Annotated in this window: 225 protein-coding genes, 12 tRNA genes, 1 rRNA gene, 1 other RNA gene, 1 pseudogene and 1 CRISPR repeat array (2 of these 241 cut by a window edge); of the genes and pseudogenes, 96 read left to right on the top strand and 144 right to left on the bottom strand. The window is 49.0% G+C overall.

Annotated features, from left to right (window positions below):
* Positions 1-497, top strand: the 3' portion of a protein-coding gene (locus GKS04_02800) for a glycosyltransferase (protein ID QMU56104.1). 418 nt of this gene lie to the left of the window's left edge; the window shows 497 of its 915 coding nt (coding positions 419-915); the start codon falls outside the window, past its left edge; its stop codon occupies positions 495-497.
* Between the two features lie 9 nt (positions 498-506).
* Here the strand turns inward: GKS04_02800 and GKS04_02805 are convergent, their stop codons facing one another.
* The 6 genes from GKS04_02805 to cas9 all read right to left on the bottom strand — a co-directional run bounded on the left by GKS04_02805 (position 507) and on the right by cas9 (position 9,299).
* Positions 507-1,628, bottom strand: coding sequence for a glycosyltransferase (locus GKS04_02805; GenBank protein QMU56105.1), 1,122 nt, complete (start codon positions 1,626-1,628; stop codon positions 507-509).
* Positions 1,625-2,833 (bottom strand): FtsX-like permease family protein, encoded by a 1,209-nt coding sequence (locus GKS04_02810; GenBank protein QMU56106.1) that lies wholly within the window; start codon positions 2,831-2,833, stop codon positions 1,625-1,627. The genes GKS04_02805 and GKS04_02810 overlap by 4 nt, the downstream gene beginning before the upstream one ends.
* A 60-nt stretch (positions 2,834-2,893) precedes the next feature.
* Positions 2,894-4,477, bottom strand: a complete 1,584-nt coding sequence (locus GKS04_02815; protein ID QMU56107.1) for a hypothetical protein — start codon at positions 4,475-4,477, stop codon at positions 2,894-2,896.
* 106 nt (positions 4,478-4,583) lie between these two features.
* Positions 4,584-4,822: a CRISPR direct-repeat array (repeat unit 38 nt; unit sequence GAGTTGTGAATTAAGGGCAGGTTTCAGTCAGTTACAAT).
* A 50-nt stretch (positions 4,823-4,872) separates the two neighbouring features.
* Entirely contained in the window at positions 4,873-5,202 is a 330-nt protein-coding gene (cas2, locus tag GKS04_02820; protein ID QMU56108.1) for a CRISPR-associated endonuclease Cas2, read from the bottom strand.
* 3 nt (positions 5,203-5,205) lie between these two features.
* Positions 5,206-6,114 (bottom strand): type II CRISPR-associated endonuclease Cas1, encoded by a 909-nt coding sequence (gene cas1 / locus GKS04_02825; GenBank protein ID QMU56109.1) that lies wholly within the window; start codon positions 6,112-6,114, stop codon positions 5,206-5,208.
* Positions 6,111-9,299 carry a type II CRISPR RNA-guided endonuclease Cas9 gene (gene cas9, locus GKS04_02830; GenBank protein QMU56110.1) on the bottom strand — a complete coding sequence of 1,063 codons (3,189 nt, stop codon included), beginning with the start codon at positions 9,297-9,299 and terminating at the stop codon, positions 6,111-6,113. Before cas9 ends, cas1 begins: the two co-directional genes overlap by 4 nt.
* Before the next feature lie 222 nt (positions 9,300-9,521).
* Here cas9 and GKS04_02835 point away from each other — a divergent pair, with 222 nt between their 5' ends.
* Positions 9,522-10,964 (top strand): aldehyde dehydrogenase family protein, encoded by a 1,443-nt coding sequence (locus tag GKS04_02835; GenBank protein ID QMU56111.1) that lies wholly within the window; start codon positions 9,522-9,524, stop codon positions 10,962-10,964.
* Here the strand turns inward: GKS04_02835 and GKS04_02840 are convergent.
* From GKS04_02840 to GKS04_02865, 6 genes are read right to left on the bottom strand one after another with little or no spacing between them, the layout of a single operon-like run.
* Positions 10,961-11,749: a tetratricopeptide repeat protein gene (locus GKS04_02840; protein ID QMU56112.1), complete on the bottom strand. Its 789-nt coding sequence runs from the start codon at positions 11,747-11,749 to the stop codon at positions 10,961-10,963. The two genes, GKS04_02835 and GKS04_02840, sit on opposite strands and share 4 nt — an antisense overlap.
* Positions 11,750-11,765: 16 nt before the next feature.
* Positions 11,766-12,668, bottom strand: a complete 903-nt coding sequence (locus GKS04_02845; GenBank protein QMU56113.1) for a sugar kinase — start codon at positions 12,666-12,668, stop codon at positions 11,766-11,768.
* Entirely contained in the window at positions 12,665-13,522 is an 858-nt protein-coding gene (gene mtnP, locus GKS04_02850; GenBank protein QMU56114.1) for an S-methyl-5'-thioadenosine phosphorylase, read from the bottom strand. Before mtnP ends, GKS04_02845 begins: the two co-directional genes overlap by 4 nt.
* 2 nt (positions 13,523-13,524) lie before the next feature.
* Positions 13,525-14,178 (bottom strand): 16S rRNA (guanine(527)-N(7))-methyltransferase RsmG, encoded by a 654-nt coding sequence (gene rsmG / locus GKS04_02855; GenBank protein ID QMU56115.1) that lies wholly within the window; start codon positions 14,176-14,178, stop codon positions 13,525-13,527.
* A complete protein-coding gene (locus GKS04_02860; GenBank protein QMU56116.1) occupies positions 14,175-15,005 on the bottom strand; it encodes a hypothetical protein in 831 nt (276 codons plus the stop codon). Before GKS04_02860 ends, rsmG begins: the two co-directional genes overlap by 4 nt.
* The gene (locus GKS04_02865) at positions 15,002-16,141 is read right to left on the bottom strand and encodes an MFS transporter (GenBank protein QMU56117.1); all 1,140 of its coding nucleotides are present in this window, start codon (positions 16,139-16,141) and stop codon (positions 15,002-15,004) included. Before GKS04_02865 ends, GKS04_02860 begins: the two co-directional genes overlap by 4 nt.
* Before the next feature lie 122 nt (positions 16,142-16,263).
* Here GKS04_02865 and GKS04_02870 point away from each other — a divergent pair.
* Both GKS04_02870 and GKS04_02875 read left to right on the top strand, forming a co-directional pair.
* Positions 16,264-16,336: transfer RNA gene (locus tag GKS04_02870), tRNA-Lys, on the top strand.
* An 11-nt stretch (positions 16,337-16,347) separates the two neighbouring features.
* A tRNA-Glu gene (locus GKS04_02875) sits at positions 16,348-16,422 on the top strand.
* Here the strand turns inward: GKS04_02875 and GKS04_02880 are convergent.
* The 5 genes from GKS04_02880 to GKS04_02900 form a co-directional block, all read right to left on the bottom strand.
* On the bottom strand, positions 16,385-16,993 hold the full coding sequence (locus GKS04_02880; GenBank protein ID QMU56684.1) for an HAD-IIIA family hydrolase: 609 nt from the start codon (positions 16,991-16,993) through the stop codon (positions 16,385-16,387). The two genes, GKS04_02875 and GKS04_02880, sit on opposite strands and share 38 nt — an antisense overlap.
* Positions 16,983-17,675, bottom strand: a complete 693-nt coding sequence (locus GKS04_02885; protein QMU56118.1) for a glycosyltransferase — start codon at positions 17,673-17,675, stop codon at positions 16,983-16,985. Before GKS04_02885 ends, GKS04_02880 begins: the two co-directional genes overlap by 11 nt.
* A 10-nt stretch (positions 17,676-17,685) precedes the next feature.
* A complete protein-coding gene (locus tag GKS04_02890; protein ID QMU56119.1) occupies positions 17,686-20,676 on the bottom strand; it encodes an AAA family ATPase in 2,991 nt (996 codons plus the stop codon).
* A complete protein-coding gene (locus GKS04_02895) occupies positions 20,677-23,385 on the bottom strand; it encodes a hypothetical protein (GenBank protein ID QMU56120.1) in 2,709 nt (902 codons plus the stop codon). It abuts the gene before it with no gap.
* Positions 23,386-23,459: 74 nt separating this feature from the next.
* A tRNA-Arg gene (locus GKS04_02900) sits at positions 23,460-23,533 on the bottom strand.
* Positions 23,534-23,658: 125 nt separating this feature from the next.
* Between GKS04_02900 and GKS04_02905 the strand changes: the two genes are divergently transcribed.
* From GKS04_02905 to GKS04_02980, 16 genes are all read left to right on the top strand, one after another.
* Positions 23,659-24,360: a metal-dependent transcriptional regulator gene (locus GKS04_02905; protein ID QMU56121.1), complete on the top strand. Its 702-nt coding sequence runs from the start codon at positions 23,659-23,661 to the stop codon at positions 24,358-24,360.
* Positions 24,357-25,340, top strand: a complete 984-nt coding sequence (locus GKS04_02910) for a manganese transporter (protein QMU56122.1) — start codon at positions 24,357-24,359, stop codon at positions 25,338-25,340. The genes GKS04_02905 and GKS04_02910 overlap by 4 nt, the downstream gene beginning before the upstream one ends.
* 22 nt (positions 25,341-25,362) lie before the next feature.
* Positions 25,363-26,076: an ATP-binding cassette domain-containing protein gene (locus GKS04_02915; GenBank protein ID QMU56123.1), complete on the top strand. Its 714-nt coding sequence runs from the start codon at positions 25,363-25,365 to the stop codon at positions 26,074-26,076.
* On the top strand, positions 26,063-26,983 hold the full coding sequence (locus tag GKS04_02920; GenBank protein QMU56124.1) for an iron chelate uptake ABC transporter family permease subunit: 921 nt from the start codon (positions 26,063-26,065) through the stop codon (positions 26,981-26,983). The genes GKS04_02915 and GKS04_02920 overlap by 14 nt, the downstream gene beginning before the upstream one ends.
* On the top strand, positions 26,919-27,878 hold the full coding sequence (locus GKS04_02925; protein QMU56125.1) for a metal ABC transporter permease: 960 nt from the start codon (positions 26,919-26,921) through the stop codon (positions 27,876-27,878). Before GKS04_02920 ends, GKS04_02925 begins: the two co-directional genes overlap by 65 nt.
* Before the next feature lie 46 nt (positions 27,879-27,924).
* A complete protein-coding gene (locus GKS04_02930) occupies positions 27,925-28,221 on the top strand; it encodes an integration host factor subunit beta (GenBank protein ID QMU56126.1) in 297 nt (98 codons plus the stop codon).
* Positions 28,222-28,233: 12 nt separating this feature from the next.
* Positions 28,234-28,863, top strand: a complete 630-nt coding sequence (locus GKS04_02935; GenBank protein QMU56127.1) for a peptide deformylase — start codon at positions 28,234-28,236, stop codon at positions 28,861-28,863.
* Positions 28,863-30,026 (top strand): aminotransferase class I/II-fold pyridoxal phosphate-dependent enzyme, encoded by a 1,164-nt coding sequence (locus GKS04_02940; protein QMU56128.1) that lies wholly within the window; start codon positions 28,863-28,865, stop codon positions 30,024-30,026. Before GKS04_02935 ends, GKS04_02940 begins: the two co-directional genes overlap by 1 nt.
* Positions 30,023-30,769, top strand: a complete 747-nt coding sequence (locus GKS04_02945) for a triose-phosphate isomerase (protein QMU56129.1) — start codon at positions 30,023-30,025, stop codon at positions 30,767-30,769. The genes GKS04_02940 and GKS04_02945 overlap by 4 nt, the downstream gene beginning before the upstream one ends.
* Positions 30,770-30,772: 3 nt before the next feature.
* Positions 30,773-31,120: a preprotein translocase subunit SecG gene (gene secG, locus GKS04_02950; GenBank protein ID QMU56130.1), complete on the top strand. Its 348-nt coding sequence runs from the start codon at positions 30,773-30,775 to the stop codon at positions 31,118-31,120.
* 31 nt (positions 31,121-31,151) lie between these two features.
* Entirely contained in the window at positions 31,152-31,418 is a 267-nt protein-coding gene (locus GKS04_02955; GenBank protein QMU56131.1) for a ferredoxin, read from the top strand.
* Positions 31,327-32,061 (top strand): endonuclease III, encoded by a 735-nt coding sequence (gene nth / locus GKS04_02960; GenBank protein ID QMU56132.1) that lies wholly within the window; start codon positions 31,327-31,329, stop codon positions 32,059-32,061. Before GKS04_02955 ends, nth begins: the two co-directional genes overlap by 92 nt.
* Positions 32,054-32,965 carry an alpha/beta fold hydrolase gene (locus tag GKS04_02965; protein QMU56133.1) on the top strand — a complete coding sequence of 304 codons (912 nt, stop codon included), beginning with the start codon at positions 32,054-32,056 and terminating at the stop codon, positions 32,963-32,965. The genes nth and GKS04_02965 overlap by 8 nt, the downstream gene beginning before the upstream one ends.
* Positions 32,965-33,861: an alpha/beta fold hydrolase gene (locus GKS04_02970; protein QMU56134.1), complete on the top strand. Its 897-nt coding sequence runs from the start codon at positions 32,965-32,967 to the stop codon at positions 33,859-33,861. Before GKS04_02965 ends, GKS04_02970 begins: the two co-directional genes overlap by 1 nt.
* Before the next feature lie 133 nt (positions 33,862-33,994).
* Positions 33,995-35,551 (top strand): phosphoenolpyruvate carboxykinase (ATP), encoded by a 1,557-nt coding sequence (gene pckA, locus GKS04_02975; protein QMU56135.1) that lies wholly within the window; start codon positions 33,995-33,997, stop codon positions 35,549-35,551.
* A complete protein-coding gene (locus GKS04_02980) occupies positions 35,490-37,118 on the top strand; it encodes a trypsin-like serine protease (protein QMU56136.1) in 1,629 nt (542 codons plus the stop codon). The genes pckA and GKS04_02980 overlap by 62 nt, the downstream gene beginning before the upstream one ends.
* On the opposite strand, the gene GKS04_02985 is transcribed toward GKS04_02980, so the two are convergent.
* Together GKS04_02985 and GKS04_02990 are read right to left on the bottom strand one after the other, a co-directional pair.
* Positions 37,115-37,537: a hypothetical protein gene (locus GKS04_02985; protein QMU56137.1), complete on the bottom strand. Its 423-nt coding sequence runs from the start codon at positions 37,535-37,537 to the stop codon at positions 37,115-37,117. The two genes, GKS04_02980 and GKS04_02985, sit on opposite strands and share 4 nt — an antisense overlap.
* Positions 37,534-38,943 (bottom strand): aspartate ammonia-lyase, encoded by a 1,410-nt coding sequence (locus GKS04_02990; protein QMU56138.1) that lies wholly within the window; start codon positions 38,941-38,943, stop codon positions 37,534-37,536. The genes GKS04_02985 and GKS04_02990 overlap by 4 nt, the downstream gene beginning before the upstream one ends.
* Positions 38,944-39,092: 149 nt before the next feature.
* Here GKS04_02990 and trxA point away from each other — a divergent pair, with 149 nt between their 5' ends.
* A complete protein-coding gene (trxA, locus tag GKS04_02995; GenBank protein QMU56139.1) occupies positions 39,093-39,422 on the top strand; it encodes a thioredoxin in 330 nt (109 codons plus the stop codon).
* 16 nt (positions 39,423-39,438) lie between these two features.
* Positions 39,439-39,723: a GYD domain-containing protein gene (locus tag GKS04_03000; protein ID QMU56140.1), complete on the top strand. Its 285-nt coding sequence runs from the start codon at positions 39,439-39,441 to the stop codon at positions 39,721-39,723.
* A gap of 10 nt (positions 39,724-39,733) precedes the next feature.
* Here the strand turns inward: GKS04_03000 and GKS04_03005 are convergent, their stop codons facing one another.
* Both GKS04_03005 and GKS04_03010 read right to left on the bottom strand, forming a co-directional pair.
* Positions 39,734-41,230 carry a DUF3943 domain-containing protein gene (locus GKS04_03005; protein QMU56141.1) on the bottom strand — a complete coding sequence of 499 codons (1,497 nt, stop codon included), beginning with the start codon at positions 41,228-41,230 and terminating at the stop codon, positions 39,734-39,736.
* The gene (locus GKS04_03010; protein ID QMU56142.1) at positions 41,167-42,333 is read right to left on the bottom strand and encodes a glycosyltransferase; all 1,167 of its coding nucleotides are present in this window, start codon (positions 42,331-42,333) and stop codon (positions 41,167-41,169) included. Before GKS04_03010 ends, GKS04_03005 begins: the two co-directional genes overlap by 64 nt.
* Positions 42,334-42,422: 89 nt before the next feature.
* Between GKS04_03010 and GKS04_03015 the strand changes: the two genes are divergently transcribed.
* From GKS04_03015 to pyrF, 7 genes are all read left to right on the top strand, one after another.
* Positions 42,423-43,709 (top strand): histidine--tRNA ligase, encoded by a 1,287-nt coding sequence (locus GKS04_03015; GenBank protein QMU56143.1) that lies wholly within the window; start codon positions 42,423-42,425, stop codon positions 43,707-43,709.
* On the top strand, positions 43,710-44,978 hold the full coding sequence (locus tag GKS04_03020; protein ID QMU56144.1) for an MFS transporter: 1,269 nt from the start codon (positions 43,710-43,712) through the stop codon (positions 44,976-44,978).
* 1 nt (position 44,979) lies between these two features.
* Positions 44,980-45,180, top strand: coding sequence for a twin-arginine translocase TatA/TatE family subunit (locus GKS04_03025; protein QMU56145.1), 201 nt, complete (start codon positions 44,980-44,982; stop codon positions 45,178-45,180).
* Between the two features lie 82 nt (positions 45,181-45,262).
* Positions 45,263-46,867 carry a molybdopterin-dependent oxidoreductase gene (locus tag GKS04_03030; protein QMU56146.1) on the top strand — a complete coding sequence of 535 codons (1,605 nt, stop codon included), beginning with the start codon at positions 45,263-45,265 and terminating at the stop codon, positions 46,865-46,867.
* Positions 46,842-47,900 carry an NADH-quinone oxidoreductase subunit NuoH gene (nuoH, locus tag GKS04_03035; GenBank protein ID QMU56147.1) on the top strand — a complete coding sequence of 353 codons (1,059 nt, stop codon included), beginning with the start codon at positions 46,842-46,844 and terminating at the stop codon, positions 47,898-47,900. The genes GKS04_03030 and nuoH overlap by 26 nt, the downstream gene beginning before the upstream one ends.
* Complete coding sequence (locus GKS04_03040) at positions 47,714-48,847, top strand: 2-dehydropantoate 2-reductase (protein ID QMU56148.1); 1,134 nt, start codon at positions 47,714-47,716, stop codon at positions 48,845-48,847. The genes nuoH and GKS04_03040 overlap by 187 nt, the downstream gene beginning before the upstream one ends.
* 9 nt (positions 48,848-48,856) lie before the next feature.
* Complete coding sequence (gene pyrF / locus GKS04_03045; GenBank protein ID QMU56149.1) at positions 48,857-49,573, top strand: orotidine-5'-phosphate decarboxylase; 717 nt, start codon at positions 48,857-48,859, stop codon at positions 49,571-49,573.
* Here pyrF and GKS04_03050 read toward each other — a convergent pair.
* Together GKS04_03050 and GKS04_03055 are read right to left on the bottom strand one after the other, a co-directional pair.
* Positions 49,570-49,938 (bottom strand): hypothetical protein, encoded by a 369-nt coding sequence (locus GKS04_03050; GenBank protein QMU56150.1) that lies wholly within the window; start codon positions 49,936-49,938, stop codon positions 49,570-49,572. The genes pyrF and GKS04_03050 overlap by 4 nt on opposite strands.
* On the bottom strand, positions 49,935-50,966 hold the full coding sequence (locus tag GKS04_03055; GenBank protein ID QMU56151.1) for an LLM class flavin-dependent oxidoreductase: 1,032 nt from the start codon (positions 50,964-50,966) through the stop codon (positions 49,935-49,937). Before GKS04_03055 ends, GKS04_03050 begins: the two co-directional genes overlap by 4 nt.
* A gap of 335 nt (positions 50,967-51,301) precedes the next feature.
* On the opposite strand from GKS04_03055, the gene GKS04_03060 reads away from it, so the two are divergent.
* Both GKS04_03060 and GKS04_03065 read left to right on the top strand, forming a co-directional pair.
* Positions 51,302-52,477: a hypothetical protein gene (locus GKS04_03060; GenBank protein QMU56152.1), complete on the top strand. Its 1,176-nt coding sequence runs from the start codon at positions 51,302-51,304 to the stop codon at positions 52,475-52,477.
* 11 nt (positions 52,478-52,488) lie between these two features.
* A complete protein-coding gene (locus GKS04_03065) occupies positions 52,489-53,664 on the top strand; it encodes a glycoside hydrolase family 3 (GenBank protein QMU56153.1) in 1,176 nt (391 codons plus the stop codon).
* A gap of 77 nt (positions 53,665-53,741) precedes the next feature.
* Here GKS04_03065 and GKS04_03070 read toward each other — a convergent pair whose 3' ends face one another.
* From GKS04_03070 to GKS04_03080, 3 genes are read right to left on the bottom strand one after another with little or no spacing between them, the layout of a single operon-like run.
* Positions 53,742-54,182: a hypothetical protein gene (locus GKS04_03070; protein QMU56154.1), complete on the bottom strand. Its 441-nt coding sequence runs from the start codon at positions 54,180-54,182 to the stop codon at positions 53,742-53,744.
* A 60-nt stretch (positions 54,183-54,242) separates the two neighbouring features.
* On the bottom strand, positions 54,243-54,872 hold the full coding sequence (locus GKS04_03075) for a hypothetical protein (protein QMU56155.1): 630 nt from the start codon (positions 54,870-54,872) through the stop codon (positions 54,243-54,245).
* Between the two features lie 26 nt (positions 54,873-54,898).
* Positions 54,899-55,222, bottom strand: a complete 324-nt coding sequence (locus tag GKS04_03080) for a hypothetical protein (GenBank protein ID QMU56156.1) — start codon at positions 55,220-55,222, stop codon at positions 54,899-54,901.
* Between the two features lie 190 nt (positions 55,223-55,412).
* Here GKS04_03080 and GKS04_03085 point away from each other — a divergent pair.
* From GKS04_03085 to GKS04_03100, 4 genes are all read left to right on the top strand, one after another.
* A 23S ribosomal RNA gene (locus GKS04_03085) occupies positions 55,413-58,447 on the top strand.
* A gap of 139 nt (positions 58,448-58,586) precedes the next feature.
* On the top strand, positions 58,587-59,381 hold the full coding sequence (locus GKS04_03090) for a DUF4437 domain-containing protein (protein QMU56685.1): 795 nt from the start codon (positions 58,587-58,589) through the stop codon (positions 59,379-59,381).
* A gap of 195 nt (positions 59,382-59,576) precedes the next feature.
* Positions 59,577-60,611 (top strand): outer membrane beta-barrel protein, encoded by a 1,035-nt coding sequence (locus GKS04_03095; protein ID QMU56157.1) that lies wholly within the window; start codon positions 59,577-59,579, stop codon positions 60,609-60,611.
* Positions 60,612-60,627: 16 nt separating this feature from the next.
* Positions 60,628-61,167 carry a DUF1439 domain-containing protein gene (locus GKS04_03100; protein QMU56158.1) on the top strand — a complete coding sequence of 180 codons (540 nt, stop codon included), beginning with the start codon at positions 60,628-60,630 and terminating at the stop codon, positions 61,165-61,167.
* A gap of 31 nt (positions 61,168-61,198) precedes the next feature.
* On the opposite strand, the gene GKS04_03105 is transcribed toward GKS04_03100, so the two are convergent.
* Together GKS04_03105 and dprA are read right to left on the bottom strand one after the other, a co-directional pair.
* Complete coding sequence (locus GKS04_03105) at positions 61,199-61,414, bottom strand: helix-turn-helix domain-containing protein (GenBank protein ID QMU56159.1); 216 nt, start codon at positions 61,412-61,414, stop codon at positions 61,199-61,201.
* On the bottom strand, positions 61,347-62,312 hold the full coding sequence (dprA, locus tag GKS04_03110; GenBank protein QMU56160.1) for a DNA-protecting protein DprA: 966 nt from the start codon (positions 62,310-62,312) through the stop codon (positions 61,347-61,349). The genes GKS04_03105 and dprA overlap by 68 nt, the downstream gene beginning before the upstream one ends.
* A gap of 30 nt (positions 62,313-62,342) precedes the next feature.
* On the opposite strand from dprA, the gene rmuC reads away from it, so the two are divergent.
* The gene (gene rmuC, locus GKS04_03115; GenBank protein QMU56161.1) at positions 62,343-63,506 is read left to right on the top strand and encodes a DNA recombination protein RmuC; all 1,164 of its coding nucleotides are present in this window, start codon (positions 62,343-62,345) and stop codon (positions 63,504-63,506) included.
* On the top strand, positions 63,503-63,691 hold the full coding sequence (locus GKS04_03120; protein ID QMU56162.1) for a hypothetical protein: 189 nt from the start codon (positions 63,503-63,505) through the stop codon (positions 63,689-63,691). The genes rmuC and GKS04_03120 overlap by 4 nt, the downstream gene beginning before the upstream one ends.
* Here the strand turns inward: GKS04_03120 and GKS04_03125 are convergent.
* The 3 genes from GKS04_03125 to glnA form a co-directional block, all read right to left on the bottom strand.
* Complete coding sequence (locus GKS04_03125) at positions 63,688-64,293, bottom strand: hypothetical protein (GenBank protein ID QMU56686.1); 606 nt, start codon at positions 64,291-64,293, stop codon at positions 63,688-63,690. The genes GKS04_03120 and GKS04_03125 overlap by 4 nt on opposite strands.
* Before the next feature lie 5 nt (positions 64,294-64,298).
* Positions 64,299-65,858 (bottom strand): hydantoinase B/oxoprolinase family protein, encoded by a 1,560-nt coding sequence (locus GKS04_03130; GenBank protein ID QMU56163.1) that lies wholly within the window; start codon positions 65,856-65,858, stop codon positions 64,299-64,301.
* A 68-nt stretch (positions 65,859-65,926) separates the two neighbouring features.
* Complete coding sequence (glnA, locus tag GKS04_03135; protein QMU56687.1) at positions 65,927-67,333, bottom strand: type I glutamate--ammonia ligase; 1,407 nt, start codon at positions 67,331-67,333, stop codon at positions 65,927-65,929.
* A gap of 185 nt (positions 67,334-67,518) precedes the next feature.
* Here glnA and rnc point away from each other — a divergent pair, with 185 nt between their 5' ends.
* Positions 67,519-68,175 carry a ribonuclease III gene (rnc, locus tag GKS04_03140; GenBank protein ID QMU56164.1) on the top strand — a complete coding sequence of 219 codons (657 nt, stop codon included), beginning with the start codon at positions 67,519-67,521 and terminating at the stop codon, positions 68,173-68,175.
* Between the two features lies 1 nt (position 68,176).
* Here rnc and GKS04_03145 read toward each other — a convergent pair whose 3' ends face one another.
* On the bottom strand, positions 68,177-69,475 hold the full coding sequence (locus tag GKS04_03145; GenBank protein ID QMU56165.1) for a homoserine dehydrogenase: 1,299 nt from the start codon (positions 69,473-69,475) through the stop codon (positions 68,177-68,179).
* Between the two features lie 358 nt (positions 69,476-69,833).
* Between GKS04_03145 and GKS04_03150 the strand changes: the two genes are divergently transcribed.
* On the top strand, positions 69,834-70,652 hold the full coding sequence (locus tag GKS04_03150) for a hypothetical protein (protein QMU56166.1): 819 nt from the start codon (positions 69,834-69,836) through the stop codon (positions 70,650-70,652).
* A 23-nt stretch (positions 70,653-70,675) separates the two neighbouring features.
* On the top strand, positions 70,676-71,527 hold the full coding sequence (locus GKS04_03155) for a DNA ligase (protein QMU56167.1): 852 nt from the start codon (positions 70,676-70,678) through the stop codon (positions 71,525-71,527).
* A 7-nt stretch (positions 71,528-71,534) separates the two neighbouring features.
* Here GKS04_03155 and GKS04_03160 read toward each other — a convergent pair whose 3' ends face one another.
* Positions 71,535-72,692, bottom strand: a complete 1,158-nt coding sequence (locus tag GKS04_03160) for a thiolase family protein (GenBank protein ID QMU56168.1) — start codon at positions 72,690-72,692, stop codon at positions 71,535-71,537.
* 173 nt (positions 72,693-72,865) lie between these two features.
* Here GKS04_03160 and GKS04_03165 point away from each other — a divergent pair, with 173 nt between their 5' ends.
* The 4 genes from GKS04_03165 to GKS04_03180 all read left to right on the top strand — a co-directional run bounded on the left by GKS04_03165 (position 72,866) and on the right by GKS04_03180 (position 75,535).
* A complete protein-coding gene (locus GKS04_03165; protein ID QMU56169.1) occupies positions 72,866-73,897 on the top strand; it encodes a hypothetical protein in 1,032 nt (343 codons plus the stop codon).
* A gap of 38 nt (positions 73,898-73,935) precedes the next feature.
* Entirely contained in the window at positions 73,936-74,133 is a 198-nt protein-coding gene (locus GKS04_03170; protein ID QMU56170.1) for a hypothetical protein, read from the top strand.
* A gap of 128 nt (positions 74,134-74,261) precedes the next feature.
* Positions 74,262-75,119 (top strand): hypothetical protein, encoded by an 858-nt coding sequence (locus GKS04_03175; GenBank protein ID QMU56171.1) that lies wholly within the window; start codon positions 74,262-74,264, stop codon positions 75,117-75,119.
* Between the two features lie 26 nt (positions 75,120-75,145).
* Entirely contained in the window at positions 75,146-75,535 is a 390-nt protein-coding gene (locus GKS04_03180; GenBank protein QMU56172.1) for a hypothetical protein, read from the top strand.
* Between the two features lie 25 nt (positions 75,536-75,560).
* Here the strand turns inward: GKS04_03180 and GKS04_03185 are convergent, their stop codons facing one another.
* Complete coding sequence (locus GKS04_03185) at positions 75,561-76,565, bottom strand: acyl-CoA thioesterase (protein QMU56173.1); 1,005 nt, start codon at positions 76,563-76,565, stop codon at positions 75,561-75,563.
* A gap of 71 nt (positions 76,566-76,636) precedes the next feature.
* Between GKS04_03185 and GKS04_03190 the strand changes: the two genes are divergently transcribed.
* Positions 76,637-78,295: a carbon starvation protein A gene (locus GKS04_03190; GenBank protein ID QMU56174.1), complete on the top strand. Its 1,659-nt coding sequence runs from the start codon at positions 76,637-76,639 to the stop codon at positions 78,293-78,295.
* Positions 78,296-78,303: 8 nt separating this feature from the next.
* On the opposite strand, the gene recR is transcribed toward GKS04_03190, so the two are convergent.
* The 6 genes from recR to GKS04_03220 all read right to left on the bottom strand — a co-directional run bounded on the left by recR (position 78,304) and on the right by GKS04_03220 (position 81,635).
* Entirely contained in the window at positions 78,304-78,927 is a 624-nt protein-coding gene (gene recR / locus GKS04_03195) for a recombination protein RecR (protein QMU56175.1), read from the bottom strand.
* A 2-nt stretch (positions 78,928-78,929) separates the two neighbouring features.
* The gene (locus GKS04_03200; protein QMU56176.1) at positions 78,930-79,253 is read right to left on the bottom strand and encodes a YbaB/EbfC family nucleoid-associated protein; all 324 of its coding nucleotides are present in this window, start codon (positions 79,251-79,253) and stop codon (positions 78,930-78,932) included.
* On the bottom strand, positions 79,250-80,914 hold the full coding sequence (gene dnaX, locus GKS04_03205) for a DNA polymerase III subunit gamma/tau (GenBank protein QMU56177.1): 1,665 nt from the start codon (positions 80,912-80,914) through the stop codon (positions 79,250-79,252). Before dnaX ends, GKS04_03200 begins: the two co-directional genes overlap by 4 nt.
* A 19-nt stretch (positions 80,915-80,933) precedes the next feature.
* Positions 80,934-81,032: signal recognition particle sRNA small type (ffs, locus tag GKS04_03210), an RNA gene on the bottom strand.
* A gap of 115 nt (positions 81,033-81,147) precedes the next feature.
* A tRNA-Ser gene (locus GKS04_03215) sits at positions 81,148-81,239 on the bottom strand.
* A gap of 15 nt (positions 81,240-81,254) precedes the next feature.
* Entirely contained in the window at positions 81,255-81,635 is a 381-nt protein-coding gene (locus tag GKS04_03220; GenBank protein ID QMU56178.1) for a c-type cytochrome, read from the bottom strand.
* 40 nt (positions 81,636-81,675) lie between these two features.
* Between GKS04_03220 and GKS04_03225 the strand changes: the two genes are divergently transcribed.
* Positions 81,676-81,758 (top strand) — tRNA-Leu (locus GKS04_03225).
* 3 nt (positions 81,759-81,761) lie between these two features.
* Here GKS04_03225 and moeB read toward each other — a convergent pair.
* Positions 81,762-82,913 carry a molybdopterin-synthase adenylyltransferase MoeB gene (gene moeB / locus GKS04_03230; protein QMU56179.1) on the bottom strand — a complete coding sequence of 384 codons (1,152 nt, stop codon included), beginning with the start codon at positions 82,911-82,913 and terminating at the stop codon, positions 81,762-81,764.
* Between the two features lie 105 nt (positions 82,914-83,018).
* Between moeB and rsmI the strand changes: the two genes are divergently transcribed.
* A complete protein-coding gene (gene rsmI / locus GKS04_03235) occupies positions 83,019-83,858 on the top strand; it encodes a 16S rRNA (cytidine(1402)-2'-O)-methyltransferase (GenBank protein ID QMU56180.1) in 840 nt (279 codons plus the stop codon).
* On the opposite strand, the gene gatA is transcribed toward rsmI, so the two are convergent.
* The 6 genes from gatA to GKS04_03265 all read right to left on the bottom strand — a co-directional run bounded on the left by gatA (position 83,855) and on the right by GKS04_03265 (position 89,387).
* Positions 83,855-85,330: an Asp-tRNA(Asn)/Glu-tRNA(Gln) amidotransferase subunit GatA gene (gene gatA / locus GKS04_03240; protein ID QMU56181.1), complete on the bottom strand. Its 1,476-nt coding sequence runs from the start codon at positions 85,328-85,330 to the stop codon at positions 83,855-83,857. The genes rsmI and gatA overlap by 4 nt on opposite strands.
* 1 nt (position 85,331) lies before the next feature.
* Positions 85,332-85,628 carry an Asp-tRNA(Asn)/Glu-tRNA(Gln) amidotransferase subunit GatC gene (gatC, locus tag GKS04_03245; protein QMU56182.1) on the bottom strand — a complete coding sequence of 99 codons (297 nt, stop codon included), beginning with the start codon at positions 85,626-85,628 and terminating at the stop codon, positions 85,332-85,334.
* Positions 85,625-86,596, bottom strand: a complete 972-nt coding sequence (gene gshB, locus GKS04_03250; GenBank protein QMU56183.1) for a glutathione synthase — start codon at positions 86,594-86,596, stop codon at positions 85,625-85,627. The genes gatC and gshB overlap by 4 nt, the downstream gene beginning before the upstream one ends.
* Entirely contained in the window at positions 86,596-87,729 is a 1,134-nt protein-coding gene (gene carA, locus GKS04_03255; protein QMU56184.1) for a glutamine-hydrolyzing carbamoyl-phosphate synthase small subunit, read from the bottom strand. The genes gshB and carA overlap by 1 nt, the downstream gene beginning before the upstream one ends.
* Positions 87,726-89,162: an Asp-tRNA(Asn)/Glu-tRNA(Gln) amidotransferase subunit GatB gene (gene gatB, locus GKS04_03260; GenBank protein ID QMU56185.1), complete on the bottom strand. Its 1,437-nt coding sequence runs from the start codon at positions 89,160-89,162 to the stop codon at positions 87,726-87,728. The genes carA and gatB overlap by 4 nt, the downstream gene beginning before the upstream one ends.
* A gap of 63 nt (positions 89,163-89,225) precedes the next feature.
* Positions 89,226-89,387, bottom strand: coding sequence for a hypothetical protein (locus GKS04_03265; GenBank protein ID QMU56186.1), 162 nt, complete (start codon positions 89,385-89,387; stop codon positions 89,226-89,228).
* 141 nt (positions 89,388-89,528) lie between these two features.
* Here GKS04_03265 and GKS04_03270 point away from each other — a divergent pair, with 141 nt between their 5' ends.
* On the top strand, positions 89,529-91,244 hold the full coding sequence (locus GKS04_03270) for a hypothetical protein (protein ID QMU56187.1): 1,716 nt from the start codon (positions 89,529-89,531) through the stop codon (positions 91,242-91,244).
* A gap of 329 nt (positions 91,245-91,573) precedes the next feature.
* Here GKS04_03270 and GKS04_03275 read toward each other — a convergent pair whose 3' ends face one another.
* Positions 91,574-92,209, bottom strand: coding sequence for a hypothetical protein (locus GKS04_03275; GenBank protein QMU56188.1), 636 nt, complete (start codon positions 92,207-92,209; stop codon positions 91,574-91,576).
* Between the two features lie 95 nt (positions 92,210-92,304).
* On the bottom strand, positions 92,305-93,639 hold the full coding sequence (locus GKS04_03280) for an acetyl-CoA C-acyltransferase (protein ID QMU56189.1): 1,335 nt from the start codon (positions 93,637-93,639) through the stop codon (positions 92,305-92,307).
* Between the two features lie 132 nt (positions 93,640-93,771).
* Between GKS04_03280 and GKS04_03285 the strand changes: the two genes are divergently transcribed.
* The gene (locus GKS04_03285) at positions 93,772-94,887 is read left to right on the top strand and encodes a D-alanine--D-alanine ligase (protein ID QMU56190.1); all 1,116 of its coding nucleotides are present in this window, start codon (positions 93,772-93,774) and stop codon (positions 94,885-94,887) included.
* A gap of 3 nt (positions 94,888-94,890) precedes the next feature.
* Here the strand turns inward: GKS04_03285 and GKS04_03290 are convergent, their stop codons facing one another.
* From GKS04_03290 to lysA, 4 genes are read right to left on the bottom strand one after another with little or no spacing between them, the layout of a single operon-like run.
* A complete protein-coding gene (locus tag GKS04_03290) occupies positions 94,891-95,838 on the bottom strand; it encodes an EamA family transporter (GenBank protein ID QMU56191.1) in 948 nt (315 codons plus the stop codon).
* Between the two features lie 4 nt (positions 95,839-95,842).
* Complete coding sequence (locus tag GKS04_03295; GenBank protein ID QMU56192.1) at positions 95,843-96,283, bottom strand: biopolymer transporter ExbD; 441 nt, start codon at positions 96,281-96,283, stop codon at positions 95,843-95,845.
* A complete protein-coding gene (locus tag GKS04_03300; GenBank protein ID QMU56193.1) occupies positions 96,259-96,882 on the bottom strand; it encodes a hypothetical protein in 624 nt (207 codons plus the stop codon). Before GKS04_03300 ends, GKS04_03295 begins: the two co-directional genes overlap by 25 nt.
* Positions 96,883-96,884: 2 nt before the next feature.
* The gene (gene lysA, locus GKS04_03305; GenBank protein QMU56194.1) at positions 96,885-98,180 is read right to left on the bottom strand and encodes a diaminopimelate decarboxylase; all 1,296 of its coding nucleotides are present in this window, start codon (positions 98,178-98,180) and stop codon (positions 96,885-96,887) included.
* Between the two features lie 122 nt (positions 98,181-98,302).
* Here lysA and hemE point away from each other — a divergent pair, with 122 nt between their 5' ends.
* The 8 genes from hemE (at position 98,303) to GKS04_03345 (ending at position 103,675) form a co-directional block, all read left to right on the top strand.
* Positions 98,303-99,355 carry a uroporphyrinogen decarboxylase gene (gene hemE, locus GKS04_03310; protein ID QMU56195.1) on the top strand — a complete coding sequence of 351 codons (1,053 nt, stop codon included), beginning with the start codon at positions 98,303-98,305 and terminating at the stop codon, positions 99,353-99,355.
* Positions 99,352-100,275 (top strand): ferrochelatase, encoded by a 924-nt coding sequence (gene hemH, locus GKS04_03315; GenBank protein ID QMU56196.1) that lies wholly within the window; start codon positions 99,352-99,354, stop codon positions 100,273-100,275. The genes hemE and hemH overlap by 4 nt, the downstream gene beginning before the upstream one ends.
* Positions 100,272-101,669, top strand: a complete 1,398-nt coding sequence (gene hemG, locus GKS04_03320; GenBank protein QMU56197.1) for a protoporphyrinogen oxidase — start codon at positions 100,272-100,274, stop codon at positions 101,667-101,669. The genes hemH and hemG overlap by 4 nt, the downstream gene beginning before the upstream one ends.
* A gap of 58 nt (positions 101,670-101,727) precedes the next feature.
* On the top strand, positions 101,728-102,489 hold the full coding sequence (locus GKS04_03325; protein QMU56198.1) for a glucose 1-dehydrogenase: 762 nt from the start codon (positions 101,728-101,730) through the stop codon (positions 102,487-102,489).
* Between the two features lie 20 nt (positions 102,490-102,509).
* Positions 102,510-102,581, top strand: a tRNA-Thr gene (locus GKS04_03330).
* A gap of 10 nt (positions 102,582-102,591) precedes the next feature.
* Entirely contained in the window at positions 102,592-102,942 is a 351-nt protein-coding gene (locus GKS04_03335; GenBank protein ID QMU56199.1) for a hypothetical protein, read from the top strand.
* A 10-nt stretch (positions 102,943-102,952) separates the two neighbouring features.
* Positions 102,953-103,429, top strand: coding sequence for a hypothetical protein (locus GKS04_03340; GenBank protein ID QMU56200.1), 477 nt, complete (start codon positions 102,953-102,955; stop codon positions 103,427-103,429).
* Positions 103,430-103,675, top strand: coding sequence for a hypothetical protein (locus GKS04_03345; GenBank protein QMU56201.1), 246 nt, complete (start codon positions 103,430-103,432; stop codon positions 103,673-103,675). It begins immediately after the preceding gene.
* Here the strand turns inward: GKS04_03345 and GKS04_03350 are convergent, their stop codons facing one another.
* The 7 genes and pseudogenes from GKS04_03350 to GKS04_03380 all read right to left on the bottom strand — a co-directional run bounded on the left by GKS04_03350 (position 103,676) and on the right by GKS04_03380 (position 109,310).
* A complete protein-coding gene (locus tag GKS04_03350; protein ID QMU56202.1) occupies positions 103,676-104,338 on the bottom strand; it encodes an NAD(P)H-binding protein in 663 nt (220 codons plus the stop codon). It lies immediately after the preceding gene.
* The gene (obgE, locus tag GKS04_03355; protein QMU56203.1) at positions 104,335-105,357 is read right to left on the bottom strand and encodes a GTPase ObgE; all 1,023 of its coding nucleotides are present in this window, start codon (positions 105,355-105,357) and stop codon (positions 104,335-104,337) included. The genes GKS04_03350 and obgE overlap by 4 nt, the downstream gene beginning before the upstream one ends.
* A gap of 58 nt (positions 105,358-105,415) precedes the next feature.
* Positions 105,416-105,844 (bottom strand): hypothetical protein, encoded by a 429-nt coding sequence (locus tag GKS04_03360; GenBank protein QMU56204.1) that lies wholly within the window; start codon positions 105,842-105,844, stop codon positions 105,416-105,418.
* Complete coding sequence (locus tag GKS04_03365; GenBank protein QMU56205.1) at positions 105,834-106,217, bottom strand: DUF1460 domain-containing protein; 384 nt, start codon at positions 106,215-106,217, stop codon at positions 105,834-105,836. Before GKS04_03365 ends, GKS04_03360 begins: the two co-directional genes overlap by 11 nt.
* Positions 106,214-106,351, bottom strand: a pseudogene (locus GKS04_03370) (DUF1460 domain-containing protein). The gene GKS04_03365 and the pseudogene GKS04_03370 overlap by 4 nt, the downstream one beginning before the upstream one ends.
* A 21-nt stretch (positions 106,352-106,372) precedes the next feature.
* Positions 106,373-107,152 carry a hypothetical protein gene (locus GKS04_03375; GenBank protein ID QMU56206.1) on the bottom strand — a complete coding sequence of 260 codons (780 nt, stop codon included), beginning with the start codon at positions 107,150-107,152 and terminating at the stop codon, positions 106,373-106,375.
* A complete protein-coding gene (locus tag GKS04_03380; GenBank protein QMU56207.1) occupies positions 107,115-109,310 on the bottom strand; it encodes an AAA family ATPase in 2,196 nt (731 codons plus the stop codon). The genes GKS04_03375 and GKS04_03380 overlap by 38 nt, the downstream gene beginning before the upstream one ends.
* A 41-nt stretch (positions 109,311-109,351) precedes the next feature.
* Between GKS04_03380 and recF the strand changes: the two genes are divergently transcribed.
* A complete protein-coding gene (gene recF, locus GKS04_03385; GenBank protein ID QMU56208.1) occupies positions 109,352-110,494 on the top strand; it encodes a DNA replication and repair protein RecF in 1,143 nt (380 codons plus the stop codon).
* Positions 110,495-110,767: 273 nt separating this feature from the next.
* On the top strand, positions 110,768-111,109 hold the full coding sequence (locus GKS04_03390; protein QMU56209.1) for an HIT domain-containing protein: 342 nt from the start codon (positions 110,768-110,770) through the stop codon (positions 111,107-111,109).
* Between the two features lie 10 nt (positions 111,110-111,119).
* Here GKS04_03390 and ileS read toward each other — a convergent pair whose 3' ends face one another.
* From ileS to aceE, 4 genes are all read right to left on the bottom strand, one after another.
* The gene (gene ileS / locus GKS04_03395) at positions 111,120-113,972 is read right to left on the bottom strand and encodes an isoleucine--tRNA ligase (protein QMU56210.1); all 2,853 of its coding nucleotides are present in this window, start codon (positions 113,970-113,972) and stop codon (positions 111,120-111,122) included.
* Positions 113,973-113,997: 25 nt separating this feature from the next.
* On the bottom strand, positions 113,998-114,354 hold the full coding sequence (locus GKS04_03400; GenBank protein ID QMU56211.1) for a hypothetical protein: 357 nt from the start codon (positions 114,352-114,354) through the stop codon (positions 113,998-114,000).
* A 51-nt stretch (positions 114,355-114,405) separates the two neighbouring features.
* Positions 114,406-115,674, bottom strand: coding sequence for a branched-chain alpha-keto acid dehydrogenase subunit E2 (locus GKS04_03405; protein ID QMU56212.1), 1,269 nt, complete (start codon positions 115,672-115,674; stop codon positions 114,406-114,408).
* 163 nt (positions 115,675-115,837) lie between these two features.
* A complete protein-coding gene (aceE, locus tag GKS04_03410) occupies positions 115,838-118,516 on the bottom strand; it encodes a pyruvate dehydrogenase (acetyl-transferring), homodimeric type (GenBank protein QMU56688.1) in 2,679 nt (892 codons plus the stop codon).
* Positions 118,517-118,611: 95 nt separating this feature from the next.
* Between aceE and lpdA the strand changes: the two genes are divergently transcribed.
* The 4 genes from lpdA to GKS04_03430 are packed head-to-tail and all read left to right on the top strand — an operon-like array spanning position 118,612 to position 121,399.
* The gene (gene lpdA / locus GKS04_03415; GenBank protein ID QMU56213.1) at positions 118,612-120,048 is read left to right on the top strand and encodes a dihydrolipoyl dehydrogenase; all 1,437 of its coding nucleotides are present in this window, start codon (positions 118,612-118,614) and stop codon (positions 120,046-120,048) included.
* A 5-nt stretch (positions 120,049-120,053) separates the two neighbouring features.
* Complete coding sequence (gene lipB, locus GKS04_03420) at positions 120,054-120,707, top strand: lipoyl(octanoyl) transferase LipB (protein ID QMU56214.1); 654 nt, start codon at positions 120,054-120,056, stop codon at positions 120,705-120,707.
* Positions 120,708-120,756: 49 nt separating this feature from the next.
* Positions 120,757-121,038, top strand: a complete 282-nt coding sequence (locus GKS04_03425) for a nucleotidyltransferase (GenBank protein ID QMU56215.1) — start codon at positions 120,757-120,759, stop codon at positions 121,036-121,038.
* Positions 121,039-121,057: 19 nt separating this feature from the next.
* Positions 121,058-121,399: a DUF86 domain-containing protein gene (locus tag GKS04_03430; protein ID QMU56216.1), complete on the top strand. Its 342-nt coding sequence runs from the start codon at positions 121,058-121,060 to the stop codon at positions 121,397-121,399.
* A gap of 54 nt (positions 121,400-121,453) precedes the next feature.
* Here the strand turns inward: GKS04_03430 and GKS04_03435 are convergent, their stop codons facing one another.
* Together GKS04_03435 and GKS04_03440 are read right to left on the bottom strand one after the other, a co-directional pair.
* Positions 121,454-122,368, bottom strand: coding sequence for a hypothetical protein (locus tag GKS04_03435; GenBank protein QMU56217.1), 915 nt, complete (start codon positions 122,366-122,368; stop codon positions 121,454-121,456).
* Positions 122,369-122,375: 7 nt separating this feature from the next.
* On the bottom strand, positions 122,376-122,816 hold the full coding sequence (locus GKS04_03440) for an EamA family transporter (GenBank protein ID QMU56218.1): 441 nt from the start codon (positions 122,814-122,816) through the stop codon (positions 122,376-122,378).
* A gap of 56 nt (positions 122,817-122,872) precedes the next feature.
* On the opposite strand from GKS04_03440, the gene GKS04_03445 reads away from it, so the two are divergent.
* The gene (locus tag GKS04_03445) at positions 122,873-123,205 is read left to right on the top strand and encodes a hypothetical protein (protein QMU56219.1); all 333 of its coding nucleotides are present in this window, start codon (positions 122,873-122,875) and stop codon (positions 123,203-123,205) included.
* Between the two features lie 3 nt (positions 123,206-123,208).
* On the opposite strand, the gene GKS04_03450 is transcribed toward GKS04_03445, so the two are convergent.
* The 3 genes from GKS04_03450 to GKS04_03460 are packed head-to-tail and all read right to left on the bottom strand — an operon-like array spanning position 123,209 to position 128,572.
* A complete protein-coding gene (locus GKS04_03450; GenBank protein ID QMU56220.1) occupies positions 123,209-124,003 on the bottom strand; it encodes a tetratricopeptide repeat protein in 795 nt (264 codons plus the stop codon).
* A 19-nt stretch (positions 124,004-124,022) separates the two neighbouring features.
* Entirely contained in the window at positions 124,023-127,745 is a 3,723-nt protein-coding gene (gene metH, locus GKS04_03455; protein QMU56221.1) for a methionine synthase, read from the bottom strand.
* Positions 127,746-127,753: 8 nt separating this feature from the next.
* Positions 127,754-128,572, bottom strand: coding sequence for an MBL fold metallo-hydrolase (locus tag GKS04_03460; GenBank protein ID QMU56222.1), 819 nt, complete (start codon positions 128,570-128,572; stop codon positions 127,754-127,756).
* A 134-nt stretch (positions 128,573-128,706) separates the two neighbouring features.
* On the opposite strand from GKS04_03460, the gene GKS04_03465 reads away from it, so the two are divergent.
* Both GKS04_03465 and GKS04_03470 read left to right on the top strand, forming a co-directional pair.
* Complete coding sequence (locus GKS04_03465) at positions 128,707-129,951, top strand: threonine synthase (protein QMU56223.1); 1,245 nt, start codon at positions 128,707-128,709, stop codon at positions 129,949-129,951.
* A gap of 10 nt (positions 129,952-129,961) precedes the next feature.
* Positions 129,962-130,234, top strand: a complete 273-nt coding sequence (locus GKS04_03470; protein QMU56224.1) for a molybdopterin synthase sulfur carrier subunit — start codon at positions 129,962-129,964, stop codon at positions 130,232-130,234.
* A 63-nt stretch (positions 130,235-130,297) separates the two neighbouring features.
* Here GKS04_03470 and GKS04_03475 read toward each other — a convergent pair whose 3' ends face one another.
* From GKS04_03475 to GKS04_03580, 22 genes are all read right to left on the bottom strand, one after another.
* Positions 130,298-131,878, bottom strand: a complete 1,581-nt coding sequence (locus GKS04_03475; protein ID QMU56225.1) for a tetratricopeptide repeat protein — start codon at positions 131,876-131,878, stop codon at positions 130,298-130,300.
* Positions 131,879-131,942: 64 nt separating this feature from the next.
* Complete coding sequence (gene dnaJ / locus GKS04_03480; GenBank protein ID QMU56226.1) at positions 131,943-133,001, bottom strand: molecular chaperone DnaJ; 1,059 nt, start codon at positions 132,999-133,001, stop codon at positions 131,943-131,945.
* 1 nt (position 133,002) lies between these two features.
* Positions 133,003-133,635, bottom strand: a complete 633-nt coding sequence (gene grpE, locus GKS04_03485; GenBank protein ID QMU56227.1) for a nucleotide exchange factor GrpE — start codon at positions 133,633-133,635, stop codon at positions 133,003-133,005.
* Entirely contained in the window at positions 133,632-134,162 is a 531-nt protein-coding gene (locus GKS04_03490; GenBank protein QMU56228.1) for a gamma carbonic anhydrase family protein, read from the bottom strand. Before GKS04_03490 ends, grpE begins: the two co-directional genes overlap by 4 nt.
* Before the next feature lies 1 nt (position 134,163).
* Positions 134,164-136,077 (bottom strand): molecular chaperone DnaK, encoded by a 1,914-nt coding sequence (gene dnaK, locus GKS04_03495; GenBank protein ID QMU56229.1) that lies wholly within the window; start codon positions 136,075-136,077, stop codon positions 134,164-134,166.
* Position 136,078: 1 nt separating this feature from the next.
* Complete coding sequence (locus GKS04_03500; GenBank protein QMU56230.1) at positions 136,079-136,924, bottom strand: sigma-70 family RNA polymerase sigma factor; 846 nt, start codon at positions 136,922-136,924, stop codon at positions 136,079-136,081.
* Between the two features lie 186 nt (positions 136,925-137,110).
* Positions 137,111-138,274: an ADP-forming succinate--CoA ligase subunit beta gene (gene sucC / locus GKS04_03505; protein ID QMU56231.1), complete on the bottom strand. Its 1,164-nt coding sequence runs from the start codon at positions 138,272-138,274 to the stop codon at positions 137,111-137,113.
* A gap of 18 nt (positions 138,275-138,292) precedes the next feature.
* A complete protein-coding gene (locus tag GKS04_03510) occupies positions 138,293-139,033 on the bottom strand; it encodes a succinate dehydrogenase/fumarate reductase iron-sulfur subunit (protein ID QMU56689.1) in 741 nt (246 codons plus the stop codon).
* A gap of 30 nt (positions 139,034-139,063) precedes the next feature.
* Positions 139,064-140,974, bottom strand: coding sequence for a succinate dehydrogenase (quinone) flavoprotein subunit (sdhA, locus tag GKS04_03515; protein QMU56232.1), 1,911 nt, complete (start codon positions 140,972-140,974; stop codon positions 139,064-139,066).
* Between the two features lie 9 nt (positions 140,975-140,983).
* Complete coding sequence (locus GKS04_03520; GenBank protein ID QMU56233.1) at positions 140,984-141,658, bottom strand: hypothetical protein; 675 nt, start codon at positions 141,656-141,658, stop codon at positions 140,984-140,986.
* A 3-nt stretch (positions 141,659-141,661) separates the two neighbouring features.
* Positions 141,662-142,600 (bottom strand): malate dehydrogenase, encoded by a 939-nt coding sequence (gene mdh, locus GKS04_03525; GenBank protein QMU56234.1) that lies wholly within the window; start codon positions 142,598-142,600, stop codon positions 141,662-141,664.
* A 20-nt stretch (positions 142,601-142,620) separates the two neighbouring features.
* Entirely contained in the window at positions 142,621-143,997 is a 1,377-nt protein-coding gene (locus GKS04_03530; protein ID QMU56235.1) for an NADP-dependent isocitrate dehydrogenase, read from the bottom strand.
* A 121-nt stretch (positions 143,998-144,118) separates the two neighbouring features.
* The gene (locus tag GKS04_03535) at positions 144,119-144,976 is read right to left on the bottom strand and encodes a hypothetical protein (GenBank protein QMU56236.1); all 858 of its coding nucleotides are present in this window, start codon (positions 144,974-144,976) and stop codon (positions 144,119-144,121) included.
* A 102-nt stretch (positions 144,977-145,078) separates the two neighbouring features.
* Positions 145,079-147,751, bottom strand: a complete 2,673-nt coding sequence (gene acnA, locus GKS04_03540) for an aconitate hydratase AcnA (GenBank protein ID QMU56237.1) — start codon at positions 147,749-147,751, stop codon at positions 145,079-145,081.
* A 24-nt stretch (positions 147,752-147,775) separates the two neighbouring features.
* Positions 147,776-149,008: a beta-ketoacyl-ACP synthase II gene (gene fabF, locus GKS04_03545; GenBank protein QMU56238.1), complete on the bottom strand. Its 1,233-nt coding sequence runs from the start codon at positions 149,006-149,008 to the stop codon at positions 147,776-147,778.
* Positions 148,998-149,234, bottom strand: coding sequence for an acyl carrier protein (acpP, locus tag GKS04_03550; GenBank protein QMU56690.1), 237 nt, complete (start codon positions 149,232-149,234; stop codon positions 148,998-149,000). Before acpP ends, fabF begins: the two co-directional genes overlap by 11 nt.
* A 72-nt stretch (positions 149,235-149,306) precedes the next feature.
* Positions 149,307-150,059: a 3-oxoacyl-[acyl-carrier-protein] reductase gene (gene fabG / locus GKS04_03555; protein QMU56239.1), complete on the bottom strand. Its 753-nt coding sequence runs from the start codon at positions 150,057-150,059 to the stop codon at positions 149,307-149,309.
* Positions 150,060-150,063: 4 nt separating this feature from the next.
* Positions 150,064-150,990: an ACP S-malonyltransferase gene (gene fabD / locus GKS04_03560; GenBank protein ID QMU56240.1), complete on the bottom strand. Its 927-nt coding sequence runs from the start codon at positions 150,988-150,990 to the stop codon at positions 150,064-150,066.
* A 25-nt stretch (positions 150,991-151,015) separates the two neighbouring features.
* Entirely contained in the window at positions 151,016-151,210 is a 195-nt protein-coding gene (gene rpmF / locus GKS04_03565) for a 50S ribosomal protein L32 (GenBank protein QMU56241.1), read from the bottom strand.
* 32 nt (positions 151,211-151,242) lie between these two features.
* A complete protein-coding gene (locus tag GKS04_03570; GenBank protein QMU56242.1) occupies positions 151,243-151,719 on the bottom strand; it encodes a hypothetical protein in 477 nt (158 codons plus the stop codon).
* A gap of 26 nt (positions 151,720-151,745) precedes the next feature.
* On the bottom strand, positions 151,746-152,513 hold the full coding sequence (locus GKS04_03575; GenBank protein QMU56243.1) for a slipin family protein: 768 nt from the start codon (positions 152,511-152,513) through the stop codon (positions 151,746-151,748).
* 10 nt (positions 152,514-152,523) lie between these two features.
* The gene (locus GKS04_03580; GenBank protein ID QMU56244.1) at positions 152,524-153,843 is read right to left on the bottom strand and encodes a nodulation protein NfeD; all 1,320 of its coding nucleotides are present in this window, start codon (positions 153,841-153,843) and stop codon (positions 152,524-152,526) included.
* Positions 153,844-153,873: 30 nt separating this feature from the next.
* Between GKS04_03580 and GKS04_03585 the strand changes: the two genes are divergently transcribed.
* A complete protein-coding gene (locus tag GKS04_03585) occupies positions 153,874-154,542 on the top strand; it encodes a tetratricopeptide repeat protein (GenBank protein QMU56245.1) in 669 nt (222 codons plus the stop codon).
* Between the two features lie 24 nt (positions 154,543-154,566).
* Here the strand turns inward: GKS04_03585 and GKS04_03590 are convergent.
* From GKS04_03590 to GKS04_03600, 3 genes are all read right to left on the bottom strand, one after another.
* Positions 154,567-154,649: transfer RNA gene (locus tag GKS04_03590), tRNA-Leu, on the bottom strand.
* A 31-nt stretch (positions 154,650-154,680) separates the two neighbouring features.
* The gene (locus GKS04_03595) at positions 154,681-155,907 is read right to left on the bottom strand and encodes a 2,3-bisphosphoglycerate-independent phosphoglycerate mutase (protein ID QMU56691.1); all 1,227 of its coding nucleotides are present in this window, start codon (positions 155,905-155,907) and stop codon (positions 154,681-154,683) included.
* A gap of 1 nt (position 155,908) precedes the next feature.
* Positions 155,909-156,712 carry an MBL fold metallo-hydrolase gene (locus tag GKS04_03600; protein ID QMU56246.1) on the bottom strand — a complete coding sequence of 268 codons (804 nt, stop codon included), beginning with the start codon at positions 156,710-156,712 and terminating at the stop codon, positions 155,909-155,911.
* A 62-nt stretch (positions 156,713-156,774) separates the two neighbouring features.
* Between GKS04_03600 and polX the strand changes: the two genes are divergently transcribed.
* Both polX and ligA read left to right on the top strand, forming a co-directional pair.
* Complete coding sequence (gene polX, locus GKS04_03605) at positions 156,775-158,466, top strand: DNA polymerase/3'-5' exonuclease PolX (GenBank protein ID QMU56247.1); 1,692 nt, start codon at positions 156,775-156,777, stop codon at positions 158,464-158,466.
* A gap of 2 nt (positions 158,467-158,468) precedes the next feature.
* Positions 158,469-160,508: an NAD-dependent DNA ligase LigA gene (gene ligA, locus GKS04_03610; protein QMU56248.1), complete on the top strand. Its 2,040-nt coding sequence runs from the start codon at positions 158,469-158,471 to the stop codon at positions 160,506-160,508.
* Positions 160,509-160,517: 9 nt separating this feature from the next.
* Here ligA and GKS04_03615 read toward each other — a convergent pair whose 3' ends face one another.
* Positions 160,518-161,846: a peptidoglycan DD-metalloendopeptidase family protein gene (locus GKS04_03615; GenBank protein QMU56249.1), complete on the bottom strand. Its 1,329-nt coding sequence runs from the start codon at positions 161,844-161,846 to the stop codon at positions 160,518-160,520.
* Between the two features lie 102 nt (positions 161,847-161,948).
* On the opposite strand from GKS04_03615, the gene GKS04_03620 reads away from it, so the two are divergent.
* Positions 161,949-165,422 (top strand): hypothetical protein, encoded by a 3,474-nt coding sequence (locus GKS04_03620; GenBank protein QMU56250.1) that lies wholly within the window; start codon positions 161,949-161,951, stop codon positions 165,420-165,422.
* A gap of 8 nt (positions 165,423-165,430) precedes the next feature.
* Here the strand turns inward: GKS04_03620 and GKS04_03625 are convergent, their stop codons facing one another.
* Genes GKS04_03625 through GKS04_03640 form a run of 4 tightly spaced genes read right to left on the bottom strand, consistent with a single transcriptional unit; the run spans position 165,431 to position 168,166 of the window.
* On the bottom strand, positions 165,431-166,294 hold the full coding sequence (locus GKS04_03625) for a hypothetical protein (protein ID QMU56251.1): 864 nt from the start codon (positions 166,292-166,294) through the stop codon (positions 165,431-165,433).
* A 1-nt stretch (position 166,295) separates the two neighbouring features.
* A complete protein-coding gene (locus GKS04_03630) occupies positions 166,296-167,135 on the bottom strand; it encodes a deoxyribonuclease IV (GenBank protein ID QMU56252.1) in 840 nt (279 codons plus the stop codon).
* Between the two features lie 57 nt (positions 167,136-167,192).
* Positions 167,193-167,720, bottom strand: coding sequence for a hypothetical protein (locus tag GKS04_03635; protein QMU56253.1), 528 nt, complete (start codon positions 167,718-167,720; stop codon positions 167,193-167,195).
* A complete protein-coding gene (locus tag GKS04_03640) occupies positions 167,717-168,166 on the bottom strand; it encodes a DUF2085 domain-containing protein (GenBank protein ID QMU56254.1) in 450 nt (149 codons plus the stop codon). The genes GKS04_03635 and GKS04_03640 overlap by 4 nt, the downstream gene beginning before the upstream one ends.
* A gap of 154 nt (positions 168,167-168,320) precedes the next feature.
* Here GKS04_03640 and GKS04_03645 point away from each other — a divergent pair, with 154 nt between their 5' ends.
* Complete coding sequence (locus GKS04_03645; GenBank protein QMU56255.1) at positions 168,321-168,881, top strand: arginine decarboxylase, pyruvoyl-dependent; 561 nt, start codon at positions 168,321-168,323, stop codon at positions 168,879-168,881.
* Between the two features lie 3 nt (positions 168,882-168,884).
* Here GKS04_03645 and GKS04_03650 read toward each other — a convergent pair whose 3' ends face one another.
* Positions 168,885-170,153 (bottom strand): glutamate-5-semialdehyde dehydrogenase, encoded by a 1,269-nt coding sequence (locus GKS04_03650; protein QMU56256.1) that lies wholly within the window; start codon positions 170,151-170,153, stop codon positions 168,885-168,887.
* 69 nt (positions 170,154-170,222) lie between these two features.
* Here GKS04_03650 and GKS04_03655 point away from each other — a divergent pair, with 69 nt between their 5' ends.
* Positions 170,223-170,780 (top strand): DUF3450 family protein, encoded by a 558-nt coding sequence (locus tag GKS04_03655; GenBank protein QMU56257.1) that lies wholly within the window; start codon positions 170,223-170,225, stop codon positions 170,778-170,780.
* Here GKS04_03655 and cysC read toward each other — a convergent pair.
* Complete coding sequence (gene cysC, locus GKS04_03660) at positions 170,764-171,354, bottom strand: adenylyl-sulfate kinase (protein QMU56258.1); 591 nt, start codon at positions 171,352-171,354, stop codon at positions 170,764-170,766. The two genes, GKS04_03655 and cysC, sit on opposite strands and share 17 nt — an antisense overlap.
* A gap of 142 nt (positions 171,355-171,496) precedes the next feature.
* Here cysC and GKS04_03665 point away from each other — a divergent pair, with 142 nt between their 5' ends.
* Positions 171,497-171,913, top strand: coding sequence for a nucleoside-diphosphate kinase (locus tag GKS04_03665; GenBank protein QMU56259.1), 417 nt, complete (start codon positions 171,497-171,499; stop codon positions 171,911-171,913).
* A gap of 12 nt (positions 171,914-171,925) precedes the next feature.
* The gene (gene holA, locus GKS04_03670) at positions 171,926-172,906 is read left to right on the top strand and encodes a DNA polymerase III subunit delta (protein ID QMU56260.1); all 981 of its coding nucleotides are present in this window, start codon (positions 171,926-171,928) and stop codon (positions 172,904-172,906) included.
* Here the strand turns inward: holA and rpsT are convergent.
* Entirely contained in the window at positions 172,890-173,201 is a 312-nt protein-coding gene (gene rpsT, locus GKS04_03675) for a 30S ribosomal protein S20 (GenBank protein ID QMU56261.1), read from the bottom strand. The genes holA and rpsT overlap by 17 nt on opposite strands.
* A gap of 131 nt (positions 173,202-173,332) precedes the next feature.
* On the opposite strand from rpsT, the gene fsa reads away from it, so the two are divergent.
* The gene (fsa, locus tag GKS04_03680; protein QMU56262.1) at positions 173,333-173,980 is read left to right on the top strand and encodes a fructose-6-phosphate aldolase; all 648 of its coding nucleotides are present in this window, start codon (positions 173,333-173,335) and stop codon (positions 173,978-173,980) included.
* Between the two features lie 4 nt (positions 173,981-173,984).
* On the opposite strand, the gene GKS04_03685 is transcribed toward fsa, so the two are convergent.
* The 7 genes from GKS04_03685 to GKS04_03715 form a co-directional block, all read right to left on the bottom strand.
* Positions 173,985-174,809: a polyprenyl synthetase family protein gene (locus GKS04_03685; protein ID QMU56263.1), complete on the bottom strand. Its 825-nt coding sequence runs from the start codon at positions 174,807-174,809 to the stop codon at positions 173,985-173,987.
* Positions 174,806-175,006 carry an exodeoxyribonuclease VII small subunit gene (xseB, locus tag GKS04_03690; protein ID QMU56264.1) on the bottom strand — a complete coding sequence of 67 codons (201 nt, stop codon included), beginning with the start codon at positions 175,004-175,006 and terminating at the stop codon, positions 174,806-174,808. The genes GKS04_03685 and xseB overlap by 4 nt, the downstream gene beginning before the upstream one ends.
* A gap of 13 nt (positions 175,007-175,019) precedes the next feature.
* Positions 175,020-175,096, bottom strand: a tRNA-Met gene (locus tag GKS04_03695).
* Between the two features lie 34 nt (positions 175,097-175,130).
* Positions 175,131-176,033, bottom strand: a complete 903-nt coding sequence (gene hemC, locus GKS04_03700; protein ID QMU56265.1) for a hydroxymethylbilane synthase — start codon at positions 176,031-176,033, stop codon at positions 175,131-175,133.
* Positions 176,005-177,348 carry a glutamyl-tRNA reductase gene (locus GKS04_03705; protein ID QMU56266.1) on the bottom strand — a complete coding sequence of 448 codons (1,344 nt, stop codon included), beginning with the start codon at positions 177,346-177,348 and terminating at the stop codon, positions 176,005-176,007. The genes hemC and GKS04_03705 overlap by 29 nt, the downstream gene beginning before the upstream one ends.
* A 17-nt stretch (positions 177,349-177,365) precedes the next feature.
* Positions 177,366-177,923, bottom strand: coding sequence for a GTP cyclohydrolase I FolE (gene folE / locus GKS04_03710; protein ID QMU56267.1), 558 nt, complete (start codon positions 177,921-177,923; stop codon positions 177,366-177,368).
* Positions 177,913-179,472, bottom strand: coding sequence for an NADH-quinone oxidoreductase subunit M (locus GKS04_03715; GenBank protein QMU56268.1), 1,560 nt, complete (start codon positions 179,470-179,472; stop codon positions 177,913-177,915). The genes folE and GKS04_03715 overlap by 11 nt, the downstream gene beginning before the upstream one ends.
* A 112-nt stretch (positions 179,473-179,584) precedes the next feature.
* Here GKS04_03715 and GKS04_03720 point away from each other — a divergent pair, with 112 nt between their 5' ends.
* Positions 179,585-181,213, top strand: coding sequence for an AMP-binding protein (locus GKS04_03720; protein ID QMU56269.1), 1,629 nt, complete (start codon positions 179,585-179,587; stop codon positions 181,211-181,213).
* Between the two features lie 3 nt (positions 181,214-181,216).
* Here GKS04_03720 and GKS04_03725 read toward each other — a convergent pair whose 3' ends face one another.
* Complete coding sequence (locus GKS04_03725) at positions 181,217-182,155, bottom strand: LLM class flavin-dependent oxidoreductase (GenBank protein ID QMU56270.1); 939 nt, start codon at positions 182,153-182,155, stop codon at positions 181,217-181,219.
* Positions 182,156-182,503: 348 nt separating this feature from the next.
* On the opposite strand from GKS04_03725, the gene hflX reads away from it, so the two are divergent.
* The 5 genes from hflX to GKS04_03750 are packed head-to-tail and all read left to right on the top strand — an operon-like array spanning position 182,504 to position 187,758.
* The gene (gene hflX, locus GKS04_03730) at positions 182,504-184,069 is read left to right on the top strand and encodes a GTPase HflX (protein QMU56271.1); all 1,566 of its coding nucleotides are present in this window, start codon (positions 182,504-182,506) and stop codon (positions 184,067-184,069) included.
* On the top strand, positions 184,070-185,203 hold the full coding sequence (locus tag GKS04_03735; GenBank protein QMU56272.1) for a M20/M25/M40 family metallo-hydrolase: 1,134 nt from the start codon (positions 184,070-184,072) through the stop codon (positions 185,201-185,203).
* Complete coding sequence (locus GKS04_03740) at positions 185,184-185,582, top strand: hypothetical protein (GenBank protein ID QMU56273.1); 399 nt, start codon at positions 185,184-185,186, stop codon at positions 185,580-185,582. The genes GKS04_03735 and GKS04_03740 overlap by 20 nt, the downstream gene beginning before the upstream one ends.
* Positions 185,536-187,161: a hypothetical protein gene (locus GKS04_03745; protein QMU56274.1), complete on the top strand. Its 1,626-nt coding sequence runs from the start codon at positions 185,536-185,538 to the stop codon at positions 187,159-187,161. Before GKS04_03740 ends, GKS04_03745 begins: the two co-directional genes overlap by 47 nt.
* A gap of 45 nt (positions 187,162-187,206) precedes the next feature.
* On the top strand, positions 187,207-187,758 hold the full coding sequence (locus tag GKS04_03750) for a hypothetical protein (GenBank protein QMU56275.1): 552 nt from the start codon (positions 187,207-187,209) through the stop codon (positions 187,756-187,758).
* Between the two features lie 45 nt (positions 187,759-187,803).
* On the opposite strand, the gene GKS04_03755 is transcribed toward GKS04_03750, so the two are convergent.
* The 4 genes from GKS04_03755 to GKS04_03770 all read right to left on the bottom strand — a co-directional run bounded on the left by GKS04_03755 (position 187,804) and on the right by GKS04_03770 (position 191,188).
* Positions 187,804-188,691: a hypothetical protein gene (locus GKS04_03755; protein ID QMU56276.1), complete on the bottom strand. Its 888-nt coding sequence runs from the start codon at positions 188,689-188,691 to the stop codon at positions 187,804-187,806.
* On the bottom strand, positions 188,670-189,998 hold the full coding sequence (gene mtaB / locus GKS04_03760; GenBank protein ID QMU56277.1) for a tRNA (N(6)-L-threonylcarbamoyladenosine(37)-C(2))-methylthiotransferase MtaB: 1,329 nt from the start codon (positions 189,996-189,998) through the stop codon (positions 188,670-188,672). The genes GKS04_03755 and mtaB overlap by 22 nt, the downstream gene beginning before the upstream one ends.
* 13 nt (positions 189,999-190,011) lie before the next feature.
* Entirely contained in the window at positions 190,012-191,094 is a 1,083-nt protein-coding gene (mnmA, locus tag GKS04_03765; protein ID QMU56278.1) for a tRNA 2-thiouridine(34) synthase MnmA, read from the bottom strand.
* Between the two features lie 19 nt (positions 191,095-191,113).
* Positions 191,114-191,188 (bottom strand) — tRNA-Pro (locus tag GKS04_03770).
* Positions 191,189-191,274: 86 nt separating this feature from the next.
* Between GKS04_03770 and GKS04_03775 the strand changes: the two genes are divergently transcribed.
* Positions 191,275-192,075, top strand: coding sequence for a glutamate racemase (locus GKS04_03775; GenBank protein ID QMU56279.1), 801 nt, complete (start codon positions 191,275-191,277; stop codon positions 192,073-192,075).
* A 12-nt stretch (positions 192,076-192,087) separates the two neighbouring features.
* Here GKS04_03775 and GKS04_03780 read toward each other — a convergent pair whose 3' ends face one another.
* Together GKS04_03780 and GKS04_03785 are read right to left on the bottom strand one after the other, a co-directional pair.
* Positions 192,088-193,080 (bottom strand): electron transfer flavoprotein subunit alpha/FixB family protein, encoded by a 993-nt coding sequence (locus GKS04_03780; GenBank protein QMU56280.1) that lies wholly within the window; start codon positions 193,078-193,080, stop codon positions 192,088-192,090.
* Between the two features lie 32 nt (positions 193,081-193,112).
* Entirely contained in the window at positions 193,113-193,952 is an 840-nt protein-coding gene (locus tag GKS04_03785; GenBank protein QMU56281.1) for an electron transfer flavoprotein subunit beta, read from the bottom strand.
* Positions 193,953-194,082: 130 nt separating this feature from the next.
* On the opposite strand from GKS04_03785, the gene GKS04_03790 reads away from it, so the two are divergent.
* The 9 genes from GKS04_03790 (at position 194,083) to GKS04_03830 (ending at position 199,881) form a co-directional block, all read left to right on the top strand.
* A complete protein-coding gene (locus GKS04_03790; GenBank protein ID QMU56282.1) occupies positions 194,083-194,529 on the top strand; it encodes an RpiB/LacA/LacB family sugar-phosphate isomerase in 447 nt (148 codons plus the stop codon).
* The gene (locus GKS04_03795) at positions 194,526-195,527 is read left to right on the top strand and encodes an aspartate-semialdehyde dehydrogenase (GenBank protein QMU56283.1); all 1,002 of its coding nucleotides are present in this window, start codon (positions 194,526-194,528) and stop codon (positions 195,525-195,527) included. The genes GKS04_03790 and GKS04_03795 overlap by 4 nt, the downstream gene beginning before the upstream one ends.
* Positions 195,528-195,599: 72 nt before the next feature.
* Positions 195,600-196,487, top strand: a complete 888-nt coding sequence (locus GKS04_03800; protein QMU56284.1) for a 4-hydroxy-tetrahydrodipicolinate synthase — start codon at positions 195,600-195,602, stop codon at positions 196,485-196,487.
* A 27-nt stretch (positions 196,488-196,514) separates the two neighbouring features.
* Positions 196,515-197,084 carry a ribonuclease HII gene (locus tag GKS04_03805; protein QMU56692.1) on the top strand — a complete coding sequence of 190 codons (570 nt, stop codon included), beginning with the start codon at positions 196,515-196,517 and terminating at the stop codon, positions 197,082-197,084.
* A gap of 45 nt (positions 197,085-197,129) precedes the next feature.
* Positions 197,130-197,486 carry a MerR family transcriptional regulator gene (locus tag GKS04_03810; protein ID QMU56285.1) on the top strand — a complete coding sequence of 119 codons (357 nt, stop codon included), beginning with the start codon at positions 197,130-197,132 and terminating at the stop codon, positions 197,484-197,486.
* Between the two features lie 18 nt (positions 197,487-197,504).
* Positions 197,505-197,581: transfer RNA gene (locus tag GKS04_03815), tRNA-Pro, on the top strand.
* Between the two features lie 9 nt (positions 197,582-197,590).
* Positions 197,591-198,361, top strand: a complete 771-nt coding sequence (gene surE, locus GKS04_03820) for a 5'/3'-nucleotidase SurE (protein ID QMU56286.1) — start codon at positions 197,591-197,593, stop codon at positions 198,359-198,361.
* The gene (locus tag GKS04_03825) at positions 198,358-198,990 is read left to right on the top strand and encodes a DedA family protein (protein ID QMU56287.1); all 633 of its coding nucleotides are present in this window, start codon (positions 198,358-198,360) and stop codon (positions 198,988-198,990) included. Before surE ends, GKS04_03825 begins: the two co-directional genes overlap by 4 nt.
* 159 nt (positions 198,991-199,149) lie before the next feature.
* Positions 199,150-199,881: a TonB family protein gene (locus GKS04_03830; GenBank protein ID QMU56693.1), complete on the top strand. Its 732-nt coding sequence runs from the start codon at positions 199,150-199,152 to the stop codon at positions 199,879-199,881.
* Position 199,882: 1 nt separating this feature from the next.
* Here the strand turns inward: GKS04_03830 and GKS04_03835 are convergent, their stop codons facing one another.
* The 12 genes from GKS04_03835 to GKS04_03890 all read right to left on the bottom strand — a co-directional run bounded on the left by GKS04_03835 (position 199,883) and on the right by GKS04_03890 (position 210,391).
* Entirely contained in the window at positions 199,883-200,926 is a 1,044-nt protein-coding gene (locus GKS04_03835; GenBank protein QMU56288.1) for a phosphoribosylformylglycinamidine cyclo-ligase, read from the bottom strand.
* A 16-nt stretch (positions 200,927-200,942) separates the two neighbouring features.
* Positions 200,943-201,083, bottom strand: coding sequence for a hypothetical protein (locus GKS04_03840; GenBank protein QMU56289.1), 141 nt, complete (start codon positions 201,081-201,083; stop codon positions 200,943-200,945).
* Positions 201,084-201,086: 3 nt separating this feature from the next.
* Entirely contained in the window at positions 201,087-202,277 is a 1,191-nt protein-coding gene (locus GKS04_03845) for a hypothetical protein (protein QMU56290.1), read from the bottom strand.
* Positions 202,264-202,713 carry a c-type cytochrome gene (locus GKS04_03850; protein ID QMU56291.1) on the bottom strand — a complete coding sequence of 150 codons (450 nt, stop codon included), beginning with the start codon at positions 202,711-202,713 and terminating at the stop codon, positions 202,264-202,266. The genes GKS04_03845 and GKS04_03850 overlap by 14 nt, the downstream gene beginning before the upstream one ends.
* Positions 202,714-202,801: 88 nt before the next feature.
* A complete protein-coding gene (locus tag GKS04_03855) occupies positions 202,802-203,323 on the bottom strand; it encodes a DUF3341 domain-containing protein (protein QMU56292.1) in 522 nt (173 codons plus the stop codon).
* Positions 203,316-204,662 (bottom strand): hydrogenase, encoded by a 1,347-nt coding sequence (locus tag GKS04_03860; GenBank protein ID QMU56293.1) that lies wholly within the window; start codon positions 204,660-204,662, stop codon positions 203,316-203,318. The genes GKS04_03855 and GKS04_03860 overlap by 8 nt, the downstream gene beginning before the upstream one ends.
* A 22-nt stretch (positions 204,663-204,684) precedes the next feature.
* Positions 204,685-207,630 carry a molybdopterin-dependent oxidoreductase gene (locus tag GKS04_03865; GenBank protein ID QMU56294.1) on the bottom strand — a complete coding sequence of 982 codons (2,946 nt, stop codon included), beginning with the start codon at positions 207,628-207,630 and terminating at the stop codon, positions 204,685-204,687.
* Positions 207,631-207,653: 23 nt separating this feature from the next.
* Positions 207,654-208,226, bottom strand: a complete 573-nt coding sequence (locus GKS04_03870; protein ID QMU56295.1) for a hypothetical protein — start codon at positions 208,224-208,226, stop codon at positions 207,654-207,656.
* Positions 208,227-208,342: 116 nt separating this feature from the next.
* Positions 208,343-209,092 carry a dethiobiotin synthase gene (gene bioD, locus GKS04_03875; GenBank protein QMU56296.1) on the bottom strand — a complete coding sequence of 250 codons (750 nt, stop codon included), beginning with the start codon at positions 209,090-209,092 and terminating at the stop codon, positions 208,343-208,345.
* A gap of 1 nt (position 209,093) precedes the next feature.
* Complete coding sequence (locus GKS04_03880) at positions 209,094-209,552, bottom strand: redoxin domain-containing protein (GenBank protein ID QMU56297.1); 459 nt, start codon at positions 209,550-209,552, stop codon at positions 209,094-209,096.
* A gap of 4 nt (positions 209,553-209,556) precedes the next feature.
* Positions 209,557-209,886 (bottom strand): DUF59 domain-containing protein, encoded by a 330-nt coding sequence (locus GKS04_03885; GenBank protein ID QMU56298.1) that lies wholly within the window; start codon positions 209,884-209,886, stop codon positions 209,557-209,559.
* A 1-nt stretch (position 209,887) separates the two neighbouring features.
* On the bottom strand, positions 209,888-210,391 hold the full coding sequence (locus GKS04_03890; GenBank protein QMU56299.1) for a thiol peroxidase: 504 nt from the start codon (positions 210,389-210,391) through the stop codon (positions 209,888-209,890).
* Positions 210,392-210,575: 184 nt separating this feature from the next.
* Between GKS04_03890 and GKS04_03895 the strand changes: the two genes are divergently transcribed.
* Both GKS04_03895 and GKS04_03900 read left to right on the top strand, forming a co-directional pair.
* Positions 210,576-210,923 (top strand): hypothetical protein, encoded by a 348-nt coding sequence (locus GKS04_03895; protein QMU56300.1) that lies wholly within the window; start codon positions 210,576-210,578, stop codon positions 210,921-210,923.
* 60 nt (positions 210,924-210,983) lie between these two features.
* Complete coding sequence (locus GKS04_03900) at positions 210,984-211,178, top strand: hypothetical protein (protein QMU56301.1); 195 nt, start codon at positions 210,984-210,986, stop codon at positions 211,176-211,178.
* Between the two features lie 300 nt (positions 211,179-211,478).
* On the opposite strand, the gene GKS04_03905 is transcribed toward GKS04_03900, so the two are convergent.
* Genes GKS04_03905 through GKS04_03930 form a run of 6 tightly spaced genes read right to left on the bottom strand, consistent with a single transcriptional unit; the run spans position 211,479 to position 215,769 of the window.
* The gene (locus GKS04_03905) at positions 211,479-211,787 is read right to left on the bottom strand and encodes a hypothetical protein (protein ID QMU56302.1); all 309 of its coding nucleotides are present in this window, start codon (positions 211,785-211,787) and stop codon (positions 211,479-211,481) included.
* Complete coding sequence (gene trpC, locus GKS04_03910) at positions 211,775-212,572, bottom strand: indole-3-glycerol phosphate synthase TrpC (GenBank protein QMU56303.1); 798 nt, start codon at positions 212,570-212,572, stop codon at positions 211,775-211,777. The genes GKS04_03905 and trpC overlap by 13 nt, the downstream gene beginning before the upstream one ends.
* Positions 212,573-212,575: 3 nt before the next feature.
* The gene (gene trpD, locus GKS04_03915; GenBank protein QMU56304.1) at positions 212,576-213,604 is read right to left on the bottom strand and encodes an anthranilate phosphoribosyltransferase; all 1,029 of its coding nucleotides are present in this window, start codon (positions 213,602-213,604) and stop codon (positions 212,576-212,578) included.
* Complete coding sequence (gene nusB, locus GKS04_03920) at positions 213,597-214,040, bottom strand: transcription antitermination factor NusB (GenBank protein QMU56694.1); 444 nt, start codon at positions 214,038-214,040, stop codon at positions 213,597-213,599. The genes trpD and nusB overlap by 8 nt, the downstream gene beginning before the upstream one ends.
* 20 nt (positions 214,041-214,060) lie before the next feature.
* Positions 214,061-214,531 (bottom strand): 6,7-dimethyl-8-ribityllumazine synthase, encoded by a 471-nt coding sequence (locus GKS04_03925; protein QMU56305.1) that lies wholly within the window; start codon positions 214,529-214,531, stop codon positions 214,061-214,063.
* Between the two features lie 29 nt (positions 214,532-214,560).
* Positions 214,561-215,769, bottom strand: a complete 1,209-nt coding sequence (locus tag GKS04_03930) for a bifunctional 3,4-dihydroxy-2-butanone-4-phosphate synthase/GTP cyclohydrolase II (protein QMU56695.1) — start codon at positions 215,767-215,769, stop codon at positions 214,561-214,563.
* A 154-nt stretch (positions 215,770-215,923) separates the two neighbouring features.
* On the opposite strand from GKS04_03930, the gene GKS04_03935 reads away from it, so the two are divergent.
* The gene (locus tag GKS04_03935) at positions 215,924-216,082 is read left to right on the top strand and encodes a hypothetical protein (GenBank protein QMU56306.1); all 159 of its coding nucleotides are present in this window, start codon (positions 215,924-215,926) and stop codon (positions 216,080-216,082) included.
* 35 nt (positions 216,083-216,117) lie between these two features.
* Here the strand turns inward: GKS04_03935 and GKS04_03940 are convergent.
* The 8 genes from GKS04_03940 to GKS04_03975 form a co-directional block, all read right to left on the bottom strand.
* Positions 216,118-216,202, bottom strand: a tRNA-Leu gene (locus tag GKS04_03940).
* 28 nt (positions 216,203-216,230) lie between these two features.
* Positions 216,231-216,302, bottom strand: a tRNA-Cys gene (locus tag GKS04_03945).
* A gap of 53 nt (positions 216,303-216,355) precedes the next feature.
* Positions 216,356-217,129, bottom strand: coding sequence for a PhzF family phenazine biosynthesis isomerase (locus tag GKS04_03950; GenBank protein ID QMU56307.1), 774 nt, complete (start codon positions 217,127-217,129; stop codon positions 216,356-216,358).
* 32 nt (positions 217,130-217,161) lie between these two features.
* Positions 217,162-218,364, bottom strand: a complete 1,203-nt coding sequence (locus GKS04_03955; protein QMU56308.1) for a VWA domain-containing protein — start codon at positions 218,362-218,364, stop codon at positions 217,162-217,164.
* 69 nt (positions 218,365-218,433) lie between these two features.
* On the bottom strand, positions 218,434-218,697 hold the full coding sequence (locus tag GKS04_03960) for a hypothetical protein (GenBank protein ID QMU56309.1): 264 nt from the start codon (positions 218,695-218,697) through the stop codon (positions 218,434-218,436).
* Between the two features lie 349 nt (positions 218,698-219,046).
* Positions 219,047-219,898: an AAA domain-containing protein gene (locus GKS04_03965; protein ID QMU56310.1), complete on the bottom strand. Its 852-nt coding sequence runs from the start codon at positions 219,896-219,898 to the stop codon at positions 219,047-219,049.
* A 43-nt stretch (positions 219,899-219,941) separates the two neighbouring features.
* Positions 219,942-220,436 (bottom strand): GNAT family N-acetyltransferase, encoded by a 495-nt coding sequence (locus GKS04_03970; protein ID QMU56311.1) that lies wholly within the window; start codon positions 220,434-220,436, stop codon positions 219,942-219,944.
* Positions 220,433-221,206 (bottom strand): enoyl-CoA hydratase/isomerase family protein, encoded by a 774-nt coding sequence (locus GKS04_03975; GenBank protein ID QMU56312.1) that lies wholly within the window; start codon positions 221,204-221,206, stop codon positions 220,433-220,435. Before GKS04_03975 ends, GKS04_03970 begins: the two co-directional genes overlap by 4 nt.
* 100 nt (positions 221,207-221,306) lie before the next feature.
* Here GKS04_03975 and purL point away from each other — a divergent pair, with 100 nt between their 5' ends.
* Both purL and GKS04_03985 read left to right on the top strand, forming a co-directional pair.
* Positions 221,307-223,532, top strand: coding sequence for a phosphoribosylformylglycinamidine synthase subunit PurL (purL, locus tag GKS04_03980; GenBank protein ID QMU56696.1), 2,226 nt, complete (start codon positions 221,307-221,309; stop codon positions 223,530-223,532).
* 6 nt (positions 223,533-223,538) lie between these two features.
* Positions 223,539-224,963, top strand: coding sequence for an amidophosphoribosyltransferase (locus tag GKS04_03985; GenBank protein QMU56313.1), 1,425 nt, complete (start codon positions 223,539-223,541; stop codon positions 224,961-224,963).
* 11 nt (positions 224,964-224,974) lie between these two features.
* On the opposite strand, the gene GKS04_03990 is transcribed toward GKS04_03985, so the two are convergent.
* Together GKS04_03990 and rpoC are read right to left on the bottom strand one after the other, a co-directional pair.
* Positions 224,975-227,746 (bottom strand): valine--tRNA ligase, encoded by a 2,772-nt coding sequence (locus GKS04_03990; protein QMU56314.1) that lies wholly within the window; start codon positions 227,744-227,746, stop codon positions 224,975-224,977.
* A gap of 23 nt (positions 227,747-227,769) precedes the next feature.
* Positions 227,770-230,686: the 3' portion of a DNA-directed RNA polymerase subunit beta' gene (rpoC, locus tag GKS04_03995; protein ID QMU56315.1), read on the bottom strand. 2,069 nt of this gene lie beyond the right edge of the window; only the last 2,917 of its 4,986 coding nucleotides appear in the window; the start codon falls outside the window, past its right edge; its stop codon occupies positions 227,770-227,772.

The raw sequence follows: 230,686 nt of genomic DNA on the forward strand, positions 1-230,686 counted from the left end.
TGCGTCTTTTCAACCATAAAGGAAACAGTTACGAGGGTGGTGTTGAAGTCTCACTTAAATATGGAATGTTTTCCGGGGCACCCTCATGTATGTACAGAGCAGACAAAATTCCCGATGGGGGGTGTAACCCTCTCCTTTCCAATACGTCTGATTGGTTCTTTATAATAGAAATTCTGGCGGGTGGGGGGACTATAAATTACATTGACGAAGTTCTTCTGAGATACAGACGGCACGCCAATGCCGACTCCATGAAATCTGATAGGATGGACCCCGGTGTTTTAGATACTCTGAATACATGCAACATTGTAATATTCAAATATACTCATCTTTTTAACGAGGCAATGTATGCGTATGCAAGACGACTTGAAAAGCTCAGCAGGAAAAAAGGAATTAATTACAGATCTGCGCTGATTTCCAGTTTGAGGTTGAGTTTTAGAATGAGCGCTTTTCTCCGTTTGCTTGCCTACATTTTTTCGTTTGGCAAACTCAAATTTTAAAAGGTTTTTTCATCGCGCGACCCTTTCAAAAATCGTCTTAAATCTTTCCGCCATTTTTTCAATGTTGAAATTCGCGGCGTGTTTTCTCGCGGCTTCGCCCATAAGTTTCGCAAGCGGTCTGTTCTCAATCAGTTTTACAATCGCCTCCGCCATTTTTTGCGTGTTATTTACGGGCACAAGAATTCCGCTTTCCCCATCTTCAATAATTTCGTCCGCGCCAAAAGGGTGATTGGTTGAAACAATCGGCATTCCGAGCGCGGCGGCTTCCAGCAGAGAGTTTGAGAGCCCCTCCCGTTCGGACGGACAGACGAATAAATCACACTTTGCCGTGAATCTGTGCGGATTTTCCTCTTGCGACAGAAAGTCTGTTTTGTCCGCCATTCCGATTTTTTCGGCATGGCTTATCAATTTCTCTTTAAGTTCTCCGTCTCCCGCAATCAAAAGGCGAACCGGCGTTTTTTCATTCGCTATTTTTACCGCGTCAAGCAGAGTCCGTAACCCTTTCCGCCGCACAAGACGGCAGACCGATATTACGAGCGGCGTTTGCTCTCCGAGCCATTTGTGATTTACCTGTTCTCCTGATTTGCGCTCTATTGCTCCGGTGTCCATTAAGTTGTAAACAACTTCGGGCGCGCGCCTCAGTTTATAGACATCACGATTTTCATCGGCAACTCCTTTTGAATTCGCAGTTACCAAATCCGCGTAACTTATGGCAAAGCGGTGAGCGAAAAATAAAAGCGGTTTTTTATCTTTGAGAAAATTTGCGCCGCTCCCGTCGCTCCAGACGGTTTTTATTCCAAATATTTTTCCGATTATAATATTTGGAATTTTTGTCCAGTGCCGTGAATAGAGAACGTCCGGTTTTTCCTTTCGGACCGCACGGGCAAGCGCGAACAGCCCCCAGACAAAAGACAAAAAACGGGACCGTTTAACAAACGCCGGATAACAGGGAAACAGAATCGCCACTCTGCCATCCGCTTCCCTCTCAAGTTCGCCGCCGCCAAGAGAGAAAATCACGCATCGCATTTTTCCGCAGAGAGCGTTCGCCATATTGACGGTTTGCCTCTGCTCCCCGCCAAGTCCCAAGTTTGGCAGAGACATTAAAACCGAAACGGTTCCGTCTTTCCTCACTCGTGCCTCAAAGCCTCAACCGGATTCATTTTTGCCGCCTTGTGCGCCGGATACAGACCGAAGAAAACTCCGACCAGTGCGGAAAAAAAGCAGGCAATTATAATGGCTGAAAATGATATTTCGGCGGGCCAACCGGTGAACAGAGACGCGGTTTTGGAAATTGCGACTCCAATCACTATACCCACCGCTCCTCCGGCGAGTGACAGGACAAGCGCTTCAACCAGAAACTGCTTTTGTATGTCTATCTGCCTCGCGCCAACAGCCATCCTTATTCCGATTTCCCTTGTTCTTTCCGTTACAGAAACAAGCATTATATTCATAATTCCCACTCCGCCGACCATCAGCGATATTGACGCTATACTTACAAGCAGAATTTTCAAAATCCGTGTTACATCCGCTATGCGTTCAAGGTTCTGTGCGTTGTTTCTGATGGAATAATCGTCTTCTTCACCCACTCCGATTTTGTGATTTTTTCTCAAAACCCCGTTTATTTCGCTCAAAGCCGTGCCTATTCTTTCCGGGCTTATGACTGCGAGCGAGATTTTTGAAATGTTTCTTACCGAAAGGATTCTTTTCTGCACTGTTGAGTAGGGCATTAGAATTATGTCGTCCTGGTCCGCGCCGCTCGGTTTTGTTCCAAGTTTCTGCATTGTGCCGACAACCTCGCATGAGATGTTTTCCACTCTGATTTTTTTGCCGATGGCCGATGTCGAGGTGAACAGTTTTTCCTCAATCGTTGTGCCTATCACGCACACCGGACGCGAGTTCTCAACATCGTCCGCGCTGAAAAAAGTGCCCGTCTGCGGAAACCAGTCGTTAATAAAAGTAAAATCGCGCGACACACCGAGAATGCGTGTAACCCACTGGTTTTTGCCGTGCACAACTGTTTTGTGGGTGCCAATTATTTCCGAAACAAACTCAACATCCGGCAATTGCCGTATCGCGTTCGCATCTTTGACGGTCAGCGGCTTGCCAGAAGTAAATTTGAGCAGGTTTCCGCTCGGGCGCACGGGCGTGATAAGCATTGACTTCCCGCCCAGACGCTCAAACTGCTCATTTATCATTTTGCTCGCCCCTTGTGTTGTTGAGACAAGCGCAACCACGGCCGCCACGCCGATTATCACTCCGAGCGAGGTAAGCATTGCACGCGCCTTGTTAGACATAATCGCCCTGTAAGCGATTGTTAAAGACCTGAATGGCTGCATTTAGACTTGATTATAAAGGGAGAAGCTTGAAGTTTGAAGTTTGAGGGAAAAGGGATTGGTTTAGTCCAAACTCCGGTAGCGTCCTTTTTGAATGATGAAGACCGTGAGGCAGGGCACCGCCACGCCAATTACCGTGGCGGTTATCAGAAGTATTCCCAGTTCCGAATAGTCCGCGGATGTGATGATTTTCTGCGCTTCGTCTCTTACCTCGCGCGTTATGATAAAAATTTCATTCAAATACTTTGAGCCGAGGCTCGCCGCTGAAAGCGAGAGATTTGAAAAAGACGCGAACACGGCGAAAAAAGTCGCTTTGAGATGGTCGGGCGCGTTTTTCGCTATCCACGCGAGAAGCGGAATCATTGCCACCTGTCCCAGAGGGGATTCAAGTGCCGTGTTCACAATCGCTATGAATTTTGCATCCACAACGCCGTCCGTCAGCGCCGCCGTCCATTCGTGAAGCCCGTAGAAAAGCCCAATGTCGGGAAGTGACAGAACGCCCCACACCAGGGACAGAAAAACAATAAGCCATGGTATTTTAACCCTGCTCATAAGAGGCAGAAAAACAAATATGCCCGCGAGCGTGAGAGTGGAGCCTATGAGCGACAGATATGAGAAAAACTGCTCGTCAAAGCCAATTTCGTCTATCAGAAACCAGCCGTTTCCCGGACCTATGGTCGGCACGGCGCGGAAGAAAAAAATGATTATCGCCGTTCCTATAAGAGTGGCGTGTTTATCTTCGGGCAGTTCGGTAAGCAGTTTTCGCATAAGGAAAATCACTATCGCCATGGAGCCCGTGAACACTATTTCCTCCGAATAGGGAACTTTTGAGAGCCCCGTTCCGATGCTGAAAATGACAAAGGCGAGGCTCCCCCAGAGAATCCACCAGTTTGGTGCGGTTGGAGTCTGAAGCTTCGGCACGCCGGGTATATGTCCGGTTTTTTTCAGGATTTCAGCGAGAACAACGCCCATGATGGACACAAGCGGAATGGCGAGAGCCATAAGGTATATTTCACTGTAAACATGCGCTTTTTCCGGTCGGGAAAGTTCCGATGTGTCATTAAAGGCGACTATGTTGATAATTGAAACCACAACCGTGCCGCCGATAACGGCAAATCTGCCGAGTGTTTGCATTGTTGTGTGCGCGGATTTGAGTTCCTCTTCGCTGATTTTTTCACCCCGGGAATCCACGGTGGGAACGGCTTCAACCGTCATCGCGTCCGCAACAACGTCCTGAAGCACATAACCGACGGGGCTGATAATCACGCTTGCTACGAACCAGTTGGAGATGGGCCAGATTTGCCGCATATATTCAGTGTGGGCTATCAGCCCGTAAACAATAAGCAGCCCCACCGCGATAAGTGCCGCGCCTATAAACACAAGGACGGATTTCCAGCGCCAGATCAGGTCAACAAGATGCCCAACTGGCATTTTGAGCGCCCACGGGAGCCCCGCCCAGAAGCCGAGACCGGCGAGAAAAGCGGCGGACAAGTCCAGATAGTCTTTGACAAAAAAAGTGGCGACAATTCCCGTAAGCCCCGAAATTCCCGCCGCCAAATACACCATAAGCGGCGGTATGTAGCTCAGTCGAAGCTGTTTGAAAATCCCAACAAAATCTTCGGCGAAAAACTTCCTCAGCGTGTTCATTGGTTGCCGTTTTGGACGGAATGGATAGTGAATGTTATGAGGTTGAGTGGGGGTTGTAAAGTGAAGGACACAAGCCGGACTTCTTACTCGGAAAAAAAGGCGTGCCGAGTTGTGAATTGAGGGCAGGTTTCAGTCAGTTACAATCTGCGCGCGCTATCTTCAATCTGTCTTTGAGTTGTGAATTAAGGGCAGGTTTCAGTCAGTTACAATACGGACAAATTATTGTAAGACAGGGCAGGGGGTGTTGTGAATTAAGGGCAGGTTTCAGTCAGTTACAATTTACAGTTCGCACTTCCTACCAAGGCGCGAGTTGTGAATTAAGGGCAGGTTTCAGTCAGTTACAATAGCTCGTCCTCAACTGTCCTGCTGGCAAGGGGTTATGGCTTTTCCACAAATCAAAAAAGAGTGATTTGCTGAGGAGCCCTTTCCAGTTTCTTTCGTTTTTTCCCATAAAAAATTTGCATTCGTCCAAATTGCTTGTCTGTAATTGTAATAATCCGCACTTCGCCTTCGGGAGGCAAAGATTCTCTTACTCGCCCTGAATGGACATAGGCGTTTTCTTCGCTTGCGCAGTGTCTGGCATATACGGAGAACTGCATCATGATAAATCCGTCTTGCATAATATGCTTTCTGAACTTCGTATAATCTTTCCGTGCTCTCTTTGTGTCTGTGGGAAGGTCAAACATAACTATTATCCACACGGTTCTGTATCCTCCGAAAGCCATTTTTTACATTTCAATCCTCATTTGTTTGTTCTCAATCAGTTCCGGTATTTTCAAAGAGTCAATTCCTTCTGAAAACGCTTTCTTCAGGCTCGCGGCCATGTATTGATTTGCCACCATCATTGGCAATTTCTTTTCTTCAAGTAAAACATCTTCAGACAGAAGGGAAAGCAATGATAACTTTATCTTTTTATCAATTTCTGTTTTTCCATTTTCGTTCAATTCATAAACTCGTCTGTCAACAAGAGGTCTCAACGGTTCCATAATGTCATCGGCGAGACACATAGGGTTGTATTGATTGTGATGATGAATTCCGAGCGCAGGATGAAGCCCTGTTCCGCACAAAGCGCGAGCAACAGACGCCCTGATTAGGCTGTATCCGTAGTTTAGAAGGGAATTCACTCCACTTTCTTTGTAATCTCTGCCGAATTCTTTCCCGAACAGTATTGACCAGTATATTTTTGCGGCTTGCGCTTCAATATTTTTCGGATCACCACTTTGAACTCTCTTCTTGAGACTTGGAAGTGTTCCCGGATCTTTCTTGAAAAAGAGCAACGTTTGAATCTGCGCCTCGGTTTTGGCTATTATAATTTTCTGCCAGAGCCGTTTTTTCAGCGGTTTTTTAACTCCCGTCTGTATGTTGAGAACCTTGCTGTGCATTGAGTTTCCTGAGAGAGGAAGCAAGGCGGAAACGGGTAGATGCCTTTGGTCGCAAAACACAATTATGCAGTTATTTTTCTGACATTCCGCTATAAGACTTTGAGAGATTGAGATTGCAGGGTTGGCAAGTATGAGAATACCCATGTCTTCCACGGGAATACTGCTGTCATTTTCACTCTCTTTTCTGATAATCATCTGACAGTCTTTCAGATGAAGGTATGCGGGGTTGCTGATTTCAATGATTCTTTTGATCATTGTGTTTTAGTGTTGTTTTTAGCGAGACCAAGAGCATTTATGGATTCTTGTTTTACTTTGTATTCCGCCATTAGTGTTGAAGGAGCCATTGCCAATTCAAGTTTTTTCTTTTCATCGGAGGATAGTTTTTTAAAATCTTGATCTGAGGTTCCGTCTGTGTGTTTTCGTAGTATCAATTTTATACACTGATTTTTCTGTCCTCTGTCTATTTTCCGCACTCTATAGAATATTTTCTCACCGTTTTTCTGAACACTTACGGTGTCATTTATACATAGACTCATAACAAATTCCCGGTTTTCCCCGTGTTCAGTTTTTACAATCGGTTCTTTCCTAATTCTTGTTCTCTCTGCGGCTTTCATAGTTGTTACAACAATACTCTCATATTTTCCGGTTTCTCCATTCTTGATAATTTCCACATGATGATTGTTGCCATATTGCAAAACCTTTGAGATTTTTCCTGCTTTATTCTTCTTCGTATAGTAAAAACTCTCATTAAAGGTTTTAGACATCCAAACTTTAACGCGTCTGACAGCATCTCCCGTTTCCGGGTGTTTCAACGGTTGTTCTTTCAAAGCTTTTTTTGCCTTGCTCAAATCATTTCCTTGTTCCAAAACATATCTTTCAAATGCTTCTCTAACAGTTGGAGATACTATCTCTTTGTTCTTCAACACAGCGTCTGATATATCAGTCAAGTTTTTACGAACAACAATTCCTTTTTTGCCGTTTTCTTCTCTTACTCCATAAATCGTGTCTTCGTGAAATGCTCCCGTTATTTTTCTGTTTGTTGCATGAGAGACAATCATTCCATCTACAGCTTCCTGCAGTCTGTTTCTGAGATTGTCAAGAATTCTAGGGGGTTCCAATCCATGTTCGGGGTCTATGGAATCACCGCTAGCCTCTGATGCCACTTTGACTATTTTTTGATAAAGACTGCGGTTCGTAAGCGCAATCACGGTTGCGTCAATCGCGTGGTGTCTGTGGTCGGCGCGGTTTTTCTCTCCCGTTTCGCTGAGAATTTTATTTAATCCCCATTGGTGACGGAGCCAACTTGTTATTCCGCCTTTTGTAAAAGTTACATCGCAACCGAGAGTTCTCATATACTTGCCGGTTTCTTTTGCTATGTAGCGTGCGTCAGTCAGCTGGCTGTTAACAAAATCTTCAATTCCTTCCATTTTTTTTGCCAGAATTCTTCCGCATTTTGCTTCGGGATAGTTGTTGCGTTTTGCCATGCTCTCAATGGTTTTCCATTGTTCTGTTTCGCCAAATGCTTCCCACGGTGTTTTGTTGTGCTTTTCCCTGTTCTCTTTTGCAAAACATATGACCTTGTTCATATAAGAGTTATCAAGACTTCTGCTATACGGAAGAATGTGATCTATTTCAACATCGGAAGACCAGAGGTCCGTCAAACTGATAGACTTTCCGCTGTATGAACATTTACACTCACTTTCTTTCCAGAGTCTGTATTTCAGTTTGTCCTGATGGCTTATATATTTCTTTAACCGCAAGTCGGGTTCCCTATCTCTGATGCTATTGTATTTTTCTTCCGCTTCCTCATTGGCTTTCCTATTCTTTTTATGTATTTGTTCCGCTCTTTTGTATTTTTCCGTGTTCATCTCTAAATCACGAGACATTTCTATGCGTATAGCGGTTGGTTTCCCGTACTCTTTGATAATTGCATTCACAACACGCCGGACTTCATAAAGAGCTTTTGTAACAATGGGATTCGGTATAAAAGGCAGTTCGCCAAGAGTTTCTTTGTCTCCGGTCTTCGGTTTTGTAATGTCTTTATAGCCTGCTACTTGAACCGCTCCCGTTTCATCTTCCTTGTCGCTTTCCCTGCTATAAACCCTGCCTTCTTTAAGGTGTGGCAGGATTTTATTTATTGCTTTCAGTGAAAGATTTCCATGTCCCTCTTCCAATTCCAGAACAGCAAGTTTGACAGCTTTTTCCAAATCAAATTTCCAGTGATCTTGCAGGCGTTTTTTCAGTTTTATTTTGGACTCATAGGAAATTAAGTCTTCAACAAGTTGTTTTTGTTTGCTGTCGTCGAGTGAGTCGTCCCAATCATCTCCGATAATCTCTCTTATTCCGCAAGCTGTTGTGTTTCCCTTAATACCCTTTCTGCTTTTTCCTTCAACTTTTTCCAGATTGAATTTTGTTCGTTTGTTCAGGCTGAACAGGGTTTTTATTTTTGCCCATGTCAGATTTTTGTTTTTCTCAAGCGTTTCGGCAATTAGTTGTTTCTGCTCAGGCGAGGGTTTTACATCTCTTTCTCCCGTTTCGGTGTCATCCCAACTTAAATTGTTAATGTCCTGCCAGTAACGAAATTGCTGAAATTCAAGACGTTCCATTTTCACTCTTTTCTTTTTCGGTTCAAGAGAACAATTACCCACGGTGTTTTTATTCCAAATTATAGAGCGTTGGTTAAAGATGATTTTCTCAATCGCGTTTTTGACATTTTCCGTATAAATCTTTGGATTAAGTGCGAATTGCTTACGGAAGATTTGTTCAAACTCTTCCTGATACATTTTTCTGTCGGTTCTGCGGTCATGATATTCTCCTCTGTTGCGTTTGCGGTTCAGGGTTGAGAGGTGTTCGCCAAGGGTTCTTTTTCCGGCTTCTTTTATATCATCTCGGAGTTCTTGAATGTCTTTTTTGAATTTGTTTTCATCGTTGTCAGTTTTTGCAGATTTATCTTCAATTTCTAAAATTTCCCGCACCTCCGGGTCATCACGCAAATTTCCAAATCCCGTTTTGCGGTTGCTTAAAAATCCTCGCCGTGTTCCCAAGTGAAGTATCGCGCGTCCAAACTTATGTGGAGTCAATTCTTCGTCCAACGCTTTTGCCCTTAAATCATAAGGGTTGCCCAGTTTGTTAAGTTCCGTTTCAGGATTGGGTTCATCTTTCAGAGAATTCGGCAGAAATTCTTTGCTTATCAGATAGTTTCTCAGACGCATTTTACGTCTATGTCGCCTTTCAATTACACGCCTTAAAAGCCGTTTCTCTCGACGGTTTTGATTTTTTGGGGTGGGTGTTTTGTCTTCAACGGAACGGATAAAAATCCTGCTTCCACAACTTACGAGTCCTTTCGGTTTGCCGTTCTTTTCCTCTACAACACTCCAGCCAATGGAGTTTGTTCCCATATCAAGACCAATTGTGTATTCAGACAGTTTTGCTTTTTTCATTTGCCACTCTCACCAATTGTTTGACAAATTGCTTTGTCCCGATACGATACATAACTATTGTTACTGACTGAAACCTGTCCAAACATTTTTTTTCAATTCATAACAAGAGACTAATGTTTCGCAGGCAACCCCTTCGGGGGACCTTGGCGCCTCCCAGTGGGGCGCTTTTTTATGCCTTTCGCAATATAGTTATACTCAATACCTGTAAGGAGAACTTCCGTAATGAGTGTTAAAAAAATCCCTCTACAATTCAAAACAGACATTCCACCTGCGGGCGAGACGGAAGTTGTAAATCCTTTTGACGGCTCCGTTATTGCCACGCTTGAGACGGCGGGGGAAAAGCATATCAATGAGTTGCTTGAGACCGCGAAAGAACTTTATGACGACCGCGCCGGATGGCTTACGGTTCAAAAAAGGGTGGAAATCCTTGAGCGGACGGCTTCCATTATCTCGGAGCGCGAAGACGATTTAATAAAACAGGCGGCGGGCGAGGGCGGAAAACCGTATAACGATTCAAAGGTGGAGATTTACAGGGCGTCCGACAGCGCGAAAATTGCAGCCGAAACAATCCGCACAGAGGCGGGAAATGTTATTCCGATGGGTGGCGACCTTTACAGCGCGAACAGGGCGGCTTTCACACAGAAAGAGCCGATAGGCGTTGTTGTGGCCGTTAGCGCGTTCAACCATCCGCTCAATCTCATCGTTCATCAGGTCGGCGCGGCGGTTGCCGCCGGTTGTCCCGTTATTGTCAAACCCGCCGTGGAAACTCCGCTCTCATGCGTTTCCTTCAAAGACATTCTGGTTGAAGCGGGCCTGCCTCCTGAGTGGTGTCAGGTCGTCATCACGGATTCAAACGACACCGCGCAGGCGCTTGTAACCGATGAACGGACGGCGTTTTTCAGTTTTATCGGCAGTTCGCGCGTGGGCTGGAGTCTGCGCTCAAAACTCGCTCCCGGAACCCGTTGCGCGCTTGAACACGGCGGGGTGGCGCCCGCGCTTGTTTATCCCGACGCTGATATGGAGCGTGCGGCGGTTCTGCTTGCCAAAGGCGGTTTTTATCATGCGGGGCAGGTTTGTGTTTCCACCCAGCGGATATATGTGCAAAAGAAGGAAGGACGGCGGTTTGTTTCGCTTCTTCAAAAAGAGGCGCAAAGTCTCAAAGTGGGAGACCCCGCTCTTAAATCCACGCAAGTGGGGCCACTCATTCGTCCGTCCGAGGTTGAGCGCGTTCATAAGTGGGTTACACAGGCCGTTAAAGAGGGAGCGGAGCTTGTTTGCGGCGGAAAACCCGTGCTTGACACATGCTATGAGCCGACCGTTCTTCTCAACCCTTCAGATAAATCCCTTGTCAGCACGGAGGAAATTTTCGGTCCGGTCGTCTGTATTTATGAGGTTGACGATATGGAAGACGCCGTAGCGCGCGCGAACGGGCTTGATGTGGCGTTTCAGTCTTCGGTGTTCACAAGCGACATTGACACCGCGCTCGCGACCGCGAAAAAACTGAATGCTTCGGGTGTTATGGTGAATGATCATACGGCGTTCCGCATAGACGGAATGCCGTTTGCCGGGCTTAAAAAATCCGGGCTTGGAACAGGCGGTATTCCGCACACGATAAAAGATATGAGTGTGGAGAAAATGGTGGTTTTGCGCTCGGACGGAATTTAATTCGCGTTACGCTGAACGGCGCAGATTTTTTCAGTGTGCTTTTCCACAAGAGCGGCGATTGCGGGGCGCGGTTTGTTGCGCAATATTTTTTTCACTTCCGAACATGCGGTCTCACGGTTTCCCGCTTTCATTAAAGCGAGCGCGAGGTTGAGGCGCGCCTTGTTGTATCCCGGAGCAATTCGCAACGCCGCCTGAAACTGTTTTATTGCTTCGGAGTGTCTTGAAAGACCTTGCAGCAGTTTGCCGTATTCGTTTCTTGAATAGATATTTGACGGTTCAAGCTTTATTGATTTGGCAAAAAACCGCTCGGCCGAAGCGGTGTCATTTTTTAGCATGTGCGCTTTGGCGATGTTGACAAGCGCGGCGTAGCGAAGCGGATAGGTGAGGTCGTGCGCGGCGACTTTGCAGTGTTCAATCGCGCCATCGGGGTTGTTCATTTTGAGATACAGTCCGCACAAGTTGTATCTGGCTTTTGTGTAGTCGCTTTTGATTTCAAGTGCTTTTTTGTAACTTCTTTCAGCGGCTTGCAGGTCTTTGAGACCAAAATAGGCGATACCCTTGATAAGATGCGCTTCGGGGTCGCCTTCGGCCTGTTTTCCTGCCATATCAACCTCTTTTATTGCTCCAATAAAATCTCCGCCCCGCGCGTATGAGGCCGCAAGTGTTTTGTGGTTTCGCAGTTCGTTTGCGGATTTTTTCCCCGCTCCGGCGCACGCCGAAAAAACAAGCGCGGGAGCAAGCAGGATTAGGGAAAACCCCAGACGTTTTAATGGATTCAAATTCATGAAAACATATGGTTTTTCAAAACCGTAACATTTCTACAAATTTGCCGAGACGGTCTTCAAATTTTTTTCTGTTCAGTTTTTTTATGCTTTCAGTCCCCAGTTTTTCCACCGTGAATGAAGCCAGAACCGAACCGTGAATAACCGCTTGTTTCAAGTGTTCGTATCTGTCCGCGCCATTTTCACTCAAATAACCCATAAATCCTCCGGCAAATGTATCTCCGGCTCCGGTCGGGTCAACGGCGCGTTCCACCGGATATGCGGGCGAGCAGAAAACCTCTTTGCCCGAAAACATTATGCAACCGAATTCTCCTCTTTTTATCACAACAGTTTCGGGACCCATTTTTTTTATCGTGCGCGCGGCGGCGACCACGGAATTTTCTCCGCTCAAAGACAATGCTTCGGAGTTGTTTATGATGAGAATGTTCACCATTTTTAGCGTTTTTTTCAGGTCGGACAAACTGTTTTCTATCCAGAAATTCATCGTGTCGCACGCGACAACACGCGGTGATTTAATCTGTTTGAGCGTTTCCATCTGCGTGACGGGATCCATGTTGGCGAGAAAGACGAACTCCGCGTTTCTGAGTTTGTCGGGAAGATTCGGTCTGAAGTTTTCAAACACATTCAGGTGAACGGAAAGCGTTTCGGGGTCTCCGAGTTTTTCATCATATCTGCCTTCCCAGCGAAAGGTTTTTCCGCTTGCCTTCTCAAGTCCTGTTGTGTCAATTCCCGCTTTGCGCAGCAACTCGGAGTGAGGAGCGGGAAAATCTTTCCCGATGACCGCCGAGATGCAGACTTTTGTAAACAGAGACGCGCCAAGACACGAATAAACCGCCGAGCCGCCGAGAATTTCATCTCCGCTTTCAATCGGGGTTTGTATGGAGTCAAGCGCAACCGTTCCTACTATCACAAGTTTGCTCATTTAAGAAACCTCTCTATTATTATTCCAAGCTGTTCTTTCGTCTTTTCGCTCACCATTTCGGGGCGCGTTATAATGCTGTTTTTAAGAGCGTTTGCGCAGTCGCAGTTTTGCTCCTCTCCCATTATTTCCAGAGATTTTTTAATTATTTGTTTTGCGGTTTCAACGTTGTTTGTGAGCGTTTGAATCACATCCTCCACTGTTACGGCGTCATGCCCGGGATGCCAGCAGTCATAGTCCGTTGACATCGCGAGTGTAGCGTAGCAAATTTCCGCTTCCCGCGCGAGTTTGGCTTCGGGCATGTTCGTCATTCCTATAACGTCAACTCCCCATTGCCGGTAAAGATTGCTTTCCGCCCGCGATGAGAACTGCGGCCCTTCCATGCAAATATATGTCGCGTCTTCGTGAGTGGTCGCGCCGGACTGCCGGGCGGCTTTGCGCAGAACGGCGGAAAGGTCACCACAAACCGGATCCGCCATTGACACATGCGCCGCTATGCCGCTTTCAAAAAAAGTGCTCCGTCTATTTTTTGTGTGGTCTATGAACTGCGACGGAACAACCACATCCCCGGGACTTATTTCCTCTCTCATACTGCCCACGGCGCTGACCGAAATTATGCGCTCCACGCCGAGGCTTTTCAGCGCGTAGATGTTTGCCCTGTAGTTTATTTCGGACGGGAGAATTGTGTGTCCGATTCCATGGCGCGGCAGAAAAAGAGCCTTTGTGCGGCCGATTGTTCCCGCTATCACAGGCGCGGACGGCTCGCCCCACGGGGTTTTGACTTTGAGCGGCTCAGGGTTTTCAAAGCCGTCCATTTCATAAAGCCCGCTTCCTCCGATGATGCCGACAGTCTTCATATTCACGTCTCTTTACGCTTTTTCAAAGCCACAACAAACCTGATTTCGCCGCTTGTCGGAAGTGTTAGTTCCTCCGAGGTGTGGAAAACGGAACCCTGTGGAATCAGCCGTTCTTCCTCCTCCCATTCCCGCGCGCCGTTTTTACCTTTCATAATCAACACAATGCCTCCCTCTTTTACAAGAGGCAGAGCAGCGCGCGCCACTTCGGGCGATTTCGCCACCGCGCGGGCAACCGCGACGTCAAAGCCGCCGCCGATTTTGCCGTTTTCCTTTCCTGCTCTCGCCTTTACCGCGCGCGTATTTTCCAGTTCTAATTCCCTTATGATTTCTCTCATGAAGAAAACTCTTTTCTCACGTGAGTCCGCAAGAACAAGGTTGATTGAAGGGCGGCATATTTTAACGGGAATTCCCGGAAACCCCGCGCCCGCGCCAATGTCAAGCACGGACGCGCCGGGCTCAATATGACGCAACACCGTAAGCGAGTCAATAAAATGCGAAACCGCAATAGTTTCGGGGTCGGTTATTGACGTAAGGTTGATTTTTGAAGCCCATTTTATGAGCAAATCCGAGTAGGTCTCAAACTTTTCAACCATTTCGGGCTCAATTTCCAACCCCAGTTGCGCGCCGCTGTGTGTGAGTATTTTCTGTAATTTCATTCTTGAACGCTTATAGACATCGGATGCCTTACAATGATGTTGGGGGCGCCCCTGTACATTGACGCTCTGCCGACAATCCGGACTGTTTTTCCCGTGTAATGCGAGCGCGGAGCAATTCCGAAGTGGCTGAAATTTGCCGCCGAGCCTCCGAAAATTACAATTTCAACTCCGCCGTCGGTTTTGAGTATAACCGTACCCCCTCTTTTGCGCGCCGAGCCCGTAATTTTCGCCATTATGACGATTCTTTTGCCCTCCATGCGCGCCACTTTGCTTTGTGCGACAACAAACCTTTCGTTGCTTCGGAGTTGGTTGAAATTTCCGTCTCCGCTCCATATGCCTTCACGATTTCGCATGGCGGTTTTCTGCGCGTTCAGCAGTTCTTTCATCAAAACGGGGTCTTGCTGTCCCAGCTCAATTACGGTTGCGAGACCGGCTTTCACAATTTCCCTGTTCACATTTAAGTCGCCGGAAAAAACAAATGCCAACAGCCGCCCGTATCTGTCATACCGCTCCGCACCGAAGCGCGCTCGCACAGTTTTGCTTTTGAGGAGTTTTGAAAGCAACTCCGTCGCCTCTTTGGAGAACGGGTCGCCCGGAGAGTCGTGTCTCATAATCTCAGGGCAGTCTATTCCTTCAAGCCGTATCAGGCGGCTGCGTCCGCGTTTATCCGGAACGCGTATTGTGTCGCCGTCAATAATTTGCTCCACAGGGAAGATTTCTTCCTTTTGCGCTTCGTGGGCAAAGTGGGAAGGCAGGTCCGTGTAGCCCGCGAGCACGGCCAGCGCGATAAGAAAAAGGAGCCATTTTGCCGATTTTGCATTTCTCAAGTTTCGCTCTCCCCTGCGGTTTTTCGCTCAAAAATCTGAAACACCGCGAATCCCGTGAACACAACCAGCCCCGCGAGCACGTACATAGTCCGCAATCCCGCTCTTTCCGCCACAATTCCGAGCGGAAACGCCGCATAGTTGATTCCCAGACTGAAAGATGAATTGAAGGCTCCCATCGCTTTTGCCGTTCCGTTTTGTGTTTTTTCTCTGACCATCGCGCCCAGCGTGGGGAACATCAGCCCGTATCCCGCGCTGAAAAGAAAGCACAAAAGAATGATTTGCGCTTCGCTACGCGCCTGTGAAATAAGAACAAGCGCGGTCGCCGCGAGAAAAATTGCCGGAGACGCGACTGTTTTCCTGCCTATTCTGTCGGCGAATTTTGAAAAGAAAATCCGCACGGAAATTATTGTCAGCGCGTATGTAAGAAAGAATCGGGACGCCTCAAATCTGTTCTCATGTGCGAACACGGCGAAGAAATTAAGCATGCTTCCCAGTCCCACCGCCATCGCGAGGTTGGTGAGGAAAATAATTCCGTATTTTTTTTCGGCGAACAGTTTGAAAAATTTCCCGAACGATGTTTTGTCCTCTTGCGGGGTGAAGTTGTTTTCCCGTACAAAAAGAGCGGTTACGAACGCGGCGAGACTGAAAAATGAGGCGTAAACAAAAAGCCCGTCGTCGCCGTGCGTGTTCATTATCCATTCTCCCACGGTGGGCCCCGCGGCGTATGAAAGCATAGTAATGCCGCCGAAAATCCCCAGTCTTTCAGACAGGCGGTTTGTCTCGGCGATGTCGGAAACCATCGTAAGCGCGGCGGTATAAAAAGAGGCGAAAGCCGCGCCCTGAATCAGCCGCAGGGCGAAAACCGCGTATCCAACCTCTTGCACAAAAACGAAACAGACCGAAGCCGCGGTCATCGCCAGCGCGCCCGCGGTCATAAAAACTTTGCGCCCGTGGCGGTCGGCGAGAGTTGAAATGAAGGGCAGGCACAGTAGCGAGGTTATGCCGAAACTGCCCATCACATATCCTATTTGCGCCTCGTCTCCTCCAAGCCCGCTTATGAAAACCGGAAGTAGAAAAAATGAGGAAAAATTGCAAAACAGAAAGAAGCCGGAAACTGTTATTAGAATAAAATTCATGGCGGGCGGAGCTTTTGCGGTTTTTCCTTTGAGTGAATCGTTAAGAGTGTACGGATTTTTGCCGTCGTAAAAAGCGGCGGAGTTTTAACATTGTCAATTTGTGTTATGATTGTCGCGCTTGAGAGCCGTTAGCTCAGCTGGCAGAGCAACTGCCTTTTAAGCAGTGGGTCGCAGGTTCGAATCCTGCACGGCTCATTTCAAGTCCGGTCCCCGTCGTCTAGCCTGGCCCAGGACACCGCCCTTTCACGGTGGCAACAGGGGTTCGAATCCCCTCGGGGACGGTAAATCCGTTTCAAGAATTCTTCGCGCGGCCCCGCGAATGTCTTTTTCAATAAAGTCCGCTCTTGTGCCGACTACTGTTCCGTGGCTCAGGCGTATTGTTGAAAATCCGCTTCGCACTCCGGCAATGACATCTTTTTCAGAATCTCCCGCCATCCATGACGTTTTCGGATCTATGCCGTGTTCGCGAACTATTTTTTCAATCATTCCCGTTCCGGGTTTTCTGCACGGGCACGGCACATTATACGGCGCGACCGTTCCGTCTGGATTATGAGGGCAGTAGTGGATGCTCGAAAACCGCACTCCGCGTTTTCTGAAAAAAGCATCCATCTCCGCGTGTACTTCCTTCACGTCATTCTCGCTCATAAAACCTTTGGCGACTCGTCCCTGATTTGTGACTATAAAAAGCAGGTATCCGGCGTTCTGAATATCAAGCAGAGATTCTGTGTAGCCGCGCGGAATGCGGTAATCGCCCACCCTGTGTATGTATCTGTCGCCTATGGGCATTAAAACCGTTTTGTCTCTGTCAAGCAGAACACATTTCGCGCCGCCCGCGCCTTTTTTAGAACGCATGTTTGAGTATCATCCAGATTATTTTCGCGCCCGCTTTGACGCTTCCCGAAAATGTGCCGCTTATTTTTGAGACGCCGGTTCGTTCCCTGTAGCGCACGGGAACTTCAACGCACCGGAGCTTTTTTTTGACCGCTTTGATTTGCATCTCAACCGTCCAACCGTAACCCTCGTCGCTCATTTGAAGGGATTGCAGAGATGAAAACCTTATCGCCCGGAACGGTCCCAAATCGGTGAACTTTACTCCGAACAGTGCGCTCAAAATAAATCCCGCGACTCTGTTTCCGACAACCGTGTGCGGTGGCAGAGCGCCTTTTGTCCGCTCGCCGGTGATTCTGGAGCCAACCACAAAATCCGCTTCGCCGCGAAAAACGGGCTCAACCAGCATCGGGATTTCTTCAGGATAGTCCGAGTGGTCTGCATCAAGGAAAACCACAACGTCGGGACGGCTTTGCGAGTCACGCGATATGTGTTTGATGCCCGCAAGACACGCCTTGCCGTAGCCGCGAACGGGTTCGTCAATTACAGTCGCGCCCGCGGCGCGGGCTTTGTCGGCGGTTGAATCGGTTGAGCCGTTATTGACCACCACCGTTTCGGCAACCGCGCCCGCGGGAATTTCCCCAATGACCGCCGCGACTGACCGCTCCTCGTTGAGAGCGGGAATTATGACCGACACTTTTTTCATAGTTTTTGTCCTAAACGGTTTTTAACTCCGCTGACGGAAGAACGCATATGTAGCGCTCATCGGGTTTTTTACCCCGGATTTTCTCAATCGCTTCACAGTAGGATTCCATCTGTTCCCGGTATTTTTCTTCCTCAAAAGAGTCCGTGTATTTGTAGTCCACAAGAACTGTTTTGCCATCTGTGGTTTCAATCAGAAGATCAATTCTTCCGTTGACCGTTTTGCCGCCGGCATTGTTTTCAACCGAGAAAATATACTCTCTGCGCAGTTCCACCGCGCCGCGCGCCATTTCCCCAAGTGGAGACCGGAGAGCATTTCTTGCGCACAACGCTATGTTTTCCTTCAAACTTTTCCGTTTTGAGAAAAACTCGTCCATTACAAAATTCGCGGTTTCTTCAACCGAGTCGGGCAAAAAATCCCACACTTGAAAAAATCTGTGGAGAATTTCTCCCTCTTCGGTTCTGGCAAGTTCACAAAATCTATTAGGGGGTTCCTTGCGTGTGGAGTCTTTTTTATAAAGCGGGCGCAGGGTTTGTGCCGTGGCCTTCGCCCCCCGCGCGCGCTTCTTTTCGTCCACGTTTTCGTTCGCGGTTTCCATTTTGTGTGCGGGCTTTGTCCCGTGCCCGCCTTTGAATTCAGGAATCATGGCGAGCCCGTTTTCAATAATCCGCGCGAGACTGCCTTCGCTCGGTTTTTTGTGTCTTTGCGCGAACGCGATGTCCGCCGCTCTTGTCATTGTCACATACAGAATTCTTTTTTCCTCCTCGTCCACTCCCGCGTTCTTTATTCTTTCCCATTCGCCAACTCTGCAATTTTCGTAACAAACCATGATGCCGTGCTCCGAACTTGCCGCGATTCTGCCTGAGGGCGGGCGCCTGTAGTTTGTGTCCGCGAGAAACACAACGCGGAATTCAAGTCCTTTTGCCGAGTGGCTTGTCATCAGCGTTACGCAGTTTTCCCGTTCAGTGTTTGCTTCTCCGGATTTGTCCGGAAAATCTTTTTCAGAATCAAACCGTTCAATCGCTTCATTCAGCCCCGTTCCGTCTTCGGTAAGCCCGGCGCATATTTCAGTGAATTTTATTATGTTGGCGCGAATTTGCCGTCCGTGGGGCAGGGCGAGAGCGCACGCCGCGAGACCCAGTTCATACGCCGCAAACTGCGCCGCTTCAAGCGGTGAAGAAATATCGGTTTCCCCCATGTTTTCAATAACTGAAAGCAGATGCCGCGCCGCTTCGCAATGCTCTCCTTTGCCATTTGACAATATCCGCAAAGATTCCCCGCAATCCGCTTCCGTTTTGCTTTTTTCAGAAAAATATCGTGCGAGCCCCTCATCGGAAATTCCGAAAAATGGCGACCTTAAAACCGCCGCTTCGGCGATTTTGTCAAGCGGGTTTGCCATAAACCTCATCATTGAGACCATGTCTCTTATTTCCGGTCGCGCGAAAAATTGCGATGTGTCGGTTCTTTTGAATGGCACCTCCGCCCCGCTCAATGCCCGTTCGTAGATTTCCATGTTTGTTTTTCTTCTGAATATCAGAGCTATATCGGAAAATGCGTAACCGTCTTTTGAGGTGAGTTCGCGTATTTTTTCCGCGATTGAAGCGGCTTCGGTTTGCCGCGCGTTTCCGGATTCAACGTCAAACATTTCAAACATTCCGCCGTTTAGTTCGGAGGCGGCTTCGGTTTTTTCATAGCCGTCAAAAATGTTGCTGAAAAGTCCGTTTGTGAACTCCACGAGTTCGGGAGCGGTTCTGTAGTTTTTCAGCAGGCTGAATTTTTCAAAGTCCCCCGAGGAGAGGATTTTGTCGAACAGTTCAGGTTCCGCTCCCCTGAATCCGTAGATGGACTGCAAACGGTCTCCGACCACGATGAGTTTGGTTTTTTCTCCGCAGAGAAGTTTGATGATTTTATACTGCGCCGAATCCGTGTCCTGAAATTCGTCCACCATAATCAGTCCGAATTTTTGAGTCCGGCGCAAAGCTTCGGCAGGGTTTGTTTGGAGGATTTTCAGCGTGTTTGTGAGCAGGTCATTGTATTCAAGCGCGGAGTTTTCCGTTTTGATTTTTTCATGGAGTTTCATCACTTCTTCGGCTACTGAAAGGTAAAAACCGGTCAATCGGTTATTCAGAAAGTCCGCAACGGCGGCTGCGGCATTCTTAATGCGCTCTGAATTCTCTTTTTCGTGTTTTTTCACCGTTTTCATTTCCAGAATTTTTTCCATGTGCTCAATCACCTCTCCGGCGATTAGGCAGTCATTCCGGTCGTTTCCGCTCACATCATCGACAAGCGCTTTTGCGTTCTCAAAACGTTTTCGCGCATGTGAAGATGCAAAAGTCATGCCTTCCGGACAATTAAACGCTTCCCGCAACGCCGCGCGCGGGTCATTTTCGGGGGCGCTCTCAATGGGCGTTTTGAAGGGGTGCGGAAGATGTTTTTCCATTGCGCTTAGAACTGTAAGACGCAGGTTTTCCGTAATCACATCCAGATTGAACTGTTCATTTTCAAGCAGTTTGTTAAGTGCTTCGGACTTTTCTCCTTTCGTTGTGCGCAGATTCAAAATTGTTTTGAGAACGGCTTTTTTCAACGCCTCGTCCGAGTCGACTTTCTTTGAGATTTCAAATCCTGAAGTGAAATCGGTGTCAAAGAGGTTTTCTCTGAAAATCCCGGACGCGAGGCCGTGAATTGTGCTGATTTGAGCGCGCGCGATATTTCCGCGCGCGTCTTTTGTGAGATTCCCTTTTTCGCCGAACTGTTTTATGTAGTTGTCCATTTCGTGCGCGATTCGCGCGCGCAATTCAGCCGCGGCGTTTTCGGTGAATGTTATTGCCGCGACCATGTCGATGTTAGAATCCCCTGATTCCAGTTCGGCGAGGAACCGTGCCACGAGAAGACGCGTTTTGCCCGACCCGGCTCCGGCACACACCACCACGCGATTTGCGCACGAGCGCAAAACGCGCGTCTGTTCATCATTAAGACTCAGAAGACTTTCAATTCTCTCAGCCACTTATTCCTCCGCAGAGCGCACCGCGCTTTCCTTGATTCTGCAGATGTCCGAATATGAACAAAAATCGCATCCCCGCTCTTTTTTCAGAATTACCGGATTTTCGCCGCGCGGAAAATTGTCCGGTTTGTAACCAGGCACCGCGGGGAAAAATCCGCTTTTTATAAGTTTGATGTTGAGTGCTGCGAGAGCGGCCGCTTTTTCAAGAATGTTGTCTTTGTCCGCATTTTTTTCAACAGTCTTCGATTTTTCCACCGAGAGGTAAGAGCCCCAACCTGCGGCGGTTTTCAATTCCGAGGAGATTGCCGCGAGATAGAGAGGGACTTGCAGGGTTTTGCGGTCGCAGATTTTTTGCGGCAGAGACCCCTTTTTGTAATCAACCACGTGTAAGCGGCCGTCTTTGTCCCTGTCCACTCTGTCAACCCTTCCCGTGATTTTTGCCTGTTCAATTTCCATCTCAATTTCCCGCTCAAAAAATTCAGGTGTTACACCTTTTTCCACAATTCTGTGTTTTTCGCGGCTGATAAACCCTCCGACCAGAAACCGCACCCGTTCTTTTTGCAACTCCCACACCGCATCCGGCGTTTTGCAGTGCCGTTTTTTTGTTTCTTCATTGTCAAGAAACACGCAAAGAGCCGTATGGGTTTTTTCATCGTCTTTCCACACCATGCCGTCGGAGGAAAAAATATGTTTGAGAGCGTCGTGATAAAGGGTTCCCGTGTCCATCGCGGACGGGATTTCCGTTTCCGTCTCTTTTTCTTTTATTTTAAGTGCCTTTGAGCAGAAAAACTGAAAAGGACATCCGCCGAATTTTTCAATTTCAGTAACGCGCAGATTTTTCCACCAATCGTCTTCGGTTTTTGTGACAATCCCTTCAAATTTTCCAAACACTCCGTTTTCCATCAACCGTTCATTCTCGGCGGCGGCTCCGCGCTCCGCCATCTCCGCAAGGGTGGAAAGCGGGTCGTTTTCTCTGAGAAGTTTTTTAAGTTTGTCCGGAATTTTCCTGTTGTTCTCGAACTCACGCGCCCGCGTGATTTCCGCACAATACGGATTTTCGCCCGTGTCCGGTTCAATCTCCTCAACCACATGGGTTTGCTCAAGTTCCTTGATAAACAGAGAAGGGGCGTTTTCATTGCCTGTGTCTTCGGCGTTGCGGGGGAAGGAGATGTTGAGTTCCCGCTCCGCGCACGCGACCGCGCACCGCCATATTGCGCGTTCGTCGCTCAAAAACTCTGCGTCAGTCGGGAGCGTTTGTGCTCCGCAATGTTTGTTGATAGCCCGTTTTTCCGCGTCATTGAACACGCCGCCCGTTCTTCCCAATTTGGGGAAACTCCCGTCCCGACAGTCAAGAATGAACACAACCGGATACGAAGTCCCGCGTGCTTGAAATGCGTCCATAATGGGCACGTGCTCTTCGGTTCCGGGGGTTTTATAGGAATACGCGCGGCTTTGGAGCAGTTTTGACAGAAAGTCTGTGAAGTCATCGGGCGAGGTGAAATTTTCGTCCCATTTTTCCGACAGAAAAACCGCTTCTCTGAGAAGTTTTCGCGCTTCTTCAACCGCGAGAACTCCCTCCGGAATTCGATACGCGCCCGTCGCGTCCACAATTTTAGACAGAGTTAGCAGTATGGCGCTTGCCTTGAGCGGCTTGCCGACGGTGATTTTAATCGGCGCGAGCATTTTTTTGAGTTCTCTCCGCTTTTCAGCCGTTTTTGTCGCGCCGAAAAAGAACCGTCGCAAAACCGGGTTCGCCTCAAAACGCTCAAACTCGCTCCCTTCCGGATTTTGAGCCACGACGAAACAGTCTCTCAAAAAAGCCGATATGGATGACACCGCGCCGACCCTGACTCTGGACTGAACGGTTACCGGAACACCGTTTCGTTCAAAAATACTTGCTATGAGCGCCGCGCGCCGGGGAGTTTCACGCACAATCACGGCAAAATCGGAAAGGCTCGCGCCGTTGTCAATCATCTTTCTGATTTTCGCCGCAGCGTGGTGCGCCTCATTTGTGAGAAAGTCAAATGAACGGAGAAAAACGGGCGGTTTTTTTTCAGGAGATTTTTGTTCCAAATCCGCTGTTATTTGCAGGGTTTCAATTCCGGAGTCTTCAGCCGCGGAGAGAATTTTAAGATGTGTGGGGGTAAGCGCGTGAAATCCCGCCACAATGATTCTGCGAAAGTTTCCGTTTATGCCATCCATCCCCCCCGCTCTTATCGCGGACGCAAGATCAACCAGCGCGGTTGTGTCGTCCGTCATTGCCTCTTTTTTCATCTGTGCTTCAAAATCGGTGAGCGCGGGCTCAAGCAGGGAGAGTTTGCGTCCGGCTTCTCCCGCGGCTCCTGATTTTTTGAGTATTTCAGCGGCGGACATTCCGCACTGTTTCAGGCTCGCATCCAGAGCAAGCAGTTGAGAGGTAAATTTTTTCCGCTTTTCCGCGCCGCCGGGCAGGCGTTCCACCGCTTTGCGCATTAGAATTATTCCGCCCGTGCGCGAAAGAATCCGTTTGCGTGCGACGATTCTGTGCCGTCGCGCCAAATCGCCGAAAGTGGTTATGAACGGAGCCGAATCGGTGTTGGCAAACGCTTTCCGGGCCTGCCATACGGCTGGGGTGTCCGGCAGAATGAGCAGGTCGCCGCCCTCTCCCGGCTCAACTTTCAAATCACGCAAAACGCCGCTCACGAGCGGTCCCGAAAAAGAAACCGTTTTCATCAAACTCTCCAGTTTGGGAGTATAAAACAGATGGCAAACTATTGAAACTTGCTAAAAAAGGGTGGTGCTTGTTGCGTCCCCGGAGGGATTTGAACCCCCGACCCCGGGATTAGGAATCCCGTGCTCTATCCAACTGAGCTACGGGGACGTTTCCAGCGTACTTTAACCGTCCGCGCCTGTTTGTTCAAAAGCGCGAAATTTTAGATGCCCCGCACTTGTATTATAGTCATGCCTTATGTTAAATTTAGACATGCCTAAATTTTGGAGGAGTTGATGCTCAACCAGACGACAGAGGACTATCTGAAAACCATTTACGAATTGGCGGAGTGTTCGGACAAGGTTACGACTAAAGCCATAGCGGAAAAACTGAAAGTTTCATCTCCGTCCGTTACTGAGATGACAAGAAAACTCGCCGCGAAAAAACTGCTTGTTTACAAGCCGTATCACGGCGTCAAACTTACCAAGGCGGGCGAGAAGGTGGCACTTGAAATGATAAGGCATCACCGGCTCATAGAGCTTTATCTTCAGGAGGCGCTTGGAATTCCGTGGGACAGGGTTCACGCCGAGGCGGAGAAGTGGGAACATTTCATCTCCGAAGATGTAGAGGACAGAATGGATGCCAAACTCGGATTTCCCAAGGTTGACCCGCATGGGGCGCAGATTCCAACCCGTGACGGTGTTCTTCCGATACGCAGAAAGTGCGAAACTCTGGACACTCTGCAAGCCGGAGACAAAGGGGTTGTTGCGGAAGTGAGTGACCATGATTCCGAACTGCTGGGATATCTTGGAAACATAGATATCTTCCCCCGCAGCAGCATTGAGGTTAGGAGTATAGAGCCGTTTGACGGACCGATGACTATCAGCGTCAACGGGCACAAACGCATTATCGGCAAAAACGTGGCAGTTTACATTTCCATTACCGACATAGAGAAAAAACAAGCGGAGCCGAAGAGGGCCTCGGGAGGTAAACAATGAGACTTGCGGTTTTATTTTCGGCGTTTGCGCTGTTTTTCACGCCCGTTCCCTCTGTTGCCCATCACCATTTTGCGGACGAAACACGGCACGGCGTTATAAATGTTGTTTCCACAACAGGCATTATCAATGACATTGTCAAAAATGTGGGAGGCAAAAAGGTTTCCACGACCGCGCTTATGGGGCCCGGCATTGACCCCCACCTTTACAGGGCAACCGCCGGAGACGTCAAAACGCTCGCCCGCGCCGATGTTGTTTTTCATCACGGGCTTCACCTTGAGGGGAAACTTTCCGATTTGCTGAACGGAATGCGGGCAAGGGGCATCAACACGGTTGCTGTTACCGATGAAATTCCCAAATCCATGCTGCTTTCCGCAGGTGTGCCGGGCAATTACGACCCGCATGTGTGGTTTGACCCGAATCTGTGGAGTATGTCGGTGCGCGCAGTTGCTCGTACGCTTTCGGAAATAGATCCCGCGAACTCCGCTTTTTACTCGGCCAACGCGAGTGACTACATCGCTGCTCTTTCAGAGGTTGACGGTTACGCCAGACGGAAGTTTTCAGCCATTCCGGAAAATCTTAGGTTTATAGTCACTTCGCATGACGCGTTTGCGTATTTCGGCAGGGCTTACGGCTTTGAGGTAACTGCACTTCAAGGTGTCAGCACGGCTTCGGAAGCGGCAATTTCAGACATCCACAGAGTGGTCGACGTGATTGTGAACAACCGGCTTCCCGCGATTTTTACCGAATCGTCAGTTTCCCCGCGCTATATCAAGGCGGTCAAAGAGGCGGTGGAATATTCAGGGGTTTTAATCAAAATCGGTGGGCAACTCTACTCGGATGCGCTTGGTGGCAAGGATTCTGAGCAGGACACCTTTTACGGAATGTTCAAACACAACGTTGATGTGATTTACGGCTCTCTTTCAACAAACACCGAGCGAGAGCTTGCGACCGCGCCAAAAATTCAGGACCCGGGCCTTTGACACTTGACGGATTTTTTGAGTTATGGAAAATCCACTTGAAGTCAAAGGGCTGACTGTCGCGTATTCGGGATTGGTCGCATTGTGGAATATTTCATTGACTGTTCCGCGAGGGTCTTTAACTGCCGTAGTGGGTCCTAACGGAGCGGGCAAAAGCACCCTTATAAAAGCCGTTCAAAACCTTGTGCCCAGAGCCGCGGGTGAAGTCCGGATTTTCGGAAAACTCTATGACGAGTTGAGAAAATCGGTCGCATACGTGCCGCAGCGTGGCAACGTTGACTGGAACTTTCCCGCCAGTGTTTTTGATGTGGTTCAGATGGGAACCTACGCTTCTCTGGGCTGGATGAAGAGACCCGGAGAGATAGAGAGGCGGAAAACCTTTGCCGCGCTTGAAAGAACGGCGATGGAGGAGTTTGCCGACCGGCAGATAGGTGAGCTTTCAGGCGGACAACAGCAAAGGGTTTTTGTGGCGCGCGCCCTTGTTCAAGATGCGGATTTGTATCTTATGGACGAGCCGTTTCAGGGCGTTGACAGCGTTACGGAAATAACAATCGCGAATATTATGCGCGAGATGAGTCGGAACGGAAAAACAATGATAGTGGTTCACCATGACCTTCAAACCGTACCGGATTATTTTGACCGCGCGGCGTTGATAAACAGGGAAATTGTCGCCTGCGGAGCGGTTTCGGAGGTGTTTAACGGAGAAAACATCGGCGTGACTTACGGTGCCGGAGGTTAGGGCGCGCATGTGGATTTTTTCCGAACTGTTTTCGAACTACACGGTTGCCGTGGTTGTGTGTGGCGCGATTTTTCTCGGATTGACCGCAGGCGCCTGCGGAACTGTCGTGTTTGTGAGGAAGGAAACACTTCTTGCGGACGCGGTTTCGCACGGCTGCCTTCCGGGCATTGCGCTGGGATTTATGGTGGCGCAGGGCAAGTCGCCCTCAATGTTGCTTGTCGGCGCGCTTCTCACGGCGTTTGTGACCGTGGGTTTTGTGCGCCTCGCGCGTTCGGTTTCCGCTGTCAGGTTTGACAGCGCTCTCGCGATGGGTGTTTCAATCTCATTTGGGGTAGGCATTGTTCTTCTTACAGCCATTCAGTCGTCCGGCGCTTCGGGGCAGGCGGGGCTTGACAGGTTTTTGTTCGGTCAGGCAAGCGCGATGTCGCTTGATGACGTAAAAACCATTTTTATCATGGGTGCGGTCTGCGCGCTTTCTCTCGCGGTTTTCTGGAAGCATATCAAAATCGTGTGTTTTGACCGTGAATACGCCGAGTCTTCAGGCTTCAGCGTGCGCGCTGTCGGGTTTTTTCTGAACGCCTTTCTTGTTGCCGCAACCGTAATCGGGATTGAAACCGTGGGCGTTGTGTTGATGTGCTCAATGATGGTGGCTCCGGCAATCGCGGCAAGGCATTTGACGGACACAATGGGCAAGATGACCGTGCTCGCGGCGCTTATCGGTGCCGTGGGCGGAGTTCTCGGGGTGATTGGAAGTTGGAAAATCGACAACCTTCCGACCGGTCCCGCGATTGTCGTGTGCGTTACCGTGGCGGCTCTCGCGGCCATTTTGTTCTCTCCGAAGAATGGCATCTTGGCGCGCCGTGCGAGGTTTGAATCAGCCGGGGTTGAAAATGAGCCCCGAAGTTGAAATACAGATAATAGCCGCGCTTGTGTCGGTCGCGTGCGCGACCATTGGGATTTTTCTGGTTCTCAGAAAGAAGGCGATGATTACAGACTCCGTGAGTCACTCAATCCTGCCGGGAATTGCGGCGGGTTTTATTTTGACCGGAAGCGTTACTTCTCCGTTGCTTGTTTTTGGAGCGTTCGCGGCGGCCATTGCAAGTGTTTTTTCGTCTGAAGCGCTCGCTCGCTTGCGCTTGATGTCAAACGACTCGGCAATCGCTTTTGTTTACCCATTTCTTTTCAGCATCGGAGTCATACTTGTTTCGGGATACGCAGGTAACGCCCATCTGGATGTTGATTCGGTTCTGCTCGGAGAATTGGCGCTCGCACCACTTGACAGAATCATTATTGGCGGCACGGACATAGGACCGTTCGCGCTTTATTCATCGGGTGCGATTGCAGTGCTTTGCGCCGTTTTTGTCGCCATTTTCTACAAGGAGTTGAAACTGTCAGCTTTTGATGAGTCTGCGGCGAAAACTGCGGGTTTTTCAAAATTTGTATTTTCCGCCGCTTTCTCGGCGGTGGTCTGCGCCACCTGCATTGTTGCTTTTGGCGCGGTAGGCTCGGTTCTGCTCATAGCTCTTGTGGCGACTCCGCCGTGCTGTGCTTTGCTTCTTACGGACCGGCTCGGAAGGGCAATTGTTTTGAGCGCCGCGATTGCGGCGGCGTGCTCGGTCACGGGGTTTCACGCGGCTGTGAAGTGGAATACAAATATCGCCGGAGCCGCAACCACCGTTTTGGGAGTTGTATTTATTTTGATTCTGATTTTTTCGCCTCGAAAAGGGATTGTTTCAAGCTTGGTTGAAAACCGCAGACGCGAAAAACAGATTCAAGCAGCTCTGCGGAAATTGTCCTCTTAGTCTTGCGTTCGCACCACGCGCTGTTAATCTAAAATTTGATAGAGCAATGACTAAGTCCGACATCAGCAGAAACATATTCTACAAGTTTCGTCTCTCCGCCACTGACGCGGACGCGATTCTGAACACAATCATAGATTGCATGTCAAACGCGATTGTGTCCGGTTCGCGTGTTGAAATCAGAGGTTTTGGAAGTTTCTACACCAAGGCGTGTAAGCCCTACACGGGCAGAAACCCCCGCACGGGCGAAAACGTTGAAGTGAAGGCAAAGCAATTGCCGTGTTTCAGACAGGGCAAAGGCATCAGAGATGCTTTCAAAACCCTTTCCGAACGGGAATCTTCTTAAAAAAGCGCGAAAATGGCTCTGCTGAAAATTCTACGCTATCCAGATCCCAAATTGAGAAAAAAGGGCGTCTCGGTCGGCAAAATTGACGGCCGTATTCACCTCCTTCTTGACAATATGCTTGAGACCATGCGCGATGAGCGGGGAGTGGGACTTTCCGCGCCGCAGGTAGGGGAAAACATAAGGGTTGTTCTTGTGTCTGACACGCGCGATTTTGAGCCTGCGGAGGTTCCCGCGGACGAAGACGCGTCCACTGACCTGAGGGAAGAGGAAGCGCCTGTTGAAATGCCCGTGATTGAGATGATAAACCCCGTCATAGAGAAATCTTCGGGCTTAATGGATGAGGACACCGAGGGCTGCCTCAGTATTCCGGGTTTTACGGGCAGGGTGAAAAGGAGCAAAAGTGTTGAAGTCAAGTGGCTTTGCCGTGACGGAAAACAGCATTCCATGACTGCGAGCGGGTTTACGGCGAGAATAGTTCAACACGAGATTGACCACCTTGACGGAACGCTTTTTATTGACCGTTTGAGCGCTCTTAAAAAACAGATGATGCTGAAAAAAATGGACAAGGTTTTCGGCGCGGTTTCAGACACTCCGCAGGCGCCCGTGGCAAAAAAACAGAAAAAAGGCGCGGCGCACGAATAATGGCTTCTTCGGGGGAAATTGTGCTCTCCCGTCTTGCCGAAGGGCTTGAGCCCTTCTACGTGATGGAGACTCTTGAGACGGCGGCACGAATGGAGAAGGAGGGAATTGATGTTATTCATTTTGAGGTGGGGCATCCAGACCTTCCGACTGCGCCCGAAGTTTGCGAAGCGGCGATAGAGGCGGTCAAACGCGGCGAAACGGCTTACGCGCCGAGCACGGGCATTGATTCCTTAAAAGAGCGCATAGCGCAAGCACACTGTTCGAGATACGGCTTGAATGTTACGGCAAGCAATGTGTTGGTAACGTCGGGCAGTTCTCCCGCTCTGCTGATTGCCGTGCTTTGCGTTGTCAATCCGGGTGATGAGGTTGTTATTACGGACCCGCACTACGCATGCTATCCGGGAATGATTAAATCCGCGGGAGGTGTTCCCGTTACGGTCCCCGTGTATGCCGAAGAGAAATATCAAATTGATATGGCGCGGTTGAAAAAGGTTTTAAGTCCGAGAACAAAGGCGATTATCATCAACTCCCCCTCCAACCCCACCGGGGCGATTCAAATTGAAGAGACGCTTGCCGAAATATCATCGCTCGGAATTTTCGTTATATCGGATGAAATCTATCACGGGCTTGAATACGGCGTGAAGTCAAAATCGGTTTTGAATCATACAAACCGTGCGGTTGCGGTTAACGGATTTTCAAAACTGTGCTCAATGACCGGCTGGCGGCTTGGATATATGATAGCGCCGGAGCCGTTTATACGCGCCGCTCAGAAATTTCAGCAGAACCTCTTTCTGTGCGCGAACCCGTTTGTTCAACGCGGGGGGGAAGCGGCCGTTGAATATGTTTTTCCGCAAGCGGACGAAATTGCCGCAATCTATATGAAGCGCAGAGACGCGATGATAAAAGAGCTTTCCAAAGCCGGGATTTCTCCCTGCGGTGATCCGCGCGGGGCTTTTTATGTTTTTGTGAAGATTCCCGGTAAAAACACCGATTCGCGCCGGGTCGCGTCCAACATTCTTGAGAAAACCCATGTTGCCGTCACGCCGGGTTTTGATTTCGGCCGTGAAGGTGAGGGGCACTTGCGCTTTTCATACGCAACGGGGATTGATAAAATCAACGAGGGGATAACCCGAATCGTGGATTATTTGCAAAAAACATTATGAGAAAAAAACTTATCGCGGCGAACTGGAAAATGAACAAAACGCGCGCCGAAGCTACGGATTTTACCCGCGTTTTTGCCGGAAAGTTTTCAAATTCGGACTGCGAAATCACCTTGTTTCCGCCTTTTACTGCGATTGAGGCAGTTGCGAAAGAGGTGGACGGAAAGGGAATGACGGTTGGAGCGCAGGATGTTTTTTACGAAAACAGCGGCGCTTACACCGGAGAAGTTTCCTGCGTGATGCTTGCGGATTTGGGATGCGCAATGGTAATCGCGGGGCATTCGGAAAGGCGGCACATTTTTGGCGAGAGCGATGAACTTGTGGCGAAAAAAACACATGCTGTTGTTAGAAACGGAATGGGAGTGTTGCTGTGTGTTGGCGAGACCGATTCGCAAAGAATTGACGGAAAAGAAAAAGATGTTGTGCGTCAACAGTTAACTTCCGCGCTCAAGGGCGTTCCGCCCGGTCTGACAACCGTCGCATATGAGCCCGTGTGGGCGATTGGAACCGGAAATAACGCGAAATCCGGGGATATAGAGGAGATGCATATTTTCATGAGAGATGTTCTTGGCGGCATTTTCGGAGCGGATTCAGACGGCATCAAGATTTTATACGGAGGCAGTATAAATCCCGGAAATGCCTCGGAGATTGCCCGCGTTCAAGGAGTGGACGGCATGCTTGTGGGAACGGCAAGTCTTGAATTGGAATCATTTGTCAGCATAATAGAGGCGTCTTTGGCGGATTGAAAAATGGAAGTTTTAACGCCCTTTATAGAAACCGTCCACATTGTTGTGGCTTTGATAATGATAGTTGTCATTCTCATTCAGCCGAGTGGAACGGACGAGTTGGGAACCGTTTTCGGCGGCGGAACGTCTGAATCCGTTTTCGGAGCGGGCGGAGCGACCCCGTTTCTATCAAAAGCAACCAGATTTATGGCGATTGTTTTTGTGTCCACATCGCTTCTGCTTGGATATATTTCTTTCACGCAGTCATCAGAATCAGTTTTTGATGGCTCGGTTCCTCAGAGCCAGATGATTGAATTTGACGGTTCGACAGCGCCCGCAGAGGAAGGCGCATCCGGAGAGAGTTCCAAATAGGGAAAGGCGGAGATATAAAGGAGAGGTTTTTATGCCGTATATAATTGCAGAACCGTGCATTGACGTTAAGGACAAATCGTGTGTTGAAGCTTGCCCCGTGGATTGCATATACGAAGGGGATGAGCAGTTGTTTATTGAGCCCAATGAGTGCATTGATTGCGGAGCATGCGTTGACCCGTGTCCGGTGGACGCTATTTTCCATGAAGATGAAGTCCCTGAAAAATGGCATAAGTTTATCAAAGAGAACAGCGATTTCTTTGAGGGGAAAAAGGATCTCAAGCCCGCCACAAAAGACTGATAAATCCAACCCCGTCAAGGAAAAAGTTTCACGCGTCTCGGTTTTTCTTAAAAAACAATATCCTGACGTCCGCTGTCATTTGAACTACAACTCCGCGTTTGAACTGCTTATCGGTTCAATCCTTTCGGCTCAGTGCACGGACAAGAGGGTTAATGAAATCACTCCGGGGCTTTTCAAAAAATATCCTGACGTCGCCAGTTTTGCGAGCGCGAAAGGCTCCGAACTGGAAAAGGATATTTTCAGCGCGGGGTTTTATAAAAACAAAACGAAATCAATAATTGGTTGCTGTAAAGGAATTGCCGACAAACACGGCGATGCGGTTCCCGACACAATGGAAGAACTTAAAGCACTGCCCGGAATAGGCAGGAAAACCGCCAATGTGGTTCTCGGAAACTGGTTCGGTAAGCCCGGCATCATTGTTGACACACACATAACCCGTCTTTCCCGAAGGCTCGGAATGAGTTCAAAAAACACCGCCGAAGGCATAGAAAAAGACCTGATGGCGCTTGTGCCGCGAAAAGACTGGACATTTTTTTCAAACTCTTTGGGCGAACACGGAAGGCAGATTTGCAAATCGCGCGCGCCTCTTTGTACCAGATGCGGAGTTTCTGAATTTTGCGTATGGAGCGGAAAAAATGATTGAAAACTCCGGTGCGGACACTTCGGTTCAGGAACTCATAACAATTCCCACCGAGGGTGGAAATGTTAACGCCCTTTTCTACAAGTGTGAAAACGGTGGATATGGCAAAGAGCCTGTTATCATCCATGTTCACGGGTTTCTGGGCAATTTTCTTGAGGGAAGCCAGAGGTTTCTACCCCCAATTCTTGCCAAAGCCGGATATTCATCCATAGCCATTAATACGCGCCTTTCAAATTTCAGCCTGTTTTTCGGCTACGGAATAGTGAACAGCACAATTCCGCAGATAGACGGCGTTATCAAATTCCTACGCGAAATGGGTTATGACAAAATCATAATTTCGGGTTACAGCCTCGGCGGCTGTATTGCCGTCAGATACGTGTCGTCCAAAGCGGGAACAAAAGAGGCGGACGCTTTGAGCGGAATGATAGCGATCGCCACTCCGTATTCAATGCCGGACTCCATAAAAAGAAGATGGGACAAATGGCAGAGCAGTCCGTCTTATGATCAAATTTATGAGGAAGCCAAAGAGATTCTGGGTTCCGACCCGATGAATTCAACCAGAGACCGCACAATTATAATCCACAAAGCGCGCGGCGACAGTTTCAGCCCCGAACACTGTGAGATATACACCTACAAAACCTGGTGGTTTCTCGCAGGTCCCGAAGCCACAAGCACAAAAACCTACAAACAGATAGAGAACATCAAAGTGCCTACGTTGCTGATTCAGGGCTGGGATGACAAAATTGTGTATCCGAACGAAACACACGACCTGTGTCAAACGGCGACTGAAGCGGGCAACAATGATGTGTCCGCGTTTTTCCTCAACGCCGGGCACACGCTTGAAGGCAAAGAGGACGAATTGGGCGAGATTATCACAAACTGGCTGCGGAGAAGAACCGGCAACTGATGGGTTTTCAACGGCGACAGCTTCTCAGTTATAAAGCGCGAGACGGTTTTGAAATTGACTCTCTTCTTACCACTCCGGCGGTGAAAAACGAAGATGTTTTGTGCCGAATTCCCGTCATCATCAACATACATGGGGTTCTAGGCAACTTCCTTGCGCGGGGAACTCCGAAAATTTTCCCCTCCGTTATGCTTGAACGGGGGTATTCAACGTTTTCAATAAACACGCGCATGGCATTTATGGGGCAGATATTTGGAACGGGCATTTTTGACAAGGCGTGGGAGGATGTGGAATGCTCGGTTGAGGTTTTGAGCAAAGAGGGTTTTGAGAATATCTACATTATGGGATACAGCATGGGGGCAAACATAGCGGTTGACTACATGGAACGCCGCCCGGATTCTCCGGTGAAGGGGTTGATTCTTGAAGGGTGCTCACCGTCTCTTCCCGAGTCGCAAAAAAGCCGGCTGGACAAGTGGGGCAGTATACCCGGGTATAACGATATTTATAAAAAGGCGAAATCGGTTTTGAAGCCTGACCCCGAAACGTCCAAAAACGATCAGATTTTTGTCGTTTACAGAGCGTGGGGAGAGTCTCTTGCTCCGGTGGATGTTGAGATGTTCACTTATAAAACATGGTGGTTTATGAGAGGTCCGGATGCCGAGCGCGCCAAGACAAAAAACATCATAGGGGCTGTTGCCGCGCCCGTGCTTTTTATCAACGGAGCAAATGACGACATAGTTTTCGCGGGCGAGCCGGAGAAATTGAAGGACATTTTGAACAAATCTGGAAACAGCGACGTTGAGATTGAGTACATACCGGACGCTGGGCATGACTGTTTGGAAAATCCGGAATATTGCGCCGATGTCATGGACAGGTGGATAAAGAGACACGAAGGGTGAATTTCTTCAAAAACACATATTGCAAAATTGTTTTCCATAATATATTTTTCCCGAGTCTGCGGCGGAGTCGCCGGTATAGTACGGAATTTATAGGAAAGAAACTCTGACAAGTGTGTGTTGTGGCTTTACGGTTATGGCAACAAGAAGCAAAACAAAATCTCCGGCAAATTTCCTTGCGCCGAACGGTGTTCAAACCTCCGGGCGCGTGTTTGCGAACTTGACTGTTCCCGAACTTTACGAGGAGGCGCTTCGCAGAAAAGAAGCCTTTCTCGCAACCGGCGGCGGACTTGTCGCCTACACTGGAAAGCACACCGGGCGTTCTCCTCTTGACCGCTTTATTGTAAGAGATTCATATACGGAAAAATCCGTAAACTGGGGCAAAGTCAATCAGTCCATCAGCCCCACAAAGTTTGACGCGCTCTACAAGAAAGCCGCCAAATACCTGTCAAAAAAAGATGTTTTCGTGCGAGACCTTGCGGTCTGTTCTCATCCTAAATACCGTTCTTCAGTCAGGGTTATAAATGAATTCGCGTGGCACAACATCTTTGTAAACAACCTGTTTGTCAGATCCCCAAAACCTTCAGGCAAAAAAACGGACTTTACGGTTCTTTGTGTGCCCGGATGCAAGGCTAATCCCGGAAAGGATGGCACGAATTCTGAAACCTTTGTGATTCTAAATCTTAAAAAGAAAATCGCGCTAATCGGCGGAACTCAATATGCCGGAGAGATGAAGAAATCCATTTTCACGATGCTTAACTTTCTGCTTCCCGACAAGGGCGTATTTCCGATGCATTGCTCGGCCAATGTAGGGAAAAAGGGTGATTCAGCGCTTTTTTTCGGACTTTCGGGAACCGGGAAGACAACTCTTTCCGCCGACCCCGAACGCAAACTGATAGGAGACGATGAGCACGGCTGGTTTACCGGAGGAGTTTTCAATTTTGAAGGCGGATGTTACGCCAAAGCAATACGGCTCAATCCCGAAACTGAGCCCGAAATTTACTCGGCCTCCATGCGTTTCGGCTCAATCCTTGAAAATGTTGAGATTGACGAGAGGAACCGCGAGATTGATTTCAACAGTTCCAAACACACTGAAAACACAAGGGTTGCCTACGAGATAGACGCTCTGCCCGGAATCGTGGAGAGCGGATTCGGAAAGACTCCGAAAAATATTTTTATGCTCACATACGATGCGTTTGGCGTTCTTCCTCCAATCTCAAAACTGACTTCAAAACAGGCGATGGAGTTTTTCCTACTCGGATACACGGCGAAGGTTGCCGGAACCGAGCGTGGCGTTAACGAACCGCAGACAACTTTCAGTTCCTGTTTCGGTGCGCCGTTTCTGCCGCGCGCTCCTCATTTCTATGCGAAGATGTTGGAAGACAGAATGAAAAAATCCGGCGCGAAAGTATGGCTTCTGAATACGGGCATTTCCGGTGGCCCCTACGGAATCGGTAAAAGAATGCCGTTGCCGCAGACAAGGGCTCTGGTTAGAGCCGCGCTTGACGGCACACTTGGAAAAGGCGGTTTTCTTGAAGTTCCGGTTTTTGGTCTCAAAGTTCCCAAAATATGTCCAAAGGTTCCTTCAAAACTGCTCCAACCCAGAAAATGTTGGAAGAGTCCGAGGGAGTATGACAAAAAAGCGACGGAACTCAAAGACAAATTTGCACATGAATTGCTCAAGTTTAAATAGTTTTACATCCGGTGGCGGGTTCCGGTTTTTCACACAATTTCGGCAAAATTTTTCTGTTCGCGCATTGGTTTTCTTTGTAATACCTGTTTTTCTTCTTTCAATATTTCCCCTTCACGGCGCGCTGGCGCGAGACGATTCTTCAATAAAGAAATCGGTTGTGCGGATTCATGTTCAAAAAACAATTCCGTCTTATAAACAGCCGTGGATAGTCAATAAACCTTCTTCGCATTTCGGCTCCGGCTGCATAATTTCGCGTTCTCATATTCTGACAAGCGCGCACGTGGTTTCGCATGCCGCGTTTATCCACGTGAGCAAATTCGGCGACCCTAACAAATACACCGCTGACTTGCTTTTCATCTCTCATGAAGCCGATTTGGCGATTCTTACCGTCAAAAAAAGAGAGTTTTTTGAAGACACAAAGCCAGTGCAAATAAGACGCAACCTTGTTCACACTCAGGACGAAGTGGCGGTTTACGGGTTTCCCATAGGCGGCGAGACTTTGAGCGTTACGCGTGGAATTGTGTCGCGCGTGGAGCATGAAATTTACTCTCACAGCGTTTACCAGCTTCTTATGTCGCAAGTAGATGCTCCAATCAATCCCGGCAACAGCGGCGGCCCCGTTATTGTCAAGGGAGAGCTTGTGGGAATTGTAATTCAGGCGCTACACAGGGGCAGGTCTGAAAACATCGGATACATGGCTCCCGCGCCGGTGATAGACCATTTTCTTGACGACATCAAAGACGGCTCATACGATGGATTTCCCGTTCTTGGAATAGTCGCGCAGATTGCACAGAATCCGGACTTGAGGAAGAAAAAACTTGTTTCCGATCAGGGCGGCGGAGTTCTTGTAACATATGTGGTCCCCGGCTCTCCGGCTGATGACGGAATTCTCAAAGGCGACATTCTTCTGACTGTTGACGGCGTGGAGATATTTTCTGACGGCACGGTGAATTTCAGGGGCGATGAGCGGACAAATTTTTCATATCTGGTTGATTCCCGCCAGATAGGTGAAGAAATCACGGTTGAGGTTTTAAGGGACGGCAGGAAGATGGAGTTTGAAATTTCGCTCACAAAAGGCGGCGACGCTCTGCGTCTTGTCAATTCAAACTACACCGTTCCGAGTTATTACATATTAGCCGGATGCGTGTTTTCCCCTCTCACCTTCAACTATTTGAGAGAGTGGGGGCGGCGCTGGCTTCTGGAGGCGCCGAGCGAACTGCTTTCAAAACTCAGCCATAACGTGAAGCGGTTTCCGGGAGAAGAGGTCGTAATTCTGATACGGGTTCTCCCGTCCGAGATTAATTACGGTTATCACGAAACCCGGAACTGGATAGTGAGCAAAGTAAACGGAACAAAGATAGAAAATATGAAGCATCTGGTAAAGGTTGTTGAGTCCAAAATCGCGAGTGAGAAATTTATAACTTTTGAAAATCCCCACGGTGAGCAGATTGTTTTTTCGTCCGGAAAAGCTAAGCAAAGCGGAGCACCGTTGCTCTCCACTTACCAGATTCCAAAAGACAGGTCGCCCGACCTTGTTGTTCCCATTTTTGAGTCCATCGGGCTTTAGCCCAGAACTTCAAACTTCCGCCCTTTCAGCACATTCTTTAGTTTGAAGAATTTTATGTAACTTCTTTTTTTGTAATATCTGCCGGTAACCATCAGTTTGTCGCCCGTTTTAAGCCGCGCGTGCTTTCCCCTCAAATAGACAAGCATAGGCGTGCCGCCTCCGGAATCTTCCATTTTGAATACCGTATAGTCATTTCCTTTATGGTGTTTTGTTTCCACTTTGGATGAGATTTTCCCCTTGGTCAGTATTACTTTTCTGTGATATTGACCGGGGCTGTCCGTTACTTCCCGTATGGAAGCGGGAAGCGGGTTGTTGTATCCGTTTTGAGCCGCGTGCGCATCTACATTTTGAAAAGTTAAAAGTGCTCCCGTGAGAATAACGGCAAGATTGCCCACGGTAAAAAACCTTGTTTGTTTCATTTTTTCCTGAGCGACGCAGACCCTGTCATCGCGCGCGCATCAAGCAGGGAGTCCAGTTCTTTTTTTGGAAGTATCTTTTTTTCTTCAGCCGTTTCCCTCACGGTTTTGTTTTTCTCATACGCCTCTTTCGCTATGGCAGCCGCGGAGTCGTATCCAATTACGGGCGCGAGGCTTGTGCACATCGCAAGACTTTTTTCAATACTTTCTTCGCACTGTTCTTTGTTTGCCATTATGCCGTCCACGCATTTTTCCGTGAACACTTCGCATATGTTTGAAAGCAAGGAAACCGAGTTCAGAAGGTTATTCGCCATCATGGGCATCATAACGTTGAGCTCAAAGTTTCCGCTCTGCCCCCCCACTGTTATCGCGGAGTCATTTCCGATTACCTGAGCGCACACCTGAGTGAGTGATTCCGCCATCACGGGATTGACCTTGCCGGGCATTATTGAAGAACCGGGCTGAACGGCGGGAACATCTATTTCTCCGAAACCGCAACGGGGCCCGCTTCCGAGCCAGCGGATATCGTTTGAGATTTTCATCAAACTCGTTGCAAGAGTTTTCAGCGAGCCGCTCATCTGTACAACCGCGTCTCTGCCGCTCTGGGCTTCAAAGTGGTTTTTCGCTTCAACAAAACGTGTTCCCGCGAGGCGGCTTATGCGCGCCGCCGTTTTTAATCCGAATTTTTTGTGCGTGTTGATTCCCGTGCCGACCGCTGTGCCTCCAAGCGCGAGCTCTCTCAGCCCTTCGCATGAGTGTTTTATATCGCGCGTTCTTTGCGAAATCATCGCGGCATATCCGCCGAATTCCTGTCCCAGCGTTACCGGAGTCGCATCCTGAAGATGAGTTCTGCCTATCTTCACAACGGACGAGAAGGCGCGCGATTTGCGCGCGAGGGATTTTTCAAGTTTCGCGAGCGCGGGCAGGAGTTTTTCGTGTATTTCAATCAGCGTGGAGATGTGAGTTGCCGAAGGTATAACGTCGTTGCTTGACTGTCCCATGTTTACGTGATCATTGGGGTGAACGGGCGATTTGTCGCCGATTTTTCCGCCTAAAATCTCATTCGCTCTGTTTGCTATAACCTCGTTGGCATTCATATTTGTTGAGGTTCCGGAACCGGTCTGAAAAACGTCCACAACGAAGTGCGCGTCCAGTTTTCCGTTCACAACCTCGCCCGCTGCGGAAACAATAGCTTTGCCGGCGCGTTTGCCAAGCAAGCCCAGCTCCATGTTGGTTTGAGCGGCGGCGGATTTTATGATTCCGACCGCTGAGGTGAATGAGCGCGGAAGAGTTGTGCCGCTTACCGGGAAGTTTTCAACGGCTCTTGCCGTTTGCGCCCCGTAATAAGCGCCTGCGGGAACCCGCATTTTTCCCATTGAGTCGGATTCAATTCTTGTTTTTGTTTTCATCAGCCGTGCCTCCGGGGAGAAAAAAACTTTTCGTAAGATTTTTAGACTACTGAACGGCGGCGCGGTGCGCAATACGGCATGATTTTCGCTTGACACGGGCGGAGCGGAAATTACATTACTGCCACAAAAACAATGAAGAGAGGTTAGAGATGTCCGAAGATGATGTAATTGAACTTAGTGATTCCGCTTTTGAGAGCGAGGTACTCCAAAGCGACATTCCGGTGCTTGTTGATTTCTGGGCTCCCTGGTGCGGACCGTGTAAGGCAATCGCGCCGACCGTGAGCCAAATCTCGCGTGATTTTGCGGGCAAAATCAAAGTGGGCAAAATCAACGTGGACGAAAATCAGCAAACTTCCATTCAGTTTGGAATACGCAGCATTCCCACATTGCTAATTTTCAAAGATGGTAAAATTGTTGACCAGATTATAGGAGCTGTTTCGCAGACGGACCTTGAAAATTCCGTCAACAAAGCGCTTTAACCTGCGGGCAAATACAATGGCAAAATACATAATGCTGAGCACTCTCACGGACGAAGGGCGAAAAACCGTCAAGATGCGTCCCGAGAGAATCAAAGAGGTCAACAAAGAGATAGAAAAAATGGGCGCAAAAGTTATTGCGCAATACGCCGTGCTTGGACTGTACGATTTTGTCAACATCATTGAGGCTCCCGACAACGAAACTATAACGCGGATTTCAATTGAACTCGGCTCAAGAGGCACGGTTCAGTTGCTCACACTTTCCGCAATCACCATTGACAGTTTTGAGAAACAATTGTCTTAGCGGGATTTTTTCAGAAGCGAAGTTGAATTTCCGTTATGACCGTTTGCGACACCGTGTTGTCATCGTGTCCTGAAACCGGAATTTGCAAAGCCACCGAAGGTGAAAGGAAACGCCCCAGACGTATTCCCGTTGTGAAGTAAGAGTTGTTTTTATTCCCGCTTTTCATCGAAATAATTCTGTTTCCTGAAAATTCCGCGGACACCCGGGCCGCGATATTGATCGGAAGCGCCAAACTCAGCGAGACTCCGTATTTCAGGATTTTTTCCGATTCATCACCCTCAAAATCCTCCGCTTTTTTCACAATAGTTAAGGCGGCGTTTGTTTCAAGTGAAAGCGCTCCCATACTCACGCCTACGCCCACAAAAGGCGTAAACGCGTAGGAATCACGCAGATAAACCGGAAGGTCGCGCCTGTAAAGGTTTTTGATTTGTTCGAGCCTTCCCACATTGTCTTTGTGGATTGTCGGCAGATGAGACTCAAAACCCACCGCCAGCCAATACGCCGGTGTTTTCACAAACGCGTATTTTGCACCGAGCCGAAAGTTTGAAAGTTCATAGCCGTCTCTGGGCAAGTGAAAGTTGTTGATTCCCGACTGGTTGAATATCACATACAGGCTTTTGCGATAATCGTTTGACGGCACCTCCGCCTTGAGGTTGTAGAGAACTATTTGCCCGGTTGAGTCCTGCGCTCCGGAAACTTCAAGCCGCGCCCCGGTGTATCCCCTTGGCAATGCGGAGTAAAATGAGTGCGGAGAGTTTTGTTCAATTGCAAGGTCCTTCCACGGCACATGCGATATGTCGAAATTCTGCAAATATTCGAAACGCCCCGCCAGCGGATTTATCAGTGCGACCCGTCCGTTTTTCACAAAGTTTCTCATAGGGTTGATGAGATGGGCGAAGAAGGTCGCCGTAGGGTTGTTTTTTTCAATCAGAAAATCTGAAATATTTGATGCCGCAAAACCGAACATCGCTCCGAGCACGGGAGTGGAAATGAGGTCGGGAAGCGAAGGGGTTTCAACAAGTCCCTCGACCGTGTATTCAAAAATTGTGCTTTGAAGCGCCGAGCCCAGCGCCGAACCCCAGAATCCATACCCCATTTCATTGTAATACAGGTAAGACACATACCCCGCGAAGGGATGAGCCACATAGTTTGTTAAAAACTCATCGCCATCATCGGTTTGGGGCGCTTGAGAGATGTGGTCCCACCATGTTGACAGCGAAGTTTTGTATATACGCTCATTTTTGTTGCGGACGTAAAAAAGTCTGAACGCCCATATTGAGCCGTAGTAAATCCCGCTGTCTTTGAGAAACTGTTTGCTGACGATTTTTCTTGGAGCGGGAGACGTGTTTTCACCGCTTTGCGCAATGGTTGCCGGTGGCGAAAGCACAAGAGCAAAACTCAGAAGCAGCAGAGCCGCAACGCGGCATTTTTTCATGCCCGGAGTCATTGAATTTTTTCCGTTGCGGATGAAGCGAATAAAAGAATTTTCGAAACCCTGTCTTCCCATGTATACTCGCCGGCTTTTTGTCGCGCCGCACTCCCGATTTTCTCTGAAAATCCCTCATCGTCAAGGCAGCGACGAACCGCGAGCCCAAATCCCCGCGTGTCTCCCGGAGCGGTCATGACGCAATTCTCTCCATCTTTTAGAATGTCGGCAACCGAGGGAATCGCTGTCGCCACTATGGGTTTGCCCGCCGCCATATACTCAAAAAGTTTCATCGGCGAGGTGAACTCCGCGGCATTTATTCCGCCTTTTATGGTTATGTGTTCGGTGTACGGGAGCACAAGCAGGTCCGAAGCAAGCAGATAGGCGGGCACTTCGGTATGCGGAACGAAACCTTTCATTACGAAGTTGTCAAGCGCCTTTTTCCGGGCGGCTTCAATATACGGCGCGTTATCCTCATCGCGTCCGCCGACTATAAGAAAAAACGCGTCTTTTGTTTCCTTCGCAATGTCTAACAGACTTTCAATTCCTCTGCCTGCGTATGTGTTTCCGCAGTAACACACAATTTTTTTATCCGCCGGAAGATTCAACTGTTTTCTTATACTCGCTTGAGGCGGGCGGTTTTCAAAATTCTCCGTTTCAACCCCGTTATGAGCGACAATGGTTTTTTCTTTCGCAAGTCCGTCCCGCAGGTATATGCGCCGCAATCCCTCGCTGTTGAACGAAACCGCTGCGAGCGAGCGCGAATTTTGAAAAGATTTGAAGAGCAGGCGCGCTGCGGTGTTGACGGGCGGATGGTGCGCGTCATAAACGGTCGCAATTCCCATGGCGGTGAGAATGGATGTGCAGATTATGTTCCGGGTTACAACAAGATCAAAGTTCCGCCTGTTTGAAAAAGCGTGGAAAGCCGCCGCAAGTCCGTGAGAAAGTTGTCGCCCCTTGTGTTTTGTAAAAGGCAGGGATTTCAGATTGAAAGGTTTTTCAACACCGTAGCATTTAAAAATTTTATCCGTCTCAAAACTTCCCGGAACAACGGCTTCAAACTCCACCCCGAGTTTGGCAAACGCTTTGCACATTTCCATTGCGTGAACCCCGTAAGCGCCTCTGGAAAAAAGTTCCGGGCTGGCTATGTAGCAAATTCGGGGTGAATTTAGAATTTTCCGCATTGAGAAAGAGAAAGGGGTAGTTGATAGAGCCCTGACTTTACCGCTATAATCACGGGCGGTCAAACCGTTTTTGCGGGTCTGTTTTCATAATGTCTACAACCGATATTAAATCCATCAGGGGTTTCGTTGATATTTTACCGGAACGCTCCCGTGTATGGAGTTTTCTTGAAGAAACCGCCGCGCGGGTTTTTGAACTTTACGGATTTTCGCAAATCAGAACACCCGTTCTGGAATTTACCGACCTGTATTCAAGAGGCGTGGGCGAAACCACCGACATTGTTGAAAAAGAGATGTATTCGTTTACGGACAAAGACGGCTCCGAAATCACTTTACGCCCCGAAGGCACGGCCGGAGTCGTGAGGGCTTTTATTGAAAACTCTCTGCACAATTCTCCGGGCGCTCAAAAGCTGTGGTATTCGGGCGAAATGTTCAGGCACGAGAGGCCTCAGAAGGGCAGAATGAGAGGTTTTCACCAGATAGGAGCCGAGTTTTTCGGCTCAGACGCGGCTTCTGAGGATTGCGAAATCATTGCGATGCTGTGGCATTTTTTCACCGAAGCGGGAATCTCGGACGGGTTGGAGATTGAGATTAACTCCATGGGAACTCCTGATGACAGAGACACTTTCAAAAACGCTCTCTCGCAATTTCTGTCGCCTCTTCAGGAAAATCTGTGTGATAACTGCGCGAGAAGAGCGCGAAAGAATCCTCTCCGGGTGTTTGACTGCAAAAATCCTGACTGCGCCGCGCTGATAGAGAACGCTCCTGTGATGTCAGAGTTTCTCTCCGCTGAAAACGCGCGCCATTTTGAAGATGTAAAAGAGCGGCTTACCGCTCTTTCGGTGCCGTTTGTCGTGAATGAGAAAATCGTAAGAGGGCTTGATTACTACACGCGCACGGTTTTTGAGGTGAAGGCGGCGAAGGGGCTCGGCGCGCAGAACGCGGTCGCGGCGGGCGGTCGCTACGATTTGCTTGTTGAGAAATTTGGCGGCTCACCCACTCCGGCAACAGGGTTCGCAATCGGGGTTGAAAGGGCGGCTCTTCTGCTTGAAGGTTCAAAGAATGAGAGCGGGAAAGAAGCCGAAGTTTTTGTGGGCTGGATAGGAGAGGTCTGTTTTAACTCGGCGTTCGCGCTGTGCGCAACCTTGCGCGGACGCGGTGTGAAAACCCGCATTGAGCATTCCGCGTCCGGTATAAAGGGACAGATGAAAAAGGCGGACAAGTCGGGCGCGCGCATTATGGTGATAATAGGTCCCGATGAGATGAAGAAAAGCGTTGTGAAAATAAGGGATATGAAAACCGGAGACGAAAAGGAGCTTCCTGAAAAAGGCGCGGCGGAATATATTTCCAACTCCGTCAAATCCGGCGGAAACAGTTAAATGCCTTTGAGAAACATTCATTACGGCTGGATTATCGTTGTTGCCGCGTTTTTTCTGATATTTCTAGACGGGCTTCTTCTTTACACCTTCGGGGTTTTTAAACCGTATTTGAGCGAATCCGTGCGCCTCAGCGAAACGGCGGTGGCGTCAATCTTTTCACTGCGTTGCGTTACGCTCGCCATTTCAATGCCGCTTGCGGGCAAACTCGCCGAAAAATACAAACCCAAATACCTGATTATCGCGGGCGGTGTAATCGCGTCAAGCGGTGTTTTTCTCTCAGCTTTTGCGGACAGCATATTTGAACTTTATATTTTCTACGGAGTTCTCGTGGGGCTCGGAGACGGCGCGTTCTACACGCTTCCCGTGGCGATAATCAGCAGGTGGTTCAAAAAGAACAGAGCGCTCGCGATAGGCATAGCGACAACGGGGCTTCCCGTGAGCGGGCTTATACTTTCGCCGCTCAGCGCGTGGTTGATTCATTCTTTTGGTCTGCGGGAGGCTTTTTTTGTTACCGCGGCCATAGTTCTGGTGATTTCGCTTTGCGGGTTTATTCTCAGAAAAGACCCCTCTGAAATGGGACAGAGTCCCATTGGCGGAGATTCCGGAGCCGTGGAATCTGATCCGGACGCCGGAAGCATCAGAGCGATGGACGCGATTCGCCGCAGAGATTTCTGGATACTGTATTTTGTTTTCTGGGCGGGGTTTAACACATTTTTGATTGTGATAATCAATCTTTATCATTTCGGCAGGGATTCGGGACTTGATTCAAACGCGGCAATCAACATGGGGTTCTTTTCGCTTAACACTTTCAAGGCGGCAATTCCGCCGGCTCTTATCGGTGTTGGCAGCATTTTCGGGCGCATATTTTTTTCGGGCTACGTATTGCGGTTTGTTCAGGAAAAAAGAATTCTGCTGATGTGCTACATACTTCAGTCCGGCACAATTCTGTTTCTTCTGTTTTTCAGCGATGAATGGGCGTTTTATCTGTTCGGTTTCCTGTTCGGTTTTTTCTACAGCGGTTGGGTGCCGATTTTCCCGACCATTCTTGGAAACCTTTACGGACTTAAAGAACTTGGAGCCATATTCGGTTTTTTCGGCAGCGGTTTTTCTCTTGCCGCCCTCACCGGACCTATAACGGCCGGTCTCATCAAGGACACATTTGGAGGATATGAGCCAATGTTCTGGGTGGCGGTGTGTTTCTGCTTTCTTGCGTCCGCAGCAACTTTTTTTGTGAAATCCGAGTCCACAGTGGCAGGGGGTGACAATTGATATGTTCGGCATAGGAATGGGGGAAATTCTGCTTGTGTGTCTGGTCGCCATTTTCTTTTTCGGTCCCGATGATTTTGTGAAACTTGCGCGCCTTGCCGCGAGGGGATTGCGGGAGTTCAGGGTTTTTAAGCATGAACTCAAAGACAGCGTGGAAAAAACCGTAAACGGTTCAGTTTCAGACGACGAGAAAAAGCGGAGTTGATGACAGTTGCGAGCGCGCAACCTCTCTGATACATTGCGGATAAGCCTTCTCACCAAGCCCGCGCGGCTTCAACAAGGGTTAAATGCACAAGGTTGTCATTGACGGCAAAGAGTTGGAAGTTGAAGACGGCGTCAACGTTATAGTCGCCGCCGAACGGGTCGGCGTTCAAATCCCGCATTTCTGTTACCATCCGTCTTTGAGCGTGGTTGCTCAGTGTCGGCAATGTCTTGTTGAAGTTAAGGGAATCCCGCGCGTTATGCCCGCCTGCAATATGTATGTCGCGGACGGCATGGAGGTTTTCACAAAATCGGAAAAAGCGGTTGAAGCGCGGCGCGCGTGCTCGGAATTCACCCTTATAAACCACCCGCTTGACTGCCCCGTTTGCGACAAAGGGGGCGAGTGCGCCCTTCAGATGACGACCGTTTCGCACGGCAGGGATTACAGCAGATTTGACTCGCCCGAAGAGAAAAAGGTTCGAAAAAAATACTATCTCGGAGAAAGGATAATCCATGACCCGAACCGCTGCATAATGTGCACAAGATGCGTTCGCTTTACGGACGAAGTCACAAAAACCGGCGAACTTGGCTATGACAACAGGGGATTTCGCAAAAAAATCACCGTTTTTCCGGGTAGGGAACTCAACAACGAACTGTCGGGCAACGTCATAGACCTTTGCCCGGTCGGCGCGTTGCTTCCCAAAGACTCGCTCCATGGCGAGCGCGTCTGGTATACGAAAAAAACGGACACCGTTTGCCCGCTTTGCAGCAACGGTTGCAACATAACGGTCGGCGCGAACCGGCGTGAAGGCAAAATTATGCGCGTTCGCCCCAGAGTGAATGAGAAGGTCAACGGGCATTGGATATGTGACAGAGGCAGGTTTGAATTCGGCGGCGTTCAGACGCCTGAAAAAAGACTTAAAATTCCCATCGCGAAAAACTCTGCGGGCGGCTATGAGCAAATTTCATGGGAACTAGCAGCGAGCAATTTTCAAAACGCTTTTTCATCCGGCGCAAGCGCTTTTGTCTGCTCAGCGGTTCTCACAAACGAGGAGTTGTACATAATTTTGAAGTTGTCCGAAGAGTTCGGCGCGGAGAGTCTTGTCTGTTCCGCGGGCGAGCACACCGGAGAGAAAAAATTCGGACTCATCAGTTCAGACCCGTTTCCCAACAGCGCGGGCACGAGGGATTTGGGAATCAAAACCGGCGCGGATGAAATGGACAAACTCTTAAGCGATTTGATCGGCGGCAAGTTTGACTCAATGTTTGTCGCCCACGAAGACCTTTCGCGCTTCACCGCGAATCACACCGTAAAGGAAATCACCGAGGCGCTTGCGCGGCTGTCTTTTCTCGCCGTGGTTGACACCCGCCTGACGCAAACCGCGCGCCTTGCGACCCTGATACTTCCGGGCGCCACTCCGTATGAAAAAGACGGGACTTTCACAAACGACAGGGGCAGGGTGCAAAGAATACGCAAAACGCTTGATTGCCCGGGCGAAGCCCTTCAGGATTGGGAGGCGTTACTGCGTCTGGGCGGCTCAAAGCCGGAGCAGTTTTTTCACGGCTCACCCGCCGAAATCATGGGCGAGATTGCCGCGAGGTTCAAACCCTATGAACTCATGGACTACGACTTGATAGATTTTCTCGGACTGGAAAGGAAAACCGATGTCGCCGGACAGCCATCTGTTTGAGTTGGGTGCCGCCGTCGTTAAAACGGCGATTTTAATCGGCGCGGTGCTCACCGCGGTTGCCTACCTTACTTACACCGAAAGGCGCGTCAGCGCTCTTATTCAAGACCGGCTCGGACCTAACAGGGTTGGCCCGTTCGGGTTGCTTCAGCCGCTTGCGGACGGAATAAAATTCATATTCAAGGAAGACACCGTTCCCTCGGGCGCGAACAAAATCATCTATTCGCTTGCGCCGGCATTTTCGTTCGTTACCGCGCTCGCCGCGCTTGCCGTCATTCCAATCGGTCGCGGGTTTGAAACAGATTTGATGGGTTTGCTTCCGGCGCCGGTTTTCATCAGTTTTCAAATCGCGGACATAGACGCAGGCGCGCTTTATGTGTTTGCCGTCAGTTCGCTCAGCGTCTACGGAGTGATTCTCGGCGGATGGGCTTCAAACAGCAAATACTCCCTTATCGGTGGAATCAGGGGAATCTCACAGATGATAAGTTACGAACTCGCGCTGGGTCTGTCGGTTATCGGCGTTTTTGTTCTTGTCGGTTCGCTCAGAATAAACGACATCGTTGAATATCAGAGCGGCGTGTGGCTGATGTTTTCGCAGTTTTTTGGTTTTATAATTTTTCTCATCGCCTCGTTTGCCGAAACAAACCGGCTTCCGTTTGATGTTCCCGAAGCCGAGCCGGAGATTGTGGGCGGCTATCACACCGAATACAGTGGAATGAAATTTGCGATGTTTTTCATGGCGGAATACACGCACATGATAGTCGCCTCGTGCCTGATTACGGCTCTGTATCTGGGCGGCTGGTATCCGCTTCCGTTTTTCGGGTGGGGCGGGATTGACATTGAGACGCATTGGTATCTGCCGCCGATTGTTTTTCTCGGAAAAGTGGCGGCGATGCTTTTCTTTTTCATCTGGGTGCGGTGGACATTGCCGCGTTTCCGTTCAGACCAGATTATGGCGTTCGGGTGGAAGGTTCTCCTGCCGCTTTCGGTGGCGAACATATTTGGCACGGCTGTTTATGTGGCGTTGAAAGGGTGAAAAAAATAGCGGTCATAGGAGCGGGCGCGGTCGGGCTTTATTACGGCTCGCGGCTCGCGCAAGCGGGCAATGAGGTTCATTTTCTTGTGCGGCGCGATTTTGACGCTCTCAAAAAAAGCGGGCTTTCGGTTAAAAGCAAAGACGGAGATTTCAGGATTGAAAAGCCACTTGTTCACCGCAAGAGCGCCGAAATCGGCGATGTGGACTGGATTATTTGCGCGCTAAAGGGCACGGCGCTTGACTCCGCGCGCGAACTCATTGAGCCCCTCGCTGCAAGCGGCGCGCGGTTGCTTGTTCTGATGAACGGGATAGGAATGGAAGAGCGTTTTTCCGAATGGTTCACGCATGAGAATATTTTTTCGGGCATAGCGTTCACGTGCATAAACAGAGGAGACCCCGGGGTCGTACGCCATCTTGACTACGGTGCCGTTACGGTCGGGCATTTTCGCGGCGAGCCGGAAAAAACCGAAGAGGCAAAAGCTCTTTGGAGTGGCGCGAATGTGGAGATTCTTACGACGGACAACATTCTCAGAGACAGGTGGATAAAGCAGTGTTGGAATGTTCCGTTCAGTGGAATAGGTGTTGTATACGGAGGCAAATCAACGCGTTTTATTATGGACAGCCCCGAGCTTTGTTCGCGGGTTGAAAATGTTCAGCGTGAGATTGTGGGAATTGCTAATGCGGATTTGCGCGCCGCAGGAAGCGGCGAAACCATTGATACGGACGAGACGATCGCGAAGATGATGGAAAGCACCGGGCAAATGGAGGATTACAGTTCAAGCACGGTTTTGGATTTTCTCGCCGGCAGACCGATGGAAGTTGACATAATTTTTTCCGAGACCGTGCGCCGCGCCCGCAAGCACGGCGTTGCCGCGCCCAATGTGGAGGCGATTGTCGCGATTATTGAGGCGTTCCAAACGCTGAAAATACGTGGCAACCGTGTATAATTGCCCGCCATGAGCGCTGTTAAAAACAGACTTATTCTCGCGCTTGATTTTCCGTCAATCCACATGGCTCAGAGTTTTGCGCTGGGCTCCATCGGCAGGGTGGGCGCGTATAAAGTGGGACCTGTTATGTTTCTTGCCGAGGGTCCGAAGGTTATCGGATGGTTGCAGGACAAGTGTGGCGGCGGCATTTTTCTTGACCTGAAATTTCACGACATTCCCAACACGGTTGCGGGCACGGTTTCGCGCATATCGCACCTGAATGTTGATATGTTCACAGTTCACTCTCTCGGCGGGACGAAGATGGTGAAAGCCGCGCGCGACACGGCGGCGGAGGGAGCCGAAAAACTGAATCTGCCTCGCCCGAAAGTGGTTGCCGTAACCGTTTTAACGAGCCACGATGAAGAGGAAGCGAAAAAGCTTTTCGGCGCGACCGACACGGTTTCAGCTGTTTTGCGACTTGCCGAAGCCGCAGAAAAAGGCGGCGCGGACGGGCTTGTGTGTTCGGGAAATGAGATTGAGCCGCTTAAGAAAGAATTCGGCGACAGGTTTAAACTAATCGTTCCCGGAGTTCGTCTGCCGGGCGCGGACGTGGGCGATCAGAAAAGGACTGTTACACCGAAAGAAGCGATTGAAAAAGGCGCGGATTTTCTTGTGATTGGCAGGACGATTACGCAGTCGGACGATCCGGTAAAAACGCTTGATGAAATCGCGGCGTCAATCGCCTAAACCTCATTCGCTTTCCAGTTTTCATCAATCCACAGACCGATAATTTCAGTGTTAGGAAACTGCGTTTTCAGAAACTGCGCGGCTTCTATGATTTGTTCGATGTGTTTTTCCTTCGGAACGGGATTTCCGGCGCAGTCGTGATGGCCGGCAATCGCGATTTGTTTTGAACCGTGCTTTTCTATTGAAATTCGGACGCACCGTAGAGTCGCTTCAACTCGTTCGGGCTTGTGCTCGGACATAATCAGGTCTTCACCCGCTTCGGTCACACAGTCAACATAGTCCACGCCGAACCGCTCCTTCAAATACTCAATAACGGGCAATTGAACCCGCCCGTCAATGCAGTTTATGGCTGTGCAGAATTTCATTTTGCCGATACCATTTCGGAAAGCGTATTCAGTGAATAATCTCTGTCAGGGCTGAAGTCGCGAAAAATGAAGTGATTCACTCCCGCTTTTTCGTATTCTTTAATTCTCGCGGCGACCTCATCGGGCGTTCCGAAGATGACGAAGTCCGCCAGCATCTCGCGCGTGTAGTATTTCTCTCCCATTTCCCTGAATTTTTTAATCATCGCCGTGTCGGTCGGCAATACTTTTGTGTATGAAAGCCCCTTGTATCTGTCCGCTATTTTGATGTTGTAACCGGCGTCCTTGAGCAGTTCGGGCCATACGAGGGCGTGTTTTACGGGCTCAATGGTCGCGTATGTGTCATCGGTGTTTTTCGCGACCGAGACGAACATAAAAAGGCATTTTTCAAAGTCCGGGTTTTTGGATTTGCCTCCCACCTCTTTTAGTTTTTTTGAGAAAACGCGGGAAGGCATCGCGTTGGTAACCCAGCCATCTCCGGTTTTTCCGGCGATTTTCAGCGCTTTTGGTCCCGTCGCGGCGATATACAGAGGGATTTTCTGATTTTTTCCCGAAGGCGTGATTGTGAGTTTCGCTTTTTCAAGTCTGAAGAACTTCCCCTTGAAATTTGTCCGTTTCCCCGTCCACAGTTTCCTCATTACTTCCACCGATTCTTTGAGGCGTCCGAGCGGTTTATCCCACTCAATTCCGTAGGGGTCGGTGTTCATTTTTTCCCCGTAACCGAGGCAGGCGAATATTCTGTCTCCGGCGATATGCGAGACTGTGGCGAGCCGTTGCGCGAAAATTGCGGGATGGAGCCGGTGGGGGTCGCCGATTGTTCCCATTTGTATTTTTGAAGTCGCTCCCGCCGCAGCAGTAATAACAGACCATGCTTCGGGGGTTTCCTTATCGGCTATAAAGACGACATGGTCGGGAATCCAGAGGGAGTCAAAACCGGCTTTTTCGCATTTGACGATAAAGTCAACAAGCCCTCCAACCGAAGTTCCCGGAACGGGAGCGGTTATACCGAATTTTGTTTTGGTCGAAGGCATTGGTTGGTAAGTTTAGCATAAGGGCGTTTTCTTTGGGATTTGTTATTCATCTTCCTTCTCTTCACCCACTTCGGTTACGCAGTTAACATAGTTTGCGCCGAACCGCTCCTTCAAATACTCAATAACGGGCAATTGAACCCGCCCGTCAATGCAGTTTATGGCTGTGCAGAATTTATTGTTTTTTCCTCTCAGGGGGCGCCGCCGGATTTTTTTCGCGGAACATCGCCCGTAATTTTAACACAAGAGTTCCAAACTGTGGCGCGCCTCCGGTTTGTGGCGGATTGTGTTCGCCTTCTGTATACTTTTGGAAGACTGCTGATAAAGCGGGCGGCGTTATGGAAACCGCGGCAATTTTCTTCGGGTATTTTGTCAATACTTTTCTCATATTGGCGCCGGTTCTTCTGGTCGGTCTTTTCCTCTCCGGTCTCATGCACATCCTTATTTCCCGCGAGCAGGTGCTGGAGTTGATAGGCAGAAATGACCTCCGCAGTTCCATAATGGCGGCGTTTGCTGGAATACCGGTTCCGCTGTGCAGCAGCTCGGTTCTTCCGGTCGTGTCCGAACTCAGAAAGAAGGGGGCGAGCAAACCGGCTTGCGCGTCTTTCCTCGTTACCGCTCCCGAAATCGGCGTTGATTCCATTCCGATTACATACGCTCTGCTCGGTCCACTGGTGGCGATTTTCCGCCCCGTTGCGAGTTTTTTCTCCGGAATTGCGACCTCCATTATGATTCTGGTTCTGGACGGCAAAAATCCAGACGCGCCGCCAGACGCCGATACCGGCGGGGAGAAATGCTGCCATCAGGGAATGTCCGAGGAAGACTACATCGGCTTTTCCGGAATACGGGATTCCGTTTCTGCTTCATTCGGGGGATTTATCCACAGGGCGGGGTTTGCAAATCAGGGCTCGCGTTCCGGTCCGCGGGTTGAGCATATGGTTGAGGAAAGCCGGCGGAAGCAGTCGCCCGCTCCGCTCGGGAAAATTCTCCGCAAGGTATCACGGCACGCTTTTGTTGAGCAGATGGACGAGATTCTTTATCCGCTTTTTATCGGAATTCTCGCGGGCGGCGTTCTTGTTGTAGCTCTTCCGTCCGATCTTTCCGCCTACGGAATATCGGGTCCCGTTCCGTATTTCCTGCTTCTTTTTGCCGGAGTTCCGGTTTATATCTGCGCGTCCGCCACTCCCATCGCGGCGGCTCTTGTGTTTCTTTTGTCCGGACCCGCCACTAACACGGGGACGATAGCCGTTTTGTCCCGCCAGTTCGGATGGCGTTTTACCTCCATCTATGTTTCTTCAATCGCGGTCGCGTCTCTTGTTTCGGGAGTTCTTTTTGACCTCATTCTCATCAAAGCGGGCTGGTCTGTTTCGGCGTGGATGGGCGGCGCCTTGGGCGGAGTGACGGGCTTTATTCAGATAGCGGCGTTTATTGCCGTTATGGCGATTGCCGTTTGGAGAACCGGAAAAAATCCCAAATTTATCGCGCTTGTTCAGAGGGCGAGGGGAATTTTTTAATTCTTCCGCGGATGAGAAATAAAAAACATTTTTTCGGCGTCCGCGCGGCGGCTCCGCTCCTTTTCGCGGTTTTTGCCGCCGCTTTGCTGTCCGCCTGTTCCTACGGCGGTGATTTTCGCAGCGACTCCCGTAGCGATTTCCGTCTGCCGGACTTGGACGAGGCTGCCGGTCAGATGCTTATTGTGGGCGTGAGGTGCGAGGTAATTAACGATGAGATTATTTCTCTGCTTTACGATTTGAAGCCGGGGGGCATAATTCTTTTTGATTACGATCTTCCGAGCGGCGGGGCGGAAAAAAGGAACATATCGTCTCCCTCTCAACTCAAAAAACTCATAAAAAATCTTCAGGCTTTGTCGCGGACGGGTCTGTTTATCGCGGCTGATGTTGAAGGCGGAAAAGTGAACCGGTTGAAGCCGAAATACGGTTTTTCTCTTGATATTCCTCCGGCGAAAAAACTCGGCTTTCTGCCAGAATCCGAAACATACAAAGCGGCGGAAAAAATCGCGCTTGAGTTGCGCTCTGCCGGAATCAACTTCAATTTTGCGCCGGTTGCCGATGTTGATATCAATCCGCAAAGTCCGGCAATCGGGCATTTGGAGCGCTCTTTCAGTCGCGACCCGCAGGTTGTGGCGAGCCATGTCGCGCAGTTTGCGCGGGCTCACAGGGAAAACCGCGTAATTACGGCGCTCAAACATTTTCCAGGGCACGGCAGCGCCACCGAAGACACACATCTCGGAGTCGCGGATGTGACCGGAACCTACAACCGCTCCGATGAACTTACGCCTTACCGCCTGTTGATAACGGAAGGATACGACGGCGCTGTTATGACCGCGCACATTATCAACAAAAAACTTGATGATGAGCCCGCGACTCTGTCGCGCAAAATTCTCTCCGGACTTCTCAGGGGCGGGCTCGGATTCAAGGGCGTGATTGTTTCAGATGATATGCAGATGGGCGCGATTGTAAAACGCTACGGATTGGAGCAAGCCGTGATTAAATCAATCAACGCCGGGGTTGATATTGTCATCATCGGCAATCAAATCGGCGAATATGACAAAACCGCCGCCGCCCGCGTGAGAGACGCCATTGTGCGCGCCGTTGAAACGGGAGTTATTCCGAGAAAAAGAATCTACCGCTCATACAAGCGGATAATGGAGATTAAAAAGAGATACGGGATTGTTGAATAGGGGAGAGTTCAAGTCTCTCCTATTATATTTCTTGACATAACAAGTAGACTCCTAAAGAGCCTGCTTGTTCGCTTCAATCAGAAATCCCGCGGCGCTGTAGGGTCTCTGTGATACAAGACTCTTGCGGGGAATAATAGACGGGCTCCAATTTGAAGTGAACAAGTCAAAGCAACGGCGCGTTTCATCGGCGACATATCCATTTCTTTTGCTTCTTCCGTGTTTTCAATTTCTTTTTTAAGTCCTTTGTAACAGCCGATTATTTTTGCCGTGTCTTCAAGGTTGAGTTCACCTTGTTTAGCAAGTTGGGTTTGCATTGCCGATGATATGTGGTCTTCATTCACCGCGAGAACAAGAACTTTGTAGTCGGACAGCAGGTTTTTCTCAACGGCTTCGGAGAAATCAAGGCGGTAAAATTCCTTGCCGTAGGTTTGCTCATCGTCCATTGAGAAATAATCAATATCGTGTTGTTCGGCTTTTGCTTTTGCCGAGTCGGAATAAACTCGCGGGGTGGCTGTCATATAAAGCCGTTTTTTGGCTTTTAGAAAATCGGCGTTGTGTATTTTCGTGAAATACGATTCTTAAAATCCCTCTTTTTCAACCCCTGTTGTGCGGTGTGCCTCATCGCAAATTACAAGGTCAAATTGGGGCGCGCCGAGTTCCTGCGCTTTGGCGACAATTTCTATTGAGTGATAGGTGGAAAAAATGTTTGTTCTGCCATGGGCTTTCTGTTTCAGGTTTTGCGCAAGAATGTTGTGGTCTGTTGTTGGAAATGCGAGGTCGTAAGGGTTGATGCCTTCGATGTTTCCCTTTTCCCCAACTTTGGTATCCGAGCAGACGGCGAAATTGCGCTGTCCTCTGTCTGTTTCAAAAGACCATTCTCTCAACGCTTGAGAAAGAAGAGATATTGAAGGAACAAGAAAAAGGATGTTGCCGTTTTCGGGAACAATTTCTTCGGCGATTTTCAGCGAGGTAAGGGTTTTGCCCGTCCTGCAAGCCATGATGAGTTTGCCCCTGTCGGCTTTCTTAAATCCCTTTGAAACATTTTTTAACGCGTCTTTTTGGTGCGCAAGCAGTTTTTTCTTTCTTTTTCGTGTGGTCTTTTCAGGTTCTTTTATGTTTCCCCATTCAATCGGGCTTTCTCTTAACTCGTTAACACCCCATCTTTGAACTGGTATTCTCTGCCCTTTGAGCGCTTGTTCCGCGTTCACAGACCACTTGCTTGTGGTGGAGATTATTACCCGTTCGGAAAAATCATATCTGCCTGATGTGGTGAAAAATGAGTCAATGTTTTCTTTATTAGTGTTGTATTTTCGTCATAAAAATTGCACTGAATAGCCCACAGAGCCCCGGAGTGCTCTTTTGCCACAATGTCAACTCCGGTGTCGGCTTCTTTTCTGTCGGGGAATTCGTTCCACAGCCACACATCAGAAAATCTGTTTTCATAGAGCGGGTCGTTCAAAAGATACGACTTGCACATTTTTTCAAAGAATTGCCCGTGCTTTACATTATCGTTGGGAAATTCTTCGCGAATCCTCTCCATTGCTTCAATGAAACCCATAAGCCGAGATTATAAACCAATTTGGCATATATTCTCTAATAATTTCTCCCCCTTGACACCCACCGCAACCCTGTTACAATCACCGTTCCTTCCACGCCTTGTTTGCGTGGGAGTTGTTCTTTGACAACTGAATCATAGCTGAGCGAATAAGAAACAACGCGCCATCTTGTTTCGAGTGTTTTTATGCCTCGTGGACAAGATACGCAGGGCTAATGGTGGATGCCTTGGTGGCAGACAGCGATGAAGGACGTAGTAAGTTGCGATAAGCTCCGGGGAGCGGCTAAACACGCTTTGATCCGGAGATTTCCGAATGGGGAAACCTGATCGGGCAAAACCCGATTATGGCGTTGTGAATACATAGCGACGTCAAGCAAACGAGGGGAAGTGAAACATCTCAGTACCCTCAGGAAAAGAAATCAACCGAGATTCTCCTAGTAGCGGCGAGCGAACGGGGAACAGCCTAAACCGTATGAGTGTCAAGACACGGCGTTGCTTATACGGTGTCGTGGGATTCGACTTCAGAGGTTCCGTGAAACCTCTGCGGAAGTTACAAATTCGGAAGTTAGCAGAACCGGTTGGAAAACCGGACCATAGAGGGTGAAAGTCCCGTACGCGAAAACTTTCGAACTTCCGTGTCGAATTCCCAAGTACTCCGGCACACGTGAAATGTTGGAGGAATCCGGGAGGACCACCTTCCAAGGCTGAATATGTGCTGCCGACCGATAGTGAACTAGTACCGTGAGGGAAAGGTGAAAAGTAACCCGATAAGGGTAGTGAAATAGAATCTGAAACCATTTGCCTGTAACCAGTCGGAGGACTATGCCCGGGGCTTGCTCCGGGAATGTCTGACGGCGTGCCTTTTGCCTAATGAGCCGGCGAGTTATTGTCATTGGCAAGGTTAAGCCGATAGAGGTGTAGCCGAAGCGAAAGCGAGTCTTAAACGGGCGACAAGTCACTGGCAATAGACCCGAAGCGAACCGACCTATCCATGGCCAGGGTGAAGCGGAGAGAAAACCTTTGTGGAAGCCCGAACCGTTTAGGGGTGAAAACCTATCGGATGAGCTGTGGATCGGAGTGAAAGGCTAATCAAGGTTCGTGATAGCTGGTTCTCCCCGAAATATATTTCGGTATAGCCTCATGTGATACAACGCGGAGGTAGAGCACTGGTTGGGCTAGGGGGTCGAGAGATCTACCAACCCCAGTCAAACTCCGAATGCCGCGTTGGACAGCATGGGAGTCAGTCCCTGGGAGATAAGTTCCAAGGGGCAAAAGGGAAACAACCCAGACCGTCAGCTAAGGCCCCCAAATCCAAACTAAGTGGTAAAGGAGGTGAGTAAGCATAGACAGCCAGGAGGTAGGCTTAGAAGCAGCCACCCTTCAAAGAAAGCGTAACAGCTCACTGGTCGATGCTTACTTGCGCCTAAAATGAATCGGGGCTCAAGTTTGGTGCCGAAGCTGCGGGTTGTCTGACCGGTTCGCCGGTCGGACAGCGGTAGGGGAGCGTTCCCGTCGGATTGAAGGGTTACCGTGAGGAGGCCTGGACCGTCGGGAAGTGAGAATGCCGGCATGAGTAGCGACAAAAGCGGTGAGAATCCGCTTCGCCGAAAACCTAAGGTTTCCTGGGCAAGGCTCGTCCTCCCAGGGTTAGTCGGGACCTAAGACGAGGCCGAAAGGCGTAGTCGATGGAAAACAGGCCAATATTCCTGTACCACTCAGTCTGAGCGACGGGGGGACGGAGAAGGGCAGGTCATCCGGGTGTTGGATTACCCGGTTTAAGCTGGTAGAGGGAAGGAACAGGTAAATCCGTTCTTTCATTAACCTCGAGAAGCGAATACGAGGGACGCTTTCGCGTCCCACAAAGTGACCAATCCCATGCTTCCAAGAAAAGCCTCTAAGTGTTGACGACTGAGTGCTCGTACCGTAAACGGACACACGTAGGTGAGTAGAGAATACTAAGGCGCGTGAGAGAACTTCGGCTAAGGAACTCGGCAAATTAGCCCCGTAACTTCGGGATAAGGGGTGCCCGCATTACGTGAAGACCTTCTCGGTTGGAGCGGAAGCGGGTCGCAGTAACTAGGCGGTGACGACTGTTTACCAAAAACACAGGGCTCTGCAAAGGCGCAAGCCGACGTATAGGGCCTGACACCTGCCCGGTGCCGGACGGTTAAGGGGACTTGTCATTCCACTTCGGTGGGAGAAGCTCGGAACCGAAGCCCCGGTAAACGGCGGCCGTAACTATAACGGTCCTAAGGTAGCGAAATTCATTGTCGGGTAAGTTCCGACCTGCATGAAAGGTGTAACGATCGCCGCACTGTCTCGGCCGAAGACTCAGCGAAATTGTGGTTCCGGTGAAGACGCCGGATACCCGCTACGGGACGGAAAGACCCCGTGCACCTTTACTGCAACCTGGCATTGGGTTCCGGTGTTGCTTGCGTAGCATAGGTGGGAGTCTCTGAAGCTCCGCTTTAGGGCGGAGTGGAGACACCAGTGAAATACCACCCTTGCAATTCTGGAATTCTAACTTAGGTCCGTTATCCGGATCAAGGACAGTGTCAGGCGGGTAGTTTGACTGGGGCGGTCGCCTCCTAAAGAGTAACGGAGGCGTGCAAAGGTTCCCTCAGCCCGATTGGAAACCGGGCTTCGAGTATAAAGGCATAAGGGAGCTTGACTGCGAGACCGACAGGTCGAGCAGGGACGAAAGTCGGCCTTAGTGACCCGGTGGTTCTGTGTGGAAAGGCCATCGATCAACGGATAAAAGGTACGCCGGGGATAACAGACTAATCTCCCCCAAGAGTTCACATCGACGGGGAGGTTTGGTACCTCGATGTCGGCTCATCGCATCCTGGGGCTGGAGAAGGTCCCAAGGGTTTGGCTGTTCGCCAATTAAAGCGGTACGCGAGCTGGGTTCAGAACGTCGTGAGACAGTTCGGTCCCTATCTGTAGCGGGCGTAGGAAATTTGCGAGGATTTGCTCCTAGTACGAGAGGACCGGAGTGAACGCACCTCTGGTGTATCAGTTGTCGCGCCAGCGGCAGTGCTGAGTAGCTATGTGCGGAAGGGATAACCGCTGAAAGCATCTAAGTGGGAAGCCCCCCTCAAGATTAGATTTCCCGGGACTTTTAGTCCCCTTAAGGTCACTTGGAGATTACGAGTTTGATAGGACGGAGGTGTAAGCACAGCAATGTGTTGAGCTGACCGTTACTAACCGACCGTGAGGCTTCTCCACGGGGCTTGAAAACACTTGAAAAAAAGATGGGTGTTGTTTCTTATTCGCGTCAGTTATGTATTTGGTTTGAAAAAGTCAGTCAAAAACTGAAGATGGATTTGTTTTGAAGCACTATATTGCCGTTTTAGGGATAGTGTTGATGTCAGCAAGTTGCGACGCTAATTTCTTAAACACAATGAGGGAGGAGCCAGACACTCAACTTGTATTGGCTTCAGAACTTCAATGGGAAAAACTTAATCCGGCAAGAGGGGATGGAAGCCCTGATGTCGCTACGTTATGGGGAGACCGTAAAGGCAGTAAAGTGCCAACAGGTTTTCTTGTAAATTTTGTCGATGGATTCAGGTCGCCCCCACATATTCATAATGTGTCGTACAAGGGGGTTGTAATTAGTGGGCTCGTGCATAATGACGATCCAGACGCTGAAAATATGTGGATGCCTGCCGGGTCTTTTTGGACACAACCGAAAGGCGAAGTTCATATAACGGCGGCTAAAGGGAAAACCAACATTGCGTTTATTGACATTGAAAGCGCTCCTTATTTGGTAATGCCTACGGAAAAAGCATTTGACAGCGGCGAGAGACCTGTAAATGTAGATGCTTCAAACATCGTATGGATAGACTCTGACGATTCCAGTCTGATAGATGGGAACGGTGTTGAAGTCGCATATTTATGGGGAAAGTTCGGCTCAAATCAAAAGAACGGCACGCTTATTAAATTGGCATCAGGTACGCGGGCAAAACTCAGCAGTTCAGGAAAGAGTCTTAAATTGGTAGTGATTAGCGGTAAAGCCGGTTTGAATAGCAGTACGAAAACGCTCCCGTCCGGGAGTTACTTCGGTTTCAAAGGTCAATCAAAACATGGAATTAGTTGTGAATCCAAAGGTGATTGTCTTTTTTATATAAATTCAGAGGGAACCTATAAGTTCAAGGAGTGAATATTACTAATTAAGTTTCGGGGACACAATATTTAATTCATCCTAACTTTTAAGCATTGCGCCACTTTACTTGCCGATTGCCATCTCGTTAGCGTTGTGTTCCCATAATTTCTTTTGTTTACTCTAACGCAGATCTTTTGTTTACTATTAAAAAAATTAAAACAGTTTGATTTTGCAGGCTGAGAGGATTTGAATATGAGAAAACTGCTTGTTCTTTTGCTGATTTTACTTGTTGCGCCTTTTGTTCAACCGGCGAGCGCGACGGAAGGTCCTTACATTGGGCTGGATGCCGGTCTGTCCATTGCGCCGAGTGTTGAGTTTAACAATTTCAATAGAGGCATTCCGTCCCGATGCGACTTGCATTATAGCGGTCAGAATGGATTTCTTGCGGGTGTAAATTCCGATGCGCAAGAGACGGCTTTCCGTGATGATGCAGGAACTCCCAGTTGTACCGGTTTCACCGGTAGTCGGTGGGAAAATGAGTTTGACTCAAGTGTGGGCCATACTATCGGAGTAACGGCGGGATATTCACGCATTCTGGGGATTCCCATAAGGGCGGAGGTTGAGTATCTCTACCGCAGTAACGACTTTGATGAACGTTCTGAAACTACTTTTATGGGATCGAAGGCTGCTGAGTTTGACCCCGCTTTTGGCGGACAAGTATTCGGACGACTCAGCGATATTCAGTCACATAATGTTTTCGCCAATCTGTATTACGATTTCCACACCGACTCAAAGTTCACGCCATATGTGGGAGGCGGAGTCGGGTGGTCAAAAACAAAAGCCAATTTGCTCAGTTTCTTTCAGAGGAATAACAACGGAGACACTCCTGACCCAACTGCAAATGATGGACACCCGACGGGTGGACCCTGCGCCGCAGGCGATGACCCGACAGCTAATAATGACTGTGTGCTTGAAGACCTTGAGGGAACCGTAAGTTCTTCAAGCAGAACCCACGAAGATGGCCTGCTTGGATTTCAGGTTGTTTTAGGGTTTGACTACGCTCTGTCAGAAAAGTTATCCGCCGGACTGAAACTCCGCTGGGCTTACTTCAGCGAACTTGAAGGCGACCCTGAAACATGGGACGTTATCAGAGACCACGCTTCAACCGTAAGTCCGCAGGCTAACCCGAATTTGGGCGGCAGAAGCAACACCGTAACATACACATCCGAAACGGATGACTTGCAGTTGTGGGGAGCGGCGCTGAGTTTGAAATACTACCTCAACTGATACGGGCGTACGGGCTTTGAAAAAAGTCTTGTTGATTGTTCTTGTTGTGCTAATCGCGGCGGCGGCATATTTCATTGTCGCAAAGCCGCGGATTGAAATCCACATTACTGAAGAACAGATTCAAACCCGTCTGGAAAAGCAGTTTCCCTACGAAAGAAGGCATCTGCTTTTTTTCAAAACAGTTTTTTCCGAACCGCGCGTGCGGCTTGAAAAAGGAAGTGGTTTTATCGGAGTTGGTTGTTCAATTTCCATTTTTTTGACGGGCGTTGAGACTTTGAAGAGCAAAGTTTACGCGGAAACTGACATTCATTACGATCCCAAAACGGGCTCCGTCTATCTAATCAATCTCAAATTGAAAAAGTTTGAACTTCAGGGGCTTCCGGCGGAAACTGAAAAGATTATCCGTGAGATTGTAGGCGAGGCGTTGCTGGAGATTTTCACAATAAAACCGGTTTATCAATTGGATAAAGCCGGCAGGACAGGCAGAATAGCCCACGCGATTTTCAAGGATATAAAAATAACGGACGGTATGATGGCTCTTGTTTTTGGCTTGTAGAGATGTTTTCAGCGGCTCTTATTGTCTGTGTTTAAACCTTTGATTGATAAAGTCCTCCTTCGGTCTGCTCAATAAGTCCTTCTATTTCAAGTTCAAGTAGAAAAGTGGAAACTGAAGATACGGGGCTTCCGGTTTTTTCCGCTATTTTGTCAATGTGGAGCGGTTCCCGGCGTGTTAACTCAAGAAGTTTTTTTCTTCTCTTCAGACAGCGAGGCGAATTTTTTACTGTTCTGAGCGGATGTGTCATCCGTCCTGTTTTTCAGATGTTTTATAAGAGGAATCTCTTCTGTTATGTCGCTTATATTTTCAACCAGTTTCGCGCCTTTCTTGATAAGGGAGTTTGTTCCCCCGCTCATTTTTTCTCCGATTCTGCCCGGTACGGCAAACACCTCTCTGCCATGTTCAAGTGCAAGATTTGCCGTTATCAAAGACCCGCTTTTGTTTGACGCCTGAATTACCACCGTGCCAAGTGAAAGCCCGCTTATGACTGAGTTGCGTTGGGGAAAATTTGTTTTGTCGGGCTCGGTTCCAAGCGGGAAAGCAGAAATAACGGCGCCGTTTTTCGCGATGCTGTTGTAGAGTTCGTGATTTTCCGGCGGGTAGATGAAGTCAAGTCCGCTTCCGAGTACCGCGACCGTGCGCCCGCCCGCGTTTATAGCCGCTTTGTGAGCCGAGGAGTCTATGCCTCTTGCCATTCCGCTTACGACACAAACTCCAACCGCCGCAAGTTCCGAGGACAGGAATGTGGCTGAATCCGTTCCGTATTTTGACGGGGAACGCGAACCCACTATCGCGACCGAGAGCAAGTCCCGCTTTTTTATCTCGCCGAAAACATAGAGAACCGCGGGCGCGGAATAAATTTGTTTAAGGTTTTCCGGGTAGCGGTCATCCGAAAGAGTAAGAATTTCAAAATCCCGCTTCCGGGCTTCAGAAATCTCTTTTTCCACCTTTTGCCAGTCGGAAAAGTTTTTGACAATTTTTTCAGTTTCCGGGCCGATTCCGCCAATTCGCGCAAGAGCGCCCGGCGTTCGCGCCTGTTTGAAAACGTTTTCCGCTGAGCCGCACCCCTCAACCAGACGGCTGATGAGAACATCGCCGAGCCCTTTGATAAAACTTAGAGCGATAAAACAAGATTTCTCGTCCATTGTTCAGAAGCCGATATAATAACCAATAAGATGGAATTGGTAATAATCATTGCCCTGATATTGGTTCTTGCCGGTGTTGGCTTTCTACTATATGGCAAGTTCGGGGAGAACTCTGAGCTTAGAGTCGGAATTGCCCAACTGGAAACCAAAATTGCCAGCGAACGCGAGGCGCACAAGAGGGAGATTAGCACTCTGAAAGACGGTGGACAGAATCTCAGTACGCTCAGTAATATTTTAACTCCTTTGCAGAATCAGATAGGAACTTTTAAAGATACCTTTACCACTACGAACGATAATTTTTCCGGCAAATTCGGAGAATTGAAAAACCAGATTACAGATCTCAAAACAATGAACACGACTCTTGGTGAAGAGGCGCAAAACCTTACAAATGCGCTCAAGGGCGATACCAAACAGCAGGGGAACTGGGGTGAGTTTGTGCTTGAAAAGACGCTTGAAATATCGGGTTTGCGCGAAGGCAGGGAATACGAAGCGCAAAAGTCTGTTCCTGACGCGAAGGGCGGAAGGCGGGTTCTTGATGTGATTGTTCACCTACCTGATAAAAAGGACATTGTAATTGATTCAAAGGTGTCTCTTAGTGACTATACGCAATACTGCTCGGCGGAAACCGAAGAGCAAAGGGCGGATTTTCTAAAAAAACACATCGCCTCAGTTGAGAGGCACATAAGTGAGTTGAGTGCGAAAAACTATCAGGGGTCGCCCGGTGTTCGCACTCTCAATTTTGTGATGATGTTTATTCCCGTTGAGCCCGCTTACATTCTCACGGTCAACGAAGAGAGGAACATTTTCCAAAAGGCGTTTGATAAAAATATTGTGCTTGTCTGTCCGTCAACACTACTTGCCGTCTTGCGCACCATTCACAGTTTGTGGCAAATGGAAGACCGCAACGCGAATGCACAGGAAATCGCCGAGGAAGCCGGAAAACTTTATGACAAATTCGCCGGTTTTGTATCGTATATGGACAACCTTAGAAATCAGTTGGGTACTGCGACTAAAACCTTTGAAAACGCTTATAACTCACTTTCAACGGGAAGGGGCAATATCGTGGGCAGAGCCGAAAAGATGAAACAACTCGGCGCGAAAACGACAAAGTCTCTGCCTACGCAGATTGTTGAAGATTCTGCCGATGAAGAAGATTTGGATGTGGAAAAGGTTGAGGAGAAACGCCCGGTATGAGCCACAAAAACGAAAAGTTTTCATTTCTGTATTATCTTGCAGACCGTCTCAGCGGCCCGCTTGTCGCCGCCACGCTTGTCGGCTGTCTGCTGTCGGGCAAATTAGAGATGAGCCACATTGTGCTATTTTCCATCGGGCTCATCTTGTTTTTTATTTCATACATTCACGACATACGGCATCACTAGAATATGCCAAGCCATTTTGTTCTGAGGTTGTGACAGCGCGCGAGTTGCGCCGCATAGGATTTTTTGTTCTTCTCCACCTTTCGCGCGGTTTTAATCAGCCATTCCTTTTTTTTGTAAGTTCCTTTACGGTATCCCGTCCATCCCTCGTGGTAGGCGAGATAAAGATTATAGGCGTCATTCTTTTTTATTCCGAGCGTCCGCACGCTTTTGTTGTTATACCATCCGATAAAATCCACGGCGTCTTTGAAATCCGACCGGCGCGTCATCAATCCGCTTTTCCCCGTCTCTTTCAAATACTGCTCCCACGTCTTGTTGACCGCTTGCGAGTATCCGGAAGCGGATGAAACCCTTTTCCATGGAATAATCCGGAGGATTTTTTTCCTCGGCTGTTTTGCTCTTTTTCTGAAACTTGATTCCTGACGAATGAACGCCATGCTTACCGGTATGGGCACGCCCCATTTTTTCTCCGTTCTTAAAACGTCTCCATACCATCCCCGTTTCTCTTTGAGAATTGAGCACGCATTGTTGAGGTCCGGCGGAACGTAGGAGCCGATGCAGCCGGTGAGAGGCAAAAGCACAATCAGTACAAGAAACCGCCGCATGGGTTTTATTTTCCCCACGCTCCGCCGCCCGGAGTTTCCACTCTTAGGATGTCTCCTTTACGCGCCTTAAAACTTTGTTTGGGTTTGAGTTCGGTTTTCTTTCCGCCGCGAATCAGAAAATTCTTTCCGCTTTTGCCTTTTTCACCGTCCCCTATCGCCCACGGGCGGTATTTTCTCCTTTCGGTGATGATTGAGACCGCGGCCTGCTCAAGAAATCTGTATTCCCTCACAATGCCGTTACCGCCGCAAAACTTTCCCTTTCCACCTGAGTTTTTCCGGATGGAATAAGACTCAATGCGCACGGGCAATTCTCTTTCAATCGCTTCTATCGGGGTGTTGAGCGTGTTTGTCATATGAGTCTGCACGGCGGACACACCATCCGCTCCCTGTCTTCCGCCCATGCCGCCCCCGATTGTTTCGTAATAAACAAATTCCCGCTCGTTGCGTCCACCACCGGAACCGAAGGTTATGTTGTTCATCGTTCCGGCGCTCGCCGCCTGTATTTTCTCAGGAACCGCTTTGGCGAGCGCGCCGAAAATCGTGTCCGCGACCCTTTGCGAGGTCTCCACATTGCCCGCCGCTATGGCGCTCGGATAACGGGCTTTGAGCAAAGAGTTTTCACCTGTAACAATTTTGATTGCTCTCAATGGGCCCGAATTAAGCGGAATATCGTCCGGCGCGAGGCACTGAAAGGCGTATAGAACCGCCGAAGTGGTAACGCTGAAAGGCGCATTCACGCACCCTTTGACCGGCGGTGAACTTCGCGACAAATCAACAACGGCTTCATTTCCGCTGATGTTCACCGTAGCCTTCACGGGGATGCTTTTTGTTCCCATGCCGTCATCGTCCAGAAAATCCGTGAATTTGTATTCACCGTCCGGAATCTTCATTATGGCTTCACGCATCATTTTTTCGGCATAATCAACAAGCCGCTCCGCCGAATTGCAAATGGTTTTGACCGAGTATTTTCGCGCCGTTTCACGCAACCGCTTCGCGCCCGTTTCAAGCGCCGCTATTTGAGCGTTCAGGTCTCCAAACCGCTCTTGGGGATTTCTCATTCCGGCAACGAGTTTTTTCAGGAGGCGTTTGTCCGGCTTCCCCTTTTTTTCTATACGGGTTGGCGCGATTATTATTCCCTCTTCGTCTATTGAGGTGGAAAGCGGCATTGAACCGGGTGTTTTGCCCCCGACATCTGTATGGTGGGCGCGCGCCGCTATATAAAAATACGGCTTGCCGCCGATAAAAACCGGAATAACGCAAGTGATGTCCGGAAGGTGTGTGCCGCCTTTGAACGGGTCATTCAGTATGAAAATGTCTCCATTTGATATTTCGCGCTCTTCAAGAACGGCGGCGACCGAAAAGGACATTGAGCCGAGATGAACCGGAATGTGCGCCGCCTGCGCTATCATTTCCCCTTTTGAGTTGAATATGGCGCATGAGTAGTCGCGCCGCTCTTTTATGTTTGGTGAGAAAGACGAACGCATCAGGCGCGTGCCCATCTCTTCGGCTATTCCCGAAAGTATGTTGTTGAAAATGTCCAGTTCAAAGCGGTCAGGTGACGGCATTTGCTTTATCCTACAAAAAAAAGCGCCGCTTTTACACGGCGCTTTTTTATTCCCGTTTCATTTTTCAATCAAACGTCAAAGTAGAGAATAAACTCCTGTGGAACGGGTCTCAGCCGAATGGGGTTGACCTCATTTTCCATCTTGTAGTCTATCCATGTTTTTATCAGGTCTTCATCAAACACTCCGCCCTTGAGAAGGAAGTCATGGTCTTTTTCAAGTGATTTCAACGCCTCTTCAAGAGATGCGGGAACCGAAGGAATGTTTTCCAACTCTTCGGGTCCGAGCGCGTAGATGTCTCTGTCCATCGGGTCGCCGGGTTTGATTTTGTTCTCAATTCCGTCAAGACCTGCCATCAGCATTGCTGAAAAAGTCAGATACCCGTTGCATGAAGGGTCGGGGAATCTGCACTCAATCCGCTTTGCCTTGGGGCTCGGAGAATACATCGGTATTCTCACCGCCGCGCTTCTGTTCCTTGCCGAGTAGGCGAGGTTGACCGGCGCCTCAAAGCCCGGAACAAGCCGTCTGTATGAATTCGTGGTTGAGTTGCTGAAAGCGCAAATCGCACGCGCGTGTTTGAGTATGCCGCCTATGTAATGCATTGCGGTTTCACTCATTCCCGCATATCCGTTGCCCGCAAACAGAGGTTTGCCTTTCTTCCACAGCGACTGGTGAATGTGCATCCCGGAGCCGTTGTCATCAAACAGCGGTTTGGGCATAAAGGTCACCGCTTTGCCGTGTCTGCGAGCGACATTGCGACAGATGTATTTATACCACATCATCTGGTCGCCCATTGTCATAAGCGGTGCGAACTTCATGTCAATCTCCGCCTGTCCGCCTGTCGCGACCTCATGGTGGTGAGCCTCAACAACAATTCCCATTTCCTGCATAACGGAAACCATTTCAGATCGGAGGTCGTGGTGGCTGTCAGCCGGAGGAGTGGGGAAGTACCCTTCTTTGTGCCTCAGTTTGTATCCGAGGTTGGGGAAATCATCACTTCCGGAATTCCAGATTCCCTCATCGGAATCTACAAAGTAGTAGCCGGAATTGGCTGTTTGGTCGTAACGGATGTCTTCAAGAATGAAAAACTCAAGTTCCGGACCGAAATGAGCCGTGTCCGCCATACCCGTGCTTTTCATATACGCTTCGGCTTTTCCCGCGATGTTTCTGGGGTCGCGTGAATAGGGCTCTTTTGTAATTGGGTCAACTATGTTGCACAGAATAACAACTGTGGGTTTTTCCATAAAAGGGTCAAGCCGGACGGTCGCGGGGTCGGGCACGGTGAGCATGTCGCTCGCGTTGATTGTTTTCCAGCCCCTTATGCTTGAGCCGTCAAACCCCATTCCCTCTTCAAAAGCGGATGCGTCAAATTCGGACGCCGGAACGGTGAAATGCTGCCACATTCCGACAAAATCAAGAAATCGCAGATCTATGTATTCCGCCTTGCTGCTTTTGATGAACTTGACCGCTTTCGCTATCTCAGCCTTGTTGGTGTCAATACGGCTCGGAGCCGCCTTTCTCGGTGCTTTTTTCGCCACTTTTATTCTCCTTTTAGCGGGGCTGGATGCGGTAACCGCCTTTGTTTAGACCAACCCTTTAATGAAAAATTACATAACGCCGTCTTGGCTGTCAAACAGTCCGTCTCCCGCCTCGCGGGTGTATAATGTGCTTTATGAAGAACATAAAACTTGGCTACGATTTCCGAGATTCACAACTTCTTGAAGCCGCTTTCACTCACCGCTCATACAGAAACGAAAAAGGCGGCAATGTTGACAACCAGCGGCTTGAATTTCTTGGCGATTCCGTTGTCGGGTGTGTTGCCGCCGAAGATTTATGGAAGATCTTTCCCGAAGCGGACGAGGGTGAACTCTCGGTCAAGAGAAGCAGCATTGTGAGCGGTGAAAACCTTGCGGGCTACGCGAGAGCTCTGGGTTTGGGCGAATGCATGCTGTTGGGCAAAGGAGAGGAAAAGAGCGGAAGGGAAAGGGAGTCAAACCTTGCTGATGTGTTTGAAGCGGTTGTAGGCGCCATTTTTCTTGACGGCGGTTACGAAACGGCGCGCAAGTTTGTATCCGATTTAATTCTGAGCAACAGAGAGAAATGGAGCCTTGTTACCGATTACAAATCCGAACTGCAAAAGGCGTTTCACAAACGCAACGGTTCTCTTCCCGTCTATGAAACCGAGGAAGCCGGGTCCGCGTATGAAAAGTATTTTTTCAGCGCCGTGGGAGACGGCTCGGATATTTTCGGCAGAGGGCAGGGCAGAAGCAAAAAAGAGGCGGAACAGCGTGCGGCGAAAGAGGCGCTTGAGTCGCTCTAATTCAGATATCGCTCACTCTCAAAACCACGGCGGGTGTTTTTGTTATGCGTTTTTCAATTCCCGCTACTGCGGCGCGCATATTTTTCCCGGTTGTCCGCCGCGTCATTATCACAACGGGCACTTTCTTTGCCGAACCGCCCGGTTTTTGAATTACAGACTGTATGCTGATGCCCGATTTTCCGAGCGCGGCGGAGATTTTTCCGAGCACTCCGGGCTCGTCTTTGGCTTGAAATTTCGCATAAAACCTGCTTTTTACGCTTTGCGGCGGCGCGAGACGGCGCGCTCTGTTTTGTGAGAAACTTTCCGCCACCGGCGCACTTCCGCCGCCGCGCGCTATTCTGACAACGTCGCTCACAACCGCGCTCGCAGTCGGCATCATTCCCGCGCCCATTCCGTAAAACATCGCCGGGCCAACATGGTCTCCCTCCACGCGTACGGCGTTGAAAGCTCCGTTGACCGAGGCGAGTTGCGTGTCATTGCCCACAAGCGCGGGATACACTCCGGCCTCTATCGCGCCGCCTGAGATTTTTGCGGTCGCAAGCGGCTTGATTTTGTATCCGAACTCCCGCGCGTAAGAGATGTCCGCCGAGTCTATGCCCGCTATTCCCTCAACCATGATGTCTTTCAGTTTGAAAAGGTTTCCCCACGCGAGCGCAATAAGTATCAGCAGTTTGTGAGCCGAATCCGTGCCGTTAACATCAAAAGACGGGTCGGCTTCCGCGTATCCCTCGCGTTGCGCGTCCGCGAGCGCCTGTTTGAATGTTTGCCCTCCGGCGGACATTTTGTGCAGTATGTAGTTTGAAGTTCCGTTCATGATGCCGTGAATGGAAACTATTTTGTTCGCGCAAAATCCTTCACGAAGGCCCTGAATAAGAGGAATTCCTCCACCGACGCTGGCTTCAAACCCGACCTCCACCCCTTTTTTTGCGGCGGCGGAAAAAATCTCTTTTCCTTTGAGCGCGAGCAACGCCTTATTCGCCGTAACAAGATTTTTGCCGTTTTTAATCGCCGCAAGCGCGAACTTGCGCGCGACTGTTGTGCCTCCGACAAGCTCAATAACAGTGTTAATTTCCGGGTCGTTAATCAGTTCATAAGCGTCTTTGGTGAAAAGAGTTTTAGGGATTTTGACCGGTCTTTTTCTGTTCGGCTCGATGTCCGCAATGCTTTTAATAATAAGTTCAACGCCGGTTTTTTGCTTGATTGTTTTACGGCTGCTCCGAACAACTTCATAAACCCCGCACCCGACCGTGCCCGCGCCTATGAGTCCGATATTCACCTTTTTTTTCGAACTGTTTAACATTTTTGAAGTGTAAATTATAATCTATAGCTGTCGGATGTATAAAAAAACTTTTTATCTCATTGTGTCTGCCGTTGGCGGTCGCCGGATGTTTTGGTGGAGTCGGCTCGGCGGGTTCGGGAATCGCGACTGTCAGACCTGTTAGGGACAGCGTGAACAATTTTGGATTTAAGGGAAACGCATGAGCCGTCTTTTTCACTGTTTGCCGGATATGTTGCCCGATTTTAAATTGACCGCGCGGTGTTGGCTTTTTCTTCAACGGCGGTTTGATTTAGCATAGTTTCAATGGTTAAATTGCCCCCATGTTTTCTCTGCAACGCTTCTCTTTACTGTTTCTATTTTTTTTCTTGCATTTTCAGTTGTGTTCGCGAGCCGGGCGCAAGAGGTTTCGTCTTTTGACGGTGGCAAGTTTGACGGTTTCTACGGTGGAATTGACTCGGCTTTTGTTTCAAACAAGGCGGAAGGAATGCTTGGGCCCCTTACGGCTACCGTTCCGGTTCCCTCGCCGGCTCCTCCGGGAACAACAGTAGATGTTTCTCAGGGTCCTTTTCCCTTTGGCGGCACTGACAACCTTGCGGGAGGTTCTCTTTTCGCGGGCTATGGAATAACTTTGAACAGAGTTTTCGCCGCACTTGAATTCAGTGGGAGTTACGGAAGTTACGACGACACAAAAGCGTTCAACAGCCCGAATTTCACTTCCGACATAGACATCACTCAGGGGTTTTTCGGCATAACGACCCGCGTGGGATTTCTGCTCAAAGAGAACACTATGGTCTATTCAAATATCGGTTGGGGAAGAAGCTGGGTTGAAGCCACGGGCACTGTGAAAACCATTTCTCTCCCGCCTAACCCGTCTGTTCCGGATGAAATTGCCATCGCAGTTCTCGACCGGCCCGTTCATACCGATGTAACTTTTGACGGGATTTCATTCGGAGCGGGTTTTGAATACGCGCTCGGGGAAATTATAGGGGTGGAAGGAATACGCGCGCGTCTGAGTTACACGAGGATTGAGCAGGGCAAAGAAACATTTACTTATGAAGCAACCGGGCTTTCTTCGGAACAGATAACGGCTGAATTTCGAGGGTCACCTTTTCCCATTACCATTCAGGACGAACAGATACCCGCGCAGGCGGACGCTTCGGCAAATGTGTTCTCCTTCGGTCTTTTATACAGTCTTTAATTTCAGGCAGGTAATTTACCGCTTTGTATTTTTCAAAAAGAACACTGTTTCTCGCGGCGGTTTTCATTCTCACGGCGTTTGCCGCCGTTCCTCCTGTTTTTGCGGTTCCGCATGATTTCGCGCTCGCGAATCCATACGGAAAAAATGTTGATGTCAGCAAATATCTTGTGAGCGAAAAACTTGACGGGGTTCGCGCCTATTGGGACGGAAAGCGGCTGATTTCCAGAGGCGGGAATGTGTTTGCGGCTCCGTTCTGGTTCACGCAAGGATTTCCATCCGAGCCGATGGACGGGGAATTGTGGGGCGGCAGGAACAGTTTTGAGAAAACCTCTTCAATTGTTATGCGCGACAAGCCGCATCCGCGTTGGAAAAAAATCAAATACATGGTTTTTGACCTTCCGGCGCATAAGGGCGAGTTCAGAAAACGCGACAAAGCCCTGAAAAAACTTGTTCGCAGCGCGGACTCTCCGTATCTGGAAAAAGTGCGCCAGTTCAATGTCCGGGACAAACGGGAGTTGCGCAGAAAACTGAAAGAGATAACGAAAAACGGCGGGGAAGGGCTGATACTGCGCAGAAAAGATTCTCCACACAGAAGCGGCAGAAGCGATGATTTGCTGAAATTCAAACTGTTCTACGATGCCGAAGCGGTTGTTATCGCTCACAATCCCGGGCGGGGCAGGTTTAAGGGAATGCTCGGAAGCGTAACGGTGAAAACACCCGAAGGCGTTACTTTCAAAATCGGCACGGGATTTTCCAATAAGGAACGTGTAAATCCGCCTCCAATCGGCAGCACAATTACCTACAAATACACTGGATTTACAAAGAACGGAATACCGAAGTTTGCTTCATTCCAGCGTGTTAGAGAAGAGAAATAGATTTTTTCTATTTTCCCAGAATACTCACAACGCAGGTAATTCCGTCCATTGCCGGTTGGGCGCCGCCCATTGTTTCAATGAGTCCGATTTTGGCGTCTTTGACCTGCCGTTTACCCACTTCACCTCTGAGCTGGCGGACAATTTCCGCGGTCTGAAGCAGTCCGGTCGCTCCAACGGGGTGACCTCTTGAAAGAAGACCGCCGCCGGGGTTGATGGCAACCTTGTCGCCTCCGACCCATGTGCTTTTTTCGTCAATCAGCCGCGCGCCTTCGCCTTCTTTGCAGAAGCCGAGAGCTTCGGCAACCATCATTTCAGCAATTGAAAACGCATCGTGAATTTCGCACACGTCAATGTCTTCGGGACCAATTCCCGCCTGCTCGTAAGCCATTTTCGCGCTTCTTGAAACATTCTCCGAAGGAGCGCAGGTAAGTCCCGTGGGGCTTGAGTATTTGCCCGACTGTGAAATGCAGCCGAGAACCTTAACAGGTGTTTTCTTCGCGAGTTTTTTCACCTGGTCCTCGCTCACAAGCACCGCCGCCGCCGCCGCGTCTCCAACGGGGCAACACTGGTTGCGCGTAAGGGGGTCGGCAATCATCGGGGCGTCCAGAACGCTTTCAACGGTTTCAGGTTTTCTGAACTGAGCGTCCGGGTTCATTGCCGCGTGATGTCTGCTTTTTACGACCACTTCGGCGAGTTGCTCTTTTGTAACGCCGTATTCGTGCATATATCTGCTCGCGCGCATTGCGTAAAGCGCGGGCATTCCCATTCCCATGGCAACTTCAATGTCGTCTTCTTCAAGCGGCAGAGGTCCGCCCGAAAGAACCTTGCTTAAGTTTTCAACGCCGAGAGCGAGAGAAATTTCCGCCTGTCCGTAGGCAATGGTTCTCCATGCTTCCCAGAATGAGAGCGTTCCGCTTCCGCACGCGCCTTCAACATTTATGGTTGGTTGTCCGACAAGTCCGATTTCTTTCATCGTTCTTTGCCCAACTCCCATGCCCTGATAGACGTGGCCGCAGAAAACTATTTCAATTGAGCGCGGATGTATTTCGGCGTCTTGAATCGCCGCCCATGCTGCTTCGCGCCCCAGAATGTGCGCGGCTTTATCCGGAAACCTTCCACAGGGGGTGTTGCCCACTCCTATGACATAAACATTTCTTAAAGACATAACGAACTCCTTTTTGCTGTCGGATTTGTCGACTTCAACAGCGTATTTAATATAAGGAAAGCTCTGTGGGGTGTCAATTCTTGACAACACCACCGCTTGCCAATAATATGCTTTGAAAATCGGTTGTCTTTTGGACTTCCGGGTGAGAAATTTCCAATAGGGGGGAAATAAATATGGCCAGCAAACTAATACTGGACGATGTTCCCGAGGCAAGCTCGGTGAAACCTATGGACGCTTTTGACGCTATGGGCACGCGGCGTTCCATAAGATGGTATGAGCCCGATGAGCCTGTTGAGAGATGGAAGATACAGGCTATGCTTGAAGCCGCGAGGGTTGCTCCTTCGGCGGGTAACTTCAACGGACAGCGAGCAATTGTTGTTTACAGAGATGAAGATCCTGAGATTTGGGAATTCATTTCAGACTGGAGTCAGATAACGACCCAGATGGCTCCTGTTCTTGTCTTCTGGTGCTATGACCTTGCGAACTACGATGTTCAGGGTCAGGCAATCCATGACCTTCTGAGAACCGGTGCTCTGGACAAGGCGCACGGATGGGAATACGACAGGGTTTCCGGTCTTTTCCCGCTTCCGGCTTTGCTTCCCGATGCCGTTCTTCACCGCCTTGCGGCGATTGACCTCGGAAACGCGATTCAGAACGCTATGATAGCGGCAACCTCTCTCGGTCTCGGCACATGCCTCAACGGGGCAAGCGGCGGAGCGAGAAGAAACACCAAAGAGAAATTCAACCTGCCTGACACTTACGTGTTCAGTTGGCTGATGACGGTCGGCGTTCCGGCTGAAAGCATGGACGGCGGCGGAACGCGTTCGCGTCCTCCGTTTGAGAACATGTTTTTTGAGAAGAAAGTTGGCAACGGTTTCAAAAGAGACCCCAAAGCCGTGAAACTGCTTGAAGAACTCAAACTTCTGCAAGCGCCGGGACCTCTTCCCGGACGTCTTGAGGAAATCAACCGCCTTACCAAACGTTTCGGACTTGGAGACGAGTCCCTTACGGACTGGAAATTTGAGGACTCCACAATGGACGACCCCAAAACGGCGATTGACAAACGTTTGGAGCCGCTCAGCGCCGAAGAGGTGCAAGCGTCCGCGCCGGACGATGTCAACGTTGACTTTGAGTTGAAACCCACGGTCAAAAGAGAGGTGCTTGACAAGTACCGCGAGGAGAAAGGCATCGGCGCCGCCGACTGACTTTTTCTTTAACAACAAAGTTTATGGAGGAATAAACAATGGCTGAAGTAACACTTAACATTCCTGACCCTATCTACAAAACTATTGAGAAAAGGGCGAAGGACACAAACAATCCTAACGGTCCGCAGGGCGTGATTATTGCCAATCTCGCTTTGATTTTCGGCGCCGCTCAGTACACACCTGAGAAGTGGCTGAAAAACCAGACCAGCAAAGACGACATGTCTCAGCCCTGGTAACGGATTGGGACTGAAAAGCGTGCGGGCCGGTTCCGTGCGTTTAGTCACAAAACTTAAAAAGAGGGAAGTTTTTGCTTCCCTCTTTTTTTTGCCCTTTGGTGTTTTTGTGACTAACCTTAACTCCGGTTATGGAACTAAACAGAGATTTTATCAGCAAAGGGTTTGAGCGACGCTCTCATATCATAACTCAGGATGAGATAGCAAAATATGCGGCTGTTATTGGCGGCGCGGGAAATACCGCCTACGCTAGCGGCGTTGCTCCGCCTTCTTTTCCGGTTATTTACGAACTTCCGTTTCTTGAAACAATCTGGAGTGATCCCGAACTGAACGGCGGCAAAGAGCAAGCGAAAAAGAATGTGCTGATGCTTGTTCACGGCGACCAGAAAATGACGTTTGTTAAACCGCTTATGGCGGGAATGGAAGTTGCGTTTTCCGCCGAAGTTTCGGACATTCAGGACAAGGGGTCGGGCGAGGTTCTCGCTCTCCGCACACAGAGCATGGTGGACGGCGAAATTGTCTGCGAATCAAACTGGGGGCTTTTTGTGCGCGGAATTGGGAGCGGTAAAAAACCTGAGAGAAGCGCTAAAAAACCGTCCGCGCCGAAACCGGCGGGTTCAGCCGCTCCGCAAACCGTTTTTACAAGCGGGATTGATGTTCCGGCGGACATAACCCCGCGCTATGCGGACGCTTCAAATGACCACAACCCGATTCACCTGAACGAAGATGTCGCGAAAGAGGCGGGGCTCAAAGGCGTTGTCGTCCACGGACTTTGCACAATGTCTATGGCGATGCAGAAAATCATAGACGGATACCTCGGCGGCGCGCCCGAAAACTTAAAAAGTTTAGCCGTGCGTTTTTCCGCTCCCGTTTACCCGGGCGACACGCTCAATCTTGAATGTTTTGAAGCCGGACAGAACGCGATAAAGTTTGAAGCTTCAGTTGGCGGAATGAAGGTAATCAAAGGCGGCTTTGCCGAGATTATGTGATACAAATTTTTTAAGAGAGTTACTGTATGGAGAAAATCTTATCATTTGTTCAACGACTAAAATCAGAGAAGAGGGTATTTCTGATTGTAGTTTTTTTGTTAATTCTTGGTGTCATACTGGCATATAGCGATTTTTTTACAAGAGATTTGAATAAAAATGAATTGAGATTAATTAATGGAAGGGGATCTTGTTTTCAACTCCTTCAAGAGGGGGAATACACTATTCATAATGGAAACAAAAATCTAACGTTAAAAGAACTTACAATAAGTATTGAAGATAAATCTTCTGGTAAAGTAGCCTATTATAAGGTTGCTACTGATATCAATCCTTTGTCTTCAGAAAAGATTTCGTTTGCAGCAGTTTGTCCTAGTTCGGGAGACCATTCTTGGTATATTCAAAGTGCCAGAGGTTATTAGTAAATTTACTTATTTCTGTACTTTTCTATACCACCGCTCCTTTATAATTCTCAATATACATTTCCGCTTTTTTGCGGATTTCCCTGACTCTTTCGGAACGCAAGTCCCGTCTGTTTTCAGCATCCTTCCACAATCTTTTTTCATAAGGCGTTTCCGCCGTAATCTGCGGAACGGCGCACGGTTTTCCGTTTTTATCCACGTGGACGAAAGACAAAAATGCCGTGCAGGTGTGGTTACTCATCCCCGTTCGCGGGTTTTCGGAACTGATTTTTACCGCCGTTTCAAGCGAAGTTTTTCCCGTATGCGTAATTCCGGCTTTGAGTGTTATGTATTCGCCCTGCCGTATTGGCGAGAAAAAGAAAAGGTTGTCCAGCGAGCCGGTTACGAGTGTTCCCTTCGCGTGCCTCATTCCTATAAGAGCCGAGGTTTCATCGGTGTATTTCAGTAGTTTTCCGGCTGACATCAGATTGGCAAAAAATATGTCTTCGGGCATCACGGCGCGAGAGGTTTCAAGCGTAACGCGTGTAACTTCGGTTTCATCGGCAACATTGGAAAGGTTCTGCTTTCTCACCTTCAATTCTCCGAGCCGCGTATCTTTGCGCGCGGCGGCTTTTTCAAAAACCGTTTTTTCACTCAAATCCGCCGGAACAACCTCATTGCCAACCGCTCTGGGATTTCCTTCCTTGTCAATTGCCACAAAAGCAAGCCGTGACAGAGTTATGAATTTTTTCTCGCCCGCTTCGGGATCTTCCGAATAAACCCGCACAGCCACCTCAAGTGATGACTTGCCCACAAACTCAATCCAGCTGTCCAGAACAACAATGTGCCCGACCTTGACGGGATTCATAAAATCTATGTTGTCCGCCGCGCCGAGAACCGTCAGCCCTTTGGCAAACCGCGCCGAAGTTATATTTGCAACGGACATAATCCAGTCCATCAGCCGTCCTCCGTGAAGGGTTTTCTGCGAGTTCGCGTGCTCCTGCGAAACGTAGTATATGACGGTGTTCAGAGTGTCTTTTATGGCAGGCATGGGTTTTCCCTTTGTCTTTTCAGCAATGTATCATAACTTGTGCTTCCGCGTTCCGGCGGAGGAGGAATTCAATGAGCGCCGCCTTTGTTGCCGTTTCAGCCATATCGCTTTTTCTTCTCGGATACCGTTTTTACTCGCGATTTCTTGCGCGGAGAGTCTTTGCCATTTCGGACTCCGAACTCACGCCTGCGCATGAACTCAATGATGGCGTTGACTATGTGCCCGCGCCCAAAGTGGTGCTTTTCGGGCATCATTTTGCCTCAATCGCCGGCGCGGCTCCGATTATCGGTCCGGCAATCGCGGTGTTCTGGGGTTGGGTTCCTGCGGTTCTGTGGGTGGTTTTCGGAACGGTTTTTATGGGCGCCGTTCATGATTTCAGCGCCCTTGTGATTTCAGCGAGAAACAGGGGTAGAACCGTGGGTGACATAGCCGGAGATTTGGTTACGCCGCGTGTGCGGACACTTTTTCTTGTTATCGTCTATTTCCTGATTTTCTTCGTTATGGCGGTTTTCGCCTATGCAATAGCGGTTCTGTTTGTGGGGTTTCCGTCAAGTGTTCTGCCCGTGAATTTCCAAATTCTGGTTGCGCTTGCGCTCGGTTTTCTTTTTTACCGCAGAAAAGCAAACATCACGGTTCCCACAATTGTTGCTCTGTTTCTTCTCGCGGGCGCAATATGGGCGGGAATGAACTACAACATCACAGTGCCGCCGCTTCTGGGTTCGGAGGTTGCGACATGGGTTGTAATTCTTCTTGTATATTCGTTTGTCGCTTCGGTTCTGCCCGTTTGGACTTTGCTTCAGCCCAGAGACTACATCAACAGTTATATGCTTATTTTCGGGCTCGGATTGATGATTATCGGACTTTTTGTCTCCAATCCCGAAATTTCCGCGCCCGCTTTCAATTTGAAGTCCGCCACGGACGGCGTGCCGCTGATTCCGTTTCTTTTTGTAACAATTGCCTGTGGCGCGATAAGTGGTTTTCACGGACTTGTCTCAAGCGGGACAACCTCAAAACAGATTGATAAAATGACCCATTGCCGCCCGATTGGCTACGGTTGTATGCTTGGCGAGGGAACGCTTGCCATCATCGCGGTTCTCGCCGTAACCGCGGGAATAGGGCAGACCGAATGGTTTGAAAAATACGCGACCTGGGGCGGCGCAAAAAGCGGAGGGATTTCAAACTTTGTTCTCGGCGCGTCCGCTTTTCTCGGCGGAATACGCATGCCGCATGAACTCGCGGCAACAATCGTCAGCGTTATGGTCATCAGTTTCGCTTCCACTTCTCTTGACACAAGCACGCGAATTCAGCGCCTCATAATCGGCGAACTTGCCACGGAATACAAAGTTAGTTTTCTCAAAAACAGGTATGTCGCCACCGTTTTCGCCGTTGTTCCCGCGCTTATGCTGGCTTTACTTGCGCAAGCGCCGGGCAAGGGACCGGGTTCGGGCGGCTTTATTCTGTGGCCCCTTTTCGGAGCGACAAACCAGTTGATTGCGGGCTTCACGCTTCTTGTTGCGACAATCTACCTCTGGAAAACAAAAAGACCTTTTATTTACACGCTTGTTCCGATGGCACTTGTCATCATCACTTCAATCGCGTCCGTCATTCTCAACATCTTCAACCTCAGCGGCAATTTTCTGTTGCAGTTTCTTTCCTTCTGCATACTGGCACTTGCCGTGTGGCTGATTTTTGAAGCGGTGGCGTATTTGAGGGCGATGCGAAAAACTTGAGGCCGCGTTCAAATCTCTTTTCTGTCCGCAATCGCGTTGCGCAGGGTGGTCTGGTCAAGATGCTCAATGTCGCTTCCCGCCGGAATGCCCTGAGAGATACGGTAGATTTTTATCCCGAACTTGTCCGCACGTTTTTTCAGAATTTCCGCTATGAAGTTGCTCGTTGCCACGCTTTCAATACGTGAACTTGTTGCCAGAATTACCTCTTTTATTCTGCTGTCGCTCTGCAACCGTTTTATGAATTCGCGCAGTTTCAGGTCTTCGGGACCTATGCCGTCAATCGGCGATATAAACCCGTGCAAAACATGGTAAACGCCCTTGTAGCCGCCGCTTTGTTCTATGGCAATGAGGTCAAGCGGTTGCTCAATTACGCACACGGTTGAAAAATCCCTTCCCGCGGAGTCGCAGATTGAGCATTTTCCGCCCGATGAAAAATGAAAACAGGTTTCGCAAACGCAAATTTCATCGCGCGCGAGCCGGACGGCTTGCGAAAGCCGCAACGCTTTGTCTTTTGATGTTTTGAAAATGATATGAAAAGCGAGCCGGATGGCGTTTTTTTCGCCTATTCCCGGCAGGGAGGCGAGTTCGCTCACAAGCCGCCTCATTGCGGCGGGCAGTCCGGAGCCATCCATTTTTACAAAAGTCCGGGCGGCAGTCCCAGTCCGCTGGTAACTTCGGAAATTTTTTCCTTCATCATTTTTTTGCCCCGCAAAAGAGCTTCATTCACCGCCGCGCCGAGCAAATCCTCAAGCATCTCCGTGTCTTTATCCCCTGCGATTTCGGGGTCTATCCGTATTGACATTATCTCCCCTTTGGCTTTTGCCGTTACGGTTACCATTCCGCCGCCCGAAGACGCTTCCACAATCTCTTCGCCGGCCTCATTTTGAACCTTTTCCATGTCCTCTTTCAGTTTTTCAGCCTGTTTCATCAGGTCTTTCAATCCGCCGCCCAGTTTCATTTTGCTCTCCTTTCGTCAAGATTTTTTATTTTTCCGTCAAACATATCAAGCGCCTGTTTCACAAGCGGTTGTTCTTGGATTTTCTCAATGCCGTTTGTTTTTTGCGCCGGAGCGGGCTGAACAAACGCGATTTTAGATTCACGTTTGAAAAAATCGCGCGCGGCTTGCAAAAGGTTTTCGCGTTCGCTGTTTTCACCCGTGAGTTTTTGCTCCAGAATACTATGCTTTGGAACGTTGATTATCGCGAGGGAATTTTCAACCTTGATTTCACAGCCGGAAACCAGATTTGCCATAAACCCTGTGTTGTCGCCGGTTTTCAGAAACTTCGCGAAGGTTTTGGCGCTTTTCTTTTCTTCGTCAAACGCGTCCGTGTCCGCGCTTCCATTTATCCGCACCTGCGGTTCCGCCTCCGGTTGTTCTTCCCTTGCCTCAACCTTTTTAGCCTCCGATTCGCGGTGCTGGTTGTAAGAGGCGCGGGGTTTCGCTTCGCTTGTTTGTCCGCTCGGGGGTTTGCCGTCCGTGAGTTTCTCAAGCCGCCGCATAATGTCGTCAAGCGGAACGGCTTTTTCCACCGAGCACAGTTTCATAGCCATCGCTTCAACCGCGAGCTCAGGATAGAAAGACCGGCTTACCCGGTCGCACTCATCAAGCGCGATGTCAAAAAGTGTTTCAAGGTCTTGCACGGAACGGTCTTGCGCTGAGGAGATAAGCATCTGCGCTCTTTGCTCCTCCATCTCCGGAACTGATTTGGCTCCGCTCACTTTAAGCACAACGGCGGCTCTGAGCAGCGAGGCGAGTTCCTGCGCGAATTTTGCGGGACCGATGCCTTTGTCAAGAGCGTTTCCAAGCGTTTCAAACCCCTTGGCGGGGTCGCGCTTCATTATCGCGCCAAACATTTCATTCATCAGACTCGTGTCCACAAAACCCAGCAGGGCAAGTGCTTCGGCGTGGTCTATGTCTGTTCCGAAAGTTGCTATTATGCGGTCAAGAAGGCTCAAGCCGTCTCTCAAGCTTCCGTCCGCTTCAAGGGCGATTGACGACACCGTTTCGGACGCGATGTTGATGTTTTCGCTCCGCGCCGCGGATTCAAGCGTAGACGCTATTTCTGAGACCGCCACTTTTTTGAAATCGTAACGTTGGCAACGTGAAAGGATTGTCGCCGGTATTTTGTGCGGTTCGGTTGTGGCGAGAATAAAAAGCACATGCGCGGGCGGCTCTTCAAGCGTTTTTAGCAACGCGTTGAATGCGGCTTGCGAAAGCATGTGTGTTTCGTCAATTATATATATGCGCGTTTTGCCCGAAGCGGGAACATAGCGCGACTGTTCAATAATTTCCCGCACATCGTTCACGCTTGTGTGGGATGCGGCATCCATTTCCTGAACTTCCACCGCACGCCCCTCGGAGATAAGCGAGCATGATTCGCAAGGATCTTGAGAGCAGGGGCGTTCTTCAGTTGAGGGTTTGTCGCAATTGACCGCTTTTGCCACGATTCTTGCAGTAGAGGTTTTCCCCACCCCACGGGGTCCCGTGAACAGCAGGGCATGAGCGAGTTTGCCTGATCTGGCGGCGTTGCAAAGCGCTTTGACTATGTAGTTCTGTCCCACAATCTCATCAAAGTTTCGGGGTCTCAGTTTTCTTGCAAGAACTACGTATGACGACATTTTCTGAATCTGTAAACCCGGCTCGCCGGATATCCGCAACGCCTGAGGATTTCCGCTGCCGTTGCTTCCTTCCGGACCTGGCGGAGTTCACGGATTCCACACCGCACGGACCGGCTCACCGGGGTTTTATTCTCCGAAAGTGATTGTATCGGTTAGGGGAAAAGTGGGCAAGGGCGGAGCACTTGCGCCCGGGAGTGTTTGCGTGGAAACAGTTCCGGTTTTTTCGTTTTTTTTGGCGGAGAGGAAGGGATTCGAACCCTTGAAGGAGCGTAAACCCCTTACACGCTTTCCAGGCGTGCACCTTCGGCCGCTCGGTCACCTCTCCATTTTTTCACTAATCTTATTCGGCATGTACGCATTTGCATATTTCTTTTCTTATGTAGGCGATAACGTTCCACGCGCCGTCTTCTCCGAGCACTCCGCCCCATGCGGGCATTGTCGGTGCTTTACCGACCACGGTGCCGCCTTCGGTAATCACTTTGAACAGGTATTCATCGGTCAGCGTTGAAAGATATTTCGCATCGCTCAAATCCCTCGGCTTGGGCTCCAGCGCGGCGGCGGCAACTCCGTCTCCTTTGCCCGTGGGACCATGGCACGATGCGCAGATTGTCGCAAAAGACTCTCCGCCCGCCGTGCTGTCGCCTTTTTGAGCATGAGCGTCCGCCACGCACAGAAAGGCGAAAACGGTTACGGCAAGCAAGATATGGGTTTTTCGTTTCATTGATAAAATTCCTTATAACAGGATAATTAACGCTCCTACGGGGCGGGTGGCGAAATGGCAGACGCGGCGGCCTCAAAAGCCGTTGGGCTAACACCCGTGAGGGTTCAAATCCCTCCCCGCCCATTCTCAATATCTGGGAATTGAGGGGTCAAATTTTTCCGCCCATTCGTCTATTCCGCCTTTGAGGCTTTTCACTCTTGAAAACCCGTTTTGAAGCAGAATGTCGGTGGCTTTGAGACTTCTTCCACCGTGATGACAGTGAATAACTATCTCGCTTTCCGTGTTCAACTCGCCCAGTCTTTTCTCTATCTCGCCCAGCGGAATGAGGGACGACCCTTCTATCCGGCAAATTTCATATTCGTGAGGCTCTCTCACGTCCACAAGCGTGGGGCTGTTTTCGCTGTTCCATACCTTTCTGAAATCTTCGGCGCTTATTTCATTCTCGCCCACGGAGTTTTGCCCGAGCGATTCGTTGCCGACCGGAATTCCGCAAAACTGTTCGTAATCAATCAACTCCGTGATGGTCGGCGAGTCACCGCAAATGGGGCATGACTTGTCTTTACGCAGTTTTAATTCCTTGGGTTGCATTTCAAGAACGTCAATAAAAAGTAGCCGTCCAACAAGCGCGTCACCCGCGCCGAGAATGAGTTTGACGGTTTCAGCGGCCTGTATCGTGCCGACAATTCCGGGCAGAATTCCAAGAACTCCCCCCTCCGCGCAACTGGGAACAAGCCCCGGCGGCGGCGGTTCTGGATACAGACACCTGTAGCAAGGTCCGCGCTTGGAGTCAAAAACGCTCACCTGACCCTCAAAACGGAAAATACTCCCGTAAACATTGGGTTTGCCGAGCAGAACACAAGTGTCGTTCACAAGGTAGCGGGTTGGGAAATTATCCGTTCCGTCCACCACAATGTCGTAGTTTTTGACAATTTCCATCGCGTTTTCAGATGAAAAACGCTCGTTATGGATTGTAACTTTCACATCTGAATTCAAATCGGCGATTCTTTTTTTCGCGCTTTCAGCTTTGAGGTCTCCGAGCGTGCTTTCGCCGTGAATTATCTGTCGTTGCAGATTGCTGAAATCAACTACATCAAAGTCAACAATGCCTATGTTGCCGACTCCGGCGGCTGCGAGATACAGGGCGAGCGGCGAGCCGAGCCCTCCCGCGCCGATGCACAAAACCTTTGCGTCAAGCAGTTTTTGCTGACCCTCAACGCCCACTTCGGGCAGTATAAGATGCCGGCTGTAACGGCTTGCCTGTTCCTTTGTAAGACCCATTTTCAACCTCTTTTGAGCCCTTCAATATCTCACGGAGCGCGGATTTTGTCAACGCTAGTGCGGGTTTGCAAGCACGCGCGATAACGGGAACTCTATCGGTGTTTTATGGCTTCCCGTCTTTACATAGTCGCCACTCCGGTCGGAAATCTTGAAGACACCACTCTCAGGGCTCTGCGGATTCTGAAAGAGGCGGCCGCGGTCGCGTGCGAGGACACGAGAGTAACCCGCAAACTGTTTTCCCGTTACGAAATTAAAAACCGTCTTATATCGTGCCATGAGCATAATGAGGAGAAGCAAACCGAAACCATCATTGGTATTCTCAAAGACGGCGGCGATGTTGCACTTGTTACGGACGCGGGAACGCCTTTGGTTTCAGACCCCGGGTACAGGGTTGCGGCGCGGGTTGCCGAAGAGGGTTTTGATGTTGTGCCGATTCCGGGCGCGTCCGCTCTGCTTTGCGCTCTCTGCGCGTCCGCGATTCCGTTTTCCGGTTTTGTGTTTCTGGGTTTTTTTCCCCGGCAGAAGGGGAAGGCGGCGAAGGTTTTGTCGGAATTTGTTTTGTCTCCGCATCCGGTTGTGATTTACGAATCGCCGAAAAGGACCGCAAAAACCCTCGCTTTGCTCCGCGAGACGCTTGGAGACCGCGCCGCCGCTGTCTGCCGCGAAATGACAAAACTTCACGAAGAGGTTTCGCGTGCTTCGCTTTCGTCTCTCGCGGAAGATTTTAAAAAGAGAGAAAATGTGAAAGGCGAAATTGTCATTGTTGTCGCGGGAGCGGAGGAGGGCGCGTCCGATGAACCTGATGAAAAAGAGTTGGAAAAACGCCTGCTTGAATTGAAAAAACAGGGCGCGACTTTCACTGATGCGCTTAAAACCATGTCGTCAGAATCCGGAATGGGAAAAAACGCACTTTACGATTTCGCGCTTAAAGTTTGGGGCAACTAACCGGAAGGACACCGCGCTTCAAACCGTCCAAGCGATTCAAGCGCGCGCGCCGCTCTCAGAACTTTCGCTTCCTCAAAATGTTTGCCGATAATCTGCGCCCCGATGGGCAGTCCTGATTTTGTGAGTCCGCACGGAACGGAAATTGCCGGAACGCCCGCTATGTTTGCTGGTATGGTCAGCGCGTCCGACAGATACATTCTTATCGGGTCGTCTGTTTTTTCGCCGATTTTGAAAGCCGCTTCAGGCGCGGTGGGCGTCATAATTACATCGGCTTTTTCAAACGCGGAGTTAAACTCCTTGGTTATAAGGGTGCGAACTTTCTGCGCTTTCAAATAGTAGGCGTCGTAATAGCCGGATGAAAGCGCGTGCGCGCCAAGCATTATGCGCCGTTTTACTTCCTCTCCGAACCCCTCACTGCGGCTTTTCACTATCATCTCTCCGAGCGTTTTGGCATTTTCAGCGCGCCGCCCGTAACGCACGCCATCATATCGTGCGAGGTTTGAACTGGCTTCACACGGGGCGATTATGTAGTAAACCGAAACGGCGTATTCGGTGTTGGGCATGGAGATTTCCACTGTTTCCGCTCCGAGAGATTCCATCTCTTTTATTGTCGCGCGGACGCTTTGCTCAACCTCGCCGTCCATTCCTCCGACGTTAAAGTATTCAGCCGGAATGCCTATTTTCATTCCCTTTACGCCGCTTTCAATGTCCGTGCCGCATTCCGCCGCCGGGGCGTCAATTGAAGTGGAGTCTTTCTCATCAAAGCCCGCTATCGCGCCCAGCAAAATCGCGGCATCTTCAACTGACCGCGCCAAAGGTCCCGCCTGATCAAGCGAAGACGCGAACGCGACCATTCCAAACCTGCTGACCCTGCCGTAAGTCGGTTTCATTCCGACCACTCCGCAAAAAGCCGCCGGCTGCCGGATTGAGCCGCCAGTGTCGGTTCCCACCGCTCCGCTACACAGCCCCGCCGCGACCGCCGCAGCGCATCCACCGCTTGAGCCGCCCGGAACCCTGCTTGTGTCCCACGGGTTTTTCACAACTCCGAAATGCGAAGTTTCATTTGACGACCCCATCGCGAACTCGTCCATGTTGTTCTTGCCGATAATCACCGCGCCCGCTTCAATCAGTTTTCGCGCCACGCCGGAATCGTAGGAGGGAGAGAAGTTTTCAAGGATTTTTGAGCCGCAAGTAACGCCCATTCCCGCGACCGCAAAAAGGTCTTTCAGCGCGACTGGAACTCCGTGAAGCGGGCTTTTCGCGCCGCCGGAGTTTATCTCTTTTTCCGCTTTCTCCGCGCGGGCGAGAGCGGACTCTGAGTCAAATTTAATGAATGAATTTATGTCGCCGTCAAGACGCGAAATTCTGTCAATCGCCTTCTGAGTAAGCTCAACCGGTGAGGTTTCGCCGGATTTTATAAGCCGCGCCGCGTCCGCTATGCCCGGTAGTCCGCTGTTTTCTTCCGCGCTCATTTCAGTCCTCTATCACCTTTGGAACGGAGAAAAATCCGTCTGCCGCTTCGGGCGCGCCTTCAAGCGCTTTTTTGCCCGAATCTCCCGTGTTCGCGATGTCTTCTCTCATTCGGGCTTTTATATCAAGCGCGTGAGATGTCGGCGGGACGTTTGCGGTGTCAAGTTCATTCAGGTTTTCCATATAAACCAGAATCTTCGCGAGGTATGAGCCGAACTGCTCAATCTCCTTTTCATCAAACTCCAGACCCGCGAGTTTAGCCGCGTTTTCCACCTGTTTTTTTGAGATTTTCTCCGTCATTTTCCGTTCCCCGCGAGAGCTTCGGCAAAATCAACTATTTCGCGCTCCAGTTTGACTCCTTCAAAACGGTTGATTTCGCGAACGCATGTCGGGCTTGTGCAGTTTATTTCGGTCAGCATTCCGCCCACGATGTCTATTCCCGCGAAATAGATGCCCGTTTCGGTCAGATGGTCTTTCAGCGCGCCGCAGATTTCACGGTCTTTGTCGTTCAGTTCGGTTTTTTCAGGGCTTCCGCCGGAATGAAAATTGCATATAAACCCGTCTTTGGGCGGCATTCTCAGAACCGCACCAACGGGCTCGCCGCCGAGCATAATAATTCTTTTGTCTCCGCTCACAACATCGCTTATGAACTCCTGCGCCATAACAAAAACCCGCCCGCCCGAAGTCAGGCGGTCAATCTCACACGCCGCGTTTTTGCTTCCCTTTTCCAGCATAGCAATTCCCTCTCCGCCGAACCCGTCAAGCGGTTTGACCACAATCTTTGTTTTCTCCGAAAGAAAACCGGTGATTTCCTCCGTGTTTTTTGACACAAGCGTGTCAGCCATAAACTTTGAAAATCCGAGCGCGCTCAATTTTTCATTCGATTTTCTTATCCCTTCGGGGCGGTTTATTACAGTCGCGCCCGCGCTTTCGGCGAGGCTCAAAATATGGGTCAAATATATGTAGTCCATATTGAACGGCGGGTCTTTGCGCATCCACACAACGTCCATGCCGGAGAGCGAGGTGGGTTTTGTTTCGCCGGTTTCATAAAAACCCTCCATGTCCCGCGCGTTTTCATCGGGTTCGGTGAGTTGTATTTCAGTCGCTTTGCACATTGCTTTGCCGCCGCTTGCGGAAAGAGTTTCGGGCGCCACATAAAAAACCTTGTGCCCTCGCGACTGGGCTTCAAGCATCAGCACAAGCGTTGTGTCTCGAGCGGGATTTAATGACTCAACCGGATCCATTATGAAAGCCATTCGCATGGTCATTATTTTTTGCCGGATTTCATTACGGAGATGAATTTTTCAAACAGGTAGGACGAGTCGTGCGGACCCGGTGAGGATTCGGGGTGATACTGGACGGCGAAGACCGATTTTTCGCGGTTTTCCAGTCCCTCAACCGTGCCGTCATTCAGATTGACGTGAGTTATTTCCGTTCCGTTGCCGAGTGAGTCGGGGTCAACGGCGAAGCCGTGATTTTGCGAAGTGATTTCCACTTTGCCGCTGCTGAGTTCTTTTACGGGCTGGTTTCCGCCACGGTGTCCGAACTTCATTTTGAAGGTTTTTCCGCCCAGCGCGAGGCTGATAATTTGGTGTCCGAGGCAGATCCCAAAAACCGGAATTTTTCCGAGCAACCCGTTTATGTTTTTCGCCGCGTATTCAACCGCTTCGGGGTCGCCGGGACCGTTTGAGAGAAAAACCCCGTCCGGCTCAAAAGTCATAACCTCTGCGGGCGATGTTTGCGCCGGAACAACCGTTACCCGGCATCCCATATCGGTGAGGTTGCGCAAAATCGCGCTTTTTATTCCGAAATCATAAGCCACAACCGCGGGCTTCCAGTCCGCCACCGGAGCTTTTCCTGCGGCGGAAATTCTCCATCCGCCGTTTCCCCCGGTCCATTCATACGGCTTTTCGCAACTAACTTCGGTTACAAGGTCGCGTCCGACAATTCCGGGCGATTTTTTAACTTTTTCAACCAGAGTTTCAGGGTCGCCGCCGTTGCTTGAAATCACGCATTTCTGCGCGCCGCCCGTTCTGATTTTTCTCGTTATCTCTCTCGTGTCCACGCCGTGTATGCCGACTATGCCGTGTTTTTCCATATATTCGCCAAGCGGCATTACCGAACGCCAGTTGCTAGGGGTTTCCCAGTATTCCCTCACAACAAGCCCTTTGGCGAACGGTTTTTCCGACTCGCTGTCTTCGGTGTTCACGCCGTAGTTGCCGATTTCGGGGTAGGTCATTGTGATTATCTGCCCGTTGTATGATGGGTCTGTCAGGATTTCCTGATAGCCTGTCATTGAGGTGTTGAAAACCGCCTCGCCGAAACTCTCGCCGCTCGCGCCGAAATGCCCGCCTTCAAAAATGGTTCCGTCTTCAAACACAAGGAAACATTTTCCGCTCATTGCGAACTGCCTTCGGAAAGGATTTTTTTCAGAATTTCATTCACCATTTGAGGGTTTGCTTTTCCTTTTGTAATTTTCATCACTCCGCCCACGAAAAATCCCGTCAGTTTTTCGTCTCCTTCGCGCAGTCGCCTGGTTTCGGACGGGTGCGCTTCCACAAATTCACGCACAATTTTTTCTATCTCCCCGCTGTCGGACAACTGAGAAACTCCCGCCGCCTCAACAACTTCCGGTGCGGTTTTTCCGGTTTCCACCATTTGAGGAAAAACGGTTTCCTTCGCGATTTTGCCGTTGATTTTACCGTTTTTTATCATTTCTATCATCTCGCCGAGGTTTTCCGCGCTCACCGCGAAATCACTTTCTTCGCCTCCTTCGCCGCGCCCGACAACATTGGTGAGAATCCAGTTTGCCGTTTCTTTTGCCGCGCCGCTGTGCTTTGCCGCGCTCTCAAAATAGTCCGCGAGGGCGCGTTCGGATGTAAGCCGCCGTGCGTCATCGGTTTTTATTCCGTAATCATTTTCAAATCTGCGCGTTTTTTCAACGTGCAGTTCGGGGATGGATTTTTTCAAATCGTCCGCCCATTTTTTCTCAACAACAAGCGGGGGCAGGTCGGGGTCGGGGAAATAGCGGTAGTCCTCCGCTTCCTCTTTTGAGCGCATCGGAAAGGTTTTTCCGCTCGCATCGTCAAACAGGCGCGTCTCCTGAATGAGTTCTTCGCCGTTTTGCAAGGCCGCGATTTGCCTTTTTATTTCATATTCAAGCGCTTTTTTGATGAATTTGAACGAGTTGAGATTTTTAATCTCCACTTTTGTGCCGAGTTTTCCGCATCCGGCGGGGCGCACGGAAACATTGGCGTCGCACCGTAAATTTCCCTTTTCCATATTGCCGTCGCACGCGCCGATGTAGCGCAGGATTTGCCTCAGCGTCCGCACGTATTCCGCCGCTTCTTCCGGTTCGCGCATATCCGGCTCGCTTACAATCTCAATCAGCGCGACCCCGGCGCGGTTCAAATCCACCAGACTCACGGATTCGGAATGCACAAGTTTTCCGGCGTCTTCTTCCATGTGTATGCGGGTTATGCGGATTTTTTTCGCCTCTCCGCCTGATTCAATTTCAATCCATCCGCCCGTGGCGAGCGGCTCTTCATACTGTGAGATTTGATACCCTTTCGGCAAATCGGGGTAGAAGTAGTTTTTGCGCTCAAAGCGCGAAACGCGGGCGATTTCGCAGTTTGTTGCCGCCGCCGCTTTTACGGCGAGTTCAACGGCTTTTTTGTTCAAAACCGGCAGAACGCCCGGCATTCCAAGGCACACGGGAGAAACATTGGTGTTCGGCTCCGCGTCCGAACCAACGGGAGCGTCTGAAAAGATTTTTGATTTCGTAAGAAGTTGAGCGTGAACTTCAAGTCCGATTACGGTTTCGTAATCAGCCATAGTGCGTTTTCTCCAATCAAAACTCGGTAAAGGGTGAAGGATAGGGCGGGATTGTCAAGTTGGCTAATGAGTGTCGCCTTTTTTAAGGTCTTTTACGACATCTTCAAACGGAATGTCGGGTTCTTTCTCAATTTCTTCAATTCCTTCAAGGTCTTCAGCATCTTCGGCAAGAGAGACAGTTGTTCGTTTTGCTTCTGTTGTTTTGTCCATAACAAGACCCAACATAACAGTTCTCTGGCACGGGTGAAGGATAGGGCGGGGGTGTCTTTTGTCCCTGTGTTTTGAAAGGTATGGCACATAACTCATGAAGTATACTAGAGAGGTATTGCTGAAAATCCAGCAAATGATTCTAGTATTATGACTAAAATGGAAAATCTACAAGTAGAGACTGCGAATGCAGTTGAACCGGAAATGTTCTGTTTAGGTTTAAAAGCATTGGGTGAATGTTTGTACAATCCTTTAGACCCACCAATTTACTTCTCATTAGGTGCTTTGATTTCTTCAGGTGCGTTGTTTTTTGTATTAATACAGATTGTTGGACCCATTCACCGTTTTAGATTTGCAGTCAACATTTCTGCTTCACAGAAGATTCTGGGCGTGTTCCTTATAGTTGTTGCAATTCTGGGTGTTTTTCTTGCGACAATTGTACCTTTGCTTTCAGGAGCAGGTGCATATCCCGTTTTGGGTTATCCAGTATTTTGGGAAACTTTGTCAGCATTTCTCTTTGTTTTTCTTATTTGTTATACGGTAAGAATCGTTTTCAAGCCCGTTAAATTTACGAGTGGAAATGCAGTAAAGTACTTAAATGCCACTATTTCATTTTTAGCAAAAGCAGACGGTAAAGCATTGGAAAAACTTGCGGAAGAAATCTATCCAAGTATTAAAAATGTTGTAAATGAAGCAACAAACTATGATTACTTCAAGGCGCTCCAAGCAAAAGAAGATGGTAAAACTTATGAAGTGTCAAAGGCGACTAAGGCTGCAATTACGGTTCTAGATGTTTGGTCAGACAAGATGTTTTGTAAATCTATTGTCTGTCAGTTTCCCCAGTCTGCAGTAGAAATTCTTGGTTGTCTATCCAAAAAACTACACCATAGAGCAGGTTATTCTCTTTGTTCTGAAATAATTCAACAATCTTTTGAGAATCAAAATTCAATCTTGAACAGGGAAGACAGTTATTCAGGGCTAGGTTTTTTTAAACAATTTAAAATTCAATGCTTTGGGGACTGGGAGTTCGTAAACAGTTCTTATCGTCCTCTTGACCAGTTGAGTTTTTACGATAGTGACTTGAAGGAATGGCAAATTCGACAATACTGTGAATGTTTTGAAATCGCCTTTAAATCCTATGTTGAGAGTAAAGGCTGGTCTTATTTTCCGTATTCATTGAAGCAAGCATCGGATAACATTTTCAGGATGGCAATGACGCAAATAACAAAAATCGAACATATTCCAAAAGATGAACTCTATGGCTCACAAAATCAAAAAATCCTAACTGTTATTTGCGAAGGGGTTGGAAAGTCAATAAATCACGTAGTTGAGGGACCCGATTATCCTGTTGATGCATATGATGAAGATTCCTATGATTTCTTGAAAGATTATTCTGTTTTTGGTACTGTTGCGCATGGTTTATATGAACTGTGCGAGGCTTTCTCATTTTCAAAAGGGCATAATCATTTTATCAGGTCGCAATTTTTACGTGTATGGCATGTTGTATTTGGTGTGCAGTCATCTCAAATGTCGAAAAATCAGAATGAGATTGGAAAAAGGTTGTTGTTTCATATCAACAAAAATGTGGATGAAAATTTAGATCGTAAGGCAAAGTGGGGCTCTCCCATAACAAAACTTTTGCTCTCTCTAGATGGTCTCAGTAACCCCCCAGAGAGTGATAAGCGTGTGTATGCCGAGTTTTACAGGAGTTTTCTTGAAATACTTAGAGAGAAGTTTCCCATTCTTTACAGAGAGGACCCAAAGTTCGCCATGAGTCTGTTGCCAGAATCTATTGAGTACGATGGGCATGCTAACAAGCTGGTTCAGAAAAAATTTCGCGGGCGTTCTATCGAATTAATCCTGAATAACAACTAAAACTGTTTTGTCTTCCTGTTTTTCTGTTCATTCCAAACTTCCATTCAGTTTTGACAATCTTACCTTCTTTGCTTCCTATCCATCCTCGGTAACCGTTTGATTGGACCCGCATATCGGGTCTCTGTGAATACAAGACCCTTTATGCAGAGAGGGCTTCCCCGTAGTCTGGGAAATAAGCAGGCTTTATCTGGTATTTACGCTTGGTTGTCTTGAACTGATGCTCTTGGGGATATTTCTTTTACCATTTTCTGCAGTAGTTGGCTTCTATTCATTGCTTTTTGGAGTGCCTCAGTGGGTTTTGGGTATCTGTAGTTGAAGGTAATTTGTTATCACTTCAAAACCACACCCGTTTTCTCACTCCACAGGAGAAGATCAATCTCATCAATATCAAAGCCATTGCGTTTTGCGTAGTGTTGCAGTTTCTTTTCAATTTCAAGGTAGCGGTTGCCGTTAGTGGGCGGTTTCGGGTCGCTGACCACCTTTAATTCAAAAAGGCAGTTCATTATGTGCTTGTCCAGAATGGCGTAGCCGGAAAAGCCGATGTTTCGCAGGAAGTGGCTCGCCTCTTTGAAACCGATGCCTTTTATGTCTTTTTTTGTCGCGAAAAAGTCGCGTCTTTTGTCCGCGTTTTTGAATGAAAGAATCAAACGCTTCATCTTCAAGCCGTGATTTTCGGCAAGGTAGTTTCGCGTGTGCAGAAGATAACGCGCCCGTTCATTCGGGAACCTGTGCGCTCCGTTTTTTATGAGCAGTTTTGAAAACTGTTTCTCTGTTTTCGCCGTAAAAAGCGCGGGGCGGACGGCGTTGATGGATTTAATTCCCATCTTCGCGCTTGCCCCTGCGGTGAATATGCAGAACGCGAGTTCCTCAAACAGTTCGGCGTCATCGGCGTTTTTGATTACTTTTTGAAAACCTGAGAGTTTCGTGCGAATTTCCCGCCGTTTTTCGCGGAGCGATTTTTTCAAGTTTTGTGTCGTTAGCACGGCGGTTGTTAGTTACTGCAAGAGGTCATAAAAAAACCGGCGACCTATAAAGCCGCCGGTTTTTTAACTTGAAAGCGTTATGACTTTCTGGGTCTTCCACGTCCGCGTTTCTTCGGTCTTCCCGGTCCGCGTTTTTTCGCTCCCGGCTTGGGTCCCGGTTTGGCTTTTACGCCTGAACCTTTGGGTCTTCCGCGCCTTCCGGTTGAGGCGGCGGATGTTCCGCCTATCTTCTCAACTATCATCGCGATTCCCATTCCGCCACCGATGCACAGAGCGGCAAGCCCGCGCTTGACGGAAGGTCTTCTTCTCATCTCGTGAAGCAGTTTTACAAGAATGACCGTTCCGGACGCGCCGATGGGATGACCCAGCGCAATCGCGCCGCCATTCACGTTTATTTTCTCTTCGGGGATTGGCAGGTCGCTCAAAACCGCGAGCGACTGAGCCGCGAACGCCTCGTTCAATTCAAAAAGGTCAATGTCGTTGAGCGACAAGTTTGCTTTGTGAAGCGCCTTGGTGATTGCCGGCACGGGACCGATTCCCATTATTGAGGGGTCAACCGCTCCGACCGCGTATGACACGATTGAAGCAAACGGCTGTAATCCCAACTCTTTTGCTTTGCTTTCGGAAGAAACAAGCACCGCCGCCGCGCCGTCGTTAATTCCCGAAGCGTTGCCGGCCGTAACCGTTCCGCCCATTTTGAAAACGGGACGCATTCCCGCGAGTGACTGCGGAGTAACATCGCCGCGCGGATGCTCATCAACGTTGAAATCAAGAGGGTCTTTCCTGCGCTGCGGAACCGAAACCGTAACAATTTCATCGTTGAATTTTCCGGCTTCCTGCGCCGCTTTTGTTTTCATCTGGCTTTTGTAGGCGAATTCGTCCTGCACCTCTTTTGACAGATTGTAGGCTTCGGCGAGATTTTCCGCCGTAACACCCATGTGATAGTCATTGAAAATGTCCCACAGTCCATCGTGAACCATTCCGTCCACAATTTCGTCCTTGGGCATCGCCATTCTGTATCCGTATCTGGCTTTTGTCAGATAGAAGGGCGTTTGGCTCATGTTTTCTATTCCGCCCGCGAGCACGGCGTTTGAATCGCCCGCTTTAATTGCCTGAGCCGCAAACGCGATGCTTTGAAGTCCTGACCCGCAAACTCTGTTGAGCGTTATGCCGGGCGTTTCCGTTCCGAGCCCCGACTTGACGGCGACCTGTCTTGAAGGGTTCTGCCCCAGACCCGCGCCAAGCACGTTTCCCAGTATGCAGTCGTCAACCTCTTTGGGGTCAATTCCGGTTCTGCTCAAAATTTCATTGACAACCCTGACGCCGAGATCAACGGCGGGGATGTCCTGCAAGATTCCCCCGAAGCCTCCGATAGCGGTTCTGACGGGGTTGGAAATTACAACTTTTTCCATTGAATAATCCTCCTGTGAAGTGCAATTTATTTATTAAATTGCGCTTCCAAATCTACATAAATTAATTAAATAACGCAAAACCCGATTAAAAAGAGACGAGTTTGCTGTTAGTTTAGGGACGAATTTTCCGTTATGAATTCAAAAGCGAAAAGTGCAAAGCCCGGACGCGGGCGGCGTAAAACTGTTGCCGTTTTTTTCGGCGGACGCTCCGCCGAGCATGAAATATCAATTGTTTCCGCGCGTTCGGTTCTCAAAAATATTGATCGTTCGCGCTTTTCGCCGCTTCCGGTTTTTATTGACAGGAAGGGGTTATGGAGAAAAACAAGCCCTGAGAATCCGCAAGAGCACGGAGGGGTTTCTTTCGTTCCCGCTCCGGGCGGCGCGCTTTACGGGATAAAAGACCGGAAGATTTCCGTCCGTCATAAAGTGGATGCGGCTTTTCCCGTTCTTCACGGAACGGACGGCGAGGATGGCGCGGCGCAGGGTCTTTTTGAGATTTGGGGCATTCCATATGTCGGTGCGCGGGTTCTGGGCGCCGCTCTGTCGGCGGACAAACTCACGGCAAAACGGCTTTTGAAGAGCGCGGGACTTCCGGTTACGCGGTTTTGCGGGCTTGATAAAAAAGACTGGAAGAAAAACCGCAAAAACGCGGTTTCCTCCGCTCTGCGCGAGGTTGGAGTTCCGTGTTTTGTGAAACCCGTCAATCTTGGTTCAAGCATAGGGATAGAGAGAATTGACAGCCCGAAAGCCGCCGGGGACGCGGTCGCGCGGAGTTTCGAATTTTGCGACACGGTTATTTTCGAAAACGCGGTTGAGAACGCCCGTGAAATTGAAGTGAGTGTTATGGGGACGGACAGCCCGCGGGCATCTGTTGCGGGTGAGGTTGTTCCCGTCGGGGATTTTTACGATTACAAGGCGAAATACGGCGACGCGGGAAGCAAGTTGATTATCCCCGCCTCTTTGCCCGTGCGTCTTGAAAAAAAGATCCGCTCCGCCGCTTTAAAAACGTTTTCGGTTCTGCGTTGCTCGGCGATGGCGAGGATTGACTTTCTTCTGAACCCCGACACCGGCGAGTTTTTTGTGAGTGAACTGAACGCCATTCCGGGCTTTACACAGATAAGCATGTATCCGAAACTGTGGGAGGCGAGCGGAGTTCCTTATCGCGATTTGATAAGCCGCCTGATCGACCTTGCGTTCGAGTCGGCGGAGCGCAAAAAATCGCTCAAAACAGATTGTTCGGAAAAGTAAAAACTATTTTCCCATAATAGTTTCCGCCCCTCTTTTTTGCTCCCTGAAAATTACAAGGAAAACAACGCCCGCGAGAACACAGGCTCCGCCAATCAGTTTTGCCGTAGGCGGCACGCTGTCAAAAAACACGAGGGACAAAAGCACAACAAACAGCGATTCAAGAGGCATAACCGCCGTGCTTCGCGAAAGGTCGAGAAGTTTGAGTGAATAGAACTGACAGCCCTTTGCGATATACGCGCCGAATGTTCCGCCCGCCGCCATTAGTAGAATCTCGCGTGTTCCGGGGATTTCAATTGTTCCGGACGCGATGAGATATGTGAGCAGAATAAGCGAAACGCCGAAGGTTCTGAGCGTTGCCACGGTGAACATGTTCAGGCGCGTGCCGGCGGCGAATTTTCTGACCCAGAAGGTAACCATTGAATAGCACAAAGCCGCGAGCAGAACAATCGCCACTCCGAACAGGAGGTAACTGTCTTTATGATAGGCGACCACGGTTCCGCCCGCTACCGTTAGCGCTATTCCGATCGCTTCGCCCCGGTTTATTTTCTCGCGCAAAAAAAAGATTCCCAGAACAAGGGAGAAAAGCGTTTGTGATTTCATAAGGAAAGACGTCAGCGCGGGACCGATTATCCAAAGCGATTTGACCCACAGCACGGCTCCGACTGAAGTGAAAGCCGAAATCAACAACAGAATTTTCGCGTATTTGCGAAAATTCATTATTTCTTTTCTCTGTGACGGAATCAGCGCGGACACGAAAAACGCCGTTACAAATGCTCCGGCGAACCAGAAAAAAGTTGTTGATACGGGGTCAAGGTTCAGTCCTCCCGTGTTCAGATATTTTCCCGTTGCGTATGAAAGCGCGGTGAAGAAAGCCGTGCCAACCATAAGCAAATACCCTTTAAGCGGAAACCTGCTTTCGTATTCAGCCGGATTTCTTGTTAGATTTGTCAAGTTTTCAGGGTTCAATACTGCGCGCCGCGAGCGCAAGTTTTGTGTAACCGGACGCCTTTATTACCGACATTATGTCAACAATGGTTCCGTGCGCGACATTTTCTTCGGCTTTGATAACGGCGATGGCGGATTTGTCGGGCGATTTTTCAAGCATTTCGCGCAAAGATTTGCGGGAGACCTGTTTGTTGTCCAGATAAATCCTTCCGTCCGCATAAACCGAGACGGAAATTTTTTCCGTTTTGATTTCCCCAACCGGCGAGCCCACTTCGGGAATCTTGATGTTTATTCCCTTGATTGCGGGTGTGAAATTGAGGGAAAGCGCGAAAAATATCAGCAGGTTGAAAACCACGTCCACAACGGGCGTAAGGTCAAGGGTGTTTGCAAGACGGCTTTTCCGCGAAAATATCGCACCGGCTTTCTTCACTGTGCCGGGTCTCCGGGCGATTTTTCAAGCGGTCTCAATATGTCTTTGAGCGACTGTTCAAGATGAAGGATTACCGATTCGTATTTTCCCAGCAGATATTTGTGGGCGATGAAAACCGGTATTGCCACGCCGAGCCCGAGCGCGGTCGTGTAAAGCGCTTCGGATATGCCGCCCGCGAGCGCCGCGGGATTAACGTCCGTGTTGAGTGAAATAACTCCGAATATTTTTATCATTCCCGAAATTGTCCCAAGCAGACCCAGCAAAGTGCTGACACTGCTGATTGCTCCGAGCATTTCAATGTGCGAATAGAGGTCGAGCGATTCGTTTTCCATAGACCGCTTCGCGAACTCTTCGGGGTCGTTGTTATCCGCCGCCGCTTCAATCGCTACAAGCGTTACCCGCGCCGCAGGCGAGTTTTTTGATTCGCAAAGCGCGCGAGCGCCGTTGAACTCTTTTTTTTCAAGCAGGTGCAGAATTTGCCCCGTTTCGCGCGGAACAACTTTTGATTCCCGCAAAAAATAAAACTTTTCAATAAAAAGCGTTGTTCCAACTATTGAACACAGCGCTATGGGGTAGAAAAAAAACCCCGTTTTGCTCATTATTTCAAAAATCGTTTCCATTTTTATTCTCTTCCGTCCGTGCCGAAATCGGCAACTGTTTCACCTTTGAGCATGTTTTCAAAACTCTCTCTCTCTCTTATTACGCGAAATTCGCCGCCTTTTACGAGAACTTCCGCCGCGCGCGCGCGTGTGTTGTAATTTGATGACATCGTAAAGCAGTAGGCGCCCGCGCTCATGACCGCAAGCAGCTCGCCCGCGTCCACAAGCGGAAAATCCCTGTCGGTGGCGAAAAAATCGCCCGATTCGCACACGGGTCCCACGATGTCCGTTTTTTCCGTTTTATTTCCGGCGGTCATTTTTGCGGGAACAATTTCATGGTGAGAGCCGTAAAATGCCGGGCGCACAAGGTCGTTCATTGCCGCGTCAACCACAATGAATTTTTTCTCGCTTCCGCGCTTCACATACATCGCGCGAGTCAGAAGCAGTCCCGCGTTCGCCGCAAGCGACCTTCCGGGCTCAATGACGAGTTCCAGTTTTGAGCCGGCCATCAGTTTCTCAACCGCGCCCGCGAATTTCTCAAATGGGGGAGGGGAGTCGCCCGCGTCGTAGCGGACTCCCAGCCCTCCGCCCATGTCAACCCGGCCGATTTTTATTTTCTTTTTCTCAAGTTTGCCGACCAGAGCGAGCAGTTTTTCAAGAGAGTCCGTGAATGAGGAAATTTCAAAAATCTGAGACCCGATGTGAGCGTCAATTCCCCTTATTTCAATTCCCTTCATTGACGCCGCGCGCTCGTAAGTTTTTTCCGCTTCGTCCGCATTCATTCCGAATTTGCTTTTTTTGAACCCCGTTGAGATATACGGATGTGTTTTAGGGTCTATGTTGGGATTAACGCGCAGTGAAATGGGCGCTTTTGCACCGAGCCCGGTCGCGATTTCGTTGATGACTTCAAGTTCCTGCGGAGACTCAACGTTGAAAAAAAGTATTCCTTTTTCAATCGCGAGTTTTATTTCGTCCGCGCTTTTCCCCACGCCTGAGAAAACGGTTTTTTTTATATCTCCGCCCGCTTTTTCGACCCTTTTGAGTTCCCCGCCCGAAACCACGTCAAAACCGGCTCCGAGTTTCGCGAAAAGAGAAAGAACAGACAGGTTTGAATTCGCTTTGACCGAATAGCAGATTAGCGGCGAAATCTTTGAAAACGCGTTTTCATAGGCGCGGTACGCGCTTTCAAAAGCGCCCGCGCTGTACACATAGCACGGCGTACCGACCGCATCCGCAATTTCGGTGAGGCGCACCTGTTCAAAAAACAACTCGCCGTCGCGGTATGAAGTTTTTGTTGTGGGCAAAAAGGGTTTGCTCATGGGGATTTTCCGGCGTGTGAGAAGTTCGTATTCTATATTAAGAACGGTGAAGGGGAAAGCCCCGCGCTTTTTCCGCCACCCGCTTCACAATCGGCTTTCCGTAATTCATAATAAGCCCTTGTATGCCTAAATCTTCCGCGCAAAATTCGCTTTTTATGAAAACCTGCCGCCTTGAAAAAACCGGGCGGACACCCATCTGGATTATGAGACAGGCGGGCAGATACCTGAAGGAATACAGAAAAATCAGGGCGAAGGTTCCGTTTCTTGAACTCTGCAAAAACCCCGAACTCGCGGCTGAAGTTACGCTTCTGCCGATTGAAAAATTCGATTTTGACGCGGCGATAATTTTCGCCGACATACTGCTGATTCTGGAGCCGCTGGGAATCAGGGTTGAATTTACAAAGGGCGACGGTCCGAAAATCAAAAACACAGTCCGCTCCGCCCCTTCGGTTGACGCGATGAGGGAGTTTGACCCTGAAAAAATGGACTATGTGAGCAAGGCGGTTGCGATGGCAAGGAGGTCTCTTAGTCCCGAAGTCGCGCTTTTGGGATTTGCCGGAGCGCCTTTCACGGTGGCTTCATATTTAATTGAAGGTGGTGGGTCCTCAACATATTTGAACACAAAAAACCTTATGCGCTCGGACGAGGGTTTGTGGAACGCGCTCATGGAAAAACTTTCCACCGCGACCGCTTCATATCTGAACGCCCAGATAAACGCCGGCGCGGACGCGGTTCAGATTTTTGACAGTTGGGCGGGCTGTCTCTCGCCCGATGATTACCGCCGCTTTGTTATGCCGCACACAAAAGCCGTTTTTGACGCTTTGCCGAGGCGTGTTCCGGCAATCCATTTTGGAGTCGGCGCGGGCGCACTGCTTTCCGACATGAAATCCGCAATGAAATCCGGGGGCGTCAGCGTAGTGGGAATTGACTGGACGGTTGATCTCTCCGAGGCGTGGAAAACCCTCGGATACAAAACCGCCATTCAGGGCAATCTTGATCCTTCCATTCTGCTTGGCGACCGCAAGAGCATGGAAAACAGCGCGGTTTCAATCCTCAAAAAAGCCGCCGGGCGTCCCGGGCATATCTTCAATCTGGGGCACGGTGTTATGCCCTCCACCCGGCCTGATAATGTTGCCGCGCTTGTTGAGAAAGTCAGGGAGTTTTCAGCGCGATGAACGGTTTTGATTCCATTGTTCTTATCGGCTACGGCGCACCGGACAAAGCCGAAGACGTGCCGGAATTTTTGCGGATGGTCTCAAAGGGGTTTTCCATTCCCGAAACGCGAATAAAAGAGGTTGAAAGCCATTACGCAGAAGTCGGCGGCGGTTCGCCTCTTAACGCGCTCACACAGCGGCAGGGAGAGGCTATGCGGAAATTTCTCAAAGAACAGGGAGTGGATTTGCCGGTTTATATGGCGATGAGAAACTGGCATCCGTTCACCGATGACACGATCGCGGAAATGTCACGGCGCGGACACGGGAAATGCGCCGCGCTCATAATGGCTCTTCACCAGTGCGACACAAGTTGGGAGCGTTATCAGAGGGAGGTTGAAGAGGCGAAAGCGAATGCGGGAACGGATATTGAGTTTCTCTATTGCCCGCCGCTTTTTGACAATCCGCTTTTTATAGAAAACTGCGCGGACAGGGTTTCAGAACAGATAGCCGGACTTCCGGGCGGGCGTTTGTCGGATTCGGCGAAACTGATTTTCACCGCCCACAGCATACCGCTTGAAATGCCCGGCTCGGACACTTACGAAAAGCAGTTCCGCAAAACCTGCGAACTCACCGCGCGGAAACTCGGCGCGGACGATTTTCTGGTCGCGTGGCAGAGCAGAAGCGGCAGTCCCGCTCAAAAGTGGTTTGAGCCCGATATTTGCGATGTCATTGAGGGGTTTGACAAAGAGGTGAGCCACATTGTGGTTCAGCCCATCGGGTTTGTGTGCGACCATGTTGAGGTTCTTTACGACATTGGTGTTGAAGCCGCGCACGCGGCGCGAAAAGCCGGAATAGAAATGCTAGTCGCGAAAACCGTGAATGATGACGCGAAGTTTGCCCGCGCCATGGGCGAAGCGGTTCTGGCTCTTATCGGGAAGTGACCTCTTCAAAAAAAATTGTTGTTGTCGGTGGCGGAATAGCGGGGCTGAGTGCCGCGCTTGAGATTTCAGACTTCGGGAGGCGAACGGCGCCGCCGGTTGAAATTCTGGAAGCGTCCGACTCTTTCGGCGGAACAATCTCAACCGTCCGGCGGGGAGATTTCATGCTTGAACGCGGTCCCGATTCATTTTTTGCGGACGGGAACACGCTTGAATTCTGCTCAAAAATCGGAATTGCCGCGCGACTTACCGGAACTTCCGAGCGCGGGCGCAGGGTTTTTATTATGCGCGGCGGGCGGGCTCTTGCTTTGCCGGACGGGTTTTTTATGATGGCTCCGCGCAGAATTGTTCCTTTTTTAGCAAGTCCTTTTTTTTCGCTCTCGTGCAAAATCAGAACGCTCGGTGAATTTTTTGTTCCCGTGCGTCCGGTTTCGGGTTCAGAGGAGAGCGTCGCGGATTTTATCCGCAGACGGTTCGGCGATGAGATTTACGATAAAGCCGCCGCACCCCTTATTGGCGGAATCTATTGCGCGGAGCCGGAAACTTTGAGTGCGGAATCGGTTTTGCCCGAATTTGTCAAAATGGAAAGAGAAAGCGGTGGAGTGCTTCGCGCTCTTGTGCGAGATGGCGGAGACAAAGGCGGCGGCGGGGCGAGGTTCGGCGGTTTTGTCGCGCCTGAGGGTGGAATGTCTGAAATGGTTGCCGCCGCGCTCCGAACCCTTCCGGGCGGTTGCGCCCGCACGGGTTTCAGAGTGTCAAAACTTGTCCGGACGCCGGGCGGATGGGAGATTTTTTCAAGTTCGGGTGAAAAAATTTTAGCGGACGGGGTTGTTATGGCGGCTCCGTGCGGCGGAGCGGCGGATATGCTTGAACAGGCCGATTCCGAACTTGCGCGGCTTTTGCGTTCGGTTTCGTTTTCTTCATGCGCGGTTGTGAACCTTGCTTATGAAAACGGCGCCATTGCCTCCGCGCCGGACGGTTTTGGCGTTCTTTTCCCCGAAGCGGACGCGGGCGGGGTTTTCGCGTGCTCATTTTTGAGCCGGAAGTTTCCGGCCAGAGCGCCGGACGGTTTCAGCGTTATGCGGTTTTTTATCGAAGGAAGCGAAACCTGCGCTCTCGCAGACAGTGATGTTACGGCGCGGGCGCGCGCGGCGGCGGAGAAGTTTTTCAGCGCGCGTGGAGAGCCACTGGCCGTTACCGTGGGAAAATACGGCGGACAGATGCCCGTTTACCGCATTGGTCATCGCGATCTTGTGAGCCGGATAATGAGCGCTGCGGAAAGGGTGGGGCGGATAACGTTTGCGGGCGCGGCATACGAAGGAGTTGGAATTCCACGTTGCATAGCCAGCGGGGTGAAAGCGGGTGCGAAGGCCGTGAGATTGTCCGCGCAGGTTTGAGAAAATTGCTCCGCTGCGTGTAAAATAAGCAAAATTTAATTTCAAGGAGCACGGATTTATGAAACTTAAAGGTAAAGTGGCTTTAATAACGGGCGGAAGTCTCGGGCTTGGAAAGGCGACCGCGATTCTTTTCGCGCAGGAAGGCGCGACTGTTGTCATTACGGGAAGAACCGAAAAAACTCTCAAAGAGACAGTTGCGGAGGCGGAGAAAAAGGGCGTGAAAATTGAGTTTGTGGTGAGCGATGTTGCCAAGGAAGAGGATTGTCAAAGCGCGGTTGAAGAGACCGTGAAAAAGCACGGCGCGATAGATATTCTTTTTAACAACGCGGGTGTTCTTTCGGCGGCTCCAACCCATGAAACCGCAATTGAGGAATGGGACAGAATTTTCTCCATCAATGTGCGCGGGCTTTTTATGATGTCAAAATTTGCGGTTCCGCACATGTTAAAAAAAGGCGGCGGATGCATAGTAAACAACTCTTCAATTCTCGGGCTTAAAGCACTTCCCGGAATTGCCGCCTACACCGCCTCAAAGGGTGCCGTTACACAGTTTACAAGGGCAATGGCGCTTGATTATGCAGACAAGGGAATCAAGGTGAACGCCATATGTCCCGGCACCATAGTAACTCCGATGGTAACCAACATGATGGACGGCATGGAAGATGCGCGCGCGGCGGAGGAACTTTTTACTTCATTCCATCCGATAGGGCGTCTTGGCAATTCCGATGAAGTTGCAAGAGCGGTGCTTTTCCTGTGCCAAGACGGCGTTGATTTTATGACCGGCACCATGCTTTCGGTGGACGGTGGCTGGATAGCCAGATAGTTTGCCTCTCCACTTTTGTTGCCGACGTAGCTCAGTGGTAGAGCAGCTCACTCGTAATGAGCAGGTCAGGAGTTCGACTCTCCTCGTCGGCTTTTCGGAAAAATGAGCGATTTAAGCGTCCTGAGACGAGACATAAAACGCGCTTTTTCAAAGGCGCGGGTTTTTGCCGTGAACAAAAAAGTCGCGTCCGCTTCGGATGTTGTCGAAAAACTTTTGAGCGCGGGTGTAAAAACCGTTTTTTTTGACAGAGCGGACGAGGTTGAGCCGCAAGACGCGGTGTTTATGGCTTTTGAGCCCGAAGACGTTTGCGTTGCGCGGGAAGCTGCGTTCTTTGCCGCTCCCGCTTCGGCTCCGCTTGAGGTGAAAATGGGTTGCGCCTATGTTTCAGGTTTTGACGGCGAAAGCGCGGTGCTTGAAATGGCGGATTTGATAATAGCGGCAAAAAGGTCATAATTTTTGCGAGATGGCACAGAAAAAGACAAAAGAAACCCCCGAAACAGTTTCCCGCGTCCGTAAAACGGCGGGCGGAGGCATGAAAAAAGAGGTGGAGCGGATTCAGGACAGTTTTTACGACGCGCTCAACAACGCTGACATTGCCCTGATGGAAAAGGTCTGGGTTCCGGGGAGCAAGGCGAAATGCATACATCCCGGCTGGCCCGCGATAGAGGGCTGGGACGCGATAAAGGCGAGTTGGATCAGTATTTTTGAATCTGGCGAACTCGCGAGCGTGGAAACCTCCGACATTATGATTGATGTTGGCGAAAAGGCGGCGTGGGTGAACTGTATTGAAAGACTCAACCATTTTGTTGACGGCAGAATAGTGGTAACGCTCGCGCAGGCGACCAACATTTTTGAAAACACGGAAAAGGGCTGGAGAATGACTCTTCACCATGCCTCTCCGGTTCCCATAAGCACACTTTCCGAAGGAGAATTACAGTAAATGACGGTTGAGGAATTGCGCGCCGCTCTGGGCTGGTGCGCGGTCATCAACTACGCGCTTCTGCTTTACTGGTTTCTTCTTTTCGTTTTCGCGCGCGAGTTTGTTTATAAAGTCCACACAAAGTGGTTCAGACTTTCGCCGGAAAAGTTTCACTCCTCTCAGTACAAAATGATGGGTTTTATGAAAATCTGTCTGTTCGTGTTCAATATCGCGCCGTATCTGGCGTTGCGGATTGTGTTTGAGTAATCAAACGCTGTTCACAAAAACCGCCTGTTTTTTGAACCTCCCGTCTATTGCAAGATCAACAAGCGCTTTGGCAAGTTCGGTAACACGTACTTTGCTTCCCGCAAGTTTGAACGGCGTTATGTTCGCGTCGCGTTCGTAGTCGCCGGGCACAATCCACGGAGGGCGCACGATTGTCCAATCAAGCGGGCCGCGCGTCAGAATTTCATATTCTCCGCGCTTGTCGTCAAGCAGACGTCGGAGATGAGTGCTTGTTTTTGTGAACAGATGCGCCACGCCGCTGAAAAATTTTCCCCTGACGCTGAACTTGTCGGTTGGCACGGACAAACTCGCGCCCGAAACCGCGACATAGCGCGAAATTTTTTCTTCCGGCATCAAGAGGGAAAGATGAAGCGCGGCTTGCGAGTGGACTTTGTATCCGGTGCGTAAATCGCTCGGGCCCAGAGCGCTTATGACCGCGTCTGAGTTTTTTATCAACTCCGCAATCGCACGCGGGTCGGTGGCGTCTCCCGTTATGATTTCAAGTCCGCCGTTTCGCGCTTCGGCAAGCGCGGGCATTCTATTCGGGTCTCTCACAAGAATGCGGGCATTGTGTCCGCAACGCAGGCAGTAGCGGGTAGCCATTATTCCCGTGTGTCCGCTTGCTCCGAGAATGGCGAAAGTCATTCGGCTTTACCTTCGCCAATTTCTTCAAGCAGGATTCCGATTTTGTTCACAAGCGTTTGGGTTCCCTCACCCGTAACGGCGGAAATTGTTACCGCTTCAATTCCTTTTTCCGCTAAAATTCTGGTGATTTGCTCCGCTCTTTCGCACGCTTCAGGAATGTCTGTTTTATTGAGCGCGACTATCTGCGGTTTTGCCGCGAGTTCCTCATTGTAAAGGCGCAGTTCGGAGTTGATTTTTTCATAATCTTCAAGCGGTTCCCTTTTTTCCACCGGCGACATATCAATCATGTGAACAAGAATTTTCGTCCGTTCAACGTGTTTGAGAAACCGGATTCCGAGCCCCGTGCCTTTGTGTGCGCCCTCAATAATTCCGGGGATGTCCGCCATTGTGAAGGTTTTGTGATCGCCCCATCTGACCACGCCCAGGCTTGGAACAAGCGTTGTGAAAGGGTAGTCCGCTATCTTGGGTCTCGCGGCGGAAACCTTTGATATCAGGGTTGATTTGCCCGCGTTTGGAAAACCCGTTATTCCGACATCGGCGAGCAGTTTCAGTTCAAGAAAAATCTCGAAGTTTTCCCCCGGTTGTCCGTCGTCCGCTCTGCGCGGCGCCTGATTTGTTGAAGTAGTGAACCTTAAGTTTCCTCTGCCGCCCCTGCCGCCCCGCGCGGCGATAACGCTTTCTCCGTCATGGCGCAAGTCCGCGAGAATTTCCCGCGTTTCCGAATTGCGGACAACCGTTCCCACGGGCACGGATATGACGAGACTGTCTCCGCTCGCGCCGTGTTTGCCCGACCCCTCGCCGTGAGCTCCGCGCTTCGCGCGGTAGTGCCGCTGGTATCGGCAGTCAAGCAGTGAAGAAACCTGCCCGCTTGCCGAAACCGTCACATCTCCGCCATCTCCGCCGTCTCCGCCGCTGGGACCGCCCCTCGGCACATGCTTTTCCCTCCGGAAACTCATGCACCCGTTCCCGCCCGCGCCGGACTGGATATATATTTTTGCTTCGTCTATGAACTTGACCATCGGGGGGAATTATACTTGAATCGCGTTCGCGGGATTTGAATGTGGAAACGCGTTTCGCTTAATCGCGTTTTCCGACTTTTTCGGGCTTGATGCCGGTTTTTTCAATCACGGCTTGCGTAATGCCGTTCCAGTAGAGCCACCAGTGTGAGTTTTCCTTGTGGTTGCCGAGTTGCTGCTGGGCGTAAAGCAGGGCGTGTTCGGGTTTGTTCTGGTAAAGCAGAAGTTTCTCGGCCGCTTTCCTCACCTCTTTCTCGTCAACGGGAATTTTATCCAGCTGAGTTTGCAGAATCTCTTTTATAGCCGCGATTTCACCCGACACAACCTCCATTCCGTCCGCGATGCGTTTGCATTGCTTCTTTACATCGCCTTCAAGGGTGGCGTTCTGTTTTTTCATCAAGTCGGCAAAATCGCGCAGTTTGTCCGCCGTGTCGCGCGCTTTGTCTGTTTCTATGATGATTTTTGTTATCGCTTTTGCGCTAAGAGCCACCGTCTTTTTCTCCACGCCCGATGGGTCTGAAAATTGTCAATCCGGGCTTGCCTTTAATATATGCCGTAATTTCCTCGTCCGCCACTTTTCCAAGTTCTTTTCTTGACGAAGCGTGTCTCAGGTATGTCGTGTTTCCCTTTTTAATGATTATTCCCGTGTGGGTAACGCCAAGCCCTCCGGCTGTCGCGTAAATTCCCGCATAGTCTCCGGTTTGCAGGCGGTCTATTACATCCGGGGACAGGTTTTCGGGTTTTATAAACCATATGCGGACGGTTCTTTCAGGGATTTTATCAAGGAAGTTTGTTCCGTCCGGTTTTTTGTTAAGCGTCTTTTTGGTGCTTTCCGCCGAGACTTTGCCGACAAGCCGGGTCATGTTTTCAACAAAAACATGTTTGCCCGCGAGCCAATCCAGAAAAAATGCCTGCGAGACTCATATGATACGGCGCCGTCCTTATAGCGCACTTTTTTGAGGTTGTCCGTAAATTCGTTAAAACCGCCGCCGCTTTCGCCGGAATTTTCATTCTCCCATTATCCCATAAAGAAAAACAAAAACGAGGAAACCGCTATAAACGGGGCGAAGGGGAAAATTTGAGACACGGCCCGCCCGTACAGTTTCAGATACGCGACTCCGCCTATTGCGCCGGTTATGGAAGCCACGAGAATCACGGACGGAACGTCCGCCGCGCCTACAAACGTTCCCACGCCCGCCATGAGTTTCACATCACCCATTCCAAGCCCTTCCTTTTTTTTCAATGCTTTGTAAATAAGCGCCGCGACCAGCAGAATGCCTCCTCCGAGCGCGCCTCCGACCGCCGCATCCGCGAAAAGTCCGAGCGGGACGGAGAACAGGATTCCCGCCGCCGCAAAGGGAAGGGTAATGAAATCCGGCACGGTCATGGTGGAGAGGTCAAAGGCGCTCGCCGCGATAAGCGCGTAGAGAAAAATAAAATACCGCAACGCCTCAAAAGAGAGTCCGAAAACATAAACCGCCGCGACCGCGCTTGCCGCGCACAATGTTTCAACGGCGGGATAAAACAGCGAAAACCGGGCTCCGCACCGCAGGCAAGCGCCACGACAGATGAAAAACCCCGCGACCGGAATATTGGCGTAAAACTTGACGGGTTTTAAACAGGTTTCGCATGCCGAAGGCGGGCTTATAACGGACAACCCTTTTGGCACGCGCCGGACGCACAAGCAGAGAAAACTTCCAAGCGCGCCGCCGATGAAAAACAGCGCCACCCAAAGCAAAAAAGAATAGGGCGGGGGGATTTTAACCGCCTCGCCGCGCGGGAGCCGCGCTCTTTTCACTGACTTCCTTCAAACTTTTCAGGAAGTGTGAATTGGTTATACGGAAGGTTTTTCCGTCGCGTTTTTTAATCTGTTCATTTAGCGCGAAGATAGAAGATTTGTCGCACACAAGTTTTACATCCGCCCCGGACATTCCCTTCATTTTTGCCGCGAGTGTTTTGAAGTTCACATTTTTTGCGAGCGGTTTGCCGCCGATGTGAATTTTCAGAATTTCCTCAATGCTTTCGCGGTCTGGAAGCGGTATGTTGAGAATGAGGTCAAACCTGCCCGAGCGCATAAGCGCGGGGTCAACTATGTCTCTGCGGTTTGTCGCCGCGAGCACCTGCACATCCGAAAGCTCTTCTATGCCGTCCATCTCGGCAAGCATCTGGCTCACTACCTGCTCGGAAACCCTGTTTCCTTCGGATTCTCTTCTGACCGGAGCCAGCGCGTCAATTTCGTCAAAAAAGATTATTGACGGAGCAACCTGACGGGCTTTTGAGAAAACATTGCGTATCGCACGCTCGGATTCGCCGACATATTTTGAAAGCATCTCCGCGCCTTTAATCGAGATGAAATTGACTCCGCATTCGTTCGCGAGCGCTCTTGCAATAAGAGTTTTTCCCGTTCCAGGAGCGCCGCACAGCATTATGCCTCTGGGCGGGGTTACCTCGGCGGTTTTATAGAGTTCCCTGTGGCGCAACGGCATAATCACGGATTCAAAAAGTGTGTTTTTTATCTCTTTTAGTCCGCCTATGCTTTCAAGTCCGGTTTCAGGAATATCCACCGAGATTTCCCGTATGGCGGACGGCTCAACCTCTTTGAGCGCGTCTGTGAAGTTTTCCATTGAGACAGAAATTTCGCCGTTTTTCTTTTTGTTTTTTTTCGCGGTTTTTGTTTCGTATCCGTTGCCGTCAAACTCTTCAAGAAACCCGCCAAGCGCTTTGAGCCCCGCCTCTTTGCACAGCATTTCAATGTCCGCGCCGGTGAAGCCGTTGGTCAATTCCGCGATGCGTTGAAAATCAACATCCTTTGAAAGCGGCATCGCTTCGCAGTGGATTTTCAGGATTTCAATTCTTGACAGACTGTCGGGAACATCAAGCAGTATTTCCCTGTCAAACCTGCCGGCGCGCCGCAGCGCGGGGTCAATCAAGTCCGGAAGGTTAGTGGCTCCGATAACTATGACATTGCCTTTTTTCTCCAGCCCGTCCATCATGGTAAGCAACTGGGCGACCACTCTTTTTTCCACCTCTCCGGCAACTTTGTCCCTGTGCGGAGCGATGGCGTCCAACTCATCAAGAAAAACAATGGACGGCTGTTTTTTCTGCGCGGTTTCAAATATCTCCCTTATTCGCGCTTCGCTTTCACCGTAGTGTTTGCTGATGATTTCGGGCCCGTTCACAATCTGAAAATTCATTCCTGTTTCGTGAATTGCCGATTTCGCGAGCATCGTTTTCCCGCTTCCCGGCGGACCGATGAGCAGAATTCCCCTCGGCGGCTCTATTCCAAGGCGGGCGAAAACTTCGGGAAACCGGACGGGTATTTCAACAATTTCGCGGATTTTGTTTATCTGTTTTTTCAGCCCTCCGATCCGTGCGTATCTGGTTTTGTCGCGGTTCTCCTCCATGTTAGCGGGAAGTTTCGCGATTGTGATTTCGGTTGTTTCATCTATAACAATTGGATTGGGCGAGGAGGGCACGGCGCTGATGACATAGATTTCCCCGGCTGTTTTGGACGAGTTCCCGGCTTTGCCGTTTGACGACATTCCAACCCTGTCACCCTTTGTCAGCGCGAGACCAAGGAGGCTTGAAAGAATCGCATCCATGCCTTTTTTTCTTTCGTAGAGAACGGTTTTGTCCGAAACCGCCACCGTAACGCGTTTCGCGGTTTCAAAGGACGATTTTCTTACTATCACAAAATCGTTGATTTCCGACCGGGCGTTGCGGCGGGTGAATGAATCAATCTCAATTATGTTTTCGTTTGTTCCGTCTTCGGTTTCAAGGGGCACGGCTCTGGCAACCGTCTTTCTTTTTCCGCCGATTTCAATGGTGTCAAACGGCTCAAGTCCCAGCTCATGCATGTTGTTGCGGCTGAGTTTGGCAACTCCTTTGCCCATGTCGCTACAGTCTATTTCTGATATTTTCAGCGAGATCATCTTTGTGAAAAATAAATAATACATCAGAAAAACAATGATTTTGTAATAGCGGAAAACGCGGGGAGTTGATTTTTCCGGTTTCTCAATTCACAATTCCGGTCTTGATAGTCAAATCCTTATCTCTGCGCGACATCAGGTGTTACGCATCTGAAACCCTGAGCTTTCATCCCCGTTTCAATCTTGTCTACGGAGAAAACGGGCAGGGCAAAACCAATCTTCTTGAAGCGGTTTACATGCTGTGCAGGTTCAAGCCGCTAAGGGGTGTTTCATCTTCGGAGATTGTGCGCTTCGGCGGGCGGTCGTCCGCTTTGCTCAAAGGTGTTATTGAAAAAGATTCCCCCGCGCTTGTAACCGATGTCAGCGTTTCGTTTTCGGATAAGGGCGGAAAGAAGGTTGAGGTGAACGGCAAGAGGCCAGCCAATCTGGCGAAGAAGGCGCTTGATTTTGAAGTGGTTCATTTCACGCCGTCCGAAGTGGAACTGGCAAAGGGAAGTCCTTCATTGCGGCGGCGTTATTTTGACTCAATTATCTGCGGGCTGGTCCCGTCTCATTTTCAGGACATTCTGGACTTTCAGCGCGTTTTACGGCAACGCAATTCGTTTCTCGCTTCCGGACGCGCGACCTCATCGGGCATCGCGCTCTGGGACGGGCAGATGGCGGAAATAGGCGCCAGAATAGTTGAAAAGCGTCTGCGTCTTGTAAAAAGGATAAACCGCGAAATAGACACGCTGTATCGCGGCATTGGAGGGGCGGATATGGGCGCGAAAGCCCAATACGAGACGTCTTTTGAGATTTCAGGCGGAAAACGGGGCGAACTATCCAATTCCATCAAAAAAGCGCTTGAAAACGGCTTTTCGCGCGATACAAAGGCAAGGCATACATCAACCGGTCCCCACAGAGACCGCATATCCCTACAAATAGGCGGTAAAGACTGCGCTTTGTTTGCTTCTCAAGGAGAGGCGCGAAGCGTGGTTCTGGCGCTCAAAATGGCCGAAATCCGTCTTTATCAGGAGATTAAGAAGGAAAATCCCATATTCCTGCTTGATGACATATCAAGCGAACTTGACGGAAAACGGCGGAAATTCCTGTTTGATATGCTTCTTGACTATCCCGGACAGGTTTTTGTTACCTCAACTTCGGCTTCCGATATTCTCTATCGCGGAAAACATAAAAAATTCCGGATTCAAGCCGGAAAAGTGGCGGAGTAGGGTTGAGCATCCATTTTCGGTATTTCTTCAAGTTTTCAGACATTTTCAGCTGCACAAAGAGATAAGTTAACATAATATACCTTATCGGACATTGTAGGTTATCGCGCAAACTCCGAACTCAAATAATCAATGATATGAATGGGATATACTGTATATATCGTATGAACTTAAAGTTAAAAAATCTCGCCCTTTGGGGATGAATATTCAATTATTTGCGTTCCGGCGCGTCTTGCAGTTATCCTGAAATTCAATTGACCGGGAGGGAATTGTGCCATGCCAACCATTTTTTCACAAATAATCAACCGCGAAATCCCGGCGGAGATTGTTTATGAGGACGATCTGTGCCTCGCTTTCAAAGATGTAAGCCCTCAGGCGCCGGTTCACATACTTTTGATACCTAAAAAGGAAATAGCGTCTCTCAATGACCTTAAATCCGGAGATGAGGGTCTTATGGGGCATTTGATGCTTAAAGTGCCGGAAATCGCCTCAAAAGAGGGCATTTCCGAAGACGGATACCGAATTGTCGCCAACACGGGAGAAAACAGCGGACAGTCGGTCTTTCATATCCATATTCACATACTTGGCGGCAGAAAACTGGAATGGCCGCCCGGCTGATATTTTTTCCTTATTTAACCTCAACCGCGTCCGCGCAACGGTCACACAGTGTTCCGCCATCCGCTCTTTGAGACGCGGTTTTTTCCCTTTTCCAGCAGCGGTCGCATTTGGACTCGTCCGTGAGGTTTTTTACTGAGAGCGTTCCGCCGTTTTCAAAACGGCTTGCTCCGAGCAGGTCCGCGATTTCACCGCAGTCAAAATTGCCGATGTCCGTTCCGGATTCCATACCGGCATCCAGAGGGTTTGACGGATTGTCTTCTTTTTTCGCTTTTTCAAGCATGAGCAGACATTGGTCTTTCAAAGGAATGATTGAGGTTTCCCATTCATCCAACACGGAGTTTTCTTTTTCAGACAATTCCGTTCTTCGCGGAAAATCGGTTAAGTGAACGCTTGCCTCTTTTACGTCTCCTGACAGACAGTGATACGCTTCCTCCGCCGTATGGACAAGGATTGGCGCGCAAAGCCGTATCAGAGCGTCCGCGATTTCAAATATGACCGTTTGTGTTTTTCTCCTTCTTTCAGAGTCCGCTTTGTCGCAGTAAAGACGGTCTCTCACCGCGCCTATGTAGTGCTTGCTCAGGAACAGGTCGCAGAAAGCGAGTATCGCGCCGCTCGCCGCTTTGTATTCAAACGCGGAATAAAAACTCACCGTTTCGTTGACGGTTTTTTTGAGAATTATCCGCGCCACATTATCAACCAAGTATTCATCATTTTGGTTGAGCGCGATCGAATCAGTTTCGGGATTGAAATCGTCCAGATTGCTCAAAAGAAAGCGGATTGTGTTTCGTATCGTTCTGTATTCGTCAGCCGCGCCTTCTATAATCCTTATGTCCGCCTTAACATCATTTGAGTAGTTGAGAGAACTCACCCACCATCTGCAGACATCCGCGCCGTATTGTTTCAAAACCTGCTCAACATCAAGAGCGTTGCCGGCGGACTTGCTCATTTTCCGCCCCTGCGCGTCAACAATAAAACCGTGCGTCAAGATATGCTCAAAAGGCGGTTTTCCGTTCACACCGAGCGAGTTTAGAAACGATGACTGAAACCAGCCCCTGTGCTGGTCGGAGCCCTCAAGATACATATCCGCCCCCGCTTTCTTTCCACCCTTGCGCTGTTCGCCCTTTTCAATAACCGAATGCCACGACGAGCCGGACTCGAACCACACATCAAAAATATCCGCCCCCTTTTTCAGTTCGGACGGATTCCAGTTCTCCTTTGCCCACGCGGGCGCGTCCGCGTCTTCAGAGGGGTCGTAGTTGCCGATTAAATCTTCGGAGTCCGATTCAAACCAGGCATTGCTTCCTTTTTCGCGGATTTTCTCCGCAACCGCAAGCACGGTTTTTTCCGTCATTAATATGTCTCCCGCGGCATTTGTAAAAGCCGGAATAGGAAGCCCCCACGCGCGCTGGCGCGATATGCACCAGTCGGGTCTTGACTCAACCATTCCGCCGAGCCGTTTGCTTCCCCATTCGGGGTGAAACCTGATTTCATCAGCGATGCTCGCGAGCGCGAGTTCTCGCAAGGTTTTTCCACCGTTGCCGACCGGTTCATCCATTCTTATAAACCACTGCGCGGTCGCGCGGAAAATTGTCGGGGTTTTCCCGCGCCAGTCGTGCGGGTAGCTGTGAACAATTTCTTTTGAATGAAAAAGAAGTTCCGCCTCGCGCAGTTTTTCAATCACAATTCCGTTTCCTTTCCAAACATTTTTTCCGTGCAGCCAGCCGGGCACGGACTCATCAAATGTTCCATCTTCCCGAACCGGACAGTAAATCTCAATTCCTTCCTTCAACGCCGCGGAGTAGTCTTCGGCTCCGTGTCCGGGCGCGGTGTGAACAAGCCCCGTTCCCTCATCCGTTCCCACATGAGGCGCGCAAATCACCCTGCCCTGATATTCAACAAACGGATGGTTATATGCGGTTTGAGCGTCCGCCAAGTCTTCGCCTGAACACGAACCGAGTTTTCGGGCGTCCGCGCCGGTTTGCTCAAAAATGCTCTCCGCGAGGTTTTCTGAAACAACGCAAAAACGTCTGTCTCCCTTCTCCGTTTTATTTATGGCGTAAAGCCCGTATTTGGCGTCCCGCGCCGCCGCTATGGCGCGGTTTGCCGGAAGCGTCCATGGGGTTGTTGTCCATATCATCAGGAAAACGTTGCTTTTCGCGGGCGCGTTCAAACTTTGAGGAAGAGCGCTTGTGTTCGCAACCGGAAAAAGAACGTAAACGCTGGGGTCTGTTTTTTCATGGTATTCAAGCTCCGCTTCGGCGAGCGCGGTTTTATTTTCAATTGACCAGTGAACGGGTTTGAGGTCGTGCCGCACGATATTTTTCGCGACAAGTTTTGAGAAAACTTCAAGCACGCCCGCCTCGTATTCAGGTGTCATCGTCAAATAAGGGTTTTCATAATCCGCCACTGTTCCCAGCCGTTTCATTTCTTTTGTCTGTTTACGGACGAACTTGTCGGCGTAATTGCGGCATTTTTTTCTTATCTGAATCGGATCCGCCTCCGCCGTGAGGTCTTCGGATTCTTTGAGCACCTTATGCTCAATCGGAAGCCCGTGGCAGTCCCAGCCGGGTGTCAGGAAAGAATCAAACCCCTCCATTGTTTTTGAGCGCACCACTATGTCTTTGAGGATTTTATTGAGCAGATGCCCGATGTGGATTGAGCCGTTGGCGTATGGAGGACCGTCGTGAAGGACGAACTTTTCCCGCTCTTTGGATTTCTCTTTTATCGCTGAAAAAAGGCCGGTTTTGTCCCACTCTTTTTGAATTTCCGGCTCCTTTTGCAGAAGCCCGGCTTTCATTGGAAAGTCCTTTGCTTGGGGCAGGTTCAGTGAGTTTTTATATTCCTTTTTCGTTTTTTCGGACATAACGGGGTTTTGTCGCCGGTGTTTTTCAGTCTTTGGGGCGGATGATTTCCCAATAGACGTATTTTTCAAGTTTGTCGTGCATTCTTTTGGCGAAATCCGCCCATTTGTCCCACTCTTTTTTATAAGGTTTTGTCTCGTCCACTTTGTTTTTGATTTTCATTCCGGTTTCGGAAGTTTCAATTATGTATTCCTCCGACTCCTCAAAAACTTCCTGCAATTTTTCCGCGTATTCGTGCAGTATGCGCACCTTTTCGGGATTCATATCCCTGATTTCCATTATGAAGTAGCCGTTTTCCTGATCGGACGGCATATCCATCATAGTGCCCTGCTTGAAAACTGTTGTATTGATGTCTTCAGCTTTCATTGATATGAGGAGTTCCATCGCGCTTTATTCTATCCTGATTGATGGGTTTATGCGGTCATATCACCGCAATTAACCTTCAAAAACGAGCTTGAACGGTTCTTCCATCGCTTCGGCAATCCAGCGGACAAACCTCGCCGCTTCGGCGCCGTCTATCATTCTGTGGTCGTATGAAAGCGACAGCGGCAAAATCATTCGTGGTTTGAATTGCCCCGATTTCTCATCGTAAACAGGGCTTATTTTTGAGCGTGAAAGCCCTAAAATCGCCACTTCGGGGAAATTCACAATTGGCGTAAAACTGTCGCCTCCAATGCCGCCGAGGTTGCTTACGCTGAAACTTCCCCCTTGCAGTTCATCGGGTTTTATATTTTTTTCTCTCGCTCTTTTCGCGAGGTCTGCGAGTTCAATGGATATTTCAATTATATTTTTCTCATCCGCGTTTTTAATAACCGGCAACACAAGCCCCCTTTCGGTGTCAACCGCGATGCCAATGTTTATGTAGTTTTTGAAAACCAACTCTCCGCGTTTGGAATCAAAACTGCCGTTGAATTTCGGAAACGTTCCCAGCGCGGAAGCCACAACCTTAACCATAATCGCCGTTACGGTGAGTTTGCCTCCGGCTTTTTCCGCTTTTGTGCTGAAATCTTTGCGCAGCTCTTCAAGGTCGGTAATGTCCGCGCTGTCGTTATGGGTAACATGAGGAACGGTTTCCCATGAGCGCTTGAGACGTTGCGCGGAGATTTTTCCGATTGTTGAGGCGGGGGTTCTGTCAGTTTCTCCCCACGGGCTGAAATCCGGAAGGTCTGACGAGCCGTCCATAGTCGCGTGGATTAAATCTTTTGCCTGCGCTCTCACATCCTCGGCGGACACCCTGCCCCGCGTCCCCGTGCCTTTGATATTTGAAATATCAATGCCGAGTTCTCGCGCAAGCGATTTCGCCGAAGGCGATGAAGGCGGAGATTGCGATTTTGATTTTGGCTCGCTTGTTTTTTTCGGCGCAGGTTCGGGCATTTCGAGTTCGGGGTCTTTTTCAGTCGCCGGTGCGGGTTCTGCCTCCGCCGGTTTTTCTTTCGGCGCGGGTTTTGTTGCCGCGTCCGCAGATTTTCCGCTTTCGCTGATAACGGCGATAAGTCCGCCGACTTTTATTTTGTCGCCCACGGCGACCGCCATCTTTTCAACCGTTCCCGCGAACGGACACGGAAGTTCAAAAGCGGCTTTTTCCGTTTCAAGTTCAACAATTGGCTCGTCTTTGCCAACCGTCCCGCCCTCTTCAAAAAACACGGTGATTACAGTCGCCTCTTCAACACTCTCGCCAATTTCGGGCAAACGGAATTCAGCCATTTCTGTTTTTCTCCGTTGCCAATTCTTTTCTTTTTCGTGTTTTCATTTCCTTGTGCTCCGGAAGATGCTTTGCGTGCCGGTCAATCACCTCCAAGGATAGTAGGGCAAAGTGCTTCTTAAGCGGCCAGCCGTTTTTGCAGTTCTTTAATCAACCCGTTGTTCTTCATTTGACGCCCGCCCACATAAACATCGGGTCTTTTTTGCGCGGATTTATTTTAAGTTCCTTGACCGCCTTTTCAAGTGTTTTGTCGTTTATTCCGCCTTCCTCCCTGAGCCCCCAAAGCGCGGCGTAGGCGATGTTGTTCGCGTCAACCTCAAAGAATTCCCTGAGTTTCTCCCGCGTGTCGCTTCTGCCGAAGCCGTCCGTTCCGAGTTCAACCGTCCGCCCGGGAAGTTTGCGCGAAATGGAGGACGGCAACGATTTCAAATAGTCCGAAGCCGCCACAAAAACACCGGTTTCTTTTTTCATGCAGTTCTCAATATGCGATGTTTTCTTTTTTCCAAAAGGATGAATTCTGTTCCACCTTTCGGTTTCCTGAGCGTCTCTGTACAACTCCTTGTAACTTGTTACGCTCCACACATCCGTGGAAACGCCGTAATTTTTCTCCAGAATTCCCGCCGCTTTTACCGCTTCGTTCATTATTGCCCCGCTACCGAGCAAATGCGCTTTCCGTGCGTTTTTTCCGTGCGTTTTTGATTTCGTGAACCTGTACATGCCCTTCATTATGCCTTCGGCAACGGCGGTTCCCTTTGGCATCGCGGGCTGTTCGTATTGCTCATTCATAACCGTGATGTAGTAAAAAACATCTTCTCCGTCGCAATACATTCTTTTCATTCCCTCGCGGATAATCACGGCGAGTTCATACGCGAAAGCCGGGTCATACGCCTGCATTGTGGGAAAAGCGTAGGAAAAATGGTGACTGTTGCCGTCCTGATGCTGTAACCCCTCTCCGGCAAGTGTTGTGCGTCCCGAAGTGCCGCCGATAAGAAAACCTTTGCACCTCATATCGCCCGCGGCCCAGGCGAGGTCGCCAATTCTCTGCAACCCGAACATTGAATAAAAAATGAAAAACGGAATGGAGTTGATTCCGTGTGTTATGTGCGCGCTTCCCGCCGCGATGAATGACGACATTGCACCCGCTTCCGTTATTCCCTCTTCCAAAATCTGCCCGTCTTTCGCCTCCCGGTAGTAAAGAAGCGTGTCCGAGTCCACAGGATCGTATTTCTGTCCCTCGCTTGCGTATATGCCGACCTGACGGAAAAGCGGTTCCATTCCGAAAGTGCGCGCTTCGTCCGGCACAATAGGCACAATTAGCCGCCCGATGTTTTTATCTTTGAGGAGAGTGGAAAGCATTTTCACAAAAGCCGTTGTTGTGGCGGCTTTGCGCTCGCCCGAACCGCTTTTATATTCGGAAAATATATTTTCGGGGATTTTTTTCAACGGAGTCGCCCTGTTGATTCTTGAAGGCGTGTAGCCGCCGAGTTTTTTTCTTCTTTCAAGCAGATAGCGGATTTCTTCGCTGTTTTCGGGCGGTTTGTAGAAAGGCACATCCGTGAGCTGTTCGTCCGATATGGGAATGCGCAAGCGGTTTCTGAAATTTTTCAATTCCTCTTCGTTCAGTTTTTTCTGCTGGTGTGTGATGTTGCGCCCCTCTCCGCTTTCTCCAAGCCCGTAGCCCTTTACGGTTTTCGCGAGAATTACCGACGGTTTGCCCTTTGTTTTAGCCGCTTTTTCATACGCGGCGTAAACCTTTGCGGGGTCGTGCCCGCCGCGCGCGAGTTTTTCCAGTTGCTCATCGGTATAATTTTTTACGATGTTCAGAAGCAAAGGATGTGCGCCGAAAAATTTTTCGCGTATGTAATCGCCGCTTTCCACAACATATTTCTGATATTCGCCGTCCACGGTTTCGCCCATGCGCTCAACAAGCAGTTCCCGTGTGTCTTTTTCAAGAAGCGGGTCCCAGTCCGTTCCCCATATCACTTTGAAAACCTCCCAGCCCGCACCGCGAAAAACGGCTTCCAGTTCCTGAATTATTTTCCCGTTTCCTCTCACGGGCCCGTCAAGCCGCTGGAGGTTGCAGTTGATTACGAATATCAAGTTGTCCAGATTTTCGCGGGACGCGAGCGTTATCGCGCCGAGTGTTTCCGGTTCGTCCGCTTCGCCGTCTCCAAGAAAAACCCACACATTGGAGTCTGATTTATCTATCAGCCCCCTGTTTTCCAGATACCTGTTGAAACGCGCCTGATAGATCCCCATAATCGGGGAAAGCCCCATGGAAACGGTCGGAAATTCCCAGAAGTCCGGCATAAGCCACGGGTGCGGATACGATGACAGCCCTCTGCCGCTTCCGGCTTCGCGCCGGAAATTTTTCATCTGTTCAAGCGAAATTCTGCCCTCAAGAAAAGCGCGCGCGTATATTCCGGGCGAAGAATGACCTTGAAAATAAATCATGTCCCCGTGGTCTCCCGCTTTGAGAAAATGGTTGAACGCAACTTCAAGCAGAGTCGCCGCCGAAGCGTATGTTGAGATATGCCCGCCGATCCCTTCTTCAAGGCGGTTCGCTCTCACGACCATCGCCATCGCGTTCCAGCGGATGATGTTTTTAATTCGCCGCTCAATTTCACGGTCTCCCGGAAACTGCGGCTGGCGGTCCGGCGGAATGGTGTTTATGTAAGGCGTGTTCGCCGCGTAGGGAATGTTCACGCCGTTGCGCGCGGCATAGGTTTGAAGACGCCCCAGCAGGCGGGACGCTCTGTCTTTCCCCTCGCTCCGCACCACTTCGTTGAAAGAATCCGTCCACTCGCGGTCTTCAATCTGTTCTTCGGCTTTTTTGTCGGGCATCCATACTATTATGAAGCGTGGAGCGTAAAGTGTGAAGCGCGAATACCGGGCGGGGTTGGTCAATTTGTTTCCTTAATGTAGAATAGCCCGCTGATATGAGTTCCACTAAATACGATCTTGTCATTATCGGTTCGGGTCCCGGTGGTTATGTTTCGGCAATCAGAGCCGCGCAGTTGGGAATGAAAACCGCCGTTATTGAGCGCGATAACCCCGGCGGCGTTTGTCTGAACTGGGGTTGTATTCCGTCAAAAGCCATAATTAAATGCGCCGAGGTTTACAACTATTTCCAAAACGCCGGAGACTACGGAATTTCCCACAAAGGGCTTTCATTTGACTACTCAAAAGTCATAGACAAAAGCAGAGGCGCGTCATCGGCTCTAAACAAAGGCGTGGAGTTCCTTTTGAAGAAAAACAAGATTGATTTGATAAAGGGCTCGGCAAAACTGCTTCGTCCGGGTGCGGTCGGAATTGTCGGCGATGAGGACAGCGAAATCCGGAGCCAGAAAATCATGCTCGCGACGGGTTCGGTTCCGCGCACAATTCCGGGAATGGAAATAGACGGCAAAATCGTTATGACAAGCGACGAAGCGATAATGAACCGCAGTGTTCCGAAGAACATCGTCATTATCGGCGGCGGATACATCGGCGTTGAGTTTGCTTATGTCTATAACTCTTTCGGCAGCAAGGTTACGATTGTTGAAATGGCTCCGAACATCATTCCGGGAGCCGATGAGGATGTTTCAAAGGAACTTGAAAAGAATTTCAAAAAAAGCGGAATGGAGGTTTTGACTTCCACCGCGTATAAGTCAATTAAAAAGACGAAATCGGGTGCGAAAGTAACGGTTGAGGACACCGCTTCAAAAGAGGAAAAAGTTTTGAGCGCGGAAATCGTGCTTGTCGCCATCGGCAGAAAAGCGGTCGCCAATTCAGCGCCGACAAGTTTCAGTTTTTACGGTTCGGGAGACCCGCTCGGTCTTGATGAACTCGGAATAGAACTTGATGAGCAGGGATTTATAAAAACCGATGAAAACTACGCAACAACCTGTTCGGGCGTTTACGCGATTGGCGATGTTAACGGGCCTCCCCTTCTCGCTCACAAGGCGTCTGATGAGGGAGTTGTTGCCGTTGAGCGCATGAACGGGCTGGACACGCGCGTTCATTACAACAACATTCCGGGCTGTGTTTACTGCCAGCCGGAAGTGGCAACAGTCGGGCTTACCGAGAAACAGGCAAAAGATGACGGCTACAACCTTTCCATTGGAACTTTCCCCTTCAAAGCGGTCGGCAAAGCGGTCGCGGTTGGCGAAACTGAGGGGTTTGTGAAAATTATTTCAAACAAGGACAACGGCGAAATTCTCGGCGCGCACATAATCGGGCACGGGGCAACCGAACTCATTGCCGAACTCGGCACGGCGAAAACGCTTGAATCCACGCCTTATGAAATCGCGACAACCTCGCACGCGCACCCCACCCTTTCCGAAGCCGTTATGGAAGCCGCTCTTTCGGCAATGGGCAGACAGAGAAACTTTTAACGGTTTTGCAAAAACTAAAGCTTCAGAAACCCGGCATTGTTGACTACCCCGGCGCGGTTGAAATCCAGAAGCAAATTCTTGAAAAACGCATAGCCGACAAAACCGGCGACACTTTAATTCTTCTCCAGCATCCGCCGACAATCACAACGGGCAGGCGCGGAAATCTTTCAAACCTTATGGCAAGCCCGGAATTTCTTGAAAAAAAAGGCGTTTATGTTGATGCGAGCGCGGGCAGAGGCGGAGACATAACTTTTCACGGTCCGGGGCAGATTGTGGGCTATCCGATTATCGGTATCAAGGGGCGCAAAGGCGGCGTTCCGGGTTATGTGCGCTCGCTTGAAGAGGTGATTATCCGCGCTCTCGGTGATTTTGACATTTCCGCCCGCCGTGTTGAAAAACTCACGGGCGTGTGGGTCAAGCGCAGTAAAATTGCCTCAATCGGCGTTGGCGTGCGCAGGTGGGTAACATGGCACGGCTTCGCGCTTAATGTGAATACAGACCTTTCGTGGTTTGACACAATTGTTCCCTGCGGAATTCCGCAAGTGAAAATGACCTCAATAAAAGATTGGACGAAAACCCCCGATGATATTGACACGGAATTGGTCTGCGATTCGCTTGTGAAGCATTTCGCGGATGTGTTTGGTTATGAGGGGTTTTGACAAACAAGACGGTGAAGGAAAAGGCGTTTCTATGCTATAATCAGGGGCGATGGAAGAAACACTGCAAGAACTGAAGAACTGGAAAGCGGAAAACGCAAACAAATACGGCATTTTAGAAATGGGCGTTTTTGGTTCTGTTGCGAGAGGCGAAGCAACACCTGAAAGCGATGTTGATGTTGTAATTAAACTCAAACAGCCGAACCTTTATGTGATGATTCGCATAGAGAGAGAACTTGGGGAATATCTGAAGAAGCCGGTGGATGTCGTCAGCAGAAATGTGGACAATCTTTACCTGAAAAGACGAATAGAGAGGGATATGGTCGTTGTCTGACAAAGAGTTATTGAAAGAAATGCTGATACAGGTTTCCGGCTCTGCGGAAAAAATCATAGGCTGGTTTCAAGACATAAAAAGTGCTGAGGATTTTTCGTCCCCTGAAGGGCAAAAAACTTTGGACGCAATCTGTATGAACCTTATTGCTATGGGTGAGTCAATCAAAAAAATTGACGAAAAAATGGATGGCAGCACCCTTTCCGACCACGGAGAAGTGCCTTGGACGGACATGATAAGAACAAGGGATTTCTTCGCCCATCACTATTTCAGAATAGAAAAAGAAGAAGTTTTTGACATCTGTGAGAATGATATTCCGAAACTACGCGAAACCTTGAAGAAGATGCTGAAAGATCTTGGGTGATTCGCTTGTGAAGCATTTCGCGGATGTGTTTGGTTATGAGGGGTGAAAACCGAACTAAAATAATTCTCTGATTTTGTCAAAGAAACCTTTGGGCTTAGTGGGATTACCGTATCGCAATTCATTCAGTCTCCAATACGCTTCGGTATTCTTTAACGCTTCATTTTCTTTAGCATAATCAAATGCTGTTTTTCCTTCATCGTTCACAAGTCGCGGACTTGCCCCGTTTTCAAGTAATGCATTAATAATTTCCGAATTGGTATTTCCGTATGCTGCTGCCATCAGAGCCGTAGTCCCGTCTTCACCTCTGGCGTGAACATCCGCTCCGTCTCTGACAAGAGTGGTAATAATTTCCGGATTGGTGTTGAACATTGCCGCAAACATCAGAGCCGTAGTCCCGCCTTCACCTCTTGCGTTAACATCCGCTCCATTTCTGACGAGAGAGGTAATGATTTTCGGATTGGTGGTGGAACGGGCCGCAAACATCAGAGCCGTAGTCCCGCCTTCAATTCTTGCGTTAACATCCGCTCCATTTCTGACGAGAGAGGTAATGATTTTCGGATTGGTATTGTTCTCTGCTGCTGCCATCAGAGCCGTATAGCCATCTTTAATTCTTGCGTTAACATCCGCTCCTTTTTTAACAAGAGTGGTAATGATTTCCGGGTTGGTGTTGTTATATGCCGCACACATCAGAGCCGTAACGCCGTTTTCATCTCTTGCGTGAACATCCGCTCCATTTCTGACGAGAGAGATAATGATTTTCGGATTTGTGCTGAACTGTGCCGCAAACATCAGAGCCGTCCAGCCGTGTTCATTTCTTGCATTAACATCCGCTCCGTTTCTGATTTCTCTCTCAACATCTTCAACTGTTGCAGTTGCCATAAACTTCTGATTAAGCAAATTATTTGCGTGCGACAACGCCGGAAATATCAGGCAGAGAACCAAAGCGAGAAATGTAATTTTTCTTTTCATATAGAACCTACTTCTTCGTCCAATAAACAAGAGCGGCGCCGACAACAATGAGGAAAATTCCCGCGAGGCGCATTGATGTAACTCTTTCGCCGAGAATTGCCCAGGCGTAAAGCGCGGAGAAAAGCGGAGCGGTTGCCGCGAGCGGAATAACATAAGACGCTTCTCCGTCTCTCAGCGCGGAGAAGAAAAGGAAAAGCCCGACAATGCCTCCCAGAAGCCCGGCGGTGATAATAAGCAACAGCGTTTTTCCGCTGATTTGAAAAATCTCCGCTCCTTTGCCGGTCGCGATTGTAAAAACCGTTATCACGGCGGATATGAACAGCAGCCGTATCGTCATAACAACGGTTGTGGATGTGTCTCTGAGGCTCAATTTCTCAAAAATCGGGCTGAGCCCCCATACCGCCGCGACCGCAAGCGCCATCACTGTTATTCTCATTGGCGTTTCCATGACTTGTTTCAGGGTGTTAGGTTATATGCTTTCAGTCAAAGGGAAAAACGCAGGCATTGAAAATCGCCGCCTTCACAAAAGACCTTATGTTTTCATCGCGCATCCGCGAAGCCTCCGGAAGTTCGGAAGTTTTGTTCGCGCGTTCGCTTGAAGATTTGCGCTCTGCGGCGGCGGACGGTCTTTCACTTGTGATTCTGGATCTTGCGAACGGGGAATCCGAAGCCGCTTTCAAACTTGTAAAAACCGCCCTGCCCGGCGCGGTGTGCATTGGCTACTATCCGCACGTTGACAAAGACACGGCGGACAAATTCAAACAACTCGGATGCGACAAAGTTCTGCCGCGCTCGCGCTTTGTGCGGGAATTGCCGGAATTGATTAAGTCTGCGTAATCCTTATGACGACATCCGTTGCTCGTTTGCTTTGAGAACCTCTTTTGCGGTTCTTGAGAGTTCGGTGTCCGGCTCTTTTGTTATTACCGCTTCAAAATCCGCTTTCGCTTCGGCGAACTTTCCGAGTTTTTGATATTCGGTCGCCCGCGCGAAAAGAGCTTTTGTGAATTCGGGATTTATCTCAAACGCTTTGCTGAAATCTTCCGCCGCCTTTTTGTTGTTGCCCATGCTGTCATAGACGTGTCCTCTGCTGTAAAGGCTTTCAAAGTCATTCGGGTTGATTTCAACCGCTTTGTCGTAATCTTTCAGCGCGTTTTCATAATCCCTAAGCAAGTTGTGGTATGTGGTGGCGCGGTTGTAAAACGCTTCGCCGTTTTTCGGATCAATTTCAATCGCCTTGTCGTAATCGGCTATGGCAAGTTTGTATTTTCCAAGCCGCCCGTAAGCCGTTCCCCTGCTTACATAAGTTCCCGCGAAATCCGGCATCATCTCTACAACTTTGTTGAAATCGTCTATCGCGGGGCTGTGGTCTCCGATGTCAACAAGCAGAGAACCGCGATTGTAAAACGCCTGCGCGTAGTCCGGCTTAATTTCAACCGCCTTTGAGTAAGAGTCAATCGCGTCTCGCAGTTTGCCCTGCATTGACAGCGCGACCCCGAGGTTGTAGCGCGCGTCCGGATGGTCGGGCTTTCCTTCAATCGCTTTGTTGTAATTCTCAACCGCTCCGTTCCAGTCTTCGGAACCGGCGCACGAATTTCCTTTTTTGAACGTACTTTCAAAATCTTCAGACATTTTCATTTCTCCTTTTTGTGAATTTTTACGCCAAGTTGGGCGTGAGCCATTTTTTTGCCTCTTTCAATGATACCCTCTTTCTCTTCGCATAGTTTTTCAACTGGTCTTCCCGTATTTTCCCGACATTGAAATATTTTGCCTGCGGGTGCGCGAAATAAAATCCCGAAACCGAACTTGCCGGATTCATCGCGAGGGTTTCCGTGAGCGAAACTCCGGTGTGTTTTTCCACATCCAGAAGTTTCCAGATTGTGAGTTTTCCCGTATGGTCAGGGCATGAAGGATATCCCGGCGCGGGCCTTACGCCTTTGTATTTTTCCTTTATCAGTTCTTCTTTGGAAAACTTCTCGCTTTTGCCGTAACCCCATATTTCACGGGCTTTTTTGTGCATCATCTCGGCGAGGGATTCGGCTATTCTGTCGGCGAGCGCTTTTACGATTATGGAAGTGTAGTCATCTCCGGCGCGTCTGAATGTTTCCGCGTATTTATCAGTTTTGTCTCCGGCTGTTACGACAAATGCCCCGATGTAGTCCCGTTTGCCGGACTCTTCGGGAAGAATAAAATCGGAGTTGCAGTAATAGATTTCCTCTTTCGCGTTTTTTCTCAAGGTTTGCTGGCGCAGGAAATGCGCGGTCGCGATTGCCTGCCCGCCTTTGCTGTTCGGCGAATATATTTTTACATCGTCCCCGTTGCCGTTGGCGGGCCAGAAGCCGATTACCGCGCGCGGATTGAACGCGCCGGTTTTTATAATTTCGTCCAGTACCGCACGCGCGTCATTGTAAAGTTCGGTCGCCTGTTTGCCCCATTTCGGGTGTTTGAGAATTGAGGGGAAAGAGCCCTTCAGTTCCCACGTCCAGAAAAACGGAGACCAATCAATAAATTCGGCGGCGTCCGCCGTGCTGATGTTCTTAAACGGTATAACGCCCGTTTTTTCGGGCTTGGTAACGGAATGTTTCTTCCAATCGGCTTTGAATTTTTTGCTCCGCGCCGTTTCAATGTCCGTGTATTCAAGCGCGCCCGATCCGGCTAAATGCCGTTGCCGCTGTTTTTCCTGTTCGCTTTCAAGGGTTTTCGCGTATTGTGCGGATTTTTTCGGGTTCAAAATCTGTTCGCAGACGCCGACAACAAGCGAGGCGTCTTTAACGTGCTCAACCATTCCACTATACGCGGGGGAAATTTTTACCGCCGTGTGCGTTTTGCTTGTGGTCGCGCCGCCGACAAGAAGCGGAATGTTCAAGCCCCGCCGCTCCATCTCCGCCGCGTTGTATATCATCTCGTCAAGGGACGGCGTTATTAGCCCGCTCATTCCTATCGCGTCCGCGTTTTCCTTTTTCGCGGTGTTGAGAATTTTCTCGCACGAAACCATCACGCCAAGGTCTATAACCTCATAGTTGTTGCACGAAAGCACCACGGAAACTATGTTTTTTCCGATGTCGTGAACATCGCCTTTTACCGTGGCGATAACGAATTTTCTGTCCGCCAGTTTTCCACCTTTTTCCTTTTCCATGAGCGGTGTAAGAAAAGAGACCGCTTTTTTCATCACACGGGCGCTTTTGACCACCTGAGGCAGAAACATCTTCCCTTCCCCGAAAAGTTTTCCGACAATCTTCATTCCGCCCATCAGCGGACCCTCTATAACTTTCAGCGGTTTTTTATATTTTTTGAGCGCTTCTTCCGTGTCCGCTTCAACGAAGTCAACAATTCCGTGCACAAGCGAATGTTTTATCCGCTCCTCAATCTTCTCTTTTCTCCACAGATTTGAGTCTTTTTCATCGGCGGATTTTTTGCCGCTCTGGAACTCTTTGGCGATTTCAAGCAAATCTTCCGCGGCGTGCGGATTTTTGTTCAGAACCGCATTTTCAACTTTTTCAAGCAGATTTTTCTCAATGTCTTCGTACACCGCGAGCATTCCGGCGTTAACTATCGCCATGTCCAAGCCGTTTTTGACCGCGTGGTGAAGAAAAACACTGTGCATTGCTTCGCGCACCCTTTTGTTTCCCCTGAATGAGAATGAAAGGTTGCTTATGCCTCCGCTTATAAGCGCGCCGGGGCAATGTTTTTTGATTTCTTTTATGGATTCTATGAACTCAAGCGCGTAGGCGTTGTGTTCTTCAATTCCTGTCGCGATGGCGAGCACGTTGGGGTCAAAGATTATGTCTTCGGGAGCAATTCCGGCTTTTTCCACAAGCAGTTTGTATGCCCTGCGGCATATCCTCACTTTGTCCTTGCATGTTGCCGCCTGCCCTTTTTCGTCAAACGCCATAACCACGGCGGCGGCTCCGTAGCGTTTGATTGTCCGCGCCTGCTCAAGAAAAACTTTTTCGCCCTCTTTCAAACTTATGGAGTTAACAATGCATTTGCCCTGAACGCATTTGAGACCCGCTTCAATCACTCCCCACCGTGAGCTGTCCACCATTATCGGAACGCGCGCTATTGAGGGTTCGGACGAAACGAGATTGAGAAAACGCGTCATGCATTTTTCGCCGTCCAGCATCGCTTCGTCAAAATTGACATCTATAAGGTTTGCTCCGTTTTCAACCTGTTGGCGCGCGACCTGCAAAGCGTCTTCAAACTTGTCTTCCTTAATCAGGCGCGAAAACACCGGAGAGCCCGTAATGTTTGTTCTTTCGCCGACAATTATCAGATTGCCATCGCTGTTTCGCGCTCCTTTTGACGATTTTATAGTTAGCGGCTCAAGACCGCTCAGGCGGGTTGCCGGTTGAATCTTTGCGGGTTTTCTCGGCGGGATTTTCTTCAGGCTTTTCACAATTTCCGCGATGTGTTCGGGGGTTGTTCCGCAACATCCGCCCACGATATTTACAAGAGATGAGCGGGCGAATTCAGTGAGCAGCTCCGAAGTGTCTTCGGGTTTTTCGTTATATCCGGTTTCGCTCATGGGGTCCGGCAGTCCGGCGTTGGGGTAGCAACTGACAAAACAGTCCGCGGTTCGCGCGAGGTCTTCCATATAGGGCCTCATTTCTGATGCTCCGAGCGCGCAGTTAATTCCCACACTGATGGGATTTGAGTGTTTGACCGAGTTCCAGAACGCCTCAACCGTCTGTCCGGAAAGCGTTCTGCCCGACATGTCCGTTATGGTCATTGACAGCATAACGGGCATTGTGAGCCCTCTTCTCTCAAACATTTCCTCTATTGCGTAAATGGCGGCTTTCAGGTTGAGAGTGTCAAAACTTGTTTCGGCTATCAGAATGTCCGCGCCGCCTTCGACGAGCCCCTCGGCTTGCTCAATGTAGGCGGCTTTGAGGTCGTCAAAAGTCGCGGCTCTGTAAGAGGGATCTTCAACTTTCGGAGACATTGACGCCGTTTTATTTGTGGGGCCAAGCGCTCCGGCAACAAAACGCCTTGTTCGCCCTCCGGCTTCCTTCACCGCCCGCACCGCGATTTCCGCCGCTTTTTTGTTGATTTCAAAAACGTGGTCTTGCAACCCGTAATCCGCCTGCGATATTGATGTCGCGTTGAATGTGTTTGTCTCAATGATGTCGCATCCCGCTTTGAGATACGCCTTGTGTATGTTCAGAATTGCGTCCGGTTTTGTCAGAACCAGAATATCGTTGTTTCCTTTCAGCGTTTCGGCGGAAGCGTTTTTAAAGATTTTTCCTCTGAAATCTTTTTCCTCAAGACCAAGGCGCTGAATCATTGTTCCCATGGCGCCATCAAGGAACACGATTCTTTTTTCAAGGAGTTTTTTCAGGGCGTTTTCAGTTTCACGCCCGGACGATTTTGATTTTTTCATTCCTTGTTTTACCAGTTATTTCTGAGCTCTCTGAGCTCAGAAAAAATTTTGGCTTCATCTCGCGCCTGCGGGAACACTTCGCGCATTTTCTCCGCCACGCCTTCATTTCCGCATCTCATAAACGGATTGTAAAGTTTTTCTTCACCTATTGTTGAAACGGGGTTGCCGTTTGTCCTTACTTCACCCAGTTTTCTTTTGGCGTCTGTGTTGTCCGGTTCAATGCTGAGCGCGAACTCAAGATTTGTTTCCGCGTAGTTGTGCCCGCAGAAAACACGGATTTTGTCGTCCAGTTGCCCAAGCCGCCGGACGGAATTGAAAAGGTCATTCACATTGCCTCCGAAACGGGTGTTTCCGCAACCCGAAAGAAACAGAGTGTCCGCCACGAAAGCATTTCCGTCAATAAGAAGCGTTATGTGGTCGGTGCAGTGTCCGGGTGTGTGCATAACCGAGAATGACAGATTGCCGAACTTGATGCCGTCTCCCTCGCCCACGGTTTGCCGTGCTCCGGTTTTTTCCGCGCCAAGTGCGTGTGAAACAATCGGCGCGCCCGTTGCCTTTGCCGCGGATTCATTTCCGGCTATGTGGTCGGGATGGGAGTGCGTGTTAATGATGACTTCCGCGGACATTGCTTCGCTTGCGATGTGGTCAAGGATTTCCCCGGGCGACAGGGGGTCAATAACGGCGCACTTTCCCGTTTCCGAACAGCAGACGGTGTAACTGTAGTTAGAGTCGCTTTTTGGAACAGAGAACCTTGTTATGAAAAACTGTCCGCAGTTAAAAATCTCCATAAGTCCCATAAAATCTACACAATGCCCGGATTCAATCAAAAAACCATTTCGCTTCCGTCCGGGCGGCGCGGGCTTTGACAACCCGCCGTGTCGCTGTCATATTAATATCCCGATTTTGCTTCATGGCAGTCCGTTGCGGCGCGGATTGATTGTGAAAAAGGGGCTTTTAAGCAATGTCTTTTGTTCAGCAACTTTCCTGCAAAGAGTGCGGGCGTTCATACCCGAAAAAAGCTCTGCATGTTTGCGAGGACTGTTTCGGTCCCCTGGAGGTCAATTACGATTATTCCGCCGTGAAAAATGCTCTTTCGCGCGAAAAAATTGCGTCTCGCGCTCCGAACATATGGAGATACGCCGAGCTTCTTCCCATTGATGAAAAACCGCAAGCCGGCTTTGATGTGGGTTTTACTCCGCTTCTCAAAGCGGAAAAACTGGGACGCGCTCTCGGGCACAAAAACCTTTATGTGAAAAACGACGCGGTTTCGTTTCCCACGCTTTCCTTCAAAGACAGGGTTGTTTCGGTCGCGCTTTCAAAGGCGCTTGAGTTTGGATACAAAACTGTTTCTTGCGCGTCAACGGGCAATCTCGCCAACGCGGTCGCTTCAATAGCCGCCGAGCGCGGACTTGAAGCCGTAATTTTTATTCCGCACGATCTTGAAAAATCCAAGGTGATAAACACCGTTGTTTACGGCGCGAAACTTATAGGCATTAAAGGCACTTATGACGATGTGAACCGCCTTTGCAGTGAAATCGCGGGCAAGCGCGATTGGGCTTTTGTGAATGTGAACATGAGGCCCTACTACTCCGAAGGGTCAAAAAGCCTGGGTTTTGAAGTGGCGGAGCAGATGGGCTGGAAGCTCCCGCGCCATATTGTTGTTCCCATGGCGAGCGGTTCTCTTTTGACGAAAATCCATAAAGCGTTCGGCGAACTGCGGGAGGTCGGGCTTATTGACGATTCCGAACCCGCTCCGGTTATGCACGGAGCGCAAGCGGCAGGTTGCTCGCCGATTTCCACCGCCGTCAAAGACGGAAGGGATTTTTTCAAGCCCGTTATACCGGACACAATCGCAAAATCGCTTTCAATAGGAAATCCCGCGGACGGTTACTACGCGATAAAGATCATAAATGAGAGCGGCGGATGGAGCGAAGACGCTTCCGATGACGAAATACGCGAGGGAATCGCCCTTCTTGCCGAGACCGAGGGCATATACACCGAAACCGCAGGCGGTGTTACGGTGGCGAGCGCGAAAAAACTGATAGCGCAGGGTCGCATACCTGACGGCGAGCCAACCGTGCTGTGCATAACGGGCAACGGGCTTAAAACTCAGGACGCGATTGAAAACAGCGTTTCAACCCCTTATCTTATGGAACCGAATATTGAGGATTTTGAAAAGATGTTCGCGGAAAACAACAGCAAATAAGGAGCCGAAAATGCCGCTTGTCAGAATACCCACCCCTCTCAGAAATCTTTCCGGAGACAGAGACGAACTCAACGTTGCCGCCGCAAATATTGGCGATATGATTGAAAAACTTGAAGCGGAATGCCCCGGAATGAAAGACCGGCTCTGTGACGAGAGCGGAGAAATCAGAAGGTTTATAAATATCTACGTCAACAACGAAGACATCAGGTTTCTTGACGGAAAAGAAACCGCCCTTTCAGAAAACGACAATGTTTCAATAATCCCCGCAATTGCGGGCGGATGAGGATTTATAAGGCGGTTTACCCGTACAAGCGTGTAACCAAGTCTTTTTTTGGAAGAGCAGGCATTACGATTTTTTTGCAAGCATTTCTTTTATATCTGCAGGCAATTTGATACTTGTTTTGCTTTCAAAATCCGCAACGCTTCCATATTCATTGTTGAACAAATTAACTATATCAAGACCTTTATCTTTGGCGGTTGTAAAATCTTCTTTGGCTTTACCAAACTCTTGCAAGTGTAAAAAACTTATTGCACGGTTGTAATATACAAGATAGTAATCTGGCTTAAGTTTTATCGCTTTGTTGTAGTCAGCAATGGCTTTGTCATATTCGCCTTTCTCTGCATAACAACCCCCACGATTGTAATAAGCTTCCGCATAATCCGGCTTAAGGTTTATCGCTTCGTTGCAGTCAGCAATGGCTTTGTCGTATTCGCCTTTCTTTGCATAACAACCCCCACGATTGTAATAAGCTTCCACATAATCTGGCTTAAGATTTATCACTTTGTTGCAGTCAGCAATGGCTTTGTCATATTCGCCTTTCTCTGCATAACAACCCCCACGATTGTTATAAGTGGCCGCATAATCTGGTTTAAGGTTTATCGCTTCGTTGTAGTCAGCAATGGCTTTGTCATATTCGCCTTTCTTTGCATAACAACCTCCACGATTGTAATAAGCGTCCGCATCATTTGGTTTAAGGTTTATCGCTTCGTTGTAGTCAGCAATGGCTTTGTCATATTCGCCTTTCTTTGCATAACAACCTCCGCGATTGTAATAAGCGTCCGCATAATCTGGTTTAAGTTCTATTGTTTTGCTAAATTGATTTATAGCATCTGTGGAGTTTTTTACCGCATAGTATGCGACTCCACAGTGAAAGTGAGCTCTTGCTTTCTCCACATCATTGTTTGCGGAGTCAATCTTTTCTTTCCAGTAATTTACACTACGTTCAATATCAAATGTTTTATTCAAAGAATTTGCCACGGCATAACCGGAAAAATCAGAAAACAACGATTCTTCATCAATGCCATATGTGTATTGTAATTCTTCAATGATTTGGGTTTTACTATCTTTATCAACCAAAAACCTGTCCATTCTATTTGGTTGAATAGAAACGACACCGAAGACAAAGATAGAACTTTGAGCCACAGTGCGATTTCCACGAGCAGAAGGTTCCCATAGCCATGGATTAGAATCACCATGATTGTTATAGAAATCCTCTATTTCCTCTTCAAGGTTTTGATTGTTTATTTCTTTTGTCTGTGAACTGGAAAGAATATGAACAGCCCCGTCTTTTTCTTTGTTTTCATTACAGGCAAACCAGAGAGCAATCAAAGGGTTCCGGGTAAAATCTATAAGTCCTGTGGCAGCCCCTTGGTGTTGCAATTTTGCTAACAGTTCTAAGTTTTTCGGATTTTCTTCATCAGCCAATCCACGCATTTTGAGCCTATCGATAAGAGATTGCAAATAGCCTATAACCAGAGGCGTTGCCAAGTCTGGTTCAATGGATTTATGGTTCAGGCGACGAAAAGCAGAGCAATTAACCTGCCATTCTGCATTAGATTGCCCTCTATAAAACAAATTGTTGTCTTTTTTAAGTTCGTACAGCCGCTCATGAAATTCTGCAACTGTTTTTATAATGATTTTGCTCATTTTGATATTTCCCTACGATTTTTGGAAGTGAAATGGAAAACGAAACCGAAAAATGCCAGAATCACTAAAACTCTTTCTCCAATTCATCAATAAGTTTTTTCTGTTTCCCGGACAGTTTTTTTGGAATTTCCACTTTTACGTTTACGAACAAATCACCCGTGCCTCTGCCGTTCATATTGGCAATTCCTTTTCCTTTGAGCCGCATAACCGTTCCCGACTGAGTTCCGCCCGGTACTTTGAAGTTAATCTTGTCGCCGCTCAAAGACGGGATTGAGATTTCATCGCCCTTGATTGCCTGGATGAAGTTTATTTGTACCTCGCGTATCAAATCCGCGCCTTCTCTTCTGAAAGTTTCATGTTCGGCGACAATGCAACGTATGTAGAGGTCGCCGTTTTCTCCTTTGCCGTTGTCGGCGGCTTGCCCCTCGCCTCTGATTCTCAAGCGGGTTCCGCTGTCAACTCCGGGTGGAATTGAAACGTTGACCTTGCTTTTTTCCGTTACAACTCCGTTGCCCCGGCATTTTTTGCACGGTTCCGTTATCAACTCGCCCCTGCCCTGACAGCCACGGCAAGTTTGGCGCATCTGAAAAGGTCCTTGTCTGTAAGTCTGGTTTCCGCTTCCGCCGCATTGGTCGCAGGTGACGGTTTTGTCTCCGCCTTTGCCGCCACAATCGGTGCATTTCACGGTTCGGGGTATCACAACCTCTTTTTTGCACCCAAATACCGCGTCTTCAAACGATATGCCAAGGTCAAGTATGAGGTCCTGTCCTTTCGCCGGTCCACGCCGCCCCGCGCCGCCTGAAAAAACATCGTCAAAAAGGTCGCCGAAAAGTCCGCCTAAATCTTCAAAACCCCCGGCTCCGCCGCCAAACCCGCGACCAAAATCAAAACCTTGCCCTCCAGCGCCAGCGTGTCCGAAATTGTCATACTGAGAGCGTTTGTTTTCGTCTGAAAGCACTTGATACGCTTCGTTTATTTCCTTGAATTTTTCTTCCGCTTTCTTTTTGTCTTTGTTTCTGTCGGGATGATATTTCTGAGCAAGCTTTCTATACGCTTTTTTGATTTCGTCATCGTTTGCGCCGCGCGAAACACCGAGCGTTTCGTAGTAGTCTGTTTTAGCCATTTTACTTTTCCGGTTTTTCGTTTTCGCCGGACTGTTCTTTATTTTCCGGTTCGGAGCTTTCGGGCTCTGCGCTTCCCGATGAAACCGCGACAAAGATCGGACGAATCAATGTTTCGCCCGCAGTATATCCCTTCGCGATTTCCTCCGCCACGCAACCATTTTCCACTTCTTCGGACGGCCTGCTTTCTATTGCCTGATGCACTGACGGGTTGAATTTTTCGCCAACTCCGGCGGACAGTTGAGTTATGCCGAAGTTGCCGAGTTGAGACACGGATTGCTCGTAAGTCAGGCGGACGCCCTGAATAAGTCCATCACTGTCCGCGTCTGATTGGGAGCTGTGTTTGAGCGCCAGTTCAAGGCTGTCCAGAATGCCGAAAATTGACGCCGCCAAATCACGTATTCCCGAAAGACGCACGGTTTCTTTTTCTTTTTCGGCGCGTTTTTTGTAATTGTCAAACTCCGCCGCCAGACGCAGGAACCTGTCGTTGAGTTCGTTGTATTTCTCTTCAAAGTTTTCCGCCTTTTCCGCGTTGATTTCTTTCTTTTTCGTCTGTTTCGCGTCAGCGGGCGCGGCGGACGGTTTTTGTTCCGGTGTTTCTTCGGTTTTTTCTTTTTTCTTTGAACTCACTTTTATTTTCCTTCCGCAAAATCCGGCTCTTCCATATAATTTTTTGAGTTTTTTATGTAGTTGTCAGCCGATGTTCTTATGCTTTCCCTCTCCTCGTTCGTCAGGTCTCTTGCCACTTTCGCCGGAACTCCGACCGCGAGTTTTCCCGAAGGTAAAACAAAACCCGGAGGCACAACCGCACCCGCGCCCACTATTGATTCCTCGTTGATTTCCGCTCCGTCAAGCACGACTGCTCCCATTCCTATCAAAACCCTGTTTTTGATTACGCATCCGTGAACAATCGCATTGTGCCCAATGGTAACATGGTCTCCTATTTCAAGCGGATGCATGCCGCCGGTTACATGAAGCATTGAGTTGTCCTGCACGTTTGTCCCCTCACCGATTTTTATGTGGTGGACATCGCCTCTTGCCACCGTGTTGAACCATATGCTTGAACGCGCGCCGATGGCAACATCTCCGACTATTACCGCTTGCTTTGCTATAAACGCGCTCGGATGTATGGACGGAGTTTTTCCTTTCAGGGATTTAATCAATTTATTTGTCTGTTATTTCCGCGTCTATAACTTCCCCGTCATCGCCGCCCTTTTTCTTGTCGGGTTGTTCTCCGCCGGGCTGTTTCGCGTCCGCCGCGCCGTCGGTTGCGCTCTGCTGCTGTTTATACATAATCTCGGCGAGTTTGTGAGACGCTTTTGTTATCGCTTCGGACGCTTTTTCAATCTCGTCCGCATTACCGGATTTTATCGCGGTTCTTCCCGATTCAAGCGCCTGCTCAAGATCTTTGCTCTCTTCGTCCGACAGTTTGTCCTTATGTTCTTTAAAGGTCGTTTCGGTTGAGTAAATCAACTGATCAAGCTGATTTTTCGCCTGAACGGTTTTGTGTTTTTGCTCGTCTTCATCGCTCTTTTCCTCCGCCTCTTTTATCATCGCGTCTATCTCTTCCTGAGACAGTCCGCTTGACGCCTCAACCTTGATTTTCTGCTCTTTGTCGGTTGCCTTGTCTTTTGCCGTAACATGCAGAATGCCGTCCGCGTCTATGTCAAAAGACACCTCGATCTGAGGAAGCCCTCTGGGCGCGGCGGGGATTTTGTCCAGAATGAACTTTGCAAGAGTTCTGTTGTCCGTGGACATTTTCCGCTCTCCCTGAAGAACATGGATTTCCACCTGCGTCTGATTGTCTTCGGCGGTTGTGAATATCTGGCTTTTCTGGGTCGGGATTGTCGTGTTCGCTTCAATTATCGGGGTCATTATTCCGCCAAGTGTTTCAATTCCGAGCGAAAGCGGCGTAACATCCAGAAGCAGAATGTCTTTTACGTCTCCGCCGAGCACCGCGCCCTGAATAGCCGCTCCCATTGCAACAACCTCATCGGGATTGATTCCCTTATGAGGTTCCTTGCCGAAAAATTCCGTAACGGTTTTCTGCACAAGCGGCATTCTTGTTGAACCGCCGACAAGCAGAACTTCCGATATGTCGGACGCTTTGAGTCCGGCGTCTTGAAGAGCTTTTTGGCACGGTTCCAATGTTCCCTTGACCATCGGTTCTATTAACTGCTCCAACTTCGATCTTGTGATTTTCATCACAAGATGCTTCGCGCCCGAAGAGTCCGCGGTTATAAACGGAAGGTTGATTTCCGTTTCCAGTTTGCTTGACAGTTCCACCTTGGCTTTTTCCGCCGCCTCTCTGAGACGCTGAATTGCCGTTTTGTCTCCCGCGAGTTCTATGCCGCTGTCTTTTTTGAACTCTTCAATAATGTAGGAGATTATGTGGCGGTCAAAGTCGTCTCCTCCGAGAGCCGTATTGCCGTTGGTTGATTTCGCTTCAATAACACCTTCGCTTATCTCAAGCACGGAAACATCGAAGGTTCCGCCTCCAAGGTCGTAAACCACAATTTTGCGGTCTTTCTGATTGTCAAAACCGTATGCGAGCGCCGCCGCGGTCGGCTCGTTGATAATTCTGTCAACCTTGAGCCCCGCTATTTTGCCCGCGTCTTTTGTCGCCTGCCGCTGGCTGTCATTGAAATACGCCGGAACGGTTATGACCGCTTCCGTTACTTCGGAACCGATGTAGCTTTCCGCCGCCTTTTTAAGTTTCATCAAAACATGGGACGCTATCTGCGGCGGAGAGTATTTTTCCCCTTCAATCTCAATCCACGCATCTTTGCCTTTGTCCGCCGAAACCACATTGTAGGGAAGTTTCTCCACAAGGTCCTGAACCTCATCCAACCGTCTTCCAATCAAGCGTTTGGACGAATAAACCGTGTTTGCGGGATTGACTACCGCCTGCCTTTTTGCCGAAGCACCGACAAGTGTTCCGTCATCTTTTGTGAAAGCCACGGTTGAAGGGGTTGTGCGCTCTCCCTCCTCGTTCACTATTACCTTTGCTTCTCCGCCTTCCACAACTGAGACGACGGAGTTTGTTGTTCCGAGGTCTATACCGATTATTTTTGACATTTTATTCCTCCATTTTTGCCATGCTGACGCTTGGCGACCGCTTGATTTTGGAAATGGCTTTGTTTTCTATCTGCCGTATCCTTTCAGCGGAGATTCTGAATTTTTTTCCGAGATCCTCAAGTTTGACGGGAGTTTCTGTTAGAAAACGCGATGTGATAATTTCCCTTTCGCGCTCATCAAGTCCGTCAAGCGCTTTGTTCAAAGCCGTTTTCCGCCAATTTTCATTTTGCGATTTCGCGAGAGCCGTTTCCTGAGACGGGGTTGTGTCCGCGACAAGTTCAAGATACGAGCCCGCGCCGGACATTCCGCCGATTTTGGAATCAAGCGAAAAATCCCTAGCCGAAGTTCTAGTTTCCATCTCCGTTATTTCCCGCGCGCTCACGCCTAGCATTTCGGACAGTTTTTCAGGTGTTGTTTTCTCTTCCGAAAGCGCGCGTCGCGCCGCAGAAATTTTCTGGAACAGTTTTCTTTCGTTGCGACTGCTTCCTATTCTTACACTGCTCCAGAACCGCATAATGTGCTCGTTTATGCGCGCCCTTATCCACCAGACCGCGTATGAAACAAGGCGGTAGCCGCGATGCGGATTGAATTTTTTGACCGCGGTCATCAGCCCGAGCGCCCCTTCCTGAATGAGGTCCATGAGGGAAACATCGTAACTTGTGTAATTTTTCGCTATGCGAACCACAAAGCGCAGGTTTGAATTCACAAGAACACGCGCCGCGTCAAGGTCGCCCGTTTCCCAATGCTTCACGGCAAGGGCGAATTCCTCCTCTCTGCTGAGCAACGGGTAACACTCAACCTCTTTCATGAACGCGCCGATATTTGAATTTAACGCAAGTATTTTCATTTCCACTTCCCTAGGCAAACAAAATAAGCACCGAAAGTCCCATGTCAAGCGGTAAAGACGCGCCCGAAAAAGAAACCTTTTAAGTTACGGGTAAAAATTTGTGTGTGAAATAAGGCGGTTACACCGCAAACCGTAAGTGTAATATCTCTTTGGTGTTTTTACATTTACGGTGAAAACCGCGTTTTTTCAGCCGGATATGGATTTTACCGCTTTTTCCGCGGCTTCCTTCATATCCGCGGCGGTTGTTATGTCAAGTCCGGATTCCGAGAGCATTTTTCTGCCGAGTTCAACGTTTGTGCCTTCAAGCCGCACAACGAGCGGAACATTGATTCCGACTTCTTTGGCGGCGGCGATAATGCCTTCCGCAATGACATCGCATTTCATTATGCCGCCGAATATGTTGACCAGAACCGATTTCACGTTCTTGTCGCTGAGTATCATTTTGAACGCTTTCGTTACCTGTTCAGTGGTAGCGCCGCCGCCGACGTCAAGGAAGTTGGCCGGCTCGCCGCCGTAGTATTTAATAATGTCCATTGTCGCCATCGCAAGCCCCGCCCCGTTGACAAGGCATCCTATGTTGCCTTCCATTTTGACGAAGCTGATTCCCACCTCTCTCGCTTCCACATCAAGCGGGTTTTCGTCGCTTACGTCCCGCATTTCTTCAAGCGCTTTGCGCCTGTACAGGGCGTTGTCATCAATATTCACTTTGCAGTCAAGCGCGCGCAACTCGCCCTCTCCGGTCAGTATCAGAGGGTTTATCTCCGCGATTGCGCAGTCATTTTCAGTGTAAAGCCTGTAAAGCGCTGATATAAAAGCGACCGCTTTGTTCACCGCTTTGCCCGTAAGGCCGATTCCAAAGGCGATACGCCTGCATTGAAACGGCTGTATGCCGATTGCCGGGTCAATAAATTCCTTGATAATCTTTTCAGGCGTCTTTTCCGCGACTTCCTCAATTTCCACCCCGCCCTCGGAACTTGCCATAACAACGTCCTTTTCGTTTGAGCGGTCTGACACAATCGCCAGATAAAACTCGTGCTTGATGTCCGCCGGCTCTTCAATGAGAACTTTGCGCACAACCTTTCCTTCGGGTCCGGTCTGGTGTGTTACAAGCGTCATCCCCAGCATTTCGGAACTGATTTTTTCCACCTCTTCGGGGGTTTCGGCAATTTTAATTCCGCCCGCTTTTCCTCTGCCCCCGGCAAGCACCTGTGCCTTGACAACAAACTTGTCAAACTTCAGGGATTTGGCGTGTTCCACCGCCTCTTTTGCCGTAGCCGCCACCTTTCCCGCCGGAACGGGTACACCGTATTTTCCCAGCAATTCCTTTGATTGATATTCGTGAAGGTTCATTTTTTTCTCCTCGGGAGTTTATTTAAGGGCTGATTTTATCCAATCCCTTTTCATTCTTGCAATGTTAATGATTGAAATTCCTTTTGGGCAGACGGCTTCGCACTCGGCGTGGTTTGAGCAGTTTCCGAACCCTTCGGCGTCCATCTGGTTGATCATCCTTCTAACTCTGCCCGCCGCTTCGGGTTTACCCTGAGGCAGAACTCCCAAATGCGATATTTTCGCCGATGTGAAAAGCGAAGCGGACGCGTTCGGGCAAGCCGCAACGCATGCTCCGCACCCTATGCATTCGGCTGAATCCATGGCGTCATCCGCTATGTTTTTAGGAACGGGAACGTCATTCGCGTTCGGCGCGCTTCCCGTGTTTACCGAGATGTATCCGCCCGCGCTTATGATTCTGTCAAACGCGCTTCTGTCAACAACAAGGTCTTTTTGAACCGGAAAAGCGTTTGCCCTGAACGGTTCAATAAATATGGTGTCTCCGTTGTTAAAATGACGCATATGTAACTGGCAAACCGTTGTTGTTGATTCGGGTCCGTGAGCTTCTCCGTTGATGGTAATTCCGCAAGTGCCGCAAATTCCCTCTCTGCAGTCGCTGTCAAAAGCGATGGGGTCTTTATTTTCCTTAATCAACCCCTCGTTCACGACATCAAGCATTTCAAGAAAAGACATATCGGGCGACACGCCCGCCGCTTCGTATTTTTCCATCGCACCTTTGGATTGTGCGTCTTTCTGCCGCCAGACCATCAGCGTGAGGTTCATTGTTTTGGAGTTTTCAGACATTGAAACGGTTTATTTGTAACTCCTCGTTGACGGTTTCACAAACTCAAAGCCCAAAGTTTCCTTCTGAATCTCGGGACTTCCGTCCGGATTGTTTTTCCACGCGGCAACATAGGCGTATTTTTCATCATCGCGCAACGCTTCGCCCTCTTCGGTCTGATATTCCTCCCTGAAATGTCCGCCGCACGACTCCTCTCTTTCAAGAGCGTCTTTCGCCATCAGTTCGCCGAGTTCAAGAAAATCCGCGACCCTGCCCGCCATTTCAAGGTTTTTGTTTATAGTGTCGGAGTTTTCGGGGATTTTGACGTTGCTCCAAAACTCCTCTTTGAGTTTAGGTATTTCAGCAAGCGCGTGGTTCAAGCTGTCTTTGCTTCTGGACATTCCTACATAGTCCCACATGATTTTTCCGAGCTCGCGGTGGAACTCCAACACTGTCTTGCTTCCTTTAATTGACAGCATTTTGTCCGTGCTTTTCCGGACGGATTCGGCGGCTTGCTTGAATTCATCCACGCTGGCGCTGATGTCCGGCAAATTCGCGCCGGCAAAGTATTCGCCTATTGTATAGGGAATGACAAAATATCCGTCCGCGAGCCCCTGCATAAGCGCGCTCGCGCCGAGCCGATTTGCTCCGTGGTCTGAAAAATTCGCCTCTCCGAGAACAAAAAGACCGGGAATTGTACTCATCAGTTTGTAATCAACCCACAACCCGCCCATGCAGTAATGAACAGCGGGATAGATTCTCATTGGAACTTCGTAGGGGTTTTCGTCCGTGATTTTGTGATAGATATCAAAAAGGTTGCCGTATTTTTCCTTGACCGCGTCCCGCCCGAGGCGTTCTATCGCGTATGCAAAATCCAGATAGACTGAGAGCCCGGTTTCTCCCACTCCCCGCCCCTCGTCGCATATCGCCTTGGCGGCTCTTGAAGCCACGTCTCTCGGCACCAGATTTCCATAGGCGGGGTATCTTCTCTCAAGGTAGTAGTCCCTCTCATTTTCAGGGATTTGGTCGGGGCTTCGTTTGTCGTCCTTGTTTTTCGGAACCCACACTCTTCCGTCATTGCGCAGACTTTCGCTCATGAGCGTCAATTTTGACTGATGGTCTCCCGACACGGGAATACATGTGGGATGAATTTGCGTAAAACATGGATTGGCGAACAGTGCGCCTTTTTTATGGCAGCGCCATGCCGCTGTCGCGTTTGAGTTTTTGCCGTTTGTGGAAAGATAGTAGATGTTGCCGTATCCGCCGGTCGCGAGAACAACCGCGTCCGCACTGTATGATTCTATTTCGCCGGTCGCGAGATTTCTGCACACCACTCCGCGCGCCGCGTCTCCGATGACGACAAGGTCAAGCATCTCTCTCATCGGGAAAATCTCAACACTTCCCTTGTCCACCTGTCTCATAAGCGCGCTATATGCGCCTATGAGCAACTGTTGCCCGGTTTGTCCGCGCGCGTAGAAAGTTCTGGACACCTGAGCGCCCCCGAAAGAGCGGTTTTCAAGCAGCCCCCCGTAGTCTCTGGCGAACGGAACGCCCTGCGCGACGCACTGGTCTATAATTCCCGCACTTATTTCCGCAAGCCGGTAAACGTTTGCCTCTCTTGCCCTGTAGTCCCCGCCTTTGATTGTGTCATAAAAAAGACGCCATACGCTGTCTCCGTCATTCTGGTAGTTTTTCGCGGCGTTGATTCCGCCCTGCGCGGCGATACTGTGAGCTCTTCTCGGAGAATCTTGTATGCAGATGTTTGTTATTTGATATCCCAACTCCGCCAAAGACGCGCTTGCGGAAGCTCCGGCGAGCCCGCTACCCACCACAATGACTTTGAACCCGCGTTTATTCGCCGGATTGACCAGAGGCACGGTGGATTTGTATTTAGTCCATTTATCTTTAAGTGCGCCTTCGGGAATTTTTGCGTTAAAAGACAATTTTGTTTTTTATCCTCCGTGCCCGGTGATGTGCACCCAAAGTGGTATCACAAGAAATCCCGCCGCCAGAACAACCGCCATCAAGTATCCCGCCGTGGTTACAAAAGATATATATTTTTTGTTCACCGCTCCCAGAGACTGAAACGCACTCCAGTATCCGTGGCGCAGGTGGAAGCCCAGAAAAATCATCGCCGCCATATATAGAACCACATTGAGGTGGCTTTCAAAAAAATTGTAAACAAGCGCGTGAAGATCTCTTGTCACTTCGCCGTTAATCGTAGTGTAGTACCCTTCGGCGATTCCGGGACCGAACCGGAAAGACAAAACATGCCACACGACAAACGCTCCGAGCAGTATGCCCGTGTAAATCATATTTCTTGAAACCGCGGGGCTTGTGGTGGTTGCTCTGCCTTTTGACGTCGCTTCGTATTTTCCGGTGCGGGCTTTTCTGTTGGAAATTGTGATGGCGATGGAACTGATTATGTGAGCGGCGAACAGCGCAAGCAACCCTATTTCAATAGCCATGAGAAGCCAGCCGAGGTCGTGAAGGTATTTGGCGTAGGTGTTGAAAAGATTTGAGTCATCGCTGAAAAGCGTCAAGTTGCCCAGAAGGTGGACTACAAGAAATGAGATAAGTCCAATGCCCGTGAGCGCGTTGAGAATTTTTTTCGCTACTGATGGCATTGATTATCCTTTTATTTTATCAATCTTATCACACAACTCTTTTACGCTTGCGACTGAAGTTTTCAACTGTTTGGCTTCGGTCTTCGTAAGGTCTACTTCAACTATCTCTTCCGCGCCGCCCGCGCCAAGTTTTACCGGAAGCCCGGCAAACATTCCTTTGACGCCGTATTCGCCCTCGGCGAGCACACAGCATGGAAGAACCTGTTTTTTGTCTTTGATTATGGCTTCCGCCATCAGAGCCGCGGCCGCTCCCGGCGCATAGAAAGCGCTTCCTGTTTTAAGCAGTCCCACAATTTCCGCGCCGCCCTTGCGGGTTCTATCTATCAGGGCGTTTATTCTTTTTTTCGGAAGAATGTCCGTAAGCGGGATTCCCGAAACCGTCGTGTAGCGCGCAAGCGGAACCATATCGTCTCCATGCCCACCAAGCACAAACGCGTCTATGTTTTCCACCGAAACATTCAGTTCTTCCGCTATGAAGGTTTTGAAGCGCGCCGAGTCCAGAACGCCAGCCATTCCCATCACCCTGTGTTTTTGGAAACCACTTGTTTTGTAAGCCGCATAAACCATAGCGTCAAGCGGGTTGGTTACAAGAATAAGAATTGCCTTCGGGGATTTTTTCACCGCCGCTTTGACTACCTGACGGATAATTTTTGTGTTTGTGGCAAGCAGGTCATCTCTGCTCATTCCCGGCTTTCTCGCGATGCCCGAAGTGATGATTATGATGTCCGAACCGGCCGTTTCATCATATTCATTGCTTCCGCAGACTTTTACGTTAACACCCAGGACCGCGCACATCTGCGACATGTCCAGTGCTTTGCCCTGCGGCATATCCTCAACTATGTCAACGATTACGACGTCGGCAATCTCGGCCTCAGCGACTCTCATAGCTGCGGTCGCGCCAACGTTACCTCCGCCTATGATGGAAACTTTCGGCCTGGCCATGTTTTGCTACCCTCTGGGGTTTAACCCATATTATCAACTATGGCGTTGCCAAATTCACTGCATTTTAGGAGAGTTGCTCCGTCCATAAGGCGCTCAAAGTCGTAGGTAACGGTTTTCTTCCTGATTGACTCCGCCATGCCTTTCTCAATAAGGTCGGCGGCTTCATTCCAGCCGAGATGGCGGAACATCATGACTCCGGAAAGAATTACCGAACTGGGGTTCACTTTGTCCTGCCCGGCGTATTTAGGAGCCGTTCCGTGGGTTGCCTCGAAGATTCCGTGCCCCGTTTCGTAGTTTATGTTTGCCCCCGGAGCGATTCCTATTCCCCCGACCTGTGCGGCAAGGGCGTCTGACAGATAGTCTCCGTTGAGGTTCATGGTTGCGATAACGTCAAACTCTTTGGCTCTGGTGAGAACCTGCTGAAGAGTTATGTCCGCAATGGTGTCTTTAACCAGCAGTTTTTTCTTGTATGCTCCGTTCCCGTGTGAACCGTAGATTGAATTGACAACATTCTCCACTTCACTGCACAAATCAGCTTTCTGTGTTTCTGTCATCATGTCGTATCCGGGGTCTATTTTTTTCGCGTTGTCTTCGATGCTGATTTCCGGGTCTCTGTCTTTATTGTCCAGTATCCAGCTTTCCCTTTCTGTTATGGTCTGGTCACGAAATTCTGAAACCGCCACCTCAAAGCCCCAGTCTTTGAAAGCGCCTTCGGTAAATTTCATTATATTGCCTTTGTGAACAAAGCAGACGCTTTTGCGTTCGTGTTCCAGAGCGTAGCGAATCGCGGCACGGACAAGGCGGGCTGTTCCTTCCTGTGAAACCGGTTTGATTCCAATTCCCGAAGTTTCAGGAAAGCGGATTTTCTCAACTCCCATTTCGTCCTGTATAAAATTGATGATTTTTTTTGCTTCCGGAGTTTGAGATTTCCATTCAATTCCCGCGTAGATGTCTTCGGAGTTTTCGCGAAAAATCACCATGTCAACATTTTGAGGACTTTTGACCGGACTCGGAACGCCTTCGTACCATCTCACCGGACGCAGACAGACATAAAGGTCAAGTATTTGCCTGAGCGCCACATTGAGGCTTCTTATGCCTCCGCCAATCGGGGTTGTGAGAGGCCCCTTGATTCCCACAAGGTATTTTCTAAAACCCTCAACGGTTTCGTCCGGAAGCCAGTTTCCGGTCTCATTAAACGCTTTTTCTCCGGCGAGTACTTCAAACCAGTCAATTTTTTTCTTTCCGGCGTACGCTTTTTCGACCGCCGAATCAAAAACATACTGGGAAGATTTCCAGATGTCGGGTCCTGTTCCGTCCCCTTCAATGAAGGGAATTACCGGATTGTCGGGAACTTGCAGTTTGCCCTGTTTGATGCTTATTGTCTTTCCTTGCGGCATATGTCTTTTCTCCCTAAATTACGAAAATGAAGTGTCCGAAAGCAGTCTTTCGGTTCGGGGAATAATAATTGTGCAAGAAGTTGTTGTCAACGGCGTCAAGGTGGTTTTAAGCCGGTGGGGTTTAAAAATCCACCTGTTTGAGTTCCCAATACGCCTTTGAATCTTTGAGGTGTTCGTTTCCCAGGAGACGGTCTATCGCTTTTTTCCCTTCCCTGTCCGTTTTGTGCGGGTTCGCGCCGTTTTTGATGAGAGCGACCACAACGTCGGGGTTTGTGCTGTTCCACGCGGCTTTTAACAGAGGCGTTTTTCCGTCAAGCCCCGTTATGTTTGGGTCCGCTCCGTTTTGCACAAGCGCGAGGATTACTTTTTCGTTTGCGTTGTTCCACGCCGCTTTCATAAGAGCGGTTTCGCCGTTGCTGTCAACCTCATTGGCGTTGGCTCCTTTTTCTATGAGAGTCTCAAGTATTTTTTCGTTTGTGTTGTTCCACGCCGCAAACATAAGAGCGGTTTCTCCGTTCGGGGTTCGGGCTCTTACATCAGCTCCGTTCTCTATCAGAGCAAGAATAACTTCATGGTTCGGATTTACTTCCGCCGCTACCATAAGAGGGGTTTTGCCTTCATTGTTTCTTGCATTGACCTCCGCCCCGTTTTGTATAAGAGTGATAAAACTTTCCGTATCCTGCCTTGCTATGGCGGCAATTATAAGAGGCGAATTTCCCCGATCGTCTCTTCCGTTAGCGTCCGCTCCTTTTCTGACTGCGGTTTCAATCTGTCTGTGGGTCGCGTCACGAACGAAAGTGATGTCCGTGAGGCTGTTTTTTGGAGTGTGCTGGGAAAGGAATACTACTATAAGTCCTATGACGCAGATTGCCGCAAGCGCGGCTATGAGCCACTTGCTTAAATTGTTTAGCCTTTGCCCGATTCTCCAGCGTACGGGAAAAGGCTCAAAATATTTTTCGGTCTTCTTTTTCTTCCACACTTAGGTGCACACTCAGTAGTAACGGCACTTCAACTCTCTTGGTGCGCCTTCAATATCCTCTGAATATAACAAACCGCCACAACAAAAACAAATAAACGGAAGTCAAATCATTTGCTTAATTACCGTCTGAAGGATTCCGCCGTTGTTGTAGTATTCTACTTCAACGGGGCTGTCCAGACGGCAAATCGCGGAAAAGTTTTTTTCTCCGCTCTCTCCACTTACTTTTACGGTAAATTCCTGTCCGGGTGTGATTTCACCTGAAAGCCCTTGTATGGAAAAGGTTTCAAAGCCCGTCAGGGAAAGAGTTTGAGCATTTTCATCTTTTTTGAATTGCAGGGGAAGAACACCCATTCCGACCAGATTGCTGCGGTGGATTCTCTCAAAACTTTCCGCTATTACACATTTCACTCCCAGAAGAGCCGTTCCCTTTGCCGCCCAATCACGCGAACTGCCGGTTCCGTATTCTTTTCCGGCGATGACTATGAGCGGAGTTTCCTCTTTCATATACTTGTTCGCCGCGTCGTAAATTGCCATCTGCTCCCCGGATGGAATATGCACCGTGTATCCGCCCTCGGTTCCGGGAATCATGAGGTTTTTTATTCTGATGTTTGCGAAAGTTCCCCTCATCATGACTTCATGATTTCCGCGCCGCGCTCCGAAACTATTGAAGTATTTTTTCTCAACGCCTTTTGAAATCAGATATTTGCCCGCCGGTCCGTCCGGTTGAATTACACCTGCCGGCGAAATGTGATCCGTTGTTACCGAATCTCCCAGAACCGCAAGAGCCCTCGCCTCTTCTATGCTTTGCGGACGCGCCTGTGTCGAGCCTTTAAGGGAAAAGTTTTCAAAGAAAGGCGGATTTTGTATGTATGTGGATTTTTCATCCCATTCGTAAATCGGTCTTTTTGGAGCGGTGAGGCTCGACCACATGTCGTCGCCTTCAAAAACGTGCGAATACTGCTGCTTAAACATTTCCGGACTGATGGCTTCGGAAAGGGTTTTGTTTATCTCATCCTGACCGGGCCATATGTCTTTGAGGTAGATTTCCGCGCCGTTTTCGTCTTTGCCAATCGGGGCGGACAGAATATCCGTATTCACGGTTCCGGCGAGAGCGAAAGCAACCACAAGCGGCGGGGATGCAAGATAGGAGAATTTTATAAGCGGGTGAATTCTGCCCTGAAAGTTTCTGTTGCCGCTCAAAACGGACGCGCAGGTCAGGTTTCCTTTCTTGACTCCTTCTTCAACTTCGTGCGGAAGCGGTCCGCTGTTGCCGATGCAGGTTGTGCATCCGTATCCGACAAGGTGAAACCCGAGCGCTTCAAGAGGTTCAAGTAATCCCGCCGAAGATAGGTAGTCCGTAACAACCCGTGAGCCGGGTGCGAGGCTTGTTTTTACATAAGGTTTTACCTGCAAACCCTTTTCAACCGCTTTTTTCGCAAGCAGACCCGCTGCCATCATAACGGACGGATTGGAAGTGTTTGTGCAACTTGTAATTGCCGCGATGAGAACCGAGCCATCTTCAATGTCGTGGCTTTCATTGTTGATTTCAATTCTTGTTTTGCCGGCACTTGAGCCGTCTGTTTTCTCGCTGATACTTTTCTCGTACGAGGCTTTTAAATTGCTAAGCGCCACTCTGTCCTGAGGTCTGTCGGGACCTGCAACCGAGGGCACGACAGTCTCAATGTCAAGTTCAAGAGTGTCGGTGTATTCGGGTTCTTCGCCGGTTTTCCTGAAAAGCGTTTGCGTGGTTGCGTATTTTTCAATCAACTCGGCGCGGTCTCCCCTGCCGGTTGAGTTTATATAGCGCAAGGTTTCAGCGTCCGTGGGGAAAAATCCCATGGTCGCGCCGTATTCGGGTGCCATGTTTGCTATTGTGGCTCTGTCCGCGAGGGACAGTTCCGACAGCCCGTCGCCGTAGAATTCAACAAATTTTCCGACAACCCCTTTTTGTCTGAGCATTTCCGTAACGGTGAGAACAACGTCGGTCGCCGTGATGCCTTCAGAAGGTTGTCCGGTGATTTTGAAACCTATGACTTCGGGCATGAGCATATAAAGCGGTTGCCCGAGCATGCACGCTTCAGCTTCTATTCCGCCGACTCCCCAACCGAGCACGCTCAAACCGTTAATCATCGTTGTATGAGAATCTGTCCCGACCAGAGTGTCCGGATAGGCGAGTGTTTTTCCTTCCATTTCGCCCGAAGCGACAACATCCGCAAGACATTCAAGATTAACCTGATGCACTATTCCAGTTCCCGGCGGAACGACCCGGAAATTGTCAAAAGAGTTCTGTGCCCATTTCAAAAACTGGTATCGTTCGCCGTTTCTTTCGTATTCAATCTCAACATTTTTGGAAAATGAGTCCTTTCCGGCGAAGAAATCAACCTGTATGGAGTGGTCTATTACCAAATCAACGGGCACGATTGGATTTATTCGCGAGTAGTCCGCGCCTTCAATTCCTCCGACCGCCGACCGCATTGACGCCAAATCCGCCACGCACGGAACGCCCGTAAAATCCTGCAGAATTACCCTCGCGGGCTTGTAGGGAATTTCACACGCCGGCTTTCCGCCATTCCATTCCGCTATGGCGCGCACATGATCTTCGGTAACGGTTTTGCCGTCATAGTTTCTGAGCGCGTTTTCCAGAAGAATTTTTATGGAGAATGGAAGTTTGCCGATTTTTTTTCCGAAATTTTCCTCCAGTCTTCGCAGGGAATAAACAAGGAATTTTTTACCACCAACTTCAATCTCTTCAAGCGTTTTGAATTTGTCCTGTATTTTTCTTACCTCTCAGAGAACCCGTCAGTCAAACTTTCCAAGCGCGATTACGGAGTTTGTGCCGCCAAAGCCGTATGAGTTTGAGAGTACGGTTTTCAGTTTTGCTTCCCGCGCCTCATTGGGCACGTAGTCAAGGTCGCACTCAGGGTCTTTGTTAAAAAGATTGATAGTCGGGGGAATTACTGAATTTTTAATTGCCAGAGCGCTCAAAGATGCTTCAACCGTTCCGCTCGCTCCAAGCATGTGCCCCGTCATTGATTTAGTGGAACTGATGGGAATACCATACGCTTTGTCGCCGAAAACGCTTTTTATTGCGGCGGTTTCATTGGAGTCATTAAGTTTTGTTGATGTGCCGTGAGCGTTGATGTAGTCAATGTCCTGAGGATTGAGACCCGAATTGCGAAGTGCCATTTCCATGCATCTTACGGGCCCGTCAAGGGACGGAGCCGTGATGTGGTGCGCGTCTCCGCTCATTCCGGAGCCAAGCACTTCGGCGTATATTTCCGCGCCGCGCGCCTTTGCAAATTCAAGCTCTTCCAGAATCACGGTCCCGGCTCCTTCAGAGAGCACGAAGCCGTCTCTTTCAGCATCAAAGGGTCTTGACGCCGTTGCAGGGTCGTCATTGCGGGTTGAAAGCGCTTTTATGACGTTAAAGCCCGCAACCGTAAGAGGAACAAGCGGCGCTTCGCTCCCACCTGCTATCATGGCTTCCGCGTCTCCGTTTTTAATCAGCATCACTGACAGGGAAAGCGAGTGCCCGCTTGCCGCACACGCCGTTGTGGTGCTGCAGTTGGGACCTCGTGCGTTGAATTTTATGGACCCGTATCCCGCCGCCATGTTTGTTACCACATTCGGAATAAAAAACGGTGAAACCCTGCCGGGACCTTTTTCGTCAAGAGTCCTTACCATTTTGCAGTAGGTTATTGTTCCGCCGATTCCCGAAGCGATAATGATTCCAACTTTCGGGGCGATTTCATCCGTGATTTCAAGCCCCGCGTCTTCAAGCGCGAGTTTTGTGCCAGCTATTGAGTACTGAATAAACGGATCGTCTCTGCGGGCTTCACGGTTGCTCATGAAATTTTCAGGGCTGAATTCTTTGAGTTCGCCCGCTATTTGTGTTTTCTGGTCTGAGGCATCAAAGCGCGTTATCGCTCCCACGCCGCTTTTTCCGGCGCATATGCCCTCCCAGGTTTCTTTGTGCCCAATGCCGAGCGGAGTTATAAGCCCTATGCCTGTGATGACGACCCTACGCGCCATCGCCCTGTTTTTCCTTTATGAAACCAACTGCGTCCTGAACGGTGATAATCTTCTCAACGTCTTCGTCCAGAATTTCAATTCCGAACTCGTCCTCTATCGTCATAACGAGTTCAACCAAGTCAAGGGAATCCGCTCCCAAGTCGTCAATGAATGATTGTTCCAGTTCAATCTCGTCAGCGGATTTGCCGAATTGCTGGGCTATCATACCCTTAATTTTCCCTACCATTTCAGTTTCTTTATCTTGAGACATTTAATGTCCTCCTTAGTTTATTTTTTGTCTTTATATCTTTTTTCAAGACTAAATGTAAAGACCACCGTTAATTTTTATAACTTCACCAGTGATGTAAGACGCCCTTTCGGACGCCAGAAAAGCCACCACGCCGGATATGTCTTCGGCTTTTCCGTATCTTCCCAGCGGGATGGATTCAAGGTATACGCGTTTCATTTCTTCGGGGATTGGAGCCGTTATGTCAGTCTCCACAAATCCGGGGCTGATAGCATTGACTGTTACGTTGCGCGAAGCAAACTCTTTTGCCGCCGATTTTGTAAACCCTATTATTCCCGCTTTCGCCGAAGAGTAATTTATCTGTCCGGGGTTTCCCATTTCGCCGACTACGGACGTTATGTTGATTATCCTTCCGTATCTGTCGTTAAGCATCCTTCTCACCACGGCTTTTGTGCAGTTAAAAACCCCTTTGAGATTTGTGCTTTGAACATCATCCCAGTCCTGTTCGCTCATTCTGACAAAAAGTTTGTCCTTTGTGATTCCCGCATTATTAACGAGTATTTGAATGCCGCTTTTTTTCACAATCGGCTCAAGGGATTTGTCGACCGCTTTGTAATTGGCGACATCAAAGCCCATTATTTCGCCGCTGCCTCCGTCTTTTTCTATAAGGTCAAGCGTTTTCTTTGCCGCATCGGTGTTTGAAACATAGTTCACTATCACATGGCAACCGCCGCGCGCAAGTTCTATTGCCGTCTGCCTTCCTATTCCCCTTGATGCGCCGGTGACGAGGGCGGTTTTGCCTCTAAATTCCGTTTCCGAAAACATTTTGCTAAATCTTATGCAACTGCTCCGTCATTTCAAGATTTGAAGTTTCCAAGTTTTTTACGGTTCTTTTTATAAGTCCGCAAAGAGCTTTGCCGGGACCTATCTCAATAAACTTGTTCGCATTCCGCTCTTTCATATATTCAACTGATTCAGACCACCTGACCGGATTTGTTATCTGCAGAAGCAAAATCTCTTTGACTCTTTCGGGGTCAGTGTTGGGGGCCGCTTCAAGGTTTGTTATGACTGGCACGTGCGCCTCTGAAATTTTGACGCTTTCAAGCGTCTGCACAAGTTTCTCCGCGGCGGGGCTCATAAGCGGGCAATGAAAAGGCGCGCTCACCTTCAGAGGTATTGCTCTTTTCGCGCCACGCTCAATAGATATCTTTGAAGCTTTTTCCACTTCGTCCGCGCGTCCCGATATGACGGTTTGTTCGGGAGAGTTGTAGTTTGCTGGCCACACATTTTTCGCGCCGCCACCGGAGCAGTTTTCGCACACCTGCTCAACCTCGTCTTTTTTCAAACCTATGATTGCCGCCATCGCTCCTTCGCCTGAGGGAACCGCCTCTTGCATAAACTCGCCTCTTTTTCTGACGATTTTCACCGTATCCGCGAATTCAATGGCTCCGGCGGCTACGAGCGCGGAGTATTCCCCAAGGCTGTGCCCCGCGACAAAGTCCGGACGTATATCCGTTTCCTTTTCAAGCACCGCGAGAGTTGCCGCGCTTACGGTCAAAATTGCCGGCTGAGCGTTTGCCGTGAGACTCAAAATTTCTTCGTCTGAATTGAAGCACAGAGCCGCCATGTCTTCATTTATGGCTTCGCTCGCACTTTCAAACACGAATCGGGCTTCGGGAAAGTTGTCGTAAAAATCCTTTCCCATTCCAACATACTGTGAGCCCTGTCCTGGGAAAACAAATGCCGTCATTGCTATCTATATCTTATGAAACGGACGAGTTTTACTGCTCTGTTTCTTCATCCTCTGATTTCATGAAAGTTCTGCCTTTGTAGTAGCCGCAGTGTGGACAAGCCCTGTGGGGAGGCATTTTCTCATTGCATTGAGGGCACATTGAACTCGCGGGAGTTTGTGCTTTGTAATGAGTCCTTCTTTTTCTTGATTTGGAAGTTGATGTTTTTCTTTTTGGAACCGCCATGACAGTTTTCTCCTTTTTTCGTCAAATACACTTTAAGACAGTCTAATCTCTTTAAGCGCTTTAAGGCGCGGGACAACTTCCCGCCTTTCACACTTGCAGGAATTTTCATTCAAGTCCGCTCCGCAGGATATGCAAAGTCCTTTGCAGTTTTTCGCGCAGACGGTTTTTTCGGGTATCGCCATGGCGACTTGCTCGCGCATGTCGTCTGAGATGTCTATTTTGCTCTCGTTCGGGGGCAACGGCACAAAAGAGCTTATCTCGTGGCTGACGCTGTTCTTCTCGGGCTTGAGGCAACGGGAACACGGTGAAAGCAGTTCAAAACTCAAAGTTCCCGAAATGAAAATCTCGCCACCCATTTTTTCAATGCCCGTTTTGAACAGAATCGGGGAAAGCAACCTGAAATCCTCTCTGTTTTCGGAGAGTTCCGATATATTCGTTAGCCATGCGGCGTTTCTTGAAACTTCAAAAAACAGCCGGTCGTTTTCTATTTCTCCTTTTTCAAAAAGCATGGATTTTCTCTCAAAGTGTCTTTCCGTCAGGTGTTCGTTTCATTCTTTGTTTTTTCAAGAAAAGGTTTCAGAATATCAATCGGCAGAGGCAGTATTATAGTTGAGTTTCTCTCGGACGGAAGGTCTGAGAGCGCCTGAAGAAAGCGCAGTTGGAGCGAAGCGGGATTTCTTGAAAGTATGTCGGACGCTTCGCTGATTTTTTGAGACGCTTGAAACTCGCCTTCGGCGCTTATGATGCGCGCCCTTCTCTCTCTTTCAGCTTCCGCCTGTTTCGCCATAGCTCTCTGCATTTCCTGCGGCAGGTCAACATGCTTCACTTCAACAAGCGTAACCTTGATTCCCCACTCGTCGGTCTGAGCATCAAGAACTTCCTGCAGTTTAGTGTTCAACTCTTCCCTTTCGGTCAGAAGTCCGTCCAGTTCAACCTGTCCCAACACGCTTCTGAGCGTTGTTTGCGCAAGTTGAGAGGTCGCGTAATAGTAGTTTTCCACTTTGATAATTGTGTTTATCGGATCAACAACCCTGAAATACAAAACGGCATTGACCTTGACTGAAACATTGTCTTTTGTAATTACATCCTGCGGCGGAACGTCCATTGCGATTACGCGCAAACTGACCCTCGTCATTTTATCAACGAACGGGATTATCCAGACAAAGCCCGGCCCTTTGACGCCGATAACGCGCCCAAGACGCAGAACCACGCCTCTTTCGTATTCTTTAAGAATCTTTGCTCCCGACAGCAGGAGCAGGACCCCTATTATGACCAGGGTTGTTATTGAAGGAGTTGGAATCATTTTTTAACTCTTAAGAATTTCCAGAATCAGAGCGTTTTACTTTAACTTTCAAGCCTTTTGTTTTTTTCTCAACAATAATCCGCTCTCCTTTTGAAAGCGGCGTGTTGCTTTCGGCTTTCCAGTATTCTCCGCCGATAAAAACTATACCTCCTCCGCCGTTCCAGTCAACAACCTTGCCTTCCATTCCGGCAACCTGTCCCTCTCCGCCGGCAACCGATGTTTTCTGTGAGCGCGCCACAGAGATAGCGACCGCTCCGAATATAAGAACAAAAGCCGTGCCAACAGTCGCGAGCGTTTTTTCATTCACGCCTCCCGTTTGCGCCGGATCAAAAAGCAATGTCCCTCCCGCAATAAGGGAGACCAGTCCCGCAAGCGCGAGAAGTCCGTAACTTGTCATGAAAACCTCGGCTATCATAAGCCCCGTTCCCACCATGATAAGTCCAAGCCCGGCGTAGTTGAACGGAAGCACCTGCAATGCGGCGAAAGCGAGCATAAGGGAGATGGCTCCGACAACGCCCGGAAAAATACTTCCGGGATTGTATATCTCCATCAAAATTCCTATTGAGCCCAGAGACAGAAGAAGATACGCGATGTCCGGAGAGCCGAGAATGTTTCCCATTTTCTGGCGCGCCGTCATTTTGTGCGTGAGGATTTTTGCTCCCGCCGTCGCAAGTTTCATGGTTTTTCCGCCCGCTTTAACTTCCATCCCGTCAATTTTGTTCAGCAACGTGTCCATGTCCGGCGCGGTGAGGTCGGAGATGTTGTTTTTCACCGCGTATTCCCAGGTGACGGACGAACTTTCCGTAACAGCCTTGACCGCCCATTTTCTGTTGCGTTTTCTCTGGCGCGCGATGCTGTCAATATATGACGAGGCGAAGTTTGTGATTTTCTCGCCGGTTTTCCCCTCTTCCGCCTTGCCCTGCATCGTAACCGGATGCGCCGCTCCCACGCTGGTTCCCGGAGCCATTGCGGCTATGTGAGCCGCGAGAAATATAAAAGTGCCTGCGGAGGTTGCAGTCGCGCCGGAAGGGGAAATGTAGGCAACGACCGGCACGGGCGAGTTGAGAATGTCCTGCACTATTTCTTTTGTTGAATTGAGCAAACCGCCGGGCGTGTCAATAATCACAATCACCGCTTCGGCTTTTTCCCTGCCTCCCCGTTCTATTGCGGTTTTGATGAAATCCGCCGAGAAGGGATTGACCGTCCCTTTAAGCGGCGCGACTATCACTTGCTCCGGGCGGGATTCAGTCTCCCCGCCCGCTCCAGCCGGAATAAAAGCCGCGCACGCCAGAAACGCGCATATTAATGCGGTTTGTGCCTTGCCACTCATTGTTTGAAAAACTATAATAACCGCTCAACTATGAACAACAACGACACCCCTTCGAACTCTCCTCCGCCGATGGAAGACGGCAGACTTTCAAGCGTAGCCGGCGTTCTGGAAAAAATCTCCGACCGTGTTCCATCAATGAGTCGGCTGTCCATCTCCGCAGTTGTGCTTGTCGCGCTTACGGCTTTGCTTCTTTATGTATTTATGGTTGATTCACGCGAAAAAGAGATGCTGAAGGCAAACGTCAGAATGGACGCTGCGGTTGCCGCTTATGAGAATGGTGAGGTCGATTCTTCTCTGGAAATTTTCAGGGAAGTCAGAGACAATTTTCCGAATTTTGAGATAGCGAAACTGGCTCTGTATTACGAGGGAGCCATACTGTTCGGAATGGAAAAAGATGAAAAGTCGCGCGAGCGTATGGACAGTTTTCTCGGGGGCTCGCCCGACCCCATTCTCAAAACCGAAGCTCTTTTTATGGCGGGCTTTTCCAGTTTCCGCCTTGAAGAATGGAAAAAAGCCATCGGTTATTTTGAAGAGTTGAGACCGCTCGGAACCCCGTCTCACGTGAGGCGCGTTCTGCCGCTTCTCGGAACCGCTTACACAAAAGCCGGAAACAGGGAAAGAGCCGAAGAGATTTACAGAATTTTTGTAACCGCTTTTCCCGTTCCCGAAAAGACGGACGGCGCGGAAGAAAAGCCGTAGTAAAAAGTTTTTAAGAGATTTGTATGCCGAAGGGGGGACTCGAACCCCCACGCCACAAGGGCACTACCCCCTCAAGATAGCGCGTCTGCCAATTCCGCCACTTCGGCTTTTGAGGAAACAGATTGTATCACAAACGGACTAAGCTCCAAATTTCGCGAGCCGCCCCGCGTGAGCAAGAGCGAGCGGCATAATCTCAACCGCCCTTATGATTCCCAGTTCTCCGGTGCGGCAGTCCATTTCATTAAAACCGCCCGCACCGCCGATACTGTGGCGTGATTTTATCAAGAGCGGAACCGGATGCCAGCTGTGAGCCGACATAGCTGCCGGTGTTGAGTGGTCTCCCGTTACAATCAAAACATCCGGGGCGAGTTTGAGTAGGCGCGGAACAAACTTGTCAAACTCGCTGATGGCGCGCGCTTTGTCCTTGAAATTGCCATCCTCTCCGTATCTGTCAGTGGATTTTATGTGCAGATAAATAAAGTCAAAACCAGAAAAAATCTTTTCCGCGCCACTGATTATTTGCTCCGTTTTTCCGCCGACCGGGTTTTTTATGTCCATTCCGGCGATTTGCGCTATGCCTCGATACATGGGATACGCCGCGACGCACGCGGCTTTGAGCCCGTAGGTTTGCTCAAAGGTTTCAAGATTTGGCGGGGAGGAAAATCCCCTGAGGAGAACACAGTTCGCGGTTTTTCTGTTTTTCAAAACCTCTTTCGCTTTTTCAGAGAACCGCTGTATGGTCCGCGTGGCGGCGATGGTTTTTTTATTTCGCGAATCAGTCTTCACCTCGAGCGGTGCCTCACCCCCTTCCTTTTGCGGGTCCGTGTCGTAGATTTGCTCCGCATCCGGAACCGGATGCGGGAAAGTGAACACAACCACAAATCTGTGTTCAAGACCCGGATAGATTTTTATTTTCACATCTCCGATTTTTTTAACCGAAGCCGATATTTGCGAAACAAGTTCGGCGCTGTGTTTTGTTGAAATTCTTCCCGCCCTTCTGTCCGTGAGGACGTTTTTTCTTTTTTGCGTTTCAACGGTGGCGAAATTTCCGCGCGCGACCAAATCATTTTTCCCGGTTTTTATGCCAAGCCCGGCGGCTTCAATTACGCCCCTGCCCACCATAAAAGAGAGCGGGTCGTAGCCGAAAAGCCCCAGATGCGCGGCTCCGCTACCCGGAGTGATGCCGGGCGCCACCGGAGTGTGAAAACCGCAAGACGCCGCGCGCGCGAGTTTGTCAAGGTTGGGTGTTTTCGCGCTTTGCAGTTCGGTTTTACCGTTCACGGGCAGTCCTCCGAGACCGTCAAGCACGCACATAATTATTTTGGATTCCGATTTTGAGGAAATCCCTTTTATAAGTGAACGCATGTCAGACACTTGTATTGCCTCCCGTGTTTTGAATTTCAAAAATGGCGCCGTCCCTCGCGGGTTCCACATTCGCGGGAAGAGTTTTTTTCAGTTCAAAATAATCCATCTTGCAACTCATATGAGTTAAAACCGCTTTTTGTGGAGAGATGATTTCTATATGTTCAAGTGTTTGCTCAAGATTGAAATGGGACGGATGAGGGTTGTATCTCAAAGCGCTGATTATAAGTAGTTCAAGTCCGGAGAGTTTTTTCATTGATTCGGGCGGAATCCCGTTGCAGTCCGTCAAATAGGCGAAGTTTCCAATTCTGTAGCCCAGAATGTTCCATGAGCCGTGATTTATTTCCACCGGAACAATCCGTGTGTGCTCTATGGAAAAATCTCCGTCAATTTCGTTCAAGCGCAGGTTCGGTTTCACTTCTCCCGGGCTTTCGCCGCCAAAAATGTAGCCGAAGTTTCTCTTCAAATTCGCGACGGTTTCAGGGTTCGCGTAACACTCTATTATTTTCCGCCCGAAATCCGTAAATGGTTTTAAATCGTCTATGCCGTTTGTGTGGTCGGCGTGTGAGTGCGTGTATAAAACCGCGCTGACCTCAGAGATATTTGCGCGCAACGCCTGCGTTCTAAGGTCCGGAGAGGTGTCTATTAGAAGATTCAAGCCCGCTGTTTCCACAAGTGCGGAGCTTCTCGTGCGGATGTTTTCCTCAGCCGCGCAGGAGCAAACATCGCAATCGCAACCCAGAACCGGAACGCCGGTTGAGGTTGCGCAGCCCAGAACCGTCACTTTTATCGGGTTGCTCAAAGTAATTTCCGCCGTCTTGCGAACAGCTTAACTCAACAATAGAATATACTGAGTCGCAGGAATTTCATATGGGCGCGAACCGCCAAATAGCGCATCTTTTTTCGGAAATTGCCTCAATACTTGAGATTCAGGATTCCAATCCGTTCAGAATACAAGCGTATAAAAAAGCCGCCGATTTGATAAGTGAAATGGAGTCGGACCTCTCCAAAATGCTTTCCGAAGGACGCGATTTTTCTTCTATGAAGGGCATAGGAAAGGATATGTCTGCGAAAATCCAGGAATTTTTTGATACGGGCGCGATTGAGTATCACGGAAAACTGCGCTCCGAGGTTGGTGAAGGAATACTTGAAATGCTCAAGATCAGGGGGCTGGGACCGAAAACCGCGCGCCTTTTTTCGGATGCCGGAGTAAAAAGCGTTGAAGATCTTGAACAACGTCTTCACAAAGGCGGCGGAGAGGACATTAAAGGTATCGGAAAAAAGAAATCCGAAGCAATACTTGAAGCTCTCACTTTTTACAAAAGCAATCTTTCTTTTCATGGGCTTGGCAAGGCGCTTGCCGCCGCACAGGTTTTGCGGACGCGCGTTCTCACGATTGACGGCGTTGTGGACGCAAGCGCCGTCGGTGCTTTGAGGAGAATGACGGAAACAGTTTCAGAGATTGAGATGCTTGTGTCGTTCAAGGGCGATGAGAAGCGGTTTTTCAACACCCTTTCCTCTCTGGATTGGACGCAAAGCGTTGAGTGCTTGAAAGACCCTGAAACGCCCAAAGCGGTTGTGAGTTCGGATATTGAAATTCAAACAGTTGTTTATCTCACGCCGCCCGAAAATTTTTATTTCAACCTTGCGCGTCTAACAGGTTCGGAAAAACACTGGGAAAAACTGACATCCGCAAAAAAAGGCAAAGTCTCGCGCTTGGCGCGCAGTGAAGAGGATTTGTATTCCAATCTGGGTTTTGAGTTTATCGTTCCCGAACTAAGGGAGGACCTCGGAGAGATTGAAGCCGCCAAAAAAGGCGCCCTGCCCCGCCTTGTTGAATTGGCGGATATCAGGGGAGACCTTCACACCCATACAAACTGGAGCGATGGACGGGATTCCGTTGAGACAATGGTGCGCGCGGCGCTTGAAAAGGGGTATGAATACATTGCGCTGACGGATCATTCCCCGTCTTCAAAAGTGGCTAACGGGCTTGATGCCGAACGGGTCGCGCTTAAAATTGAAGAGGTGAAAAAAATCAATTCTCTGCTTGACGGCATAGAGGTTTTTTGCGGCTCTGAGGTTGATATAAAGCCGGACGGCTCTCTGGACTATCCGGACGACATTCTTTCCGAACTTGATTTTGTGGTCGCTTCCATCCACGGCTCTTTTTCACAGGATTCAGATGCTGTTACAAAACGTGTCATTTGCGCGCTTGAAAACCCTTTTGTTCACGTGCTTGGACACCCGACTGCGAGAATTATCGGGCGGCGCGCGCCGTGCGCGATAGATATTGAAAAAATCACGGACGCGGCTTTGAGCAATGGAAAAGCGCTTGAAATAAACGCCTCCTGCGACCGTCTTGACCTTAAAGACGAACACGCGTGTATTGCGGCGCGCAAAGGAGTTAAACTTATAATCTCAACGGACGCTCACGCCGTTCGGCATTTTGAATCGATGGCATGCGGGGTTGCGGTTGCCAGACGAGGCTGGTGCGAGCGTGGGAATTTTCTCAACGCTCTGCCACTTGAGGACTTGCGCAACTGGCTGAAAACGCGCGGATAAAAATGACCGACTCTGCTAAAAATCTGGTTCGCAAAGAGTATTCCGAACTGAAAAAACTCATAAAAAAGCACAACCGTCTCTACTATGAGAAAGACAGCCCTGAAATAACCGACTCCGAATATGACAAACTCATGTCGCGTTTTCGTGAGATTGAGAAGGAAAACCCTGAATTTGTTTCTGCTGACTCCCCGTCCCGGAAAATCGGCGGCAAACCCTCCTCGCATTTTGCGCCCGTAACTCATCTGAAAAAAATGATGAGCATAGACAACATCTCAGCCGGAGAAACCGATGACCGTCCGCAGAAGGCGCACGCATTTGACGCGCGGGTCGCCAAAGCGACCGGAGCCAGCCCCGCTTACGTCGTGCAAATGAAATTTGATGGTGTTTCGGCTTCCCTTGTGTATGAGAACAGCAAACTCGCCCGCGCCGCCACGCGCGGAGACGGTTCGGTTGGCGAGGACATTACGGAAAACATCAAAACCATCAAATCCGTGCCGAACGCTCTTTGCGGCAAAGTCCGCGCGCCCGAAATTATTGAGATACGCGGCGAGGTAATAATACTCCTTGACGATTTTGAAAAACTGAACAGCGAAATGACAAACTCCGAAGGCGAGCCTTTTGCGAATCCGCGAAACGCGGCGGCGGGCTCCTTGCGGCAGATTGACTCTCGAATTACCGCTTTGCGCCCGTTGAGATTTTTTGCGTGGGGTGTCGGACACATGTCTGGCGGTAATCCTATGCCTGATGAAATGGCGGTTTCCCGTGCGCTTGAGGGCTGGGGCTTTAAGATGGAAGGCGGTCCCCGCTTGTGCGGAGGTGTTGAAGAGGCGGTCAAGTTTTGCGGTGAGGCGGAGGAAAAAAGAGAATCATTAAAATACGATGCGGACGGAGTTGTTATCAAGGTGAATGATATGAACTTGCGGCAAACCCTCGGCGAAACCGCGAAACATCCGCGCTGGTGTGTCGCTTACAAATTCAAACCCCGTCATAGCGAGACAATTCTGAAAGACATAACAGTTCAGGTTGGCAGAACCGGAATTTTAACCCCCGTCGCTGAACTTGAGCCCGTTAACATCGGTGGTGTTACGGTCAGAAGAGCGTCTTTGCACAACGCGAATTTTATAGAGGAGCGAGACATTCGGGTTGGTGACACGGTCGTTGTGAAACGCGCGGGAGATGTCATTCCCGAAGTTGTAAAAGTCGTCGGAAAAGACCGCTCTGGCAGACCGCCCGGATTCAAGTGGAGCAAGGTTTGTCCCGTCTGTCCTTCCTGTGGCGGCGAAGTCTCAAAAATGGGAGATGAAGCAAATTTCATTTGCGCCAACCCTTCCTGTCCGGAGCAGTTGAAGCAGATGATAGCGCACATGGCGTCTCGCGGAATTTTTGACATCAAAGGGCTTGGGCGCGAGACGGTTTCAGCTCTTGTTGAAGACGGAGTTGTAAAGGATATCGCGGATATTTTTTCTCTCACAAAAGAGAGGATTGCCGGTATGGAAGGTTTTGCCGAAAAATCATCCTCCGAACTTGAAAGGGAGATTAATGAAAGCAAAGAGGTTAATTTCGGCGTTTTTATAGCGGCGCTTGGAATACGTCATGTGGGGAAACAGACCTCAGAGTTGTTTGCGGTGGAGTTTGAGTCTGTTGACGATTTTTTCAGCGCAAGCGAGGACATTCTATCTTCAATAAAAGGGGTCGGTCCGGAAACGGCGAAAACAGTGGCGGATTTTACAGGTTGCGCAAAGGGCGTTGAGCTTAAAGATAAAATGTTGAGGTTCGGAGTGAAATTAAACTACCCGTCCGGGCGGAACTCCGGCGCCAAAGAGGGAATTTCCGGGAAAACCTTTGTAATTACGGGAAGGTTCAGCAAACCCCGAGCTGAAATTGAAAAAGCGATACGCGGCGCGGGCGGAGTTGTTTCTTCATCGGTATCTTCAAAAACTGACTGTCTTGTTCGGGGCGCGGACTCAGGCTCCAAACTAAACAAGGCGGAGCGGTTGGGCGTGCGTATTGTAGATGAAAAAACTCTTCAGAAAATGCTGTAAAGCGCGGACTTAATTTGTTTCTCTTTTCGCGTCCGTAAGATTCTGGGTTATACGTGTCTGCACCCAGTTGGTGTCCCACCACTGGATTGGCTCAACCGGCAGTCCGCCAACGTATATGCTGAAATGCAGATGGTCTCCGAAGGCGAGTCCGGTCGCGCCCGTGTTGCCTATTCTTTTTCCTTTTACAACGGTTTCCCCGCGTTGCACGCTCATTGAACTCAAATGAGAATAAAGTGTGGCGATGCCCATTCCGTGATCGATTATTATGGTGTTCCCGTATATTCCCAGATCATCAGCGAAGATTACAATCCCGTTGTTAGACGCACGAACCGGATTTCTTTTTTGCGAAGCGATGTCGTATCCAAGGTGCGGCTGTCTGTCCACTTCCACGCCTTCAAATGTGTAAATTCTCTGCTCAAATTGCGACTGCAATGACCCTACAGGCCTTATAAATGAGCCTTCCCACAAAATTTTGTCGGATTTGTCTGAAGCGTGAGAAAGGACTTTGGCAATTTTTTCGTTGTTTAAACTGCGAATTTTCTTGTTCACGAGAACAAACATCTCTTTGGCGGAATAGTCTTCGCGGGCATTGATGAGCGGAGCCATCTTCATTTTGATAAACCGCTCCGTTATCTCAACCGGATTGTCCGGCAGAATCCTTTCTTCAAGTTTGTAATTTACGGGCAGATTTCTTTTGTTTCCGATGGCGTCAGTCGCGGTGATGAGAACTGTTTCGCCTTCACCAAGATTGTATGGATATGAGAAAAACGCAATACGGATGCTTTTGTCTGAAAATCCGTTTTTCGGTGCGCCTTTATGCCCTTTGAAAAATTTGTTTCCTATTTTGACGCCACTTTCCTTTGAATCCCCGGAAACCTTGTAAATGATAACTCCGGAGCCGCCCTGCAGAAATCTTTCCGCGCCCGACATAACGGTTATTTTCGGCGGGGAGAGGTCTGTTGTTATATTTTTGGTTTTGCTTACCGATGACCCTCCGCCGGAACTGAACATTCCGCCGTAGGACTCTGCCTCGGCTTTAATTTGCCCGGGTCCGTCTTCAATGCCCGTGAACGGACTCAGCGAGATTTGAACGGTGTCTTTTTTAACCCCTTTCGGGTAGTTTTTTGTTTCAAGCAAAAGGGTTTGGTCTTTGGAGATGTATGAAATCCGGATATTTTTCAGTCCGTCGCCAATGCCTGAAAACTTGACACTAAAAGGTTGCGTGCCCACGGATTCGGACTGCAATACAAAACTAATCTTAGATTCTTCAAAACACGACCGGAAGATGAAGACTGCCAAGGCAAGAGCAATGGATGCTAGAAAAAATTTTCTTATCATTGGTTTTTCTCCAAGCCGTAAACTTTTCCTTTGTAACCCAACCCTGAAACACTATACTACATCAGCGGGCATATGTTGTAAAGTGTCCCGCTTTGTTAGCAAATGAGTCTTTTCAACACCCCGCTCCCGCGTTGTTTCGCGCTTGTGTTTGCCGTGTTGTGCGTCACGGGGGTTCCCCCCGTTGCTTCCTGTATGGAATTTCTCAAACCCGAAGTTGAAAAAAGCGTTCGGCAAGCCTTGCCCGATTTTGAAGTTTCCATCGGCGAAGTCAGCGCGTTTCATGAGAAAGGAATTCAAATTAAAAATTTTTCTCTTTCAAAAGACGGACAAAAAATCGCGCGGGCGAAATCAGTTTTTTTAAGTTACAGCTCCGTTATTTCTTCACTGCTTTTCAAGGATTTTCTCTCGTCTTCGGTCGTTGAAATTGAAGGTCTTGAGGTTTTCTTTTCTCCACAGGTCCGGCAGTTGCTTTCCGGGCGGCGCTCTCTGTCTTCCGCGTCAATTCCGGAAAGCGAAAACGCATTCGGAAGCGGCAAACTTCCCCGAATTATCATCAGGGATTCAATTTTTCATTTTCAAGGCGGCAAAACGGAAGTCCGTTCCGCCGAACTTTCATTCTCTGACGGCGAGAGTAAAGGCGCGTTGCGGGCACGGATTGAAAACGCGCACATTCCCCTGCCCCGGGTGAATTTGTCGGTAAAAAATCTCGCGCTTGGCGCGGACATCGTCCGGACATATGAAGGGTTGAAAATCAGCAATGCGGACGGAAGCGCTTCCTTTGAGACTTTGCGGGGAGAGCCGGTTGCGAAAGCGGAGTTTGGGATTTCAATTCCGGGCGGTGTCTCAAACACGGTTTGGAAAGGGCGTGTATCTCTGTCGGGAATAACCTTGAGGGGGCGGCAAGCCGGTCTTTCGTTTAGTTCGGTTACTTTTGACAAAAACGGCGACCTTTCGGTTTACGGCAACATTTTTGCGGGCAGTCTCTCCTCGCTCATCAAAACGCAAATCAATACTGTGGGCGGCGGCATAATTCCCGGTTTCAGAGGGAAAAATATCTTTGAGATTGAATCTGATATTTCCAAAGGCAATCTGCCAATCGGGGGTTTTAAACTTACGGGTGTTGTAAGAAAACGGGATGGAAAGTCCGTAATTTCAGGCAAAATCGCGTCCGACTACCGCAACAAACTTGATCTGTTTGGAGTGGGTGAAATTCTTGAAGATTTTAATTTCGAAGTTACTTTGGAGGATGGCAAAGTTGCTTCGGGCGGATTGTTGATTAAATCCCACAAGTCTCTTTTGGAAACGGATTTTGAGATTGTTGAGAGAGGCGGTTTTGAGGTTGATTACGCTGTTAAGTCGGACGATGTGTTTCATCTTTCAGAAGTGGTGAATTTTTTGAGACCCTATTCCGTGTCGGGTGGATTTCAGTCTTCAGGGAGGATTTCAAAACGCGCGGATGGAAGAACTTTTTTGTCCGGAAGCGCAAAACTTGAAGATTTTTCCGCCACTTTCGACAAACAGTTCCATATTGGCGGCGGGGAGATTGATTTCAGAACTCCGCTTGAAGGTTTTGCGTTTGAGGATTTTCTTTTTCAATCTTCGCTCCAAGACGTTTCATATGAGGAAACTTCGTTAAAAAAAGCGAATCTCGATTTTGAATACGGAGATGTTTACGCGAAGTTGGAGTTTGAAGATTCCGCCTCTTTTGAATTTGTCGCGGCGGCCGCGAGGAGAAATGGGAAAATCCATGCCGACATTGAAAATATCAAAATGAAATCCGGTGACTCCGAAATGTTTCTTTCAAGAAAGTTTTCCGTTGAGTTGTCGGATGAAAGAATAGAGTCTTCGGAGATGCTGCTTTACGGGCAGGGTTCATACTTGCGTTTCTCCGGCTTGTATGAAAACACGGGCAAGTCTGAAATATCGGTGAACGCGGATATGAAAGGGGTGGACACATCATTTTTTGAGCCGTTCTACCCGCCTTTACGCTCCCGAAGGGGATTTCTTTCAGGCAAGGTTTCTATCGTGGGCGCCACAGGTTTGCCGGTCGCCAATATCGGAGTCAAATACGAAAGTATCCCGCATGGGAAGCGCGCGGAGTTGTCCGTTGTGCGGGTTCAACATTCAAAACTGTTTTCGGTCAAACTGACAATTGAAGACGATGTCTCCGGTGGTTTTCTGCGCGCGGGCGTAAATATTTCCCCTGTTGGCGCGGAGATTTACAAAATACGGGAGCTGCTTAGCGGCTTTTCAGAATACGATTTCAATTTGAGTGTGGAAAATTTCAGCGTTAAACCGATTGGACTTTTTTCTGAAAAAATTCAAGACCTTGACGGAGTTTTCAGCGGCGACCTCGCGGTTTTGAAAGATGACGGCGATTTTTCAATGAAAGGCGCGATTGATATTGAAAGCGCGAAAGTGAAAATCGGTGAATGGACGGATTTGGTGCAGATCAAATCCACGCGAATGGATTTTGAGGGAAACCAAATGCGCGCCGCCTTCAATCTGGCGGACACTTCCGGCGGGGCGAAGGGTGTGGGAAGTTTCAATTTCAGGGATTTTTCATATGATTGCGAAGTGGAACTTTCCGGAATTTATCTGCATATAAAATATCTGTATTCGGGTTTTTACGGAACGATTTTTATTGACGGAAAAGGGAAAAATATCCGCGTCAGAGGGAACGGGCTTGAAACAAAAGGCGCGAATATCTGGCTTAAAAAGGATTACAACATAGCGGTTGAGGATCTGGTTTTTATTGACCTGCCGGAAAGAGGTTTTGCCGAGGGTAAAAAACCGGGTTTTTTCTCACGGACAGCGGATTTGGATTTCCGTCTTTTAATTTCAAAAGACACAAAATTCAGACTGGACAGAGTTGATGCACTTCTTTCGGGCGAACTTCATGTTTTAAGAACTCCGGGAGACGATTACACATCAGTTAACGGTGAACTCAACGTTCTCAGGGGTTCATACAGGATTCTCGGAAAGCGTTTTGCCGTGGACAAGGGTGTAATTTCGTTGTTCACAAGGGAGCATTTGAGTCCCATTGTTAATATCAACGCTTTTTATGAGCGGACCGGATTGGCAGTCAAAGCGTCTCTTTACGGCGAAGCGAATGACCTTGAACTGCAACTCTCAAGCACGCCCGCAATGAACGAAGATGAAATAATTCTCGCCCTGCTCGGCTCTTCCGTAAACAGAACCGATGACAACCGCGCCTCCGATATTATTGAGGAAGTTCGGGAGAGGCGTCCGGGAGGAGCTTTAACTTTTGGATACGTTGCTGATGAACTTTTCTCATCCGTTGTTGAGGGCGGCAATCTGTTCAATTTTGTGGATGTTCTCAGCATTAGAAGAGAAGGCGCGGGCATACTTGAGTCCGATATTGAAGTTGGAGCGTATGTTACCGACAGGCTTTATTTTACATACGAGCGCATAAATGAAACATTGCCCATTAGCGCTTCATACAAGAGCAGATTTACCGCGCTATACAGTTTGAACAATCACTTCACACTTGAAGGCGTCGCGGGCGGGATCACACCCGGAGCCAATCTGCTTTTCAATTTTGATTTCAGGTAAAACTCTCGCTAAAAAAACAAAATCGCGAGTATGTAAAGGGTCGGAAAGGTGAAAATAATTCCGTCAAAACGGTCAAAAAGTCCGCCGTGCCCGGGCAACATTGTTCCTGAGTCTTTGGCGTTGCTGTTTCTTTTGATTGCAGATTCAATCAGGTCTCCCGTTATCGCGGAAGCGCCCGTGGCCAATCCAAAAAGAATCGCGAGCCATAACGGAAACGGAGAACCGAAAACTGAATTAACAACCACGCTTCCAATAGCGGCGGCGGTTAGTCCGGCGGCCAGCCCTTCAAGTGTTTTCGCGGGGCTTATGCCGGAGGCGATTTTTCTTTCTCCCTTCCAAATTCCGACAAAATAAGCCGCTGAATCATTAACCGCGCCGCACAAAAAGGCGATTATGACAAAGAAAAACCCGATTTCATTTTTTAGAAAAAACGCGGTCGGCTCCGTGGAAACGGGCAATTCCATTTCCCGCAAAAGCACCCCGCAACCGGTCATCATTCCGAGAATGGTTATTAAAACAAGAGACATTCCCACATCGCTTGAATATCCCGATATGTCCTTTCTGCCCTTCAAGATACTGAGCGTGAAAATCGCCCCCGCCGAACCGACAAGCGCAACCATGAAATATTCCGCATCCAAATAAGCACCGATGAGTATGAGCAAAACACATGCCATTAAAAACTCTCTTGCCGCTTTCAGGCCCCGTGGGACAAGAAGCCGGTGGATTTCTCTGGACGCGCCCAGAGAAATAAAGCACATAAGAGCCAGAAAATAGAAGCCCCCCAGATAGCAGATAATTGCTATCGGAACTATCAGCATCACAGAGGTGAGTATTCTTACGCGGAAGTTTTGCGAAGCCATATACCCGTCCATTCTACTGCGTTTTGCGTCTTATTTCTTTGAGATTTTTGATATCCAGCGCACTTTTTTCGGGAGGTGTTTCGGCAATAAAGTCAATCCCTCTGAACTCCGCGCACGAAAACAGAGGGTTAAACCCTTTTGTTCCGATTTTGCCAAAACCAATGTGTTCGTGGCGGTCTTTTCGCGAGCCCAGGTCAACTTTTGAGTCATTGCAGTGGATAAGCCCTATTTTTTCTGTGGAAAAAGTTGCGTTGATGTTTTTTACGGTTTTTTCAAAACCCTCTTCCGTTCTGATTTCGTATCCCGCGCCGAACAGATGAGCGGTGTCAACGCAAACACCAAGATCGGGTTCGCCCGTTTTGTCCAGAATTTCGGCAATTTCTTCAAAAGCGCCTCCGAGTGTTGAGCCCTGCCCCGCGGAGTTTTCAATCAGAAGTTTTACGCTCGCGCCGCGTGTTTTATTCAAGATTTCCCTCAGGGACTTTGCCGCTTTTGCGACCGCGTCTCCGCGTTCCATTCCCGCGGCGGTTCCAATGTGCGTTACGGCGCAAGCCGCGCCGACCAAATCAGCGCGCCGGAGGTCTTCAACTATCATCGCGACCGAGTTTTTTCTGATGTCCGTTTTCGCGGACGCGAGGTTGATTATGTAAGGAGTGTGGACATAGCAGTTTGAAAGGCCCAATCTTTGGCGGTCTGCCGCAAATTTTTTCGCGGCGCTGTCCGAAATTTCAGGCGGCTGCCCTCCCCTTGGCGAGCGTGTGAATATTTGAAAACACTCGCAACCCATCTCTGCGGCGCGTTGCGGCGCTTTTTCAATTCCGCCGCTTATTGATATGTGGCAACCGATTTTCATCCGGATTGCGGATTATACATAAGGTGTCCACAAACTTTTTGCCGGACTGTTGTCTGTTTAGTTGTTGCTAACTTTAATTCTTTTTTCAGACAAAGTTAATGTTCTGATTACCGCTCCGGAGGGAATCACCCCCTCTTTCCCTTTATTAAGGAAAGCAAGTGGACACAAAATAAGTCCGACGGCAATAGTTCCGCCTATTTCCGAATCTCCCTTTGTGTTGAAGCTTCCCTTCAAAGGAATGGTGGTTCCATCAACGGCGGTTGTGTAATCCACATCAATCGTGATCCAACCCGAAATTCCCGCCATGCCTGCGCCTTTTCTGTCTGAAACTCTGGCGACAACAGCAGTTCCTGACTCAATAACGGTTAATCCGTCAACCTTAATGTCCCGCTCAACAGACAGGATGACTTCCATGCCGGCTCTCATTCCCTTTGAAGAAATGCGTTGTTTTGTTTGAATGGGAACAAGTGTTGATTCTTTCAAAACAGCCGTACGAGCAAAGGCGTTTGTTGCGCCAAAAACGGAGAAAATCATCAGCATTGCTATTGAGATACAAAACCCCGAACTTTTAATTAAAAATTTCATTTTAACCCTCCTGTGTGAACTAAAGATTTTTCAAATTTTGACGGGAAGCAGAGCATAAAAACGCCTGCCCCGCCAAGAAATCCTGTGACGGATCGAATCAAATTGATGCTTTGATAATTTGTAATGCTCTGCGCAAAGACATCTAAAATTGCCGGAAGCAGTAAGGCAATTCCGAGTAAAGCACGGTTTGTGTATTTTTGAGGACTACTGACAAACAAAGCGGCAACGGCAATGCCCGTATATCCCAAAAGGCATCTTGAGCAAAGTCCGCACGGAAACCCTAAAATCCAAAATGATTTTGACGGCAGTTGATGGCATATAAAGGACAGCCATAGGTAAATAGATTCGCCGTTGGGAAATCCGCTAATTGACTGACGTATGGGAGCCATTAGCGAAAAAAGAGCCAGCAAAAAAAAAGTTGCAAAAATTAGCAGTCTCATAATCATTGGCAAGTAGAGCCTGACGCACAAAGGCGCTTAACGGCACGCGTTGTAATTGAAGGGAGTTGCGGAGTCAAATTGACAACCCGCTTCCGAACATATAGAAACGGCGGGAGAATTTGTTCACTTGCTTTACGGTTTGTGATTAAAGGTGAAACGGATGGTTCCAACCACGGCTTTTGTTACAAAGGGAATGGGGAAAAGCAAGGAGAAACTCGCAAGTTTTGAGATGGCTTTGCGGGACGCAAAAATCGCGCAATTCAACCTTGTGAAAGTTTCCAGCATTTTTCCTCCCTACTGCACTCTTGTTCCGCGCGCGAAAGGCGTAAGCCTTCTTTCGCCCGGGCAGGTTGTTCACGTTGTGATGAGCGAAAACTCAACCGATGAGCCGAACCGGCTTCTTGCGGCTTCGGCGGGAATCGCGATACCGAAAGAGGAAAACAGATTCGGCTACATCTCCGAGCATCACAGTTTTGGAGAGAAAAAATCCAAAGCCGGCGAATACGCCGAAGACCTGGCGGCTTATATGCTTGCGACCACTCTGGGCACGCCTTTCAATGTGGACAAAAGTTACGATGAACAGAAAGACATCTGGAAAATAAGCGGGCATGCGGTCAGAACGCAGAACATAACACAGACTGCGTTCGGAGATAAAAACGGGCTTTGGACAACTGTGGTCGCCGCGGTGGTTTTTTCCTCTTACGCGCCCGCGAATGCCTGAAACCTAATTTCTTGTCTGTCCGTTTCCTCTTACTACAAACTTTTCAGAGGTAAGTTCCTTAAGGCCCATGGGCCCGAAGGCGTGAATTTTTGTCGTGCTTATGCCTATCTCCGCTCCCATGCCGAGTTCACCGCCGTCATTAAACCGCGTTGAAGCATTGTGCATCACGGCTGATGACTCAACTCCGCGCAGAAAACGGCGTGCGTTTTCGGTGTTTTCGGTGATTATTGAATCAGTGTGCATTGAACCGTATTTGCTTATGTGGTCCATCGCTTCTTCAATATCTTTTACGACCCGTATTCCCAGAACAAGCCCAAGATGTTCCGTTTCCCAGTCCTTTTCAGTCGCCTTTTTGCAGTTTGCGACCAGCGCGGCGGTTTTCGGACATCCTTTCATGGTAACGTCGTTTTTCGTCATTTTCTCCGCTACCACGGGCAGAAAATTGGCGGCGGCTTTTTCATGCACAAGCATTGTTTCCATTGCGTTGCAAACCCCGGGGCGCTGAACCTTGGAGTTAACGCATATATCAACCGCCATATCAGTTTTGGCGGACTCGTCAACAAATATGTGACAGATTCCCTTGTAGTGTTTGAGAACCGGTATTGACGAATTTTCGGCAACAAACCGTATAAGCGCCTCGCCGCCGCGCGGAATTATGAGGTCTATCAAGCCGTCAAGTTTGAGCATTTCCAAAACGTGTTTTCTGTCCGCGTCGGGAACCACGCTTACTGCGGACGGATTTATTCCGCAAGCGGACAAACAGTCGCTTATGATTTTGCCGATGGCGATGTTTGAGCGCAAAGATTCCGATCCGCCCCTTAAAATTACCGAGTTTCCTGATTTCAGGCACAGAGCCGCCGAATCCGCTGTAACGTTCGGCCTTGACTCATATACCATTCCAATCACGCCGAGCGGGATTCTCATTTTTTCAACGACAAGCCCGTTGGGTCTTTTCATGAACGGAACAACTTGCCCAACCGGGTCTTCAAGCCGCGCGACCTCCGCTATGCCTTCGGACATCTCTTCCACCCTTCTGTTGTCAATCATGAGCCGTTCGGCAAGCGCGCCGCCGGTTTTGTTTTTTTCCGCGTCTGCGAGATCTTTAGAGTTTTCCTCAAGTATCTCAGCGCGTCTTTTTATGAGTTCGGACGCAATTTTTTCAAGCGCGGCGTTTTTCGCTTCGGAATCAAAAACCGCAATCTCAGTCGCCGCCAGTCGCGCGTTGAGCGCGATTTTTTTGATAAAAGAGGATTTTGAAGGTTTTTCAGCCATGTCGTTAATGAATTCTATTCTACACGTTTTTATGGTGCGCCGGTCTTTCAAAGCGGCGGATTTCTTTGTATAACTGTTGAGCTTGATGGCAAGAATTTTTGCTCCATTTTCCTTGTTTTATTCTTATCTGTTTCGGCTTGCGCGGAGACGGAATTATCAAAAGTTATAAAAACCGCCGGGCAGTCCGCTCAAAAGAGCGCCTCGGTTCAGCAAGATGTAAGCGCCGTTGACGACGAATTTGATGCTTTGTTGAGCAAATTCCGCGATGAAAACAGACGCATTGAAAATTTGCGTCTTTACAACCGCCAACTTGAAATACGAATAAAAGACCAACTTGCCCTGATTGAGCAACTCAAAAAACTCGGACGCGACGCCGTGGAATTTGAAAAACAAATTCCCTCTCTTCTTCTGCAAATGATAGAGAGCCTTGAACAGTTTGCCGCCCTGGACATTCCTTTGCGTCCGGAAGAAAGAGCAAAGACAATAGATTCTTTGAAAAAACTGATGGCGCGCGGCGATGTTTCAATAGTAGAGCAGTTTCGCAGGGTTTTTGACGCATATCTGGAAGAGATTGACTATGGCGCCACAATAGAATTTCAACTCCTCTTGATTAAATTTTGTTCTTAAGAAAATCGTAAACTTTCCCGGCTGATTCTTCCAGAGTTTCTTTGTGGGTTTCAATCACCATCTCCGGTTTTACAGGTTCTTCGTAAGGGTCATCAATTCCCGTGAAACCTTTAATTTCACCCGCCCTGGCTTTTTTGTAGAGCCCTTTTACATCCCTCTTTTCGCATTCCTCAACCGGACAGTGGACGAAAACCTCTATAAATTCTCCTTCTTCAACCAATTCTCTCACCATATCCCTGTCTTTTCTGTAGGGCGAAACAAATGCCGAAAGCGTTACAACACCCGCGTCAACAAAAAGCTTTGACACCTCGCCTATGCGCCTTATATTTTCAGCGCGGTCTTCTTCGGAAAAACCCAGCCCTTTGCACAGCCCCATTCTGATGTTGTCTCCGTCAAGAATGTAGGTTTTTACGCCTTCTTCCATAAGCTTTTTCTGCACTTCGCCCGCGAGCGTTGATTTCCCCGAAGACGGCAGACCCGTAAACCACACAATGACGGAGCCATGCCCGTTAGCCTTTCTCCTGTCGTCTTTGTTTATGGCGTGGTCGTGAGGAATAATGAATTTCTGTTCCAAATTAAACTCCTTCTGATTGCGTAAAGAAAGCAGAGGGTACAAGAGCAACTCTTTCCAGTCAAGCACACGGGTGGTTGAGTTTGACAGTTTGCCGAGGAGTTAAGATACTATGCGCAAACTTTTGTCTTTTCGGAGGAAATGAATGGAGCAGACTCTTTCAATAGTCAAGCCGGACGGCACATCAAACAACCTTGTGGGAAAAGTGGTTGGAATCTTTGAGGAGAACGGCATTTCGGTCGCCGCTTTGCGGATGGTGAGGATGACCAAAAAACAGGCGGAAGGATTTTACGCCGAGCATTCCGAACGCCCTTTCTTCGCGAGTTTGACCGATTTTATGTCGTCGGGACCTTGTGTTGTTATGGTTCTCAAAGGGGACGGAGCGATAGCGAAGGTCCGGAAAATTATGGGAGCGACGGATCCCGCGCAGGCGGATGAGGGAACCATAAGAAAAATGTACGCCGAGAGTGTTGAAAGGAATGTTGTTCACGGCTCGGACAGCCCGGAATCCGCGAAAAGAGAGATAGTGTATTTTTTCAATTCTCTTGAAATTTCCGGATAGTCAAACACGGTTTTGAAGTCTGAAGAAAACACAAGCGCGGACAAACTTATTTTTCTCGTCAGAGGCAGGCAGACCCTTCTTGCGGACAGGTTTGTACAAGAGGTTTCAAAACGGTTTCTCGGAAGTGATGATTCCGGGGAGGTTCTTGTTTTCTATGCGGACGAAACGCCGGTTTCGGAGGTTCTCGCGAACGCGGCCAACCTTTCAATGTTTTCTTCGAAAAAGGTGGTTGTGCTCAAGCGCGCCGAAGCCATTGACAAGCAGTCACTTGAACTCATCAAAACATACGCCGCCGCTCCTTCAGCGCATGTTTGCCTTTTTCTTGTTTCCGGAGTTTCTTCAAAACCCGACCTTAAAGAAACGGACGGCGTTTTTATAAAAAGCGTTGAACAGGACCCGAGAAAAATCCATGAAATGGTGAGCGACGAAGCCGGACGCATGGGGTTTTCGATGACAGCCGCCGACTCAAAATATCTTTGCGCGCTAACAGGCGAGGATTTAAGCATGATACGGAGCGAACTGGCAAAACTTGCCGAAATCCACCCTTCCGGAACCCACATAACCCGAAAAGAGATTGACGAAATGCTTAACCGGCGCAAAACAAGGGATGTGTTTGAATTGACAAACGCTATTGTGAACGGCGAAAAAAATCAGGCTCTCACCATCCTTGCCGAAATTTCATCACAAAATCAGATTGAGCCGCTGTTCATTCTGTCGGCCGTTTCCTCGCGGATTCGAAATGTGCTCAAAGCGGCTGAAATAAGGTCCGGTTCGCGCGGGAAATCTCCTGAAGAGCAGAAAAAACTAATAGCGAAAGAGTTGAAGATAAAATCGGGCGCCGCGCATTTTATCTGGCAGCAATCGCGCAATTTCACTCAAAAACAATCCGCAGGTGTTCTGAAAAGCCTTGCCGAAACCGACAGGGCTCTAAAAACTTCAAGCGTGAACGGTTACGGAGTTATTGCCCGAATGACTGTTAATCTGCTGGCGTAGCGGATTCGGTTGCGGGTTGCGTGGTTCCCTGAGAAATTATATGAAGTTTGCGGGACATTCTCGCCACATTTTTGGATGCGTTTTTCTTGTGAATAAGCCCTTTTGAAGCGGCTTTATCAAAAGCCGACACTAGTCCGCGGAAGATTGAACCCGCCGTGGAAACATCTTTTGCTTCAATTGCCTGAAGAAAGTCTTTCGTTTTTGTTCTCAAAGACGATTTAACAAATCTGTTCCGCGCTCTTTTTTTCAGACTTTGTCTGTGTTTCTTTTTGGCGGATTTTATGCGTAATGCCATTTTTGGATTCTTCTCCCGCTGATAAAGTCCGCACAGTATGCGGCTGCAAAAGTCTTTTGTCAAGAATACGCACGGCAATCTGCCGGGCGGCTTTGTTGTATGATAAACTCTGTGCCGGGAGACGACATCCGATGAAAATTTTTCTTGATTCCGCAAGCATGAAAGAAATTAAGCACGCCGCTTCGCTGGGAGTGATAGACGGTGTTACGACAAATCCGAGCCTTGTTTCCGGAGAAGGCGCGCAAAAATCTTTTCCCGATTTGGTAAGGCAGATATGCCGAACCGTCAAAGGTCCCGTGAGCGCGGAGGTCATTTCCACTGACTACAAGGCAATGGTTGCCGAAGCCCGCTCACTTGCGAAAATAGATGAGTTTGTGGTCGTAAAAATGCCTCTCACAGAAAACGGCATTAAAGCCACAAAAACAGTCTCGGACGAGGGAATTAATGTCAATGTCACGCTAATTTTTTCAGCTTCTCAGGCGTTGCTTGCCGCCAAAGCCGGAGCCGCTTACGTGAGCCCGTTTATAGGCAGGCTAGATGATGTTTCCATGCGCGGGATGGATTTAATTGAGGATATTTCCCAGATATTTGCGAACTACGATTTTTCAACCGAAGTGCTTGTCGCAAGCGTGCGCCATCCGGTGCATGTCGTTGAATCCGCGCTTGCGGCGGCGGATGTTGTCACGCTTCCCTACAAGGTTTTAATGCAGATGTTCAAGCATCCGCTTTCTGACTTGGGGCTTGAGAGATTTCTCTCCGACTGGAAAAAGAAAAAATAAACCGTCAAGCCACGCGTTCACAAAGATAGAGCGCGAGTTTTTCAAGCGTGGCTTTTTCTCCATCAAAACTTTTCAACTCTTTCAACGCTTTGCTCGTGAGTTCGCGGGTCTTTTTCTTGCCCACTTTTTCACGGGCCGGGTTGTTTGAATCAATCGCGTCATCAAGGGTTTGAAATGCAAGCCCCGCCGCTCTTGCGTATTTCGTGAGCGGCGCCATAGTTTTAGAGTTTGCTCCGCCTGAAATTGCTCCGCATTTAATCGCGGCTTCAAAAAGCGAGGCGGTTTTAAGGGAATGGATTTTTGAAATTCCGCGCGGGTTGGTGTTTTCCAAATCCATCATCTGCCCTACGGCCATTCCCGTTTTTCCCGCCAGAGAAGAAAGGATTTCAACCATTTTGACGATGGAAGAATCCGGAATTCCCGCCGCTTTTGCTTCAACCGCCAGAACTCCGAAAGAATCCGTGAGTAAAAGGTCGCCGGCGAGAATGGCTTTTGCCTCTCCGAAAATCTTGTGAGTGGAAGGCGCTCCTCTTCTCGTGTCATCATCGTCCATTGACGGCAAGTCGTCATGGATTAGCGAATAGGTGTGAATCATCTCTATTGCGCAGGCGGCGGGCAGAGAGGTTTTGATGTTGCCGCCAACCGCGTGGCATGCCGCGACGCAAAGAGCCGGACGTATTTTTTTTCCGTCTAAAAGAGTGTGAGCGACGGCGTCCGCGAGCCCCGGATGTTTTTTTCTTACGGACTTGATGTATTTTTCGAGAAGTTTATTGACCCGCTTTTTTTTGTCCGCGATATAGCGCTCAATTTCGGAGGGTTTTCGTTTCATGAAGACCGTTTTCTGCCGGGTTTTTCTTCTCCGAGCGTCTCAATTTTTTTTTCGGTTTCTTCAAGCAGTTCACGGCATTCCTTTATAAGTTTGATGCCCGTTTCAAAGTTCTGGATCATTTTTTCAAGGGGAATGTCCCGACTTTCAAGAGAGTCTGAGATGTCCTGTATTTTTTTCAGTTTTTTCTCAAACGACATGGCGCGAAGAGATTGGTTGCGGGGGAAGGATTTGAACCTCCGACCTTCGGGTTATGAGCCCGACGAGCTACCAGACTGCTCCACCCCGCGATAGACCCTAACTCTACACGCTTGAGCGTTCCGGTCAATTGCCGCCGCGCGCTTTTGACATAACCATTTCGGCGATTTTAAATCCGGCCCCGGTGAAGTGTTTTTCATCCGTTTTGAGTTTCCCCGTGAAGATTTCGCCGCTTTCGTTCGCCATAACGGCCACCACTTCAATGGAGTTTCCGTTTTTTCGCGCGTGACAGCCGGCGGGAATGTCGCAGTCTCCGCCGAGTTTCAGCAGGAAATCCCTTTCAATTTCAACGCACACGCGAGACTGTTCGCACTCAACGCTTTTGAGTAAAAGCGCCGTTTCTGTGTCTTGCTCTCTGCACTCAACCGCAAGCGCGCCCTGCCCCGGAGCGGGAACAAAACTCATCGGATCCACACGGCTGCTGATTCTGTCATCAAGTTTCAACCTGTTTAGCGCCGCGGACGCGAGCATAACCGCGTCAAAATCTCCCGAATCCATTTTAGCTATTCGCGTCTCAATATTTCCGCGTAGCGGCTCCACCGAAAGATCCGGGCGCGCAGCGAGAATCTGGCAACTTCTTCTCAAACTGCCCGTGCCGATTTTCGCTCCTTTTTTTATAGATTCCAACTTGGAGCCGCTTGCCCCGGCGGGCATAACAACACAGTCGGAGGGGTCTTCCCTTTTCGGGACGCATCCTATAATCAAACCGCCCGGCAGAACGGACGGCAGGTCTTTCATGCTGTGAACCGCTATGTCGATTGAGCCGTCAAGAAGAGCGTTTTCTATTTCTTTTATGAAAATTCCCTTGCCGCCGGATTGAGAAATTTCCCCGCCCCGCAAATCTCCCGAAGTTTTTATAAAAACAAATTCCGTTTCCAGCTCAGGAATTTTTTTTTGAAGAATTCCGCCCACTTCGGCGGCCTGAATTTTCGCGAGCGGGCTACCCCTGCTTCCGATTTTGATTTTCATCTTCGGATGACTCCACGGAGGTTCCCGACAACTCAAAAAGGCTTCTCACGATTTCAACATAGGAAATTTGATTAGGCGCGTTCGCGGCGTCTTGTTTCAGTTTTGTAACGGGGGTGTGCAGAAATTTTCCGATCAGCGTGCGAGCCAGATTTTCAATCACTTTGTCCCGTTCCTCTTTGCCGAGTCCTGATTTTTCAATGGAGTCAATCTTCGCGATTGTTTTCAAAACCTCTTCACGCGCGGACTCTTCGGTTTTTCTTTTAAGTTCCACAATAAGCGGAAACGCTTTGAGTCCCTTATGCCAGAAAACAAACTTTTCGCCGGCGTTTTTTATCATTTCCTCCGCCCGGTCAAGGCTCTTGCGCATACTGTCAAGATTGTTGTCAATAATGTTGCGCAGGTCGTCCATGTCGTAGAGGAAAACGCCTTCAATGTTGCGGACTTTCGGATCAATGTCTCTGGGGAAAGCGATGTCAATTAATGAAACGGGCTTGTTTTTTCTAAGTTTCATGGTGTCCGAAAGGTCTCCATGTTTTAAGATGTAGCCCGCCGATCCGGTTGCGGAAATAACAATGTCGGTTTTTCTCAGCCACAAACCGATTTCTCCGAGCGTGAGCGTTTCAGCACCGAGAGATGAGGCGAGTTTTGCCGCTTCTATGGAGTTTCTCGCTGCGATTCTGATTTGCCCCGCTCCTCTTTTCGCGAGTTGAACCGCCGCGTCTTGAGCGGCTTCGCCCGTCCCCACTATCATCACGGAGCATTTTTCAATTTCGCCGAAAATGTTTCTCGCAAGTTTTGCGGCAACGGAACTGACTGAAACCATATGCGAGCCGACTCCGGTTTCATTTTTTATTTTTTTTGTGGTCGCGAATGAACTTTGAAAAAGTTTGTTAAGAACCGTGCCGACCGTGCGGTTTTCAAGCGCGGTTTCATAAGCGCGTTTTAATTGCCCGAGAATCTGCGGCTCGCCGACCACCATTGAATCCATTCCCGCCGCTACTCTATGGAGATGGCATACGGCGTCCGTCCCCTCACGGAAATAAAACTTTTTTTCAATGAAATCGCTCTGAATCGTGTCATTGAATTCGCAAAGAAATTCTGAAATTTTGTCAAAACACTCGCTGTTATTTTCGCAAACCGCGTATATCTCCACCCTGTTGCAGGTTGAAACTATCACGCATTCGTTGATTGCCGGTTTTGACACAAGCGATAGCAAGGGGGCTGACAGCGGCATTTCACCGACAAATGATATTCTTTCCCGCTCCTCAATCGGAGAGGTTTTATGACTTATTCCGCAGACAACAACAGTGCTCATAGCAATAAAAAATTTTCCTATAGGCCATTTTCGCCAACGAGGTTCAAAAACTCCGCACGAGACCTCTCATCGCTTCTGAACAGCCCGTTCATTGAACTTGTTATCATGTTTGCCCTTGATTTTTCCACTCCCCGCATTGCCATGCACAGATGATATCCTTTCATGACTACCGCCACACCTTTGGGTGAAAGCGCCTCCTTCAACAGGTTTGCTATCTGAACGGTCAGCCTTTCCTGAACCTGCAAACGTCTTGAAAACACTTCAATAATACGAGGTATCTTACTTAAACCAATAATTTTTTTGTTTGGGATATACGCAACATGACATCTTCCGAAGAATGGCAACATATGGTGTTCGCACATACTGTAGAATTCCACGTCCTTTACAACGACCATTTCATCGTAATCTATCTCGTAAATGGCTTTACGGGCGATCTCAATCGGATCCTGATTGTATCCAATTGTTATTTCATTGAGCATTTTCTCAATGCGCTCCGGAGTGTCCTGAAGCCCTTCCCTTGAACAGTCTTCTCCAATCTCCGTGAGAATTTCCTTTACCGCTTTCTTAATTCCCATTTTTCTCTACCATTTGATTTTTTCCACCCGCATCCGCATTGAATTGCGCGATAAACTGCTTCGCTCCCGGCTCAATCCGTGATAACAACGGTTGCGGATACACGCCCATTAAAATTATAATCGCCGCGATTGGCAAAAGCACTGCTGTTTCCCTTTTATTTATGTCGGAGAGCGCCATGTTATCCGCTTTGTCCAGGGGACCGAAAAACACTTTTTGAACGGCTTTCAACATATAGACGGCTCCGAAGATAATTCCCGACCCCGCAAATATGGCGTAGAGATAGTTTTCTTTGAACGCGCCGAGCAGAACGAGAAACTCTCCGACAAATCCGTTAAGTAGCGGCAACCCGATAGAGGCAAGCGCGGACAGTATGAAAAATGCTGTGAACAAAGGCATTGAAGACGCCACTCCGCCGAATTCACTTATTTTTTTCGTATGTCTTCTTTCGTAAATCATTCCGACCAGAATAAACAGAGCGCCCGTTGAAATTCCATGCGCGAGCATATGAAATATGCCGCCCTGAAGCCCCTGCACATTGGGCAGAGTTATGCCGAGCGCGATAATTCCCATATGGCTGACACTTGAATACGCAACAAGTTTTTTAAGGTCTTTCTGAGCATAGGCGACCATCGCACCATAGATAACGCCTACTATCGCGGCGATTGATAAAGCCGGCATAAAAACCGCGGACGCGTCCGGAAAAAACGGAAACAAGAATCTCAACATTCCGTAAATTCCGAGTTTTAACAAAATTCCGGCAAGAATTACACTTCCCGCGGTGGGCGCTTCAACATGAGCGTCCGGCAGCCATGTGTGAAAAGGCACAAGCGGAACCTTAATAGCAAACGCGAGCAGAAACGCGCCGAATAAAAGTCCCTGCGCACTGAGTAATCCGTCAAAAGGCGCCGAAACTTTTTGCAAATCCGCAATTGCCATTGATGCGCTTCCAAACTGATCTATGTGCGCCGCGTAAAGATAAAAAATCGCGCCGAACATCAGCGCGCTTCCAAACGCCGTGTAGATAAAAAATTTGATAGCCGCGTAAACTCGCCTTTCCGTTCCCCAAACGCCTATGAGAAAATAAAGCGGAATAAGAGCGGCTTCCCAGAAAATGAAAAACAGAACCATGTCCGCCGAAACAAGCGTTCCTATAATTGCGGTTTCAATTATCAGAATAAGAGAGAAAAACTCCTTCACTTTTACGGCCGTGTTCCACGAACTCAAAATTGCGAAAGGGGTTATAAACGTTGTGAGCAACACAAGTGTAACGCTGAGCCAGTCCACGCCAATGTCGTATTGTATTCCCAGTTCGGGAAACCACTCGGCGGTCTGGCGGAACTGTAAACCCATAGTTTCAGGAGAGAAATTTATAAACAGTGGAATTGAAAGAAGAAAAACCGCGATGCTCACGCAAAGTGCTGCGGTCTTGAAAAATCTGTCCGAAATCCGCGCCGGTACGGAGCAGAGAACAAGAAGGCAAACCGCCGCAAGCGGCAGAAAAGTGATAAGGGTCAAATTGCCCTCAAACAGTGTGCTGATATATGACACGGCGACCCACTCACGAAGCGATTAACGGGTTAGTAATCTATAGGGCGTGCGGGGCTAACTCAAGTTGACGCAATTTTGAATGTTTGCCGCCAATTCATAATAATTGTTCCTGATGTCATTTGACTACAAAGCTCTTTGCGATTCATGGAAATGGAACATTCCGCGCAAGTTCAACATCGGAGTGGACTGCACGGATAAAAACGCGGCAAATCCCGATCTTGCCCTCAAGTCCGCGCTCACATGGGAAGGCGGCGACGGGCTTGTGAAGCAATACACCTTTGCCGATCTCAAAGCCGTTACAAATCAAATCGCGGGCGCTTTTCTTTCTTCAGGCGTGTCTCGCGGGGACAGAGTGATGATAATGCTTGAAAATGTTCCGGAGTTTCCTTTTTCATTCCTCGCCGCGCTCAAAATCGGCGCCGTTCCCATTCCGGCAAGTCCGATGCTTGTTGAAGACGAAGCGGCGCATATTCTTGAAGACAGCGGAGCAAAAGCGGTTGTCGCGTCCGCTGTTACATACGAACGGATTGATTCCGCACGCGACCGTTGCCCGAATTTGAAAACAGTTTTTATAACTGGAGGCGGGGCGCCCTCGCGATGCGTTGACCTTGACGAACTTGCGGGGAAATCCTCCGCCGAACTTGAACCCGCGGACACGCTTTCGGAAGATATTGCGTATATCTGCTACACGTCTGGAACCACAGGAGAGCCGAAAGGGGTTGTTCACGCGCACCGGTGTGTTATCGGGCGCGACCCGGCGGCTTTTTTCTGGCTGGGGGTTGCTGACCACCCCAGGGTTTTTCACGCCGGCAAACTCAACTGGACTTACACTCTGGGCGCGGGATGCCTTGACCCCTGGCGGCACGGATGCGAGTGCGTGATTTACGGAGGCGAATACGAACCCCGGAAAATGTTTGAAATTATTGAAAAGCACAGCGCGAATGTTTTTATGGCGGTTCCAACCGTTTACAGGCAGATGCTCAGAGTGGCAAAAGACGTCCCCGTTCCGTCCCTTTCAAGGGTGAGCCACTGTTTGAGCGCGGGCGAAACTCTCAGTGAAGAGCTTTTTTCCGCGTGGAAAAACGAGTTGGGGGTTTCGCTTTATAACGGACTGGGAATGAGCGAATTCAGTTACTACGTTTCAAACATGATTGGCATGGAAATAAACCCCGCGTCTCCGGGGAAACCGCAGCCCGGCAGAAAGTGTTTTCTCGCGGACCCCGAAACCGGAAAAAAGGTCTTGGACGCGCGCGAAGGAGTTCTTGTTTCCGCTCCGAACGACCCCGGAATTATGCTGGGTTACTGGAACAAACCCGAAGAGACTCGCGCAATGTTTTCGCCGGAGGGCGATTTTATGAGCGGCGATTACTTTAACGCCGACGATGACGGCTATCTGCTGCCGCTTGGCAGAAGGGACGACATGATAAACAGTTTCGGTTACAGAATTTCGCCGTTTGAAATTGAAGCGGCTCTTTCAAAGCACGGCAAAGTTAGTGATTGCGCCGCCGTGGGAATTGACGCGGGTGGCGGGAAAACAATCACAACCGCTTTTGTTGTCGCGAAGGAAAAGGCGGACGAATCGCGCGACTTGCTTAAAAAAGAGTTGAGCGGTTTTCTGGAAAAGCGTCTCGCCGGATACAAAATGCCGAAAGAAATTGTTTTTACGGACTCAATTCCTGTTACCAAAAACGGAAAGAAAAAACGCGGCGAATTGCGCGAGCGGTTCAGCGCCGCCGATTAACCGTCAGCCGGAATACGCCGCGCAGGTGATTTTCATCACCTCAACGTTGCTCTGTTTTCCAACCGCGCCCGGCACAATAATTGGAAGTTCAACCCCCGCTTCTCTGTGCGCTTCAAGCTGTTCTCTGCAACGCGCCGCTGGGCCCACAAGCGCGACAGCGTCAACCAATTCGTCTGTGAAAACCTCATGCGGTTTTTCGCCCGCCTGAATTTTTTCAACCACGTCGCCGTGTCCGATGTTTTTTATGAGACGCTGGTAAAACGGAAAGCGTGCGTAACCGGAAAGCCCCATTTTTGCGGCTTTGATGGCGTCTTCCAGACTGTCTGAAATAAATGAGGGAATTCCGTTGGTGATTTCAATTTCCGAGGGGTCTCTTCCCGCTTCTTTTGCTCCCTCCGCGACCTGCTCTTTTAACTGCTTAACATATTCAGGCGGAGACATATACGGCATAAGCCCGTCCGCCGCTTTGCCCGCCAGATGCGCCGCGGAGTTTGTCAACCCGGCTATGTGAACGGGAAAGTCCGGAAGGTCGCGTTTGATTGTCAACAGCTCCGAGGAGCCGTCCAAAATGGGTCTGAGTTCGGAAATGTATTCTTCCATCTTCTCAACCGGATTGCCCATATCTATTCCGAATTTGTCATTGACGGGCTTGTGGCTCACTCCGAGGCCAAGCACCATTCTTCCGCCCGAAACCTCCTGAACGGTAAGCGCTTCAGCGGCGCAGATGACGGGTTTGCGCATAAATATGTTTGTTATCCACGTGCCGACTTTAATTGTTGAAGTTGCTTCGGCGAACACCTGTGCGTTGGAAATCGCGCTGTAAGGCGGAACTTCAGGCGAGAAAATCGCTTCGAAACCCGCATTCTCCGCTTCGCGTGCGAGATCTCTTAAATCATCGACTCCACAGCCCCATACGGGGGAAATAGTTGCTACTTTTGCCATTTTACGCTCCCTTGAGGTTTTGCCGCCTCTTTGATTACTTCCAATAAAATAACCTGTAAAACGGAAAAATTACAATCCGCCCGCTTTTGACACCGCGCGGGGTTGGGATTATAATCACCCTGATGAAGAAAACCGGAGCTGAAATCTACATAATCGGGGTTTTTGTTTTAGTCGCCTCAATTCTTCTTATTGCGTCCCTCACGCATGTTTTTTTGAAACCTTGATGTACAAAAAGAGGCAAGTCCAATAGCGAACATCTCTGTTTACGGCAACAGGTCAGGCCTTACGGGCAGAGAAATCAAGATACTTCTCAAGATTTATTCAAAATCTGTTGACCCGAACAAGGTGATGACGCCGGAATTCAGTTCCGCGCTTTGCAGGGCATCGGAGGCGGTCAAAAGGAACGTGGCGGTTCTGCTCAATAAAAAAGGCAGAGTGGCGGCGGTTTTCGAGGGAAATTGCGGCGATTTTGAACTCGCGTCGTTCTTCAGAAGGTATCGTGACACCGGGCGCGGAGTCAGAAACTTCCGGCTCATTCTCACACATGCCGACGGGCGCGGACTTACGGACAACGAGAAATTCACGCTTATAAACGAACGGCTTGAAATCGTGGGAGTTGTTCAGATGAGAGGCGATGGCGCGGACAAGTTCGAGTTTGCCTACCCTCTTGTTCCTGCCACGGAGCGCAACGATTCTGAAAAATGGAAAATCGTGGAGTTTTCCGATTGCTCAAATGTCAATTTTGATATTGAAAGCGCCCTTGAACCGGTAAAAAACAGACGTTTTGTCCCGCTGAATCCGCGTCGCAAAAACATAGAGCACATTTTTCTCATCGCGATGGGGCGTTCGCAGAAAGAAGCAGAAACATCATTGCAAGAACTTGAGACCCTTGCCGTTTCCGCCGGAAAAAAGATTCTGGGCTCGCGCGTTCACATTCTCAAACGGTCAAAAAAATCCGTTGGCAACACTGTTCTTGGAGAGAAAAAATTGACTGATTTCCTTTTGCTCGCTAAACACGAAGCCGCGGGCGCGGTGATTTTTGACACCGAACTTGCGCCATCTGAAATTTCCGAAATACAAAGCCGCACGGATATGAGAATTGTTGACCGGACGCAACTCATACTTGAGATATTTTCCCTGCGGGCTTCCTCAAAAGAGGGAAAATTGCAGGTCAAACTCGCGGAACTCAAATACGCCCTGCCCCGTCTTTCGGGAAGCGGAATTCAGATGTCGCAGCCCGGCGCGGGAATTGGAACAAGAGGTCCCGGGGAGAAAGCGCTTGAAAAGGAAAGAAGGCAACTCAGAAAACGGATAAGGGATTTGGAGAAGCAGATGGAGGCGATATCCGGCAGGAGAGAGCGGACGCGGGCGAACCGCATGAGAGGAAACACGGAGATTGTTTCGCTTGCGGGCTACACAAACGCGGGCAAATCCACTCTGTTTTCCGCTTTGACAAAAGAGGACACGGAAATCGCGGACAAGATGTTTTCCACGCTCGGAACAAAAACCCGCAGGATGTATTCGCCGCGGAACTCCACCATTCTTCTCACCGACACGGTCGGTTTTATTAAAGACCTTCCCAAAGATCTGGCGATGGCGTTCAGGGCGACTTTGGAAGAGCTGGGCAAAGCCGATTTACTGCTTCACGTGGCGGATGCGGGCGATTTGGACGTTGAGAACAAAATAGAATCCGTTGAATCCATACTTGATTCAATGGGATTTGGCGAAGTTCCCAGACTGCTTGTGTTTAACAAAACCGACATTGCTCCCCTTCAAAAACTAAGAGACCTTTCCGTGATTTATCCCAAAGCCATTTTCGTTTCCGCAGCCGCGCGGGACAATCTCGGCGAGATAGCGGCACGCGCGGACAAGATTTTAAAAGACCGCAAACAAAACTACTCTCTTGCGATATAAATGATGATTTCATACGAAAGAATGTCCGACCACTTGATGAGCATCATCCGCATAGACAGCGAGTCGCGTTTTGAAAAAGATGTCGCGCTTGTTCTGGAAAAGGAAATGAAGGAGATAGGCGGCGAATGTTTTTATGACGATTGCGGCGAAAAAGTCGGCGGAAACACGGGCAATCTGATTGTCAAAATTAAAGGCAATACGGACGCGCCGCCGTTTTTCCTTTGCTCGCATATGGACACGGTCGCTCCCGGAAAAGGCATAAAGCCCTCAATTAAAGACGGCATTATGAGAAGCGACGGAACCACAATTCTCGGTAGCGACGACAAAAGCGGAGTTTCCATAATTGTTGAAGTGGTTCGTTCCCTCAAAGAGCGCGACCTGCCCCACGGCGATATTGAAATAGCGTTCATGATATGCGAGGAAGTCGGGCTTTTGGGGGCAAAATTCATTGACTGTTCGGTTTTTGAATCCTCTTACGGAATTGTTCTGGACAGCAGCACTCCCGACCGTCTTGTTCTGAAATGCCCGGCTTCAGACAGAATCAAGGTCAAAATCACCGGTGTTGAGGCGCACGCGGGGCTGTGCCCCGAAGACGGGGTCAGCGCTATAGAGATTGCGTCAAAAGCCATAGCAAAAATGAATTTGGGAAGAATAGATTCTGAAACCACCGCGAACATCGGCACAATTTCGGGCGGAAGCGCGATAAACATTGTTCCGGGCGAGACCGAAGTTATCGGCGAGGCGAGAAGCCACAACACCGAAAAACTCGCGGTGCAAATGGACCATATGAGGAAATGTTTTGAGAAAGCGTCAACTGAAGTTTGCGGCGATACTTCCGCCGTGCAAATTGAACAGGAACACATTTACTTTCCGATGGACGTTCCCCCTTCGTCCGAAATCGCGAAAATGGTTGAGGAAACTGCAAACAATCTCGGTCATCCGGTTGCTCTTCACACAAGCGGCGGCGGTTGCGACGCGAACTACATCAATGGCAAGGGAATTCAATGTGTAAATCTGGGAACGGGAATGTATGATCTTCACACTGTTGACGAGCATCTTGTTATTGAAGAGTTCAACAGGTCAGCAGACATTGTTCTCCGCACCATTATGAAAAATGCCGGACACCAAAACTAACAAACGGGCTCTCATTCTTGTTGACCACGGAAGCAACGTTGCCGAAGCGAACGGCGTGCTTGCCGAAGTTGCCAATGAGATAAGACAGAGAGGTGCGGGTTTTGATATTGTTGAATACTGTCACATGGAGATAGCGTCTCCGACAATGGAAGAGGCGTTTCAAAAATGCGCCGAACTTGGCGCAGGCGAAGTGGTTGTTCACCCCTATTTTCTTGTTCCGGGAAGGCATTCGGGTTTTGATATTCCGGCAATGGCAAAAGAAGCGGCGGAAAAATTTCCAAATTTGAAGCACACCGTTACCGATCCGCTCGGTCTTCACGAAAAAATTGTGGATGTTGTTCTGGAGCGGGTTTCTTCCGTGTGTTGGACGAAGGGGTAAATCTCATATGGAGAAAGAGGTTATAAATAAATTGCTTGGTCCGGAGTTTATAAAAACCGCGACAGTTGAAGATATTGAAAGAGAAATCAGAGACGGAGCAGATGTTAATGCAAAAAATGAATTTGACTGGACGGTTCTGATGAAGGCGGCAAGATTCAACACCAATCCAGAAATCATTACCACTCTTGTCAAAAACGGAGCGGATGTTAACGCGAGAGATGAAAACGGCATTACGGTTCTGATGAGAGCGGTAGCTAACAACACCAATCCGGAAATCATTACCAATCTTGTCAAAAACGGAGCGGATGTTCACGCGAGAGATGAAAACGGCATTACGGTTCTGATGAGAGCGGTAGCTAACAACACCAATCTGGAAATTATTACCGCTCTTATTGAAAACGGAGCGGATATTAACGCAAGAGATGAAAACGACGCGACGGTTCTGATGGTCGCGGCACAGTTCAACCCCAATCCGGAAATCATTGATGCTCTTGTTCAAAACGGAGCGGATGCTAACGCAAGGGATGAAAACGGCGTGACGGTTCTGATGGTCGCGGCACAGTTCAACCCCAATCCGGAAATCATTGATGCTCTTGTTCAAAACGGAGCGGATGTTAACGCGAGAGATGAAAACGGCATGACGGCTCTTGTGTTCGCGACAATGTTCAACACTAATCCGGAAGTCATTACCGCTCTTATTGAAAACGGAGCGGATGTTCACGCGAGAGATGAAAACGGCATTACGGTTCTGATGAGAGCGGCAATAAACAACACCAATCTGGAAATTATTACCGCTCTTATTGAAAACGGAGCGGATGTTAACGCAAGAGATGAAAACGACGCGACGGTTCTGATGGTCGCGGCACAGTTCAACCCCAATCCGGAAATCATTGATGCTCTTGTTCAAAACGGAGCGGATGTTCACGCGAGAGATGAAAACGGCATTACGGTTCTGATGAGAGCGGTAGCTAACAACACCAATCTGGAAATTATTACCGCTCTTATTGAAAACGGAGCGGATGTTCACGCGAGAGATGAAAACGGCATTACGGCTCTGGTGTTTGCGGCAGAGAACAATACCAATCCGGAAATCATTACCTCTCTTATTAAAAATGGAGCGAATGTTAACGCAAGATATGAAAACGGCAGAACGGCTCTGATGTTGGCGGTAGCTAACAACCCCAATCCGGAAATCATTGATGCTCTTGTTCAAAACGGAGCGGATGTCCACGCGAGAGATGAAGACGGCATTACGGTTCTGATGATTGCAGCAAGTAACAACACCAACCCGGAAATTATTACCGCTCTTGTTAAAAATGGAGCGGATGTTCACGCAAGAATTGAAGATGGCTCTACGGTTCTGATGGGTGCGGCATTACTCAACACCAATCCGGAAGTTATTGATGTATTACTTGAAAACGGGGCAAATCCGCGACTTGTGAACGATGAAGGAGAAACGGCATTTGATTATGCTAAAGAAAATAAAAAATTGAAGAATACAAAAGCATATTGGAAACTCTATGAATTGCTATACGGCAAAAAGCCCAATTTCTTTGACAAAGTCAGAGAAGTATTTTAGTTAATCAGCGCCGCTCTTGTGTAGTGGAAGAAAAAGGAATTTCATATGAAGAATAAATTACTCAACCCAGAGTTCATGAAAATTGCGACAGTTGAAGATGTTGAAAGAGAAATCAACAATGGTGTGGATGTTAATGCAAGAGATAGAATGGGTAGAACGCCTCTTATGCATGCGGCATGCTATAGCACCAATCCAGAAGTTATTACCACTCTTGTCAAAAACGGAGCGGATGTTCACGCAGGAACTCAATTTGGCTGTACTGCTCTGATGGATGCGGCATACAACCCCAATCTAGAAATTCTCACCGTTCTTATTGAAAATGGAGCGGATGTTAACGCGAGAAATAAAAACGGCATTACGGCTCTGATGTTGGCGATAACTGGCAACACCAACCCGGAAATTCTTACCGCTCTTGTTAAAAATGGAGCAGATGTTAACGCAAGAAATCGATTCGGTTTGACACCTCTGGGGATTGCGCAGCTCAACCCCAATTCAGAAATCATTACTGATGCATTGTTTAAAAGTGGAGCAGACCCACAACTTACGGATAAATCAGGAAAAACGTTCTTTGATTTTTTTAAAAAAGTGAAGCATTGAAAGGTAGCGCGTTGGTGAAATTATTAGATGTCGAAAAACTGTTTTCTACGGACATTCAACAGTTTTTGAAAGCATAAAATGTTTGGCGTGTCTGTTCTGCCATTTTCTTTTTTTGTGATTTCTTGAAAATACCGACAGTTTCTTTGTTCCGCAGTAAAATGCTAAAAAGCGGGATTCGGGATGTTTCAAGCCCCCTACTTCCGGGCGTATGGAAGAGATGTGAACAAATACCACTCCGTTCAAGTTGTCCTTTTTCTTAATAGTGCGCGGGAAAAAATGCGGAACGTGCGTATGCCCCGAAAGCCAGAGGTCAACCTTCTCTTTTTTCAGCACTTCGGTAAAACGCTGTGAATTCGTTATTTGTCTGTCGCGAAGTCCTGAGAACACAATGGAACTTCCTTCAAGCGGCGCGTGGGTCATCACGACCAGAATTTTATCTCTGTTGTTTTCAACGGTTTTCTTCCACCACTCAAAAGATTTGTCGCTTATGACGGTCGGCTTTGTGCCGTCTTCGTCCGATACGAGAATAAAAAGGATATTGCCGCGCGTGATTGTTTTATTGAATTTACCGATTTTTTTCCTGAAAAGCGCGCCGCCGTCCGGTTTGACATCGTGATTGCCTGCAATTTCATTCCACATTGTGATATACGATTTTGACCGCGTGGCGAGATACCAGTCAAAAACCTCTTCGCTCGCGGAATTGACAATATCTCCGGCGACCAAAGCCATGTGAACGTTGCTTGTGTTCAGGTTGAAGTCTTCAACGGCGTTTTCAAAAGCCCTTCTGTGCGAGGGGTTTACGGGCTGAGTGTCGGCAACCGCCCAGATTTTGAAAACGTCTTCTCTGTCAAATATTTCGCGCGGAAACGGCGCGCCCGCGCATGATGAAAACAAAAAAGAGGCGAGAACTGTCAGCAGAATGAGCGGACGCATCCTTTCGCCTTTTCTCCGCAGACCGAATCTATTCTCACTTTTAAATTGACGCCCGCCTTCAGGTTTGAGTCGTCAACCGCAACGGGTATATAGTTGTCCGTCATGCAGATTGACCGGGTTTCGGATATCGCCGGAAGAGTTCTGCCGATGAAACTTTCATAGAAACTTTGCTTTTTCACGGCTCCAAGTTCGCGCATTTCAAGACTTCTGCGTTTTTTAACCTCTTTGGAAACCTGCCCGTCCATCACGCAAGCGGAGGTGTTTTTTCTAATTGAATAAGGGAAAACGTGGAAATATGTGAGTTCGGAATCGCGCGCGACCTCAAAGGTGTTTTGAAACTGGCGTTCGGTTTCGCCGGGAAAGCCGACCATAATGTCGGTTCCGATTGAGGCGTCCGGCATTTCACGCCTTATCAAATCCGCGCAATCCATAAAATGCCCGGGTGAATAACGGCGTCTCATTTTTTTCAAAACGTCTCCGTCTCCGCTTTGAAGGGAAACATGAAAACTTTTGCAGACGGACTCAGAATCCGCGCAAAGCCGTATCAGTTCATCGCTCATGTCGGCGGGGTCAAGCGAACTCAAACGTATTTTCGGCAACGGGCGGGAACAGTTTTCAATCTTCCGAATCATTTCCACCAGAGACGCGCCTATGTCGGTTCCGTAACTCGCAAGGTGAATTCCCGTCAGAACCGTTTCCCTGTAGCCGTTTGAGTAAAGAGTCTCAAGCCGTTTCAAAACCTCATCCGGCGCCAAACTCCGCGACCTTCCCCGCGCTCTCGGAATTATGCAGAAACTGCAAGCGTAGTTACAGCCATCCTGAATTTTCAAAAAAGCCCTCGTGCGTTCGGGAAAGTTTTTTATTCCCGGTGATTCAAACTTTCTTTTCTTGTCCGAAAAAAGATCCGACACAAAAACCCGCGCGTTTTTCTGCGACTTGCCTTTCCTGACTATCTCCGAGAGCGCGGGAAATTTATGAGAATTTCCGATCACGTAGTCAACGTCTTTGAGAGAAGCGATTTCTTCGGGCGACACTTGCGCGTAGCAACCGGTTACCACGACAACTCCACGGGGATTTGATTTCTTCGCCCGCCGTGCGTAATTCCTCGCTTCGGAGTCCGCCTTGCCAGTTACGGTGCAACTGTCAATCACGTAAACATTGGCTTTGTCGGTGAAGTTTCCGTTGATTTCATATCTGCTTCGCGGAAGCCTCCCGAGCATCGCGGCGGTGTCATATTGGTTCGCTTTGCATCCCAGCGTTACCACCGAGATTTTGCGCTGTGCGTCTTTTGAATTTACCTGCGCCATTTGACCCCTTTCATTACGCGGGAAGAGCCTGTTTTATCCAGCCGCCTCCGAGCACTTCGCCGTTATTGTAGAAGACAACGGCCTGCCCGGGAGTAACGGCTCTCTGCGGCTCCGCGAAAGAGACAACGGCTTTGCCGTCCGCCCGGATTTCAACCATCGCTTTTCTCTCGGAATGCCCGTGTCTTATTTTTGCCTGAACTTCAATTTTGTTTTCCGGCACTTCCCGAACCCACGAAAGCCCCTCCGCCACAAGACCCGGATTGTAAAGTCCGCTTTCATTGCCAACGACAATTTTGTTGTTGCGCTCATCAATTTTGATTACATAAGTCGGGTCATCTTCGGGTCCCGAAGTTGCAATTTTCAGGCCCTTTCTCTGCCCGACCGTGTAGGAATGAATTCCCTTGTGATTTCCGACTTTTCCGCCGCGAGTGTCTATCATTTCGCCTTCGGGCGGAGCGTCATCTCCTATTTGTTTGGAAAGGAAATTTCTGTAATCGCCGCCCGTGAGAAAACACACGCCCATGCTTTCAGGTTTCTCGGCGACTTGAAGACCGAACTCCCGCGCCTTTTCTCTGACTTCGGGTTTTGTGCTTTCTCCGAGCGGGAACATCAGGTTGTCCAGTTCTTTCTGCTTGAGGGTGAAAAGGAAATAGGTCTGGTCTTTGCGGTCGTCAAAGCCCTTGAACAGCGCCTTTCCGCCTTTTTCATCCAGCACCCGCGCGTAATGTCCGGTTGCCAGAGCGTCCGCGCCAAGCTCTTTCGTGCGCCTGAGCAGAAGGTCAAACTTCATAAACTGGTTGCACAGAGTGCACGGAACGGGAGTTTGTCCCGATTTATATTTGCCGACAAAATCGGCGACCACCGTTTTTTTGAACGGCTCCATGTAGTTTGCGACATAGTGCGGAATGCCGATTTGGCGCGCCACATTTCTCGCGTCCCGGACCTCGTCAGCGGAACAGCAGCCCCCCGACGACTCGCCGTAATCCCATAACTGCATTGTGATTCCAATCACCTCGTGCCCATCATTTTTGAGCATCGCGGCAACAGTTGAGGAGTCCACTCCACCGCTCATCGCGACAACAATTCTTTTTTTCATCTTTTTAAACCGGCGTTTTTCGGGGTGACTGGACTTGAACCAGCGACCTCTGCGTCCCGAACGCAGCGCTCTAGCCAATCTGAGCTACACCCCGTTTCGTCTTTTCAGGGGACAATCATAACGGATATAACATTTTTTCACAGTTGAAAAAGCGGTTTTACAGCGTGATACTTTCTCAAAATGTCATCTTCCCGCTCAATTGGAATTTTTGATTCAGGCATTGGAGGACTTACGGTTGTCCGCGAAATGGCAAAGATTCTGCCGCGTGAAAAAATCATTTATCTTGGCGACACCGCGCGGCTTCCATACGGAACAAAATCCCGCGAAACAGTTGTTAAATACTCGCGTAAAAACGCGGGGTTTCTTGTTTCAAAAGGCGTGAAATTTGTAATTGCCGCCTGCAACACAGCTTCGGCGTATTCAATGGAGGTTCTTTCGGACAAGTTGTCCGTTCCGGTTCTCGGCGTGATTGAGCCCGGAGCGAAAAAAGCGGCTTCCGTAACAAAAAACTCCAGGGTTGGCGTTATAGCAACACCGTCCACAATCAGAAGTGGAGCGTATTCGCGCGCCCTTGAGTCCGAAAATCCATCGTTAGAGGTCGTTTCTCAGTCCTGCCCGCTGTTTGTTCCCCTTGCGGAAGAGGGTTTTCACGAAGGAGAAATTGCTAAAAGTATTGCTCTTAAATACCTTAATCCATTGAAAAAACACGGCGTTGATACAATAATTCTCGGCTGCACGCACTACCCTCTTCTGAAAAAGACAATTTCGGAGGTTATGGGAGAAAAAGTAGCTCTTGTTGATTCAGCCGAAGAAACCGCCGGAGAAGCGATGGCGGTTTTGAAGCAAAACGGGCTTTTGGAAACAAGCGGCAACGGTTCGCGGGAGTTTTATCTTACGGATGGCTCGGAAAGTTTTACTCAAATCGCCGGGCGGTTTTTGGGAGAGGAACCGCAGACAATCGGTATTGTGGATTTGCCCTAATTCGCGGCGGTATTAGTCGGCAAGCGCTTTTTTCAACTCTTCGGTGAGCGGCGGCAGAACATCAAAAAGGTCTCCGCATATTCCGTAATCGGACTTAGCGAAAATCGGCGCTTCGGGATCTTTGTTAATTGAAACAATTACTTTTGAAGATCCCATTCCCGAAAAATGCTGAACGGAGCCCGATATGGCAACCGCTATGTAAAGGTTGGGTGAAACCGCTTTTCCGGTCTGTCCGACCTGCATGTCGTAAGGGCAATATCCCGCATCCACCGCGGCGCGTGTAGCTCCCGCCGCCGCGCCAAGCATGTCGGCGAGGTCGTATATGTGTTTGAAATTTTCCTCGCTACCTAGCCCCCTGCCCCCGGAAACAACCTTTTCCGCTTCCGTGAGTTCGGGTCTGTCGGACTCTTTTGTTTTCATTTCCACAAGTTTGATTTTGAGGTCGTCCGGAGTGATTTCCACATTTTCCTGCACGGTTTCACCCTGAGTGGGAGCCTCTTCCTCTTTGAATGAGTTCGGGCGCACTGTCGCTATCATAGTGTCGCTTCCGTGAAAAGTTTGAGTGGAAATCGCGCGGCTTGAATGCGAGTAACGGTTTATGACAAGCGCGCCGTCTGCGAAATCAACGCTGACAACTTCCATGGCAAGCCCCGAACCCGTGTTTGCCGCCACGCGGGGAATGTAGTCTTCGGAAAAAGAGCTGTGCCCGACGAGCACAATTGCGGGCGAATGTTTTTTGATGAGTTCGGAAAGCGTTTTTGAATAGCTGTCGGGATTAAACTCTTTCAGGTGCTCGTTTTGCGCCGTGTAGATTTTCTGCGCTCCGAACTTTGCCATTTCCCCGGACTGCGAGGAAACAGAGTCCGCCATCACAACACCGCACAGAACCGCTCCGTCAAGTTTCGGCACGAGCCCGCGCCGCGCTTCGGAGAGCGCTTCAAAAGTTACTTTTCTTATTGAACCGTCCAGTTTCTGGTCTGCTACGACCCATATCTCATTTGCCATTTTTTTGAAATCCTCCGTTTGATTTTGTGAAGTCAGATAACTTTGGCTTCTTCCCTGAGCAGTTTTACTATCTCTTGAGCCGATTGCGCTATTTCGTCATTTTTAACCGTTGTTTCGTCCGATCCTTTGATGATTTTCAGTCTTCTCTCAACTTGCGGAACTTCAATTTTGATTGTTTTAACCCGTGAGCCGTTTTTGCCAACACTCTCACGCTCTATTCCGAGCGCGGTGAAATCAATGTCATCAAGCGAGACTTCCTGAACGGGTTTTTTCTTCGCCTTCATTATTCCCGGCAAAGACGCGTAGCGCGGTTCGTTCATCGCGTCCGGGCAGGTTACGAGAGCCGGCAACGGAACTTCAACAGTCGCACTTCCCCCGTCAACCTCTTTCTGGCAAATCATTTTTTTCTCGTCGGGTTTTATCTCCACAACTTTGCTCACAAGAGCCGCGTGCGGAATTCCGAGTTCCTCCGCTATCTGTATTCCGACTTGCGCTGATTCTTCGTCAATCACTTTCATTCCGGTAAAAATCAGGTCAATGTCTCCAATTTTTTTAATCTCGCCCGCCGCGACTTTGGCTATTGTGTAAGGGTCAGTGTCCTCAAAACCATCGTCCTTGATATGAACGGCTGAAGCCGCTCCCATGGCAAGCCCCTGCCTGATTGCATCAATCGCCCTCGCGGGACCGACCGACACGATTACCGCTTCGCCCCCGTGCTTCTCAACCGTTTGAATTGCTTCTTCAACGGCAAACTCGTCGTAAGGGTTCATTATCCATTTAATCCCTTCCGAGTCTATTGAATCGCCGGACGCGCTCACCTTGATTTTGGCTTCGGTGTCCTGTGTTTGAGTTATAAAAACCGCAACTTTCATTTTTGTCCTCTCTGTTGAGTCTTGTTTTCCGCGTGGGAAATGTTTGATAGAAACAAGCCTGCGGTTTATTATAGAGAATGACTTTTTACTGTCAAGAACCGCAAAACTCGAAGGTTCTGAGAAGGAATTTATGGATATAGCGGTCGGAAGCGACAAGAAGACGCATCTTACGGATTTTGTGCTGCGATATCTGGAGAAACGCGACGCCCGGGTCAAACTTTTCGGACCCCTCGCGGGAGCCGGCGACGAGTGGACGGATGTTGCGGAATCTGTCGCGCGTGAGGTTTCAAACGGCAACTGCGAACAGGGCATACTGTTCTGCTGGACTGGAACCGGAGTTTCAATCGCCGCAAACAAGGTTCCCGGAATACGCGCCGCGCTGTGCGCTGATTTCGAAACCGCGTCCGGCGCAAGAAAGTGGAATGACGCGAATATTCTGGCGGTGAGCTTGCGTAGCACTTCAACGCAAGTTGCCGCGGAAATACTTGACGGCTGGTTCAGTTCAGTTCCGGAAGAGAGTGAAAAGACGAACATAGAAAAGGTTTCGTTGCTTGAGAGGAAGTATTTTAAAAAATGAAAAAAGATTTAAACATTGCGGTGGTGGGAGCCACCGGCGCGGTTGGACGTGAGGTTCTTGAGATTTTTCCGGAACGTAATTTTCCGGTCGGTAATTTAAAGCTTTTAGCCTCGGAGCGTTCGCGCGGCAAAGAGGTTGAGTTTTGCGGTCGCCCTCTCAAGGTTGAAGCGGTTGAACCCGGATGCTTTTCCGGAGTGGATATCGCCATCTTTTCTGCAGGCGCTTCAAACAGTCGGACTTATGCTCCTCAAGCGGTGGACGAAGGGGCAGTGGTTGTGGACAACAGTTCGGCGTTTAGAATGGATGATGAGGTTCCGCTTGTGGTGCCTGAAATAAATGGGAGCGAGCTGGATGCGATTCCGAAAAAACGCATAATAGCCAACCCCAACTGCACGACTGCGATTGCCTCCATGGCTCTCAAACCCATCCACGACGCCGGAGTGGTTAAAACCGTCATAGCGACCAGTTTTCAGTCGGTTTCGGGCGCGGGCGCGGGTGGAATTGCCGAACTTGAAAACCAGATAAAGGAATGGCCCCGCGTTGCGAAAAGCGAAGTTTTTCCGGCACGGATATCGCTCAATATCATTCCTCAAATAGATGTTTTCCTTGACAATCAATACACGAACGAAGAGATGAAATTGCACAACGAAACAAGGAAAATTTTGCAGGCGGACATCAAAGTAAGCGCGACTGCCGTTAGGGTTCCCGTTATGAGGGCTCATTCGGTTTCAATGAGTATTGAGACTGAAAAACCGCTTTCTCCGGGTGAAGTGAAAAACGCGATTAACGATTTTCCGGGCGTTCAAGTTACGGTGGGAGACCAGTCCTACCCGATGCCGATAGACTGCTCCGGCAAAGACGACTGCTTTGTCGGAAGAATTCGCCGCGACATAGTCGGGGAGAACCGCATTTGTTTGTGGGTTGTGGGAGATCAGTTGCGAAAGGGCGCGGCGCTTAACTCCGTTCAGATAGCGGAGAGAATCGCCAATGTTTTATAACACCGCTTGATTTTCCACCGTATCTGAAAATACAATGACTAATTATTCGTCGTTTGCAGGGGTTGTGTTTGCATGTTTTCCGGTTCACTCGTTGCTCTGATAACACCGTTTAAAAAAAACCTTTCGGTGGATGAGTCCGCTCTTGAACGGCTCATTGAGTTTCATTCTAAAAACGGCACTCACGGGATTGTGTCATGTGGCACCACGGGGGAATCCGCCACTCTTTCGCACGACGAACACAAAAGAGTTGTGGAAGCCACCGTCAGAATGTGCGCGGGCAGGTTTCCCGTAATTGCGGGAACGGGCTCAAACAGCACGGAAGAGGCGATTGAACTCACGCGTTTTGCGGAGAATGCCGGAGCGGACGCCGCTCTTGTTGTTGTTCCATATTACAACAAGCCTTCTCAAAACGGGTTGTTTATGCATTTTGGAAAAATCGCTTCAAAAACCTCAATTCCGATAATTCTCTACAACGTACCCGGGCGGTCGGCGGCGAATCTTCTTCCGGAAACGGTCGCGCGCCTGAACGACAAATACAAAAACATTGTCGGGATAAAAGAGGCGTCCACGGTTGAACAGGCGTCAAAAATTATGCATCTGTGCGGCGGGAGTTTCACCCTTTTGTCCGGAGATGACTCGGTCAACTTTCCGCTTCTTTCGCTTGGAGGCAAAGGGTCAATTACGGTAACCGCAAATGTTGCGCCGAAGGATGTTGCAAAAATGCATAACCTTTACGCCAAAGGCGACGTTGCGGGCGCGAGGAAGCTTCATTACAAACTTCTGCCTCTGAATGAAGCGATGTTTCTGGAATCAAATCCCGTTCCGGTGAAAACAGCTCTCTCTCTTATGAAGATGGATTCAGGGGTTTTCAGGCCTCCGTTGTGCGCTATTTCACCGTCTAACAAAAAGGCGCTCGCTCGCGTTCTTGCCGGGTACGGTTTGATTCAGGGGCGCGTTTAATTGCCGATTGACGGGCTTTCATACGAAATGGAGATTTGGGCTCGCGGGCTTGTGCCGGCAGGCGTGGACGAAGCCGGACGGGGCCCTATCGCGGGACCCGTTGTTGCGGCGGCGGCAATTTTGCCCGAAGAGTTTTGCCTCCCCGAAGTTGACGATTCCAAGAAACTTTCCCAGGCGCGCAGAGAGATGATTTTCAGTTCTCTTTCGGACAGTGGGGTTGTCTATGCCACCGGAACTGCAGACCCGCGTGAAATAGACGAAATCAACATACTCAGAGCCACTATCAAGGCGATGGAGCGCGCAGTTGCCGCCTTGAAGGTTTCTCCGGACTTTCTTTTAATAGACGGAAACACCGAAACATCACTTCCGCTTAAGCAACGCGCCATAGTTGGTGGAGATGGCAAATGTATGTCAATCGCGGTCGCTTCAATCATCGCGAAGGTAACGCGTGACGGAATGATGAAGGATTTGCACAACAGGTATCCGCTTTACAACTTTTCCAGACACAAAGGCTATCCGACCAGAGAACATAGAGAACTTGTTGAAACACACGGCCCCTGCCCTGAACATAGAAAAAGCTTCAAGTTAACGGGATAGCGCCTTGAAATCATACAAACTCCTCAATATCATAGTTTTGAAGCAATGAGCGGCGCACAGGAAGCAAAACAACTCCCCGACAAACTTTACTTCAAAATCGGAGAAGTGAGTGAATACACGGGTTTGAAAGCCCACACCATCCGCTATTGGGAAAAAGAGTTTGTACAGATAAAACCGACCAGAAGGCGCAACCAGCGCATGTATGACAGGGAGGCAATTTTTTTGATTCTCAGAATTAAAACCATGCTTCATAAGGAAAACTACACGATTGAGGGCGCAAGAAAGAAACTCAAGCAGGGATTGCCTGTTTCCGATGGAAGGCAGAGAGACAAGGAAATCCTTACTGCGGTTTTGGAAGATTTGGAGCAAATCCTCGGGCTTTTGGACGACAAACAGTTATAATGCCCTCTTAGATTAAATCGGGGCGTAGCGCAGTCTGGTAGCGCACCGGTCTGGGGGACCGGTGGTCATCGGTTCAAATCCGGTCGCCCCGACCATTTTCTCATATGCCAAGCGGTATCAGAATACTCATATCAAACGATGACGGGATAAACTCTCCCGGAATTGCCGCCCTTGAAAAATCACTTTCAAATCTCGGAGAAGTAATTTTGGTTGCGCCCGACCGCGACAATAGCGCGTCAAGTCACGCGTTGAGTCTTTCCAGACCTCTGAGAGTTGAGAAAATCGCGTCCGGTAGATACAGCGTTGACGGTACTCCGACAGACTGCATCAACCTTGCCGTGAACGGTTTGATAGAAGGGAAAAGGCCTGATTTGATTGTTTCAGGCATAAACAAAGGCGCCAACATGGGTGATGATATTACCTATTCAGGCACGGTCAGCGCGGCTATGGAAGGAGTTTTATTGAGAATACCCTCCATTGCGGTATCTGTTCCCGGGAAAGACAGTTTTATTTTTGAACCCGCCGCGGACTACGCTAAAACAGTCGCCGAATTTGTTTTGAAAAACGGACTTCCAAAAAACACTCTTCTCAATGTGAATGTTCCAAACATGCCCGAGGACAAAATAAAAGGCGTGAAGTTCACCAAGCAGGGCAAAAGACATTACAACGAAAAGATAACCAAAAATAAAGACCCCAGAGGCAGAACCTATTACTGGATAGGCGGCGACGAACTTGCGTATCACAAAATTCCCAACACGGACATTGTTTCGGTTGTAAACGGCTGGATATCGGTAACGCCTATCAAACTTGACTTTACTGACTATTCGTATCTTGACACACTCAACGACCACCACAAGATGGATTTGAAAAAATGAATTTCCTCAAAAGGGTTTACCGCTCTTCGGTGGAAATTTTTTACAAGCCCGTGAATTTTGCGAGGCGTGTTTACGAAATGACTTTGGGGCTGGCCTCAAAGCCATACGCTCAACACTATCTTGCCGCGATTGCGTTTTTAGAGTCTTTTATACTACCTATCCCGCCAGACTTTTTTCTGTTGCCGATGTATCTGGCCAAGCCGTCCCGCGCGTTCAGATTTGCCGCCATATGCTCAGTGTTTTCAGTGCTTGGCGCATGTGCCGGTTTTTTCCTCGGGAAGTTTTTCTGGGAATTGACCCACGAGTGGTTCCTCAGTTTTATTTTCAGCGAACAGACATTCAATTTAGTTGCCGGCAAGTTCAATGAAAACGCTTTTGAGGCGATTTTACTGTCAGCGTTCACTCCTATTCCGTTCAAGGTTTTCACCATTGCGGCGGGAGTTTTCAATATCAGTTTCGGTGTTCTTGTTATGGGGGCTGCTATTGGCAGAAGCGCGAGATTTTTTCTTCTGGCAGCGCTTGCATGGAAATTTGGAAACGATATCAAGCCGTTTATTGACAGGTATTTCGGCATTTTGACACTTGTTCTCACCCTTGTTCTTGTGGGCTTTTATTATTTTCTAAAATAAGAAAAATAGTGAAAAACTCCGATTTGATGATTAAAATTCTATGAACAAATGTTGAAGTCATTTGAAAAAAATAAAAATAACAGGAGGCGTTCAAGAAAAAAACGTCTTGTAGTGTCGCTGAGTGTGGCATTGCTTTTTCATTTTGTTTTGTTGCTGTTCATGGGACTGCAACCTCTTTTTGTCGCCGTACAGGTTGAAGAAAAAGACGACTTGCTGCTTGAAATAACTGATTATGTGCCTCCGACCGATGATCCGGACACAGTGGTGGAAAAACCAAAGGCGTATTCAACAAAGTCGTACAATTCCCGCGAGGACAAGGTGAAATACGGAACTTACGGCACTCCAACTCCACCCACGCCCGCCCCGGTGTCCAAGGAAACCAAAGAAAGCGAAGGCGATGCGACGGAGTACGTAAAGCATGACACGCTTACCGTTGACGACAGTTCCGTTAAACAGTTGATTAAAGCGGTCGCGGAAAAAGAGCGGAGGAAAATCTATAATCAGTATGAAGACCGCCGTATCGGCAATGACGGGGACTACAGGGGAGACTCTGATGTGAACGATTTCAGCGTTCTCTCGCCGACCGATAAATACATTTCTTATATTCAGAAATTCAGAAGCCGTGTTCAGAATGTTTGGAGGCCCCGGCGGGTTTCTTTCGGTGGTCCGGAAATCTCTTCGGATATCTACACCGTTTTGCGCGTAGAGATACGAAAAGACGGGAAGTTGGAATTTGTTGAAATTTCGCGGTCTTCGGGGATAGCCGCCTTTGATCTTGAAGCGGTCAGAACCGTAAGAGACGCCGCTCCCTACAGCCCCTTCCCGGCGAGTTGGAAAGGCGAGTCGACTTTTGCTTTTACTTTCGGGTTTAAAATAGTCGACAATCTGTAATTTATGCGATTACAATCGCGGGCTTGTTTTTACCTGTTCTCTTCTTAACTCTGCCGACAATGTGCGCGCCTTCGCAACCCGTTTGTCGCAGTTTTTTCACAAGCGCGCCGGAATCCGCCGGATTGACACATAAAGTCATTCCAATTCCACAGTTAAAAACCCCGAACATGTCATCGTCGCTCATATTCGCGGATTCCTTAATAAGTTCAAAAATCGCCGGAATTTCCCAGGAAGATTTTTCAAGAACCGCGACATACTTTTCCGGCAGAGAGCGTGGAATGTTTCCAAGTAGTCCTCCGCCTGTTATATGGGACAGGCAATGGATATCAAAACTCTCAAACGCCTTCAAGACCGGGCGGGTGTAGATTTTTGTCGGTTCAAGCAGTTCGTCCGCGAGCGTCCGCGAAAGCCCGCGAGGTTTGGATTTAAGAGAAAGTTTTCCCTTCTGAAGAAGAGCTTTTCTCACAAGAGAGTAGCCGTTTGAGTGAATTCCGCTTGAGGGAAGCGCGATTATTTCATCACCCGCAACTGCTTTGCTTTGTTTTCCGTAGCGGTCTTTATCAACAATTCCCACCGCGAATCCGGCAAGATCAAATTCATCTTTTTTGTAAAAACCGGGCATCTCCGCAGTCTCTCCGCCCAGCAAAGCGCATCCCGCATCCGTGCATCCGCGCGCGACCCCTTTGATGATCTCTGCCATTTTGTTGGCGTCAAGTCGCGCGGTCGCGATGTAGTCCAGAAAAAAAAGAGGCTTCGCCCCGCTGGTTAAAACGTCATTCACGCACATTGCCACAAGGTCAACGCCAATGGTGTCCGCCCTGCCCGTGGCAAAAGCTATTTTGAGTTTTGTTCCAACCCCGTCAGTGGCTCCGACAAGATACGACCTCTTGTCGGGAAGCAGGTAGGCGCCCGAAAAACCGCCGTACGATTTCGGAATATTTTTTCCTTGAGTCGCTTGAACAAACGGCTTTATAAGGCTGACAAATCTGTCTCCCTCTTTTGTGTTAACGCCGGAGCCGGAGTATGTCAGTTTTTTTTTTGCCATTGGCTTTTTCGCCGCGCTACCACGGCAGTTTATTCATAAGTGGAGCGATAACCGGGCCGAAAAACGCGACTGTTACGATAAGGAAGATGAAGCCCGCTATGAAAAGAACGACGTTTGCGACAATCAGTTTTGTTAAGTTGTCGAGGAATCTGTCCATTCTTCAGTGCCCTCCGTGGTGCGAATTCGGTCCGTCAAAGAAAGGATCTCCAAAAGGTATAATGGGGAACCTGTTTAGGAAAAACAAAACGGTACAGAGAAAACTTCCGGCAAAACCGAGAGTAATCAAGACCTCATACGCTGAAGTTTGCAATGATGCCGTAAGTGACGGCGTAATAAGCAGGAATTTATCCATCCACAGTCCGCACAGAAACACCGTTGATATAAACACCGCGATAGGTGTTACGATTTTATGTGTTCTCGGCATAAATGACACAAACGGAAATATGAAACAGCATGTAAGAACCGCCCACGCAAAAGTCCGGAAAGGTTCTTCGGCTATTCTTTTTATAACAAAACCCGTTTCTTCAGGCATATTCGCGTACCAGATGGGCAAAAGCTGCGAAAACATCAGGTAAGCCCAGAGAAGAGCGAATCCGTTAAGCATTTTCCCGATATCCCAGAAGTGGTAGTCACTCAAATAGTTTTTGAGATTCAGATAACGTGAAAGCGTCGCCGAGACAATTATCGTCATTGCCACCGCTGATATAAGCCCTCCAATGAAATAGTATGGCCCGAACAGCGTGCTGAACCAATGGGGGTCAAGCGACATCATGAAATCCCATGAGAACAGGCTAAACACAACCGCGTAAGAGCCTACTAGAAAAGGCGCAAGTTTTTTGACGCGGGCAAAATCGGTTTTTGCGGGGTCAATATCAAGAAGTAGTGAGCCGCGGACGTATCTGTATGTCAAAAACAGCATGAGCGTGAATCCCAGAAGATTTCTCAGAACGACAAAAGGCATGCTGAGCCATACATCTTTCGGGGTGTGGTAGTGGTGATCGGCATAGGGAAGGACATGCTCCGCACCAAGGAAAATTACAATCAGCAAAACCATTGAGACGGGAAGAAAAGAGCCGAATGATTCACTTATCCTGAGAAAAGACCTGCCCCATCGCGCGTTTGTAATTCTCAAAACACACGAAAATATAACGCCGCCTTGAGCGACTGCCGTCCAGAAAAGGAAGTTGATAAGCAAGACGCGCCAGGCTCCGGAGGACTGCTCATCCGAAATCGCGGCAAGCGCGAACGCAAGCGCGCCAACCGCTCCAATGCCTCCGAGAAACAGCAAAATCCATTTGGGAACACGCCCGGTTTTACCCATCACGTCTTGCGCCGCATCAATTTTTTCCATTTTCTCTCCCCTGTCTGTTTTCCTTTGCTTTCTGCAAATGCCTTACGTAGTTGACCACATGCCACGCATCATCGTTGGAAGTCATGTTTTCCGCGTAAGCAGGCATCATCACCTTTCCGCCATACATTATGTAGGCGTAGATGTATCCGTCAGTCCGCGCCACAACTCCCGGCGCCGTGAGGTCAACCGGATAAAAACCGTGCCCTTTTTGAATAATCAGTCCGTCTCCGCCTCCCTTGACCCCGTGACATGAAACGCAGTTATAGGAAAAGAGTTCCTTTCCTCTCCGAACGGACCGGTCAGTCAGCGGAACAGGCGACTTCGCGACCGCTTCCACCTCTTCCCTTGTCATTTTTGGAGGTGTTTTGTCATTCACGGATTTTTGCGGATAAAGCACCGGTTTTTCATAAGGGTCAACCGACGGTTGAATCCACATATCAAGAGACCACGGGAAAGCAAAAGCGCTGTGCGGGGTTAACAGAACGCAAGCCGCGAAAACCGCTGTACGCACCAACAGTTTTACGCTAAGCGGAGTCAAACTTCACCTCCTCCGCTCCCCCCGAAAGCATAATTTCGCGCGCGACGCGGCTTGCCTTTTCATCGGGGCAAACCACCATCAAACCGAATTTGTCATCGGAAAATCTGGGGTCGTACATTGTAACGGGAGCTCTTCTGCGCAAAAGAGAGTTAATGAGCAATCCCATCAAGGTCGCTAGCGCGCCTATAAGAATTGTAAGTTCAAATATGATTACCATAAACGGCAGTATTGAAACCACTGGTTTCGCGCTGACCTGAATAGGCCAGTCGCTCGCAGTGATTGTTGTGAATGCCACACCGGACGCTCCGCCGAGCAACGCTCCTATGAGGGTGAAAAACCGCACGGGGCTTTCCGGTTCGCCAATGATTTCCTCTATTTCATGGCTTGGAACCGGCGAGAAAACCCTTATGTTACGGAACCCCTTTTCTTTCAAGGTCTTCAGACAGTCCGCGAGCGTGTCAAGATGGCCGTAAACCCCGAGCACGCCTTCTTGTTGTTTTTTACTCATGTCCGTGTTCTCCGTTTTTTTTGCGCGGAACGGGAAGGATTTCCTTAATCTCCGCTATTGCGATGGAGGGAAGCGTTTTCAGGAATATCAGGAAGAACATGAAAAACCACCCGAAACTGCCCATTGTGAGACCGGCTTCCACCCATGAAATTTTGTAAACACCCCAGACTGCGGGGTCAAAATCACGCGAAAGGGAAATCACAATTATGTTAAAACGTTCAAACCACATTCCTATGTTTATAAAGATTGAGATGACAAACAGAATTGCCAGATTGTGGCGAAACCTTTTGAACCACAGAAGAACCGGAATCACTACATTGCAAATCACCATTGTCCAGTAGAAAGGCGCGTATTCTCCAACCGCCCTGTATACAAACTGCTCCCATTCGGCGGGAACTCCGCTATACCACGCGAATAGAAATTCCACGCCGTACGCATATCCGATTATCAGCGAAGTAAAGATTATTAGTTTTGCCATTCCGTCAAAGTTGTCCATCGTGATGTAATCCTCAAGATGGAAAATCTTCCGTATAGGTATGGCGAGGGTTATTACCATCGCGAGTCCTGAAAAAATTGCTCCGGCAACAAAATACGGCGCGAATATGGTTGTGTGCCAGCCGGGAAGACTTGCCATTGCGAAGTCCCAGGACACAACGCTGTGAACCGAAAGAACAAGAGGGGTCGCGAAAGCGGCGAAATACAGATACGCCCTAGTGTAGTGAAGCCATTCCCAGTTTGAGCCCTTCCAGCCGAGTGAAAGAAGCGAGTAGATAATTTTGCGCGTTTTCCCCGTCACTTTGTCTCTTATCGCCGCGAGGTCCGGAATCATTCCGACAAAGAAGAAAATGGAACTGACCGTAAGGTATGTGCTGACGGCAAAAACATCCCACAAAAGTGGTGATTTGAAATTGACCCAAAGCTCACGCTGGTTGGGATACGGAAAAAGCCAATAAAAATTCCACGGACGCCCGAGATGGATTATCGGGAACAGTCCCGCGGTCAGAACCGCGAAAACCGTCATTGCTTCAGCAAGGCGGTAGATGGACATTCTAAACCTTGCCCTGAAAAGGAAAAGTACGGCGGAAATCAATGTTCCCGAATGGGCTATTCCAACCCAGAAAACAAAGTCTGTTATGTATATCCCCCAGAAAACCGGATGGCGGAACCCTGCCACTCCAAGCCCCGTGTAAACTTGATAGAGAAAGGAAAACAAACCTATGCCGACAAAAAACAGAGCGGTGCCGAACAGCAACGCCCACTGTCTGGAAGGTTTTTCCAGAATCCTTACGACATCGGCTGTAACCTTTGAATATGTCAGCCTGTTTTGTTTGTTTTCCACTTTGCCGACCGCTTGCTTCGTCTTACGACTGAACCACCTCTTTTAGATACGTTACTGCGGGCTTTGTATTTACTTCTTCAAACAGTTTGTAGCCCCTCTCGTTGTGAGATGACACCGAGACCTTGCTCTGAGGGTCAAGCAAATTGCCGAAATCTATGGCGTTTGTTGCGCAGGTCTGTTGACACGCCGTCACCACGTCGCCGTCTCTTACTCCACGCCCTTCATCTTTTGCCGTGTCGTGAGCGCTTCTTATCCTCTGGACGCAGAAACTGCATTTTTCCATCACTCCCTTGGTTCTGACAGTAACATCGGGGTTGAACTGCCAGTTGAGCGGTTCAGGCACTTTGTATGAATACCAGTTGAACTTCCTAACTTTATAAGTGCAGTTGTTGGCACAGTATCTTGTGCCCACACAACGATTGTAAATCATTCCATTCAAGCCTTCGTGGTTATGGTAGGTTGCAAAAACGGGGCATACCGGCTCACATGGGGCGTTCCCGCAATGCTGGCATGGGACCGGGACAAACCGTGCCGTTACTTCGCCGTTAGGGTTTTTCTCAAAGAATCTGTCTATTCTCAGCCACGCCATATCCCTGCGCCGCGCGACCTGTTCTTTGCCAACAAACGGAATATTGTTCTCCGCGTAACACGCTGTCACACACGCGCCGCAACCCGTGCATTTGGAGAGGTCAACCGACATTCCCCATCTGTATTCCTCGTATTCCAAGTCCGGGTACAAATCAGGGTGATGCTTGTCGCCGTGTCCATTTTCGTGTTTGTGCCCAAGGTCGTGAATATCAACCGTTCGCGCCACTCCTCTGCCTTCCTGAGATGTTGTGTATTGTGTGCGTACAAGTAGGGAGTCTTTGCCGGTCGGTGTTACTTTTACCTTTGTGGAAAACCACGCGTAGCCGCCGGAAAGTACATCAGATGCCGGAGACATTATCTTCATCGGGCTTACCCCTCTGTCCTGTGCGTATCTTCCGTATTCTTCGTGTCCCTGCCCGATTGGAATTGCCACCGTGTCCGGGGACATGCCCTCATTGACAAACACCTGCGTTTCAACCGCGCCGAAAGCAGATTCAATCTTTACAAAAGATCCAGTCCGAACTTCCATTGCTTTCGCCGTTTCAGGACTGATTTCCGCCCATGAGTCCCACACGACCGAAGTAAGTGAGTCGGGCAATTCCTGCAACCAGGGTTTGTTCGCTCCTCTGCCGTCGTAGAGTTTCGCAGACGGGAAAGGCATGAGATACATATCTCCGTCTCCATGGAAATCCGCTTCCCTGCCAGAGAATGAAAACAGTCTCATTCTCCCGGAAAGAGAGGCTTTTCCGCCGGAGAGCGCGGTAGGCACACCGCCTTTCTTGAGAGTTTCGCTCCAGAAAGTTTCAAAAGGCGTTTCCGGAAAAATTTTTGCGCCCAGTTTTTTCCAATACTCCCTCATAAAAGAGTAGTAGTCCGTGACTGCAAACAGTTTTGCGGTTGCTTCCATCTTCTTGCTGACCGAAATTATTACGTCTCCGGACGCTTTGGTGTTAAAAACTCTTGAAACTGCTGGCTGGGTTATGCCGTGGAAACTTGCCCGTGCCTTGAAATCGCCCCAACTCTCAAGGGGATGATTGTCCGGCATCACAAGCGAACACATCTGTGTGGTTTCGTCCATAAACGGCGAAAAACTTACGGTGAACGGAACGTTTTTCATCGCTTTTGCAAATCCCGCTGACTGCGGAAGCGAGAACACCGGATTTACACCTCTGATAATAAGTGCGTCCACTTCGCCATTTTGCATGTCTTTGATTAGTGCAGTGATTTCCTCGTATGAGGTTGAGCTCGAAGTCGCGAGAGTATCCGCAAAATTGATTGTCTCGTTCAGGTTGCCTGAAAGGTAGTTCAGTATGTTGATGGCGACAAGCAGTTCGGTCGCGTTTGAAGCGGTTGTCGCCGCGCCGCCGCCGATTGCCAGACTCTTTTTTGAAATCATCTCTTCGGCGATTTCGTTGATGGTTTCAACGGGAACGGATGTTTTTTCCGCGGCTTTTTCAGGGGTGTATTCCCGTACCAGTTGGAGCAGATAGTCTTCGGCTCTGGTTTTCCGGGACATTACGTTTGCTATCGCAAGAGCCAGATCAATTTCCGTTCCGGGGTTGATTTGAATCATGCGGTCAGCGTTTGCGCCCGTCATTGACATCCGCGGCTCAACTTGAACCACCTTGCCGGTTTTGCCTTTTTTAACTTCGCGCAAACTGCCAAACCCTTTGCCGTTATATGTTGGCGACAGCCAGGTTTCAAGGAAGTCCGCCCCGAAAGAAAGTAGGTATTCGGCTTTTCCTATTTCGTAGGAAGGTATGGAGTTCAAACCGAAAACAATCTCGTTCGCTTTTTTAATAGGCTCGTGTGAAAAGGTTTCGTAGGAATATCTTCTTGCTCCGATTGAATCCGTCCAGATGTTCAGCAACTCGTCGTAAGACCCGGGCGATACTCCGTCGAGATACACTACACGCCGTCCTTTTCCTTGCGAAACGAGTTCTCCAATTTTTTCGGCAACTGTTTTTTCCGCGTCTTTCCATGTTGCGGAACGAAATTTCCCGTCTTCATTTTTCGCAAGAGGGGACTTGATTCTGTCCGGATTGTAGACTCCCTGCAGGGCGGCTTGTCCTGAAGCGCACAACGCGCCGGAGTTTATCGGGTTGTCGGGGTTGCCTTCCATTTTAATAGCGCGCCCTTCCCTTGTTTTTACAATCACTCCGCATCCCGCCGGACATTCTCGGCAGGTGCTTGAATAGTAGTCGGGCACTCCCGGAATGGTGTTTTCAGGCGGAATGACATACGGAATAATCTGCTCAACCGGCTCAGGCGAACACCCGCCCGATGCCGCCGCGACCCCGCCCGTCACGCCGATTACTTTCAGGAAATCCCTTCTGGTTATTCCCTGTTTGCCAGTTTTGTCTTTAGTTTCGTCAGACACTTTATTCCTCCGTCAGGCGTTGCTTAATAATGGCAAGTCAAACAGTCCTTCAGCTGCTTCTCGTGGTATTCATCACGGGCGTTCTGCTCATGACACGATATGCAGAATCCCATATTGAGCCGCTCCGTTTTTCTTACCACATCCATTTTCTCAACCTCGCCGTGACAGGTTACGCACTCAATGCCCTGTTTGATGTGGCGTTTGTGGTTGAACTGAACATACTCAGCCATCGGCGAGACTTTTATCCAGGGAATCGGCTCTTTTCTGTCCCAGTATTCCCGCACCTTCGCTATTTCTCCGCGTATGTTGATGACCGTGCCATCATCGGCTTTATATTCAACGTCTCTGCCCCTGATTTGTGAATGACACCCCATACATTTTTGAACCGAAGGAATGCCCGGATGCGTGGACACATCCACATAACTGTGGCAGGTCCGGCAATCTATTTTATTGTCTCCCGCATGGATTTTGTGACTGAAAAGAATAGGCTGTTCAGGCCCCCTTTGCTCCGCCGCACTTTGCTGTAAAACAGAGATGGAAGCAAGCCCGCAGATTGCAAGAAAAAATGCGACGGTTCCTTTTAAGGTTGCTTTCATCTGCAGGTGTTAAGACCTTTTTGTTTTGAAATATTTTTCAACTTCGCAACTCAGTTACGCGCGTCAAATGCCCTAAACTAACACACTTGCTCCGTGTGTCAAATAGCCGTTTTTCTTCACGCAAGCAGGTTTTTTTCATCAAACGAACCAAACAAATCCGGTGTGAAAAATGACCGGCATTTGCGCCCGACTAAAGCGTCCACTTTCCCACCTTCAACATCCAGTCCGTCAAGAAAAGGTATGATACCAACAATTTTTTGACCCCGCTCCCTGAGGTAAATCAGATTGGTTTCCTCGCACACGTTTTTCCCTTGCGGATATCCGCATATCACAACTCCGGCAATTTCAAGGTTTCTTGCCGTTGCGGCTTCAATCGTCAAAAGCGTGTGATTAATTGTTCCGAGTCCCGCGTGCGCGGCGATAATAGTTTTGAACCCCAAATCCGAAGCGAAATCCGCCATTGAGTAGTTCTTCTTTATCGGAACAAGCAGTCCGCCGGCGCCTTCAACAATCACCGCATCGTGAACGGCGGATTCGGACTCAACAATTTTCAAAATCCCGCCGATGTCAAAACTTGTGTTTTCAATCTCCGCGGCAACCATCGGGGCAAGCGGTGCTTTGAGGCAATACGGACTTGAAACCGAAGGAGTGAAAGGTTTGCCCATCACGCGGTGAACAAAATCCGCATCCGTAACATCTTCGCCCAAACAGCCGGTTTGAAAGGGCTTGATCATTGAAACCGTTTTTCCGGCTTCAATAAGACAGCGCGCAAGCGCCGCGCAGACAACGGTTTTTCCCACGCCGGTGTCGGTTCCGGTAACAAAAAAAAGCGGTTTTCCGCCATTTTGGGTTTGTTCTCGCAAGATATTAAAGGGAAAGTTCTTCTATTTTGTTCAGGATTTCATCGCCGTGGGCGTGGGTGTCAACCTTTTTCCAGATGTGCCTTACCTTACCTTCCCTGTCCACAAGAAAGGAAACGCGGCGCGCGCTGTTTGACGGACTTACAACCCCGTAGGCGTTGATGATTTTTCTGTCTTTGTCGCTGATGAGAGTGTAGTTGAGTTTCTGTCTGTCTCTGAATCCCTCGTGGGATTTCACACTGTCTGTACTGATTCCCAGAACGGTTATTCCTTTTTTCGCGATGCGGCTTTCCGTATCCCTGAGCGAGCACGCTTCGCGCGTGCAACCGGGGGTGTTGTCTCTGGGATAAAAACACAAAGCCACCCCGCCGCCGGCAATGACATCTGTAAGCGAAACCTTTTCGCCACCGTAGGTTTCTGCTTCAAACAACGGCGCGGAGTCTCCTATTTTAAGTTTGTCCGACACGGTTCTATATGTTGAAACTTTCCTTTGCCGCCTGACTCATCATCTCAGGTGTCCACGAAGGGTCCCACACAACTTCCACATCCGCTTTTTCCACCCCTTCAAGTTCAGCCGTAAGCATCTTTACTTCGGCAACTATCTGCCCCGCGGCGGGGCAGCCGGGAGAAGTCATTGTCATCAAAATCTTCACTTCACCGCCGTTGACTTCAACATTGTAAATAAGTCCCAGATTGACAATATCCACAGGGATTTCGGGGTCGTAGATGTTGCCAAGAACCTCAAAAATCTGTTCTTTGGTAATTGTTTGAGTGGTTTCACCACTTTGTTGTTCAGCCATTTTACAGCGCTTTAACCACATTCAGAACCGTTTCGTAGTCCGGTTCGTCCGCAACCTCTTTCACGTATTCAGCATGCCGCACAACATCATTTTCATCAATAACAAAAACCGCTCTCGCAAGAAGCCGGTTTTCCTTAATAAGAACTCCGTAGGATTTTCCGAAAGACGCTTCGGAGTGGTCGCTCAAGAATGAGCCGTCTTCTATGCACGCCTCTTTTGCGTAGCGCAACTGCGCAAATGGAAGATCCATACTGACCGTAACAACTTCAACATTGTCCGGCAGGGATTTCAGTTCGTTGGAAAAACGTTTTGTCTGAATATCACAGACCGGAGTGTCAACCGAGACTACGACATTAAAAATTTTTACCTTGCCTGCGAAATCCGAAAGTGTTTTTTTCAGACCCGGACCCGCGAAAGACGAAAAGTCCGGAGCGGTGTCCCCTGTTTTAATCTCTGCTCCGTCAAGCGTGAGCGGGTTGCCCTTCATTGTTACATTTCTTGCCATTCATTTTTCCTCAATGCTAAGTCGACTTTATGAGTGCCAGTTTACACGGCGCCGGGTTCTCATTCAATCCCGATGGTGCGGAGAAACACATCATCACAAAATCAGCCCTTGCAGTCGCGCTCTTGCTTGCGGTCCTGTTAACTCCTGCGGTTTCCCATTCAAGCCCGAACGCGGACGAGCTTATGTGGCAAGTTTACAAACAAAGCTGTGTTCAGAAAAGTCAGCGAATGAACATGGAAATTCTCATCAAAGACCCAAAAGGGTGCAAGCGCGTGCGTTTTTTTTAAATGCTTTTTCTCTCGGCTTCGCGCGCACCGAAACAAACTTCTTGAACGTGCTGTTTAAAAAATCAAACCGCATATCCAAAGCGTTTCATTCCGCAGATGAAAAACTTGGCGGTTCAGGCTCGCTTAAAATTCTCGTTGAGGCTCAAAACGCGAAGTTCTCTGGGAAAGTTGAAAACATGAACCGCATCCGCCAACTTGTCGAACGCATCAACTCAAGCCCGTTTGCAAATGATTCAAACAGTTAACTTCTGCCACTTGAGATAACCCACCACCCTTTTGCGGCTGAGGCGGTGTCTTCTTTGACTTTGCCGCAAAACGACAACGAACTTGCGCAGGAACTTCTGTTTCTTGAATTTTCACGGGGAGAGAGGGAGGAAGATCTTGTCATCCCCTACTTGAATTTCAATTCTTCCACGGCGCGAATTGAGGTTCAGACCCTTAACCTGACTTCTTTTGAACTTGGCTCGCTGATTGATTTCGTGAGGTTGTTTTCTTCATAGGCGTTTCCGTATGCTCGGATTGTCATTACTGGAATCGGAGCGGATATACAACGCTTGAGTGGATACGTAATTTCAACCCAAATAAAAAGTTTCGCGTTGACTTTCGCGGTCATTAGGGCGCTTTTTGTGTTCATTTTTGGAGCGAGGCTCTCACGGTTTTCTGCACTTCAAGTCCTGTGGTTATGATAAATTCGCGCTTTTCACAATCGTGGGGCTCACGGGAGCGGTGCTGTCGGCCATGCTTTTTTGCCTTGTCTTGTTGAGGTCTTTCGCGACAAAAAGGCGGTTTAGGATTCGCGTTTAATTGTCCGAAGATTTCCGGTTGATTCTCTCCGCGCCTATTTTTGCGTCAATCATTGCGAACACGGTCAGCACAAGCCCGGCAAACATATAAGCCCAGAAAACGGGCTTGTCCTCATTGGCTATATTGTTTTCCATAGTCTGCTTGACTAAATCCTTGTTAAGAATTGTTATGAGAAAATTCAGACCCAGAAGCATCAGCCCCTTGCCTAAAAACCCGTTGTATATCTGCCCAAGCCCCGGAAGCAACGCCGAAAGCACGACCGAGAGCCAGACTCTTTTCTTTCCCGAACCTCTTATTGTCGCCACCCTCGCATGAGATTTTGAAGCGATTGCCCCGGTTCCGGCGAACTCATCAGGGTTTCGCCGATAAGAAAGGCGTGAACACCATAATTTGATACGGAAATCATATCATTTGAGGAAGTTATGCCGCTTTCCGCAACTATCACTTTATCTTTTCCAATCATTGACGCAAGCCGTTCGGACACGGATAAATCCACCTTGAAACTGTCTAAATCTCGATTGTTGATGCCAACAACGCTACTTTTTGCTTCCAGAGCCATTTCAACTTCGGATTCCGTGTGAACCTCAACCAGCGGTTCCATTCCTAAATCGCGCGAAAGACCGAGCAAATCCGAAAGATGTCCGGTGTTTTCCATTGCGGCAACTATTAAAAGAAGCGTGTCGGCTTCCGCTACTCTTGATTCATAAATCTGGAACGGGTCTATCAGAAAATCCTTCCTGAGAACAGGCAGTGAAGTTTCATGCTTGATAGCGGCAATATAAGAAAGACTGCCTTGAAAAAACTTTTGGTCCGTCAGCACGGAAACCGCCGCCGCGCCACTCTGCTCATACTGCGCCGCGATCGAAACCGGATTAAAATCTTTTGCTATAATACCTTTTGACGGAGAGGCCTTTTTAATCTCCGCTATTACTCTCGGTTTTGTTCCTGATAAAAGAGCGGAGCGAAAATTCTTCGCTGCAGGCGCGTTCCGACTGAGGTCTTTAATTTCGCTCAAAGAAAACCGTTTTTTCAATTCGGTAATTTCTGTTTTCTTATTCTCAATAATTTTTGTAAGTATCGACGTAGCCACGTTTCAGCCCTTTTTGTTCGCGGAAAACTTCGTTAGCTCTTTAAGTTTCAGCATTGCCGCACCGCTTTCAAGAGAGTGTTTTGCCGCTTCAAAAGCGGATTTCATATTCTTTTTCTTCCCTGAAACGTATATCGCCGCCGCCGCGTTCAGAAGCGCCGCGTCAGTTTTTGCCCCGCTCTCGCGGTTGTAAAGAACGGCTTTCATAATGGAGGCGTTTTCGCGTGAATTTCTCCCGCCCTTGAGTTTGGCAGCCGCGCTTTTGCGAATTCCGAATTCTGAAGGGTCGATGGTGTATTGCCTTACCGAACCGTTTTTGAGTTCCAGAACATCGGTTTTACCCGTAACTGTTATCTCATCCATTCCGTCTTTTCCGCTCACAACCATGCATCTTCGCAAACCCAGCCCCTTTGCCGCCGCCGCTATTTTCTTCATTATCTCGCGGGACGGAACGCCTATGAGTTGGTTTTTCACGCGCGCTGGATTGACCAGAGGTCCCAGAATATTAAAAACTGTTCTAACGCCCATTTCTTTGCGCACTTGCGCCACATTTTTCATTGAAGGGTGAAACAGAGGCGCAAAAAGAAAGGTTATCCCCGCTTTTTCAAGGCAATGCCCGGCAGTTTTAGCGTCCATATCAATCTTTACTCCAGCCGCTTCCAAGACATCAGCGCTGCCGACCGGGCTTGAAACGGAACGATTGCCGTGTTTGGCAACCGGGACGTCCGCTCCGGCGGCGATGAAAGACGCCGTGGTGGAAATGTTGAAACTCCCCTTTGAGTCTCCGCCCGTGCCGCAGAGGTCAACCGCGCCTTTTCCGCCCTTTATTGCGCGGGCGCGGGAAATCATTGCTTCGGCGGCTCCGGCAAGTTCTTCCGCAGTTTCACCCTTGATTCTCAGCGCGGTGAGAAAAGAGGCGGTCTGTGCGGGCGTCAACGCTCCGTCCATTATCGTGCGAAAAACACCGGCGACCGTTTTTCTGTTCAGGTTTTTACCTGCTGCGAGTTGTTCAATTAAATTTGAGATTTCAGGCATTGGAGGTGGTTGCCTCCGTCTGGATTTTGTCAAGAATGCCGTTTATGAACGTGCCTGATTCCTCAGTTCCGTATTTTGTTGCTATCTCAATCGCTTCATTTATGCTCACCGCTTTATCTATGTCGCGCATATACAGCAATTCATAAACTGCCACTCTCATTATATTGATGTCTACGGCGGACATTCTTGAAATTTTCCAATTGTCGGAACAGTTTTCTATACGGGAATCTATTTCGTTGATTTTTTCACAAATCCCCGAAGCAATATCCACGGCAAACTTTTTGTCGGACGGGTTTTTTTCTTCTGAGGCTTCAACAAACCTCTCAAAATCTTTTTCTGTTATTTCTCTGGAAACCTCTTCGTGCAAAAGCCCGTTCGCGTCGCGCTGGTAGAGAAACTGAAAAGCAAACTCTCTGGAAAGCCGTCTTTTTTTCATTCCCATTACTGGCAGTGCCGTTAAAGCAATTGTGCGAGACTTGCCATTTCAATTGCGGACACGGCGGCGTCAACGCCCCTGTTTCCAGATTTGCCTCCCGCTCTGTCAATTGCCTGTTCAAGTGTTTCGGTGGTTACCATTCCGTCCACAACCGGAACTCCGGTTTTAAGCCCCGCTACGCAAAGCCCGTTCAGAACGGCGGAAGCGAGAAGCTCAAAATGAGATGTTTGCCCGCGTATTATTGAACCGATAGCAACAACGGCGGAGTATTTTCCGGACTGCGCGGCTTTTTTCACCACAAACGGAATCTCAAAAGAACCCGGAACTTTTATAACCGTGATGTCCGAATCTGCGGCGCCGTGTCTTTTGAGGGTGTCAACCGCGCCTTCAAGCAACGGGTTTGTCACAATGGAATTGACCCTGCTCGCGACCACGGCAAACTTCATTTTCTTTGCGTCAACTTTTCCTTCTTTTTTCTCAATAGACGGCATAATTATTTCCTCTGGGCTTTATGGCTTTTTCAGTCAACCATTGAAAGCAGATGACCTAGTTTGTCTTTTTTCGTCTGCAAGTAGTTTTTGTTGTTTTCGTTTGGCGGTATTTCTATCGGAATTCTTTTTCCTATTTCCAGACCGAACCCGTCGAGACCGCTGACTTTCCGGGGATTGTTGGTCATGAGATTCATTTTTTTCACTCCCAGATCACGCAAAATTTGCGCGCCTATTCCATAATCTCTCAAATCCTTTTTGAAGCCCAGCGCTTTGTTTGCTTCCACAGTGTCCATTCCTTTCCTCTGCTGGAGGTCGTAGGCTTTGATTTTGTTTAACAGCCCGATGCCGCGTCCTTCCTGTCTGAGATAAAGGATGACGCCTTCGCCTTTTTTGGCAACCATTTTCATCGCCTCCCTCAACTGAGGACCACAATCGCAACGGAGAGAATGAAAAACATCGCTTGTAAGGCATTCCGAATGCACGCGCACAAGGGTTTCCTTTGAATTTTTGATTTCACCCATTGTTATGGCGAAGTGTTGTGAGCCATCCAACTCATTTACGTAAACAAAGCAGTCAAAATTGCCGAATTCAGTCGGCATTTTTGTCGCCGCCTCCTGTTTTACGAACGATTCTTTGGCAAGTCTGTAACTAATCAAGTCGGCGATGGTTGCCATGGCGATATTGTGTTTGCTTGAGAATTCAACAAGTTCATTCATTCTCGCCATGTGTCCGTCGCTTTGCATTATTTCACAGATTGCGCAGGAGGGAAAAAGCCCGGCAAGCCGCGCAAGGTCAACTGATGCTTCAGTGTGTCCCGCTCTGACAAGTACCCCACCCTCTCGCGCTATAAGCGGGAACATATGCCCAGGACGGATAAAATCCGATGGTTTTGAATCTTTTGCCACCGTGCGTCGTATGGTTTCACAACGGTCATAAGCGGAAATTCCGGTTGTAATACCTTCTTTGGCATCTATTGAAACCGCGAAAGCCGTATGCTGAGGACCGTGCATATTTTCCGGCTCCATCAATTTCAGCCCTATTTTCTGGGCATTTTGATTGGTTAAAGCAAGACATATCAGCCCCTTTCCGTGAGTCGCCATAAAGTTTATGGACTCCGGAGTCGCGAACTCGGCCGCTATTACGAGGTCTCCCTCGTTCTCTCTGTCCTGATCGTCCACGAGAATTAAAAACCGCCCGGCTTTTATCTCCTCAATGGTTTCAGGAATAGTTTTTAAGATCGACATTTCTTCCCCCAACCGTGGATTAATATTGTCTTATACGGCGCATTTGTCAATGATAACGGCTCTTGTGACCGGCTGTTTGACTTTGCGTTTATCATGTATAAGTTTTTCATTATTACTATCACACGGGAGTTGAGGAAGCGGAGGACTGATGTCTTTGTTCTTTAATTTGCTGAGGATTCTCGCCGAAGAAAACCTTGAAGAGGTTGACGAAGAAGAAATTCTTGAAATGCTTGAAAGTGAAGATTGGGAAGAAATTGAAGAGTTGATTGAGAAAAAAACCGAAGCCTCTAACAAAATTTTACACTGACCTCTTGCGGCGAAACTTCTTTTTCCCAAGCGATGTGCCCGGGGCCGGACTTGAACCGGCACAGGATTATATCCCGAGGGATTTTAAGTCCCTTGCGTCTACCAATTTCGCCACCCGGGCAAGCCGTTTTCAGTGTTCACAGCAAATAAGGCGGCGCCCGGAATCGAACCGGGGTGTAACGGTTTTGCAGACCGTTGCCTTACCTCTTGGCTACGCCGCCGTCTCTAAAAAACCGCATTAGTATCTCTTAAAAAGCCCGTATTGTAAAAATTATTACAACTTGACATATCCACTCATCACCGCCTTGCCGCCTATTTTAACGCCGCCGCCGGCAACTTCCACGCGCACAATTCCGCCTCTTTGTGAAAGTTGCAGACTTTTCATTTTTTTCTTTCCGGTTTTTTCAGACCAATACGGAGCAAGAGATGAATGAGCGGAGCCGGTAACAGGGTCTTCGTCTATGCCCACGCTTGGAGTAAAAAAACGTAAAACAAAATCGTATCCGTCTCTTGCGGACACGCTTGTAACAATCACACCTCTGCAATCCAGATTTTTCAATTTTTCAAAGTCAGGACGAACAGCCGCCACATCGTCCTCACCCCGCAACTCAACCAGATAGTCAAAGCGTGTTTTCCCCGTATGGATAATCTCCGTGCCCAAAATTTCCGAAAGCTTTTCAGGTTCAGCGCATTTTTTTGCCGCAACCAGAGGAAATTCCATTGTTATGATATCCGCTTCGGTTTCAGCGCTTAAATCGTAGTTGTTTGAGGCAAACCTGATTGTTTTTCCGGTATATCCGTTTTGCCATATGGCGTGGGCGGCGGCAAGGGTCGCGTGTCCGCACAGGGCTACTTCGGTTTCAGGAGTCCACCATCTTATAAAAAAATCGTCTTTTCGATTTTGCACAAAAGAGGTTTCGGAAGTCCCCACCCGCGCGGCTATCCGGAGCATTTCAGAATCCGGCGGGAAAGATTCAACAAAATACACGCCCGCGGGATTGCCAAGCAACCGGTCTTCGGCAAACGCGTTTATGACAAGAACTTCTATTTTGTTTCTCCCCTTTTTTTGAGTTTGCCCGGTTAGTTTGCGGAAGAAGTCACCTTGCTGTCCATAAGAGTTTTGACGGCTCGCGTAATACCGCCTATTGTGAGCGGAAACATTCTTTCGCCCGTGAACTGGCGAAGCATGCCGATTGTCTGGGTTTCACGCCATTCATTTTTGGGAACGGGATTGAGCCAGACCGTAGTCGGATATTTGCTCTTGATGCGCTCAAGCCATGTAAAACCGGGCTCTTCGTTGTTATGTTCAACGCTTCCGTTCACATACAAAAGCTCATACGGAGACATTGAAGCGTCTCCGACTATAATCACTTTGTAGTCGCTGTTGTATTTGTTCAGAATGTCAAAAGTGGGAAGGGCCTCCTGCCAGCGACGCTCATTATTTTTCCAGACGGATTCATAAATGCAGTTGTGAAAATAATAATACTCAAGGTGTTTAAACTCGTAGCGCGCGGCGGAAAACAATTTTGAACAAAGTTCAATGTGGTCGTCCATTGAGCCGCCGATGTCAAAAAAGATTAAAATCTTCACGTTGTTTTTTCTGTGCGGAACCATTTCAACATCAAGAAACCCCGCATTGCGCGATGTTTTTTCAATTGTCTTGTCCACGTCAAGTTCTTCGGACATCCCCTCACGCGTGAGAACGCGAAGTTTGCGAAGCGCCATTTTCATATTGCGGGTTTGCAGTTCCACAGAATCGTCAAGATCTTTGAATTCTCTCTTGTCCCAAACCTTCACCGCCCTTCTGTGCCGGCTTTCATGCTGTCCGATGCGAATGCCTTCGGGGTTGTATCCGTAAGCTCCGAACGGTGAAGTTCCACCCGTGCCAATCCATTTGCCGCCGCCCTGATGCCGTTTTTTCTGCTCTTTCATCAACTCTTTGAGCCGTTCAATAAGTTTGTCCAACCCGCCCATCGCTTTAATTTGCGCTTTCTCCTCTTCTGTCAGGGAATTTTCCATAGTCTTTCGCAACCACTCATCGGGGATGTTCATAAACTCTTTATCGTCTATGCATTCAAGCCCCTTGAAATACTGCCCGAACAGGCGGTCAAAGCGGTCCAGATTTTGTTCGTGTTTAATTAGCGCGCTACGGCTCAGGTAATAAAAATCGTCCACGCCGTGCTCAACCATTCCGCTGTCCAGAGCGTCAAGAAGCGTCAAATACTCCTTGATTGAAACCGGAATTCCAGAGTTGCGAAGATAGAGGAAGAAGTCTAGAAACATTGCGGGGAAAGTATAACTGAAGCGTAATTATGATTTCCTTGACACAGTAGCATCACAATTGAAATCCGGTTATTTGCTCAAAACTAATGAATAAAAACCAACTCTTATCAAAACCCTAAAAACTAAAGATTGTATTATTCTGAAAATCAATCTCTGACCTAAATAGCGAATAATCACCCTAACCCATTCGGGAGTTTTGATATTTGAGATTGGAAGGTATTTTTTGCCCCAAGTAAATTTGCCCCAAGTAAAGGATAAGATAACCGCTTCTACCGCAAGAACTTCCAAAAGTAAATGTTCCAGTAAAACAAAAGCTGTTTTCAGAAAAATCAATGTCGGGAACTGGCTCAGTCAGAGGCAAAGCACTTGATTTGATGGCTTCTCTTTCTTGACCAACTGGTGAAAACGAATACAGCGTATTGTACAAGTCTTTCAATTCATCTTCTTCAATAACACCGTCTTCAAAGATTTCATCAATTTTTTCCTTTAACTGTGAAATTAAAGGATTCTCTTCGTAACCTCTTGTTGTATAAAGCCAAGTTTCTACAAATTTTACTTTTTCTTCATCTACAAAGCCGTTGGCAATAATCCCTTTACACAGACCTATTAACTCACTTTCGTTTGCTTCTGCAATTTTCTTTTTGTTGTAGACAGCACCCTTTTTTTCTCATAAGTCACTTCATCACCTCTTCATCCGATACCGCAACACATTCAGCATCTCATAATCCTGTTCATTTTTGATGAGCGCGCCCGCATATGGCGGATCCTCTTCGGCGAGGTCAAACTTTTCAAGTTCGCTTGAGGCGATTTTTCCGGCGGTAAGGAGTTTTATCCAATCAATCAATTCGGATGTTGACGGCTTTTTCTTCAACCCTTCTATTTCGCGCAATGAGTAGAAAATCGTGAGCGCATTGTCCAGTAGTTTTTTCTCAAGCCCCGGATGGTGAACGTCAACAATCGCTTTGAGCGTTTCAATTTCGGGAAACGTTATGTAGTGGAAAAAACAACGCCGCAGAAAGGCGTCCGGAAGCTCTTTTTCATTGTTGGAAGTGATGATGACAATCGGACGTTTTTTCGCCTTCACGGTTTTCTGCAACTCGTAGCAATAAAACTCCATTTTGTCCAATTCCAGAAGTAGGTCGTTGGGGAACTCAATATCAGCTTTGTCTATCTCGTCTATGAGAAGCACGGACTGTTCTTTAGACTCAAACGCGTCCCACAGTTTGCCCTTGTTGATGTAGTTTGAGATGTCTTTGACTTTCTCATCTCCAAGCTGTGAATCGCGCAAACGGGCGACTGCGTCATACTCATAAAGCCCCTGCTGAGCCGTGGTTGTGGATTTGATGTGCCATGTGATGAGGTCTTTGCCAAGCGCTTTGGAGACTTCAAACGCGAGCATGGTTTTGCCTGTTCCCGGCTCGCCTTTGATAATAAGCGGACGCTCAAGCGTTATGGAAGCGTTGACGGCAAGAATAAGGTCTCTTGTCGCAACATACTGTTCCGTTCCCTGAAATTCTTTTTTGTTCTGAGCCATAAAATAAAAAATACTTGTGCCGGAGCGGGTTATCAACCCGTCCCTACGACCACGGCTCTTTGTAGTAATAGACAAAATTGGCGACTTTCGGCCGCTCCGTCCAGCCCATTTTTTTGTAAAATCCTCTTTTGTAGGACGGTTTTTCCTTTCCGTTCGTTACCATAAGGCGGAAACAATCCCTTTTTTTGCCTTCTTTCATAACCGCGCTCAAAAGCAAACTTCCCGCTCCCATTCCAGCCGCCGAAGGGCTTACGAACATATCCGAAACATATCCTTCGGTTCCCGCGAGCATAATGAACGGAACCCAGTGAACATTGACAAAACCCGCGACCTTGCCATTTTTATTTTCGGCGACCAGAACCGTGTGCCCTTTCGGGTTTTTAAGCGATTCCCTTATGAGTTCCTCCACCGGTTCGGCAATTTCACCGACAGGCAACGCGTTTCTTTTTTCAGACCAACCGATGTCTTTGAGGATTTGCGCCATTGCTTCAGCATCTTCTGTTTTTGCCTTGCGGACGGCAAGCAGTTTTTCAGTCATTGCTTTCTTCCTTTTTTCAAGGTCTCAAGCAGTCCTTCCAACTTTCCAACCGTTTCAGTGGAGGAAAGTTTTCCCGCAAGAGTTTTTGAATCCTCGTCGGCAAACGCTTTTTTGATTGCTTCGGATATTTTTCCGTTTCGCGCTTTTTTTCGGTTGGAAAAATCACCCGAATTCAACTTTTGAGCCTCTTCCACCGCTCTTAAAATTAATGTCTCGGGCTCCGCCACACAGTTAACAAGTCCATTTTCAAGCGCTTTTTCAACGCTGTGAAGTTTGCCCTCGCCAATAATTTTTCCGCCCTCTTTCTCTCCCAGAACCCCTTCAACAAGGGCGGTGAGAGAATGCGGCATGGGAAAGCCGATTGAGGTTTCGTTCAAGCCCAAAAGTGTTTTCCCCTTCCCGGCAATTCGCGTATCGCAACACAGCGCAAGTATGCATCCTCCGGCAATAGAGTGCCCGCCAATTGCCGCCACAACCGGCGCAGGATAGTCAAAAACGGCCAGCATCGCGTTCAAAAACTCCTCAAACCAGCGGTCAATTTCGGTTTTGCCTCCTCTTTTAAAAAGAGAAACACAATGTTCAAGATCAAGGCCCGGAGAAAACATCTTTCCACCCGAACAAAGAACAACGGGCTTTTCAGGACTGGTTTGTTTCAGTGATAAAAAAGCGGAATTGAGGTCGGCAAAAAAATCGTCGTTCATTGTCCCGACCGAATTGGAATTCATCGTTACAATCGCCGTGTTTTCTCTGCTTTCAATATCCCAGGACACCGCGAGCGGGAAACTAACAGACTGCCGCTACATACGCAAGACGGAAATGACACACAGGCAACTGATGGGTATAATCTCAAAACGGTTTTTTTCCGCGCAAATGCCGAAATCCTCAGACAAACCCGAATACCGGAACGGACTTGCCGCCGCCCTTGAGCACGGACTTTCAGAACCCGAATACTTGCTTATCAAAGAACAACTCGGCAGAGAGCCAAACACGGTTGAGATTGGTATTCTCGGCGCGATGTGGTCCGAGCACTGCTCATACAAACATTCAAAAATTCATCTGCGCAAATTTCCAACAAAAGGGAAAGCGGTTATTCACGGGCCCGGCGAAAATGCCGGAGTGATGGACATTGGGGATGGCGATTGCGTTGTTTTCAAAATGGAAAGCCATAATCACCCCTCTTTTATTGAGCCATATCAGGGCGCTGCGACCGGGGTCGGAGGAATTTTGCGAGATGTTTTCACAATGGGAGCGCGCCCCGTTGCTATTCTTAACTCTTTGAGGTTCGGCAATCCGCAATCTGAAAAAACCAAATTTCTTGTTGAAGGCGTTGTGTCCGGAATAGCGGGATATGGAAACTGCGTTGGCGTGCCGACAGTGGGCGGCGAGGTGGATTTTGATGATTGTTATAATGGAAATCCCATTGTTAACGTTTTCGCGGTCGGCATAGCAAAAAAAGACGGCATTTTTACCGGACACGCCAGCGGAGTTGGAAACCCCGTTGTTTATGTCGGTTCCAAGACCGGCAAGGACGGAATCAAAGGCGCGGTTATGGCTTCCGATGTTTTTGACAATGAGTCCTCCGGTGAGCGCCCCACCGTTCAGATAGGAGATCCCTTCACGGAAAAACTTCTTATTGAGAGCTGTCTTGAACTTTTCAAACTGGACGCCGTAATTGGCATACAGGATATGGGCGCGGCGGGGCTGACTTCGTCTTCGGCGGAAATGGCAAGCCGTGGCGGAAACGGCATTAAACTTGAATGTGAAAAAATTCCCCTGCGCGAAAAAGCAATGACACCTTATGAAATTATGCTTTCGGAATCTCAGGAGCGGATGCTTATGGTGCTTAAAAAAGGAAAGGAAAATCAGGCCCGCAAAGTGTTTGAAAAATGGGGACTTGATTTTTCCGTCATCGGAGAGGTGAATGGCGAAAAAAACCTCACTCTTATGGAAAACGGGAAAACCGTGGGCGAAATTCCCATTGATTTGATAATCGAACCGCCCGAATACGACAGCCCCGTAAAAACTCCCGCTTCCTTCCCCGCTCCGACTCCGCTCCGCAAGGGAGGAGAAAAGGACAGTTTTTTGAAAATTCTCTCCTCACCTTTCTGCGCAAGCAAACACTGGATTTACCGGCAGTATGATTACATGGTGGGCGCCAATACCGCCGAGGCTCCGGGTTCCGACTGCTCTCTTATTCTGGTGGACGGAACTTCAAAAGCGCTCGCCCTTTCCGCCGACTGCAACTCCCGTTATTGCATGCTTAATCCCAGAGAAGGTGCGAAGGCGGCGGTCGCCGAAAGCGCCAGAAACATAGCGTGCTCCGGCGCAAAACCTCTTGGAATTACGGACTGCCTGAATTTCGGAAACCCCGAAAACCCTGAAATTATGTGGCAATTCAAAGAAGCCATTGAAGGCATCTCGGAGGCGGCAAAACATTTTTCAACTCCGGTTGTCAGCGGAAATGTGAGCCTTTATAACGAAACGGCGGGTGTTTCAATAAATCCCACTCCGGTTGTTGGAATGGTCGGGCTGTTGGAGAATGTTTCAAAAGCGGTTGGTCAGTATTTTATGAATGAGGGAGACATGATTTTCATCGCTGGCGACACCTTTGAAGAGATGGGCGGCAGCCTCTATTCCGCTCTTATTCAAGGTAAAACCACCGGAGAGCCGCCTGTGGTCAATCTGGAGTCTGAAAGCCGTCTTGTATCGGCTTTGATTGAAGCGGCGAACAAGTGTATAATCAATTCCGCTCATGACATTTCCGAGGGAGGATTAGCGGTGGCGCTCGCAGAGAGTTGTTTTTCTCCGCAGAGTCGAGTGGCGGGTTTCTCCGTCTCTACGGGAATGCTTAACCCCGAAATTCAAAACGGCAACGCGATTCTTTTTTCCGAAACTCAGGCGCGCGCGATTATTTCCACGAGTCCTGAAAACGAGGAAAAAATCAGCAAAGTTTTCAAATCTCACAAAGTTACTCTGAAAAAAATTGGAAATGTAACTACGAACAATGTTATGGAATTTAAAGATGTTTTTAAAACCAGTGCCGATGAGGCTATGAAACTCTGGCTTGAAGGGTTTGAAAAAAACGTGATTTTATAAAAAATTATGATGTCTCAACTGAAAGAAGAATGCGGAGTTTTCGGGATTTTCAATCATGCCGAAGCCTCCAATCTGGCGTATCTCGGTCTGCATTCCCTTCAGCACAGAGGGCAAGAAAGCGCGGGAATTACCACCTCGGACGGCAAAAGACTTCACAGAAAGCGTGCGATGGGGCTGGTCGCGGATATTTTTGACGAGGAATCGCTCAAAAAACTTTCTGGCACAACCGCTATTGGACACGTTCGCTATTCAACTTCGGGTTCAAGCACTCTGAACAATATACAGCCGATTGTCATAACGAGAGCCGGGGCTGAAATGGCAATTGCGCATAACGGCAATCTTACAAACGCGCTGACTCTTCGACACCGGCTTGAAAACGAAGGTGCGATTTTTCAGTCCACTGCTGACACCGAAGTGGTTGTCCACCTAATGGCAAGATCTCCAAAACAGGACCTCGCCGGCAGAATCATCTATGCCCTTTCTTTATGCAAAGGCGCATATTCAATGGTTTTTCTGGATTCAAACAAACTTGTCGCCGCGAGAGACCCTTACGGATTCAGACCTCTTGTGCTTGGCAAACTGGGTGACGGATGCCATGTTGTCGCGTCGGAAACCTGCGCCTTTGATTTAATAGAAGCTCAATACGTGAGAGAGATAGAACCCGGTGAAATCGTCATTATTGACGAAGAAGGAATTCAATCACTCAAACCGTTCCCGAAAAAACCGCCCGCAACCTGTGTTTTTGAATACATATATTTTTCCCGCCCCGACAGTTCGATGAACGGGCGCAGCACTTATCTGGTGCGAAAGGAGTTAGGCAAAAGGCTTGCCGTTGAGCACCCCGCCAAGGCGGATATTGTTATCGCCGTTCCCGATTCGGGCGTTCCCGCCGCAATGGGTTACTCCGAGCAACTCGGCATTCCCCTTGAAATGGGATTTTTGAGAAGCCACTATGTCGGCAGAACATTTATTGAGCCGGAACAATCAATCAGAAATTTCGGCGTAAAACTCAAACTCAGCGCCGTTAGAGAGGTGATAAAGAACAAAAGGGTTGTGGTGGTGGATGATTCAATCGTTAGAGGAACCACAAGCAGGAAGATAGTGAAAATGCTCAAGGGAGCCAAGGCAAAAGAGGTCCACGTGAGAATATGTGCGCCACCGATGAAGTTTTCTTGTTATTACGGGATAGACACGCCTAACAAGGACAAACTGATAGCAAACTCGTTGGATATTGAAGAAATAAAAAAATATATAACCGCGGATTCTCTCGGGTATTTAAGCAGAGACGGGATAGATATAGCAATCCAAAACTACTCTCCCTTCAATACAAAAAAAGAAGGATATTGCTACGCCTGTTTTACGGGAGATTACAAGGTGGAAATAGACGATTTGAAATTGTCTCCCACGCAGATGAACCTTTTCCCTGAGTAATAGTGGATTCTTCAACCCTGTTTGAGTTCTGATTCAAAAACCTCTTTGAGACGCGAAAATTCTTCAAGTTTTCCTTTTTCTTTTTGAATAATCTTTTCCGGAGCCTTGTTTGTGAAATCCGGGTCCGCGAGTTTGCGTTCGCATTGACGGATTTTTTCAGAGAGTTCGTCCAATTTTTTATGCGTGGTTTCAACGTTATGCGGAAATCTCGTTTGCTCTTTACACTCAGGTTCGATTTTCAGACTGATGTTGAACCGCTCGCCGGTTTGAGTTTGCAAATCGTCCAAAACCGCAAAGGAAACTGAACCCGCGAGTCCGGGCGCGGAAGAAAACTCATCTTTGTTCGCGCAAAAACTGTGAGAGGAAATTCCCGCAAGTTTGTTTAAAACTCCCGCTTCGGACTCAATTAACCGCTTTACGCATTCTTCATCTTTGCCGGGTTCTGAAAAGAAGACAACATTAATTTTTTCAGACACTTTAATGCCTCCTTCCCCTCTTTTTGTGCGGATTTCATCAATCAATCCTTCAAACAAAAAACTTATATCGTTGAAATCCGAGTTGAACTCTTTTTCAATTTTTTTGTCATGCGCCGGATAGTCCAAATCAAGCAAACCTAAAGTTTGAACTCCAAGCAACGCCTCAACCCTGTTGTTGATCTCTTCGGTAAGGTGGGGACAGAAAGGGTGCAGTGCGCGCATTGAGGCGGAGAGAATATACAAAAGAACGGCCGTTGTTCTGAGTACGGTTTGCTCATCGGAACTGCGCATTGAAATTTTCGCGGCTTCAATGTAGCGGTCGCAGAAATTTCTCCAGAAAAAGCGGTAAATCTCCTGGGCGGCTTTTCCGAACTCGTATTCATCCATAAAACCGTCAATTTTTTTCAAACAACCGTGCAAACTTGCGATTATCCATTTGTCGGTTTTACTCAAACGCGCCTTCCCTTTGGAAGTTTCAATCCGCTTCAAAGCGTCGGGAATTTCAGCGTGCCACCGGACAGTTGATTCATCTTCAAGAACAAATCGGGACGCGTTCCATATCTTGTTCATAAAGTTTCTGTAGCCCCGTATGCTTGAAATGGAAAGGTCTATATCTTTTCCGCCCGAAGAAAGCGCGCAGAGGCAGAAGCGCAGAGTGTCGGCTCCAAACTCATCGGCAACTTCAAGCGGATCAATCACGTTCCCCTTGGTTTTACTCATCTTTTCACCATTCTCGTCCCTTATCAAGCCGTGAATGCAGATGTCCGCAAAAGGTGGTTTGCCGGTAAATTGAAGCCCCATCATCGCCATACGAGCCACCCAGAAAAATATGATGTCAAAACCCGTTATAAGAACCGCTGTGGGATAGTATTTTCGGAAGAGAGAATCATCTTTTGTGCCCCAGTTCATCGTAACAAACGGCCATAAAGCCGAGGAAAACCAAGTGTCCAGAACATTCGGGTCTCTTTCGAGGAGAACATCTTTCCCGTAATGTCCGCTTGCGCTTTTGAGGGCTGTTTTTTCATCTTCTTCAACAAACACTTTGCCGTCGGGGCCGTACCAGACGGGTATTTGATGTCCCCACCACAACTGCCTTGATATACACCATGGTTCTACATTGTTCATCCATTGAAAATATGTGCGTTCCCAGAACTTTGGATAGAAAACCATGTCGTCCTTTTCAACCGATTCGACAGCTTTGACCGCAAGTTGTTTTACATCCATATACCACTGTTCCATAATACGCGGCTCAACAACTGCGCCGGATCTGTCGCCATAGGGAACCGTATGGGAAACGGATTCGATTTTTTCAAGGAAACCATCCGCTTCAAGATCAGCAATGAGTTTTTTACGTGCCTCAAATCTTTCGAGCCCCTGATATTTTTTGGGTGCGTTTTCATTTAGGCACATATCTTCGTCAAGAATATTTACAAGTGGCAAATCGTGCCGCTTGCTGACTTCAAAGTCGTTAAAATCATGAGCGGGAGTTATCTTGACCGCGCCGCTTCCTTTTTCCGGATCTGAATACTCATCGGCAATTACGGGAATAGACTTCCCCGTGAGAGGCAACCCCACTTCCGAGCCGATGAGGGTTTTATACCTTTCATCTTCCGGATGGACCGCCACTGCGGTGTCTCCAAACATAGTTTCGGGTCTCGTGGTCGCGACAACTATGTGCCCGTTGCCGTTTTTAAGAGGGTATTTGATGTGCCAATAGTTGCCGGGAACCTCTTTCTGCTCCACTTCCAAATCGGAAATAGCGGTTTTCAATCCGGGATCGTAATTGACCAGACGGTTATCGCGCCGGATCAGGCCTTTTTTGTAAAGCTCAACAAACACGTGTTTAACGGCGTCTGAAAATCCGTCATCCATCGTAAAACGTTGCGCGCTCCAATCGGGAATAAATCCCAGTCTGCCTATTTGTTCAGCAATTCTGTCGCCGGATTTTTCCTTAAATTCCCAAATCTTTTCAACAAAACGCTCTTTGCCCAGTTTTTCTTTTGTAAGCCCCTCTTTTGCAAGTTCGCGCTCAACAATCATTTGGGTCGCGATTCCGGCATGATCCGTTCCCGGAACCCAGAGCACGTCAAACCCCTTCATTTTTTTATATCGGACAAGAACGTCCTGAAAAGTGTTGTTTAGAGCGTGCCCGATGTGCAGGGAGCCCGTAACATTTGGAGGCGGCATTACTATGGAAAAACTTTTCTTCCCCCCTTTTTTCCTGCGTTCCGCCTTGAATTTTTCGTTTTTAAGCCAGAATGCCCGCCATTTTTTTTCAAGGGGAACCGGAGTATAAGTTTTTTCCATGCCGTCCAAAGCGGGAGGCAAATCTATACTCCCGATTTTTCTTCAAGTTTTTCAGATTTGGCTTCTTCCACAAGAGGCATAGGAACGGTTTGGTTTTCAGTCTGAATTTTGATGTTTTTATACACATCAAGACCCGTGCCGGCAGGAATGATTTTTCCGATAATAACATTCTCTTTCAGCCCTTTGAGTTTGTCCTCTTTGCTCTCGCAGGCGGCTTCGGTGAGAATTTTTGTCGTTTCCTGGAAAGACGCCGCAGACAGCCAACTTTCAGTGATGAGAGAAGAGCGCGTTATTCCGAGCAACAAAGGTTCGGCGGCGGCGGATTTGCCTTCCTGTTGTTCCACTTCAGAGTTCTCTCTATGGAACATGGCTTTCGTTACGGACTCGCCTGGAATCATTGTTGTATCTCCGGGGTCTTTAATCTTCACTCTTTTGAGCATTTGTCTGACAATCACCTCAATGTGCTTGTCATTGACCCTGACTCCCTGTAACTCGTAAACATCCTGAATCTCCTTAACAAGGAATTCGCTGAGCGTCTTTTCCCCTTTAATTTTCAGAATGTCATGCGGGTTCTCGTCTCCGTCCACGATTTTGTCGCCCGCGACTACAAAATCGCCTTCACTGACAATGATGTGTTTTCCTTTCGGAACAATATATTCCTTCTCCTCTCCGATTTGCGGATTAACCAGAATGCGCCTTTTGCCCTTCACGTCTTCCCCGAAAGATACGGTGCCGTCAATCTCGCTTACTATCGCGAGGTTTTTATCTTTGGGAACGCGCGCTTCAAATAGTTCGGCAACTCTGGGCAGTCCGCCGGTTATGTCTTTTGTTATCCTCTTTTTCGGGATTTTTGCAACAATGTCTCCGGGCTCTACTTGGTCGCCACTATTTTTCTCAATGATCGCGCCCACGGGAAGACCGAATTCCTGTTTGGAATCTTTACCACTCTTGATAATGATAGTCGGGTTCAGCTTCGCAAGTTCCTTGATGCCCGTCGGAGGAGCGACAACCTCAATTTTGAGAATTCCGGTAATCTCATCCGGTTGCTGGCGGAAGTTTTTGCCCTCTTCCAGATCCTTCCACTGAACTGTTCCCGTACTCTCGGCGATATACTGGTTTGTATAAGGATCCCACTCTGCAAGGATTTCATTTTCAACCTTTCCATCCTTTTTGTTCTGCTCCCACTTGACCTTCTGTCCGTCCTTTGCCTTCAGGATGGAGCCCTGCTCAAGTTTGTGTGTTTCCTTCTCGTAGCCCTTTTCATCCACAATGGAAAGACGGCCGTTTCTGTTAATAACGCGCCACAGAACACCCTTCTGTAGTTCAACGGTTTCCACATTGGACAGCAACACGGTTCCGGGGTGGTTGTTTTCAAGAGTGGCGACTTCGGCTTTTGCCTCTCCGCCCACATGAAAAGTTCTCATCGTAAGCTGAGTTCCCGGCTCGCCGATTGACTGAGCCGCCATAATTCCAACCGCCTCGCCTATATCCACGATTTTTCCTGTTGAGAGGTTTCTCCCGTAGCAAAGACGGCATATTCCCTCTTCGGTGTCGCAGGTCAGAACCGAGCGGATTTTAACTTCATTGATACTGCTCAGGTTAATTTTTTCAGCAGCTTCGTTGTCGATTTCATGTCCGTTTTTGACAATGATTTCACCTGTTTCCGGATCCTTCAAGTCGTCCAGAACAACCCTTCCGAGCACTCTGTCTCCAACCCGTTTTTTAATTTTCCCGCCATCCACTTCATTTGTGTAAACAAGTCCCTCAATGGTTCCGCATTCTTCCTCGCGCACAATTATGTCATGCGCAACATCAATGAGCTTTCTCGTGAGATAGCCCGCATTTGCTGTTTTAAGAGCGGTGTCGGCAAGACCTTTACGTGCGCCGTAGGTTGAAAGAAAGTAGTCCATCACCTTCAACCCTTCACGGAAGTTTGAGGTTATAGGCTTTTCAATAATGGTGTCATCTCCCTTCGCCATCAATCCCCTCATTCCGGCAAGCTGTCTCATCTGAGACATGCTACCTCGTGCTCCGGAATCAATCATCATGTATATCGGGTTTGAGCTTGTGCTTGTTCTTTCGACGCCTTTGTTGTCTTTAACGGTCTCAAACTTGATGTTTTCCATAACATTTTCGGCAATTTCATCACTCGCTCTTGTCCAGATGTCCACAACCTTGTTGTAACGCTCTCCGTCCGTCAGCAACCCTTGAGAATACTGCCCTTGAACTTTGAGTTCCTCTTCGCGCGCCTTTTCAACAATCTTTTCCTTGCTCTCGGGAATTTCCATGTCGTTAATAGAAATTGAGATGCCGGATTTTGTAGCGTATTTAAATCCAAGAGTCTTTATGCGGTCCGCCATAATAACGGTTTCTTTTCCGCCGTTTTTTCTAAAACACATATCCACAAGGTTTTCAACTTCGCCCTTGCTCATAGGTTTGTTGACCAGTTTAAACGGAATGGTTTTCGGAATTGCCTCATCGTATAGAATCGCTCTGCCAACTGTTGTTTCAACAAGCTCGTCGTTGATTTTGATTTTTATCAGAGTGTGAATCCCGACATGCCCCGAATCGTATGCCATCATGACCTCTTCGGGCGATGAGAAGTATTTGCCTTCCCCTTTGCTGTAAGCGGAATCCTTGGTCATGTAGTAGATTCCGAGAACAATGTCCTGCGTGGGCAGAATTACGGGCTTGCCGTGCGCAGGGGAAAGTATGTTGTTTGTGGACATTATAAGCGTGCGGCATTCGGCTTGCGCCTCTATGGACAGAGGCAGGTGGACGGCCATTTGGTCGCCGTCAAAGTCCGCGTTATAAGCGGGACAGACAAGCGGATGAACCCTGATAGACCTGTCTTCCACAAGCACCGGCTCAAACGCTTGAATACTTAATTTGTGAAGGGTCGGAGCGCGGTTAAGCATAACCATGTGCTCTTTAATCACG

The organism is Candidatus Mycalebacterium zealandia (assembly GCA_014075295.1).
GTDB classification, from domain to species: Bacteria; Desulfobacterota_D; UBA1144; order Nemesobacterales; family Mycalebacteriaceae; genus Mycalebacterium; species Mycalebacterium zealandia.

Coding starts and splice junctions, on each gene's coding strand:
- GKS04_02810 (QMU56106.1), bottom strand. CDS start 2,833: ATGCAGCCATTCAGGTCTTTAACAATCGCTTACAGGGCGATTATGTCT.
- GKS04_02815 (QMU56107.1), bottom strand. CDS start 4,477: ATGAACACGCTGAGGAAGTTTTTCGCCGAAGATTTTGTTGGGATTTTC.
- cas2 (QMU56108.1), bottom strand. CDS start 5,202: ATGGCTTTCGGAGGATACAGAACCGTGTGGATAATAGTTATGTTTGAC.
- cas1 (QMU56109.1), bottom strand. CDS start 6,114: ATGATCAAAAGAATCATTGAAATCAGCAACCCCGCATACCTTCATCTG.
- cas9 (QMU56110.1), bottom strand. CDS start 9,299: ATGAAAAAAGCAAAACTGTCTGAATACACAATTGGTCTTGATATGGGA.
- GKS04_02835 (QMU56111.1), top strand. CDS start 9,522: ATGAGTGTTAAAAAAATCCCTCTACAATTCAAAACAGACATTCCACCT.
- GKS04_02840 (QMU56112.1), bottom strand. CDS start 11,749: ATGAATTTGAATCCATTAAAACGTCTGGGGTTTTCCCTAATCCTGCTT.
- GKS04_02845 (QMU56113.1), bottom strand. CDS start 12,668: ATGAGCAAACTTGTGATAGTAGGAACGGTTGCGCTTGACTCCATACAA.
- mtnP (QMU56114.1), bottom strand. CDS start 13,522: ATGAAGACTGTCGGCATCATCGGAGGAAGCGGGCTTTATGAAATGGAC.
- rsmG (QMU56115.1), bottom strand. CDS start 14,178: ATGAAATTACAGAAAATACTCACACACAGCGGCGCGCAACTGGGGTTG.
- GKS04_02865 (QMU56117.1), bottom strand. CDS start 16,141: ATGAATTTTATTCTAATAACAGTTTCCGGCTTCTTTCTGTTTTGCAAT.
- GKS04_02880 (QMU56684.1), bottom strand. CDS start 16,993: ATGCGTTCTAAAAAAGGCGCGGGCGGCGCGAAATGTGTTCTGCTTGAC.
- GKS04_02885 (QMU56118.1), bottom strand. CDS start 17,675: ATGAAAAAAGTGTCGGTCATAATTCCCGCTCTCAACGAGGAGCGGTCA.
- GKS04_02895 (QMU56120.1), bottom strand. CDS start 23,385: ATGAAAACGGTTTCTTTTTCGGGACCGCTCGTGAGCGGCGTTTTGCGT.
- GKS04_02905 (QMU56121.1), top strand. CDS start 23,659: ATGCTCAACCAGACGACAGAGGACTATCTGAAAACCATTTACGAATTG.
- GKS04_02910 (QMU56122.1), top strand. CDS start 24,357: ATGAGACTTGCGGTTTTATTTTCGGCGTTTGCGCTGTTTTTCACGCCC.
- GKS04_02915 (QMU56123.1), top strand. CDS start 25,363: ATGGAAAATCCACTTGAAGTCAAAGGGCTGACTGTCGCGTATTCGGGA.
- GKS04_02925 (QMU56125.1), top strand. CDS start 26,919: ATGGCATCTTGGCGCGCCGTGCGAGGTTTGAATCAGCCGGGGTTGAAA.
- GKS04_02930 (QMU56126.1), top strand. CDS start 27,925: ATGACTAAGTCCGACATCAGCAGAAACATATTCTACAAGTTTCGTCTC.
- GKS04_02935 (QMU56127.1), top strand. CDS start 28,234: ATGGCTCTGCTGAAAATTCTACGCTATCCAGATCCCAAATTGAGAAAA.
- GKS04_02940 (QMU56128.1), top strand. CDS start 28,863: ATGGCTTCTTCGGGGGAAATTGTGCTCTCCCGTCTTGCCGAAGGGCTT.
- GKS04_02945 (QMU56129.1), top strand. CDS start 30,023: ATGAGAAAAAAACTTATCGCGGCGAACTGGAAAATGAACAAAACGCGC.
- secG (QMU56130.1), top strand. CDS start 30,773: ATGGAAGTTTTAACGCCCTTTATAGAAACCGTCCACATTGTTGTGGCT.
- GKS04_02955 (QMU56131.1), top strand. CDS start 31,152: ATGCCGTATATAATTGCAGAACCGTGCATTGACGTTAAGGACAAATCG.
- nth (QMU56132.1), top strand. CDS start 31,327: ATGAAGTCCCTGAAAAATGGCATAAGTTTATCAAAGAGAACAGCGATT.
- GKS04_02965 (QMU56133.1), top strand. CDS start 32,054: ATGATTGAAAACTCCGGTGCGGACACTTCGGTTCAGGAACTCATAACA.
- GKS04_02970 (QMU56134.1), top strand. CDS start 32,965: ATGGGTTTTCAACGGCGACAGCTTCTCAGTTATAAAGCGCGAGACGGT.
- pckA (QMU56135.1), top strand. CDS start 33,995: ATGGCAACAAGAAGCAAAACAAAATCTCCGGCAAATTTCCTTGCGCCG.
- GKS04_02980 (QMU56136.1), top strand. CDS start 35,490: ATGACAAAAAAGCGACGGAACTCAAAGACAAATTTGCACATGAATTGC.
- GKS04_02985 (QMU56137.1), bottom strand. CDS start 37,537: ATGAAACAAACAAGGTTTTTTACCGTGGGCAATCTTGCCGTTATTCTC.
- GKS04_02990 (QMU56138.1), bottom strand. CDS start 38,943: ATGAAAACAAAAACAAGAATTGAATCCGACTCAATGGGAAAAATGCGG.
- trxA (QMU56139.1), top strand. CDS start 39,093: ATGTCCGAAGATGATGTAATTGAACTTAGTGATTCCGCTTTTGAGAGC.
- GKS04_03000 (QMU56140.1), top strand. CDS start 39,439: ATGGCAAAATACATAATGCTGAGCACTCTCACGGACGAAGGGCGAAAA.
- GKS04_03005 (QMU56141.1), bottom strand. CDS start 41,230: ATGGGAAGACAGGGTTTCGAAAATTCTTTTATTCGCTTCATCCGCAAC.
- GKS04_03010 (QMU56142.1), bottom strand. CDS start 42,333: ATGCGGAAAATTCTAAATTCACCCCGAATTTGCTACATAGCCAGCCCG.
- GKS04_03015 (QMU56143.1), top strand. CDS start 42,423: ATGTCTACAACCGATATTAAATCCATCAGGGGTTTCGTTGATATTTTA.
- GKS04_03020 (QMU56144.1), top strand. CDS start 43,710: ATGCCTTTGAGAAACATTCATTACGGCTGGATTATCGTTGTTGCCGCG.
- GKS04_03025 (QMU56145.1), top strand. CDS start 44,980: ATGTTCGGCATAGGAATGGGGGAAATTCTGCTTGTGTGTCTGGTCGCC.
- GKS04_03030 (QMU56146.1), top strand. CDS start 45,263: ATGCACAAGGTTGTCATTGACGGCAAAGAGTTGGAAGTTGAAGACGGC.
- nuoH (QMU56147.1), top strand. CDS start 46,842: ATGTCGCCGGACAGCCATCTGTTTGAGTTGGGTGCCGCCGTCGTTAAA.
- pyrF (QMU56149.1), top strand. CDS start 48,857: ATGAGCGCTGTTAAAAACAGACTTATTCTCGCGCTTGATTTTCCGTCA.
- GKS04_03050 (QMU56150.1), bottom strand. CDS start 49,938: ATGAAATTCTGCACAGCCATAAACTGCATTGACGGGCGGGTTCAATTG.
- GKS04_03055 (QMU56151.1), bottom strand. CDS start 50,966: ATGCCTTCGACCAAAACAAAATTCGGTATAACCGCTCCCGTTCCGGGA.
- GKS04_03060 (QMU56152.1), top strand. CDS start 51,302: ATGGAAACCGCGGCAATTTTCTTCGGGTATTTTGTCAATACTTTTCTC.
- GKS04_03065 (QMU56153.1), top strand. CDS start 52,489: ATGAGAAATAAAAAACATTTTTTCGGCGTCCGCGCGGCGGCTCCGCTC.
- GKS04_03070 (QMU56154.1), bottom strand. CDS start 54,182: ATGACAGCCACCCCGCGAGTTTATTCCGACTCGGCAAAAGCAAAAGCC.
- GKS04_03080 (QMU56156.1), bottom strand. CDS start 55,222: ATGGGTTTCATTGAAGCAATGGAGAGGATTCGCGAAGAATTTCCCAAC.
- GKS04_03090 (QMU56685.1), top strand. CDS start 58,587: ATGTCAGCAAGTTGCGACGCTAATTTCTTAAACACAATGAGGGAGGAG.
- GKS04_03095 (QMU56157.1), top strand. CDS start 59,577: ATGAGAAAACTGCTTGTTCTTTTGCTGATTTTACTTGTTGCGCCTTTT.
- GKS04_03105 (QMU56159.1), bottom strand. CDS start 61,414: ATGACACATCCGCTCAGAACAGTAAAAAATTCGCCTCGCTGTCTGAAG.
- dprA (QMU56160.1), bottom strand. CDS start 62,312: ATGGACGAGAAATCTTGTTTTATCGCTCTAAGTTTTATCAAAGGGCTC.
- rmuC (QMU56161.1), top strand. CDS start 62,343: ATGGAATTGGTAATAATCATTGCCCTGATATTGGTTCTTGCCGGTGTT.
- GKS04_03120 (QMU56162.1), top strand. CDS start 63,503: ATGAGCCACAAAAACGAAAAGTTTTCATTTCTGTATTATCTTGCAGAC.
- GKS04_03125 (QMU56686.1), bottom strand. CDS start 64,293: ATGCGGCGGTTTCTTGTACTGATTGTGCTTTTGCCTCTCACCGGCTGC.
- GKS04_03130 (QMU56163.1), bottom strand. CDS start 65,858: ATGCCGTCACCTGACCGCTTTGAACTGGACATTTTCAACAACATACTT.
- rnc (QMU56164.1), top strand. CDS start 67,519: ATGTGCTTTATGAAGAACATAAAACTTGGCTACGATTTCCGAGATTCA.
- GKS04_03145 (QMU56165.1), bottom strand. CDS start 69,475: ATGTTAAACAGTTCGAAAAAAAAGGTGAATATCGGACTCATAGGCGCG.
- GKS04_03160 (QMU56168.1), bottom strand. CDS start 72,692: ATGTCTTTAAGAAATGTTTATGTCATAGGAGTGGGCAACACCCCCTGT.
- GKS04_03165 (QMU56169.1), top strand. CDS start 72,866: ATGGCCAGCAAACTAATACTGGACGATGTTCCCGAGGCAAGCTCGGTG.
- GKS04_03170 (QMU56170.1), top strand. CDS start 73,936: ATGGCTGAAGTAACACTTAACATTCCTGACCCTATCTACAAAACTATT.
- GKS04_03175 (QMU56171.1), top strand. CDS start 74,262: ATGGAACTAAACAGAGATTTTATCAGCAAAGGGTTTGAGCGACGCTCT.
- GKS04_03180 (QMU56172.1), top strand. CDS start 75,146: ATGGAGAAAATCTTATCATTTGTTCAACGACTAAAATCAGAGAAGAGG.
- GKS04_03185 (QMU56173.1), bottom strand. CDS start 76,565: ATGCCTGCCATAAAAGACACTCTGAACACCGTCATATACTACGTTTCG.
- GKS04_03190 (QMU56174.1), top strand. CDS start 76,637: ATGAGCGCCGCCTTTGTTGCCGTTTCAGCCATATCGCTTTTTCTTCTC.
- recR (QMU56175.1), bottom strand. CDS start 78,927: ATGGATGGCTCCGGACTGCCCGCCGCAATGAGGCGGCTTGTGAGCGAA.
- GKS04_03200 (QMU56176.1), bottom strand. CDS start 79,253: ATGAAACTGGGCGGCGGATTGAAAGACCTGATGAAACAGGCTGAAAAA.
- dnaX (QMU56177.1), bottom strand. CDS start 80,914: ATGTCGTCATACGTAGTTCTTGCAAGAAAACTGAGACCCCGAAACTTT.
- GKS04_03220 (QMU56178.1), bottom strand. CDS start 81,635: ATGAAACGAAAAACCCATATCTTGCTTGCCGTAACCGTTTTCGCCTTT.
- moeB (QMU56179.1), bottom strand. CDS start 82,913: ATGGGTCTTACAAAGGAACAGGCAAGCCGTTACAGCCGGCATCTTATA.
- rsmI (QMU56180.1), top strand. CDS start 83,019: ATGGCTTCCCGTCTTTACATAGTCGCCACTCCGGTCGGAAATCTTGAA.
- gatA (QMU56181.1), bottom strand. CDS start 85,330: ATGAGCGCGGAAGAAAACAGCGGACTACCGGGCATAGCGGACGCGGCG.
- gatC (QMU56182.1), bottom strand. CDS start 85,628: ATGACGGAGAAAATCTCAAAAAAACAGGTGGAAAACGCGGCTAAACTC.
- gshB (QMU56183.1), bottom strand. CDS start 86,596: ATGACCATGCGAATGGCTTTCATAATGGATCCGGTTGAGTCATTAAAT.
- carA (QMU56184.1), bottom strand. CDS start 87,729: ATGAGCGGAAAATGTTTCCTTGTGTTTGAAGACGGAACCATTTTTGAA.
- gatB (QMU56185.1), bottom strand. CDS start 89,162: ATGGCTGATTACGAAACCGTAATCGGACTTGAAGTTCACGCTCAACTT.
- GKS04_03265 (QMU56186.1), bottom strand. CDS start 89,387: ATGTTGGGTCTTGTTATGGACAAAACAACAGAAGCAAAACGAACAACT.
- GKS04_03270 (QMU56187.1), top strand. CDS start 89,529: ATGGAAAATCTACAAGTAGAGACTGCGAATGCAGTTGAACCGGAAATG.
- GKS04_03280 (QMU56189.1), bottom strand. CDS start 93,639: ATGGAAAAAGTTGTAATTTCCAACCCCGTCAGAACCGCTATCGGAGGC.
- GKS04_03285 (QMU56190.1), top strand. CDS start 93,772: ATGAATTCAAAAGCGAAAAGTGCAAAGCCCGGACGCGGGCGGCGTAAA.
- GKS04_03300 (QMU56193.1), bottom strand. CDS start 96,882: ATGGAAACGATTTTTGAAATAATGAGCAAAACGGGGTTTTTTTTCTAC.
- lysA (QMU56194.1), bottom strand. CDS start 98,180: ATGAGCAAACCCTTTTTGCCCACAACAAAAACTTCATACCGCGACGGC.
- hemE (QMU56195.1), top strand. CDS start 98,303: ATGCCTAAATCTTCCGCGCAAAATTCGCTTTTTATGAAAACCTGCCGC.
- hemH (QMU56196.1), top strand. CDS start 99,352: ATGAACGGTTTTGATTCCATTGTTCTTATCGGCTACGGCGCACCGGAC.
- GKS04_03325 (QMU56198.1), top strand. CDS start 101,728: ATGAAACTTAAAGGTAAAGTGGCTTTAATAACGGGCGGAAGTCTCGGG.
- GKS04_03335 (QMU56199.1), top strand. CDS start 102,592: ATGAGCGATTTAAGCGTCCTGAGACGAGACATAAAACGCGCTTTTTCA.
- GKS04_03340 (QMU56200.1), top strand. CDS start 102,953: ATGGCACAGAAAAAGACAAAAGAAACCCCCGAAACAGTTTCCCGCGTC.
- GKS04_03345 (QMU56201.1), top strand. CDS start 103,430: ATGACGGTTGAGGAATTGCGCGCCGCTCTGGGCTGGTGCGCGGTCATC.
- GKS04_03350 (QMU56202.1), bottom strand. CDS start 104,338: ATGACTTTCGCCATTCTCGGAGCAAGCGGACACACGGGAATAATGGCT.
- obgE (QMU56203.1), bottom strand. CDS start 105,357: ATGGTCAAGTTCATAGACGAAGCAAAAATATATATCCAGTCCGGCGCG.
- GKS04_03365 (QMU56205.1), bottom strand. CDS start 106,217: ATGACCCGGCTTGTCGGCAAAGTCTCGGCGGAAAGCACCAAAAAGACG.
- GKS04_03380 (QMU56207.1), bottom strand. CDS start 109,310: ATGTATTATTTATTTTTCACAAAGATGATCTCGCTGAAAATATCAGAA.
- GKS04_03390 (QMU56209.1), top strand. CDS start 110,768: ATGCCAACCATTTTTTCACAAATAATCAACCGCGAAATCCCGGCGGAG.
- ileS (QMU56210.1), bottom strand. CDS start 113,972: ATGTCCGAAAAAACGAAAAAGGAATATAAAAACTCACTGAACCTGCCC.
- GKS04_03400 (QMU56211.1), bottom strand. CDS start 114,354: ATGGAACTCCTCATATCAATGAAAGCTGAAGACATCAATACAACAGTT.
- GKS04_03405 (QMU56212.1), bottom strand. CDS start 115,674: ATGGCTGAATTCCGTTTGCCCGAAATTGGCGAGAGTGTTGAAGAGGCG.
- aceE (QMU56688.1), bottom strand. CDS start 118,516: ATGCCCGACAAAAAAGCCGAAGAACAGATTGAAGACCGCGAGTGGACG.
- lpdA (QMU56213.1), top strand. CDS start 118,612: ATGAGTTCCACTAAATACGATCTTGTCATTATCGGTTCGGGTCCCGGT.
- GKS04_03425 (QMU56215.1), top strand. CDS start 120,757: ATGGAAGAAACACTGCAAGAACTGAAGAACTGGAAAGCGGAAAACGCA.
- GKS04_03430 (QMU56216.1), top strand. CDS start 121,058: ATGCTGATACAGGTTTCCGGCTCTGCGGAAAAAATCATAGGCTGGTTT.
- GKS04_03435 (QMU56217.1), bottom strand. CDS start 122,368: ATGAAAAGAAAAATTACATTTCTCGCTTTGGTTCTCTGCCTGATATTT.
- GKS04_03440 (QMU56218.1), bottom strand. CDS start 122,816: ATGGAAACGCCAATGAGAATAACAGTGATGGCGCTTGCGGTCGCGGCG.
- GKS04_03450 (QMU56220.1), bottom strand. CDS start 124,003: ATGAAAATGTCTGAAGATTTTGAAAGTACGTTCAAAAAAGGAAATTCG.
- metH (QMU56221.1), bottom strand. CDS start 127,745: ATGAAAAAATCAAAATCGTCCGGGCGTGAAACTGAAAACGCCCTGAAA.
- GKS04_03465 (QMU56223.1), top strand. CDS start 128,707: ATGTCTTTTGTTCAGCAACTTTCCTGCAAAGAGTGCGGGCGTTCATAC.
- GKS04_03470 (QMU56224.1), top strand. CDS start 129,962: ATGCCGCTTGTCAGAATACCCACCCCTCTCAGAAATCTTTCCGGAGAC.
- GKS04_03475 (QMU56225.1), bottom strand. CDS start 131,878: ATGAGCAAAATCATTATAAAAACAGTTGCAGAATTTCATGAGCGGCTG.
- dnaJ (QMU56226.1), bottom strand. CDS start 133,001: ATGGCTAAAACAGACTACTACGAAACGCTCGGTGTTTCGCGCGGCGCA.
- dnaK (QMU56229.1), bottom strand. CDS start 136,077: ATGTCAAAAATAATCGGTATAGACCTCGGAACAACAAACTCCGTCGTC.
- GKS04_03500 (QMU56230.1), bottom strand. CDS start 136,924: ATGAAAATACTTGCGTTAAATTCAAATATCGGCGCGTTCATGAAAGAG.
- sucC (QMU56231.1), bottom strand. CDS start 138,274: ATGAACCTTCACGAATATCAATCAAAGGAATTGCTGGGAAAATACGGT.
- GKS04_03510 (QMU56689.1), bottom strand. CDS start 139,033: ATGAACCTCACGCTGATGGTCTGGCGGCAGAAAGACGCACAATCCAAA.
- GKS04_03520 (QMU56233.1), bottom strand. CDS start 141,658: ATGCCATCAGTAGCGAAAAAAATTCTCAACGCGCTCACGGGCATTGGA.
- mdh (QMU56234.1), bottom strand. CDS start 142,600: ATGGCCAGGCCGAAAGTTTCCATCATAGGCGGAGGTAACGTTGGCGCG.
- GKS04_03530 (QMU56235.1), bottom strand. CDS start 143,997: ATGCCGCAAGGAAAGACAATAAGCATCAAACAGGGCAAACTGCAAGTT.
- fabF (QMU56238.1), bottom strand. CDS start 149,008: ATGGCGCGTAGGGTCGTCATCACAGGCATAGGGCTTATAACTCCGCTC.
- acpP (QMU56690.1), bottom strand. CDS start 149,234: ATGGTAGGGAAAATTAAGGGTATGATAGCCCAGCAATTCGGCAAATCC.
- fabG (QMU56239.1), bottom strand. CDS start 150,059: ATGTTTTCGGAAACGGAATTTAGAGGCAAAACCGCCCTCGTCACCGGC.
- rpmF (QMU56241.1), bottom strand. CDS start 151,210: ATGGCGGTTCCAAAAAGAAAAACATCAACTTCCAAATCAAGAAAAAGA.
- GKS04_03570 (QMU56242.1), bottom strand. CDS start 151,719: ATGCTTTTTGAAAAAGGAGAAATAGAAAACGACCGGCTGTTTTTTGAA.
- GKS04_03575 (QMU56243.1), bottom strand. CDS start 152,513: ATGATTCCAACTCCTTCAATAACAACCCTGGTCATAATAGGGGTCCTG.
- GKS04_03580 (QMU56244.1), bottom strand. CDS start 153,843: ATGAGTGGCAAGGCACAAACCGCATTAATATGCGCGTTTCTGGCGTGC.
- GKS04_03585 (QMU56245.1), top strand. CDS start 153,874: ATGAACAACAACGACACCCCTTCGAACTCTCCTCCGCCGATGGAAGAC.
- GKS04_03595 (QMU56691.1), bottom strand. CDS start 155,907: ATGCGTTCACTTATAAAAGGGATTTCCTCAAAATCGGAATCCAAAATA.
- polX (QMU56247.1), top strand. CDS start 156,775: ATGGGCGCGAACCGCCAAATAGCGCATCTTTTTTCGGAAATTGCCTCA.
- ligA (QMU56248.1), top strand. CDS start 158,469: ATGACCGACTCTGCTAAAAATCTGGTTCGCAAAGAGTATTCCGAACTG.
- GKS04_03615 (QMU56249.1), bottom strand. CDS start 161,846: ATGATAAGAAAATTTTTTCTAGCATCCATTGCTCTTGCCTTGGCAGTC.
- GKS04_03620 (QMU56250.1), top strand. CDS start 161,949: ATGAGTCTTTTCAACACCCCGCTCCCGCGTTGTTTCGCGCTTGTGTTT.
- GKS04_03625 (QMU56251.1), bottom strand. CDS start 166,294: ATGGACGGGTATATGGCTTCGCAAAACTTCCGCGTAAGAATACTCACC.
- GKS04_03630 (QMU56252.1), bottom strand. CDS start 167,135: ATGAAAATCGGTTGCCACATATCAATAAGCGGCGGAATTGAAAAAGCG.
- GKS04_03635 (QMU56253.1), bottom strand. CDS start 167,720: ATGAAATTTTTAATTAAAAGTTCGGGGTTTTGTATCTCAATAGCAATG.
- GKS04_03640 (QMU56254.1), bottom strand. CDS start 168,166: ATGATTATGAGACTGCTAATTTTTGCAACTTTTTTTTTGCTGGCTCTT.
- GKS04_03645 (QMU56255.1), top strand. CDS start 168,321: ATGGTTCCAACCACGGCTTTTGTTACAAAGGGAATGGGGAAAAGCAAG.
- GKS04_03650 (QMU56256.1), bottom strand. CDS start 170,153: ATGGCTGAAAAACCTTCAAAATCCTCTTTTATCAAAAAAATCGCGCTC.
- GKS04_03665 (QMU56259.1), top strand. CDS start 171,497: ATGGAGCAGACTCTTTCAATAGTCAAGCCGGACGGCACATCAAACAAC.
- rpsT (QMU56261.1), bottom strand. CDS start 173,201: ATGGCATTACGCATAAAATCCGCCAAAAAGAAACACAGACAAAGTCTG.
- fsa (QMU56262.1), top strand. CDS start 173,333: ATGAAAATTTTTCTTGATTCCGCAAGCATGAAAGAAATTAAGCACGCC.
- GKS04_03685 (QMU56263.1), bottom strand. CDS start 174,809: ATGAAACGAAAACCCTCCGAAATTGAGCGCTATATCGCGGACAAAAAA.
- xseB (QMU56264.1), bottom strand. CDS start 175,006: ATGTCGTTTGAGAAAAAACTGAAAAAAATACAGGACATCTCAGACTCT.
- hemC (QMU56265.1), bottom strand. CDS start 176,033: ATGAAAATCAAAATCGGAAGCAGGGGTAGCCCGCTCGCGAAAATTCAG.
- GKS04_03705 (QMU56266.1), bottom strand. CDS start 177,348: ATGAGCACTGTTGTTGTCTGCGGAATAAGTCATAAAACCTCTCCGATT.
- folE (QMU56267.1), bottom strand. CDS start 177,923: ATGGGAATTAAGAAAGCGGTAAAGGAAATTCTCACGGAGATTGGAGAA.
- GKS04_03720 (QMU56269.1), top strand. CDS start 179,585: ATGTCATTTGACTACAAAGCTCTTTGCGATTCATGGAAATGGAACATT.
- GKS04_03725 (QMU56270.1), bottom strand. CDS start 182,155: ATGGCAAAAGTAGCAACTATTTCCCCCGTATGGGGCTGTGGAGTCGAT.
- hflX (QMU56271.1), top strand. CDS start 182,504: ATGACGCCGGAATTCAGTTCCGCGCTTTGCAGGGCATCGGAGGCGGTC.
- GKS04_03735 (QMU56272.1), top strand. CDS start 184,070: ATGATGATTTCATACGAAAGAATGTCCGACCACTTGATGAGCATCATC.
- GKS04_03740 (QMU56273.1), top strand. CDS start 185,184: ATGCCGGACACCAAAACTAACAAACGGGCTCTCATTCTTGTTGACCAC.
- GKS04_03745 (QMU56274.1), top strand. CDS start 185,536: ATGTTGTTCTGGAGCGGGTTTCTTCCGTGTGTTGGACGAAGGGGTAAA.
- GKS04_03750 (QMU56275.1), top strand. CDS start 187,207: ATGAAGAATAAATTACTCAACCCAGAGTTCATGAAAATTGCGACAGTT.
- GKS04_03755 (QMU56276.1), bottom strand. CDS start 188,691: ATGCGTCCGCTCATTCTGCTGACAGTTCTCGCCTCTTTTTTGTTTTCA.
- mtaB (QMU56277.1), bottom strand. CDS start 189,998: ATGGCGCAGGTAAATTCAAAAGACGCACAGCGCAAAATCTCGGTGGTA.
- mnmA (QMU56278.1), bottom strand. CDS start 191,094: ATGAAAAAAAGAATTGTTGTCGCGATGAGCGGTGGAGTGGACTCCTCA.
- GKS04_03775 (QMU56279.1), top strand. CDS start 191,275: ATGTCATCTTCCCGCTCAATTGGAATTTTTGATTCAGGCATTGGAGGA.
- GKS04_03780 (QMU56280.1), bottom strand. CDS start 193,080: ATGGCAAATGAGATATGGGTCGTAGCAGACCAGAAACTGGACGGTTCA.
- GKS04_03785 (QMU56281.1), bottom strand. CDS start 193,952: ATGAAAGTTGCGGTTTTTATAACTCAAACACAGGACACCGAAGCCAAA.
- GKS04_03790 (QMU56282.1), top strand. CDS start 194,083: ATGGATATAGCGGTCGGAAGCGACAAGAAGACGCATCTTACGGATTTT.
- GKS04_03795 (QMU56283.1), top strand. CDS start 194,526: ATGAAAAAAGATTTAAACATTGCGGTGGTGGGAGCCACCGGCGCGGTT.
- GKS04_03800 (QMU56284.1), top strand. CDS start 195,600: ATGTTTTCCGGTTCACTCGTTGCTCTGATAACACCGTTTAAAAAAAAC.
- GKS04_03805 (QMU56692.1), top strand. CDS start 196,515: ATGGAGATTTGGGCTCGCGGGCTTGTGCCGGCAGGCGTGGACGAAGCC.
- GKS04_03810 (QMU56285.1), top strand. CDS start 197,130: ATGAGCGGCGCACAGGAAGCAAAACAACTCCCCGACAAACTTTACTTC.
- surE (QMU56286.1), top strand. CDS start 197,591: ATGCCAAGCGGTATCAGAATACTCATATCAAACGATGACGGGATAAAC.
- GKS04_03825 (QMU56287.1), top strand. CDS start 198,358: ATGAATTTCCTCAAAAGGGTTTACCGCTCTTCGGTGGAAATTTTTTAC.
- GKS04_03830 (QMU56693.1), top strand. CDS start 199,150: ATGGGACTGCAACCTCTTTTTGTCGCCGTACAGGTTGAAGAAAAAGAC.
- GKS04_03835 (QMU56288.1), bottom strand. CDS start 200,926: ATGGCAAAAAAAAAACTGACATACTCCGGCTCCGGCGTTAACACAAAA.
- GKS04_03840 (QMU56289.1), bottom strand. CDS start 201,083: ATGGACAGATTCCTCGACAACTTAACAAAACTGATTGTCGCAAACGTC.
- GKS04_03845 (QMU56290.1), bottom strand. CDS start 202,277: ATGGAAAAAATTGATGCGGCGCAAGACGTGATGGGTAAAACCGGGCGT.
- GKS04_03850 (QMU56291.1), bottom strand. CDS start 202,713: ATGTGGATTCAACCGTCGGTTGACCCTTATGAAAAACCGGTGCTTTAT.
- GKS04_03855 (QMU56292.1), bottom strand. CDS start 203,323: ATGAGTAAAAAACAACAAGAAGGCGTGCTCGGGGTTTACGGCCATCTT.
- GKS04_03870 (QMU56295.1), bottom strand. CDS start 208,226: ATGAAAGCAACCTTAAAAGGAACCGTCGCATTTTTTCTTGCAATCTGC.
- GKS04_03885 (QMU56298.1), bottom strand. CDS start 209,886: ATGGCTGAACAACAAAGTGGTGAAACCACTCAAACAATTACCAAAGAA.
- GKS04_03890 (QMU56299.1), bottom strand. CDS start 210,391: ATGGCAAGAAATGTAACAATGAAGGGCAACCCGCTCACGCTTGACGGA.
- trpD (QMU56304.1), bottom strand. CDS start 213,604: ATGCCTGAAATCTCAAATTTAATTGAACAACTCGCAGCAGGTAAAAAC.
- nusB (QMU56694.1), bottom strand. CDS start 214,040: ATGAAAAAAAGACGGCTTTCCAGAGAGTTTGCTTTTCAGTTTCTCTAC.
- GKS04_03925 (QMU56305.1), bottom strand. CDS start 214,531: ATGCCGTCTATTGAGAAAAAAGAAGGAAAAGTTGACGCAAAGAAAATG.
- GKS04_03935 (QMU56306.1), top strand. CDS start 215,924: ATGTCTTTGTTCTTTAATTTGCTGAGGATTCTCGCCGAAGAAAACCTT.
- GKS04_03955 (QMU56308.1), bottom strand. CDS start 218,364: ATGTTTCTAGACTTCTTCCTCTATCTTCGCAACTCTGGAATTCCGGTT.
- GKS04_03965 (QMU56310.1), bottom strand. CDS start 219,898: ATGGCTCAGAACAAAAAAGAATTTCAGGGAACGGAACAGTATGTTGCG.
- GKS04_03970 (QMU56311.1), bottom strand. CDS start 220,436: ATGACTGAAAAACTGCTTGCCGTCCGCAAGGCAAAAACAGAAGATGCT.
- purL (QMU56696.1), top strand. CDS start 221,307: ATGCCGAAATCCTCAGACAAACCCGAATACCGGAACGGACTTGCCGCC.
- GKS04_03985 (QMU56313.1), top strand. CDS start 223,539: ATGATGTCTCAACTGAAAGAAGAATGCGGAGTTTTCGGGATTTTCAAT.
- GKS04_03990 (QMU56314.1), bottom strand. CDS start 227,746: ATGGAAAAAACTTATACTCCGGTTCCCCTTGAAAAAAAATGGCGGGCA.